Annotated in this window: 208 protein-coding genes, 3 tRNA genes, 1 rRNA gene, 2 pseudogenes and 2 riboswitches (1 of these 216 cut by a window edge); of the genes and pseudogenes, 103 read left to right on the forward strand and 111 right to left on the reverse strand. The window is 70.1% G+C overall.

Translation table 11 applies throughout. From position 1 onward, the window contains the following. Positions 1–124 precede the first annotated feature (124 nt). The 9 genes from rrf (at position 125) to BLQ49_RS16645 (ending at position 8,069) form a co-directional block, all read left to right on the forward strand. Positions 125–240 (forward strand): 5S ribosomal RNA (gene rrf, locus BLQ49_RS16605). A gap of 130 nt (positions 241–370) precedes the next feature. Continuing rightward, a tRNA-Met gene (locus BLQ49_RS16610) sits at positions 371–447 on the forward strand. A 323-nt stretch (positions 448–770) separates the two neighbouring features. Next, the gene (locus BLQ49_RS16615) at positions 771–1,625 is read left to right on the forward strand and encodes a MetQ/NlpA family ABC transporter substrate-binding protein (RefSeq protein ID WP_208859077.1); all 855 of its coding nucleotides are present in this window, start codon (positions 771–773) and stop codon (positions 1,623–1,625) included. A 26-nt stretch (positions 1,626–1,651) separates the two neighbouring features. Then, positions 1,652–2,452 carry a MetQ/NlpA family ABC transporter substrate-binding protein gene (locus BLQ49_RS16620; RefSeq protein ID WP_091717593.1) on the forward strand — a complete coding sequence of 267 codons (801 nt, stop codon included), beginning with the start codon at positions 1,652–1,654 and terminating at the stop codon, positions 2,450–2,452. 2 nt (positions 2,453–2,454) lie between these two features. Continuing rightward, positions 2,455–3,585, forward strand: a complete 1,131-nt coding sequence (locus tag BLQ49_RS16625; RefSeq protein ID WP_091717595.1) for a methionine ABC transporter ATP-binding protein — start codon at positions 2,455–2,457, stop codon at positions 3,583–3,585. After that, positions 3,566–4,219: a methionine ABC transporter permease gene (locus BLQ49_RS16630; RefSeq protein ID WP_091717597.1), complete on the forward strand. Its 654-nt coding sequence runs from the start codon at positions 3,566–3,568 to the stop codon at positions 4,217–4,219. Before BLQ49_RS16625 ends, BLQ49_RS16630 begins: the two co-directional genes overlap by 20 nt. After that, a complete protein-coding gene (locus BLQ49_RS16635; RefSeq protein WP_091717599.1) occupies positions 4,216–5,460 on the forward strand; it encodes an SfnB family sulfur acquisition oxidoreductase in 1,245 nt (414 codons plus the stop codon). The genes BLQ49_RS16630 and BLQ49_RS16635 overlap by 4 nt, the downstream gene beginning before the upstream one ends. Before the next feature lie 9 nt (positions 5,461–5,469). After that, entirely contained in the window at positions 5,470–6,699 is a 1,230-nt protein-coding gene (locus BLQ49_RS16640; protein WP_091717601.1) for an SfnB family sulfur acquisition oxidoreductase, read from the forward strand. After that, positions 6,699–8,069 carry an LLM class flavin-dependent oxidoreductase gene (locus BLQ49_RS16645; protein ID WP_091717603.1) on the forward strand — a complete coding sequence of 457 codons (1,371 nt, stop codon included), beginning with the start codon at positions 6,699–6,701 and terminating at the stop codon, positions 8,067–8,069. Before BLQ49_RS16640 ends, BLQ49_RS16645 begins: the two co-directional genes overlap by 1 nt. Here the strand turns inward: BLQ49_RS16645 and BLQ49_RS16650 are convergent. Together BLQ49_RS16650 and BLQ49_RS16655 are read right to left on the reverse strand one after the other, a co-directional pair. Beyond that, positions 8,059–8,502: a YeeE/YedE family protein gene (locus BLQ49_RS16650; protein ID WP_091717605.1), complete on the reverse strand. Its 444-nt coding sequence runs from the start codon at positions 8,500–8,502 to the stop codon at positions 8,059–8,061. The genes BLQ49_RS16645 and BLQ49_RS16650 overlap by 11 nt on opposite strands. Next, positions 8,499–8,909, reverse strand: coding sequence for a YeeE/YedE family protein (locus tag BLQ49_RS16655; RefSeq protein ID WP_091717607.1), 411 nt, complete (start codon positions 8,907–8,909; stop codon positions 8,499–8,501). Before BLQ49_RS16655 ends, BLQ49_RS16650 begins: the two co-directional genes overlap by 4 nt. Before the next feature lie 272 nt (positions 8,910–9,181). Here BLQ49_RS16655 and BLQ49_RS16660 point away from each other — a divergent pair, with 272 nt between their 5' ends. The 4 genes from BLQ49_RS16660 to BLQ49_RS16675 all read left to right on the forward strand — a co-directional run bounded on the left by BLQ49_RS16660 (position 9,182) and on the right by BLQ49_RS16675 (position 13,985). After that, the gene (locus BLQ49_RS16660) at positions 9,182–9,388 is read left to right on the forward strand and encodes a hypothetical protein (RefSeq protein WP_091718042.1); all 207 of its coding nucleotides are present in this window, start codon (positions 9,182–9,184) and stop codon (positions 9,386–9,388) included. A 13-nt stretch (positions 9,389–9,401) separates the two neighbouring features. Further along, positions 9,402–10,247, forward strand: a complete 846-nt coding sequence (cysE, locus tag BLQ49_RS16665) for a serine O-acetyltransferase (protein ID WP_091717609.1) — start codon at positions 9,402–9,404, stop codon at positions 10,245–10,247. A 416-nt stretch (positions 10,248–10,663) separates the two neighbouring features. Then, complete coding sequence (locus BLQ49_RS16670) at positions 10,664–12,055, forward strand: family 2B encapsulin nanocompartment shell protein (RefSeq protein WP_091717611.1); 1,392 nt, start codon at positions 10,664–10,666, stop codon at positions 12,053–12,055. Beyond that, positions 12,042–13,985: a family 2A encapsulin nanocompartment cargo protein cysteine desulfurase gene (locus tag BLQ49_RS16675; RefSeq protein WP_091717613.1), complete on the forward strand. Its 1,944-nt coding sequence runs from the start codon at positions 12,042–12,044 to the stop codon at positions 13,983–13,985. The genes BLQ49_RS16670 and BLQ49_RS16675 overlap by 14 nt, the downstream gene beginning before the upstream one ends. Before the next feature lie 82 nt (positions 13,986–14,067). Here the strand turns inward: BLQ49_RS16675 and BLQ49_RS30340 are convergent, their stop codons facing one another. Beyond that, positions 14,068–14,721 (reverse strand): TetR/AcrR family transcriptional regulator, encoded by a 654-nt coding sequence (locus BLQ49_RS30340; RefSeq protein WP_091717615.1) that lies wholly within the window; start codon positions 14,719–14,721, stop codon positions 14,068–14,070. 126 nt (positions 14,722–14,847) lie between these two features. On the opposite strand from BLQ49_RS30340, the gene BLQ49_RS16685 reads away from it, so the two are divergent. The 3 genes from BLQ49_RS16685 to BLQ49_RS16695 are packed head-to-tail and all read left to right on the forward strand — an operon-like array spanning position 14,848 to position 19,428. Continuing rightward, positions 14,848–16,242, forward strand: coding sequence for an HlyD family secretion protein (locus tag BLQ49_RS16685; protein WP_244507635.1), 1,395 nt, complete (start codon positions 14,848–14,850; stop codon positions 16,240–16,242). Next, complete coding sequence (locus tag BLQ49_RS16690; protein ID WP_091717617.1) at positions 16,239–17,813, forward strand: DHA2 family efflux MFS transporter permease subunit; 1,575 nt, start codon at positions 16,239–16,241, stop codon at positions 17,811–17,813. Before BLQ49_RS16685 ends, BLQ49_RS16690 begins: the two co-directional genes overlap by 4 nt. 1 nt (position 17,814) lies before the next feature. Next, the gene (locus BLQ49_RS16695) at positions 17,815–19,428 is read left to right on the forward strand and encodes an efflux transporter outer membrane subunit (RefSeq protein ID WP_091717619.1); all 1,614 of its coding nucleotides are present in this window, start codon (positions 17,815–17,817) and stop codon (positions 19,426–19,428) included. Between the two features lie 18 nt (positions 19,429–19,446). Here the strand turns inward: BLQ49_RS16695 and BLQ49_RS16700 are convergent, their stop codons facing one another. Next, positions 19,447–21,138, reverse strand: a complete 1,692-nt coding sequence (locus tag BLQ49_RS16700; protein ID WP_091717621.1) for a methyl-accepting chemotaxis protein — start codon at positions 21,136–21,138, stop codon at positions 19,447–19,449. A 485-nt stretch (positions 21,139–21,623) separates the two neighbouring features. On the opposite strand from BLQ49_RS16700, the gene BLQ49_RS16705 reads away from it, so the two are divergent. Beyond that, positions 21,624–21,827 (forward strand): hypothetical protein, encoded by a 204-nt coding sequence (locus BLQ49_RS16705; protein ID WP_091717623.1) that lies wholly within the window; start codon positions 21,624–21,626, stop codon positions 21,825–21,827. A gap of 109 nt (positions 21,828–21,936) precedes the next feature. On the opposite strand, the gene BLQ49_RS16710 is transcribed toward BLQ49_RS16705, so the two are convergent. Continuing rightward, positions 21,937–22,200, reverse strand: a complete 264-nt coding sequence (locus BLQ49_RS16710; protein WP_091717625.1) for a hypothetical protein — start codon at positions 22,198–22,200, stop codon at positions 21,937–21,939. 233 nt (positions 22,201–22,433) lie between these two features. On the opposite strand from BLQ49_RS16710, the gene BLQ49_RS16715 reads away from it, so the two are divergent. Both BLQ49_RS16715 and BLQ49_RS16720 read left to right on the forward strand, forming a co-directional pair. After that, positions 22,434–23,894, forward strand: a complete 1,461-nt coding sequence (locus BLQ49_RS16715; protein WP_091717627.1) for a Do family serine endopeptidase — start codon at positions 22,434–22,436, stop codon at positions 23,892–23,894. 60 nt (positions 23,895–23,954) lie between these two features. Next, positions 23,955–25,298: a replication-associated recombination protein A gene (locus tag BLQ49_RS16720; protein ID WP_091717631.1), complete on the forward strand. Its 1,344-nt coding sequence runs from the start codon at positions 23,955–23,957 to the stop codon at positions 25,296–25,298. 153 nt (positions 25,299–25,451) lie between these two features. On the opposite strand, the gene BLQ49_RS16725 is transcribed toward BLQ49_RS16720, so the two are convergent. After that, complete coding sequence (locus BLQ49_RS16725) at positions 25,452–25,916, reverse strand: Lrp/AsnC family transcriptional regulator (RefSeq protein WP_091717632.1); 465 nt, start codon at positions 25,914–25,916, stop codon at positions 25,452–25,454. 236 nt (positions 25,917–26,152) lie between these two features. On the opposite strand from BLQ49_RS16725, the gene BLQ49_RS16730 reads away from it, so the two are divergent. Both BLQ49_RS16730 and ggt read left to right on the forward strand, forming a co-directional pair. Beyond that, complete coding sequence (locus BLQ49_RS16730; RefSeq protein ID WP_091717633.1) at positions 26,153–27,163, forward strand: 1-aminocyclopropane-1-carboxylate deaminase; 1,011 nt, start codon at positions 26,153–26,155, stop codon at positions 27,161–27,163. Between the two features lie 307 nt (positions 27,164–27,470). After that, complete coding sequence (gene ggt, locus BLQ49_RS16735) at positions 27,471–29,240, forward strand: gamma-glutamyltransferase (protein ID WP_091717634.1); 1,770 nt, start codon at positions 27,471–27,473, stop codon at positions 29,238–29,240. Positions 29,241–29,353: 113 nt separating this feature from the next. Here the strand turns inward: ggt and purD are convergent, their stop codons facing one another. The 3 genes from purD to BLQ49_RS16750 form a co-directional block, all read right to left on the reverse strand. Next, positions 29,354–30,628: a phosphoribosylamine--glycine ligase gene (gene purD, locus BLQ49_RS16740; RefSeq protein WP_091717635.1), complete on the reverse strand. Its 1,275-nt coding sequence runs from the start codon at positions 30,626–30,628 to the stop codon at positions 29,354–29,356. A gap of 96 nt (positions 30,629–30,724) precedes the next feature. Then, positions 30,725–31,063, reverse strand: coding sequence for a hypothetical protein (locus BLQ49_RS16745; RefSeq protein WP_091717636.1), 339 nt, complete (start codon positions 31,061–31,063; stop codon positions 30,725–30,727). Between the two features lie 72 nt (positions 31,064–31,135). Beyond that, positions 31,136–32,359, reverse strand: a complete 1,224-nt coding sequence (locus tag BLQ49_RS16750; protein ID WP_091717637.1) for an oxalate decarboxylase family bicupin — start codon at positions 32,357–32,359, stop codon at positions 31,136–31,138. 169 nt (positions 32,360–32,528) lie between these two features. Here BLQ49_RS16750 and BLQ49_RS16755 point away from each other — a divergent pair, with 169 nt between their 5' ends. Beyond that, positions 32,529–33,800: an efflux RND transporter periplasmic adaptor subunit gene (locus BLQ49_RS16755; protein WP_091717638.1), complete on the forward strand. Its 1,272-nt coding sequence runs from the start codon at positions 32,529–32,531 to the stop codon at positions 33,798–33,800. Between the two features lie 90 nt (positions 33,801–33,890). Here the strand turns inward: BLQ49_RS16755 and BLQ49_RS16760 are convergent, their stop codons facing one another. The 8 genes from BLQ49_RS16760 to BLQ49_RS16795 form a co-directional block, all read right to left on the reverse strand. After that, positions 33,891–34,832, reverse strand: a complete 942-nt coding sequence (locus tag BLQ49_RS16760) for a dihydrodipicolinate synthase family protein (protein ID WP_091717639.1) — start codon at positions 34,830–34,832, stop codon at positions 33,891–33,893. 217 nt (positions 34,833–35,049) lie between these two features. Beyond that, a complete protein-coding gene (gene yjfF, locus BLQ49_RS16765) occupies positions 35,050–36,063 on the reverse strand; it encodes a galactofuranose ABC transporter, permease protein YjfF (RefSeq protein WP_091717640.1) in 1,014 nt (337 codons plus the stop codon). Further along, positions 36,060–37,034 (reverse strand): ABC transporter permease, encoded by a 975-nt coding sequence (locus BLQ49_RS16770; RefSeq protein ID WP_091717641.1) that lies wholly within the window; start codon positions 37,032–37,034, stop codon positions 36,060–36,062. Before BLQ49_RS16770 ends, yjfF begins: the two co-directional genes overlap by 4 nt. Continuing rightward, on the reverse strand, positions 37,034–38,578 hold the full coding sequence (locus BLQ49_RS16775) for a sugar ABC transporter ATP-binding protein (protein ID WP_091717643.1): 1,545 nt from the start codon (positions 38,576–38,578) through the stop codon (positions 37,034–37,036). Before BLQ49_RS16775 ends, BLQ49_RS16770 begins: the two co-directional genes overlap by 1 nt. Positions 38,579–38,612: 34 nt before the next feature. Continuing rightward, entirely contained in the window at positions 38,613–39,536 is a 924-nt protein-coding gene (gene ytfQ / locus BLQ49_RS16780) for a galactofuranose ABC transporter, galactofuranose-binding protein YtfQ (protein ID WP_208859081.1), read from the reverse strand. A gap of 226 nt (positions 39,537–39,762) precedes the next feature. Beyond that, entirely contained in the window at positions 39,763–42,024 is a 2,262-nt protein-coding gene (locus BLQ49_RS16785) for a xanthine dehydrogenase family protein molybdopterin-binding subunit (protein ID WP_091717647.1), read from the reverse strand. A gap of 169 nt (positions 42,025–42,193) precedes the next feature. Then, positions 42,194–43,237, reverse strand: coding sequence for an FAD binding domain-containing protein (locus BLQ49_RS16790; protein WP_091717650.1), 1,044 nt, complete (start codon positions 43,235–43,237; stop codon positions 42,194–42,196). Further along, positions 43,234–43,725, reverse strand: a complete 492-nt coding sequence (locus BLQ49_RS16795) for a (2Fe-2S)-binding protein (protein ID WP_091717652.1) — start codon at positions 43,723–43,725, stop codon at positions 43,234–43,236. Before BLQ49_RS16795 ends, BLQ49_RS16790 begins: the two co-directional genes overlap by 4 nt. A 252-nt stretch (positions 43,726–43,977) precedes the next feature. Between BLQ49_RS16795 and BLQ49_RS16800 the strand changes: the two genes are divergently transcribed. Together BLQ49_RS16800 and BLQ49_RS16805 are read left to right on the forward strand one after the other, a co-directional pair. Next, a tRNA-Ile gene (locus BLQ49_RS16800) sits at positions 43,978–44,053 on the forward strand. An 804-nt stretch (positions 44,054–44,857) separates the two neighbouring features. Then, entirely contained in the window at positions 44,858–45,070 is a 213-nt protein-coding gene (locus BLQ49_RS16805) for a TOBE domain-containing protein (protein ID WP_091717654.1), read from the forward strand. A gap of 53 nt (positions 45,071–45,123) precedes the next feature. Here BLQ49_RS16805 and BLQ49_RS16810 read toward each other — a convergent pair whose 3' ends face one another. From BLQ49_RS16810 to BLQ49_RS16835, 6 genes are all read right to left on the reverse strand, one after another. Continuing rightward, positions 45,124–47,079, reverse strand: a complete 1,956-nt coding sequence (locus tag BLQ49_RS16810; RefSeq protein ID WP_244507636.1) for a methyl-accepting chemotaxis protein — start codon at positions 47,077–47,079, stop codon at positions 45,124–45,126. Between the two features lie 333 nt (positions 47,080–47,412). Beyond that, positions 47,413–50,598, reverse strand: a complete 3,186-nt coding sequence (locus BLQ49_RS16815; RefSeq protein WP_091717658.1) for an efflux RND transporter permease subunit — start codon at positions 50,596–50,598, stop codon at positions 47,413–47,415. A gap of 10 nt (positions 50,599–50,608) precedes the next feature. After that, the gene (locus BLQ49_RS16820) at positions 50,609–51,907 is read right to left on the reverse strand and encodes an efflux RND transporter periplasmic adaptor subunit (RefSeq protein ID WP_091717660.1); all 1,299 of its coding nucleotides are present in this window, start codon (positions 51,905–51,907) and stop codon (positions 50,609–50,611) included. 138 nt (positions 51,908–52,045) lie between these two features. Next, entirely contained in the window at positions 52,046–52,417 is a 372-nt protein-coding gene (locus BLQ49_RS16825; protein ID WP_091717662.1) for a hypothetical protein, read from the reverse strand. A gap of 72 nt (positions 52,418–52,489) precedes the next feature. Next, positions 52,490–53,518 (reverse strand): helix-turn-helix domain-containing protein, encoded by a 1,029-nt coding sequence (locus BLQ49_RS16830; RefSeq protein WP_091717664.1) that lies wholly within the window; start codon positions 53,516–53,518, stop codon positions 52,490–52,492. A 271-nt stretch (positions 53,519–53,789) separates the two neighbouring features. Further along, on the reverse strand, positions 53,790–53,969 hold the full coding sequence (locus BLQ49_RS16835) for a hypothetical protein (protein ID WP_091717667.1): 180 nt from the start codon (positions 53,967–53,969) through the stop codon (positions 53,790–53,792). A gap of 225 nt (positions 53,970–54,194) precedes the next feature. Between BLQ49_RS16835 and BLQ49_RS16840 the strand changes: the two genes are divergently transcribed. The 5 genes from BLQ49_RS16840 (at position 54,195) to BLQ49_RS16860 (ending at position 55,983) form a co-directional block, all read left to right on the forward strand. After that, on the forward strand, positions 54,195–54,377 hold the full coding sequence (locus BLQ49_RS16840) for a hypothetical protein (RefSeq protein WP_091717669.1): 183 nt from the start codon (positions 54,195–54,197) through the stop codon (positions 54,375–54,377). Next, positions 54,374–54,616, forward strand: coding sequence for a hypothetical protein (locus tag BLQ49_RS16845; protein WP_091717671.1), 243 nt, complete (start codon positions 54,374–54,376; stop codon positions 54,614–54,616). Before BLQ49_RS16840 ends, BLQ49_RS16845 begins: the two co-directional genes overlap by 4 nt. Before the next feature lie 133 nt (positions 54,617–54,749). Beyond that, positions 54,750–55,091 carry an energy transducer TonB gene (locus BLQ49_RS16850; protein WP_091717673.1) on the forward strand — a complete coding sequence of 114 codons (342 nt, stop codon included), beginning with the start codon at positions 54,750–54,752 and terminating at the stop codon, positions 55,089–55,091. An 80-nt stretch (positions 55,092–55,171) separates the two neighbouring features. Continuing rightward, a complete protein-coding gene (locus BLQ49_RS16855) occupies positions 55,172–55,372 on the forward strand; it encodes a hypothetical protein (protein ID WP_091717675.1) in 201 nt (66 codons plus the stop codon). 350 nt (positions 55,373–55,722) lie between these two features. Beyond that, positions 55,723–55,983, forward strand: coding sequence for a hypothetical protein (locus BLQ49_RS16860; RefSeq protein ID WP_091718046.1), 261 nt, complete (start codon positions 55,723–55,725; stop codon positions 55,981–55,983). A 25-nt stretch (positions 55,984–56,008) separates the two neighbouring features. Here the strand turns inward: BLQ49_RS16860 and BLQ49_RS29735 are convergent, their stop codons facing one another. From BLQ49_RS29735 to BLQ49_RS16875, 3 genes are all read right to left on the reverse strand, one after another. Beyond that, positions 56,009–56,182, reverse strand: a complete 174-nt coding sequence (locus BLQ49_RS29735) for a hypothetical protein (protein WP_167627725.1) — start codon at positions 56,180–56,182, stop codon at positions 56,009–56,011. A 143-nt stretch (positions 56,183–56,325) separates the two neighbouring features. After that, positions 56,326–56,808, reverse strand: coding sequence for a DUF2721 domain-containing protein (locus BLQ49_RS16870; protein WP_091717680.1), 483 nt, complete (start codon positions 56,806–56,808; stop codon positions 56,326–56,328). 210 nt (positions 56,809–57,018) lie between these two features. Further along, complete coding sequence (locus tag BLQ49_RS16875; RefSeq protein WP_143012274.1) at positions 57,019–57,273, reverse strand: hypothetical protein; 255 nt, start codon at positions 57,271–57,273, stop codon at positions 57,019–57,021. 713 nt (positions 57,274–57,986) lie between these two features. On the opposite strand from BLQ49_RS16875, the gene BLQ49_RS16880 reads away from it, so the two are divergent. Continuing rightward, positions 57,987–58,817, forward strand: a complete 831-nt coding sequence (locus BLQ49_RS16880; RefSeq protein ID WP_091717684.1) for an outer membrane protein — start codon at positions 57,987–57,989, stop codon at positions 58,815–58,817. Between the two features lie 194 nt (positions 58,818–59,011). On the opposite strand, the gene BLQ49_RS16885 is transcribed toward BLQ49_RS16880, so the two are convergent. Continuing rightward, positions 59,012–59,557 carry a hypothetical protein gene (locus BLQ49_RS16885; RefSeq protein ID WP_091718048.1) on the reverse strand — a complete coding sequence of 182 codons (546 nt, stop codon included), beginning with the start codon at positions 59,555–59,557 and terminating at the stop codon, positions 59,012–59,014. 194 nt (positions 59,558–59,751) lie between these two features. Between BLQ49_RS16885 and BLQ49_RS16890 the strand changes: the two genes are divergently transcribed. Both BLQ49_RS16890 and BLQ49_RS16895 read left to right on the forward strand, forming a co-directional pair. Continuing rightward, complete coding sequence (locus tag BLQ49_RS16890) at positions 59,752–59,961, forward strand: hypothetical protein (RefSeq protein ID WP_091717686.1); 210 nt, start codon at positions 59,752–59,754, stop codon at positions 59,959–59,961. Positions 59,962–60,016: 55 nt separating this feature from the next. Next, positions 60,017–61,024, forward strand: coding sequence for an SDR family oxidoreductase (locus tag BLQ49_RS16895; protein ID WP_091717688.1), 1,008 nt, complete (start codon positions 60,017–60,019; stop codon positions 61,022–61,024). 143 nt (positions 61,025–61,167) lie between these two features. Here BLQ49_RS16895 and BLQ49_RS16900 read toward each other — a convergent pair whose 3' ends face one another. The 6 genes from BLQ49_RS16900 to BLQ49_RS16925 form a co-directional block, all read right to left on the reverse strand. After that, positions 61,168–62,292 (reverse strand): aldo/keto reductase, encoded by a 1,125-nt coding sequence (locus tag BLQ49_RS16900; protein ID WP_091717690.1) that lies wholly within the window; start codon positions 62,290–62,292, stop codon positions 61,168–61,170. Positions 62,293–62,347: 55 nt separating this feature from the next. After that, positions 62,348–63,028 (reverse strand): nickel pincer cofactor biosynthesis protein LarB, encoded by a 681-nt coding sequence (gene larB, locus BLQ49_RS16905; protein WP_091717692.1) that lies wholly within the window; start codon positions 63,026–63,028, stop codon positions 62,348–62,350. Then, positions 63,025–63,849: an ATP-dependent sacrificial sulfur transferase LarE gene (gene larE, locus BLQ49_RS16910; protein ID WP_091717694.1), complete on the reverse strand. Its 825-nt coding sequence runs from the start codon at positions 63,847–63,849 to the stop codon at positions 63,025–63,027. Before larE ends, larB begins: the two co-directional genes overlap by 4 nt. Next, complete coding sequence (gene larC / locus BLQ49_RS16915; protein WP_091717696.1) at positions 63,846–65,129, reverse strand: nickel pincer cofactor biosynthesis protein LarC; 1,284 nt, start codon at positions 65,127–65,129, stop codon at positions 63,846–63,848. Before larC ends, larE begins: the two co-directional genes overlap by 4 nt. A 122-nt stretch (positions 65,130–65,251) precedes the next feature. After that, the gene (locus tag BLQ49_RS16920; protein WP_091717698.1) at positions 65,252–65,962 is read right to left on the reverse strand and encodes a Crp/Fnr family transcriptional regulator; all 711 of its coding nucleotides are present in this window, start codon (positions 65,960–65,962) and stop codon (positions 65,252–65,254) included. Positions 65,963–66,381: 419 nt separating this feature from the next. Further along, on the reverse strand, positions 66,382–67,560 hold the full coding sequence (locus tag BLQ49_RS16925) for a YihY/virulence factor BrkB family protein (RefSeq protein ID WP_091717700.1): 1,179 nt from the start codon (positions 67,558–67,560) through the stop codon (positions 66,382–66,384). Between the two features lie 150 nt (positions 67,561–67,710). On the opposite strand from BLQ49_RS16925, the gene BLQ49_RS16930 reads away from it, so the two are divergent. Together BLQ49_RS16930 and BLQ49_RS16935 are read left to right on the forward strand one after the other, a co-directional pair. Continuing rightward, on the forward strand, positions 67,711–68,694 hold the full coding sequence (locus BLQ49_RS16930) for an SDR family oxidoreductase (protein WP_091717702.1): 984 nt from the start codon (positions 67,711–67,713) through the stop codon (positions 68,692–68,694). Between the two features lie 137 nt (positions 68,695–68,831). Continuing rightward, on the forward strand, positions 68,832–69,605 hold the full coding sequence (locus BLQ49_RS16935; protein ID WP_091717705.1) for a sigma-70 family RNA polymerase sigma factor: 774 nt from the start codon (positions 68,832–68,834) through the stop codon (positions 69,603–69,605). A gap of 308 nt (positions 69,606–69,913) precedes the next feature. Here BLQ49_RS16935 and BLQ49_RS16940 read toward each other — a convergent pair whose 3' ends face one another. From BLQ49_RS16940 to BLQ49_RS16950, 3 genes are all read right to left on the reverse strand, one after another. Then, the gene (locus tag BLQ49_RS16940; protein WP_091717707.1) at positions 69,914–70,174 is read right to left on the reverse strand and encodes a hypothetical protein; all 261 of its coding nucleotides are present in this window, start codon (positions 70,172–70,174) and stop codon (positions 69,914–69,916) included. Between the two features lie 119 nt (positions 70,175–70,293). Next, positions 70,294–70,599, reverse strand: a complete 306-nt coding sequence (locus tag BLQ49_RS16945; protein ID WP_091717709.1) for a hypothetical protein — start codon at positions 70,597–70,599, stop codon at positions 70,294–70,296. A gap of 82 nt (positions 70,600–70,681) precedes the next feature. After that, positions 70,682–71,239 carry a metallophosphoesterase gene (locus BLQ49_RS16950; RefSeq protein ID WP_091717711.1) on the reverse strand — a complete coding sequence of 186 codons (558 nt, stop codon included), beginning with the start codon at positions 71,237–71,239 and terminating at the stop codon, positions 70,682–70,684. A 236-nt stretch (positions 71,240–71,475) separates the two neighbouring features. Here BLQ49_RS16950 and BLQ49_RS16955 point away from each other — a divergent pair, with 236 nt between their 5' ends. After that, positions 71,476–72,105, forward strand: a complete 630-nt coding sequence (locus BLQ49_RS16955; RefSeq protein ID WP_091717713.1) for a DNA-3-methyladenine glycosylase family protein — start codon at positions 71,476–71,478, stop codon at positions 72,103–72,105. A gap of 16 nt (positions 72,106–72,121) precedes the next feature. Here BLQ49_RS16955 and BLQ49_RS16960 read toward each other — a convergent pair whose 3' ends face one another. After that, the gene (locus tag BLQ49_RS16960; protein ID WP_091717715.1) at positions 72,122–72,385 is read right to left on the reverse strand and encodes a hypothetical protein; all 264 of its coding nucleotides are present in this window, start codon (positions 72,383–72,385) and stop codon (positions 72,122–72,124) included. Between the two features lie 149 nt (positions 72,386–72,534). Here BLQ49_RS16960 and BLQ49_RS16965 point away from each other — a divergent pair, with 149 nt between their 5' ends. The 3 genes from BLQ49_RS16965 to katG all read left to right on the forward strand — a co-directional run bounded on the left by BLQ49_RS16965 (position 72,535) and on the right by katG (position 77,588). Next, a complete protein-coding gene (locus tag BLQ49_RS16965) occupies positions 72,535–73,791 on the forward strand; it encodes a sensor histidine kinase (RefSeq protein WP_244507637.1) in 1,257 nt (418 codons plus the stop codon). A gap of 66 nt (positions 73,792–73,857) precedes the next feature. Beyond that, a complete protein-coding gene (locus BLQ49_RS16970) occupies positions 73,858–75,021 on the forward strand; it encodes a hypothetical protein (protein ID WP_091717718.1) in 1,164 nt (387 codons plus the stop codon). Between the two features lie 245 nt (positions 75,022–75,266). Beyond that, positions 75,267–77,588 (forward strand): catalase/peroxidase HPI, encoded by a 2,322-nt coding sequence (gene katG, locus BLQ49_RS16975; RefSeq protein WP_091717720.1) that lies wholly within the window; start codon positions 75,267–75,269, stop codon positions 77,586–77,588. 251 nt (positions 77,589–77,839) lie between these two features. Here the strand turns inward: katG and BLQ49_RS16980 are convergent, their stop codons facing one another. The 5 genes from BLQ49_RS16980 to BLQ49_RS17000 form a co-directional block, all read right to left on the reverse strand. Continuing rightward, on the reverse strand, positions 77,840–78,517 hold the full coding sequence (locus BLQ49_RS16980) for a carbonic anhydrase (protein WP_091717722.1): 678 nt from the start codon (positions 78,515–78,517) through the stop codon (positions 77,840–77,842). Between the two features lie 81 nt (positions 78,518–78,598). Then, positions 78,599–78,916, reverse strand: coding sequence for a hypothetical protein (locus BLQ49_RS16985; protein WP_091717724.1), 318 nt, complete (start codon positions 78,914–78,916; stop codon positions 78,599–78,601). Positions 78,917–79,288: 372 nt separating this feature from the next. After that, the gene (locus BLQ49_RS16990; protein ID WP_425284011.1) at positions 79,289–81,040 is read right to left on the reverse strand and encodes a sensor histidine kinase; all 1,752 of its coding nucleotides are present in this window, start codon (positions 81,038–81,040) and stop codon (positions 79,289–79,291) included. A gap of 341 nt (positions 81,041–81,381) precedes the next feature. Beyond that, entirely contained in the window at positions 81,382–82,248 is an 867-nt protein-coding gene (locus BLQ49_RS16995; protein WP_091717728.1) for an alpha/beta hydrolase, read from the reverse strand. 68 nt (positions 82,249–82,316) lie between these two features. After that, positions 82,317–82,607 carry a hypothetical protein gene (locus tag BLQ49_RS17000; RefSeq protein WP_091717730.1) on the reverse strand — a complete coding sequence of 97 codons (291 nt, stop codon included), beginning with the start codon at positions 82,605–82,607 and terminating at the stop codon, positions 82,317–82,319. A gap of 126 nt (positions 82,608–82,733) precedes the next feature. On the opposite strand from BLQ49_RS17000, the gene argE reads away from it, so the two are divergent. Beyond that, positions 82,734–83,933: an acetylornithine deacetylase gene (gene argE, locus BLQ49_RS17005; RefSeq protein WP_091717732.1), complete on the forward strand. Its 1,200-nt coding sequence runs from the start codon at positions 82,734–82,736 to the stop codon at positions 83,931–83,933. Between the two features lie 211 nt (positions 83,934–84,144). Next, a complete protein-coding gene (locus BLQ49_RS17010) occupies positions 84,145–85,041 on the forward strand; it encodes a polysaccharide deacetylase family protein (RefSeq protein WP_091717734.1) in 897 nt (298 codons plus the stop codon). A gap of 50 nt (positions 85,042–85,091) precedes the next feature. On the opposite strand, the gene BLQ49_RS17015 is transcribed toward BLQ49_RS17010, so the two are convergent. Together BLQ49_RS17015 and BLQ49_RS17020 are read right to left on the reverse strand one after the other, a co-directional pair. After that, the gene (locus BLQ49_RS17015; RefSeq protein WP_091717736.1) at positions 85,092–85,346 is read right to left on the reverse strand and encodes a hypothetical protein; all 255 of its coding nucleotides are present in this window, start codon (positions 85,344–85,346) and stop codon (positions 85,092–85,094) included. Positions 85,347–85,466: 120 nt separating this feature from the next. Further along, positions 85,467–86,312 carry a TrmH family RNA methyltransferase gene (locus tag BLQ49_RS17020; RefSeq protein ID WP_091718052.1) on the reverse strand — a complete coding sequence of 282 codons (846 nt, stop codon included), beginning with the start codon at positions 86,310–86,312 and terminating at the stop codon, positions 85,467–85,469. Between the two features lie 722 nt (positions 86,313–87,034). On the opposite strand from BLQ49_RS17020, the gene BLQ49_RS17025 reads away from it, so the two are divergent. The 3 genes from BLQ49_RS17025 (at position 87,035) to BLQ49_RS17035 (ending at position 89,330) form a co-directional block, all read left to right on the forward strand. Continuing rightward, positions 87,035–88,132 (forward strand): replication protein RepA, encoded by a 1,098-nt coding sequence (locus tag BLQ49_RS17025; RefSeq protein ID WP_091717738.1) that lies wholly within the window; start codon positions 87,035–87,037, stop codon positions 88,130–88,132. A gap of 104 nt (positions 88,133–88,236) precedes the next feature. Continuing rightward, positions 88,237–88,875, forward strand: a complete 639-nt coding sequence (locus BLQ49_RS17030) for an HTH domain-containing protein (RefSeq protein ID WP_091717740.1) — start codon at positions 88,237–88,239, stop codon at positions 88,873–88,875. A gap of 236 nt (positions 88,876–89,111) precedes the next feature. Next, entirely contained in the window at positions 89,112–89,330 is a 219-nt protein-coding gene (locus tag BLQ49_RS17035) for a hypothetical protein (protein ID WP_091717742.1), read from the forward strand. 108 nt (positions 89,331–89,438) lie between these two features. Here the strand turns inward: BLQ49_RS17035 and BLQ49_RS17040 are convergent, their stop codons facing one another. The 7 genes from BLQ49_RS17040 to BLQ49_RS17070 all read right to left on the reverse strand — a co-directional run bounded on the left by BLQ49_RS17040 (position 89,439) and on the right by BLQ49_RS17070 (position 98,058). Further along, positions 89,439–89,738 carry a hypothetical protein gene (locus tag BLQ49_RS17040; protein ID WP_091717744.1) on the reverse strand — a complete coding sequence of 100 codons (300 nt, stop codon included), beginning with the start codon at positions 89,736–89,738 and terminating at the stop codon, positions 89,439–89,441. 752 nt (positions 89,739–90,490) lie between these two features. Then, entirely contained in the window at positions 90,491–92,230 is a 1,740-nt protein-coding gene (locus tag BLQ49_RS17045; protein ID WP_091717746.1) for a DEAD/DEAH box helicase, read from the reverse strand. A gap of 183 nt (positions 92,231–92,413) precedes the next feature. Further along, positions 92,414–93,202: a precorrin-6A synthase (deacetylating) gene (gene cobF, locus BLQ49_RS17050; protein ID WP_091717749.1), complete on the reverse strand. Its 789-nt coding sequence runs from the start codon at positions 93,200–93,202 to the stop codon at positions 92,414–92,416. Between the two features lie 41 nt (positions 93,203–93,243). Next, positions 93,244–94,194: an ornithine cyclodeaminase family protein gene (locus BLQ49_RS17055; protein ID WP_091717751.1), complete on the reverse strand. Its 951-nt coding sequence runs from the start codon at positions 94,192–94,194 to the stop codon at positions 93,244–93,246. Positions 94,195–94,338: 144 nt separating this feature from the next. Then, entirely contained in the window at positions 94,339–95,460 is a 1,122-nt protein-coding gene (locus BLQ49_RS17060; RefSeq protein ID WP_091717753.1) for a DSD1 family PLP-dependent enzyme, read from the reverse strand. 41 nt (positions 95,461–95,501) lie between these two features. Beyond that, positions 95,502–96,641, reverse strand: a complete 1,140-nt coding sequence (locus tag BLQ49_RS17065) for a pyridoxal-phosphate dependent enzyme (protein ID WP_091717755.1) — start codon at positions 96,639–96,641, stop codon at positions 95,502–95,504. A gap of 154 nt (positions 96,642–96,795) precedes the next feature. Beyond that, positions 96,796–98,058 carry a D-amino acid dehydrogenase gene (locus tag BLQ49_RS17070; protein ID WP_091717757.1) on the reverse strand — a complete coding sequence of 421 codons (1,263 nt, stop codon included), beginning with the start codon at positions 98,056–98,058 and terminating at the stop codon, positions 96,796–96,798. Positions 98,059–98,122: 64 nt separating this feature from the next. Next, a riboswitch (glycine riboswitch) is annotated at positions 98,123–98,238 on the reverse strand. Between the two features lies 1 nt (position 98,239). Beyond that, positions 98,240–98,342, reverse strand: a riboswitch (glycine riboswitch). Positions 98,343–98,500: 158 nt separating this feature from the next. Here BLQ49_RS17070 and BLQ49_RS17075 point away from each other — a divergent pair. The 3 genes from BLQ49_RS17075 (at position 98,501) to BLQ49_RS17085 (ending at position 100,000) form a co-directional block, all read left to right on the forward strand. Beyond that, the gene (locus BLQ49_RS17075; protein ID WP_091717759.1) at positions 98,501–98,836 is read left to right on the forward strand and encodes a hypothetical protein; all 336 of its coding nucleotides are present in this window, start codon (positions 98,501–98,503) and stop codon (positions 98,834–98,836) included. 183 nt (positions 98,837–99,019) lie between these two features. Continuing rightward, positions 99,020–99,301, forward strand: coding sequence for a hypothetical protein (locus BLQ49_RS17080; protein ID WP_091717761.1), 282 nt, complete (start codon positions 99,020–99,022; stop codon positions 99,299–99,301). A 93-nt stretch (positions 99,302–99,394) separates the two neighbouring features. Next, complete coding sequence (locus tag BLQ49_RS17085; RefSeq protein WP_091718054.1) at positions 99,395–100,000, forward strand: glutathione S-transferase; 606 nt, start codon at positions 99,395–99,397, stop codon at positions 99,998–100,000. A gap of 97 nt (positions 100,001–100,097) precedes the next feature. On the opposite strand, the gene BLQ49_RS17090 is transcribed toward BLQ49_RS17085, so the two are convergent. Continuing rightward, entirely contained in the window at positions 100,098–100,574 is a 477-nt protein-coding gene (locus tag BLQ49_RS17090) for a DoxX family protein (protein WP_091717763.1), read from the reverse strand. 262 nt (positions 100,575–100,836) lie between these two features. On the opposite strand from BLQ49_RS17090, the gene BLQ49_RS17095 reads away from it, so the two are divergent. Beyond that, positions 100,837–101,589, forward strand: coding sequence for a dienelactone hydrolase family protein (locus BLQ49_RS17095; RefSeq protein ID WP_091717765.1), 753 nt, complete (start codon positions 100,837–100,839; stop codon positions 101,587–101,589). Between the two features lie 173 nt (positions 101,590–101,762). Here BLQ49_RS17095 and BLQ49_RS17100 read toward each other — a convergent pair whose 3' ends face one another. Next, positions 101,763–103,811: a methyl-accepting chemotaxis protein gene (locus BLQ49_RS17100; RefSeq protein ID WP_091717767.1), complete on the reverse strand. Its 2,049-nt coding sequence runs from the start codon at positions 103,809–103,811 to the stop codon at positions 101,763–101,765. A 101-nt stretch (positions 103,812–103,912) separates the two neighbouring features. After that, positions 103,913–104,272, reverse strand: coding sequence for a winged helix-turn-helix transcriptional regulator (locus BLQ49_RS17105; RefSeq protein WP_091717769.1), 360 nt, complete (start codon positions 104,270–104,272; stop codon positions 103,913–103,915). Positions 104,273–104,379: 107 nt separating this feature from the next. Between BLQ49_RS17105 and BLQ49_RS17110 the strand changes: the two genes are divergently transcribed. Together BLQ49_RS17110 and BLQ49_RS17115 are read left to right on the forward strand one after the other, a co-directional pair. Next, complete coding sequence (locus tag BLQ49_RS17110; protein ID WP_091717771.1) at positions 104,380–105,399, forward strand: zinc-binding alcohol dehydrogenase family protein; 1,020 nt, start codon at positions 104,380–104,382, stop codon at positions 105,397–105,399. Positions 105,400–105,409: 10 nt separating this feature from the next. Then, complete coding sequence (locus tag BLQ49_RS17115; protein ID WP_091717775.1) at positions 105,410–105,835, forward strand: cupin domain-containing protein; 426 nt, start codon at positions 105,410–105,412, stop codon at positions 105,833–105,835. Between the two features lie 156 nt (positions 105,836–105,991). Here BLQ49_RS17115 and BLQ49_RS30345 read toward each other — a convergent pair whose 3' ends face one another. From BLQ49_RS30345 to BLQ49_RS17130, 4 genes and pseudogenes are all read right to left on the reverse strand, one after another. Continuing rightward, positions 105,992–106,492, reverse strand: coding sequence for an MFS transporter (locus BLQ49_RS30345; protein ID WP_244507638.1), 501 nt, complete (start codon positions 106,490–106,492; stop codon positions 105,992–105,994). Continuing rightward, a complete protein-coding gene (locus BLQ49_RS30350; RefSeq protein WP_244507639.1) occupies positions 106,441–107,169 on the reverse strand; it encodes an MFS transporter in 729 nt (242 codons plus the stop codon). Before BLQ49_RS30350 ends, BLQ49_RS30345 begins: the two co-directional genes overlap by 52 nt. Positions 107,170–107,226: 57 nt before the next feature. Further along, positions 107,227–107,496, reverse strand: a pseudogene (locus BLQ49_RS17125) (type II toxin-antitoxin system RelE/ParE family toxin); the annotation flags it as partial. A 13-nt stretch (positions 107,497–107,509) separates the two neighbouring features. Beyond that, positions 107,510–107,773, reverse strand: a complete 264-nt coding sequence (locus BLQ49_RS17130; RefSeq protein WP_091717779.1) for a type II toxin-antitoxin system ParD family antitoxin — start codon at positions 107,771–107,773, stop codon at positions 107,510–107,512. A 296-nt stretch (positions 107,774–108,069) separates the two neighbouring features. On the opposite strand from BLQ49_RS17130, the gene uvrA reads away from it, so the two are divergent. The 8 genes from uvrA to BLQ49_RS29740 all read left to right on the forward strand — a co-directional run bounded on the left by uvrA (position 108,070) and on the right by BLQ49_RS29740 (position 117,840). After that, entirely contained in the window at positions 108,070–111,186 is a 3,117-nt protein-coding gene (uvrA, locus tag BLQ49_RS17135; protein WP_091717781.1) for an excinuclease ABC subunit UvrA, read from the forward strand. A gap of 516 nt (positions 111,187–111,702) precedes the next feature. Then, complete coding sequence (locus BLQ49_RS17140; RefSeq protein WP_091717783.1) at positions 111,703–112,683, forward strand: transporter family protein; 981 nt, start codon at positions 111,703–111,705, stop codon at positions 112,681–112,683. Positions 112,684–112,900: 217 nt separating this feature from the next. Further along, positions 112,901–113,875, forward strand: a complete 975-nt coding sequence (locus BLQ49_RS17145) for a S1C family serine protease (RefSeq protein ID WP_091717785.1) — start codon at positions 112,901–112,903, stop codon at positions 113,873–113,875. 169 nt (positions 113,876–114,044) lie between these two features. Continuing rightward, positions 114,045–114,311 carry a GCG_CRPN prefix-to-repeats domain-containing protein gene (locus BLQ49_RS17150; RefSeq protein ID WP_091717787.1) on the forward strand — a complete coding sequence of 89 codons (267 nt, stop codon included), beginning with the start codon at positions 114,045–114,047 and terminating at the stop codon, positions 114,309–114,311. Positions 114,312–114,583: 272 nt separating this feature from the next. Beyond that, entirely contained in the window at positions 114,584–114,730 is a 147-nt protein-coding gene (locus BLQ49_RS17155) for a DUF1127 domain-containing protein (protein WP_091717789.1), read from the forward strand. Positions 114,731–114,812: 82 nt separating this feature from the next. Next, positions 114,813–116,234, forward strand: a complete 1,422-nt coding sequence (trmFO, locus tag BLQ49_RS17160) for a methylenetetrahydrofolate--tRNA-(uracil(54)-C(5))-methyltransferase (FADH(2)-oxidizing) TrmFO (RefSeq protein WP_091717791.1) — start codon at positions 114,813–114,815, stop codon at positions 116,232–116,234. Positions 116,235–116,420: 186 nt separating this feature from the next. Next, positions 116,421–117,623 (forward strand): Zn-dependent hydrolase, encoded by a 1,203-nt coding sequence (locus BLQ49_RS17165; RefSeq protein ID WP_091717793.1) that lies wholly within the window; start codon positions 116,421–116,423, stop codon positions 117,621–117,623. 76 nt (positions 117,624–117,699) lie between these two features. Further along, positions 117,700–117,840 (forward strand): hypothetical protein, encoded by a 141-nt coding sequence (locus BLQ49_RS29740; RefSeq protein ID WP_167627726.1) that lies wholly within the window; start codon positions 117,700–117,702, stop codon positions 117,838–117,840. Between the two features lie 56 nt (positions 117,841–117,896). On the opposite strand, the gene BLQ49_RS30635 is transcribed toward BLQ49_RS29740, so the two are convergent. Then, positions 117,897–118,616, reverse strand: coding sequence for a CatB-related O-acetyltransferase (locus BLQ49_RS30635; RefSeq protein ID WP_091717795.1), 720 nt, complete (start codon positions 118,614–118,616; stop codon positions 117,897–117,899). 410 nt (positions 118,617–119,026) lie between these two features. Here BLQ49_RS30635 and BLQ49_RS17175 point away from each other — a divergent pair, with 410 nt between their 5' ends. From BLQ49_RS17175 to BLQ49_RS17185, 3 genes are read left to right on the forward strand one after another with little or no spacing between them, the layout of a single operon-like run. Beyond that, complete coding sequence (locus BLQ49_RS17175; RefSeq protein WP_244507640.1) at positions 119,027–119,683, forward strand: PadR family transcriptional regulator; 657 nt, start codon at positions 119,027–119,029, stop codon at positions 119,681–119,683. Positions 119,684–119,713: 30 nt separating this feature from the next. Next, positions 119,714–120,619 (forward strand): glycosyltransferase family protein, encoded by a 906-nt coding sequence (locus BLQ49_RS17180; RefSeq protein ID WP_091717797.1) that lies wholly within the window; start codon positions 119,714–119,716, stop codon positions 120,617–120,619. Further along, on the forward strand, positions 120,616–121,602 hold the full coding sequence (locus BLQ49_RS17185) for a glycosyltransferase family 2 protein (RefSeq protein WP_091717800.1): 987 nt from the start codon (positions 120,616–120,618) through the stop codon (positions 121,600–121,602). The genes BLQ49_RS17180 and BLQ49_RS17185 overlap by 4 nt, the downstream gene beginning before the upstream one ends. Here BLQ49_RS17185 and rutD read toward each other — a convergent pair. From rutD to rutA, 4 genes are read right to left on the reverse strand one after another with little or no spacing between them, the layout of a single operon-like run. Next, positions 121,562–122,356, reverse strand: a complete 795-nt coding sequence (gene rutD, locus BLQ49_RS17190) for a pyrimidine utilization protein D (RefSeq protein ID WP_091717802.1) — start codon at positions 122,354–122,356, stop codon at positions 121,562–121,564. The genes BLQ49_RS17185 and rutD overlap by 41 nt on opposite strands. Then, positions 122,353–122,739: a pyrimidine utilization protein C gene (gene rutC, locus BLQ49_RS17195; RefSeq protein WP_091717804.1), complete on the reverse strand. Its 387-nt coding sequence runs from the start codon at positions 122,737–122,739 to the stop codon at positions 122,353–122,355. Before rutC ends, rutD begins: the two co-directional genes overlap by 4 nt. 43 nt (positions 122,740–122,782) lie before the next feature. After that, the gene (gene rutB / locus BLQ49_RS17200; protein WP_091717806.1) at positions 122,783–123,520 is read right to left on the reverse strand and encodes a pyrimidine utilization protein B; all 738 of its coding nucleotides are present in this window, start codon (positions 123,518–123,520) and stop codon (positions 122,783–122,785) included. Beyond that, positions 123,520–124,611: a pyrimidine utilization protein A gene (rutA, locus tag BLQ49_RS17205; protein WP_091717808.1), complete on the reverse strand. Its 1,092-nt coding sequence runs from the start codon at positions 124,609–124,611 to the stop codon at positions 123,520–123,522. The genes rutB and rutA overlap by 1 nt, the downstream gene beginning before the upstream one ends. A 516-nt stretch (positions 124,612–125,127) precedes the next feature. On the opposite strand from rutA, the gene BLQ49_RS17210 reads away from it, so the two are divergent. After that, entirely contained in the window at positions 125,128–125,541 is a 414-nt protein-coding gene (locus BLQ49_RS17210) for a DUF4864 domain-containing protein (RefSeq protein WP_091718058.1), read from the forward strand. Positions 125,542–125,592: 51 nt separating this feature from the next. On the opposite strand, the gene BLQ49_RS17215 is transcribed toward BLQ49_RS17210, so the two are convergent. Continuing rightward, positions 125,593–125,973: a hypothetical protein gene (locus BLQ49_RS17215; protein ID WP_091717810.1), complete on the reverse strand. Its 381-nt coding sequence runs from the start codon at positions 125,971–125,973 to the stop codon at positions 125,593–125,595. A gap of 215 nt (positions 125,974–126,188) precedes the next feature. Here BLQ49_RS17215 and thrC point away from each other — a divergent pair, with 215 nt between their 5' ends. From thrC to BLQ49_RS17250, 7 genes are all read left to right on the forward strand, one after another. Beyond that, positions 126,189–127,601: a threonine synthase gene (gene thrC / locus BLQ49_RS17220; protein WP_091717811.1), complete on the forward strand. Its 1,413-nt coding sequence runs from the start codon at positions 126,189–126,191 to the stop codon at positions 127,599–127,601. A gap of 238 nt (positions 127,602–127,839) precedes the next feature. After that, positions 127,840–129,135: a M16 family metallopeptidase gene (locus BLQ49_RS17225; RefSeq protein WP_091717813.1), complete on the forward strand. Its 1,296-nt coding sequence runs from the start codon at positions 127,840–127,842 to the stop codon at positions 129,133–129,135. Positions 129,136–129,424: 289 nt separating this feature from the next. Continuing rightward, entirely contained in the window at positions 129,425–132,307 is a 2,883-nt protein-coding gene (locus BLQ49_RS17230; RefSeq protein ID WP_091717815.1) for an EAL domain-containing protein, read from the forward strand. A 77-nt stretch (positions 132,308–132,384) separates the two neighbouring features. Next, a complete protein-coding gene (locus tag BLQ49_RS17235) occupies positions 132,385–132,795 on the forward strand; it encodes a globin family protein (RefSeq protein ID WP_091717817.1) in 411 nt (136 codons plus the stop codon). Between the two features lie 91 nt (positions 132,796–132,886). Then, positions 132,887–133,294, forward strand: a complete 408-nt coding sequence (locus tag BLQ49_RS17240; RefSeq protein ID WP_091717819.1) for a hypothetical protein — start codon at positions 132,887–132,889, stop codon at positions 133,292–133,294. A gap of 62 nt (positions 133,295–133,356) precedes the next feature. Then, entirely contained in the window at positions 133,357–134,277 is a 921-nt protein-coding gene (locus BLQ49_RS17245; RefSeq protein ID WP_091717821.1) for a ferredoxin reductase domain-containing protein, read from the forward strand. 793 nt (positions 134,278–135,070) lie between these two features. Beyond that, a complete protein-coding gene (locus BLQ49_RS17250; protein WP_244507655.1) occupies positions 135,071–136,657 on the forward strand; it encodes a methyl-accepting chemotaxis protein in 1,587 nt (528 codons plus the stop codon). A gap of 49 nt (positions 136,658–136,706) precedes the next feature. Here the strand turns inward: BLQ49_RS17250 and BLQ49_RS17255 are convergent, their stop codons facing one another. The 4 genes from BLQ49_RS17255 to BLQ49_RS17270 form a co-directional block, all read right to left on the reverse strand. After that, positions 136,707–137,408 (reverse strand): HWE histidine kinase domain-containing protein, encoded by a 702-nt coding sequence (locus BLQ49_RS17255; protein ID WP_091717825.1) that lies wholly within the window; start codon positions 137,406–137,408, stop codon positions 136,707–136,709. A 56-nt stretch (positions 137,409–137,464) separates the two neighbouring features. Next, positions 137,465–138,205, reverse strand: a complete 741-nt coding sequence (locus BLQ49_RS17260) for a Crp/Fnr family transcriptional regulator (RefSeq protein WP_091717827.1) — start codon at positions 138,203–138,205, stop codon at positions 137,465–137,467. Positions 138,206–138,453: 248 nt separating this feature from the next. Next, positions 138,454–139,260 (reverse strand): COG3904 family protein, encoded by an 807-nt coding sequence (locus tag BLQ49_RS17265; RefSeq protein ID WP_244507641.1) that lies wholly within the window; start codon positions 139,258–139,260, stop codon positions 138,454–138,456. Between the two features lie 84 nt (positions 139,261–139,344). Continuing rightward, entirely contained in the window at positions 139,345–139,632 is a 288-nt protein-coding gene (locus tag BLQ49_RS17270; RefSeq protein WP_091717829.1) for a hypothetical protein, read from the reverse strand. A gap of 332 nt (positions 139,633–139,964) precedes the next feature. Between BLQ49_RS17270 and BLQ49_RS17275 the strand changes: the two genes are divergently transcribed. Continuing rightward, complete coding sequence (locus BLQ49_RS17275; RefSeq protein ID WP_091717831.1) at positions 139,965–140,984, forward strand: zinc-dependent alcohol dehydrogenase family protein; 1,020 nt, start codon at positions 139,965–139,967, stop codon at positions 140,982–140,984. 78 nt (positions 140,985–141,062) lie between these two features. On the opposite strand, the gene BLQ49_RS17280 is transcribed toward BLQ49_RS17275, so the two are convergent. The 7 genes from BLQ49_RS17280 to BLQ49_RS17310 all read right to left on the reverse strand — a co-directional run bounded on the left by BLQ49_RS17280 (position 141,063) and on the right by BLQ49_RS17310 (position 147,651). Further along, a complete protein-coding gene (locus BLQ49_RS17280) occupies positions 141,063–141,314 on the reverse strand; it encodes a YjiS-like domain-containing protein (RefSeq protein ID WP_091717833.1) in 252 nt (83 codons plus the stop codon). Positions 141,315–141,431: 117 nt separating this feature from the next. After that, positions 141,432–142,169, reverse strand: coding sequence for a helix-turn-helix transcriptional regulator (locus tag BLQ49_RS30045; RefSeq protein ID WP_091717835.1), 738 nt, complete (start codon positions 142,167–142,169; stop codon positions 141,432–141,434). A 277-nt stretch (positions 142,170–142,446) separates the two neighbouring features. Then, positions 142,447–143,214, reverse strand: a complete 768-nt coding sequence (locus tag BLQ49_RS17290) for an anti-sigma factor family protein (protein WP_091717837.1) — start codon at positions 143,212–143,214, stop codon at positions 142,447–142,449. Beyond that, positions 143,214–143,801, reverse strand: a complete 588-nt coding sequence (locus BLQ49_RS17295) for a sigma-70 family RNA polymerase sigma factor (RefSeq protein ID WP_091718060.1) — start codon at positions 143,799–143,801, stop codon at positions 143,214–143,216. Before BLQ49_RS17295 ends, BLQ49_RS17290 begins: the two co-directional genes overlap by 1 nt. Before the next feature lie 301 nt (positions 143,802–144,102). Beyond that, positions 144,103–144,369, reverse strand: coding sequence for a GCG_CRPN prefix-to-repeats domain-containing protein (locus BLQ49_RS17300; protein ID WP_091717839.1), 267 nt, complete (start codon positions 144,367–144,369; stop codon positions 144,103–144,105). 186 nt (positions 144,370–144,555) lie between these two features. After that, entirely contained in the window at positions 144,556–146,832 is a 2,277-nt protein-coding gene (locus BLQ49_RS17305; protein ID WP_091717841.1) for a xanthine dehydrogenase family protein molybdopterin-binding subunit, read from the reverse strand. A 249-nt stretch (positions 146,833–147,081) separates the two neighbouring features. Continuing rightward, entirely contained in the window at positions 147,082–147,651 is a 570-nt protein-coding gene (locus BLQ49_RS17310; RefSeq protein ID WP_091717843.1) for a PepSY domain-containing protein, read from the reverse strand. Between the two features lie 160 nt (positions 147,652–147,811). On the opposite strand from BLQ49_RS17310, the gene BLQ49_RS17315 reads away from it, so the two are divergent. Then, on the forward strand, positions 147,812–148,060 hold the full coding sequence (locus BLQ49_RS17315) for a hypothetical protein (RefSeq protein ID WP_091717845.1): 249 nt from the start codon (positions 147,812–147,814) through the stop codon (positions 148,058–148,060). 79 nt (positions 148,061–148,139) lie between these two features. Here the strand turns inward: BLQ49_RS17315 and BLQ49_RS17320 are convergent, their stop codons facing one another. Further along, on the reverse strand, positions 148,140–148,904 hold the full coding sequence (locus BLQ49_RS17320) for a 3-hydroxyacyl-CoA dehydrogenase (protein WP_091717847.1): 765 nt from the start codon (positions 148,902–148,904) through the stop codon (positions 148,140–148,142). Positions 148,905–149,246: 342 nt separating this feature from the next. Between BLQ49_RS17320 and BLQ49_RS17325 the strand changes: the two genes are divergently transcribed. Both BLQ49_RS17325 and BLQ49_RS17330 read left to right on the forward strand, forming a co-directional pair. Further along, the gene (locus BLQ49_RS17325) at positions 149,247–150,056 is read left to right on the forward strand and encodes an SGNH/GDSL hydrolase family protein (RefSeq protein ID WP_091717849.1); all 810 of its coding nucleotides are present in this window, start codon (positions 149,247–149,249) and stop codon (positions 150,054–150,056) included. Further along, complete coding sequence (locus tag BLQ49_RS17330; RefSeq protein WP_244507642.1) at positions 150,053–150,394, forward strand: hypothetical protein; 342 nt, start codon at positions 150,053–150,055, stop codon at positions 150,392–150,394. Before BLQ49_RS17325 ends, BLQ49_RS17330 begins: the two co-directional genes overlap by 4 nt. 18 nt (positions 150,395–150,412) lie before the next feature. On the opposite strand, the gene BLQ49_RS17335 is transcribed toward BLQ49_RS17330, so the two are convergent. Next, complete coding sequence (locus BLQ49_RS17335; protein WP_091717852.1) at positions 150,413–151,186, reverse strand: GNAT family N-acetyltransferase; 774 nt, start codon at positions 151,184–151,186, stop codon at positions 150,413–150,415. Between the two features lie 2 nt (positions 151,187–151,188). After that, the gene (locus BLQ49_RS17340) at positions 151,189–154,059 is read right to left on the reverse strand and encodes an amino acid adenylation domain-containing protein (protein ID WP_091717854.1); all 2,871 of its coding nucleotides are present in this window, start codon (positions 154,057–154,059) and stop codon (positions 151,189–151,191) included. A 147-nt stretch (positions 154,060–154,206) separates the two neighbouring features. Between BLQ49_RS17340 and BLQ49_RS17345 the strand changes: the two genes are divergently transcribed. Genes BLQ49_RS17345 through BLQ49_RS17355 form a run of 3 tightly spaced genes read left to right on the forward strand, consistent with a single transcriptional unit; the run spans position 154,207 to position 157,951 of the window. Next, positions 154,207–155,187: a GNAT family N-acetyltransferase gene (locus BLQ49_RS17345; protein ID WP_091717855.1), complete on the forward strand. Its 981-nt coding sequence runs from the start codon at positions 154,207–154,209 to the stop codon at positions 155,185–155,187. Positions 155,188–155,213: 26 nt separating this feature from the next. Then, a complete protein-coding gene (locus BLQ49_RS17350; protein ID WP_091718064.1) occupies positions 155,214–156,542 on the forward strand; it encodes a lysine N(6)-hydroxylase/L-ornithine N(5)-oxygenase family protein in 1,329 nt (442 codons plus the stop codon). Beyond that, complete coding sequence (locus BLQ49_RS17355; protein WP_091717857.1) at positions 156,539–157,951, forward strand: MATE family efflux transporter; 1,413 nt, start codon at positions 156,539–156,541, stop codon at positions 157,949–157,951. The genes BLQ49_RS17350 and BLQ49_RS17355 overlap by 4 nt, the downstream gene beginning before the upstream one ends. A gap of 24 nt (positions 157,952–157,975) precedes the next feature. On the opposite strand, the pseudogene BLQ49_RS30360 reads toward BLQ49_RS17355, so the two are convergent. After that, positions 157,976–158,494, reverse strand: a pseudogene (locus tag BLQ49_RS30360) (sigma-70 family RNA polymerase sigma factor); the annotation flags it as partial. Positions 158,495–158,811: 317 nt separating this feature from the next. On the opposite strand from BLQ49_RS30360, the gene BLQ49_RS17365 reads away from it, so the two are divergent. Then, a complete protein-coding gene (locus tag BLQ49_RS17365; RefSeq protein WP_091717861.1) occupies positions 158,812–159,207 on the forward strand; it encodes a DUF3307 domain-containing protein in 396 nt (131 codons plus the stop codon). Positions 159,208–159,361: 154 nt separating this feature from the next. Here BLQ49_RS17365 and BLQ49_RS17370 read toward each other — a convergent pair whose 3' ends face one another. The 10 genes from BLQ49_RS17370 to msuE form a co-directional block, all read right to left on the reverse strand. Continuing rightward, complete coding sequence (locus BLQ49_RS17370) at positions 159,362–159,592, reverse strand: DUF6894 family protein (protein WP_091717863.1); 231 nt, start codon at positions 159,590–159,592, stop codon at positions 159,362–159,364. Between the two features lie 646 nt (positions 159,593–160,238). After that, positions 160,239–160,736 carry a hypothetical protein gene (locus BLQ49_RS29070; RefSeq protein WP_143012275.1) on the reverse strand — a complete coding sequence of 166 codons (498 nt, stop codon included), beginning with the start codon at positions 160,734–160,736 and terminating at the stop codon, positions 160,239–160,241. Between the two features lie 254 nt (positions 160,737–160,990). Beyond that, on the reverse strand, positions 160,991–163,234 hold the full coding sequence (locus BLQ49_RS17375) for a cyclic nucleotide-binding domain-containing protein (protein ID WP_091717865.1): 2,244 nt from the start codon (positions 163,232–163,234) through the stop codon (positions 160,991–160,993). Positions 163,235–163,771: 537 nt separating this feature from the next. Beyond that, a complete protein-coding gene (locus BLQ49_RS17380) occupies positions 163,772–164,041 on the reverse strand; it encodes a hypothetical protein (RefSeq protein WP_091717867.1) in 270 nt (89 codons plus the stop codon). Positions 164,042–164,191: 150 nt separating this feature from the next. Further along, on the reverse strand, positions 164,192–165,367 hold the full coding sequence (gene ssuD, locus BLQ49_RS17385) for an FMNH2-dependent alkanesulfonate monooxygenase (protein WP_091717870.1): 1,176 nt from the start codon (positions 165,365–165,367) through the stop codon (positions 164,192–164,194). 157 nt (positions 165,368–165,524) lie between these two features. Beyond that, on the reverse strand, positions 165,525–166,364 hold the full coding sequence (locus BLQ49_RS17390; protein WP_208859078.1) for an ABC transporter ATP-binding protein: 840 nt from the start codon (positions 166,362–166,364) through the stop codon (positions 165,525–165,527). After that, the gene (gene ssuC, locus BLQ49_RS17395; protein ID WP_091717872.1) at positions 166,364–167,146 is read right to left on the reverse strand and encodes an aliphatic sulfonate ABC transporter permease SsuC; all 783 of its coding nucleotides are present in this window, start codon (positions 167,144–167,146) and stop codon (positions 166,364–166,366) included. The genes BLQ49_RS17390 and ssuC overlap by 1 nt, the downstream gene beginning before the upstream one ends. Beyond that, positions 167,146–168,168 carry a sulfonate ABC transporter substrate-binding protein gene (locus BLQ49_RS17400; protein ID WP_091717874.1) on the reverse strand — a complete coding sequence of 341 codons (1,023 nt, stop codon included), beginning with the start codon at positions 168,166–168,168 and terminating at the stop codon, positions 167,146–167,148. Before BLQ49_RS17400 ends, ssuC begins: the two co-directional genes overlap by 1 nt. A 5-nt stretch (positions 168,169–168,173) precedes the next feature. Further along, positions 168,174–169,121, reverse strand: a complete 948-nt coding sequence (locus tag BLQ49_RS17405) for an aliphatic sulfonate ABC transporter substrate-binding protein (RefSeq protein WP_091717876.1) — start codon at positions 169,119–169,121, stop codon at positions 168,174–168,176. An 8-nt stretch (positions 169,122–169,129) separates the two neighbouring features. Further along, positions 169,130–169,702, reverse strand: a complete 573-nt coding sequence (msuE, locus tag BLQ49_RS17410) for an FMN reductase (RefSeq protein WP_091717878.1) — start codon at positions 169,700–169,702, stop codon at positions 169,130–169,132. Between the two features lie 532 nt (positions 169,703–170,234). Between msuE and BLQ49_RS17415 the strand changes: the two genes are divergently transcribed. After that, complete coding sequence (locus tag BLQ49_RS17415) at positions 170,235–170,435, forward strand: hypothetical protein (protein ID WP_091717880.1); 201 nt, start codon at positions 170,235–170,237, stop codon at positions 170,433–170,435. 184 nt (positions 170,436–170,619) lie between these two features. Here BLQ49_RS17415 and BLQ49_RS17420 read toward each other — a convergent pair whose 3' ends face one another. The 4 genes from BLQ49_RS17420 to BLQ49_RS17435 all read right to left on the reverse strand — a co-directional run bounded on the left by BLQ49_RS17420 (position 170,620) and on the right by BLQ49_RS17435 (position 175,014). Next, a complete protein-coding gene (locus BLQ49_RS17420; protein ID WP_244507643.1) occupies positions 170,620–172,152 on the reverse strand; it encodes a carbohydrate porin in 1,533 nt (510 codons plus the stop codon). Between the two features lie 71 nt (positions 172,153–172,223). After that, entirely contained in the window at positions 172,224–173,150 is a 927-nt protein-coding gene (locus tag BLQ49_RS17425) for a Gfo/Idh/MocA family protein (RefSeq protein ID WP_091717885.1), read from the reverse strand. A 1-nt stretch (position 173,151) separates the two neighbouring features. Beyond that, complete coding sequence (locus BLQ49_RS17430; RefSeq protein WP_091717887.1) at positions 173,152–173,334, reverse strand: hypothetical protein; 183 nt, start codon at positions 173,332–173,334, stop codon at positions 173,152–173,154. Between the two features lie 72 nt (positions 173,335–173,406). Next, positions 173,407–175,014, reverse strand: a complete 1,608-nt coding sequence (locus tag BLQ49_RS17435) for an aldehyde dehydrogenase (NADP(+)) (protein ID WP_091717889.1) — start codon at positions 175,012–175,014, stop codon at positions 173,407–173,409. A gap of 213 nt (positions 175,015–175,227) precedes the next feature. Here BLQ49_RS17435 and BLQ49_RS17440 point away from each other — a divergent pair, with 213 nt between their 5' ends. Further along, entirely contained in the window at positions 175,228–175,896 is a 669-nt protein-coding gene (locus BLQ49_RS17440) for a FadR/GntR family transcriptional regulator (protein WP_244507644.1), read from the forward strand. Between the two features lie 141 nt (positions 175,897–176,037). Here the strand turns inward: BLQ49_RS17440 and BLQ49_RS17445 are convergent, their stop codons facing one another. Together BLQ49_RS17445 and BLQ49_RS17450 are read right to left on the reverse strand one after the other, a co-directional pair. Next, entirely contained in the window at positions 176,038–177,852 is a 1,815-nt protein-coding gene (locus BLQ49_RS17445) for an IlvD/Edd family dehydratase (protein WP_091717893.1), read from the reverse strand. Beyond that, on the reverse strand, positions 177,849–178,982 hold the full coding sequence (locus tag BLQ49_RS17450; protein ID WP_244507645.1) for an aldose epimerase family protein: 1,134 nt from the start codon (positions 178,980–178,982) through the stop codon (positions 177,849–177,851). Before BLQ49_RS17450 ends, BLQ49_RS17445 begins: the two co-directional genes overlap by 4 nt. A 175-nt stretch (positions 178,983–179,157) precedes the next feature. Here BLQ49_RS17450 and BLQ49_RS17455 point away from each other — a divergent pair, with 175 nt between their 5' ends. The 16 genes from BLQ49_RS17455 (at position 179,158) to BLQ49_RS17530 (ending at position 196,379) form a co-directional block, all read left to right on the forward strand. Then, complete coding sequence (locus BLQ49_RS17455) at positions 179,158–180,474, forward strand: sugar MFS transporter (RefSeq protein WP_091717895.1); 1,317 nt, start codon at positions 179,158–179,160, stop codon at positions 180,472–180,474. A 15-nt stretch (positions 180,475–180,489) separates the two neighbouring features. Further along, entirely contained in the window at positions 180,490–181,365 is an 876-nt protein-coding gene (locus BLQ49_RS17460) for an SMP-30/gluconolactonase/LRE family protein (protein ID WP_091717897.1), read from the forward strand. A 165-nt stretch (positions 181,366–181,530) separates the two neighbouring features. Next, a complete protein-coding gene (locus tag BLQ49_RS29750; RefSeq protein WP_167627727.1) occupies positions 181,531–181,668 on the forward strand; it encodes a hypothetical protein in 138 nt (45 codons plus the stop codon). Positions 181,669–182,040: 372 nt separating this feature from the next. Then, positions 182,041–183,168: an NAD-dependent epimerase/dehydratase family protein gene (locus BLQ49_RS17465; protein WP_091717898.1), complete on the forward strand. Its 1,128-nt coding sequence runs from the start codon at positions 182,041–182,043 to the stop codon at positions 183,166–183,168. Beyond that, entirely contained in the window at positions 183,165–184,226 is a 1,062-nt protein-coding gene (locus BLQ49_RS17470; protein WP_091717900.1) for an SDR family NAD(P)-dependent oxidoreductase, read from the forward strand. Before BLQ49_RS17465 ends, BLQ49_RS17470 begins: the two co-directional genes overlap by 4 nt. Beyond that, positions 184,223–185,530 carry a TIGR04295 family B12-binding domain-containing radical SAM protein gene (locus BLQ49_RS17475; RefSeq protein WP_091717902.1) on the forward strand — a complete coding sequence of 436 codons (1,308 nt, stop codon included), beginning with the start codon at positions 184,223–184,225 and terminating at the stop codon, positions 185,528–185,530. Before BLQ49_RS17470 ends, BLQ49_RS17475 begins: the two co-directional genes overlap by 4 nt. Continuing rightward, entirely contained in the window at positions 185,515–186,648 is a 1,134-nt protein-coding gene (locus BLQ49_RS17480) for a glycosyltransferase family 4 protein (RefSeq protein ID WP_091717904.1), read from the forward strand. The genes BLQ49_RS17475 and BLQ49_RS17480 overlap by 16 nt, the downstream gene beginning before the upstream one ends. Next, the gene (locus BLQ49_RS30365) at positions 186,645–187,958 is read left to right on the forward strand and encodes a CgeB family protein (RefSeq protein ID WP_244507646.1); all 1,314 of its coding nucleotides are present in this window, start codon (positions 186,645–186,647) and stop codon (positions 187,956–187,958) included. The genes BLQ49_RS17480 and BLQ49_RS30365 overlap by 4 nt, the downstream gene beginning before the upstream one ends. Beyond that, positions 187,955–189,058, forward strand: a complete 1,104-nt coding sequence (locus BLQ49_RS17495; protein WP_091717906.1) for a CgeB family protein — start codon at positions 187,955–187,957, stop codon at positions 189,056–189,058. The genes BLQ49_RS30365 and BLQ49_RS17495 overlap by 4 nt, the downstream gene beginning before the upstream one ends. Positions 189,059–189,069: 11 nt before the next feature. Beyond that, complete coding sequence (locus tag BLQ49_RS17500) at positions 189,070–190,179, forward strand: CgeB family protein (protein WP_425284012.1); 1,110 nt, start codon at positions 189,070–189,072, stop codon at positions 190,177–190,179. Between the two features lie 66 nt (positions 190,180–190,245). Then, on the forward strand, positions 190,246–191,253 hold the full coding sequence (locus BLQ49_RS17505) for a UDP-glucuronic acid decarboxylase family protein (RefSeq protein WP_091718070.1): 1,008 nt from the start codon (positions 190,246–190,248) through the stop codon (positions 191,251–191,253). Between the two features lie 27 nt (positions 191,254–191,280). Then, on the forward strand, positions 191,281–192,363 hold the full coding sequence (locus tag BLQ49_RS17510) for an inositol-3-phosphate synthase (protein ID WP_091717910.1): 1,083 nt from the start codon (positions 191,281–191,283) through the stop codon (positions 192,361–192,363). A gap of 262 nt (positions 192,364–192,625) precedes the next feature. After that, entirely contained in the window at positions 192,626–193,216 is a 591-nt protein-coding gene (locus BLQ49_RS17515; protein ID WP_091717913.1) for a histidine phosphatase family protein, read from the forward strand. Then, positions 193,213–193,986 (forward strand): TIGR04290 family methyltransferase, encoded by a 774-nt coding sequence (locus BLQ49_RS17520; RefSeq protein ID WP_091717915.1) that lies wholly within the window; start codon positions 193,213–193,215, stop codon positions 193,984–193,986. Before BLQ49_RS17515 ends, BLQ49_RS17520 begins: the two co-directional genes overlap by 4 nt. Continuing rightward, positions 193,983–194,891: a glycoside hydrolase 5 family protein gene (locus tag BLQ49_RS17525; protein WP_091717917.1), complete on the forward strand. Its 909-nt coding sequence runs from the start codon at positions 193,983–193,985 to the stop codon at positions 194,889–194,891. Before BLQ49_RS17520 ends, BLQ49_RS17525 begins: the two co-directional genes overlap by 4 nt. A gap of 450 nt (positions 194,892–195,341) precedes the next feature. Beyond that, the gene (locus BLQ49_RS17530) at positions 195,342–196,379 is read left to right on the forward strand and encodes a LacI family DNA-binding transcriptional regulator (protein ID WP_091717919.1); all 1,038 of its coding nucleotides are present in this window, start codon (positions 195,342–195,344) and stop codon (positions 196,377–196,379) included. 214 nt (positions 196,380–196,593) lie between these two features. Here the strand turns inward: BLQ49_RS17530 and BLQ49_RS17535 are convergent, their stop codons facing one another. From BLQ49_RS17535 to BLQ49_RS17545, 3 genes are read right to left on the reverse strand one after another with little or no spacing between them, the layout of a single operon-like run. Continuing rightward, positions 196,594–198,339 carry an ABC transporter ATP-binding protein gene (locus BLQ49_RS17535; protein ID WP_091717921.1) on the reverse strand — a complete coding sequence of 582 codons (1,746 nt, stop codon included), beginning with the start codon at positions 198,337–198,339 and terminating at the stop codon, positions 196,594–196,596. 11 nt (positions 198,340–198,350) lie between these two features. Further along, positions 198,351–199,076, reverse strand: coding sequence for a siderophore-iron reductase FhuF (fhuF, locus tag BLQ49_RS17540; RefSeq protein ID WP_091717923.1), 726 nt, complete (start codon positions 199,074–199,076; stop codon positions 198,351–198,353). After that, the gene (locus BLQ49_RS17545) at positions 199,073–200,314 is read right to left on the reverse strand and encodes an MFS transporter (RefSeq protein WP_091717925.1); all 1,242 of its coding nucleotides are present in this window, start codon (positions 200,312–200,314) and stop codon (positions 199,073–199,075) included. Before BLQ49_RS17545 ends, fhuF begins: the two co-directional genes overlap by 4 nt. Positions 200,315–200,562: 248 nt before the next feature. On the opposite strand from BLQ49_RS17545, the gene BLQ49_RS17550 reads away from it, so the two are divergent. Continuing rightward, a complete protein-coding gene (locus BLQ49_RS17550) occupies positions 200,563–200,784 on the forward strand; it encodes a hypothetical protein (RefSeq protein ID WP_091717927.1) in 222 nt (73 codons plus the stop codon). 9 nt (positions 200,785–200,793) lie between these two features. On the opposite strand, the gene BLQ49_RS17555 is transcribed toward BLQ49_RS17550, so the two are convergent. The 11 genes from BLQ49_RS17555 to BLQ49_RS17605 all read right to left on the reverse strand — a co-directional run bounded on the left by BLQ49_RS17555 (position 200,794) and on the right by BLQ49_RS17605 (position 213,114). Further along, a complete protein-coding gene (locus BLQ49_RS17555) occupies positions 200,794–201,198 on the reverse strand; it encodes a phage holin family protein (RefSeq protein ID WP_091717929.1) in 405 nt (134 codons plus the stop codon). A gap of 68 nt (positions 201,199–201,266) precedes the next feature. Then, on the reverse strand, positions 201,267–201,692 hold the full coding sequence (locus tag BLQ49_RS17560) for an RNA polymerase sigma factor region1.1 domain-containing protein (RefSeq protein WP_091717931.1): 426 nt from the start codon (positions 201,690–201,692) through the stop codon (positions 201,267–201,269). A 61-nt stretch (positions 201,693–201,753) separates the two neighbouring features. Next, a complete protein-coding gene (locus BLQ49_RS17565) occupies positions 201,754–202,830 on the reverse strand; it encodes an acyltransferase family protein (protein WP_091717933.1) in 1,077 nt (358 codons plus the stop codon). 109 nt (positions 202,831–202,939) lie between these two features. Then, positions 202,940–203,278, reverse strand: coding sequence for a hypothetical protein (locus tag BLQ49_RS17570; protein WP_091717935.1), 339 nt, complete (start codon positions 203,276–203,278; stop codon positions 202,940–202,942). Further along, positions 203,275–205,182 (reverse strand): hypothetical protein, encoded by a 1,908-nt coding sequence (locus BLQ49_RS17575; protein WP_208859079.1) that lies wholly within the window; start codon positions 205,180–205,182, stop codon positions 203,275–203,277. Before BLQ49_RS17575 ends, BLQ49_RS17570 begins: the two co-directional genes overlap by 4 nt. 151 nt (positions 205,183–205,333) lie before the next feature. Then, the gene (locus BLQ49_RS17580) at positions 205,334–206,212 is read right to left on the reverse strand and encodes a CorA family divalent cation transporter (protein ID WP_244507647.1); all 879 of its coding nucleotides are present in this window, start codon (positions 206,210–206,212) and stop codon (positions 205,334–205,336) included. Positions 206,213–206,267: 55 nt separating this feature from the next. After that, entirely contained in the window at positions 206,268–208,727 is a 2,460-nt protein-coding gene (locus tag BLQ49_RS17585) for a heavy metal translocating P-type ATPase (RefSeq protein ID WP_091717939.1), read from the reverse strand. Between the two features lie 372 nt (positions 208,728–209,099). Beyond that, positions 209,100–209,585: a hypothetical protein gene (locus tag BLQ49_RS17590; RefSeq protein ID WP_091717941.1), complete on the reverse strand. Its 486-nt coding sequence runs from the start codon at positions 209,583–209,585 to the stop codon at positions 209,100–209,102. A gap of 47 nt (positions 209,586–209,632) precedes the next feature. After that, on the reverse strand, positions 209,633–210,304 hold the full coding sequence (locus tag BLQ49_RS17595) for an exopolysaccharide biosynthesis protein (protein WP_091717943.1): 672 nt from the start codon (positions 210,302–210,304) through the stop codon (positions 209,633–209,635). Between the two features lie 366 nt (positions 210,305–210,670). Then, the gene (locus tag BLQ49_RS17600) at positions 210,671–212,737 is read right to left on the reverse strand and encodes an ATP-binding protein (protein WP_091717945.1); all 2,067 of its coding nucleotides are present in this window, start codon (positions 212,735–212,737) and stop codon (positions 210,671–210,673) included. Then, complete coding sequence (locus BLQ49_RS17605; RefSeq protein WP_091717947.1) at positions 212,734–213,114, reverse strand: hypothetical protein; 381 nt, start codon at positions 213,112–213,114, stop codon at positions 212,734–212,736. Before BLQ49_RS17605 ends, BLQ49_RS17600 begins: the two co-directional genes overlap by 4 nt. Positions 213,115–213,468: 354 nt before the next feature. Between BLQ49_RS17605 and BLQ49_RS17610 the strand changes: the two genes are divergently transcribed. The 7 genes from BLQ49_RS17610 (at position 213,469) to BLQ49_RS29085 (ending at position 219,883) form a co-directional block, all read left to right on the forward strand. Beyond that, entirely contained in the window at positions 213,469–213,678 is a 210-nt protein-coding gene (locus BLQ49_RS17610) for a hypothetical protein (RefSeq protein WP_143012276.1), read from the forward strand. Positions 213,679–213,777: 99 nt separating this feature from the next. Next, positions 213,778–213,854, forward strand: a tRNA-Arg gene (locus BLQ49_RS17615). A 109-nt stretch (positions 213,855–213,963) separates the two neighbouring features. After that, a complete protein-coding gene (locus BLQ49_RS17620) occupies positions 213,964–214,965 on the forward strand; it encodes an integrase (RefSeq protein WP_091717952.1) in 1,002 nt (333 codons plus the stop codon). A 525-nt stretch (positions 214,966–215,490) separates the two neighbouring features. Then, complete coding sequence (locus BLQ49_RS29075; RefSeq protein ID WP_143012277.1) at positions 215,491–217,710, forward strand: hypothetical protein; 2,220 nt, start codon at positions 215,491–215,493, stop codon at positions 217,708–217,710. A gap of 112 nt (positions 217,711–217,822) precedes the next feature. Continuing rightward, complete coding sequence (locus BLQ49_RS29080) at positions 217,823–218,188, forward strand: hypothetical protein (protein WP_143012278.1); 366 nt, start codon at positions 217,823–217,825, stop codon at positions 218,186–218,188. 824 nt (positions 218,189–219,012) lie between these two features. Then, positions 219,013–219,417, forward strand: coding sequence for a hypothetical protein (locus BLQ49_RS17625; protein WP_091717954.1), 405 nt, complete (start codon positions 219,013–219,015; stop codon positions 219,415–219,417). An 88-nt stretch (positions 219,418–219,505) separates the two neighbouring features. Further along, entirely contained in the window at positions 219,506–219,883 is a 378-nt protein-coding gene (locus BLQ49_RS29085; protein ID WP_143012279.1) for a hypothetical protein, read from the forward strand. Between the two features lie 1,106 nt (positions 219,884–220,989). Here the strand turns inward: BLQ49_RS29085 and BLQ49_RS17630 are convergent. Together BLQ49_RS17630 and BLQ49_RS17635 are read right to left on the reverse strand one after the other, a co-directional pair. After that, complete coding sequence (locus BLQ49_RS17630) at positions 220,990–222,528, reverse strand: diguanylate cyclase (protein WP_091717956.1); 1,539 nt, start codon at positions 222,526–222,528, stop codon at positions 220,990–220,992. Between the two features lie 704 nt (positions 222,529–223,232). Continuing rightward, the gene (locus BLQ49_RS17635; protein ID WP_091718072.1) at positions 223,233–223,580 is read right to left on the reverse strand and encodes a helix-turn-helix domain-containing protein; all 348 of its coding nucleotides are present in this window, start codon (positions 223,578–223,580) and stop codon (positions 223,233–223,235) included. Positions 223,581–223,682: 102 nt separating this feature from the next. On the opposite strand from BLQ49_RS17635, the gene BLQ49_RS17640 reads away from it, so the two are divergent. Continuing rightward, positions 223,683–223,777, forward strand: partial view of a hypothetical protein gene (locus BLQ49_RS17640; protein WP_091717958.1) — the 5' end (the start) only. The gene runs 688 nt beyond the window's last position; 95 of the gene's 783 nt are visible here — the first part of the coding sequence; it begins with the start codon at positions 223,683–223,685; its stop codon lies off the right edge, out of view.

The following is a 223,777-nucleotide window of genomic DNA, read 5'->3' on the forward strand; positions in this document are numbered from 1 at the left end:
GTCCGTGAGATACGGTCATAAACAGACCAGCAGCAGACGCTGCCACCAACATGCTTGCCGAACACAGCACTCGACGTCGCAGCACCCTGCGCCGCCAAGTGCCAAAACAATTGCGATGCGCCGGTCTGGTGGCCTGAGCGGCGTGCCCAGAACCCGATCCCATCTCGAACTCGGCCGTTAAACACGCCAGCGCCCATGGTACTGTGTCTCAAGACACGGGAGAGTCGGTCGCCGCCAGACCCGCACATCGCAATCGAACGCGCACACCGCTCACACGAGCCTGCGCCATTCCCTCAACACGACACCATCCGGCCCCCGCCGCAGCCTCCCACAGGCTGCACGCCCAGCGGGATACGCCGCACACACTTGGCGCGGGGTGGAGCAGCCCGGTAGCTCGTCAGGCTCATAACCTGAAGGTCACAGGTTCAAATCCTGTCCCCGCAACCAAACTCACGACACAACAGACCAACAAAAGCCCGCCCGTTCGAAAGAACAGGCGGGCTTTGGCGTTTTGGATCCGGCCCCGATGCGAAGCGCATTTCGGATGTGCCCGGGAGCTGAGCGAGAGGCTCCTCCTGTTCGGCCATCGCGGAGATGGATCACCTGCCGCGGTCAAGATCTTTGGAATGTGCAGCCGGCTCAAGGCGATCTAAATAGAGATCGACAGACAGAGCGTGAGGCGATGCCATGCTTTGCTCAAGCAGGATAACCATGGCATCGACTTCAAGCTGGAGGGAGGCGTTGATCACGCCTGTGCACCGAAGGCCAAAATGCACGCCAGGACGACGAACAACCTACCGCGCCGTGCGAAACCTTGGATCTCTAGCTTCGCCGGTCTGCTGACGGCGATCGTCGTCGCGATGCTGGCCGCCGGACCGGCCGCTGCGGGTTTACGGATCGGCGTGACGCCCGGGGCATTGGCCGATTCCATCCACGTCGCGGCCACCGAAGCCCGGGCGAAGGGTCTCGACGTCAAGGTCGTGGAATTCAGCGACTGGACCACACCCAATGTCGCCCTCGACAATGGCGACCTCGACCTGAACTACTTCCAGCACCAAGCCTTCCTCGACAACGCCGTCCGACAGAACGGTTTCAAGCTCAAGAGTGTTGGCCTCGGCATCCTGCCCAATATCGGCCTCTACTCCGAGCGGCATGCGCGCCTGTCCGATCTGCCCCAGGGGGCGACGGTCGCAGTGGCGAACGATCCGGTGAACCAGGGGCGCGGCCTCGCCCTGCTGGCCACCGCCGGGCTGATCTCTCTCAAGGAGGGTGTCGGCGCGAAGGCGACCCTGGACGACGTCGCCACGAACCCGCGCACGCTCAAATTCGTCGAGATCGAGGGACCGCAGCTCGTCCGCGCCGTCGCGGATGTCGACCTCGCGCAGGGCTACCCGGCCCATTACGTCAACGCCGGCCGGGGCGACTTCGCCGGCAAGGCGCTGCTCTATTCGGGCGTGGACGACCTCGCCTTCGCGATCCGCTTCGTCGCCCGGGCCGACCGGGTCGAGACGCCCGAGATCCGACAGTTCATCGACCTCTACCAGACCTCCCCGGCGGTCCGGGCGCGGATCGATGCCGCCTTCGCCCACGATGCCGCCCTCTACACCCTGCCCTGGCTCCGCTGAGCCGGGATATCGGAGCCTTTCGATCGATGCGCCTTCCGAGATTCGTCGCCGCCGCCCTCCTTTCGCTAGGCGTGATGGCCGCGCAGGCCGAAACCCTCAAGATCGGTACCGTGCCGGGGGCCTACAGCGACGCCGTCAACGCCGTCATCCCGGAGGCCAAGGCCCAGGGCCTCGACATCAAGGTCGTGGAGTTCAGCGACTGGACCACGCCCAACGTCGCGCTGGATGCCGGCGACATCGACGTCAACTTCTTCCAGCACCGCCCCTTCCTGGAGAACGCCGCCAAGCAGAAGGGCTACCGGTTCGCCATCGTCGGCCTCGGCATCCTCCAGAATATCGGCCTGTACTCCCTGAAGCATAAGAGCGTCGACGCGATTCCCGTGGGCGGGAAGGTCGCCATCGCCAACGATCCGGTCAACCAGGGCCGCGGCCTGCTGCTGCTGCAGAAGGCGGGGCTCATCAAGCTGAAGGACGGCGTCGGCTTCCTCGGCACCGTCGACGACATCATCGAGAATCCGAAGAGACTGACCTTCACCGAGGTCGAGGGACCGCAGCTCGCGCGGATCACCGGCGATGTCGACCTCGCGCAGGGCTACCCGCACTTCATCGTCGCGGCCGGCACCTTCGATCCGACCAGCGCCCTGATCTATTCCGGCATCGAGGACAAGCTCTTCGCGGTGAGCTTCGTCACCCAGGCGGCGCGCAAGGACGATCCCGCCATCCGCACCTTCGTGCGGCTCTTCCAGAACTCGGAGGCCGTGAAGCGGCAGATCCACACCTCCTTCGCCGGCAGCGACAAGCTGTACCTGCTCGCGTGGCAGAACTGACCATGGCGGGTTTCGCTTTCGACAGCCTCCGCGAGGCCGGCGCCCGGGCGGCGAGCGTGGCGCGGCCGCGTCCCGTGCCGGCCGTGCGGGCCGCCGACAGGCGCGGCGCCGGTACGGTGCGGTTCGAGGACGTCTCGAAGACCTACCGGTCCGCCGCCGGCGAGGTCCGCGCCCTCGATCGGATCAGCCTCGACATCCCGGCGGGCGCGATCTTCGGCATCATCGGCCGCTCGGGCGCCGGCAAGTCGAGCCTGCTGCGCACGGTCAACCGGCTCGAAACGCCGACCTCCGGCCGGGTCCTGGTCGACGGCGAGCCGATCGACGCCCTCGGCACGGACGGGCTCGTCGCCCTGCGCCGCCGGATCGGCATGATCTTCCAGCACTTCAACCTGCTCTCGGCCAAGACCGTCCGGCAGAACGTGGCGCTGCCGCTCACGGTCGCGGGACTCGGCAAGGCGGAGATCGCCCGCCGGGTGGAGGAGGCGCTGCGCCTCGTCGGGCTCGCCGACAAGGCCGAGACCTACCCGTCGCGCCTGTCCGGCGGGCAGAAGCAGCGGGTCGGCATCGCCCGCGCCCTGGTGAGCGACCCGGAGATCCTGCTCTGCGACGAGGCGACCTCGGCCCTCGACCCCGAGACCACCCTGTCGATCCTCGATCTCCTGCGCGACATCAACCGCCGGCTCGGCCTCACCATCATCCTGATCACCCACGAGATGAGCGTGATCCGCGAGATCTGCACCGACGTGGTGGTGCTGGAGGCGGGGCGGATCGCCGAGACCGGGCCTGTCTGGCAGGTCTTCGGCGCGCCGGAGCACCCGGCGACGCGGGCGCTGCTTGCGCCCCTGATCCGGGACCTGCCGGAGGATCTGGCGGCCCGGATCACGCCGCATCCCGCACCCGGCGCCGAGGCCCTGCTGCGGATCACCTGCTCCGGCCGGGCCGCGCCCGACCTCGCGGCCCTCGCGGCAGCGACGGACGGGCCGGTGCGGCTGCTCCAGGCGGGCATCGAGCGGATCCAGGGGCACACGGTCGGCCGGATGCTGATCGCCGCCGGGGGCGCGGAAGCCGAGGCCCGGCTGCGGGCGATCGGGCTGGAAGTCGAGGGGATCGGCTATGTCGCCGCAGATGATTGACCGCCTCTGGCAGGCGGCCCTGGACACGCTGGTCATGGTCGGCGTGTCGGCGGGGGTGGCGGTCGCCATCGGGATCCCGCTCGCCCTGTTCCTCGTCACCTCCGGGCCCGGCGGGATCTTTCCGGCGCCGCGAGCGAATCGCCTCGTCGGCATGCTGGTGAACGGCTTCCGCGCCGTGCCGTTCATCGTGCTGCTGGTGGCGCTGATCCCGTTCACCCGGCTCGTGGTCGGCACCACCATCGGGGTCTGGGCGGCGATCGTGCCGCTCGCCGTGAGCGCCACGCCGTTCTTCGCGCGGATCGCCGAAGTGTCCCTGCGGGAGGTCGATCCGGGGCTGATCGAGGCGGCGCAGTCGATCGGCTGCCGCCGTCGGCACATCCTGGTTCACGTGCTGCTGCCCGAGGCGCTGCCGGGAATCGTCGGCGGCTTCACCATTACGGTGGTGACGATGATCGGTGCCTCCGCGGTGGCCGGTGCGGTCGGCGCCGGGGGGCTCGGCGATGTGGCGATCCGCTACGGCTACCAGCGCTTCGATACGACGGTGATGATGGTGGTGATCGCGATCCTGATCGTCCTCGTCTGCCTCGTGCAGTTCGCGGGCGACAGCGTCGTGCGCAGGCTCCGGGCGCGATGACAGCCCTGCACGCCGCATCATCCCAGGACCTCCCGGCGGACCGGCATCCGACGCCCCCCAGCCGCCCGCATCGCATCCGCTCAGATGACGAGGCGATCGCGGCCGCCCGCGCCCTCGCGCCGGTCTTCGCCCGGGGCGCGGCCGAGCGCGACCGCGACCGGCGCCTGCCCTGGGACGCGATCGAGGCCTTCACGGCGAGCGGCCTCGGCGGCATCACCGTGCCGCGGGAGCACGGCGGCGCCGATGTCTCCCACGCGACACTCGCTGAGGTCTTCGCCATCCTGGCCGCGGCGGACGGCTCGGCGGCGCAGATCCCCCAGAACCAGTTCGGCGTGCTGGCCCTGGTCCGCGCCGCCGCGAGCCCGGCTCAGCAGGCGCGGATCTTTGGCGACGTGCTCGCCGGATACCGGATCGGCAATGCCGGCCCGGCCCGCAACGGCAAGGCGATCACCACGGTCGAGACCCGGCTGGTTCGCGACCCGGAGGGCCCGCGTCTGACCGGCACGCGCTTCTATTCGACCGGTGCCCTGTTCGCCCACTGGATCCCGACCCGCGCCATCGACCCCGACGGGCGGCCGGTCGTGGCCTGGCTGCGCCGGGACGCGCCGGGCGTGCAGGTCGTGGACGATTGGCAGGGTTTCGGCCAGCGCACCACGGCGAGCGGGACGGTGCGCTTCACGGATGCCCCGGTGGAGGACGACCTCACCATCGACCTCACCCCCCTGGCGGAGCGGCCGGGCCTGTTCGGGCCGGTCTCGCAGCTCGTCCATGCGGCGATCGATGCCGGCCTCGCCCGGGGGGCGGTGGCGGCCGCCCTCGACTTCGTGCGCACCCGGACGCGGCCCTGGCCCTTCACGGTCGAGACCGCCACCGAGGACCCCTACATCCTCGGCGAGGTCGGCCGCCTGCAGGTCGATCTGCACGCAGCCGAGGAAGTGCTGGCCCGGGCTGGCCGCATTCTGGACCGCATCGCCGCCGAGCCGGTCACGGCCCAGAGTGCGGGTGCGGCCTCCGTGGCGGTGGCCGAGGCGAAGATCCTCACCACCGAGATCGCCCTGGAGGCCTCCGAGCGGCTGCTCGAACTCGCGGGCGCCTCCGCCACCCGCGAGCGCGACAATCTCGGGCGCTTCTGGCGGGACGCGCGGGTGCACACGTTGCACGATCCGGTGCGGTGGAAGCTCCACCTCCTCGGCGACTACCACCTGAACGGCACGCTGCCCGCCCGCCACCAGTGGAATTGAGCGCACCCGATGTCCGGTGAGGCCGCCTTCACCCGCTCCCCCGCGCCGCCGCGCCCGGTGCCGGTGCTCGCCGACGACGCGGCGGCGCTCGCCACCGCGCGGAATCTGGCCGCCGCATTCACGGCGGGTGCCGCGGAGCGCGACCTGAACCGGGCGCTGCCCTTCGCCGAGGTGGAGCGCTTCACCGAGACCGGTCTCTGGGCGATCACCGTGCCGCGGGCATACGGCGGCACCGGCGTGAGCGCCGCCACCGCCGCGCAGGTCTGCGCCCTGATCGCGGCGGCGGACGGTTCCCTCGGCCAGATCCCGCAGAACCATTTCTACGCCCTCGAAGTGCTGCGCAACGGCGGGACGGAGGCCCAGAAGCGCGACCTCTACGGGCGGGTGCTGGCCGGCGAGCGCTTCGGCAACGCTCTGGCCGAGATCGGGGGGCGCGACTACAGCCGCCGCACAAGGCTCGTCCGCGACCCGGCCGGCTGGTTCGTGGAGGGGCGCAAGTATTACTGCACCGGCTCCCTCTTCGCCCACCGCATCCCGGTGATGGCCGATGCCGAGGAGGACGGGCGCGCGGTCGCCTACCTCGTCTTCGTCCCGCGGGACACGCCGGGCGTCACCCTGGTGGACGATTGGGACGGTTTCGGGCAGCGGCTCACCGGCTCGGGCTCGGTCCTGTTCGACCGGGTCCGCGTCGAGCCCGACTGGGTGGTGCCGTTCCAGGCCTCCCTGGACCGGCCGACCGCCATCGGCCCCTTCGCGCAGATCCTGCATGTTGGGATCGACCTCGGCATCGGCGAGGGCGCCTTCGCGGCGACGCTGCCCTTCGTGCGGGAAAGAGCGCGGCCCTGGATCGATTCCGGGGTCGCGCGGGCCGCCGACGATCCCCTGACACTCCACGCCCTCGGCGACGTGCGGGTGCGGCTGACCGCGGCGGATGCGCTGCTGGAGCGGGCCGGGCGCTTCGTCGATGCCGCCCAGGCGGCCCCCGATGCGGAGAGCGTGGCGGCGGCCTCGGTGGCGGTGGCGGAGGCCCGGGCGGCGAGCCACCGGGCCGGGCTGCTCGCGGCCAACAAGCTCCTCGAACTCGGCGGCACCGCCGCCACCGACCGGACCGAGGCCCTCGACCGCTACTGGCGCAACGTCCGCACCCACACGCTGCACGATCCGGTGCGGTGGAAGTACCACTGGATCGGCGCCTATCACCTCAACGGCCGGCTGCCGCCCCGGCACGGAGCCCTGTGATGACGGCGCGCAAGCAGATCCGGCTCAACGCGTTCAACATGAACTGCGTCGGCCATATCAACCACGGCCTGTGGACCCATCCGCGCGACCGCTCCTCCGAGTACAACACCCTCCGGTACTGGACCGATCAGGCGAAGCTCCTGGAGCGCGGCCTGTTCGACGGGCTGTTCATCGCCGACATCATCGGCGTCTACGACGTCTATGGCGGCGGCATCGACGTGACGGCGCGGGAGGCGGTGCAGCTCCCGGTCAACGATCCGACCCTGATCGTGCCCGCCATGGCGGCGGTGACCGAGCATCTGGGCTTCGGCGTCACCGTGAACGTCCACGCGGAGGCGCCCTACACCTTCGCCCGCCGGCTCTCGACCCTCGACCACCTGACGGAGGGCCGGATCGGCTGGAACATCGTCACCGGCTATCTGGAGAGCGCCCATCGCGGCCGGGGCGACGCACTGCCCGCCCATGACCGCCGCTACGACTATGCCGACGAGTATCTGGAGGTTCTCTATAAGCTCTGGGAGGGCAGCTGGGACGACGCGGCCGTGCGCCGGGACCGGGCGGCCCGGGTGTTCAGCGATCCGGCGCGGATCCGGCCGGTTTCTCACCGGGGCGAGTTCCTGGCGGTGGAGGGCTATCACCTGTGCGAGCCCTCGATCCAGCGCACGCCCGTCCTCTATCAGGCGGGCGCCTCCGGCCGCGGCCGAGCCTTCGCCGGGCGCCATGCCGAATGCGTGTTCATCTCGGCCCGGGACAGGGCGACGGCCCGCGAATCCGTCCGCGCCATCCGGGCCGAGGCGGCCGCCGCCGGGCGGGACCCGCAGGACGTGAAGGTGTTCGTCGGCATCGCCGCGATCCCCGGGCGCACCCGCGCGGAGGCGGAGGACAAGCGCGCCGAGTATATGGGCTACGCCAGCGCCGAAGCCGGGCTCGCGCATTTCTCGGCCTCCACCGGCATCGACTTCGCCCGCTACGGCCTCGACGAGCCGATCCCCTATGCCCCCGGCAACGCCATCCAGTCGGCCAATGCGGCGGCCGCGAAGCGGGGGCTGACCAAGCGCGACCTCCTCGCCGAACTCGGGCTCGGCGGGCGCTACGCGGTACTGACCGGCGATGCCGCCACCATCGCGGACGAATTGCAGGCCTGGGTCGAGGAGGGCGAGGTCGACGGGTTCAACCTCAGCCGGATCGTCGTGCCGGAGAGCTTTTCCGACTTCATCGACCTCGTGATCCCCGAGTTGCAGGACCGGGGCCTCTACAGGACCGCCTACGCGCCGGGCTCGCTCCGGCGCAAGCTCTTCGGCGCGGGTGACCGCCTGCCCGAGCGCCACACCGCCCATACGTTCCGGGGCACGGGCGCCGTCAGGGCCTGACGCTCGCCGGGCCGAAGCGGCGGATCAGCACCTGCGCCGCCATGCCGACCAGCATGGCGGCCACGAAGACCAGGACCGGCGCCGCGCCAGTCGAGAGCGCCGCAATGGCCGGGCCTGGGCAGAAGCCCGATAGGCCCCAGCCGATCCCGAACAGGGCGGCCCCGCCCACCAGCGGCGGATCGATCCGCCGCGCCGTCGGCAGGTCGAAGGTCTCGGCGAGGGCCGGGCGCCGGAGCCGGCGAGACAGGAGGTAGCCGAGGGCCGACACACTCACCGCCCCGCCGAGCACGAAGACGAGGCTCGGATCCCAGGCACCCCCGACATCGAGGAAGCCGCGCACCCGGGCCGGGTCGAGCATGCCCGACAGGGACAGGCCGAGCCCGAACAGGAGGCCGGCGGCGAGCGCCGCCAAGGAGCGCGCCGCGCCGCTCACGACGCCACCCGCATCAGCGCCACCGTCAGCATGCCGGCGGCGAGGAAGACCAGGACCGCTACGATCGAGCGCGGCGACAGCCGGGCGAGCCCGCAGACCCCGTGCCCGGAGGTGCAGCCGGAGCCGAGCCGCGTGCCGAAGCCGACGAGCAGCCCGGCGATTGCCAGGACCGGCCATCCGCCTTCGATCCGCATCACCGGCCAGTGCCCCGCCAGCAGGGCGAAGAGCGGCGGCCCGAGGACGAGGCCGATCAGGAAGGCGGCATCCGCCACCCATCGCTCGCCCGGCCGCGCGAGCCCGGCGACAAGGCCGCTGATCCCGGCGATGCGGCCGTTGAGCAACAGCAGCATCGCGGCGGACAGGCCGATCAGCAGGCCGCCCCCGAGGGCCGGAAGGTAAGCGTCCATCGTTCGAGAATCCCGGTATCTGCCGAACCGGGATAGGGCCGGACATCCGCCGGAACAAGCCTTGCCAAACGGCGTTCGATCGACAATTATCGAGCGATAACAACGGCTTAGCGAAACACATGCTCTCCTTCGGGCAAGTCGCGAACGAAATCGTCTCCTCCGAAGGGGAAGAGGCGGAAAGCCTTTCCTGGGACGCGATGTCGTTCCGTCCCGCAGGAGCCGAGACAGGGAATCAGGCCCGGGCACCCGAACCCGGCAGCGAGGAGGACAGGATGCCTGCAGAAGCGATCAGGCGGGGGGATCAAGTCGTGTTCGAGCGACTCGACCTCGCGGAAGCCCTCGGGATCTGGCGGAACGCCAGGGGCCGAATCGTCCGCATCCACGGTCGGAACGGGCGCCCCGGCACCGTCGATGTCGCGTTCGAGGGCCATGCCATCCTGGAACGCTACCTGCCGGACCTGTTCCGGCGGGTGCATTGACCAGGATTTCCCTGTGACCGCCCGCGCTATCCTGCAACCGCCCCTGCGCGCGATCAGCCACAGCACCGAGGAGCCGGAGGTCTGGGCGGAGCTGCGCGCCGAGGCGGCGGCCGCGATGATCGAGGAACCGCTCTACGCGGGCCTGATCCAGGCGACGATCCTCGACCAGCGCAGCCTCGCCCAGGCGCTGGCCTATCGCCTTGCCCACCGGCTCGGCGACGGCGACCTCGCCCGCCTGTCGATGCGCGATCTCTGCCTCTCCGCCTTCGAGGCGGATTCCCGGGCCGGCGCCCATGCGGTGCGCGACCTCGTCGCCATCCGCGAGCGCGACCCGACCTGCCGGCGCTATCTCGATCCCTTCCTGTTCTACAAGGGCTTCGCCGCGCTGGAAGCCTATCGGGTCGGCCACTGGCTGTGGCACCAGGGCCGGGCGACCCTGGCGCTGCATGTCCAGAGCCGCATCTCCGAGGTGTTCGGCTGCGACATCCACCCGGCGGCCCGAATCGGCTCGGGCGTGTTCATCGACCACGCCACCGGGGTGGTGATCGGCGAGACCACGGTGGTGGCCGACGACGTGTCGATCCTCCAGTCGGTGACGCTCGGCGGCAACGGCAAGGAGAGCGGCGACCGGCATCCGAAGATCGAGCGCGGGGTGCTGCTCAGCGTCGGCGCGAAGGTGCTGGGCAATGTCCGCATCGGGGAGGGCGCCAAGATCGCCGCCGCCGCGGTGGTGCTGTCCGACGTGCCGGCGCACACGACGGTGGCGGGCGTACCGGCCCGAGTCGTCTCGCGCCTGCGTGCGGAGGAGGCGCCGGCGCTCAGCATGGATCAGTCGTTCGGCTTCGGCGACGGGATCTGAGGTCGCCAGAAAAATCCTTCTTTTGAAACGTTGTCCTCAGGTTGCTCCGGCACGAACCGGACGACAGGGAATGAATTTCTTTGCAATCCGATTTTTCCTCGACGGCATTCTCCGCCGCGCGAAAAACTGGGGTCATTCTCCCACGCAAGATGTCCAAATGAAAAATCTCTTCCGTTGACCGGCAGAGCTTCACGGCCTTACTCAAGCGTTGCTGGTTCGGCAGCGGGCCGAGTCAGTCAGACAGCGCCGCATCATTTCAGGTGCGCGTAGAAACATTTGATCCATCGGCCCGGATCTGGCTCCAAAGCTGATCCGATCTTCATGACATCTTGCGCCCGGCCCGTTTCAGCGACGGGACCGCCCGCCGATGCGCGGGCCGATGGGGCGTGCCCGCAACCAGACGGAGACGACGAACGATGAGCGGACCGGGTTTGAGCGTCAGCGCCACAGCGGCACGCAACCTTGCGACGGCAACCGTCACCTCTGTCCAGAACGCGGCCAACACGCCGCGCTGGCTCCTGCGGCTCCTGCCCTTCGTGGACGTGGCCGGCGGCGTCTACCGCGTCAACCGGCGGGCCGTCGTACTGGCAAAGCCCGGCCGGGTGGAACTCACCGCCGAGGGGACCGGCCGGGCGATCCGCCCCGGGTCGCTCCGGTCCGTGCCGCTGTTCAGCCGGCTGGGCGATGCCGAACTCGCGACGCTCGCGGGCAAGTTCAAGGAGAGCCGGCACCAGGCCGGCGCGGTGATCCGCGAGGAGGGCGCCACCGAGCGCGGCCTCACCGTGGTGGCCGACGGCACCGTCGAGCTGACCCTCTCAGGCCCCTACAAGGGTCGCCTGCGCCAGGGCCTGGCCACGAAGGGCGACTATTTCGGCGATGCTGGTCTCGCCGGTGAGACGGCCCCCGCCCCGGCCGTGAAGGCCCTGTCGGCGGTGACCCTCCTGACCCTCGACGCCGCCGCGGCGGAGAGCGAGGAAATCCGCTCCAAGATCGCCCAGTATCAGGAGGAGCGCGACCGCCTGAAGGGCCACTCCAACGCCTACGGTGAGCAGGGTATAGAGCTCCTGGCGGTCCATACCGGCGAGCCGCGCCTGCCGACGACCTTCGTGGATTATGAGGTCGACCCGCGCGAGTACCACCTCTCGACCATCCAGACGATCCTCAACACCCATACCCGGGTCACGGATCTCTACTCCAACGAGATCGACCAGCTCCGCGAGCAGATCCGCCTCACGGTCGATGCCGTGAAGGAGCGCGAGGAGTGGGAGCTCTTGAACAACGCGCAGTTCGGCTTGCTGGGCGAGGTCGGCCCGCGCCAGCGCATCCCGACCCGGAGCGGCCCGCCCACCCCGGACGACCTCGACGAGCTTCTGACCCTCGTCTGGAAGAAGCCCGCCTTCTTCGTGGCCCATCCCCGCGCCATCGCGGCCTTCGGCCGGGAAGCGACACGCCGGGGCGTCCCGCCGGTGGTGGTGCACCTGTTCGGCGCGCCGTTCATCACCTGGCGCGGCGTGCCGCTGGTGCCGAGCGACAAGCTGCCGATCGACATCGACCCGGTGACCGGCGCCCAGACCACCTCGATCCTGCTGCTGCGCGTCGGCGAGGGCGAGCAGGGCGTGGTCGGCCTGCAGAAGTCGGGCGTGACCGGCGAGATCGAGCCCGGCCTGTCGGTGCGCTACATGGGCACCAACGACCACTCCATCGCCTCGCACCTCGTGACCCGCTACTTCTCGGCCGCCGTGCTGGTCGAGGACGCGATCGCCCGTCTCGATAACGTGCTGCTGGGCAACTACCATGACTACGCCTGAGGCGCCGGCCTTCGGCATCCCCACGGGGAACGTGGGCGAACTCGCCCACGCGGATCTCGTCGGGCGGCTCGCCCGCGAGATCTACGGGCAGGGGCAGGCCGCGAGCCAGCCCTTCGCCCCGACGATCCCGGCCGGCCCGCAGGCGCCTCAAGCGCTTGAAGGCTTGCCGCAGGGCCTCAGTGGTGCCCCGCTGCCGAGCGCCTCGGTGGGAACCCCCTCGGCTCCGGCCGGGGGGGTTCCCTCCGGCTTCCAACCCGACGTCGCGGCCCTCGGCGCCCGGTCGTACGGGGCGCCGCCGGTCGGCGCGCCGGGCCTCACCGGGCCGACCGTGCCGAACCTCGCTCCCGCGAGCCCGGCCTTCGCCGATGTGGCGGCGATCCCGCCGGTCCATCCGGCGAGCCCGCGCCCCGTCCTGCCGGACTTCTCCTTCCCCAGCGCCCCGGCGCTGGCGACCGCCTTTCCGGGCGGTCCGGAGCTACACCGGCAGATCGCGGCGGACCATCCCCGCGCCAACGCCTTCGCGCATGCGCTGGCCCCGCATCACGTCCCCGCCGCGCCGTCGAAGGGCGGCGTGGAGGAAGCCCCGGTGGGCGACTACTACTTCCTGAACCTCGGCGCGCCGGCCCGGCGGGCTCCGGCGAGCCCCCGGGTGGAGCCGGCCCGCTATCCGGGGCCGGCGCCGCGGCTGTCCGCGCAGGGATCGAGCCCGGTGGCGGCGTCGTTCGACGTGGAGCATGTCCGCCGGGACTTCCCGGCCCTGCACCAGAGCGTCAACGGCCACCCGCTGGTCTGGCTCGACAACGCCGCCACCACGCACAAGCCGCAGGCCGTGATCGACGCGACGAGCGCGTTCTACGGCAAGCACAACTCGAACATCCACCGGGCCGCCCACACCCTGGCGGCGCGCTCGACGGATCTGTTCGAGGGCGGCCGGGAGGCGGTGCGCCGCTTCATCAACGCCCCCACGAAGGACGACATCGTCTTCCTGCGCGGGACCACGGAGGCGATCAACCTCGTGGCCGCCTCCTATGGTGGGGCCCATATCGGGCCGGGGGACGAGATCATCCTCTCGACCATCGAGCACCACGCCAACATCGTGCCCTGGCAGCTGCTCGCGCAGCGCACGGGCGCGACGATCCGGGTGATCCCGGTCAACGACCGGGGCGAGATCATCTTCGAGCAATACGCGGCTCTGCTGTCGGGGCGCACGAAGATCGTCTCGGTGACGCATGTCGCCAATGCGCTCGGCACCGTGAACCCGATCCGGGAGATCATCGCGCTGGCCCATGCCTACGGCGTGCCGGTGCTGGTCGATGCGGCGCAATCCTCGCCGCACATGCCGCTCGACGTGCAGGCGCTCGATGCCGACTTCTTGGTCTTCTCGGGCCACAAGGTGTTCGGGCCGACGGGCATCGGCGCCCTCTACGGCAAGACTGCCCTGCTCGAAGCGATGCCACCGTGGCAGGGGGGCGGCCACATGATCGAGGACGTCACCTTCGCCAGGACGGTCTACAAGGGCGCCCCGGAAAAATTCGAGGCGGGCACCCCGGACATTGCGGGTGCGGTCGGCCTCGGCGCGGCGCTCGACTACCTGGAGAGCATCGGCCTGCCGGCCATCGCCGCCTATGAGCACGACCTGCTGGACTATGCACAGGGCGGTCTCGCCGAGGTGAAGGGCCTGCGCCTGATCGGCACGGCCCACGAGAAGGCGAGCGTGATGTCCTTCGTGATCGAGGGGCAGGAGAACGCGGCGGTGGCCCACCACCTCGACGCGCACGGCATCGCGGTGCGCTCGGGCCATCACTGCGCGCTGCCGGCCCTGCGCCGCTTCGGCGTCGATCAGTCGGTGCGGGCCTCGCTCGCCTTCTACAACACCCGCGCGGAGGTGGACGTGTTCCTGAAGGCGCTCCACACCCTGCCGCGGCACTGAGTCGATCCCACCGGCCAGCTCGATCAGAGCCGTGCTCGATCCCAGCGCGATCGAGCACGGCTCTGACGTTTCGGATGATCGTTCAGCCCCGAGCCCCATAGCGCGCGACGAACACGGCCACGGCTTCCGTGACATGTCGCTCGATCTGCGCCGGGGTGATGGCGAAGGCGTGGGGCGTGAACAGCATCAGCGGAACGAACTTGCCCATGATGCTGCCCGTGAAGATCTCGGCCGCCCGCTCCGGGTCGTCGCCGGTGAACTCGCCGCGCGCCCGCGCCTCCGCGAGGTAGCCGGTGAGCTTCTGCAGAGTGCGGCCCGGCGCCATCGCGTAGAAGGCTTCGCCAAGCGCCGGATGCCTGTGGGTCTCGTTCACGATCATGCGAGCGAGCGCCACCACGGTCGGGCTACACATGCAGTCCAGAAGTGCAATGCCGACCGATCGCAAGACGATCGGAATGGGTCCTTCGCTGGCGAGGTTTGCGTCGAGCACTTGCCGGACTTCGTTATTTCGGGCGTTCACGACTTCGATGAACAGATCTTCCTTACTGCCGAAGTGGCGGTAGAGCGTTTCCTTGGATGACCCGGCCGCCAGGGCGACCATCTGCATCGTTGTCTCAGCGAAGCCGTGCTGCAGGAATACCTGTTCGGCCGCCCGGGCGATCTCCGCGCGGCGTCGCGCGCCCCGCGGGATCGGCCCCCGTGCGGCCCTCCGGTCGATCTCCGCGGCGCTTGACATCGATCCGCACACCCCCGCACATCCGAACTGCTGGGTTCGGTTATGTCGATCGTACCTTAGGCAAGCAAGCCGGGTGATCGCGTGTTCCCGCCGGTTGCGCGGTCGATAGGGTTGCGAAGCCGATTGATGACCGACGATGATGGGGACAGCCGGTCGCGCCCCCGTGGCCGCCCGCGCGACCGCCGCGACTACATCGATCTCGGCTCCGAAGCCGACGACCAGGGACGCCGTGCGGCGCGCGCCTCCGGTTTCGCTGCGCGGCGGGATGATCCCGGATCGCGCGAGCACCGCTCCGCCGGCTTCCGGGATGAGGCCCGGGATGAAGCCGAGCACGACCGGCGTGGGCGCCGGCAACAGGACGAGCCCCGTCAGAGCGGGGGATCGGACAATCGGACCGGACAGGACGACGAGACCGGGGGCACGGACAGGGATCGGAGCAGCAAGGGGCAGGGCGACGATCAGGACGAAGGCGCCACGCGGCGCAGCAAGCGCCGCCCCCTCGTCATCGGTATCGCCGCGCTCGTGCTCCTGCTGATGATCGGCGGGGGCCTCTACTTTTGGCTGACGACCCGGGGCAAGGCCTCGACCGACGACGCCTATACCGACGGCAACATCGTCAGCATCGCGCCCCAGGTGGCCGGGCAGGTGATCACCCTCGACGTGACCGACAACCAGTTCGTCCACAAGGGCGACCCGCTGTTCCACATCGACCCCCGGCAATACGTCTACCGGCAGGAGCAGGCCCAGGGTCAGCTCGATGCGAACACGGCGCAGATCGCCAACCAGAAGCTCGGCGTCGAGATCGCTAGGAAGAACTTCCCGGCCGCCCTCGCGCTCGCGCAGGCGAACCTCGCCTCGGCCAAGGCCAACCTCGCCCTGCAGCAGGCGAATTACGACCGGCAGAAAAGCCTGCCGAAGCTCGCCACCACCCAGCAGGACGTGGATACGACGGCGGCGAACTACCAGCAGGCGAAGGCGCAGGTCGAGCAGGCCGAGGCCCGGGTCACCCAGGCGATGCCGGTCCAGCAGAATATCGGCCAGTCGCAGCAGCAGGTGGACCAGCTCCAGGGGCAGGCCGAGCAGGCCAAGGGCCAGCTCGACCAAGCCATCCTCAACGTCGAGTGGAGCGTGGTCCGCGCGCCCCAGGACGGCTGGGTGACGAAGCGCAACGTCAATGCCGGCGATTATCTGACCGCGGGCCAGCAGGTCATGTCGCTGGTCACCACCGATGTCTGGGTCACGGCCAACTACAAGGAGACCGAGCTCGACGGGATGCACCCCGGCCAGCCGGTCACCATCACGGTGGATGCCTATCCGAACCTCGACCTGCATGGGCACGTCGATTCGCTCCAGCGCGGCTCGGGCTCGAAATTCTCCGCCTTCCCGGCCGAGAACGCGACCGGCAACTTCATCAAGATCGTCCAGCGGGTGCCGGTGAAGATCGTGATCGATTCCGGGCTGAAGAAGGACGAGCCGCTGCCGCTGGGCATCAGCGTCGAGCCGACGGTGATGCTGAAATGAGCGGCGATCCGAATGCGGGCTGGAAGCCGGCCTACAATCCCTGGCTGATCGCCGTGACGGTGACGCTCGCGGCCTTCATGGAGATCCTCGACACCACGATCGTCAACGTCGCGCTGCCCTATATTGCCGGCTCGCTCGCTGCCTCCGGCGACGAGGCGACCTACACGCTCACCGCCTATCTCGTCGCCAACGGCATCGTGCTCACCATCGCGGGCTGGCTCTCCGACACGATCGGGCGCAAGCGCTACTTCCTGATCTGCATCGCGATGTTCACGGTGTCGTCGTTCCTGTGCGGCATCTCGCAGAGCCTTGGGCAGATCATCGTGTTCCGCCTGATGCAGGGCTTCTTCGGCGGCGGCCTGCAGCCGAGCCAGCAGGCGATCATCCTCGACACCTTTCCGCCGGCCAAGCGCGGGGCGGCCTTCGGCGTGACCGCGGTGGCGACCGTGGTGGCGCCGGTGCTCGGGCCGACGCTGGGCGGCTACCTGATCGAGCACCTCGACTGGCGCTGGATCTTCTTCGTCAACGTGCCCGTCGGGATCCTGGCGGTGATCGCCAACGGCATCCTGGTGCAGGATCCGCCCTCCGAGCAGGAAAAGCGCAAGACCAAGCGCGGCATCGACTATATCGGCCTGTCGCTGATCGTGATCGGCATCGGCTGCCTGCAGATCGTGTTCGACCGCGGCGAGGACGACGCGTGGCTCAGCTCGCCGTTCATCCGGCTCATGGCGACGATCGGCTTCCTCGGCGTGTTCGGGGCGATCTGCTGGCTGCTGACGGCGAAGAAGCCGATCATCGACCTCGACGTGTTCAAGGACAAGAACTTCGCCATGGGCTGCGTGCTCATCGGCGCCATGGGCTTCGCGCTCTACGCCAGCGCGGTGATCATTCCGCAATTCGCCCAGAACGTGCTCGGCTACACCGCGCTGAAATCCGGCCTGATCCTGTCGCCGGGCGGGATCGTGGTGATCATCCTGATCCCGATCGTCGGCCAGATCATGAAGGTCGTGCAGACACGCTTCATCGTCATGTTCGGCTTCGTCCTGATGGCCGGAGCCCTGTTCTATTCGAGCGGGCTCGCCCCCGACATCGACTTCAAGACCCTGGTGCTGATGCGCTCCCTCCAGACCGCGGCGCTCGGCTTCCTGTTCGTGCCGATCTCGACCATCGCCTACCTGACCCTGCCGCAGAAGTATCGCAGCGACGGCGCGGCCCTGTTCTCGATGTTCCGCAACGTGTTCGGCTCGCTGGGGATCTCGCTCTCGACCGCGGCCGTCACCGAGCGGACCCAGGCCGATCAGGCGCACCTGTCCGGGTTCATGACGCCGCTGCGCTACGGCTACAACACGCTGATCCAGGAGAGCGAGCACACCCTCCGCTCGCTCGGCCGCGCGGCGTCCGTGGTGCATCAGCAGGCGGTGGCGCACACCTACCAGACCTACATGAAGCAGGCGCAGGTGTTGGCCTACAGCAACGTCTTCCAATACACGGCCGTCGTCGCCCTGATGGTCGTGCCGCTCTGCTTCCTGATCTCGGGCAAGACCGCGCAGGGCGGTGGGGGCGGACACTGACATGGCCTCCCGCATCCTCATCCCGTGGCTGCGCGGCGGCGCGGCGCTCGCCCTCGGCGGATTGGCGGCCTGTACGGTCGGCCCGAACTTCCTGCCGCCGGCCGCGCCGCTCACGGAGGCGAGCGACTATCTCGATACCGGCCTGCCGGCCCGGACCCCGCTGCCGCTGCTTTCCCGCACCAGCGCGGAGGAGCCGGCAGTGGCGTGGTGGCTCGCCTTCCGCGATCCGATCCTGGCGGCCCTCGAAGAACGTGTCGCCGCGCAGAATCTCGACGTGCAGACCGCTACGGCCCGCCTGTTCCAGAGCCGGGCCCAGCTCGGCACCGCGGCCGCCGCGGGGCTGCCGACCCTCAACGGCCAGGGCAGCGCCTACCGGGAGCAATTCAGCAAGAACGGCACGATCGGCCTCCTGTCGAACTCCCTCGGCAGCCTCACCGGCGGCGGCAGTTCCACCGCATCCAGCGGCAACCTGACGGCACCGCTGACCAACGGCTTCGAGAGCTACACGCTGGGCTTCGACGCCTCCTGGGAGCTCGACCTCTGGGGCAAGGTCCGTCGCTCCGTCGAATCCGCCCAGGCGCAGGCCGATGCCGCCGCGGAGCAGCGGCGCGACGCGCTGGTCTCGAGCCAGGCGGAACTCGCGCGCGACTACGTGCAATTGCGCGGGACCCAGGAGCAGATCCGGATCGACCTCGCCAACATCAAGGTCAACGAGCAGATCCTCGACGTCGTGCGGATCCGCCAGCAGCGGGGGCTCGTCACCGGCCTCGACACGGCGAATGCCGCCCAGCAGGTCGAGGCGATCAAGGCGCAGCTGCCGCAGCTCCAGCAGCAGGAGATCCAGCAGATCAACGCCATCGCGCTGCTGCTGGGCGAGCCGCCGCTCGCGCTGTCGCAGGATCTGGTGACCGGCCGATCGATCCCGCCGGTGCCACCGCGGATCCCCGTGGGCGTCCCGTCGACCCTGGTACTGCGCCGCCCCGACATCCGGCGGGCCGAGGCCAATCTGCACGCTGCGGTGGCGGAGATCGGGGTTGCCGAGGCGCAGTTCTTCCCGTCCGTGACGCTCACGGCGAGCCCGGTCGTCAACGCCATCGACCCGGCCAAGATCTTCCGGGGCTCGTCCCTGCAATACATGAATATCGGGCCGTCGATCTCGATCCCGCTGTTCGAGGGCGGCCGGCTGAAGTCGAACCTCGTGCTCCAGCGGGCCCGCCAGCAGGAGGCCGCGATCGCCTACCAGAAGGCGGTGCTCCAGGGCTGGCACGACGTGGTCAACGCCCTGGCCGCACTCAAGGGCGACGAGGGCCGCCGGGCGCGGCTCGCCCGGCAGGTGGCCGATGCCCGACAGGCGCTTTCGCTGTCGCGGGCGCGCTACACGCAGGGCGTCGAGATCTTCACCACCGTCCTCCAGGCCTCGCAGACGGTGCTGCAGGCCGAGACCAACCTCGTCCAGGCGACGGCGGCGATCTCGACCGACTTCGTGGCCCTGTCGAAGGCCCTGGGCGGCGGCTGGGAGACGACCTTCCCGGCCGGCCCGACGCCGGCCCTCGACCTGTCGCGGGTGTCGATCCCGGCCGCCGACCTCACGCATGCGGGGGGTGGGACGCCCTGACGGGCGCCTGGACGGGTCTCACGCCGCCCGGACGGTCTCCAGGAACCGGCCGACCTCGACCGTCAGGTGCTCCGACTGGCGCGACAGCTCCGAGGCCGCCCCCAGCACCTGGGTCGCGGCCGCGCCCGTCTCCTCGGCGGCCCCGGCCACGCCGGCGATGGTGCCGGTCACTTCGCCCGTCCCGATCGCGGCCTGGGCGACGTTGCGCACGATCTCCTGGGTGGCCGCGCCCTGTTGCTCCACGGCCGCCGCGATCATGGTCGCCGTCGCGCTGATGTCGCCGATCCGCCGCGTGATGCCGCCGATCGCCGCCACTGCCTGCCCGGTCGAGGTCTGGATCCGCGCGATCTGGCCCGCGATCTCCTGGGTGGCCCGGGCCGTCTGGCCGGCCAGCTCCTTCACCTCGGACGCCACGACGGCGAAGCCCTTGCCGGCCGCGCCGGCCCGGGCCGCCTCGATGGTGGCGTTGAGCGCCAGCAGGTTGGTCTGGCCGGCGATCGAGGAGATCAGCCCGACCACGTCGCCGATCCGCTCGACCGCTCCGCTCAGCTCATGGACCAGGGCGCCGGTCTGGTCCGCCTCGGCCACGGCCAGCTGGGCGATCTGGGCCGAACCGTTGACCTGCCGCCCGATCTCCTGGACGGAGGCACCGAGCTCCTCGGCGGCCGCCGCCACCGTGTTGACGTTGCTGGCCGCCTCCTCGGCCGCCGCCGCCACGGCGGTCGATTGCGCCGCCGTCTCGGCGGCGGTGCCGCTCATCACGCCCGCCGTGGCCTGCAATTCGGTCGCCGCGGACGAGACCGTGCCGATGATGCCGCCGACCGCCGCCTCGAAGCTGGCCGCCATCTGCCGCATGCCGAGCTTGCGCTGCGCCTCGGCGGCCAGGCGCGCCTGGGCGGTGTCCGCCTCGAGCTGACGTGTGTGGATCAGGTTGTCCTTGAACACCTGGACGGCCGCCGCCATGGCGCCGACCTCGTCCCGGCGGCCGCTATAGGGCACCGCGGCACCGGTATCGCCGGCGGCCAGGATGGTCATCGCGCCCGTCATCGCCTGGATCGGCCGCGACACGCGCAGCAGCACGAACAGGGCCGCCCCGCACGCAGCCAAGAGGCTCAGGCCGATGGCGATACAGGCCGCCACGGTCGCGGAGTCGGTCGCCGCCAAGGCGCTGTCGGCATCCGCGTGGGCACCGCGCTCGTTGAGGGCGACATCCCGGGCCAGGGTGTCGCGCACCGCGTTGTACAGGTCGATGTTGGCGGGCGTGCTCATGAGCCGGACGCCCTCCGACGGCTGCCCCGCATCCGCTAGGCGCACGGCCTCGCGGCCGACGGTCTGGTAGCGCTCCCAGGCGACGCCGAACGCGTCGTAGAGCGTGCGCTCCTCGACCGAGGAGATCAGCGGTTCGTAGACCCTGCGGGTGCCGGCGAGCGCGGCGACGGCCTCGGTGAGAAGCCGGTCGGTCTCCGCACGCTGCTCGGGGCTGCCGGACAGGGTCAGGGCACGCAGCTGCGTGATGCGCACCTCGGACGCGGCGGCGCGGATATTCGTGATGGCGACGACGGAGGGCAGCCAGTTCGTGGCGACCCCGGTCACGTTGGCGCGGATGCCGCCGAGCTTCGTGATCGCGAGGGTGCCCTGGCCCGCACACAGGAGGGCCAGGAGGCCGAAGGCAGCGAACAGCGAGGTTTTCAGGGTCAGGTACGGGCGCATCGTCGGTTCCGGGAGGGGGCAACCCGAACATCCGCGACAGCACTGCCGGCGTGCAGGCGATCACGGACGGACGGACAGTCGAGAGGACCCGGACCGGCCGCCCCATCGTCGAAGGCGCCCCCCGGGCAGCCTGAGCTACGCGCCCGGGACGTTAAAATTTATATTCCTGCCCGTACAAGCTAGCCAATGCAGCGATCAACTAAAATTGACTGGTCATAAAGGCCGGACACCACAGCGAATTACATTACCTACTTCCAGTTGTCCTTGCGGCCATGTTCTCCCGCATCCACGCGCCGGAGACGGCCCTTCGTCAGTCGAGGCGGCGATCCGTGCTCCCGGAGCGGCCGGTCCGGGCGTCGCGGTTGCAGTCACCCGTGCTCCGGCCAGAGAGGTTCGGCAGAAGATCCCATATTCGTGATCCGCCACGACGGAACGAGGGCTTTAAGGACGACGTCTTGCTGTACCGATTGAATGGAGGAGACGTCATGCTCAAGAAATCTGCTGGCGCTGCACTGTGTGTGGCCTGCCTTTGGTCGATCACGCCCGCCCTGGCCGCGCCGAAAGAGATGCCGCAGGGCAAGCGGGATGAGATGTCCATGAAGGACACGAAGAGTTCCATGACGATGCAGCGGAAGGAGAACAAGGAGGCCAACAAGAACGTCGACAGCCTCATCACCAACCGCAAGTGACGTCAGATTGCTCTCCGAGGCACGATGGTGCCTCGGAGAGCAATCGCGACGCTCGTGTCGCTAAGTTCTCATCTCCGGAGCACGGCCCACATCCGGCCGCTGGGTCGGCCTACACCCGGCGCCGCAGCGGGCGCGATGCGCGTCCTGTTTCGTCCGATGCCTTGTCCAGCCGCTCGGCCTCGGCCCTCACATAGGTGAGGCAGCGCCGCCGGGCCTGCAGGTCGTCGATGCGCGCGAAGGCATCCATCAGCTCGGCACAGGCGTGGAGCCGTGCGAGACGCCCTGCTTCGGCCTTGCCGCTGCTCAAGAATGCCTCGGCCGGTATGTCGAGTGCGGTCGCCAGCTGGTGCAGGATGTCTTCAGAGTTACGCATGCCTGAACCGCCCAGAAACACAGGCCCTCACCCCTAAGACCCAGCTTGGAATCATTCAAATCACGTGCTGGTGTGCAGCATCGCGTATGCCAAAGTCAGACGGGCGGCCGGACCCTGACCCTTGCGGCGAAGGTGTCGCGGACCTGCCGCAATCGGGCTCGATAGCGTAGGGCTGCGCGGCGCGCTGCCTTCTCAGACCGGACGGTGCGCATGCCCTGACTTCGGAGCCCTGTATGCTGTCTCGCTTCGCCTTGCCCGCCCTCGTCGCAGCCCTGCTGGCCGCCGGTCCTGCGGCGGCGCAGATGGCACGCACGGAGGCCAAGGAGACCGCGAAGGAGGGAACAGCCAGCAAGGTCGTGCCGCTGAGCAAGGCCGACGTGCAGCTCTCCTTCGCCCCCGTGGTGAAGCGGGCCGCACCCTCGGTGGTGAACGTCTATGCATCGCACGTGGACAAGCGCTCCAGCGCCCGCACCAGCGCCATGGAGGAGTTCATGCGCCGCTTCTTCGGCGAACCGGAGGGCGGACGCGGGCCCCGGGGCGACCGGGCGCAGAAATCCCTCGGCTCGGGCGTGCTGGTGGATGCCGACGGGCTGGTCATCACGAACAACCACGTCATCGACAACATGAACGAGGTGCGGATCGCACTCGCCGACCGGCGCGAGTTCGAGGCCGCGATCGTGATGCGCGATACCCGCACCGACCTGGCGGTGCTCAAGATCAAGGAGGCGCCGAAGGACCTCGTGCCGATGCCCTTCGGCAATGCCGACGCCCTTGAGGTCGGTGACTTCGTGATGGCGATCGGCAACCCGTTCGGCGTCGGCCAGACGGTGACGCAGGGCATCGTCTCGGCGCTGGCGCGCACCCAGGTCGGCTCGGCCGACTACCAGTACTTCATCCAGACCGATGCGGCGATCAACCCGGGCAATTCCGGCGGCGCCCTGGTCGACCTGAAAGGGCAGCTGGTCGGCATCAACACCGCGATCTACTCGCAATCCGGCGGCAGCCACGGCATCGGATTCGCGATCCCCGTGGGCATGGTCAAGGCGGTGGTCGACGCGGCCCGCGAGGGGGCGAGCGTCGTGCGGCGGCCCTGGCTCGGCGCCCGCATCCAGAGCGTCACCCCCGACATCGCCGACAGCATGGGCCTCGACCATCCGACCGGCGTGCTGGTGGCGAGCCTGCAGCCCAAAAGCCCGGCCGACGAGGCCGGCCTGAAGCGCGGCGACCTGATTCTCACGGTCGACGGGCAGGAGGTGGCCGACCCGGAGGCCTTCGGCTACCGCTTCGCGCTCAAGGGCATCCAGGGCCAGACCCGGTTCGGCATCCTGCGCGGCACGACCCGCCAGACCGTCACCGTCAAGCTGGCCCCCGCGCCGGAGACGCGCCCACGCGACGTGCTCAAGGTGAAGACCCGCTCGCCGTTCCTCGGCGCGACGCTGGTCAACACCTCGCCGGCGGTGGCCGAAGAGATGCAAGTCGACTTTCCGTCCGACGGCGTGGCCGTGATGGCGGTCGACGACAATTCCGTCGCGGCCCGGGTCGGGCTGCAGAAGGGCGACCTGATCGTGGCGGTCAACGGCATGCCGATGGCGACCACCAAGGATCTCGACCGGGCCACCCGCAACAGCCTCAACGCCTGGGAGGTCACGATCAACCGCGACGGCCAGGTCATCACCTCGGTGTTCGGCGGCTGATCCCCTGCCGTCGCGAGCACCCGGCTTGCGCCCTCGCCCAGGCCCGGTGTTGATGCGCGGATGTCCGACCTGTTCGCCTCCGCGGAGCCGCCCTCATCACAGGAATCCGGCCGCGCGTCCGGCGCCGAGGCCGCGCGGCCCCTGGCGGATCGCCTCCGCCCGCAGAGTCTCGCCGAGGTCGTCGGCCAGGAGCACCTGACCGGGGAGGGGGGTGCGCTCACCCGCCTTCTGCGCGGACGAACGCTCGGCTCGCTGATCTTCTGGGGACCGCCCGGCACCGGCAAGACCACCGTGGCGCGGCTGCTCGCCCAGGGCACCGACCTGCATTTCGAGCAGATCTCGGCGATCTTTTCCGGCGTCCCTGAGCTGCGCAAGGTGTTCGAGGCCGCGCGCAGGCGCCGGGCGACCGGGCAGGGGACCCTGCTGTTCGTCGACGAGATCCACCGGTTCAACCGGGCGCAGCTCGACGCCTTCCTGCCGGTGATGGAGGACGGCACCGTCACGCTGGTGGGCGCCACCACCGAAAATCCCTCCTTCGAGCTGAACGCCGCGCTCCTGTCCCGCGCCCGGGTGCTGCTGTTCCGGGCCCTCGATCCGGGCGCCATCGCGCGGCTGCTGGTGCGCGCCGAGGAACTGACCGGACAGGCCCTGCCGCTCACCGAGGAGGCCCGCGGCGTGCTGGTCCGCATGGCCGACGGCGACGGCCGGGCGGCCCTGACGCTCGCCGAGGAGGTCTGGCGCTCGGCGCAAGCAGGCGAGACCCTCGATGCGGAGGCGTTGCAAACCATCGTGCAGCGGCGGGCGCCGATCTACGACAAGGCGCAGGAGGGGCATTACAACCTGATCTCGGCCCTGCATAAGACCGTGCGCGGTTCGGATCCGGACGCGGCGCTCTACTATCTGTGCCGGATGCTCGATGCCGGTGAAGACCGGCTGTTCATCGCCCGCCGGCTCGTGCGCATGGCGGTGGAGGATATCGGCCTCGCCGACCCGCAGGCCCTGGTGGTGGCCAACGCCGCCAAGGACGCGTTCGACTTCCTCGGCAGCCCGGAGGGCGAATTGGCCCTCGCCCAGGCGGCGATCTACCTCGCCTGCGCGCCGAAATCGAACGCCGTCTACGAGGCCTACAAGGCCGCGACGCGCCTCGCCAAGGAGGCGGGCTCCCTGCCGCCGCCGCGGACCATCCTCAACGCGCCGACCAAGCTGATGAAGCGGATCGGCTACGGCGAGGGCTACCGCTACGACCACGACGAGCCGGACGCTTTCTCGGGCCAGGATTACTGGCCCGACGCGCTGGGGCGCCAGCACCTCTACCAGCCGACCGAGCGCGGCTACGAGACCCGCATCGCCGAGCGGCTCGACCGCTGGGAGGCCCTGCGCAAGGCGCGGCGCGGGGAGGGGTAGGGGGCTAATCCCGTTTCTGGTTGATGGCTCCGGCGCCGTCATTGCGAGCGGAGCGAAGCCATCCAGCAGCCCCACGATTCCTGACGTCGCGCTGCCCTGGGTCACTTCGCTGCGCTCGTGATGACGGCGTGGGCTGCATCAACCGAGGCCGTCTCACAGATCGAGTGGCGCGTTGTCGATCACCTCCTTCATCACGAAGAAGGTCCGGGTCTGGCGGACCCCCGGCAGGCCGATCAGCGTGGCGCTGTGGAGGCGGTTGAAGTCGGCCATGTCGGAGACCCGGATCTTCAGCATGTAGTCGAAGTCGCCCGCCACGAGGTGGCAGTCGAGGAGCACGGGAATCGCCCGCACGGCCGCCTCGAACTCGGAAAAGCTCTCGGGCGTGGAGCGATCGAGCACGACGCCGACGAAGACCAGGGTGCCCCGTCCGACCCGCATCGGGTCGATCAGCGCCCGGACCGCCCGCACGAACCCGTCGGCGAACAGGCGCTGGATCCGGCGATGGCAGGTGGCCGCGCTGGTGCCGACCCGCTCGGCGATCTCGGCATTCGCCATGCGCCCATCCGCCTGCAGCAGCCGCAGGATCTTCTGATCGATCCGGTCGAGCCCTTCGGGCATGGTCGATTCTTTCAGATCAGGCCGTCAATGCGATATTCTCTGCCGTGGAATTCGACCCGGGCGCAAGCAGACCGTCTATCACGCTTGAAGATCGAGAGCACCTTTCATCGAGGATCGGGTAGTTTCTTCCTGCGCCTCGAAGACGGAGCCGGGCCTTCCAGCCCGCCCCCTCGGGGCCTCGCTTCGACGCATCCAGGGTGGAGCCCCGGGCGCGTCCCGAGATTCGGAGAGACCCGATGCTGGACAAGTTCGAGCGCTATCCCCTGACCTTCGGCCCGACGCCGATCGAGCCGCTCAAGCGCCTGACCGCCCATCTCGGCGGCGAGGTCGAACTCTACGCCAAGCGCGAGGATTGCAATTCGGGCCTCGCCTATGGCGGCAACAAGCTGCGCAAGCTCGAATACATCGTGCCGGACGCCATCGCGAGCGGGGCCGACACGCTGGTGTCGATCGGCGGCGTGCAGTCGAACCACACCCGCATGGTCGCGGCAGTCGCCGCCAAGATCGGGATGAAGTGCCGGCTGATCCAGGAGGCCTGGGTCCCCCACGAGGACGCCGTCTACGACCGGGTCGGCAACATCCTCCTGTCGCGGATCATGGGCGCGCAGACGCAGCTCGTGGATGACGGGTTCGATATCGGCATCCGCGATTCGTGGAAGCGGGCGCTCGCCGAAGTCGAGGCCGAGGGTGGCAAGCCCTACGCGATCCCGGCCGGCGCCTCGGTGCACAAGTATGGCGGGCTCGGCTATGTCGGCTTCGCCGAGGAGGTCCGGAAGCAGGAGGCTGAGATGGGCCTGCGCTTCGACTACGTGGTGGTCTGCACCGTCACGGGCTCGACCCATGCGGGCATGCTGGTGGGCTTCTCGGCCGACGGGCGCGCCCGCAACGTCATCGGCATCGACGCCTCCTGCACCCCGGCCCAGACCAAGGCCCAGGTGCTCGACATCGCCCAGAACACCGCGGCGCTCGTCGGCGCGGGCGACATCGTGGCCGACGACGTGGTGCTCAACGAGGATTACGCCTACCCGGTCTACGGCGTGCCCTCGCAGGAGACCGTGGAGGCGATCCGGCTCTCGGCCCGGCTCGAGGGGATGATCACCGACCCGGTCTACGAGGGGAAGTCGATGCAGGGCATGATCGACCTCGTGAAGAAGGGTTTCTTCCCGAAGGGCTCGAAGGTGCTCTACGCCCATCTCGGCGGTGCGCCGGCGCTGAACGGCTACAGCTACACCTTCCGCAACGGCTGATACCGTTTCCGGTCGAGGCCTTCGGCATCGCCGTCTTTGCGAGCGAAGCAATCCAGACAGCGCCACATCTCCTGACGTGGCGCGACCCTGGGTCACGTCGCTGCGCTCGTGATGACGGGGAGGGGCACCGCGACGGAAGCGTTCAAACGGAAGCCGTGTGAGGCGGATCAGCCCGATTTCCCACCTCCCTTCCCCCTTCGAGGCCCGCGGCGCGGGCACCTTAGGATGAGGGGGCAGAGGGGATTAGCGACTCCGGCGTGTGGTCCCCTATATGGCGGCGCGGGACCCGCACCGGAGAGGGCAGGGGATGATCGCACCCGCACGCGCGCTGCTCCTGGCCGCCCTGCTCGCCCTCGGCCCGCCTCCGGCCTGGGCCGCCTCGGGGCCGGCCGTGGAAGGCGAGAATGGGATGGTGGTCTCGTCCCAGCGCCTCGCCTCGCAGGTGGGCGCCGATATCCTCAAGGCCGGTGGCAACGCCGTCGATGCCGCGGTGGCGGTGGCCTATGCCGAGGCGGTGGTGAACCCGTGCTGCGGCAATCTCGGCGGCGGCGGCTTCCTGGTGCTGCATGCGGCCGACGGCCGGAGCCGCTTCATCAATTTCCGCGAGACCGCCCCGGCAGCCGCGACCCAGGACATGTATCTCGACGCCGCCGGCAACGTCGTGAAGGGCGCGAGCCTGCGCGGCTGGAAGGCGGCGGGCGTGCCGGGCACCGTGCTCGGCCTCAACACCGCGCTCGCCCAGTACGGCACCCTGCCGCTGGCCCAGGTGATGGCGCCGGCGATCGCGCTGGCCCGGGACGGGTTCGTGCTGACCCGCGGCGACACCGACATTCTCGAATCCGGCACCAAGCTCTTCGCCGCCCAAGCCAACGTCGCCCGCATCTTCCTGCGCCCGGACGGCAGCCCCTGGCGGCCGGGCGACCGGCTGGTCCAGGCGGATCTCGCCCGCACCCTCCAGGCCATCGCTGACCACGGCGCGGACGCGTTCTACAAGGGCGCGATCCCGGAGGCCGTGGGGGCGGCTTCCCGGGCTGGCGGCGGCCTGCTCACGGCAGCCGATTTCGCGGCTTATACGGTGACGCAAGCCGAGCCGCTGACCTGCCGCTACCGGGACGCGACGATCCTGTCGGCGCCCCCGCCCTCGTCCGGCGGCGTCACGCTCTGCGAGATCCTCGGCATCCTCGACGGCTACGATCTGCGGGCGGCCGGGTTCAACTCCGCCCGCACCGTGCACCTGATGGTCGAGGCGATGCGGCGCGCCTATGCCGACCGCAACCTGCTGCTGGGCGATCCGGCCTTCGTCGAGAATCCCGTCGCCCGGCTGCTGTCGCCGGCCTATACGGAAAAACTCCGAGTCTCGATCCGGCCGAACCGGGCGACCCCATCGGCCGAGATCCGCCCGGATCCAGGCCTGGAGACCCACGAGCGGGCGGAGACCACCCACATCTCGGTGATGGACAAGGCTGGCAACGCCGCCTCGCTCACCTACACGATCAACGGCTATTTCGGCGCCGGGGTGATCGCGGGCGACACGGGCTTCTTCCTGAACGACGAGATGGACGACTTCACGGTCAAGACCGGAGTGCCGAACCTGTTCGGCCTCGTTCAGGGCACCAAGAACGCGATCCAGCCGGGCAAGCGTCCGCTCTCCTCGATGTCCCCAACGATCGTGTTGCGCGACGGCAAGGTCGCGCTGGTGGCGGGCTCGCCGGGGGGCTCGCGGATCATCACGATCAACGCGCAGACGATCCTCAACATGCTGGATTTCGGCATGGAGCCGCAGGAGGCGGTGGACGCCCCGCGCATCCATCACCAATGGCTGCCCGACACCGTCTATGCCGAGCCCTTCGCGCTTTCGGCCGATACGCAGGCGATCCTGCGCGGCATGGGCCACACGATCGTCGAGCAGAAGCCCTGGGGTGCAGAGGAGCTGATCGCAGTGCGCGCTGCCGCGCCCGACGCCCCGGAGGCGGCCTCCTCGGGCAACGACGCCTCGCGCACGGAGCGCATGCGCCCCGGCCTGCTCTATGGCGCCAACGACAACCGCAGGCCAGCCGGCGCGGCCATCGGCGAGTAACGGGATCCTAAAGGGCTCAGCCCTTTGGCGGGGTTCGGGGGCGGAGCCCCTGAAGGGCCAGGGCCCTGCCCTGGACCCGCAAAAGGTCGACGACCTTTTGAAACCGGGACTTCTCAGCCCTGCCCGGCCTCGCGCGCCACGGCCCGGTAGCCGATATCGCGCCGGCAGAACCCCTCCGGCCAGTCGATCCGCGCGACTGCTGCGTAGGCGCGATCCTTGGCGTCCGTGACGCTGTCGCCGAGCGCCGTGACCGCCAGCACCCGGCCGCCATCGGCCAGCAGCTGCCCGTTCTCGGCGCGGGTGCCGGCCTGGAACACGAACACGCCGTCGCCCTCGGCCGCCTCGATGCCCCGGATCACCGAGCCGCGCACCACCGCCCCGGGATAGCCAGCCGCCGCCATCACCACGGTGAGGGCGGCCCGGTGGGCGTCGAATTCCAGGCTCACTCCGGAGAGGTCGCCGTCGCAGGCCGAGAGCAGGGCTGGCACGAGATCGGACGAGAGCCGGGGCATCAGCACCTGCGCCTCCGGGTCGCCGAAGCGGGTGTTGTACTCGATGAGCTTCGGCCCGTCCGCCGTGAGCATCAGGCCGGCATAGAGGATGCCGGTGAACGGGCAGCCGCGCGCCCGCATGCCGGCCAAGGTGGGCGCGATGATCTCCGCCATGACCCGGGCCTCGATCTCCGGGGTGACGACCCGGGCCGGGGAATAGGCGCCCATGCCACCGGTGTTGGGGCCGCGGTCGCCGTCGAAGACCCGCTTGTGATCCTGGGCGGTGCCGAGCGGGATGGCGCGCGTCCCGTCGCACAGGGCGAAGAAACTTGCCTCCTCGCCCACCATGCATTCCTCGACCACCACCTCGGCGCCGGGCTCGGCGAACAGGGCGGTCAACGCATCCTCGGCCTGGTCCAAAGTTTCGGCGACCGTGACGCCCTTGCCGGCGGCGAGCCCGTCGGCCTTCACGACGATCGGAGCGCCCTGCTGGCGGACATAGGCGAGCGCCGGCTCCAGCGCAGTGAAGCGCGCGAAGGCGGCGGTGGGGATGTTGCAGGCGGCGCAGAGATCCTTGGTGAAGCCCTTCGAGCCCTCGAGCCGGGCGGCGTCACGGGTCGGGCCGAAGGCCCGGATCCCGGCGGCCTTCAGGTCATCGACCAGACCGGCGACTAGGGGCGCCTCGGGGCCGACCACCACGAGGCCGATCGATTCCGCGGCACAGAAGGCCGCCACCGCGGCGTGGTCCGAGATCGCCAGGTCCGGCCGGTTGATGCCGTGGCGGGCGGTGCCGGGATTGCCGGGCGCCGTGAACAGCCGGGTGCAGAGCGGGCTCTGGGCCAGTCGCCAGGCCAGGGCGTGCTCGCGGCCGCCCGAACCGATCAGCAGGATATTCATGCGTACGCCACCATGAACCCAGGTTCTGGGCGAAGCCTGCTGGCGGGGAAAGGTTTTTTTCGGACTTTCCCCGCTTCACGCAGCGATCCCGGCCGCTCAGCAGCCGGTGCACACGCTCGTGTTGATCCCGCCGCCGCGCCGGACGAAGCCGCGGGTGCCGACATGGCGCCCGGTAGAATGTCCCACTTGGTGCCCGCCATAGAGGCCCCGGTAGGGCAGGACCGGCCCGAAGGACTCGAACTGCACGTTGCGCTGAATCGACTGGTTCAGCGTGTTGTAATCCGTGACCCGCTGCTGGTTGAGCGTGCGGATCTGGCTCTGCAAAGCGAACGAGGCGTTGGCCGCGTCCGGATTGTTCTGCTGCACCTGCGCCCAGGCGGTGCCCGCCGGGAGGGCGAGCGCCAGGGCGAGGAGCGCGCGGGATGCGGCGCGCATGAGGCTCTCCGTGGATGGACCGATACGTCTACACGGTCGACGTATCGTGGTCGCGCCAAGTTCCGGGGCGCGTCAACCGGGCACAACCGGTGATTTGGTCTCCGGCAGGGCCTCGACCTGCTTCGGGTCCATCCCGGTATGGGCCTCCACCAGGGGGTGTGGGGTCAGTGCCAGCCACTGGGTCAGCGAGATGTCGGCGTAGCGCGGGCTCTTGAACATCTCCAGGAAGGTCAGCACCGTGTCGCCGGTGTTCTCGATGTAGTGGCCCATGGCGAAGGGCACGTAGCCGACATCGCCGGCCTGGTAATCGAAGGTGCGCGCCTTCGACTCGGAGCCGAACACCGTCATCCGGCCCTTGCCGGAGAGGTAGTACTGCCACTCGTCGCTGTTGGGGTGCCAGTGCAGCTCGCGCAGGCCCCCCGGCTCGACCTCGACCAGGGCCGCCGCGATGGTCACCGAGGCCGGGAACACCGTGGAATCGGTGATGCGCACGCTGCCGCCCTTGGTCCGGATCGGCTCCTGCGCCAGCATCCGGTGACTGAAGGTCTTCGGCACCGGCCCGGAGCCACCCATCTTGTCGGCGGCCAGCGGCCCGGGATTCGGGCCGGGAAAGATATAAAGCTCCTTCTGAGGAACCTTGGCGAAGGCGCTCTCGGGCAAGCCTAAATTCTTGGCCAAGATGTCGGTCGGCGTATGCGCCAGCCAGTCGGTCAGCAGGAAGGTGGAATCCTCCGAGAAGGCGCCGTCGTCGAACACGAGCAGGAACTCGCAGCCATCGACCCCGTCGGCGGAAAGCCCTTGGATCGAGTGCGGGATGCCGCCCGGGAAGTACCAGAGGTCGCCCTCGCCGACATCGTCCGCGAAGGTGCGCCCGTCCTGATCGACCGCGGTGATCCGGGCCTTGCCCTTGATCATGTAGGCCCACTCGGATTCCTTGTGCCAGTGCATCTCGCGGACCACGCCGGCCTTGAGCCGCATGTTGACCCCGGCCATGGCCTTCGAGATCGGCAATTCGCGGATCGTGGTCTGGCGCGCCCAGCCGCCCTCCTCCAGCCGCATGTGGCTGTCGGTGAACGACCATTTCAGGTTCGGCATCGTGCCGTGGTCGGTGGCGGGCGGCGCCAGCGTGAAGGGCTCCTCGGCAGCCCGGGGCTGGTTGCGCGGTCCGAGGATGTCGGCGCCCTTCGAGCCGCGCTCCGGCAGGGGAGCCGGAGCGGCGGATTGCGCGGTCGCGGAAGACGCCATCAGCGCGCCCCCGGCCGCGGCGATGATGGAGCGCCTGGAGATTTCGGTCATTGTCGCTTGGGTCCTGCTATTTTCTGAGTAACAGGGCGTGTGACCGGAGGATCCGGGACGGATCGTGCACTGCGGCATCTCGCCCGGACCCGGTCCGCGGATTATGTGTTGAACACAAAGCCAGGCGGGCGCCGGGCGCGCGGTGAGGCGCAGCGCGCCCGAGGACAGGATGGCGGACCGGGACAGCTCAGCCGCAGACCAATCCGGCCTGCCCGCACGATCCGGCCGCCTCTGGCTCGTCCTACTGGTGCTCGCCGGCACCGGCCTCCTCGGATACCGCTACTGGCCGGAGCCGTCCCGGGCGGCGAGCCCTCCGCAATCCGCCGCAGCGCAGACACCGCACGTGCGGGTGGCCAAGGCCGCCCAGGCCTCCGGCCCCCTGACCCTCACACAGACCGGGACCACCCAGGCCTTCGACACGGCGAACCTCTACCCGCGGGCGACCGGCTACATCGTCGAGCGCAAGGTCGATATCGGCACGCACGTGAAGCAGGGCGACCTGCTGTTCCGGATCAGCGCCCCGGACCTCGATCAGCAGCTCGTCCAGGCCCAGGCGCAGGTGGTGCAGTTGCAGGCGGCGCTGATCCAGGCCCGCGCGATGGTCGATCAGGCGGACGCCAACCGCCACCTCGCGGACGTGACCAACCGGCGGACCTCGACGCTCGCCGGCACCGGAGCCGAGACCCGTCAGAACGCCGACACGTCGCAGGCCGGGGTGCTGACGCAGACCGCCAACGTCGACGCCGCCAAGGCCGCCGTGAAGGTCGCCGAGGCCAACATCGCGGCGCAGGAGGCTCAGGTCGCCCGGCTCAAGGTTCTGACCGGCTTCGAGGAGATCCGCGCGCCCTTCGACGGGGTGGTGACGGCCCGCAACAACGATGTCGGCGATGCGGTCACGGCGGACACCAATACGGGACTGCCGCTCCTGACGCTGAACCGGGACGACGTGCTGCGCATGGCGGTGAACGTGCCGCTCTACGCCGCCGACGGCGTCCGCGACGGGCTGGCCGCCCGGGTCGAGGTTGCGCAGATCCCCGGAAAAGTGTTTCCTGGGACAGTCTCGCGCTCGTCGGCGGCGCTGCTCTACGCGTCGCGCATCCTGGTCACCCAGGTCGACATCCCCAACCCCGACGCTGCGCTCCGGCCAGGCCTCTACATCACCCTGACGCTGGAGATCCCGCGGGTCGCGCCGGCCGTGACGGTACCGAGCGATGCCCTGATCTTCGACCAGCACGGGACCCGCGTGGCCGTGGTCGAGACAGGAGCGGACGGGAGCCAGGTGGCGCGGATGCGCCCGGTGACGATCTTCCGCCAGACCCGGACGGCCCTGGAGCTGCGCTCCGGCCTTGCCGGCGGCGAGCGCGTCATCGTCGGCCCCCCGGCCTCCCTGCGCGACGGCGACAGGGTCACGCCGCAGCCCGAGGACAAGGCGGGGGCGTAGGCGGCCCCATGTTCATCAGGGCGCGGCCCCGATCCCCGCCAAAGGGCTGACGCCCTTCAGAAACCCGTTCGGGGGCCACACCTTTGCTTCCTAGCGGACGGGATCCAACCGCGCCCGGCTGTCGGTCCGGGCGAGGCGGGCCAGCAGGTACTCGACCTCGGCCTTGGCCTGCGGCGTGAGCGCCTGCGAGGGCTTGCGCTGCGCGTCGGAGGCAAAGATCCCCCGACGCTGGAACACGTATTTGCGCACCGCGAGCCCCAGCGGGCCCTGCTGCTGCTCGTAGCGGAGATAGGGCAGGTGGGCGTCGAACAGGTCGTGGGCGGCGTCGCGCTCGCCGGACCGGCCGAGGCGGACCACGTCGACCAGCATCTCGGGGAAGGCGTAGCCGGTATTGGCGCCGTCGGCGCCGCGCTCGGTCTCGAAATCGAGGAACAGGCCGCCATTGCCGACCAGGATGCTGATGTGGCGCATCGAGCCGTCCGCCTCGAAGCCGCGCAGCGTCGAGATCTTCTCAAGCCCGGGCCAGTCCTCGTGCTTGAGCATCACGCAGGAGGGGTTCTCGGACACGATCCGGCGGATCACGCCGGGGGTCATCTGCACCGAGAAGGTGAGGGGATAGTCCTGCAGCACGAAGGGCACGTCCGGCCCGATCGCCTCGACGGCATTGCGATAATAGCCGACCACCTGATCGTCGGTGCGCAGGGTATTGGGCGGGGCGATCATCACGCCGGAAGCGCCCAGCTCCATCACCTCCCGGGCGAGGGACCGCATGGCCGCGAAGCCCGGCGCCGTGACGCCGACGATCACCGGCAGGCGCGTGCGCCCGAGGACACGCCTGGCCACCGCGATCCCCTCCGCGTGATCGAGCTTGCCGGCCTCGCCGAGCTGGCCGAGGATCGTCAGGCCGTCGACGCCGGCCGCGCCGAAGAAGTCGGTCATCCGGTCGAGGGAGGTCTCGTCGATCCGGCCATCCGGGTGGAACGGCGTCGGGGCGATCGGCACGACGCCGCGAATGTCGCTGGTGAGGGGCATGCCGGTTTTCCTCCGTCGCAGGACGCTGCGGGCGGGGACCATAGGCCGGGATGACCGGAAAATCTTCAGCCGATCGCGGTCGGATCCGGTTGTGGTTTCGAGAGGTCGAGACTTTTCGCGGATCCAGGGCAGAACCCCGGTGTGGGTTTGCACGCACGACAGTCAGGGCTTTGCCCTGACAACCCACCAAAGGGCAAAGCCCTTTGGAAACCTGGGATCAGGCCCGGGCCTCCGCCGGCCGGACGACCGGGGCCCCGGCCGTCGTGCGAGCCCGCCGCCCCGAGCGGCCGGCCAGCGCCACCGAGCCCTGCTGCAGGGCGATGAAGGCGAAGAGCAGCAGCCCCGTGGCGATCTTGGTCCACCAGCTCGACAGCGTGCCGTCGAAGGTGATGGCCGTCTGGATCAGGCCGCCGATCATGACGCCGAGGAAGGTGCCCGGCAGGCCGCCCTGGCCGCCGGTCAGCAGCGTGCCGCCGATCACCACCGCCGCGATCGCGTCGAGCTCCACGCCCACCGCCGAGAGCGGCGTGCCCGAGGCCGTGTCGAGGGAGAATACGATCCCGGCGAGCGCCGCCAGCAGGCTCGACAGGGCGTAGACCGCGATCGTGTTGCGCCCGACCGGCACGCCCATGAGCGCCGTGGTCTGGCGGCTACCGCCGAGCGCGTAGACCGTCGCGCCGAAACGGGTCGCGTGCAGCAGCACCCCGCCCGCCAGGAACACCGCGAGCATGATCCCCCCCGTCAGGGTCAGCCGCCCACCGCCGGGCAGCGCCAGGGCGAGGTCGGAGACCGCCGCATACAGGGGCGCGTCGATCGGGACCGACTCGGTGGAGAGCAGGAAGCCCGCACCCCGGGCCAGGAACATGCCGGCCAGCGTCACGATGAAGGGCGGCATCGCGAAGACGTGGATCAGCGCGCCCATCGCGGCCCCGAACAGGGTGGCGGCGGCGAGCACGAGCCCGAAGGCCGCGAGCGGCGGGATGCCCCAGCGCGTGATGGCGAGCGCCAGGAACACCGTGGTGAACCCCACCACCGAGCCGACCGACAGGTCGATGCCGCCCGCGATGATCACGAAGGTGGTGCCGACCGCGACGATCCCCAGGAAGGCGCTGTCGGTGAGCAGGTTGCCGACGACCCGGGTGGTCAGGAAGGCGGGGTATTGCGTCGCGCAGAGGCCATAGCCCACCGCGAACAGCAGCGCGGCGACGAGGACCGGGAGGTTGCGGCTCATCGCGGGCTCCGCAGCAGCAGGGACAGGCCGGCGAGGCGCGGCGATTGCAGCAGCAGCACCGCCAGCACCACCGCGGCCTTGACCACGAGGTTGAGTTCCGGCGGCAGGCCGGAGAGGAGGATCCCGGTGTTCATCGCCTGGATCAGGAAGGCCCCGAGCACCGCCAGCCACAGGCTGAACCGGCCGCCGAGGAGCGACGAGCCCGCCACCACCACGGCCAGGATCGCGTCCAGTTCGAGCCACAGCCCGGCATTGTTGGCGTCGGCCCCCAGGATGTCGGCCGCCGCGACGACGCCCGCCAGAGCCGCGCAGAGGCCGCTCCAGGCATAGACCGCGAGCGTCACGGCACGGGTGTCGATGCCGGCGAGCGCGCTCGCCCGGGCGTTGCCGCCGGTCGCCTCGATCATCAGGCCGAGCGCCGTGCCGCGCACCAGGGCGAGGGTCACGAGCAGCATGCCGAAGACCAGCACCACCGGCATCGGCACCCCTAGGAGGGCGCCGCCTCCCAGGAAGGCGAGGTCGGCGGACGCGAAGGTGATGATCCGCCCCTCGGTGATCAGCTGGGCGATGCCGCGGCCCGCCACCATCAGGATCAGGGTGGCGACGATCGGCTGGATCCGCAGCACCGCCACGAGGAGGCCGTTCCACAGCCCGCAGACGAGCCCGGTGGCCAAAGCCGCCGCGAGCACCACCGGCAGGGGCTGGCTGTCGGCGAGGCTCGCCGCCACGGCGCCCGCGATCGCCATCACGGCGCCGACCGACAGGTCGATGCCCCCGGTGGCCACCACCAGCACCATGCCGAGCGACAGGAGCGCCACCGGCGCGCCGCGGTTGAACACGTCGACGAGGCTGCCGAACAGGCGCCCGTCCTGCCAATGCATGGCTAAGAATTGCGGCGCGACCAGCCGGTCGGCCAGCAGCACGGCCAGGAAGGCGAGGAGCTGGGGCGCTCCGGCACGCAGCGCGCGCATCAGGCGGGCTCCGGTTGGCAAGCGGGCGCCGTCCGGGGCGCTTCCGCCGCGATGGCCCGGAGGATGGCGGTGACGTCGATCGCCCCGTCGGCGAGTTCGGCCACCTGGGCGCGGTCGCGCATCACGATCACCCGGTCGGAATAGGTCACGATCTCCTCCAGCTCGGACGAGATCACCAGCAGGGCGAGGCCTGCCTCGCACAGGCTGCGGATCAGCCGGATGATCTCCGCATGCGCCCCGACATCGATGCCCCGTGTCGGCTCGTCGAGGATCAGCAGGCGCGGCTCGGTGGCGAGCCAGCGCGCCAGCAGCGCCTTCTGCTGGTTGCCCCCGGAGAGGAGCCCGATCGGCCGTTCGGGATCGGGCGGCCGGATGTCGAGCTTGGCGATGAAGTCGCGGGCGATCCGGTCCTGCGCCGCCCGGCCGAGCGGCCGGAACGGGCCCTGCCGGGCCTGGAGCGCCAGCACGATGTTCTCGCGCACGGTCAGGTCGGCGACGATGCCGTCGGTCTTGCGCTCCTCCGGGCAGTAGCCGAGGCGGTGCTTGAGCGCGTCCCGGGGACCGGCGATCCGGACGGGCTTGCCGTCGAGGAGGATGCGGCCCTGGTCCGGGCGCTCGGCCCCGAACAGCAGGCGGGCCGTCTCGGTCCGGCCGGAACCGAGGAGGCCCGCGAGACCCACCACCTCGCCCCCCGCCACCGACAAGTCGACGGGCTGGAGATAGCCGGCCTTGCCGAGTTTCTCCGCGCGCAGGACCGGAGGCCCGGCCGTCCTCTCGGCCCGCGGCCCCGTCTCCGCCCGCGCCTCTTCCTCGGCGAGGTCACGCCCCAGCATGGTGCGCACGAGGTCGAGGCGCGGAAACTGCGCGGTCTCGCGCTCGGTCACCAGCCGGCCGTTGCGCAGGACCGTGATCCGATCGGTGATCGCGTAGACCTGCTCCAGGAAGTGGGTCACGAACACGATGCCGATTCCGCGCTCGGCGAGCCGGCGCATCACGCCGAACAGCACCGTCACTTCGTGCGTGTCGAGGCTCGCGGTCGGCTCGTCGAGGATCAGCGCCTGGGCCGAGAGGTCCACCGCCCGGGCGATCGCCACGAGGTGCTGCACCGCCACCGGAAAGCTCCCGAGGGGTGCCCCGACCTCGATCGCGAGGCCGAACTCGGCCAGGCGTTCCGACGCGCGCTGCCGCATCGCCCGGCCCCGGACGAGGCCGAACCGGGTCGGCTCGCGGCCGAGGAACAGGTTCTGCGCCACGGTGAGGTTCGGCAGCAGGCCGACCTCCTGATAGACCGTGGCGATACCGGCCCGGGCGGATTCCTCCGCCGAGCGCGGCGCGATCGGCACGCCGTCGAGCCGCACCTCGCCGGCATCGCGCCGGACGATTCCGGTCACGGTCTTGATGAAGGTCGATTTGCCGGCGCCGTTCTCGCCGAGGAGGGCGTGGATCTCCCCCCGGCGCAGGGTGAAGTCGACCCCCGCGAGGGCCTGGTGCCCGGCGAAGCTCTTGGAGAGCCCGCGGACGCTGAGAAGGGGCGTATCGGACACGGGACCGCTCGCAGGGGTCACGGCGCGGGGCGCGTCAGTAGCCGAGACCCTTCTTGCTCTCGTAGACCTTCAGCGGCTCGTCGGCCGCCGTGTAGAGCTTCGACTCGGTCTGGATCCACTTCGGCGGGACCGTGCCCTTCTCCTTGTAGGCCTTGAGCGCGTCGAAGGCCGGGCCGGCCATGTCGGGCGTGAGCTCGACGGTGGCGTTGGCCTCGCCCGCCGCGATCGCCTTGAAGATGTCGGGCACCGCGTCGATCGAGACCGTCAGGATCTCCTTGCCGGGCTTCAGGCCCGCTTCCTTCATCGCCTGGATAGCGCCGACCATCATGTCGTCGTTGTGGGCGTAGACCGCGCAGATCGCGTGGCCGCCCTCGGCCTTGATGAAGCTCTCCATCACCTCCTTGCCCTTGGCGCGGGTGAAGTCGCCGGTCTGGCTGCGCACGAGCTTGAGGTTGGCGTGGGGCGCGATGGCGGCGTCAAAGCCCTTCTTGCGGTTGGTGGCGACGCTGGCGCCGACCGTGCCCTGGAGCTCGACCACGTTGCAGGGCTTCTCGCCGACCGTCTTGGCCAGCCAGTGGCCGGCGACGCGGCCCTCCTCGACGCTGTCGGAGGTGACGGCGGTGAGGTAGAGGTCCTTGCCGGACGGGTCGATGTCGCGGTCGAGCAGGATCACCGGGATCTTGGCGTCCCGGGCCTCCTTGAGCACCGCGTCCCAGCCGGTGGCGACCACGGGCGCGAGCAGGATCCCGTCGACCCCCTGCGCCACGAAGGAGCGGATCGCCTTGATCTGGTTCTCCTGCTTCTGCTGCGCGTCGGCGATCTTGACGGTGATGCCGCGCTTCTTGGCCTCGGCCTTGGTCACCGTGGTCTCGGCGGCGCGCCAGCCGGATTCCGAGCCGATCTGCGAGAAGCCGACGGTCAGCGAGGCCGCCTGGGCCGCACCGCCCCACGCGAGCATCGCGCCCACGAGCAAGGCCTTGATGGAAACCGATTCCCTCATGACACGTCCCCCCTGATTACGGCCGCCGCCTCTTCAGAGCGATCAGCCCGCATATGTCTGACATATGCGCGACGCGCTGAATAGCCGCAGGGAGTGATCGTGTCACCCCAATGCACCGCGAGACGCGCACCGGGGTGTTTCAGATCATCGGACTTGTCTGAGTTGACGCGTCCGGCTGCCGGGATCAGCCGAGCAGCTTGTCGAGCGTGATCGGCATCTCGCGCACCCGCACGCCGGTGGCGTGCCAGATCGCGTTGGCGATGGCCCCCACCGTGCCGGTGATGCCGATCTCGCCGACGCCCTTCACGCCGAGGTTGTTCACCACCGCGTCGTCCTCGTGGACGAGGATCGCCTCCATGGCGGGCACGTCGGCATTCACCGGCACGTGGTATTCGGCGAGGTTGTCGTTGAGGAAGCGGCCGGTGCGTGGGTCCATCTCGGCCCGCTCGTGGAGCGCGAAGGACAGGCCCCAGATCATCCCGCCGTAATACTGGCTCTGGACGAGGCGCGGATTGATCACCCGGCCCGCCGCGAAAGCGCCGACGAGGCGGCTCACCCGGATCTGGCCGAGATCCGGATCGACCTTCACCTCGGCGAAGACCGCCCCGTGGGCGTGCATGGCATAGGCCGCCTGCGCGGCCGGATCGGCCCCGGCCTTGCCCTGGCCCTCGATGCTCGACCGGCCGGCCCGCTTGAGGATGTCGGTGACGGATTCGCTCCGGCCCGGATCGTCGCGCCGGGTCAGCCGGCCGTCGGCTGCGGTCACGCCGGCATTGCCCGCACCGTAGAGCGGGGAGGCGGGGTCGTTGGTGGCGAGATCCGTGAGCTGGCGGATCACGTCGGCGGCGGCCGCGTGGATCGCGCCGCCGGCCGTGGCGGTGTGGCCGGAGCCGCCTGCGATGCCGGCATTCGGCAGGTCCGAAGACCCCATCCGGAAGGTGAGGGCGTCCATCCCGATCCCGAGCCCGTCGGCGGCGATCTGGGCGAGCGCCGTCCAGGATCCCTGGCCCATGTCGATCGCCCCGAGTTCCACCGTGCCGGTGCCGTCGGCGCGGATCTCGGCCCGGGCTAGCCCCTCGAAGATCAGCGCCGGGAAGGTGGCGGTGCCCATGCCGGTGCCGACCAGGAACCCGTCCTTGTCCCGCGTCTGGCGGGGTTTTAGCGAGCGCCCGGCCCAGCCGAAGGCCTCGGCGCCGCGCCGGTAGCATTCCCGCAGGGCTTTTGAGGAGAACGGCTTGCCGGTGAGCGGCTCGACCTCGGCGTAGTTGGCGAGGCGGAACGCCAGCGGGTCCATGCCGAGCTCAACGGCCATCTCGTCGATGGCGCTCTCCAGGGCGACGCTGCCGGTGGCCTCGCCGGGGGCGCGCATGAACAGCGGCGTGCCGGTATCGAGGCGCACCGCCTCGTGGCGGATCGCGAGGGCCGGGCTCGCGTAGAGGGTGCTGGTCGCCCGGCCCGCCGGCTCGAAGAAATCGTCGAAGCTCGACGAGGCGGTGAGGATGTGGTGGTCAAGGGCCGTGAGCTTGCCGGCATCGTCGGTGCCGAGGCGCAGGGTCTGCCGGGTCGGGCCGCGATGGCCCATCGGGCCGTACATCTGGCTCCGCGTTGGCACGAGCTTCACCGGCCGGCCCACGAGCTTGGCCGCCATGCAGGCCAGCACCTGCGGCCCGGCGGGCACGCCCTTCGAGCCGAAGCCGCCGCCGAGATAGGGGCTATCGATGTGGATGTCGTCGGGGCTGATGCCGAAGAGCCCGGCGAGCCTCGCCTGCGACATGGCGAGCGCCTGGGTCGGCATGAGGAGCGACAGCCGGTCCCCGTCCCAGCTGGCCACGGCCGCGTGCGGCTCCATGGCGTTGTGGTACTGGGCCGGCGTCTCGTAGGTCGCGGCGATTTTTTTGGACGCGGAGGCGAGCCCGGCCTCGACGTCGCCGTCCGACTCGGCCGGCGGCGCGCCGACGCCCACGGAGGGCGGCGTGAACACGGCGCCCGCATCGAGGCCGATCCGCGGGGTCTCGGCCGCGTAGGTCGGGGCGAGCAGCCGGGCGCCCTCGGTGGCCGACTCCAGGGTCTCGGCAATCACCACGGCGATGGGCTGGTTGGCGTAGCGGACGCGGTCGTTCTGCAGGAGGTCGAGGCGGAAGGTGAACGGGCCGTCCTTGGCGTCCGGGTCCTTGGCGAGCTTCGGGGCGTTCTGCGGGGTCATCACCGCCACGACGCCGGGATGCGCCTCGGCGGCCGCCACGTCGAGGCCGGTGACACGGCCCTTGGCGATTCGGGCGACGCAGAGCGCCGCGTGGAGCGTACCGGGGGGCAGGTTGTCGGCGGAGAAGCGGGCTTGGCCCGTCACCTTGAGGGGGCCGTCGCGCCGGGTCAGCGGCTGGCCGATGCTGGAGCCGTGGCGGATGCCGCCGGCGGGAAGAGGGCTGGGCGAGGCGGTCGCGGTCATGCGGGTCTCCTCAAAGGGTTCCGGTTGAAGCCTTCGGTTGCGGTGACCCGCTCCGTCATCACGAGCGAAGCGAAGTGACCCAGGGCAGCGCCACGCTGGACGCCATGGCGCCGCCCTGGATTGCTTCGCTGCGCTCGCAAAGACGGCGGCGGGGCCATCGAAGGCGGCGTCAGACGATGCCGAACGGGGAGGCGGGGAGCGCCGGGATCCGGGCGGGTGTGCCCGCGGCGGCCTGGTTGAGGGCGCGGATCGCCACCCGGCGGGCGAGTTCGATCTTGAAGGCATTGGCCTCGCCGGTGGGCTTGGCGCCGGCGAGCGCCGCGTCGGCGGCCTTCGCGTAGGCCTCGGGGGAGGGCGCCTGTCCGGCGAGCGCGGCTTCCGCCTCCGCCACCCGCCAGGGCTTCAGCGCCAGCCCGCCGAGGGCGAGCCGCGCCTGCGCGATCCGGCCGTCGGCCTTGAACGTCAGGGCGGCCGCCGCCGAGACCACCGCGAAGGCGTAGGAGGTGCGGTCGCGGACCTTGAGATAGCGGGCGCGGCCCCGGAACGACGCCGCCTCGGGCGGCAGGCGCAGGGCGGTGATCAGCTCGCCCGGCCGCAGATCGGTCTCCCGCTCCGGATGGTCGCCGGGCAGACGATGGAAGGCAGTGAGCGGAATCTCGCGGGTGCCGTCCGGCCCGGCGGTCTCCACCACCGCGTCGAGGGCGGCGAGCGGCACGCAGAAATCGGACGGGTGGGTGGCGATGCAGTGCTCGCTCCAGCCCTGGACCGCGTGGATCCGGGTGGCGTGCCCCAGGGCCGCGCAGCCGGAGCCGGGCGCGCGCTTGTTGCAGGGGGATACGGCGTCGGTAAAATATTGGCAGCGGGTGCGCTGCATCAGGTTGCCACCGGCGGTGGCAGCGTTGCGCAACTGCGCCGAGGCGCCGGCCAGCAGGGCCTCGGCCACCATCGGGTAGGTTTTGGCGAAGGCCGGGTCGTAGGCGAGGTCGCTGTTGCGCACCAGGGCGCCGACTCGGGTACCGCCGTCCGGCAGCCGCTCGATCGCCGAGAGGCCGGGCAGGCGGGTGATGTCGACGATCCGCTCCGGGGTCGCGACGCCGCCCTTCATCAGATCGACCAGATTGGTGCCGGCGGCGAGGTATGCGGTGCCCGGAACCTGCCCGGCCGCTACGGCCTCCGGCACGCTCGCCGGGCGGATGTAATCGAAATGTCTCACGCCGCATCCTCCCGGTGCTCGGCACGGGCCGCCGCGTCCTGAACCGCATCGAGGATGCCGGCATAGGCGCCGCAGCGGCAGAGATTGCCGCTCATGCCCTCGCGGATGCGCTCGGGATCGGTGCCGGCATGCCCCTCGCGGATCAGGCCGACCGCGCTCATGATCTGGCCGGGGGTGCAGAAGCCGCACTGGAAACCGTCATGGGCGATGAACGCCGCCTGGACCGGATGCAGCCGGTCGCCCTCGGCGAGCCCCTCGATGGTCAGGATCTCGGCCCCGTCGAGGCTCGCGGCGAGCGTCAGGCAGGAATTGATCCGCCGCCCGTCCACCAGCACCGTGCAGGCGCCGCACTGGCCGCGGTCGCAGCCCTTCTTGGCGCCGGTCAGGCCGAGGCGCTCACGCAGGAGGTCGAGGAGGGTCACCCGCGGATCGTCGAGGTCGATCTCGCGCGGCTGCCCGTTCAGGGTGAGCCTGAGGGGAATGGTCATGGGGTCCGGCTCCGCGAAGGCTGGAACCGTTACAGATAGCTGAGCCGGATACTGTGGCGAGACTTCAATCAGAGACGATGTGCGCAACATCACGACGCGCATCGGTTGCGCCGATATGCCGACTTGACCGTTCGCCGCGGACGAACGATCGCGGCCCACGCGCCGTCGTGCCTGTCGAACCGCGCATCGCGTGAGAACGGGGTGACGAAGCCGGGCCGTTCGGATATCGTTTTGCGGGGGCTTTCCTCCGCCGGGCCTGTAGCTCAATGGTTAGAGCCGACCGCTCATAACGGTCTGGTTGTAGGTTCGAGTCCTACCGGGCCCACCACCGGCCGCAGCCCTGAGCAAGCCCAGCGCACCGGCCACATCGTGGTTTCGAAAGGTCGCGACCCAGCCCTTTGGAGGTGTTTCCAACGCGTGCGAGGATGAGCCTTTCATCCGCTAAGCAGGGGCTTGGCGGATGCTCTATCCGGTAGCCGTCCTTGCGAGCGAGAGCGAAGCAATCCAGTCGGCGCCACGACCGCCGAAGTCACGCTGCCCTGGGTCGCGTCGCTGCGCTCGCGATGACGGAGGTGGCTGGCCGGCGAATCGAGCGTCAAACACCTTGAAAGGGCCGGCTGAGCCCCTTGAAAACCCGGCTGCGTGAACAGCGATTCAACGTCCCAGTCTAAAAAGATAACGCCATTAAGACATCGATATCATGCACGCGAAGAGGATCGTGATCTCGAACGCGATCCATCCGCCGAATACTAGAACCAGTTCCCGATCCGCCTTCCAGGCGATCTTCGTCGCAGCAAACATACGCGACCTCCCCGCGGCGCGTCATGCCCCGCAAGCAGTTTCCGAAAACGCGATGATCTTACGCCTGCAAGTATTCGATCACACCCTTGCGAGCAGCGCAATTACGGATTTTAACGGATCCGGGCTGAGATCAGTACCTGCCGCCAGCAAGGACGCCCGCACGGAGATCCGGACTGCCGATTTCGCGGCGCAGCAAGTCTTGCGGCGTGTTGCTCAAGTGCGACGCGCATCCGCCGCCGGCGCACGGCGGATCGCGGTCCCTTGCGTTGAACCCGGCCTCCCGCCGCGGGTTGGGCCGCAGCGGCCGCGGCGGCTGCACGGAGGAGGATCCATGAAGCACGGCGCGCGCAACGACATCCCCGCCACGGTGACGGCAATCAAGCGCGGGGGCGTGATGGCGCAGGTCGAGGTGGAACTCGTCGGTACCACCTACCGCATGGCCTCGGTCATGACCCTCGATTCGCTGGAGGAGCTCGGCCTCAAGGAGGGCGACACCGTCCACGTGCTCGCCAAGGCCGTGAACGTGCTGCTGGTGAAGCCGTGACGGTGCCGCACGGCCACTCCTGACGGCCCTCGGCCGCCAGGAGCGGCGCAGGGTCAGGCGGCCCGGATGTCGCGCAGGAAGCCGTCGACCTCCTGCTTGACGGAGAGCGACTGCTTGGCGAGCTCGGCCGCCGCGTTCAGCACCTGCGCGGCGGCGCTGCCGGTCTCGCCGGCCGACGTCAGCACCCGCGCCACGTTGGACGACACGTCCTGCGTCCCCTTCGCGGCCTGGCCGGCATTGCGCGAGATCTCGCTGGTCGCCGCCGTCTGCTCCACCACCGTCGAGGCGATCGAGCCGCTGATCTCGCTCACGCTCGCGATCGTGCGGGCGATCTGCGCCATCGCCTCCGCGGCCTGGGCGGTGGCCGCCTGGATCGCCGCGATCTGGCCGCCGATCTCGTCGGTCGCCTTCGCGGTCTGGCCCGCCAGCTCCTTCACCTCGGCCGCCACCACGGCGAAGCCCCGGCCCGCCTCGCCGGCCCGGGCCGCCTCGATCGTGGCGTTGAGCGCGAGCAGGTTGGTCTGACCGGCGATCCCAGAGATCGTCGTCACGGCCGCGCCGATCTGCTCGGCGGCCGCGCGCAGGCTCGCCATGGCGGCGTTGCTCGCCTCGGCCTCGTGAGCGGCGAAGCCCGCGACCTCGTTGGAGCGCACCACCTGCCGCTCGATCTCCTGGAGCGAGGACACCATCTCCTCGGCCGCCGCCGCCACGGTCTGGACGTTGGTGGCCGTCTGCTCGGCGGCGGCGCTGGAGGCGACGGCCTGATCGTTGGTGGCGTCGGCCACCCGCGTCATCGAGCGCGCCGTCGCGTCGAGTTCGGTGGCGCTCGCCGTGACGACGTCGAGCGAGTGGGCGACCCTCTGCTCGAAGGCGCGGACGAGCTGATCGACCCGCTCGACCCGGCGCAGCCGGGCCTCCTGCTCGGCAGCCTGCGCGGCCTCCAGCTCGGCCCGGGCGATGGCGTTCGTCCGGAATACCTCGACGGCTTTGGCCATGGCGCCGATCTCGTCCGTAGCGTCCTGCGAGGGGACCACGACGGCGGTGTCGCCCTCGGCGAGACGGCGCATGGCCTCGGTCATGCCGGCCACCGGCCGGATGATGCTGCGGCTGATCACCAGCGCCATGGCCCCGCCCAGGACGAGCGCCAGCACGAGCAGGGTGATCTGGACGTCGCGCGCGCTCGCCACCGCGGCGTCCACGGCCTGGGCGTTCTCCGCGATGGCGTCCTTGATCAGGTCGCGCACGGCGGTGCCCGCCTCGTCGATCCGGCTCGTCTGGGGCTTGATCCCGGTCTCGAACACCGTCTTCAGAACATCCAGAGCGCTGGCGGTCGCCCGGAAATCGCGGCCATAGGCGCCCAGAGCGTCGATGACGGCCTGGATCTCGGACGCGAACGCGGCGGCACCCTCGGCCTCCTTGAAGACCTTCAGGGCGGCTTCGGCCTTCTCGACATTCTTCGCGAAGGTGGCCGGGCCGTTCGGATCGAACGTCGCCAGGAAACGCCAGTTGGCGACGCGGACCAGCAGCATGGCGCTCTCCACGGTCTGGGCAGGGCCGAGCAGCGACGCGCTGGCCCGAGCCCGCACCTCGCCCACCAGGGTGTTGGTGGCGGCGGTCAGGGTGTCGCCGCCCGTGAACAGGCGCCCCTTGGCCTCGGTCACGGTGGTGCCCGCCGTCGCGAGGCGATCCAGTTCGGCCCTCAACGCGCGGGCATGGTCGCGGATCTGTTCGTAGAGCTTGCGGCGCACCTCCTTGGTTGTTGGCTTGATCAGCGCCTCGGCCGTCTCCTCGATCTCGCGCCGCGCCTGTTCCAAGGCGGCGATCCGCTCGGGTGCCGGGGCGAACCGGTACAGTTCGGTCTGACCGACCAACCGCGCAGCGAGACTGTTGACGGCGAAGATCGACCGCGCGCTCTGCTCCAGCCGACCACGGCTAGCGTATTGTTGATCGACGACACCCTGCTGATAAAGTGAATAGAAACCGATTCCCGTGGCAATCAGCACGAGCATCGCAAAACCGGCATATAGCCGCCAACGAATACCTATTCTCATGGAAATACGACTCCGATCAATGATGGACGCACGCCTGGGCATATCGGCAAGCTATTTGCAGCTGCCGACACATTGTCAAGCTTTAAACCAATAAACTATAAATTTCTCAAGACATCAATATTTCACAGCAAGATTAGAATACATCGCGGTCAGATAATTTGAGACAGTATTGAGAGCCTGGAATCGGGGATCCAGTCATAGATTATAATTATTCTAGACTGACACAGTGTCGCCGGCCGCAGATTGTGGCCTGCGCGGTCCTGCCCGCTCACGCCCCCCATCACCCATGCCTCAGGATCGGCCGAACCGCGCGTAGAGCGCCGGCAGAACCACCAGGGTCAGCAGCGTGGCGCTGATCAGGCCGCCGATCACCACGGTGGCGAGCGGGCGCTGGACCTCCGCGCCGGTGCCGGTGGCGAGTGCCATCGGCACGAAACCCAGGGAGGCGACGAGCGCGGTCATCGCCACCGGCCGCAACCGGGTGAGGGCGCCCGCGCGAATCGCCGCCGGCAGCGGCCGGCCCTCGGCGACGAGCTGCTTGATGAAGGTCAGCATCACGAGGCCGTTCAGCACCGCCACGCCGGAGAGCGCGATGAACCCGACCGCCGCCGGCACCGAGAGCGGCATCCCGCGCAGCCACAGGGCCGCGATCCCGCCGGTCAGCGCCAGCGGCACCGCGCTGAACACGAGAAGCGCATCGCGCGCCCGGCCGAGCGCCGCGGTGAGCAGCAGGACAATCAGCCCGAAGCAGACCGGCACCACCACGGCGAGGCGCGCCCGCGCCGAGGCGAGGTTCTCGAACTGACCGCCCCAACTCAGGGAGGCGCCCGCCGGCAGCGGCACCTGCGCGGCGACCTTCGCTTGCGCCTCCGCCACCAGGGAGCCGATGTCGCGCCCACGGACATTGGCGGTGACCACGACCCGACGGCGGCCGTTCTCCCGGCTGATCTGGTTCGGCCCCTCACTCACCGAGAAATGCGCGACCTGCCGCAGCAGCACGGAGGCGGCCCGGCCGTTCGGGCCCGGGGGGAGCGGCACGGGCAGGTTCTCCAGGGCCTCCCGATCCTCGCGGACCTGATCGGTCAGCCGCACCACGATCGGCACGCGCCGGTCGCCCTCGAACACGATTCCCGCCTCCTTCCCGCCCATGGCGGCGCCGATCACCTCCTGGATCGCCCCGGTGCTGAGCCCCAACCGCGCCGCCTCCTCCCGGTCGATCGTGATCTCGAAGACCGGCAGGCCGGCGATCTGCTCGACCTTCACGTCGTCGGCGCCCGGGATCCCGCGCAGGATCGCGGCGATCCGGTTGGCGGTCTCCAGCATCGGCCCGAAATCCTCGCCGAACACTTTGACGGCAAGGTCGCCCCGGGTGCCGGCGAGGAGCTCGTTGAAGCGCAGCTGGATCGGCTGGGAGAACTCGTAAACGTTGCCGGCGAGCTCAGTTACGGCCGCCTCGATCTGCGCCTGCAACGCCGCCTTCGACAGGCTCGGGTCGGGCCACGCGGCCTGCGGCTTGAGCATCACGAAGGTGTCGGAGGAATTCGGCGGCATCGGGTCGGTGGCGACCTCGGCGGTGCCGGTCTTCGAGAACACGGTGGCGACCTGCGGGAACTTGGCGATCACCTGCTCGACCTTGAGCTGCATGGCCTGCGACTGGGTCAGCGAGGTCGAGGGAATCCGGGTGGCGTTGAGCGCGATGCTCTTCTCGTCGAGCAGCGGGATGAACTCGGTCCCGAGCCGTGCGGCGAGCAGCCCGGCGCCGACGAGGAGCAGCAAAGCCGCCCCGACGAAGGGCGCGGGTGCCCGGATCGCCGCGCCCAGAACCGGCCGGTAAAACGCCTTCAGGCCCCGGAGGATCGGGCTCTCCGCCTCGGTGACCCGGCCGGTCAGCGCGATGGCGATCAGGGCCGGCACGAAGGTCAGCGACAGCACGAAGGCCGCGGCCAGCGCCAGGATGACGGTGAGCGCCATCGGCTGGAACATCTTGCCCTCGACCCCCGAGAAGGTCAGGAGCGGCAGGTAGACCAGGATGATGATCGCCTGCCCGTAGAGGGACGGCTTGATCATCTCCTCGGCGGATGCGCGCACCGTCTCCAGGCGCTCGTCCAAGGCGAGGGGGCGCCCGATTGCGTGCTGCCGCTCGGCGAGGTGGCGGAGCGCGTTCTCGGTGATGATCACCGCCCCGTCGACGATGAGCCCGAAATCGAGCGCCCCGAGGCTCATCAGGTTGGCCGAGATTTTTGCCTCGACCATGCCGGTCACGGTCATCAGCATGGCGACCGGGATGACCAGGGCCGCGATCAGCGCCGCCCGGATGTTGCCGAGCAGCAGGAACAGCACGACGATCACCAGCCCCGCGCCCTCCGCTAGGTTCTTGCCCACCGTGCGGATCGTCGCCTCGACGAGCTGCGTCCGGTCGAGAACCGTCTCGACCACGATGCCGGGGGGCAGGGCGCGCCGGATCTGGTCCAGGCGGGCGCCGACGGCGGAGGCCACCGTGCGGCTGTTCTCGCCGATCCGCATCAGGGCGGTGCCGATCACGGTCTCCCGCCCGTTCTCGCTGGCCGAGCCCGTGCGCAGGTCGCGCCCGATCCGCACCGTGGCGATGTCGCGGATCCGCACCGGCACGCCGCCGCGGCTCGCCACCACCACGTCGGCGATCGCCGCCGGGCTCTCCAGGCGGCCGGCGGCGCGCACCACGTAGCTCTCGCCATTGTCCTCCAGGTAGCGGGCGCCCTGGTTGGCGTTGTTGGCCTGGAGCGCCCGGGCGACATCCGCGAAGGAGAGGTCGAGGGCGGTGAGCTTCGTCGGGTCCGGCTGGACATGGTACTGCTTCTCGAAGCCGCCGATCCCATCGACGCCGGCGACCCCCGGCACCGCCTTGATCTGCGGCCGGATGATCCAGTCCTCGACCGTACGCAGGTAGGCGACCTGCTCCAGCTCCGTGCGGAGATCCTGGCCCTCCGGGGTGCGGTAGCTGCCGTCCGGCTGCCAGCCCGGCTTGCCCGCCGGCACGATCACCCGCTCGTCCGGCGGCGCGTAGCGGACCGACCACATGGTGATCTCGCCGAGGCCGGTGGAGATCGGCCCCATCCGGGGCTCGACGCCCGAGGGCAGATCCTCCCGCACCTGGGCGAGGCGCTCGGCGACCTGCTGGCGGGCGAAGTAGATGTCGAGATTTTCCGCGAAGACCGCGGTGACCTGCGAGAAGCCGTTGCGTGAGAGCGAGCGGGTGTAGTCGAGGCCCTTGATGCCGGCCAGCGCGGTCTCGACCGGGTAGGTGACCTGCCGCTCGACATCGACCGGTGAGAGCGACGGCGCCAGGGTGTTGATCTGCACCTGGTTGTTGGTGATGTCGGGCACCGCGTCGATCGGCAGCCTCGCGAGCGCGACGGCGCCGAAGCCCGCGGCGAGCAGCACGAGGAGCAGGACCAGCCAGCGCTGGCGGACCGAGACGGCGAGGATGCGGCTGATCATGGCGCGCGCCTCAATCGTCGTGGCCGGCTTCGGCCTTGCCGAGCTCGGCCTTCAGCAGGAAGGTGTTGCCCACCGCGATCTCGGCGCCGGGCTCGAGCCCGGCGGTGACCGCGTAGGCCTCGTCGTCGGAGGGCCCGAGTTCGACGACCCGCTTCTCGAAGCCGTCGGCCTTGCGCACGAACACCACGGGCTTGCCGTCGATCGTCTGGATCGCCGCCTTGGGAATCCGGACCGGGACCGTATCCCGGGCGATCTCCACCTCGGCGGTGACGAAGGTGCCGGGCCGCCACGCGAAATCGGGATTCGGCAGGGTCACCACCACCCGGGCGGAGCGGGTGTCGGCGTTGAGGAAGGGGCTCACGAAGATCACGCGGCCCTCGGCCCGGTTCTCCGCCGCGCTGGCCCGGGCCGGGGTGACGGCGACGCGGGCGCCCTCCCGGACCTGGGCGAGGTCCAGCGTCGGCACCGACAATTCGATCCAGACCGTCGAGAGATCCGCCACCGTGTAGAGGTCGGCCGGATCGCCCTCCTTGCCGACCGCGGTGCCGACATCGACCTTGCGCTCGACGATCCGGCCGGCGAGCGGCGCCCGCAGGGGATAGCGGCGCAGGCTCGACTGGTTGGGCGTGGCCTCGTCGCGCTTCTGGGCGGCCGCCACCGCGGCGGCGTCGAGGCCCAGCGCCGACAGCTTCTGCCGGGCGAGGTCGACCCGCAGCCGGGTCTCCAGATAGGCGGCCCGGGCGGTCTCGAAGGCGGCCTCCGAGGCGCTGCGCGAGGCGAGCAGCTTCTGCTGGCGCTCGAAGTTGATCGTCTGCAACTCGGCCTGGACCTGGGCGGTGAGGTACTCGCTCTTGGCGTCGGCGACCTCCCGGCTGTCGAGGATCGCCACGACTTCATCCTTCTGCACCGCGTCGCCGAGCCGCTTGCGCATCTCCGCGACGGTGCCGACCACCCGGGCCGGGACGCGGGCGATCCGGTCGGCATCGGGGGTGATGGTGCCGGGGACCAGCAGGTGGCGCGCCAGCGTGCCGCCGCCGACCCGCAGGGTCGCGATGTCCTGGTTGGCGATCTGCTCGGGCTGCATCCGGATCACGGCATCCCCGTGGTCGGCGGCAGGATCCGCGCCGTGCGGATGGTCGTCGGTTCCAGCCTCCGGTGCGCCCGAGGGCGCGGCGTGGTCGGCCGGGGCGAGACCGGCGACTGTGAGGGACTGCCGGAGCAGGGCGGGCAGGGCAGGGACGGCGGCGCCGAGGGCGAGGCCGGCGGCCAGAAGGGCCGCGCCGACGACGGCGGACGGGAGAATGCGCATGGATCGGCCATGAGATCGGCCGGGACGGCGGGATGCCGCTGAGCGGCCCCGCAAAAGCCCGGTCAGGTTTCGCGTGGGGGCGAACCCGGGGCCGGCACAGGCCTCCGGGTGAGACGCGCGCCAGCCGGCGGCGTCAGCTCACGCGCGCGGGGGCCGCGGCAGCCGGTCGGGGGCGATGGAGCTGTGGCCCTGCGCGAGGCGGGCCCGCAGCGGCCGGCCCGTCACGGGCGGCGGCACCATCGCCGCGGCTTCCAGGCGGGCGGCCAGATGACAGCTGCAATGGACATGCGCGGCGAGGCCGGGATCGACGGCGGTCGAGGCAGTCGGCGCATCGAGGGCCGCGCCCTCGCCCACTTCGTGGTGGCCGCCCGCATGGAAGGCGAGATCGGCCGCGAGGCTGACGCCCGGCCCGGCGACCGATAGCGCCAGGACGAGCGCGAGCATGCGGACGGCCAGCGCCCACCAGCCCCGCGCCCGAGCGGAGCGCCTATGCCGAACCCCGAAGGTCATCGCGGGTCTTATGGTCGATGCGGGGCCGCGGGTACAGGGGGCAAGCGCGAAGATGCAGGCCCGCCGGCGCCGTCAGGCCGCCAGCTTAAGCACCCAGTCGTAGAAATCCCCCCAGGCCTCGATCCGGTCGGATCGGCCCGGGGCCGCCTCCGCCGGGCCCTGCGCCCGGACGTCCCGGGGTGCATGGCCGTAGGCGAACCGGAAGGCCTGCGCGAAATGCGCCGGGCTCTCGAACCCCCAGCGATACGCCACCTCCGAGATGCGGGCGCCACGCCCGTCGCCCGCGGCCAGATCGCGATAGGCGCGGGCGAGCCGGCGCTGGCGGATGTAGCCGGCCACGCCCCCGAGCGGGACGAACAGGCGGTACAGGGCACTCCGGGAGATGCCGAATTGCCGGCCGAGCGTCTCGGCGTTCAGGTCGGGGGAGGCCAATTCGGCCTCGATGAACCGCCGGAGGGCGAGGAGCAGCGGGGCGCCGTCCGGAGCCTGAGCGTTCCGCTCCGCCGCGGGCAGGCCCGAGACCGCCGCGCCGAGGAGCACAGCCGTCGCCCGCGCGGCCGCCCCGGACTCCCGCTCCGAGAAGCCGGGGGCGTGCGCGTCGAGGGCACGCAGATGGTCGTTCAGCATGCGGCCGAACGGGCTCGCACCCCGGATCACCTGACCGTGGAGGGCGTCGAGCATGGCCTGATCGGCGCCGAACAGCCCGCGCGGCAGCACCACCGTCAAGGCCTGATAATCCGTGGACTGAGCGGCGAGCGGACGCGACAGGTCGAGCAGACAGATGTCGCCCGGCCCGCAATCCTGCGCGGCACCGCCAGCCTCGACCCGGGACCGGCCCGAGAGGCGTACGTGGGCCAGGATGTGATCGACCCCCATCCGGGCCACGAGGGCGCGGTCGCGGGTGAATCGCAGGCCCGAGGCGCCGGCCCGGCAGAGGATCGCGTTGCCGAGGTGCTGGACATGCGACCGGCCCCGGAACTCGGCCACGTCCTCCCTCCGGATCGCGAAGGACCAGAACGGCGCGACGGCGTCGCGCCACGCGGCCGCCTGATGAAGACCTGGACGCTCGTCATCAAGCTGTAGAACTGAGTTCGACCGCATCGCCCGTGTCGTTCGTATCCCTGCCGGGGTACTCATCCCGCTGACCGTCTTACAGGAGGCCCGGTTTCCAGGAAAAGGCACCTGTCCCGTCCACGATCGACGGAACGCCGCCGAACACGGGCCGGTATCCGGATTGCACGGTTCGATGCGCCGGCAGATCTCGCAACAGGCCGTCTACCTCGCTCGAGGCAGGCCGAATGCGAAACGTCCCGCGAGCCGGAGGGCTGCGGGACGGAGAGCATCCGGTCGAACCGGCTGGTGATGGCGGCTGTTACTTCCCGCTCGGCGCCGCGCCGCTGCCCGTGGCACCATTGCTGGTGCTGCTGTCACCCGCGGGGGCGCCGGGGGACGAGGTGTTGCCGTTGGGCGTGCTCTGCGCGACGGCCAGCCCGGCATTGCCGGCGACGAGGGCGAGCGCGAGGAAGGCGGACTGAAGGGTGCGGCTGGTCATGACGCTCCTGAACTTCCGATCGTGTCTTCGACGTGCCGGCGCACGGCCGGTCCAAGCTGGATAACGGCCGGCCGCCGGGCTCGTTCCCGGACGTGCCGATGCGGTGCCGCTGGCGGGGATTCGGCCGGGGTTGAGAGGGGAATCGTTCGTCGCGACCATTTCGTCCGGGAACAGCCGGGCGCCACCCAAGCTTGTCCGAACGACGAGGCGGGGCGGGAGCGGGCCATGAAGGTCTATCGGATCATGCAGGCGGCGACCGGCGCGATCCTCTGGATCGGCGCGGCCCTCGATGCCCCGACGGCCCTCGACGCGATGGCGAGCGCGGCCGGCTACCGTGACGGCGCCGGCCTTCCGACTCACCTCCGGGCCGGCGGCCTTCACGTCGAGGAAGTGGAGGCCCGGCCATGACCAAGCTGTTCATCGCACAGGTGCGGGACGCTCGTGGGGAGAAGCCCCTCGTCACGGTCAGGGCGGAGGCCGAGGGCGAGGCACGCCTGTTCCTGACGGCCGCCTATCCGGACGCGGAGATCGCCGCCATCGCGGAGCCCAGCGACTGGACGAGTGATGCCGATACCGGCACCCGGGCCGGCGACATCCGGGAGCATCCCGATGTAGCATGGCAGATGCCGTCGAGCTTGGCCGGTTGAATCGGCCGGTCGCGTCGGCCGACCGAGGCCAAAGCGCTCGATTCCGCCCGGATTACCGGTCCGGCGGGCCGATTGCAGACAAGTGTCGTGATCGCATTCAGGACCTCTCAGCGTGGAACGCGGAGATTGCGGCATGACGTCCGTCGATCCGACGCCGCGGCTCTTCGCAGCCGCCGCTGCCCTGACCGGCACCGGCATCCTGATGTGCCGGGCGGAGCCGTCCTGGGACGGGATCCTGATCGGCCTGCTCTGTCTCGGCCTCTGGGCGCTCGGAACCCTGGCGGCACGGCCGGTCCGGACGGCGCGACCGGCGCGACCGGCGCGACCGGCCCGGCCGATGGTGCTGGAAGCCGTGGTCGTCGAGACACCCCGAGCCCCGCCGGAGCTGCTGCCCGCCCCCCGCCCGGCGACCGCCCCCCGCCTGGCCGAAGTGCCGACGCACCGGCAGCGGGTGATCGGGCGCCAGCGCCGGTAGACCGACCGGCCCTCGCGAACTTCTGCCGCAGCACCGATGTGGGCCGCCCCGCGTTGCCGGGAGCCAACCCAGGAGACAGCATGGCGGACAAGGCTGACGTGACGACCTACACGGTGAAGCAGGCGCTGGCCGCCAAGGTCGCGGATCACATCGAGATCGCGGTCGAGACGCAGGACGGCACCACGCTGAAGCTCAAGGCGACCGCCGACCAGCTGGACGCCCTGGTGGGCGATCTGGAGACCATCCTGGATGCCGACGACGCCGAGGGCGAGGCGGCCTGAGCCGCAGCCCGCCGAACAGCGGACCATCAGTGCCGCCCGATCCCGACACGATCGGGCGGCACTGCCCGGCGGGACCCCGGCCCCGGGCCGGGTGAGGGAGACGGCGTCCAACCGAAGCGTCCAAGGGCTGCCTGGGCGCTCCCAAGCGAGGCGGGACAAGTCTTCGGCCGGCGGTGACCGGACGGTTCTGGGACCGGATATTTCTGATATGCTCTGCTTCCGAGGGATTGTCCTGAGGAGGTGGAGGTGTTCGGCTACGTCTTCACCCTCCGGCCGGGCGGATTCCCGGCGCCCGGAAACCTGGCGCGCCGGTCCGCCGCGTGAGCCGCGCCGCCGGCCCGGAGGAAGCCATGGACGCGCGCTCGAATCCGGCCGCCTATCGGCTGCAATGCGTCGTGCACCGGGAGAGCGCGAGCGGCATCATCATCCACGACGAGCAGATCCGCGCCCCCTCCGAGGACGCGGCCGTGGCCGACGCGAAGGCCCGATTCGCGCAGCTCCTCGCCGGCCGCTCGGGTTCGGCCGCCCTGCGGGACACGGCTGGCCGGGTCGTCTGGTCCAGGCGTCAGAATACCCCACCCGGCTCAGGGGCGCCGGAAGCCGAATCGTAACGCCGCCCGACAGGAACCGCGCGCCTCAGCGAAGCGGCTCCAGGTCGATCACGGGGCCGCCCAAGTCGAAGAGCTCGTCGTCGGACAGGCAACCCTCGTCCAGCTCGATCTCCTCCCGGCGCCGGAACGGCGCGACCGAGGAGAGAACTCCGAGCGTGAGGGCTCCGGCCACAAGGGCAACGAGGATCGCGATCGTCATGACGAAACCCTCGGTTCCGGGGTGCGGGGCCATCAGGCACGGGTCAGATTAAGGCCCGGTTCCCAGGAACTTGCAACCAAGTCCCGTCGGGCCGTGACGCGGGTGGGATCAAAGCGCACCGCTGGACGAGGCGGGCGGCGGCCTCACGGCCGTTCGGGGACCGCGTCCTGCTGGCGGTCGACCTCGTCGCGCACGCCATGACCGGCCATCAGGATCTCGCCCATGAAGGCGGCGATGGCCGCAACGGTGCAGACCAGGGCCGCCCCGAAGCACGCGAACAGGACCGATGCGGCGGCGCCGTCGCGCAGGGCGCCGACGAACAGCGTCAGCACGGCCAGCCCGATCAGGCAGCCGCCGAGCGAGGCCAGGGCGACGGCCACGTCGAGCATGAAGGAGCGCCGCCGCAGGAAAGTCAGCCGGCGGGACAGGCGCGCGGCGTCGGCGCTCGTCGCCCGCTCGGCCTCCGCCGAGAGGGCATCGACCTTGTCGGAGATTCGGCCGAGGCGGGTCGAGAACACGTTGAGCAGGGTCGCGAGCGCCGACAGCAGGAAGGCCGGCGCGAGCGCCACCTGGATGATGTGCGCGATGCTGTCGGGCTCGGTGGAGCTGAGGGAGAATCCGAACATCCGGCGCTACGCCCCCAGGCGCGTCACGCAGGAGCGACGCCCGCGGCGGGTTCCGAGCGGGAAGGGGACTTGCGGCGGCGCCATGCCGGCAGGGTCACCACAGGATGCCCCTCCTGCGCAAGCGGTCACCGGAGCCGCCACACCCGCGGATTGGTGACGATGGCGGCGAGGACGTCGCAGGCGACGCCCAGCGGCGTCCCCGATACGCCGTCACGGCTTGGGTGGTTGCGCCCGCACGACGATGGCCGCCGGCACGAAGCGCCGGAGATCGGCCAGCGACACCGCCAGAGCCGACCGGTTCAGGAACGGCCCGAACACCACCGGCACGTCGCCGGGCGGCGTCCCCGCGAAGGTGTCCGGCGCGTCGAACCCGGCTGCGCGGCCGCAGGCCCGGACCGCCCACGCAATCGCGGCGTCCGCAGGGGTCCTACCCTCGGGGCCGGAGAGCGGGACAGGAGCGTGCACCGGATAGAGCCGGCCTGGATCCACCAGCCGAATGCCCCACGCGATCCGCTCGACATCCGCCGCTTCTCCACAGGCCGCCGTTTCGCCCGGGCCGAGGGTTGAATCGCGGGTGGCCGTACATTCCGGCTTCGCGATTCGTGGCGGTACCGGGACTCCGCGTTGCCGAAGACCGATTGGCCAAATGCAGATTGGACAGAACGTCGTTGTCTCCCGCGGACCACGAGCGTGATCACTGGTCATGTCGCGCCGATGACCGTGGAGGCCTGCGGGACATCGATGCCGGATGCCGGCGAAACGGGGCGGGGACAGCCGGGAGACCGCGCCGCCGCGCAGGGCTCGAACCTATGTATCGCCGGGGCCGGGCGTAAATTAATGTTAACCGCGTTCGACCGCGATGGCCGGGCTTGCGGGCCGTCGTCCGGTAAGATTTAACAAACGACGAAGCTTCCTGGTTGGTCCTAGGAACGTTCACGAGCGAACTCAAAGCCCCGCCCGCCCCTGGCGATGCGGGGCTTCTTGTTCACGGAAGACCGCTGGATACGCGCTCTCATCCACCCCGTGGCAATCTTCCGCGGGATGTGCTCCAGCGCACTTGATTATTGGGCGCCTCAAAACACCAAGCTCGGCTGTTGCAGCGATGCACTATCGCGCAGCCTCAACCTGTCGTTCATTGGCCTCGTACACATCCCGCCCAACGGGAGACAGAGGACCAGATGATCAAGAAGCTTCTTCTCGCGAGCGCCGCCACGGCCCTCCTCACCGGCGCCGCCTCGGCCGCCGACCTGCCGCGCCGGGCTGCCCCGCCGCCCGTGTTCACCCCCGTGCCGGTGTTCACCTGGTCGGGCGCCTACTTCGGTATCAACGCCGGCTACGCGTTCGATGCCAGCAGCAACAACACCTCGAGCTTCGCCGTCCCGGCTCCGTACGGCAACGGCACGACGGCCTATTTCGGCCAGAACAACCAGGAAGGCTTCTCCGGCGGCGCCCAGATCGGCTACAACTTCCAGCTGACCCCGGGCAACGGCGTGGTGTTCGGCGTCGAGGCCGACGCCCAGTACCTCGACTTCGGCCGCAACCGGAACCGTTCCATCGTCACCGGCCCGCTGGCCGCCGGCTACTACGTCACCGACCCGCGTGGCCTGTCGAGCCTCGACTTCTTCGGCACCGTGCGCGGCCGCCTCGGCTACGCCTTCGACCGCGTCCTCGTGTACGGCACCGGCGGCTTCGCCTACGGCTCGGGCTCGGCTGACCGTTCGTTCGGTGGCTACGCCGGCAACGACAGCTTCCGCACCGGCTACGCGGTCGGCGGCGGCATGGAGTACGCGCTCCCGGTCGACTCGTTCCTGAACTTCTTCCGCTCCTCGGCCGTGACGCTCAAGGTCGAAGGCCTGTACGTCAACCTCGACCGCAACACCCGCAACCAGGGTGCCCTGGTCATCAACGCCGCCAACAACTTCCCGGTGGCCTACAACCCCGTCGGCCGTCGCTCCGACGAGTTCGCCGTCATCCGCGCCGGCCTGAACTACAAGTTCGGCTCGTACTAAGACTTACCCGCGGAAGCATCCGTCGGGCCTGATGGCCCGCGGGTGTTCTCCCGGTGGTCGACCATCCGCGATGCGGCCCCGCCGCATCGCCCCTCGACCTGAGCATCCCCAGCCCGATCAGACTGGCCGCTCGTGCCGAGCAACGCCCCGGGAGTCTCTCCCGGGGCGTCTTTCGTTGTGGGGTACCGCCCGCCTCAGGCGTGGACGGCATGCTCCAGCTGCGCCTTCGACATCTTCGACCGGCCGGGCACGTTCTGCGCCCGGGCCTTGCGCATCAGCTCGGCCTTGGTCGTCCCGGACTTGCTCTCCGTCTTGCCAGATGCCTTGCTGCTGCTCGCCTTGCCGGTCTTGCGTGCGGCGGCGGATTTCTCGGCGGCCGCCTTCGGCTGCTTCGAGAACTGCTTGCCCTTGGCGCTGTCGGCCCGCTTCTTGGCGGTGCTGTCGGCGTATTCCTTGTCGCTCAGTTTCTCGCGGGCCTTCTTGGGCAGGTAGCGCTCGCCGGTCTTGCCGCTCTCCTTGCCCGACTTCGTGTCCCACTCCTCGTCGGTCCACTGCTTGAGGTGGTTGTCGTCCGACTTCTTGCCGGCGTAGCCGCCGCCTTCCTTCTTGTATTCGGCCGTGGCCATCTGCGCCTTGCGGGCCGACCACTGACCCGGCTTGCCGCCCTTTTCTGACTTCGTGACCTGCTTCTTGACCTTCTCCCACAGCTTGGGGTCGGTCTTCTTCGCGGTTCCCGACATCGTCATGTCTCCGAATAAAGATTTGGCTGACAACACGAAGCGGACAGCTCCGTTCCGACCGCGGGCCGCCCGCGTGAAGATCGCGTTGGACGAATCCTGGATACGCCGGCGGCCCCGGCGGGTTGGCCCTGAGGATCGGGCATCGCGCCCGGCCCGGCGCCGGGGCGTCCGGCACGCCTTCAGAGGGACACCGCATGGCGGATACACCGGACGACACGCAGGCCCAGCGGATGCCCACCGGCAAGCCCGCGAGCGCGGGCCTCGCCAACGCGCCCCTCGACACCGCCACCGGCACGGTCAAGCCGCAGGACGGACCGATGGAGCGGGCCGGCACCGAGAAGGAGGAGGCGCGCCGGGGTGGGTCGAGCCTCGGGGCCGAGCGGGACCCGCCCGGCGGCCGGTAATCCGTCCGGCCAAGCCGGCGCCGCTTCAGCGCGACCAACGAGAGGAAGACGCAGCATGCAGATCCGCCACAAGCCCTTGCGCGAGCAGGTGATTGTCATCACCGGCGCCTCCAGCGGGATCGGCCTCGCCACGGCACGGGCCGCCGCCCGGCGCGGGGCCCGCGTGATCCTGGCGGCCCGCAACGGCGCCGCCCTCGACGACATCGCCCACGACATCCAGGAGCGCGGCGGCGAGGCCCGGGCCGTCGTCACGGACGTGTCCCGCCGCGCGGACGTCGAGGCGCTGGCCGCCGAGGCGGTGCGCGCCTATGGCGGCTTCGACACCTGGGTCAACAATGCGGGCCTCTCGATCTTCGGCCGTCTCGAAGAGGTCTCGGACGAAGACCATCGTCGGCTGTTCGACGTGAACTTCTGGGGGATCGTCTACGGCTCGACGGTGGCGCTGCCGCAGCTGAAGAAGCGTGGGGGCGCGCTGATCAACCTGGGCTCGATCGCCTCCGATCTCGCCTTCCCGATCCAGGGCATGTACTGCGCCTCCAAGCACGCGATCAAAGGCTTCACCGACGCCCTGCGCATGGAATTGCAGGAGGAGGGCGCCCCGGTCTCGGTGACGCTGATCAAGCCGGCCTCGATCGACACGCCGTTCCCGGAGCACGCCAGGAACTACATGGCGCGGGCCCCGAAGCTGCCCCCGCCGGTCTACGATCCGGCGGACGTCGCCGAGGCGATCCTGTACGCCGCCGAGCACGGCCCGCGGGACCTCTATGTCGGCGGCGGCGGCAAGGTGATGAGTTCCCTGCGCAAACGCGTGCCCTCGGTCACCGACTGGATGGGGGCCACGGCCATGTCCCGGACCCAGAAGGCCGCAGGCCCGGCCAAGCCGGATCGGGACGGCGCCCTCTACGCGGCCGGCCGCGACGGGACCGTACGCGGCGCCTCACCGCATCATGTCATGCGCAGCACCTACACGCAGGCCTCGATCAACCCGGTCCTGACCGGGATCCTGCTCGCGGGCGCCACGGCGGCGGCGGCTGCCCTCCTGCGCCGCTCCGGCCGCGCCTGAGGCCGTCAACCCGCGGCAGGGGCACACGCCCCTCGCCGCGGGCCTTGCAGCGTCACGCACGCTTCGCAGTCGGAGCGCCAACATAGCGGCCGGCATCCCCCTCTCTCCACTTCCGGAGAGGGGGAGACCCGTTCGCCCGCCAGCTACTCCATCGTCGGCGCGAGCTTCTTCACGCCCTGCACGTCGTCACCGAGCCACGCCGCGTTCTTGGCGGTGCCGTCGAAGGTCGCGCTCGTCTTGAACAGCTCGTACTTGCCCTCCAGCGCGTAGGGCTTGGACCGCGACAGCAGCTCGGCCACCGCCGCCTTGTCCATCGGCTTGAAGGTCTTCACCGCCTCGAAGGCCTGGTCGAGGTCGCGCTGGTTCTGGATGCCGGTGATCACCACCGAGACCGGCAGGTTCAGCGAGAAGTGCAGGTACTCGATCGGCTTGATCGGCGCGTCCGCCTTCAGGATCACCCCGTCGCCGAAGGTCTTCATGGCGAGCGGCGCGATGCCGTTCTGCACGAGATACGGCAGCACGAGGTGGCTGAACGAGCGGAAATGCGCGTCCATCACGTTGACGGGCATCTGCACGGAATCGAAGTGGAAGCCGCGCTCGGCTGCCACCTCCAGCATCTGCAGGTGGATACGCGGGTCCTTGTGGCCGGTGAAGCCTATGTAGCGCAGCTTGCCTTGGCGTTTGGCCTCCAGGAACCCCTCCATGGCGCCGCCCTCGGCGAAGACCCGGTCGGGATCGTCGTAGCGCAGGATCTCGTGGTGCTGGACGAGGTCGATCCGGTCGGTGCGCAGGCGCAGGAGCGACTGGTCGATCTGCTTGAGCGCCTCCTCCTTGGTCCGCCCGTCCATCTTGGACATCAGGAAGACCTTGTCGCGGTAGCCGCCCTGGGCCAGGGCCGCGCCCATGCGCAGCTCGGAGCGCCCGTCGTTGTAGTCCCAGCAATTGTCCATGAAGGTGATGCCGCGGTCGATCCCGGCATGGATCAGCCGCGTCGCCTCGTCGTCCGTCACGGCGCTCTTGCCGAGGTGGAACCCGCCCATACCGATCGCCGAGATCTTTTCCGACGTCTTGCCGAAGGTCCGGTAGAGCATCTCGCCCCGGCGCTCGCCGGGATCGGTGACGAAGGGCAGGTCCGCGGGGTCCTGCGGGCGGGTGTTGGGAAGACCCGGGGCGTTCACGGCCGCACCTGCGCTGCCGGCGCCCGCGAGGCTTGCGCCCGAAAGACCTGCGCCGAGCACGGCGCCCTGGAGGAAGCTGCGGCGTTCCATCGGCTGTCTCCGTTCGAGAATGTCCGGGTGAGGGGAGGTAATGCGTCGGGCCGGGTCATCGTTCGCGCTCCTCGGCGAGGCGTCCTGCCGCGTGCAGCAGGCGCAGGGCGGCGCAGGCGGCGCCGTAACCGTTGTCGATGTTGACCACCGTGATGCCGGGCGCGCAGCTCGCCAGCACGGCCTCCAGGGCGGCCCGGCCGCCCGCGGCGACGCCGTAGCCCACGGAGGTCGGCACCGCGATCACCGCCCCGGCCACGAGGCCGCCGACGACGCTGGGCAACGCCGCATCCATGCCGGCGGCGACGATCACCACCGGATGCGCCCGGATGTCTTCCAAGCGCGTGGTCAGCCGCCACAGGCCGGCGACGCCGACATCGGCGAAGAGCGAGGCCGCCCGTCCGCCATAGGCCAGCACCCGCAGGGCCTCGCGGGCAACCGGCACATCCGAGGTGCCGGCCGCCACCACGGCGACCCGGGCGGGACCGGTGACCCGCGGCGCCTCGCCGAACACCGCCGTGCGCGAGACCGGACAATAGTCGAGCCGCGCCGCGTCCCGGAGCCGATCGCGCTTCTCCGGGTCGAGGCGCGTGAGGAGCAGCGAGGCGCCTCGCACCCGGGCAGCCTCGAGGATCGCGTCGATCTGCTCCGGGCTCTTGCCGGCGCAGAAGATCGCCTCCTCCAGGCCGATCCGCTCGGACCGGGCGAAATCGAGGGTGAATTCTTCCGCGACGCTCACGACCGGGCCTCTCCCTGCTGCACCAGGAAGGCGCTGCCGACCCGGTAGGGCGCGAACCGGACGAGGCCGGCGAGATGTGGCGGCGCCATGTCCCGGATGCCCGCACCGAGCGTTTCGCGATCCTTGGCGTCGAGGGCCGCCAGGCTCCCGGGATCGAGTTCCACCACCACCCCCTCGGCGCGCACCCGGCAGCGGACCGCGCGCTTAGAGCCGGCCCCAGCCTCGAGCGCTCCGCCGACCAGCCGCTCGACCGCGTGGATGAAGGTCAGGGTCTCCGGTTCGATCGCGATGCCGGTCTCGACCCGGCTCGACAGGCAGGGCGCCGCCGGCAGCTCCGCAACCGCCCCGAGGCCGAGGTCGCGGGCGAGCGCCCGCACGGCGGCCTTGTCGAACCCCGCCTCCACGTAGGGGTGGCGCACGCCGTGCTCCCGGGCGGCGTCGAGGCCGGGGCGGTACTCGCCGAGATCGTCGCGATTGGCCCCCGACAGGATCTGCCGGTCGGTCACCTGCCGGACCGCACCGTACAGGTTGGTCTTGCAGAAGAAGCAGCGGTTGACCGGGTTCGCCCGATAAGCCGGATCGGCGAACTCGCCGGCCTCGATCACCCGCAGATCCCAGCCCTCGCGGGCGGCCTCGGCGCGAACCCGCGCGGTCGCCTCCCCGGGCACGGCCGGCGAGACCGCGTGGACCATCAGGGCCGCGCCCGGCGCCAGCCGGTGGGCGAGGGTGGCGAGCGTCAGGCTGTCGACCCCGCCGCTCACCGCCACCGCCACGGGGCCGAGCCCGGTGAGGACGGTTTCGAGATTGTTCTGGCGCGTCACCGCTCCTCCTCCGGCTGCTGGTCCAGCGCGCGCCGCTCGGCCTCCCGGCGCAGGGCGGCCCGCGCGGCGTGGCCCGCATGGTCGCGGGCATCGTCGGCCTCGGCCTTGGCGGTGCGCCCGCCCGGGCGGTCGACGATCTTAACCCGGACCGGCCGGCCCGCCTGCTCAACCGTGCGGGCTTCCCGATCCAGCACCGCGCCCGCCACAGGGTGGTAACGCAGGCCGATCGTGGTGGTCTCCCGGAAACAGGCCGCGATGGCGGCCTCCAGGCTCTCCGGCCGCACCAGGGCCTGGATATGGGCCATCATCCGGCCCTTCTTGCCGATCACCGGCGCCTGCACGACGTCGAGGATCCCGGGCTCGGCACGCAGCCGGTCGAGGCCCATGGCGAGGTCCTCGCCGGACTGGTCGTCGACCTCGAAGGCGATCACCGCGAGATCCCGCCGGCCCGGACCGGCGGCGGCGCCCGCCTCCAGCACCAGGGCGCGCAGGCAATTGCTCAGGCCCGGCAGCACCTTCGTGCCGAAGCCGATGCCGGTGCGCCCGAGGATCCCGCGCGGTCGGCCCCGCCCGGGATCGCCGCCGCAGAGATGGCGCAGGATCGCGGCCCCGGTGGGGGTCACCCGCTCGCCGGGAATCCCGTCGTCGAGGGTGGCAAAACCGTCGAGCAGCAGCGTCGTGGCCGGGGCCGGGACGGGGAGGGGACCGTGCTGGGTCCTCACCCGTCCGGAGCCGAGCGGCAGGGCCGAGACGCTCCAGCTCCGCGCCCCCAGGGCGGCGATCAGGTGGGCGGCCGCCACGATGTCGGCGATCGAATCGAAGGCCCCGACCTCGTGGAACGCCACCGCGTCGACCGCGATGCCGTGCACCCGGGCCTCGGCGTCAGCGAGGTGTCCGAAGATGCCGAGCGCGTGCGCCCTTACCGCCGGCGCGAGATCCGCGTCCGTCAGCGCGGCGCGGATTTTCGACCAGGGCCGGTGACCGTGGGGATGGGCATGCGTGTGATCGTGCGCATGGTCGTGGCCGTGGTCATGATGGTGGTCATGGTGATCGTGCCGGTGGCCCTGCCGATGTTCGGGCTCGACCTCGGGTCCGGAAACGGAAAAGCGCGCCCCGCGCAGGATGCCGTCGTTGTGCGGGTGCAGCGTGCAGGCGATGCGGGCATCGACCGCCCGGACGCTGGCGCACACGCCCTCCCGGTGCTCGGGAAAGGCGTCCAGCAGGGCGGCCGCGAACATGTCGCCGGCTACGCCACCCAGTGCGTCGAGGTGAATGTGCATCGTCTGCCGGTCGGCCTGCCCAGATCGGGCACTTCCGCTGAGATCGGCCGCATCGGCCCCAAGACAAGGTTCACCACGGGACTCTCAGGACAACCGGTGCCGCGGCGTATCGCCCGCTCGGTTCAAGCCGGCAGGAGGTAGGCCGGGTCGAACAACCCCCGCTCCCGCAGGCCGTCGAGGTCGCGGATCGTGAGGCGCCGGCTGCGCAGGGCGACGAGGCCGCTGGTGCGCAGCTCCTTGAGCGTGCGGTTGATGTGCACGCTCGTCTGGCCGAGGGCGTCGGCGAGATCCGGCTGGGTCACCGGCATCGGCAGGCTGGTCCCGTCCGCCAGGCCCGCCCAGGTGAGCCGCAGGTGCAATTCGCAGAACAGGTGCGCCAGCCGCTCGATCGCCGAGCGGCGGCCCACGCTGGCGATCCACTCGCGGTGGATCGCCGTGGTGGTGAGCATCTCCCGCCACAGGCCCTCCTCGATCGCGGGACGGCCGCGAATCGCGTCTCCGATCTGGTCGGGGGTGATCCGGGCGACCGTGACGGGGGTCAAGGCCCCGATGGCATGGTCCATGCGTGCCCGGCGGAATACGAACGGATCGCACAGGTCGCCCGGCAGGAGCAGGGCGACGATCGCCCGCCGCCCGTCCGGGAACTGCTTGTAGCGGCAGGCCCAGCCGTCGAGGATGAGGTGTGTGTGGTACGGCTCGGTGTGCGGGCCCTCGATGTCCTGGCGGCCCGCGATGTGGCGGATGTGCTGGCGTGCGAGACCGTCGAGGATCGCGCGGTCCTCGGACGCGAGGCGGACATGCCGCTCCATCTTCCGCACGAACGGATTCTCCACGCCCGCCTCCGGTCAGATCGCGGCGAGGCCGGCGGAGCGGGCGCGAACCGGCCTCATGCCGCCGGCCCGGCCTTCATCCGCGGCTTCGCGTCCGGGCCGGACCGGGACGGTCGGCGGACACGCGGGTCCGGGTCGGCGCACGCGGCGGTGGTGCCGAAGATATCGATCAAGTTGTCAGGCACGGATATTTCGATCGGCACACGGTAGACGGTTTTCCGGAGCGTGGAGTCCGGATGTTCTTGATCCGCTTGTGCCCGGACCGGAAAAACGCGCGCCAACCTGTGTTAGTTTGCCCAGCGGGACCTTCACACCAGGCGCGATACGCCGTGAATCCTCTCCCGGTCCGGCCGCGGAACCCGCCATTGCTTGCGGCCGCCGGCATTGAGCTGGTGCCTGACCCGCTCCGTGCGGGCGGCGCGCTACTCCGCGGCAGCCCCCACCGTATCGGCCATGCGCGCCCGGCGGGTGCCGATCGGCTGCGGTTCGCCGACCGTGGTGTCCTCGGCGGTCTGGTGCTCCATCTCGGCGTTCAGCTGGCCCCCGGCGAGCACGATCATGGTCGAGAGCCAGATCCAGGTCATGAAGCCGATAGCCGCGCCGAGCGAGCCGTAAGTCTTGTTGTAGCTTCCGAAATGGGCGACGTACCAAGAGAACAGCAGCGAGGCGACGAGCCAGAGCACGGCCGCCAGCGCGCCCCCCGGCGTGACCCAGCGCCAGCGCGGCGCGTCCCGGCTGGGGCCGTAGCGGTAGAGCAGGGCGAGGCCGAGCAGCACCGCCACGAGCAGCACCGGCCAGCGCAGCAGCGTCAGCCACCACGCGTCGGCACCGAGCCCGACATAGCTGAGCACCACCGGCAGCACCACGACTGCGGCGAGCGCCAGGATCAGGAACAGCAGCGCCCCCGCGGTAAAGCCCAGGGAGACGAGGTTGAGGACGAGAACATTGCGCTTCTCCCGCTCGTTGTAGACGAGGTTGAGCGCGTCGAAGACGTGCTTCACGCCGCCGTTGGCGCTCCAGACCGAGAGGGCGATGCCGAAGAGCAGGCTGAACCCGAGGGTGGTGTCGCCCTGCTCGTTCAGGCGCTTGACCTGATCGCCGATGATCTCCAGCGCCCCCTGGGGCAGGATGCCCTGGAGGCTGGCGAGCTGCGCATTGATGGTCGAGGCGTCGGCGATGAGCCCGTAACACGAGACCAGCGCCGCCACCGCGGGGAAGATCGCCAGCAGGGTGAAGAAGGTGACGCCGGCCGCGATCAGTGACAGGCGGTTCTCGCCGATGTCGTGATAGGTGCGCAGCGCGATATCCTTCCAGCCCTTGGCGGGAATCTCGGTGGGCGTCGCGGCATTGCGCCCGCGATCGGCCTCGGTCCGGGCGACGGCGTGCGCTGCGCCGCCTTCGTGCGAGGGGGAGGGCCGGCGCGCTCCGTCCCAGTCAGAGGCGCTATCGGCCGCGCGGCCCGCCCCCCGGTGGGTCGGTGCCGCCCGACGGGGAAGGGCTACAAGGCCGATCAGCGCGGTGGCCAGCGCAAGCGTCCAGACCGCGGACACGTGGTCCTGCGGACCGGCGGCCTCGGGGCGGGCGGGTTCAGGGGCTGGCATCGGCGAATCCCGGATCGGTTTGAGCAGATGGCGAGGCCGCGCTTCCGGAGACGCGCGACGACGCGTTCGAAAGGCCGCAGCCGCGAAGGGGAACGCCGCATCGCGCGCAACGGTTCGCCGTGCAGTTGCATCACCACGGGGGAAACCGGCATGACGCGTCTGACCGGCGGCACTGTCGTCATCACCGGAGCCTCGAGCGGCATCGGCCGGGCCGCCGCCGAGGCCTTCGCGGCCCGGGGCGCCCGGGTGGTGCTGGCCGCCCGCCGGGCTCAGGTGCTCGACGACTTGGCGCAAGACCTGCGCGCGGCCGGCGCCGAAGTCATCGCGGTCCCCACCGACGTCACCGATCCGGAGGCCGTGGAAGCCCTGGCCGCGGCAGCCCTGCGCCGCTTCGGCGGCATCGACGTGTGGATCAACAACGCCGGCACCGGCGTGTTCGGCCCCCTGCTCGATGCGCCGCTGGACCTGCACCGGCAGACCATCGCGGTGAACCTGCTGGGCGCCATGCACGGGGCCTACGCGGTGCTGCCGCATTTCCTCGACCGCGGCCGGGGCACGCTGATCAACACGGTCTCGATGGGGGGCTGGGCGCCGACGCCCTTCGCGGCGGCCTACACGGCGAGCAAGTTCGGCCTGCGCGGCTTCTCGGCGAGCCTACGCCAGGAACTCGCCCGGCACCGGCACATCCATATCTGCGGGGTTTTTCCGGCCATCGTCGACACGCCGGGCCTGGAGCACGGGGCCAACGTCACCGGCAAGCGGCTCAATCCGGGCCACCTGTTCTACGCCCCCGAGGCGGTGGCCGAGGCCTTCATCCGCCTCGTGCACCACCCCCGCGACGAGGTCGCGGTCGGCTGGCCGGCCCGCCTCGCGCAGGTCGGCTACGCGCTGGCCCCGTACCCGACCGAGCACCTGATGGGCTTCGGCTTCCGCCGTGCCCTCGACCGGGCGGATCCGGGTCCGCGCACGCTCGGCGCCCTGCGCGAGCCGGTGCCGCAGGGGACCTCCGCCGATGGCGGATTGCGCGCCGCCAAGGGTGTTCCCTCCGCGGGGACGCTGAGCGTCGGCCTTGCTGCCGCGGCGGCCTGCGTGGCCCTGCTGGTGGGGGTCGCGGCGATCCGGCGGCGAGACTGACGCTACGGCTCCACGGTCCCCCCGCGGCTGATTGGCGTTCGGGAAAACCGCTAACCCATGTTGCGGCATGGGCGTCCTCAGCGCGCCACAACCGGTCCACGGGTCCGACCGGCCCGCTCGCCGACGACCGGACCTGAATGCCCGACCCCGAAGGCTCATCCCTCCTCGATCCTGTCGCGGATCCCCGTGAGGATGTCGCCGACGCGTCCGCCGAGGATGCCCGGCACGGCCTGCCGGAGGCCGTGCGCGCCCATCTGGGGACGCTGCTCGGCCACGCCTACGACCGGATCGGCCCGGCGCCGGGGGCCACCTCGGACCGCTTTGCCGAGCTCCTGGCCCGCCTTGAGGCCGCCCTCGCCCAGGCCGAGGGCGAGCGGGAGGCGACGTTCCGCGCCGGGCTGCTGGAGGTGGTGCCGGCGCTGCACCGCTTCGCCGTCTCGCTGACCCGCGACCCGGCGGCCGCCGACGATCTTGTGCAGGATACGCTGCTGCGCGGCTGGCGCGGCCGGGGCAGCTTCACCCCCGGCACCAACCTGGAAGCGTGGCTGTTCACGATCCTGCGCAACGTCTTCTACAGCCAGCACCGGAAGCAGGGCCGGGAGATCGCCGATTCCGACGGCAACCATGCCGAGCGGCTGACCAGCATCCCGGAGCAGGGGGGCCACCTCGACCTGCAGGACGTCCGCGCCGCCCTCGATCGCCTCGCGCCGATGATGCGCGAGGCGCTGGTCCTCGTGGCGATCGAGAACCTGAGCTACGAGGAAGCCGCCGCCGTGATGAACTGCCGGATCGGCACCGTGAAGAGCCGGGTCTGGCGCGCCCGCGAGCAGCTCGCCCGGATGCTCGGCTACAGCGGGGCCGAAATCGGCAACGACGGCGTGATGCTGTCGGTGACCGGCACCACGGCCTGAGCGGCGTCCCGGAATCGGGATTCTGGCCGAGAGGCCGGCCCGGCGATCAACATCATCGTCGCCCGAACGCCGGAGATCACCGTTCGGGACGATGCTCGGGGGCAGCGCCGGACGATCCCATCGGGCAGGTTTTCAACGACGAATAGGCAAATTCATCGCTTATCCAGTGGTATTCGGCCAGGAATTTGACTTAGGTGATGGCGCTCGGGCATCGACCTGGGCGATATGAAGCGGGTTGGGCTGCTCCGTCGGCTCGGCTCGGCTCCCGTCGGTGCGACATCCCCCCGATCCACCGGCGGGAGCCCCCTTCAGCGCGAAGCGCCCCCCGCCCGGTCGGCGTCGAGCTGCTGCAGCAGCTCCGCCAGTCTCGGATCCAGAGCCTCGTCGATCACCGGATCGTACAGCGCCCGCAGTTGTTGGCCGAGCCGCGAACGCGTCTGCGCGTCGAGGGCCGGATGGCCCCCGATCGGGACCACATGCAGGGCAGCCGGGGTCCCGCCGGGGCCTGTCCGGTCTGCGGTCTTCGAGGCAGGTTCTGACGCAGCGCGCTGGTAATGGGACTGGGGCATGCACACTACATCGCCCCTTCCCGGGCGACGGCAACCGCTCGGAGCCACAGAGTTTTCCGGACCCCGGGCTTGGCCCCGAACGGAGGCCTCCGGCTTTCGGAACACTGCACCCGGGCGTCTCACGCATCGTCCTCGGGTGCGAACACCTCACCCTTCTCGGCCAAGGCGGCGTCGGCCGTGTCTTGAGCCAGGGGCTCGTCGACCGGTGGCGCGGGATCGGCACGGCCCACCGCCCGGGCCATGGCTTGGTCCCAGCCGGGCGACAGGGCCCGCCCCTGCCGGACGAGAATCTCTCCGGTGCGGCGGCAGACCCGGTCCCAATCCGCCGCGTCCATGCCGGCGAAGGCGCTCCCGACCCCGAGTTCAGTCCCGGCGTGGACCGCGGCCTCGGCCCAACCGGGTGGTGGCGACGGCGTATCGGTCATGGCTTTGCGACCTCCTCGTTGCGGATCCAGGGTGCGGGGAAGATAGGGCATCCGGAATCGAGCGCACCGTCCCGGTCCGGCCTCAGCGCAGCCCGCGGGCGGCGAGTTCCTCGGGCACCAGCGTGGCCGCCGCCTGGCGGGCCAGGACCGTGTCGAGGGTGACCGGACGATCATCGCAGGCATCGACACCGACATCGCAGGACCGGGTCGTGTCGGCCAGCCAGCCGTGGCTGTGACCGTAGAGGTGGCGCGTCTCCCGCCACAGGCCCGGCCAGGCCCGGTGGGCGTAATGCGACAGGAACAGCCGGTGCTCCCGGCCCTCGGCATCCGGGATCGACAGGCGGGCGCTGTCGACGGGCGGTTCGGCCCAGGGCAGGTCCAGCACGCGGTTCGAATCGTGGTTGCCGCGCACGAGGCGCTTCGTCCCGTTGAGCCGGGCGAAGACCGCAGCGCAATGGTCGCGGCTCGCATGGGCGGCGAAGTCGCCGAGGTGCCAGACGTCGTCTCCGGGGCCGACGACGGCGTTCCAGCGGGCAATCAGGGTCTCGTCGTGGGCCTCGATCGTGTCGAACCGGGCCCGTTGGTGCCGGAGGATGTGCGGATCACCGAAATGCGTGTCCGCGGTGAAGAAAATCGTCATGAGGCCCGCCGGGTCGACGCCCGATTCGATTGCTCCGTGAGCGAGAGCCGTTTATCGAACAGGCTCAAGATCATAGCTCCTTGCGATGGCGATCATCTCGAATATCCTGGTTTCAAAAGGTCTGCGACCTTTTGCGGGTGCAGGGCGGCGCCCTGCTGTCGGGCTCCGCCCGAGAGTCGGGCTCCGCCCGATGCGCCAAGGCTTCGCCCTGGCAACCCACCGGAGGGCGTAGCCCTTTGGAATCCCTCGATCCCGCCATCTACGCCCATCTCCTCACGGCGGCCGGCCCCTACCCGGCCCTGCGGGAGGCCCTGGAGCGGACCGGCCCGATCCGGATCGAGCGGGCGGCGCACGCTTGCGTGGCCGAGCGCCTGTTCGTCGAGGTGGTCAACCAGCAGCTCTCCACCCGGGCCGCCGGGGCGATCTGGGCGCGGATCGAGGCGGCGGCGGTGGCGGCCGCCTGCGATCCGCGCGGATTGTTCGCGGCCGGCGACCCGGATCGTCTGCGGGCCTGCGGCCTCTCGGGCAACAAGGTCCGGGCCCTGCAGGCGATCGTCGCCGCCGAGGCGGCGGGCCTGCTCGGTCCGGAGCTGGCCGGGCTGCCGCATCCGGAGCGCGCCGCGATCCTGTGCGGCATCCGCGGCGTCGGCCCCTGGACCGCCGACATGGTCGGCATCTTCCACTTCCACGATCCCGACATCTGGCCGGAGGGCGACGTGGCGGCTTTGGGCTGCCTGCGCCGGCTGACCGGCCAGACCGATACAAGCGCCGTGGCGGCGTCTTTCGCACCCTACCGCTCGATCCTGGCCCGCTACCTCTGGCGCATCAAGGATGCGAGTGGCATGGCGGAGGCGCCACCCGCCTGATGACGGGCCGCCGGCCTCAGCGTCCGACCTCCCGGCGCAGGGCCGCCACCATCGTCTCGACCGCCTGCTGCGCCGTCTCGCCGAGGTCGATGTCGGCCTCGCGGGCGGTGACGAGGCCGCGCGCTTCCAATTCCTTCACGCCTTGCGGATCGGCCTCGTGGCCGGCGCCGTCCTTGCGGATCACCGAGGTGACGCGCTCGCCGCTGACGAGCCGGTGGTAGGCCGCGAAGGCGAAGATCGAGAGTGCCTTGTCGGAGAGTCCGTTCACGTCGTCGGCCATGCTGTGCGCTCCTCGCATCGGGTTCGACGGACGAACGCTAGCCGGACCGCGCGGGGTCCGGCCTCCGACGGGGGTGCGACGACGGGTGCGGCAGCGGCGTCACGCATGCGTCGCGCCGGGACGACCATCCTGCTACTCTGTCAGGATCCATGACCGCAAAACCCGACCTGACCGCAGTGGAAACCAGCCCCAGCGCGCCCGCCGAGCCTGCACAGCCCGATTCCGCACACCCCGATCTGGATTACCGCCTGCGCCAGCAGATCATCCTGTCGGAGTTCGGCGTCGAGGCCCTGCGCGGCACCGATGTCGACCACCTGCTGCAGCGGGCCGCGGAATTGTGCGCGGAGGGCATGGGCGCCGAGTTCTGCAAGGCCCTGGAATATAAACCCGGTGCCGACACGCTGCTGGTGCGGGCGGGCGTCGGCTGGGGACCCGACGTGATCGGCAAGGCCCGGGTCGGCGCCGACCTCGCCTCGCCGGCGGGCTTCGCGCTGAAGACCGGCCGGCCGGTGATCTCGAACCATCTCGCGGACGAGACCCGGTTCCGCACGCCCCAGCTCATGGCCGAGCACGGCATCCGCCGGGCGATCAACGTGCTGATCGAGAACCGGGAGGGCGCCTTCGGGGTGCTGGAGGTGGACGACACCCGGGAGGGCATGTTCGAGGAGGCCGACATCGCCTTCATGCAGGGCTTCGCCAACCTGCTCGGCGGCGCGATCGAGCGCCAGCGCACCGAGAGCCTGCTGCGCGCGGCGCTCGCCCGCCAGGATCTGCTCGCCCGCGAGATGAGCCACCGGGTCAAGAACAGCCTCGCCATCGTGGCGAGCCTGCTCGCCCTCCAGGCCCGCGCCGCCGAGGCCGAGCCCGCCGTGCAGACCGCCCTGACGGATGCGCGCAGCCGCGTCGAGGCGATCGCGGGGGTCCACGACCAGCTCTGGCGGCAGGGCGATGCGGTTGCCGGCGATGGGGCTGGGGAGGGGGTTCCGGGGGAACTCGACCTCGCGCCGTTCCTCGAGAAGCTCGTGGCCAACCTCGCCGGCGGCCGGCCGGACCAGCGGCTCGCCTGCACGGCCGCGCCCTACCGGATCTCGGCCGACCGGGCGATCCCGATCGGGCTCTTGGTCAACGAACTCGTTACCAACGCGCTCAAATACGCCTACCCGCCCGAGACGCATCCCGAGGGCGGCGAGATCCGGGTCTGGGCGGAGCCCCGGCCCGGCAGCCTCGTGGTCGAGGTGGCGGATGACGGGGTCGGGCTGCCGCCGGATTTCGAGATCGGGCGCGCCTCGAAGAGCCTCGGCATGCGGGTCGTCGGCAGCCTGACCCGCCAGCTCGGCGGCCAGCTCACGACGCCGGAGACGCCGCGGGGCGCCTGCTTCCGGCTGGAGGTGCCGCTGACGCCCTGAGGTTCGGTGCCCTGAAGTCTGGCCGCGGGGCTGGACAAACACCCCGCACCGCCGCGATCTGGCGCGATGGCGCGACGCGACACGACAGGGGCAGAGACCGGGAGTGGGGAGGGGGCGGCCAAGACCCTCGCCCGGCGGCTCCACGCCTTCCGGAGCCTCGGCGACAATTGCGAGTTCGGGTTCGTGCAGCGCTACGGCGGGGTCGAGCCGTCCGGCCTGCTGCGCTTCTCCTACACGCCGCTGGAAGACCTGATCCGCGGCCTGCGCTGCGGCTTCGCGGATTTCGGCGTGCCGGGCGACCTGCGCCTGTCGGTGAGCGCGGGCGGCACCTATTACTGCCACAGCCGCGCGTACAACATCTGGGCCAATACCGGGCACCCGGCCGGCTCGATCGCCCCGGAGGTGCTGCTGGAGCGGGAATACGGCCGGCTCGCCCATCTCAAGCGCAAGTTCCTGGACGAGCTCGCCGACGGCTCGAAGATCCTGGTGCGGAAGGTCGGCCGCGACGAGCCGGAATCCGGCTTCGCGCGGCTCGCAGAGGCGGTCTGGGCGCACGGGCCTTCGACACTGCTGCGCGTCACCGAGGCTGGGCCGGCCTGGGCCGCGGAGGCCGTCCGGCGCGTCGGCGAACGGCTGATCGAGGGGCGGGTGCGCCGCTTCGCGCCGGTTGAGCAGGCCTGGGCGGTGGATCTGGAGCCCTGGCTGTACCTCGTGGATGGCGCCTACGCGCTGGTGCAGGACGCGGCGTCGACCCGGCTGGACGCCGACGCCTTCCCGGAGGCGCTGGCGCTGTCCGGCCGGCTGCGCCGACATGTCGGTCGGCACCGGGAGCCGGCGCTGAGCGCCTTCACGCGGGCGGTCGAACCGGGCGGCTTTCGCGGTGACGCGGTCTACGTGTTTTCGTGCTGGGTGTGGATCCCGGAGGATTTTGCCGGGACGCGCGTCTTCGCGACGGCCGGTTACACGCGTCTCGGCTGGCGCGATGCCGACCTGTCGCAACGCAATTGCTGGCAGCGCGTCTGGGCCGCGGGCCGGCTACGCCCCGACGCGGTGCGCGAGCCCGTTGGCCTCGGCATGATCGGGACCCGCCGGGACGGCTTCTGGTCGATCGGGGCGCGCTTTGCCGAGGGCCCGATCCCGGGCGACGCACCCGAGCCGGCCCTCCCGAGGCCGCCGGCCCGAATCCCGGGGTGGGACCTCCTCGCCCGGCTCCGGCCGCGGTTTCCTTGAACGCGGGCAAAATGCCGCTGCCGCCAGCTCGGCTACAGGCCCGGTCGCCGGAATGTGACGCCGGGCGACATCCGCGCAGCGCGCAGCTTGACGGAAAGCCCTTGATTTCCAGGGCTGCGGCCAGATTTCGCCGATGGTCTGAAAGTGGACAGACATCGACCGTCGCCGGTCGGCTCGCCCGCCGCGTCCTGCGGGGCTGTGGCAGAGGCCGCCCGCCTTCGGTCGCGCGAGACAGGGGATTCCCGATGGACGACATGCGGATCGACAAGACCAATACCGAGACGTTCGAGATGAAGGGCCAGTGCCCCTTCGGCGGCGATCGGATCGGCGGCGCCTTCGGCGGTCGGCCCGCCCTGGAGAACTGGTATCCCCATCGCCTGCGGGTCGAGCTGCTGCACCAGAACGGGCTGGCCGCCGATCCCCTCGGCCCGGATTTCGACTACGCCGCCGAGTTCGCCAAGATCGACCTCAACGCGCTCAAGAACGACATCAAGCAGTTCCTGACGTCGTCGGTCGCGTGGTGGCCGTCCGACTACGGCAATTACGGTCCGCAGATGATCCGCATGGCCTGGCACTCGGCCGGCACCTACCGGATCGCGGACGGGCGCGGCGGCGCCGGCACCGGCATGCAGCGCTTCGCGCCGATCTCCAGCTGGTGGGACAACGGCAACACCGACAAGTCGCGCCGCCTCCTGCAGCCGATCAAGCACAAGTATGGCAACGCCCTGTCGTGGGCGGACCTCATGGTGCTCACCGGCAATTGCGCCCTGGAGATCATGGGCCTGCCGACCTACGGCTTCGCGGCCGGCCGGCTCGACGCCTGGGAGGCCGACAACGCCACCTACTGGGGTCCCGAGGTGGTCGACATGGGCAGCGTGTCGAGCTTCGACGACATGGTGAACCGCGACAAGCGCTGGCGCGGCCAGAACGGCGATCCCGACTACGACCTGGAGAACCCGCTCGCCGCCTCCCACCAGGCGCTGATCTACGTGAACCCCGAAGGCCCCTACGCCAGCGGCGACCCGATGGCGTCTGCCCGCGACATCCGCATCACCTTCACCCGCATGGCGATGAACAACGAGGAGACAGTGGCGCTGATCGCGGGCGGCCACGCCTTCGGCAAGAGCCACGGCATGACCCCCGCCAAGGAGATCGGCCCGCCCCCCGAGATGGCGCCCATGGAGGCGATGGGGTTGGGCTGGCACAACCCGCGGGGGGCGGGCTCTGGCAAGGACACGATGACCAACGGCATCGAGGGCAGCTGGACCCCCGATCCGACCCAGTGGGACAATTCCTACCTGGAGAATCTCTTCAGGTTCGAGTGGGAGCAGACCAAGAGCCCGGCCGGCGCCCTGCAATGGACGCCGAAGGATCCGAATGCGCCGAAAACCCCCGACGCGCATGTCGCCGGCCAGATGCACCCGCTGATGATGATGACCTCCGACATCGCCCTCAAGGTCGATCCGGAATACCGCAAGGTCTGCGAGAAGTTCTTAGGGGATTTCGACGCCTTCACGCAGGCCTTCTCGAAGGCGTGGTACAAGCTCACCCACCGCGACATGGGGCCGAAGCACCGCTACCTCGGCCCGGAGGTGACGATCGAGGACGGGCTCCTGTGGCAGGACCCGCTGCCCGACGCCGCCTACGCGCCGGTCGGCGAGCCCGAGATCGCCGCGCTGAAGCAGGCGATCCTGGACAAGGGCCTTTCGGTCTCGGACCTCGCCTTCACGGCCTTCTCGGCGGCCGCGACCTACCGCGACAGCGACAAGCGCGGCGGCGCCAATGGCGGGCGGCTGGCGCTTGCCCCCCAGAAGGACTGGGCGGTCAACCGCCGGGCCACCCCGGTGGTCGAGGCCCTGCGCGGCGTGATGGAGGCGTTCAACGATCGCCGCAGCGACGGCAAGCGGGTCTCGCTCGCCGACCTGATCGTGCTCGGCGGCTGCGTCGCTGTGGAGAAGGCGGCCTCGGAGGCCGGCGCCGTAATCCCGGTGCCGTTCACCCCGGGCCGGGTCGACACCACGCAGGAACTCACCGACATCGAGATGTTCACGTGGCTGAAGCCCGTGGCGGACGGGTTCCGCAACTACGTCGATGACGGGTTCGGGCAGATGGCCCGCAATGTCTCGCCGGAGGAACTCTTCCTCGACAAGGCCAACCTGATGACCCTGACGGCTCCGGAATGGGCGGTCCTGACCGCCGGCCTGCGGGCGCTGAACGCCAACCACGACGGCGGACGCCACGGCGTCTTCACCGACCGGGTCGGCGTGCTGAGCACGGATTTCTTCAAGGCGGTGACCGACACCGACCTCGTCTGGGAGAAGGCCGACGCGGACGGCATGACCTTCACGCTCAAGGACCGGGCGACGGGGCAGCCGAAGTATCAGGCCACGCGCAGCGACCTCGTGTTCGGGTCGAACGCGCAGCTGCGCAACATCGCCGACGCCTATGCGGGAAGCGACGGAGAGGCGCGGTTCGTCAAGGACTTCGTCCGGGTCTGGGACAAGGTCATGATGCTCGACCGCTACGACGTGAAGGGCCACAAGCGCTACGCGCCCATGGCGGCCTGAGACGGCACCCGCTTGGAGCAGGGCGCAAACGGCTCCGCTTCTCCCCCTCCCCCCTCTGCGGGGGAGGGTGGGCCGGCCGTCAGGCCGGGTCGGGAGAGGGGAACCCAGCTTCAGAAAGAGGCAGAGCAGATGTGAGGGCTACAGCCTTCATCCTGCACCGTCGCTCCCCCCTTGCGGGACTTCGTCCCGACCCGACCCGCTTCGCGGGCCACCCTCCCCCGCAAAGGGGGGAGGGAGGTCGGTGACCCCGCTCAGGCCGCCCGCCGATGGCTCCCGGCGGCGGAGGCCTGGGCCACCGGCATGTCGGCCTCCGCGATCGGCCGGAAGCGTCCCTCCGCGCCGTCATAGGCTAGCAGGGCGCCGGTCTCGATCTCGAAGAACCAGCCGTGCAGGCGCAGCGTCCCCTTGGCGAGGGCGGCCGCGACGCTCGGATGCGTGCGCAGGTTGGCGAGCTGCACCACCACATTCTCCAGCGCCAGGGCGTGGTGGCGGGCCGTCTCGTCCATGTCCTCCGGATAGGCCTCGCAGACGATCCGCTCGGCGGCCTCGGCGTGGCGCAGCCAGGCTGCGACGGCGGGCATCCGCGCCAGCGCGTCCCGGTGCATCAGCCCGTGCATCGCGCCGCAATCGGAATGGCCGCAGACCACGATGTCGCGCACCTTGAGCGCCACCACGGCATACTCGATCGCCGAGGAGACGCCGCCGACCACGTCGGAGGCCGGGGGCACGATGTTGCCCGCGTTGCGGCAGACGAACAGCTCGCCCGGCCCCGCCTGGGTGATGTGCTCCGGCGAGACCCGGGAATCCGCGCAGCCGATGATCAGGGCGCTGGGGTGCTGACCGTCGCGCACGAGCTGCTGGTACATCGCGCGCTGGCCGGGGAAGACGGTGCCCTGGAAGGCGGCGATGCCCTGGATGAGGTTGTTCATGAACGGATCCCTGACACGGGGCGGAAGCGGGGAAGGAAGCGGGGAGGGCCGGCCGGGCCGGAGCCCGGCGGCGAACTGGTCTCAGCGCGCGGGCCGGCGGCGCCCGGCGGTCCCGGACGCCCAGTGGGGCTCGACCGGGCGGCGGACCAGGGCGGCTCCGGCCCGCTCGTGAAGCATCGGCGCCCCGAGGATCTGGCCGGTGCCCAGGCGCTGCGAATGGAGCGAGCGCGGGTCGTGGTGGGGATCGCTGACGTAGGAACTCATATGGCCGCCGCCGGCGACCTGGCGGCTCCCGCCGCCGCCCTCACCGGCCTGGGCGGCCAGGGGCATAACGACGGCGCTGGCCAGGACGGCGAGGCCGAGGGCTGGGCGGAGGATCGAGAGGGGGCGTGCGTGCATCGTCGTGTCTCCTCGTCTGGTCTGGCTCTGCGGACAACAGGGCGTCTCCGCTGATGTCGTGAACATAGCCATGATCAGACGAGTTCGATGTGCGTCTCGACACAGTAGAACGAGGAAAAATTTAATCCTTGGCTCTGGTTTTACTGCGTGCGTCCGCGCACGTTGAAATACATCCGCACGAGGCCGTGGGATTGCGGCGCACAATTGGATTGAATCGTGGGGCTGCGCGTAGAGGCAAAGCCTTCCGGACAGCAGACGCTTCGTGCCACGTTATGGAGGGGGCCAAGTAACCTCCGCTTCGCCCCGCTCCGCGCGGAAGCAGGTCCGTGGAACCCCCCTGCCCGAACGTGCTCCCACGTCGGGGCGCCGGTCTCAGGCCCCCCCGGCCCGGAGGCGCCGCGGCATCGGCCCGGTCTCCGCGTGCCCATCGGGGAGGGGGTTCGCCGCCACGTAGACGATCCCCTCCGCCGCGTAGGTCAGGCTCGCGGTATTCCGTCCCGCGAAACCCCGCTCCAGGAGGCGCGTGCCGAACCCCGTCCGCGACGGGGGCGCGACCGGAGGACCGCCGCGCTCGCGCCAAGTCAGGCGCAGGGTCCGCCCGCCCGGGCCCGATTCCAGCGTCCAGGCCAGCGCCGCACGGCCGCCCGGGACCGAGAGGGCGCCGTGCTTGACCGCGTTGGTGCACAATTCGTGCAGGATCATCGTGAGCGCGAGCGCGCCCTCGGGCGGCAGTCGCAGGTCCGGCCCGTCCAGGGTGATGCGCGGCGCCCGGCCGGGGCCGGGCTCGCCCAGGAAGGGGCGCACCGCCTGGTCGGCCATCCCGCGCAGGTCCGCGCTCGCCCAGCACTCCCGGGTCAGGATGTCGTGGGCGCGCGACAAAGCGAGCAGGCGGGCCTCGAAGGCGTCGCGCCCGGCCACGGCGCCGCCGCTGAGGTTCTTCAGGCTCTGCGTCGCCATCGATTGCACAGTGGCCAGGGTGTTTTTCACCCTGTGGTTGAGTTCATCGATCAGCAGCCGGTGGGCTTCCCCGCGGCGGGCGAGCTCGTCCGCCGCCATGCCGAGGGCATCGGCGATCAGCGCGCCCTCGCGCACGAGGGAGCGGGGCAGGGGTGGCAGCGGCCGGTCGTTCCCCAGGGCCCCCGCGGCGAGGGCCAGCTCCCGCAGGGGCCGGGCGATCAGGCCGGCGAGCAGCCACGCGAGCAGCGCCGCCGCGAGGGCCACCGCGCTGCCCGCCATCAGGATGCGCCGGCGCAGGGCGGTGGCGGGCGCCAGGGCCCGGTCGGCGGTCTGGCGCACCACGACCTGCCAGCCGAGCCCGGGATAACCCCCGGATCCAGCTGTGACGGCGCGGGCGCTGAGATAGGACGCGGCCGAATCGGGCCATAGGCCGACCCGGCTCGCGCCCTGCGGATCGAGGGGCCGCCCGCCGGTCAGCGCGTCCGGGGGTAGGGGGGAACCCTGCAGGGCGGGGGGCCCGAGCAGCACGCTGCCGTCGCGCGCCAGAATCAGGATCTCGGCCCCGGCGCGGTGGCCCCGGAACGACCCTTCGAGCAGGCGCGCCATATCGCGCGCCCAGGTCCAATCGAGATGGGCGGCGAGCACCGCGACGAGGTGCCCATCCGCGGCGCGCACCGGGGCCGCGAGGTCGAGGAGGCGCAGGGGTTCCCGCGCGGTCGGGCTCTGCAGGAGCTTGGCCGGATGGACATCCCCCACGAACGGCTTTTCGCGGCCGGCACGGAAGTAGTCGCGGCCAGAGACGTCCGCCCCCTCCAGGGCACCGGTGCTGGTCACCGCGACGTAGCCTGCGGGATCGATCAGGCCGATGATCGAGTAGGCCGGATAAGTCGCCTGCATCCGCTCCATCAGGGCGCGCTTGGCGGCCGTCCCTACACCGGGATCGCGCAGGCTGTCGGAGGCGGCGGCGATCTGGATGTCGCGCCAGCGCTCGAACATGCCGAGGTCGAGGCTGCGGGCCATCTGGCCGGCGATCTCGGCGAGCTGGCCGCCGACTTCCGCCTCGAGCCGGGCGGTCGCGTCGTGGCTCACCAGGGCGGCCAGCGCCAGGGTGGCGAGGAGACCGAGGGTGCCGAAGCCCAGCGCCAGCACCACGCGCAGCCGCGGCACCGGCCATCCGCGGCGCGGGCCGGCGCGGGCGGAGGTTTCGCCCGGCCCGACCGAGGGCTCGAAGGGGGGAGGGGGGGAGGCCGCCGGAGGCATCGCGGCGGCAGGGGCGTCCGATCGCGCGCGAGCCCGCATCCGATCCCTCTTCGGATCCGGCCTGCCCCGCCGCCGGAGATCGCGCCCGCCGAGCCTGTTCGGCGTCTTGTTGTTCCGATGCCCGTCTCACCACGGCCCAGGGCGCTCAGCAAGACGGGATCGACATCCCGCGATCCAGAATCTCTATCACCAGTTGCAAATATGACTCGACGGTCCCGGGGCCGTCAGAGCCGCCATCGGGGCTGCCATCAGCCCCCCAGCAGGGCATGGGCCGCCCGCACCAGGATCCCGTCCGGCCGGCGCAGGGCGTCGAGCACGGAAAAATGCTCGGCGCCAGGCACCGGCAGCAGGGGGCCAGGGGCATGGGCCGCCGCCCGCAGGGCGTGCAGGTTGCGGGCGTCGTGGATCAGGGCAGGCAGTTCACGCGTACCGTAGGCGAGGCACAGGGGCTTGGCGCAGACCGGCAGGCGCAGGGGCGAGAGCGTCTCGATCTCGACGCCGGTCAGGGCGAGCTTGGCGTCGAGATACGTCTGCCGGATCGGCGCGAGGTCGTAGACGCCCGAGATGGCGAGCCCCGCCGCCACGGCCGGATGGCCGAGTTGCAGCGCGGCGAGCAACCCGCCCGCCGACCAGCCCGACAGCACCAGCGGGCCGCGGATCCCATGCCCAGGTCCCTGCGCGGCCAGCCAGTCGAGGGCCGTGCCGATCTCGCCCGCGATCCGGGTGAGGCTCGCCTCCGGGGCGAGGGTATAGCCGACCATCGCCACCGACCAGCCGGCCGCGTTCGGTCCTTGCGCGAAGCAGGCGAACAGCTCCCGGGCCCCCCGCTGCCAGTAGCCCCCGTGGAGGAAGACGAGGCAGGGCGCCCCGCCGTCCCGGGCCGGATAGAGATCGATCGCGTTGCGGGCGCCCGGGCCGTAGGGCCGGTCGAGGCCCGCCGGATGCGCGGCCCGGTAGGCCGCCGAGGCGGCGTCCCGGGCGGCGACCTGCTGCGCGCTGTCGGCCACCGCGCGGGTGTTGTCGTAGCAGGCATCCCGGGCGTCGGGATCGAGGGACGCCCAGTGGCGGCGCGGATCCGCGGGGCTCGGATCGTCAAGGCGGAACGCTTGAACCATTGTGGGTTGTCTCCGGCACCTCCCGGCTCGCACACCATGGCAGGGTGCGTGAGCCGGGTCGAGGCGGATCAGAAGCCGGGAGGTGCCCCGGGGATCGTGCCGCCGTAACCCCAGCCGGTGAAGGGCGGGGCCGCCACCCGCTCCCGCGTGGCTGGGGCGAAGATCCGGGCGAGCGGCCGGGTCTCCTGCCAGACCCGCCAGTCGCCCCGCTGCCGGTCGCGGGCGGCCATCCGGGCGATCGTGTGATCGGTGTCCATCGCGTGGCTCAACGCGCGCCGATGGGGGCGGGCCTCGGCCGTAGCCGGCAGCAGGACGAACAAGACCAGGGAAGCGGCAATCGCGCGTGGCAGGCGGCGCATGGATCGGGCTCGGCGGGGGAGGGACCTTCCGGAAGCTATGCCGCGGAGGCACCTTCGGTTCCGGGATCCCCGGCGGCCTGAAAATTCCGTACACAGCTGTCTTTCCCGGAACGAATCGCGCGGTCCATGCCAGAATCCGATCCGTACGCCGCCTCGTCCCCCGCCGACGCGCCCGATCCCGCGGCTTTGCTGGCGACCCTCGTCGGGTTCGACACGGTGAGCGACCGCTCGAACCTGCCGCTGATCGACTGGGTGGAAGCGTATTGCCTCAGTCACGGCGCGGCGGTCGAGCGGGTGCCGGACGAGACCGGCCGGAAGGCGGCGCTGCTGGTCAGCCTCGGCCCGTTCGAGACCCGCCCCGGTTACGTGCTGTCCGGCCACAGCGACGTGGTGCCAGTCGAGGGCCAACCCTGGTCGTCGGACCCGTTCACCCTGCGGGAGGAGGGGGGCCGGCTCTACGGGCGGGGCACCTCCGACATGAAGGGGTTTTTGGCGGTCTGCCTCGCGCTCCTGCCCGAGATGGTCGCGGCGGATCTCGCCATCCCGCTCCACCTCGCGATCTCGTACGACGAGGAGGTCGGCTGCCTCGGGGTGCGTCCGCTGATCGCCCGGATGCTGGAGCGTATCCCGCGGCCGCTCGGCTGCTTCGTGGGCGAGCCGACGGGCATGGAGGTGGTGGTCGGCCACAAGGGCAAGTCCGCCGCCCGCCTCACCTTCCGGGGCCGGGCCAGCCATTCGGCGCTCGCGCCCCAGGGGGTCAACGCGGTGGAATACGCCGCCCGGTTCATCGAGCATGTCCGGCTGTCCGCCGAGGCGCTGGCCCGGGACGGCGCCCGCGACGCGCTCTACGACGTCCCCCACACCACCGGCCTGTCGAGCGTGGTCCAGGGCGGGTCGGCGCTCAACATCGTGCCCGATACCTGCAGCGTCAGCTTCGAATACCGGGCGATCGGCGCCGACGATGCCGGGGCGCTGGCGGCTTCGGCGATCGCCTACGCCACCGACACGCTGGCGCCGCTGATGCGGGCGGTGGACCCGGCCTGCGGCGTCGCGGTCGAGCCGCTGATCGACTATCCGGGCCTCGACACCGACCCGGAGGCGCCGGTCGTGACCCTGGCCAAGCGGCTCGCCGGCCGCAACGGCCACGCCAAGGTCTCGTACGGCACGGAGGGTGGGCTGTTCGAGCGGCTCGGCGGCGTGCCCGCCGTGGTGATCGGCCCCGGCTCCATCGCCCGTGCCCACCGGGCCGACGAGTACGTGACCCGGGCCGAACTCGACGCCTGTGCTGGCTTCATACGCCGCCTGATCGCGACGTGCCGGGACTGATGTCAGGGTTTCCAAAGGACGAGTCCTTTAGCGGGTGCAGGGCAGAGCCCTGCGGTACGGCTCATCCACCCCCTGCGAGGGGGTGGATGAGCCGTTCGTCGGGGTTTCACCCCGACACCCCACCAAAGGGCTGAAGCCCTTTGGGATCCCATGACGTTCGCCGATGCGCCGCCCTATCTCGCGGGGACCCTTACGAACCTCGGATCCCGCGATGGATGATGCCCGACACGGCCGCTACGCCTACAGCGCCCTGCCCGACCGCCCGGTCTACGACTGGCCCGGCGGGCGGCGGCTCGCCGTCTATGTCGGGCTCAACCTCGAAACCTTCGATTTCGGCACGGGGCTCGGCGCCGAGCTGGCCCCGGGCGGGCCGCAACCCGACGTGCTGAACTACGGCTGGCGGGACTGGGGCAACCGGGTCGGGGCATGGCGGCTGCGCGACACCCTCAACGCCCTTGGGCTGCCGGCGAGCGTCCTGGTGAACAGCCGGCTCTATCGGGACTGCCCCGGCCTGATCGAGGCCTTCCGGGCGCGGGGCGACGAGATCGTCGGCCACGGCCGCACCAATGCCGAGCGGCAGGGCACGCTACCGGAGGCGGAGGAGCGCGCCCTGATCGCCGAGGCGACCGCGATCCTGACCCGGGAGGAGGGGCGGGCGCCCGCGGGCTGGCTCGGCCCGTGGATCTCCCAATCCCGGGTCACGCCCGACCTGCTGGCCGAGGCCGGCTACCGCTACCTGCTCGACTGGTGCCACGACGACCAGCCCACCTGGATGGCGACACGCGGCGGCGGGAAGATCCTCGCCGTCCCCTACCCCCAGGAGCTGAACGACATCCCCGCGATCGTCGCCCGCAAGGAGACGGGCCGCCAGTTCGCCGACGCGATTGTCGACGCCTTCGACGAGATGTTGGAGCAATCCGTGGCGGCGCCCCTGGTGATGGGGATCGCGCTCCATCCCTACATCGTCGGGCAGCCCCACCGGCTGCGGCCGTTGCGGGCGGCGCTCGCCCACATCGCGGCCCATCGGAACCGCATCTGGCTCACCACGGCAGGCGCGATCGCCGAACAGATCTACGCTGAGGCATCGAGGGATCCCAAAGGGCTGTAGCCCTTTGGCGGGGTGTCGGGGCAGAGCCCCAACGCTCGGGTCTCACTCAATCAATCCGGAATCGCGAAGCCGATCGACAGGCACAGGGCCGCCACGGCGGTCAGGGCCACGGCCGCCTGCCGGACCTGATACCAGCGTGCATGGCGCGCGCGCTCCTCACAGCTCGCGCCGAGCTGCAATTCATCGTCGAAGCCCCTCACGAAGGCCTCGAAGCTCGGGAAGGCCCGCCGCGCGAGCCACAGCCACACGCCGACGGCGACCAGGCTGCAGGCCCAGCCCCCGTAGGTAAACGCATCGTCCAGCATCCGGCGCTGCCTCGTGGCTACGCCCCCTCGCCGCGCATTCTACGGCGGGTTGCCGTCACCGCCTAGAAGAAACAACACCACACCGCGCCAAGACCGCGTTTCCGGATGTATCCGGCCCGCTCAAGACTTGACCCGACCCAGGGCGTAGAGGGTGATGGCGGCGGCGTTCGAGACGTTGAGGCTGCGGATCGCCCCCGAGAACGGGATCCGGGCCAGCACGTCGCAGCAGTTCCGGGTCCGCTCGCGCAGGCCCTTGCCCTCGGCGCCCAGCACGATCACCAGCGGTCGGGCGATCGTCAGGGCATCCAGGCTCTCCGGCGCGTCAGAATCGAGCCCGACCCGGGTGAAGCCCCGTTCCCCCAAGGCGATCAGCGCCTCAGCGAGGTTGCGCACGGTCACGAACGGCACGTGCTCCAGCCCGCCGGAGGCGGATTTCGCCAGGACCCCGGTGGCGCCCGGCGCGTGGCGGGCCGTGGTAACGATTCCCGCCACCCCGAAGGCCGCGGCGGTGCGCACGATCGCCCCGACATTGTGCGGGTCGGTGATCTGATCGAGCGCCAGGAGCAGGGCGTCGGCCGGCAGGTCGTCGAGCCCGGGGGCGGGGAGGGGCTCGGCTTCGAGGTACAGGCCCTGGTGGACGGCGTCCGGGCCGAGCAGCCGGCCGATCTCGCTCGGACGGACCAGCTCAGGGGTAATCCGCAAAGCGCCGCCGAACTCCGCCTCCAGGCGCGCGGCGGCGTTCTCGGTGGCGAGCAGCCGGTGCAGGCCGCGGGCTTCGTTCCCCAGCGCTTGTACCACCGGGTGCCAGCCGTAGAGCACGGTCGCTCCGTCGGCGGCAGCCTCCCGCCGGGGGCCGGTCGGCGGAGGGCGATAACCGGGCCGCGGACCAGGTCGCCATGAACCCGGCGGCCGTCCACCCGGTGGTCGGCCCTTGGCCGGGCGGTCGTCGTCGCGGCGATCCGTCATGAGGGGAGGACGGGTGAGCGGAACATCGGCATGACCTTTCTGGGCGCCCTCATCGGGGATCCCGAGAAACCGGTCGTGGTCGTCCACGTCAAGCCGGCCTCCAGCACATGGTGCCAGGGCTTCTCTAAGGGCCAGATCACTTCGGAATGTGGACAAGATCGGCATATTCCCTTTGATCCCTGTGTAAATTCCTCTTCTCGACGGTTCGTTCGCTTAAACGAACGTACCCCAACCCAGTAGGAATATTATCTGGAAGAGTCTTTCAGAGAGTCATTTCAGCAGACTATATGGGGAGGGTAATTCATCTGCGCTGTCAGTGCCTTGACGGCACTTCACGTATCCGACTCTGCGCGGAGGCGCATCGAACTCTGCGCTTGGCCGTATCGGAGTCTGCGCCGGAGCAGTGGGTCGCCGTATCGGAGTCTGCGTATCGGCGTATCGGATTCGGCGCGAAATCCCGCCGGGCGCGGTGGATAACGGGGACGGAATGTCCGAGCCGGGGCGTATCGAACTCTGCGCGGGCCGAACCCACCGGCGCGTGCCGTATGCGACTCTGCGCAACCCCACGCTCCACCTTGCGGGCAACCCCATGGGGAAGCGTGGATTACCGGGACAAGCCGGATCGGACCCGGGCCCCGGCGGCCGAATCGTGGCATGGCAGGATCGGGCCGCCATCCCGCCCACAGGGGAGGGGGCGACCGAGCGACTCGGGCCGAGGGGCGATGACCATCGAGGAGAAGATCGCGGCGATCCACGATCCGGACCTGCGGGCCGAGGTCGAGGCGGCGCGGGGCGGCTTCCTGTTCGCGCAGATCGTCGAGCACGTCCTGCATCGCCAGCGCGAGCGCGACGCGCAGGCCGCCCTGCTCGGCGAGGAAGAGCGCCGTCGGTCGAGCCTCTCCCGCGACCAGCGCCGCCGCGACGCCGTGCGGCTCGTGATCGAGAGCGAGCCGGCCCTGCCGTCGAGCCTGCAGCACATCCACTCGGTGCTGGCGCTCTGCGGCCTGCCCTATCGCGATCCCGGGCCGGTGCGCGAATTCTCCCGCACCTACGGGCGCAACTCGCTCAACCTGATCGCCGGGCGCATCAAGGATCCGGAGACCGGCGCCTTCGAGCCCCAGGGCCTGCCCTACGGGCCGAAGGCCCGGCTGGTGCTGCTGCACCTCTGCACCGAGGCCGTGCGCCAGCGCAGCCCCACCGTGAAGGTCGCCGAGACCCTCTCGGGCTTCATGCGCGAGATGGGCTTCGCGGTGACCGGCGGCGAGCGCGGCACCATCCGCCAGTTCAAGGAACAGCTGAACCGGCTGGCCGCCTGCTCGATGCAGATCGGCCTGTGGGACGGGCGCGACAGCGCCACCACCCTGAACGTTCCGCCCTTCCGCAGCCTGGAATTGTGGCGTCCCCGGGCCGGGGAGGGGGACGACGAGGCCGGGCGGACGGTGCGCTTCGATCCGGAATTCTACGAGACCCTCATCCAGCACGCCCTTCCGGTTGACGTGCGGGCGGCCCGGGCCTTCTCGGGCTCCGCGCGCAAGCTCGACCTGCTGTTCTGGACCGGCTACCGGCTGCGCGCCCTGCAGCGGCCCCTGCGCCTGACCTGGGGCAACCTCCACGCGCAGTTCGGAGCTGAGAACGCCTCGATCCGAAGCTTCCGTCAGGCGTTCAAGGCGGATCTGGCCCATCTGCGCGAGGTGTTTCCGCGTCTGCCGCTCGTGCTCGACGAGGGCGGCCTGACCCTGCACCCGGCCGATCCGAGCGCCCTGCTGGTGCCGCCCCGGCCGGCCGCGAAGGGAATACGAGCCCGGCGCAAGGGAACATGACGCCCGTACGGGTTTAAGGAACGGAATAAGATAGGGAACGACCGAACTCCATTCCCATTTGGAACGGGGCCTGCTATATTCCCTTTGTAGTCAGGGAATGAGCGATGGCCTTGTCGGATGCTGAGATCGAGCTGCGGCTCGCCGCCTTGCGCCGCCAGCGCGAGGCGCTCGACCGGGAGATCGCGGATCTCGTCCTCTATCAGGAGCTCGGCCGCCGCCTGGCGGCAGGGGCAGGGACCGCGGTGCAGGATCGGGAAACCGGATCGGACGCCGACCACATCCGCGCCCCGATCCTCAATCCGGTCCCCAACCCGATCCGCGAGGGCGACGCGGCCCTGCAGTCGCAGCCGGCCCCGCCCCGGTCCATTCCGGGGACGGACACGGTTCGCGCCTTCGAGGGCGGGAACGCGTCGGCCGGGTCCGCCGGGGCGGGGCGTTCCGGGATCCGCGCGGCACCGCCGTCGATCCCGCCGGCCATCGCCTTCACGGAGGATGCGGCTGGGGCCCGGCGCTACGGCCGGGCTCTCGTGCAGGCGGCCTGTGCGGCCCTCGCGCAGGCGGGCCGGCCGCTGCACGCGGCCGAGATCCTGGAGGTTCTCTCGGACCAGGGCTTCACCCTGCCCGGCCGGGACCCGGTGGCGGCCCTGAACACCCGTCTGTGGAAGCGATCGGGCCCGGATGGACCCCTGCGCCGCGTCGGTGAGGCGACCTATGCGCTCGCGGCGGATTCACCGCCGGTCTGACCGGCGGGGGCCGGTCACGAACGCGTGACGGCCGGGTGGCTCCGGGGGCGCGTCCCTCATATTGGGGTCGTGCGACGCGCAAAAACCTGCTCGTACGACTCTCGTGCTCCGGGGCGTCGGTCGCGTTCGCCACCGACGTCCCGGACCGCCTGAGAGCCACGCGCCGGGCGGGGTCTTCGAACCGGGGAGGGGGCCATGGAGCGGATCGACCGGAATCGGGTTCCCGGAGCCACGCGATGACGGCGGCGCTCGCGAGCCCGGCCGCGCAGGTCTGTGCCTTCGTGCTCGGTTGCGCGGTGATCCATGCCGCCCGGGCGTACGCGGACCTGCTCACGCGCCTGCTGATCGCCGCCTTCATCGGGGTGAGCGTGCTGGTGCTGCTCGCTGCCGCCCTCACCTACGCCCCGGGTGCCGACGCGACCTTCGACGAGGTTTCGGTCTACGCGGACTCGTGAGCCCTTGCCCGGGCCGAACCGGTGTCCCCGTCGGCGGACGGCGCTCCAGGCTTCCGATGGTGCCTCATCGATTTCCGAGTGCCCGCGCCCGTTTCTCGGGATGAGCCTCTAATTGATCAGGCAGAAGCCGGCACCGGTCCCGACCCGGCGCTCCTGGCCGCACCAGGGCCTGGAGGATCCGGGGGCGACCTTGAGATCGGCCACGGCCCGGTTGGCGCCCGAAGGCGTCTCCCGCGTCCCGGACAGATCGCCGGCAGGGCGGCCGGTCGCGCTGGCCGGCTCGGACGTCCCGGTGCCCTGCTGGGTCAGGTCGGGTGGGCTCAGCGTCGCGAGCCCGGGCATGTCCTGCGCGGCGGCACCGCCACACAGGATCAGGCAAGCGGCCGAAGCCGAGAGGAACTTGAGCATTGACGAAGCTCCTGTCGAACGATCCCCCGGGCCGGACCACGTGACGAGACCGGCTGGCGGCCGAATCTACGAAGCCACAGGTTAAAACTGCGCGAAGATTTAGGATTAATGGATGTTCACGACTTTGTAGAGCGGACGAATTGAAATCGATTGGCCCGGCCGGGGATTTGAAGACTGATCATCACCCTCAAGCCTGGGCACAGACTACCGGGCGCGGCGACGATCATAGGAAGCCTCGGTCCTTCAGGCCCGGGACGGTCCTGCCGGCGACCCCGAGCGCGTTGCCGCATCCGGCAAGCGCCCAGGGTCCCGAAATCCGGCCCGCGGCCCGGGGCGGTCGCAGCCCGCGCCGCTGCCACGTGAGACGCGGGGAGGGGACCCGAACGGCCCTCACCCGCCGGCGCCCTGTCCCCACCGAACGCTTCGTTGTCCCGTCCGCAACGGCGTCCGCATGTCCGTCAGGCCACCCATCGGGCGTTCGCATAAGATATATTATGGAACTAAACCGAGGCCCCCGGGGGGTGAGGGGACTTGGTATGCCAGCTCGGCACGTTTCGGTAGCGGCGTAGCACGTGTCTTGGACGGTTCTGGGGCCGGTTTGCGGATGATCGACCCGAATGTCTTCCGGGCAGCGCGGCGGACGGATCGATGCGGCTTCGTCCAGGCCTGCCGACCTCCGGCCGGCCGCCGTCATGCCGAGGCGCAGCGCGGGTCCGGGTGAGGGCGGTCTCGGCCCCCTCCCCGCGCCGGTGTCACGCCGCGTGTCCGGACCGCCGACGGGTGTCGCCCAGGATGCGTCCGTCCTCCGCCCGGCACTCGATCTGATCGGCCAGCCGGCCGGGCCGGATCCTGATCGCCGCCGGTCGCGTCAGGTGATCGGAGCGGTCCAGGAACCCCGCAGTGGTCATCGGTGCATCCCGGCCGCCGCCGAGCCCGCGCCACCACTGCACCGCCTTCTCGCGCTCGTAGCCGCTCCGCTCGGGACGCAGGCGCACGTGCCAGGCGGCCTCCGTGGCACCGTCGCGCCAGCCGAGCACGAGATCGAGCCCATCCGGCGCGGTCTCCAGCCGCAGGGCCGTCACCGGAATCCAGGGGGTATCGTGCCACCCGTCATGCGGCTCGGGGGCAGGGCCGGATGGTCCGCTTCGGTGCGGACCTGGATCGGCCGAGAGGATCGGCCACTCGTCGTCAGCGACGGCCGCGTGCGGGGCCTCCCCCTCCGTGTCCGTCTCCGGCTCGGTCCAGCAGGGCTCGCAGGTCGAGGCGTTGAGGGGGATCAGGGCGCCGCAGCCGGGGCAGGGCTTGGCGCGCAGGCCCCCTGCCCCGCCGAGGAGCTGGCTCTGGATCTCCCCGGCGCTCCGGGCGGTCACCGCGTCCACCGGCCCGTGCATCCGCACCAGCCCGGCGTAATCGAGGATCAGCGCATCACGCTTGCCCGGCGCGCAACGCAGGGCCCGGCCGACCTGCTGGACGTAGAGGCCGGTGCTGCGGGTCGGGCGCAGCAGTGCCACGAGATCGACCTCGGGGACGTTGAAGCCGGTGCCCAGCACGCCGACCGAGGTGAGGCAGCGGATCCGTCCGGCCCGGAAGGCGGCGACGATCCGGTCGCGCTCCCGGCGGGGCGTCTCGCCCGAGACGGTCTCGCAGGCATAGCCCTCCGCCCGCACCGCGTCCCGCACGGCCTCGGCATGGGCGAGCCCGGCGCAGAAGGCGAGCCACGCCCGGCGCCCGCGCCCGTACGCCGCGAGTTCCGCGACCGCGGCCCGGGTGATCGCGTCGTGGTTGACCGCCGCCTCCAGCTCCCCCGGGATGTAGTCGCCCGCGCGCCGGCCGACGCCCGAGACGTCGAGCTGGGTCAGCGTCGCCTTGGAGACGAGGGGCGCCAGGAAACCCTGCCGGATCAGCGTGAAGGTCTCGGCCTCGTAGGCGATGCCGGAGAACAGCCGGTTGGGGCCCTCGTCCAGCCGGCCCGAATCGAGCCGGTAGGGGGTCGCGGTGAAGCCCACCACCCGCAGGCCGGGGGTGCGCGCCCGCAGGCCCGCCAGGAAGCGGCCGTAGCGGGTTTCCGCGGCGCGGGGGATCAGGTGGGCCTCGTCGACGATCACCAGGTCGCGCGGCCCCACGGCGTCGAGCCTTCCGGCCACCGACTGGATGCCGCAGACCAGCACCTGTGCGCCGGCCTCCCGCCGCCCGAGCCCGGCGGAAAAAATCCCGGCCGGCGCCTCCGGCCAGACGCGGGTGAGTTCGGAAAAGTTCTGAGCGACGAGCTCGCGGCTATGGGTGACGATCACGACCCGGGCGAGGGGGTTTTCGTCCAAGGTCTCCCGGGCCAGCGCCGCGATCACGAGCGACTTGCCGGCGCCGGTGGGCAGCACGATCAGGTGGCCGGGCGCCGCCGCGTCCGCCCCTCCCCGCCCCCAGGCGGCCGCGAGCGCGTCGAGGCTGGCGCGCTGATAGTCCCGCAGGCGCAAGCCCTGCTCCGGTCCTGGCATACCCGTCTTCGCCCCAGCCCGATCGGCCCTGATCCCGGGATCCCAAAGGGCCTTCGGCCCTTTGGCGGGGTGTCGGGGCAGAGCCCCGATCTCGGGCGAAGCCCGACTGCAGGGCGCTGCCCTGCACCCGCAAAAGGTCGCAGACCTTTTGAATCCAGGATTGTCGTGCGGTAGAAGCGCCCTCTAGCGGGGCTCGTCGTCCCTGTCCGTGGCAGTACGGTCACGGCGCAGCAGGTAGATGTCCATGATCCAGCCATGGCGCTCCCGGGCCTCGGCCCGGACCCGGCGGATCTCCGCGCCCACGCGGCCCAGCCGGCCGGCGATCAGGATCTCGTCCGGGCTGCCGAGATAGGCGCCCCAGTGGATCGTCAGGTCCGGATCGAGATGGCCGAAGCTGGGATCGCCGTCGAGCATCACCACGACGCTGTCGGCTTCCTCGGGCCAGCCCGCGGCGAGGCGGCGGCCGGTGGTGATCAGCACCGACCCGCCGATACCGTTCAGCGGCACCCCGTGGCGGGCGGCGAGCACCTGCACGCTCGACAGGCCGGGGATCACCGTGCGGGTGAACGCCACCCGTCCATGCGCGGCGATGCGGTCGAGGATGCGCAGCACGCTGTCGTAGAGGGCGGGATCGCCCCAGGCCAGGATCGCCCCCACCGCCCCCGGTGCCAGATGCTCCGCGAAGGCCGCCTCCAGCCGCTCGGCCCGGGCCGCGTGCCACGCCGCGACGGTGCTGCCGTAATCGGCCGGCCGGCGCTCGCGGGGCGGATCCTCCACCGCGATCACCCGGTGGGGTTTTCGGATATGGGCCGCGCAGATCCGGCGGCGGATCGCGACGAGGTCGGCGGTCTCGGCGCGCTTGTCGAGGACGAACACTGCGTCGATATCGGCGAGCGCCCGCACCGCCTGGAGGGTCAGGTGCTCGGGATCGCCCGTGCCGATGCCGATGACCCGGATCTGCCTGTCCTGCATGCCGCCCTCCGCCGACAGGGGAGGGCCGGCGCCGGCTTGCCCTACAGGCGCGCGTCGGCTTTGGCGAGGATCGCCCGGGCGATGGTCAGATCCTGCAGGGCGATGCCGGAGGAGTCGAACACGGTGATCGCATCCGGATTCGCGCGGCCCCCGTTCCAGCTCCCCTGCCCGCCCCGCAGCACGTCGCCGATCGCCGTGAGACCGCCTTGAGCCTGCGCGGAGGCATGCTGGAACTCGCCGATGGTGCGCGACTGCTCGGGCAGGTCGCAGAACAGGGCTGCCCGCTCCAGCAGGGCGGGGGGCAGTTCCTGCTTGCCCTTGGCATCCGCCCCCATGGCGGCGACATGCGTGCCGGGGCGGACCCAATCAGCCTCGAACAGCGGCGCCCGGGCGGGCGTCGCCGTGACAATCACGTCGGCGGCCGCGCAGGCCTCCTGGGGGGAGGCCGCCCGCACGTCGAGCCCAGAGGCCCCCTGCCCCGCCAGGCGCTCGGCAAAGCCTGCAACCTTGGTGGCATCCCGGGCGACGACCAGCACCGTCTTAATCGGCAGCACCCGGGCCAGCGCCGCGGCCTCGAACGCGGCCTGGTTGCCGGCCCCGAACACGGCGAGCACCTTGGAATCCGGCCGGGCCAGCACGCTCGCCGCCACGGCATCGGCGGCGGCGGTGCGGTAGGCGTTGACGCGGCCCGCCTCGATCACCGTGTCGACCCGGCCGACATCCTGATCGAACAGCAGGATCACCGAATTGTGCCGCGGCAGGCCCCGGTCCGGGTTGCCGGGCCAGAATGAGCCGACCTTCAGGCCGGCATACTCGGCGGTCGCGCCCGACTTGATCGAGAACCGGTTGGTCGGCTCCGAGCCGTGCCCGAGCACCGCCGGGAACAGGGTGGTGCCCGGCGCCACCGCGGCGATCAGCGCCTCCCGGGCCGCGTCGAACGCCATGGCGTGATCGACCAGGGCTGCAGAGTCTTCTTCCGAGATGAAGCGCATGGGTTCACGGCTCTCCCAAGTCATGGTTTCGAAAGGTCCGAGACCTTTCGCGGGTCCAGGGCAGAGCCCTGGTATCGGGCTTCACCCGATGCCGGGGCCCTGCCCCGACACACCGCCAAAGGGCCGAGGCCCTTTGGGATCCCGTTACAGCGTCATGCCGCGGGCGGTGACCGGCCAGATCGCCTCGACCCGGCCGTTCCGCACGCCCACGTACCAGTCGTAGACGTTGACCGTCGGGTCGCAATGGCCGGGGATCAGCTTCAGGCGCTCGTTGAGCGTGAGCACGTTGCCGGGATCGCTCAGCACGCCGTGCTCGTCCGAGCACTTGATGTATTCCACGTCGTCCCGGCCGAAGACTTTTGGCAGGCCGCTGTCGATGCTCTGTGCCTTCAGGCCGGCATCGCAGATGGCGACATCCGCCTTCGCCTTGCTCATGATCGCCGTGTAGATGAACAGGCTGTTCTCGAAATCGGTGATTGGGCGGCCTTCCGCGTCCTTCACCCGCTGGTAGTCCACGTCCATGAAGACGTAGGAGCCGCATTGCAGTTCGTTGTAGACGCCGCTGCCGCCCTCCAGGGCGAAGCTGCCGGTGCCGGCCCCGGCCACGATCGCACAATCGAGTCCCTCGGCCTTGAGCAAGTCGACGGTGCGCTTGGTCTCGTCGATCGCCGTCTGGATCAGGGCCTTGCGCTCGCCGAAATCGCGCACGTGCTGGGCCTTGCCCTGATAGGCCTGCAGGCCCGCGAAGCTCAGGCCCGGCGCCGCCGCGATGCGCTTGGCGATCGCCAAAACGGGCTCGCCCGGCGCCACGCCGCAGCGGCCGGCGCCGACATCGATCTCCACGAGGCATTCGAGGGTGACGCCGTACTTCACCGCCGCCGCCGAGAGGTCGTCGACGTTGCCGAGATCGTCGACACAGACTAGCACCCGCGCCCGCTTGGCCAGGGCCGCGAGGCGCTCGATCTTCTTCGGCGCGGTCACCTGATTGGAGACCAGCACGTCGCGGATGCCGGCGCTCACCAGCGCCTCGGCCTCGCTGACCTTCTGGCAGCAGACGCCGCAGGCCCCGCCCCGCTCGATCTGCAGGGTGGCGATGTCGGACGACTTGTGGGTCTTGGCGTGTGCCCGGTGGCGCAGGCCGCGCTCCTTCATGAAGCCGCCGAGCTTGTCGATGTTGCGCTCAAGGGCGTCGAGATCGACCATCAGGCAGGGGGTGTCGACCTCCTCGACCGACATGCCGATGCTGGCGGGGATGTTGTTGCGCATGGGTGTCTCCTCCGGATCGTTGGTGTCGGGTCGGCGTCCCGTCAGGGGGCGAGGCCCAGAAGCTCGGCGATGCGCGGCGTCGCCTTGATGCCGGTGCCGGTGAGCACCACCACGGTGGTCTCCTCGGGCCGGATCGCGCCGCGTGCGGTGAGATCGGTGAGCGCGGCGGCCGCCATCGCGCAGGTCGGTTCGACGTAGAGGCCCGAGCGGGCGAGCTCCATCAGCGCGGCCTCGATGGCCTCCTCGGAGACCGCCACGGTGCCGCCCCCGGAGCGGCGGAGCGCCGCCAGCACCTCTCGGCCCCGGACCGGCTGGGCGATCGAGGCGCCCTCGGCCAAAGTCGGGCGCGGGGTGACCGGCACGAAATCCGCGGCGCCTGCCTCGAAGCCCGCATGCAGGGGCGCGCAATGGGCCGGCTGCACCGCGTAGAGCCGCGGCAGGCGGGCGATCGCCCCCCGGCGCAGCAGCTCCGAGAAGCCGATATCGCAGCCGAGGATGTTGCTGCCCGCGCCGCAGGGGATGATGACATGGTCGGGTGCGCGAAACCCGAGATCCTCCCACAGCTCGTAGGCCAGCGTCTTGGTGCCCTGGAGGAAATGCGCCTGCCAGTTGTGGCTGGCGTAGAAGATCGAATCCGCCTGGGCCACGGCCGCGTCGGCGGTGTCCTGGCGGGTGCCGGGGATCAGCTCGACCTCGGCGCCGACGGCGCGCATCTGCACGGTCTTGGCCGGCGAGGTCGAGGCCGGGACCAGGATCTTGGCCCGCATCCCGGCGGCCGCCGCGTAGGTCGCCACCGCGGCGCCGCCGTTGCCGGAAGAGTCCTCCAGCACCGCGTCGACCCCCTGCTGGCGCAGGATCGACAGCATCACGGAGGCGCCCCGGTCCTTGAAGCTGCCGGACGGCGCGAACCATTCGAGCTTGAAATGCGCGTGCCCGCCCCGCCAGGGCCGGCGAACCAGCGGCGTGCAGCCCTCCCCGAGGGTCACCGGATCCGAGACAGCCACCGGCAGCGCGGCGGCGTAGCGCCAGAGGGAGCGCGTGCCCGTGTCGATCTCCCCACGATCGATACCGGGAAGGTCCGTGATCATCAGCGGACCGCCCGTCTCCGAGCGCCAACGCGGCGTCTCGATCGGGTAGGTCGCCCCGGTGGCGGGGTCGAGATAGGCGGCGGACGGGGGCATCGCGGCTCGGTTTCCGGGGCGGTTCGGAAAGAGAATACAAAATAATCTCGGGCGGCGCGCCCCCCAGTTCGAGGATGGGACGGCGCGCCGCGCGTCAGGGCTCCGCCCTGACAACCCGCCAAAGGGCCGCAGGCCCTTTGGAAACCCGAGAGACTTAGGCCGCCAGGGACAGGACCGTCCGCTCCGGTGCGTGCTCGGCGGCGATCGCCTCGGCGACGAGCTCGGCCGTGGCGCCCGAGAGGGTCCAGCCGAGATGGCCGTGGCCGGTGTTGTAGAACACGCCCGGCCGGCGGCCCCGGCCGACCTTGGGCAGCATGTTCGGCAGCATCGGACGCAGGCCGCTCCAGGCCACCACCCGGTCGGTGTCGACCAGCGGGAACTGCTCCCGGGTCCAGTCGATCAGCGGCTGGATCCGGTCATGGCGGATGTCGCGGTTGAAGCCATTGAACTCGGCCGTGCCGGCGACCCGCAGGCGCTCGTCGCCCAGCCGGCTCGTGACGATCTTGGCCGCCTCGTCGAGGATGCTCACCTCCGGCGCCGCCTTCTGCGCCTCCGGCGTCAGCAGGTTCACGGTGATCGAGTAGCCCTTGACCGGGTAGACGTTGACCCGGTCGCCCAGCATCGCCGCGAAGTGCCGGCTGGCGCAGCCCGCGCAGATCACCACCGCGTCGGCCTGCACGACCTCCGGCGCCTCCGTGGGCCGGCCGGCCCGCCGCCAGCCGACGGCGTAGCCCCCCTCCCCCGGCGCGATCGTCGCGACCTCGGCGTCCTGGATGAAGCGGACGCCCTTGCGCGCGCAAGCCGCTGCCAGGCCCCGGGTGAACTTGTGGATGTCGCCGGTGGCGTCCGAGGGCGTGAAATAGCCGCCGTGATAGCGGCCGGCGAGCGTCGGCTCGATGGCGCGGATCTCCTCCGGCGTCACGGCGTAGCGCTCCAGGCCCCCTTCCCGCAGCAGGGCGTTGACGGCCGTGGCCTGCTCGAAGCTCGCCCGGTCGCGGTAGAAGTGCAGGATGCCGCGGGTCTTCAGGTCGAAGTCGATCCCCTCGGCCTCCGCCATGGCGAACAGGGCCGCGCGCGCCTTCAGCGCCAGCCGCACGGTCTCCACGGTGTTCTGGCGGTAATGGGCGATCTCGCGCATGAACTCCGCCATCCACGACAGCTTGTGCCAGGAGGGGGTGGGGTTCATCAGCAGCGGCGCGTCGCGGCGCATCATCCACTGCACGCCGTGGAGTACCGTGGAGAGCTTGTTCCAGACCTCGGCGTTGCAGGCCGAGAGCTGGCCGCCATTGGCGAAGGAGGTCTCCATGGCGGCGTAGCGTTGCCGGTCGAGGACGGTGACGCGGTAGCCGCGCTGGGCGAGCGCGTAGGCGGTCGTCACGCCGGTGATGCCGGCGCCGATCACGGCGATGTGGGTCATGGGGTGTGAACTCCGGAACGAGGACGCGGGAAGGCCGCCTCAAGCGGTCGGCCGGTTGCGCGCCCCATCTGTCCCGGTGCCTGAGAGCTTGATCCGCATCCGGCCCTGGCAAGGCCTTCCGGCGGACGTCCCCTTCGGCGGGTGCCCACGGGCTTGCCCGCTGCACCGCTCTCCAGATTGCCCTGACGACACGGTTCCGGTGCCTGAGAGTTTCCGGGGCGGTTGCTCCGTCGGCGCCGGGTCCCCCTCTCTGGGCGGATCCCGGTCTCTCCCGCATCGTCGCGATGGGCTGATCCCTGGATACCCCGATTCGGCGCCTCCGGAGAAGCCCGGATTCCCGGCACCCAGCGGGTTCCGCGGACAGCCCGTGTGCGCTGTCACCGCCCGGGAGCGATCCCGGCCGCCGGCGGTTGGGAGGAGATCCGAAGGAGGAGCCGACCCGATGCTGACCAGGACCGCGATCTACGAGGGCACGGTGCGTGACGGCCGGGAGGACGAATTCTTCCGCCGGGTGCGGGACGAGCTGGAGCCGTTCTGGCGGCGTTTCCCGGGCGTCACCGCGGTGCGGGTCCAGCGCCTCCGCTCCAAGGATGCGGATGCGCGGCCGATCGCCATGATCCTGGAGATGGATTTTCCCGATCAGGCGGCGCTGGACGCCTGCCTCGCCTCGCCGATCCGCCCGGAATCGCACGCCGCCACCGAGGCGGTGATGCAGATGTTCGACGGCCGCTTCTATCATCTGGTCAGCGAGGGCCGGACCCTGCCGCCGGCCGGTTAGGGCGCTCTGCGCCGGAACGGGTACCGGCTGCACGATATTGGCTGACTGTTAACCGTGATCTTCGTCAGTCTCCGCCGGGTAATCAAATCTATGCGAGACAGTATCGACTGAAGACCAGTGTTAATGCTCTCGATCTAGTCTCTGCCGGTACGGGGTTCCTCTCGGTTTCAGGCGGACGGCGCGATGGCGAAGTGGATACCCGGCGCGGCTGTCTTCGGCCTCCTGTGTCTGATGATCATTCCCGCCCCGGGCATCTGGGGCGTGCTGATCGGTGCCGCCTGCGTGCTGGCGATCATCGGCAGCCTGTGCATGGTCCTTCTGGACCGGACGGCGACCGCCCTCCTGGCTTGGCGCGAGGCTTGGCGCGAGGCTTGGCGCGAGGCTCGGCGGGCGCGCGCCCGGCAGGCACGCGAAGGCCGGACCCGGGTGGTGCATGCCGGCCCCGGGATGACGCGGAAGGTCTGACCGGCCGGCATCGCGCCGGGGACTGGATTCCCCGCTCCATCGGTGCAAGGTCCCGGCGGCGCCAGCGCGGCGCCGGCCAACCGGGACGGTCCGATGAAGCTCTTCTATTCCCCCGCCTCCCCGTATGCCCGCAAGGTGCTGGTTCTCGCCCACGAGACGGGGCTGATCGACCGGATCACCGTGACGGCCGCCACCGCCTCCCCGACCGGTTCCGCCGCGGAGGTCGCCGCCCACAACCCGCTGGGCAAGATCCCCGCGCTGGTGCTGGAGGACGGGATCGCCCTCTACGACAGCCGGGTGATCTGCGAGTATCTCGACGGCCTCTCGGACGGCCCGCACCTGTTCCCCGAGGGCTCCGCCCGCTGGGACGCGCTGACCCGGCAGGCGCTCGCCGACGGCCTGCTCGATGCGGCGCTGCTCACCCGCTACGAGCGCGTGCTGCGCCCGGAGGAACGGCGTTGGGAGGCCTGGGAGGCGGGCCAGACCGGCAAGATCACGGCGGCGCTCGACCGGTTCGAGGCCGTGGTGGCCGACATGCCGGTGCTGGACATCGGCACCATCGCGATGGCCTGCGCGCTGGGCTACCTCGACCTGCGCTTTCCCGATCTCGCCTGGCGCGAGGGCCGTCCCGCCCTGGCGGCGTGGTTCGCGGTCGTGGAGGGTCGGCCTTCCATGGCCGCCACCGTGCCGAAGGGCTGAACCCCGTCCGGGTTTCGAAAGGGCGAGCCCTTTCGCGGGTCCAGGGCGGAGCCTTGGACTCTGTCAGGGCCTTGCCCTGACAACCCACCAAAGGGCTTCAGCCCTTTGGAAACCCGGACTCGGCCGCGTAGGGATGGGTCGAGCCGAGCGGATCGGTGAGGAAGTCCTGGACCGTTCCTGCCCCCGTGCCGAAGGTGATGAGCAGGAAGCCGCCCGCGAGGGCGAAGTTCTTCAGGAAGTCCCAGAACAACTCGCGGCCCTTGCCGCCGGACCAGAAATCGCCCGGTCGCCAGAAGGGCTTCCACAGGAGCGCCGTGACCCCGCAATAGCCCGCGAGCACGAAGGCGGCGGCCCGGTCGGCGGTGCCGGTCAGGATGCACAGCGACATCCCGATCTCGACCCCGAGCCCGACGAGGATCAGCAGCGTGGCGGGCGCGGTGGCGTGTACGGCCTCGCGCGCCTGCCCGACCGCACCCTTGAAGTTCAGGATCTTGTCGAGGGCGCTGAACGGCAGGAACAGCAGCACCAGGAGCAGGCGGACGCCGAACGCGATCGCGACGCTGAGACTGGCCATGAGCGTGAGCTATATCCTGATCCGGCCCCGAGGCCCTCGCTCGATCACCTAGGGCGTGATCGGGGAAGGAGAATCCGGTTCGTTGAGGGGTGAACGCACTTGGGTTGGCTATGGGGGTGTCCGCTTGGGATGGAAATTGGTCAAGCAGCTTAGAGAGCGAAAGACACGAATAGCCGTCGTTGATCAGAAGCGTTGATGGCTTCGGGCGTGATCGTCGGCAGACATGGTTGCGGTGTGGCTTTGAACGAAGAACGAGGGCGCCATGCGCTTCACCCGATCCCTCACCCTGGCTCTCACGATCTGTTTCCCCGCAACGGCAGCGGAAGCCCGAGCGTCAAGGGATCATCTCACCGTACCGACATCCAATGGCGGAACGCTGGTCGAAAGCTTCGGGACCTGTGCGGAGCCGACATGCCCGGTGGTTCTCATTCTGAGTGGAAGCAAAGGCTTTGGAACTCCTGCCTACGACGAGTTAGGCTGGGCTTTTCGGAAGGCGGGTCTGAACGCCTATCTCGTGCACATTCTCTCGGTTGACGATCTCAATGCTATCGCCTCAGCGAGCGGGGCAACGGCACGGATCGCCTACTATGCGCGACGACTGCCGGATTGGGTTTCGAGCGTTCGAGAGGTCGCTTCGTATCTCGCCGCGCAGCCGCACTCCGGTCGGGTCGGCGTGCTTGGCGTATCTCTTGGGGCACAAACCGCTTCGGCCGCTTCGGTCGGTCGATCTGATATCGATGCTCTCGTTCTCGTTGATGGCGGCTTTCCGAACAGCTTTGCGCAGCCCGTGCGATCATTGCCGCCGTTGCTGCTGATCTGGGGAAGTGCGGACAAGACATTCCCGTTGTCGGTCGGCCGGGAGCTAAAGCAGACAGCGGAACGCCTCGGCCGGTTCGTGTCGCTGGACGTGTATCAAGGTGGCTCGCACGACTTTTTCCTGAAGGCCGCAACACAGAGCGCGCGGGACGCTCATCAGAGCGCCGCCGATTTCCTGAAGGCGCGCCTGGCGCAGTAGGCTACCCCACTACAGGACGGCGCGGACCATGTTTGCTTCCAGGAAGTCGAGTTCTGTCATTGAACGGCTTTGAAGGGTCGCAAGCAGTCACCCCAAGGTCAAGCACAAGTAGGCCCGGACCCGAGGGTCATCACACCATCACGCCCGAGACACGGGCGCCGAGCCCCCGCCCCTCAGGCCGCCCGCACCCGTGCCAAGAACCCCGCCACGGCCGCGCGCAGGGCGCCCGCCTGCCGGGAGAGGTCGCCCGCCGCCTGCAGCACCTGGGCCGAGCCCTGGCTCGCCGTGTCCGCCGCCTCGCCCACGCCCGCCATGTGCCCCGAGACCCCGCGGGTGTCCTGCGCGGTCTGCGCCGTGGTCCGGGCGATCTCGGCGGTGGCCGCGCCCTGCTCCTCGACCATGGCGGCGATCTCGGCGCCGATCCGGGCGAGGTTGCGGATCACCCCGGTGATGCCGCCGATCGACCGGACCGAGGCCTCCGTGGAGCCGGTGATCTCCGCGACCTTGGCGCCGATCTCCTCGGTCGCCCGGGCGGTCTGAGTGGCCAGGTCCTTCACCTCGGCCGCCACCACCGCGAAGCCGCGGCCGGCCTCGCCGGCGCGCGCCGCCTCGATCGTGGCGTTCAGCGCCAGCAGATTGGTCTGACCGGCGATCGAGGAGATCATCGCGACGATCTCCCCGATGCTGCCGGCGGCCTGCGCGAGGCGCCGGATCTCCCCGGCCATGCCGTCCGCGTCCCGGGTCGCAGAGGCCGCGAGGTCGGCCGAGGACCCGACCTGGACGCCGATCTCCCGGACCGAGGCGGTGAGCTCTTCGGTGGCCGCCGCCACCGTATCGGCCGAGCGCGCGGCCGAGTCGGCGGACACGGCCACCGCCCGGCCGAGATCGGTTGTGTCCTGGGCGGCCCGGGCCATGCCGCGGGCCGAGGCTTCCAGCTGGGCGGCTGCCGCCGAGACCGCCCCGACGATGCCGCCGACCTGGCGCTCGAAGCTGTCGGCGAGGTCCAGGGCGACCGCCCGCTGGGCGGCGGCGGTCTCGGCGGCGAGCTGCTCCTGCGCGGCCCGGGCGGCGCGGCGCTCCGCGACGCTGTCGCGGAAGGCCAGGGTGGCCGCGGCGATCGCCCGGACCTCGCGCGGGCCGCCGGACGGGATCGCGTGGTCGTCCGTCTCCTCCGCCCGGCCGATCGCCGTCAGCACCGCGGCCATCCGGCTGAGCGGCCGGGCGATCGCCGTGCCGAGCCAGACCGCGAGACCGACCGAGAGCGCGAACAGGGCCAATCCCCCCGCGCCCCAGAGGGTCAGCATCCGGTCGGCCCGGGCGCGTACCGAACCGGCGGCGGCCACGAGATCGGCGGTCAGCCGGTCCTCCACCCCCTTCAGGGCGTCGATGCGCTGCGTGGCGAGGCGGAACCAGGCCGGCGCGTCGCGGAACGCCAGGGGTGCGCCCGGCATCGTCTCCTGGGCAGCCTGGCGCAGGCGCGCCACCTCGCGCGCCGGCTCCGTCGCCTCCGCGGCGTCGAGGAGGGCGGCCTGGGGCGGCTCGGCCCCGGCCCGGAACAGGCCGGCATAGGTCGTCTGCTCGGCCGAGAGCGTGACGAGCCGGCGCGCGGCCGGAAGGTCCAGGCTGCCCGACGCGAAGGCCGCCGAGGCGGCGGCCCGTTCCTGGCCGGCGGCCTCCTTGAGCGCCAGGAAGGCCGCGTAGGCACTCGCCCGGGCGGCGAGGCCGGCCTCGTCGATCACCCCACCCATCCCGCGCACGAGGCTGAGCCCCTCGCCGATCAGGGCGGTGTAGAAGCGCGCCGCCTCGGGGGCGCTGGGCGTCAGGGCGTCCACCCCCCGGCGCTGGGCCGCGAGCCCCGCGAGGGCCCGGTTGAACCCCTCCCCGCGGGCCGCGAAGGCCGGGCCGAAGCCCGTGGCGGCCGTTATGGCCTCCGGCAGGCCCGCCAGCGCCGCATCGGTGCGCTGGCGCTGGGCGGCGAGTTCCGGCCCGAACTGCGCGCCCTTCGCCCCCAGGAACAGGCTGGATGCGCCGCGCTCGCGCTGGGCCTCGTGCACGAAGGCACTGATCCGCGAGGCGAGGCCGACGAGGTTCTCGACCCGGTCCATCTCGGCGCGGCGCGCCCACTGGTCGGAGACGGCCAGACCCGCCGCCCCCGCGAAGGCGAGGCAGGGGGCGAGCGCCACCACCAGGATGCGGGCGCGGAGCGAGGAGAGGAGACGCATCGGACGATCTGACAATGTTTCGCAGGAGACGGTTTACCATCCCGTCAAGTGCTGAACATCCGGTTATAGGTCACCGCCTCAATCCGATTGGATCTGCATGATCATGCGGCGTTCTGGACGGGATCTGCCTGATCGGCGTGCAGATCGCCCCAGGTCTTCAGGGCGCGGATGACAGGTTCCAGGGAGCGCCCACGCTCGGTCAAGCTGTATTCCACCTTCGGCGGAACCTGAGCGTAGATCTTGCGCGTGATCAGGCCGTCCGCCTCCATCTCGCGCAACTGATTCGTGAGCATGCGCTGCGTCACGCTGGCGAGCCGTCGCCGGATCTCGCTGAATCGCAGGGTCCCCTCCAGCAGATGGTAGAGGATGACGCCCTTCCACTTGCCGTCGATGAGCCGAAGGGTCGCCTCGACGGCGCAGCCCGGGCTGCAGGCGCCGGTATGGTGACGGGTGCGGGCCATGGGGTCCTTCTACGGTATCATTTCCGGCACTATCGGCTTTTTATGTGCGTACTTGCAGCCCGTGAAGGGCCGCGGCATCTCCTGCCTGACAGCCGGAGGAGATCACGATGCGCGCCGTCGGATACCGCAAGTCCCTGCCGATTACCGATCCCGAAGCCCTGATCGATTGCGACCTGCCCCAGCCCGAGCCCGGCCCCCGCGACCTGCTGGTGAAGGTCGCGGCGGTCTCGGTGAACCCGGTCGACACCAAGGTCCGGCGCCGGGCCGAGCCGGAGGCGGGCGGCGTCAAGGTCCTGGGCTGGGATGCGGCCGGCACCGTCGTCACCGCGGGCGCTGAGGTCCAGAATTTCACCGTGGGTGACGCGGTGTTCTACGCCGGCGACCTGACCCGGCCGGGCACGAATGCCGAGTACCATTGCGTCGATGCCCGCATCGTCGGGCACAAGCCGAAGAGCCTCGACTGGGCGCAGGCCGCCGCCCTGCCGCTCACCGCGATCACCGCCTGGGAGACGCTGTTCGACCGGCTCGACGTGGGCAAGCCGGTGCCGGGCGCGGCCCCGGCGATCCTGATCGTCGGCGGCGCCGGGGGCGTCGGCTCGGTGGCGATCCAGCTCGCCCGGACGCTCACCGACCTCACGGTGATCGCCACCGCGTCGCGGCCCGAAACCGCGCAATGGTGCCGGGATCTCGGCGCCCGCCACGTGGTCGATCATGCCAAGCCCCTGGCGGCGGAGGTGGCCTCCCTCGGCCTCGGCGCGCCGGGCCTCGTCTTCTCCACCACCAACACCGACGATCACCTCGCCCAGATCGTGGAGCTGATCGCCCCGCAGGGCCGCCTCGCCCTGATCGACGATCCGGAGCAGCTCGATGTCGGGCTCCTCAAGCGCAAGAGCCTGTCGCTGCACTGGGAGTTCATGTTCACGCGCCCGCTATTCGCCACCGCCGACATCGCCGCCCAGGGGGCGCTCCTCGACGAGGTCGCGCGCTTGGTTGATTCCGGGCGCCTGCGCACCACCCTGGGGGAGCATTACGGGCGGATCGACGCCGCGAACCTGACGCGCGCCCACGCGCTGATCGAGAGCGGGGGCGCCAAGGGCAAGATCGTGCTCGAAGGGTTTGCCGATTGAGGAGGACGGGATGGCGGACGCGGTGGGGACCGGCCTCTTCGACGTGGCGGCGCTGGCGGCGGCTCTGCCCGACAGCGCCCAGACGCTCCTGGTCGACACCTACCTGACCGACCGGGAGGCGGCGAGCGCCCGGGTGTTCCGGGTCTATCGCCCGACCCCGCCGCACTATCACGCCACCTGCGACGAGTACCTCTACTGCCTGTCGGGCCGGGGCCGGGTCTGGCTGGGCGATCCGGCCGCCGAGACGGCGTTCGGCCCCGGCCAGCTCCTGTTCTTCGAGAAGGGCACCGTCCACGCGATGCCGGCGCTCGAGCCCGGGGATCCGGTGGTGTTCCTGTCGATCGACACGCCCCGGCGGGCGCCGACCGACATCATCTTCGTGAACCCGGAGGACGGCACGCCCGCCACCTTCATGGCGCGCAACGCGGAGGGGTGAGCTTCGAGGATCCCGGGGGTTCCCAAAGGGCTTCGCCCTTTGGCGGGTGCTCAGGGCGGAGCCCTGAGATCTTCGGCCCTGAGGTGTTTCCCAGGGCTCTGCCCTGGACCCGCGAAAGGTCCCGACCTTTCGAAACCATGACGTGGGATCAGGCGCTCAGACCCGCAGGGAGCGCCCGGCCGCCGCCACGCCGACCAGCAGGGCCGCCACGATCAGGAAGGCGGCCGGCAGGCCGAGCGCCTGCGCCACGAAGCCGATCAGGGCCGGACCCGCCAGCACCCCGGCATAGCCCAGCGTCGTGACCGCCGGCACCGCTACGCGCGCGGGCATCGCGGTCTGGCGGCCCGCCGCGGTGAACAGGACCGGGACGATGTTGGCGCAGCCCGCCCCGACCAGGGCATAGCCGGTGAGCGCCGCCTCCCAGGCCGGGACGACCACCGAGAGCGCGAGCCCCGCGGCCGCCAGCAGGCCGCCGAGGACCACCACCCGCCCCCGGCCGAGCCGGGCCACGATCGCATCCCCCCCGAGCCGGCCGGCCGTCATGGTGACCGAGAAGGCCGCGTAGCCGAGCGCTGCCCAGGCCGGATCGAGCCCGCGCTGCTGGATCAGGAACACGGCGCTCCAGTCGAGGGCCGAGCCCTCGGTGAGGAACACCACGCAGCAGAGCAGCCCGAGCCCAAGCACCGGACCCCGGGGCAGCGCGAAGGCGGGACCCTCGCTCCCCCTCCCCGCTCTGCCCGCAGGATGCCGGGCCAGGCCGCCGCGAACAGAGCCGCGATGCCACCGACCAGCAGCAGCACGCTCCCGCCCGCCCCGAGCCCGGCGGCCAGCAGGGCGCTGGCGATCAGCGCCCCCAGGATGCAGCCCAGGCTGTAGAGGCCGTGGAAGCCCGACATCATCGGCCGTCCACCGGCGCGCTCCACCGCGACGGCCTGCAGGTTCATGACGCAATCCACCGCCCCCATCCCGGCCCCGAACAGCAGGAGCGCCCCGGTGAGCGGGACGAGCCCGGAGGCCAGGGCCAGCACCGGCAGGGCGAGGCCGAGCGCCAGCGTTCCGGCGAGCAGGACCGGCCGGTATCCGAGCCGCGCGGCCGCCGCCCCGGCGCTCGGCATCGCCAGGAGCGAGCCGATCCCGAAGGTGAGGAGCAGCAGGCCGAGCCCGGCCTCATTGAGGCCGGCGCGATCCTTCACCAGCGGCACCAGCGGCGCCCAGGTGGCGTTGGCGATCCCGACGATCAGGAACAGCAGCCGCGTGGACAGGCGCTGCCGGGCTGCGGTGCGGTCATCGGACCCGCTGAGGGCGGCCGGATCGGTCGCGTCGAGCGTTGGCATCAGCACCTGTTGATGGAGTCGCGTCTCGGGGGTGAGGCGGCGCAGCGAAAGCCTGCGCTACAGGTCGAGCCCCCTCACGCTGCGGCCGTGGATGATGGCCAGGATCAGGACACCGCCCTCCGCCGGCTCGTACAGGATGACGTGCGCGGCGTAATCGTGTCGGTGCACGCCGGGCCGGATCGCGTCGGCCTTCCGGCCCATGCGGGGATTGTCGGCCAGGAGCCGGAAGACGTGTTCCAGCCCGCCGGCATAGGCTTCCGTTTGGCGGATACCGAACTGCCGGTAGCCGGAGACCGCGATGTCGGACAGATCCGCTTCAGCCCGCGCCGTGAGGGTATAGTCACTCGTTCAGCGGTTGATCGGACTGCGCGTGCTTCCTGGCCCGGGCGAGGATCTCGGGGACCTTGCGGCGGCTCGGTTCTCCGGCGCGGGCCTCGTCGACGATTCGGCGCAGATCCTCGAGCGTCAGTTCTGTCTGGGCGCGCCGCTCGCGGTCACGGCGCACGAGGTCGCGGACGTAATCGCTCGTGCTGGCATAATCGCCCTGTCTGATCTGCGCCTCGATCCACCCCTTCATCGGGTCGGGCAAGGAAATGGTCGCCATCGGGCCTCCATCGTCCGCCCGGAAGAATCACGCGTCCGAGGATAAGCCTTTTTCACAAACTCTCTTAGAGGCCGGGGCTTCGATGATGCCACCCGCATCGCCGCCGCACGGAGCGGTTGCCGCCGTACGCGTTTCGTTCTAGCAAGGGCGGCGCATGACGGGCCTGCGTCCCGCCGGCCGCATCTTGCCGTGGGCCCCCTCGGGCTCGACATGAGCCGGAGCGGCGGCTGGCCCGCGCGCGAATCCGTCCGACTTCGTCGATGCCTCGGTCGACGCCGCGAAAGACCGCCGCCCTCATGGCCAAAGCCCAAGCTGGAAGTCGTGTCGCAAGCCGCGCCGGCGCCGCGCAAGCCGCTCCCAAGGCTGCCACCAAAGCCCCTTCCAAGACGGCTCCGAAGGCCCCGGCGGCTGCCAAGGCCTCCCAGTCCAAACCGGTTCGCGCGAAATCCAGCCCCCCCGGTGCCCGCAACGAGGCCGCCATCGACGCCAAGCTGGAGGCCCTGTTCGACGCCGCGCCGACCCCCGTCGAGGATCGGCGGGTGATCGCGGTCCGCGGCGCCCGGGAGCACAATCTCAAGAACGTCGATCTGACCATCCCGCGGGACAAGCTCGTCGTGTTCACGGGGCTGTCGGGCTCGGGCAAGTCGTCGCTCGCCTTCGACACGATCTACGCCGAGGGGCAGCGCCGCTACGTCGAGTCGCTCTCGGCCTATGCCCGCCAGTTCCTAGAGATGATGTCGAAGCCCGATGTCGATCAGATCGACGGGCTGTCGCCGGCGATCTCCATCGAGCAGAAGACCACCTCGAAAAATCCCCGCTCCACCGTGGGGACGGTCACCGAGATCTACGACTACATGCGCCTGCTCTGGGCGCGGGTCGGCATCCCCTACTCGCCCGCCACCGGCCTGCCGATCGAGAGCCAGACCGTCCAGCAGATGGTCGACCGGGTGTTGGAGTTGCCGGAAAAGACCCGGCTCTACCTGCTCGCTCCCGTGGTCCGCGGCCGGAAGGGCGAGTACCGCAAGGAAATCGCCGAATACCAAAAGAAAGGTTTTCAGCGGCTGCGCGTCAACGGCGAGTATTACGCCATCGACGACGTGCCTAAGCTCGACAAGAAGTTCAAGCACGACATCGACGTGGTGGTCGATCGGATCGTGGTCCGGGCCGATATCGGCTCCCGGCTGGCGGATTCCTTCGAGACGGCGCTGGAACTCGCCGACGGCATCGCGGAGGTCGTGTTCGCGGACGCGCCCGAGGGCGAGGCGCCCCGGACCATCACCTTCTCGTCGCGCTTCGCCTGCCCGGTCTCGGGCTTCACCATCGCGGAGATCGAGCCGCGATTGTTCTCGTTCAATAACCCGTTCGGCGCCTGCCCCACCTGCAGCGGCATCGGCCACGAGATGCGGATCGATCCCGAGCTGGTGATCTCGGACCCCGGCTTAAGCCTGAAGCGCGGCGCGGTCGGTCCCTGGGCGAAATCGACCTCGCCCTATTACGGCCAGACCCTCGACGCGCTGGCCGAGCATTTCAGCTTCAAGACCAGCGTGCCCTGGCAGAGCCTGTCGGAGACGGCCCGCAGCATCGTGCTGTATGGGTCCGGCAAGCAGGCGGTGCGCTTCGCCTACGACGACGGCTTGCGCAAATACACGGTCAACAAGCCGTTCGAGGGCGTGATCCCGAACCTGGAGCGCCGCTACAAGGAGAGCGACTCGGACGCCGTCCGGGAGGAGATCGGGCGCTTCATGAGCGAGACGCCCTGCGCCGCCTGCGGCGGCAAGCGGCTGAAGCCCGAGGCTCTGGCTGTGAAGGTCGCCATGGCGGACATCGCCGACGTCACGGCCCTCTCGGTCAGCGAGGCGCATCGCTGGTTCTCGGAGCTGCCCGAGAAGCTGACGCCCAAGCAGAACGAGATCGCGGTCCGGATTCTGAAGGAAATCCGCGACCGGCTGAGCTTCCTGGTGGATGTCGGCCTTGAATACCTCACCCTCGCCCGCGGCTCGGGCTCGCTCTCGGGTGGCGAGAGCCAGCGCATCCGGCTGGCCTCGCAGATCGGCTCGGGGCTGACCGGCGTGCTCTACGTGCTGGACGAGCCCTCGATCGGCCTGCACCAGCGCGACAACGAGCGGCTGCTCGGCACGCTCAAGCGCCTGCGCGACCTCGGCAACTCGGTGATCGTGGTCGAGCACGACGAGGACGCGATCCTGCAGGCTGATTACGTGGTCGATGTCGGCCCCGGCGCCGGCATCCACGGCGGCGAGATCATCGCGCAGGGGACCCCCGCCGAGGTGCTGGCCAACCCGGCTTCGCTCACCGCCAAGTATCTCACCGGCGAGATGGCGGTCCGGACGCCCACCGCGCGCCGAAAAGGCCGGAAGGGCAAGCTCGGGCTGTTCGGGGCCCGGGGCAACAACCTCAAGGACGTCGACGTCGAGATCCCGCTCGGCACCTTCACCTGCATCACCGGCGTCTCGGGGGGCGGCAAGTCCACCCTGGTGATCGACACGCTCTACAAGGCCGTCGCAAAAAAGCTGAATGGCGCCCTGGAGCACCCGGCCCCCTACGGGCGGCTGGAGGGGCTGGAGCACCTCGACAAGGTCATCGACATCGACCAGTCGCCGATCGGGCGCACCCCGCGCTCGAACCCCGCCACCTATATCGGCGCCTTCACGCCGATCCGCGACTGGTTCGCGGGCCTGCCGGAGGCCAAGGCGCGGGGCTACCAGCCCGGCCGCTTCTCGTTCAACGTCAAGGGCGGGCGCTGCGAGGCCTGCTCGGGCGACGGCGTCATCAAGATCGAGATGCACTTCCTGCCCGACGTCTACGTCACCTGCGACGTCTGCAAGGGCAAGCGCTACGACCGCGAGACCCTGGAGGTGAAGTACCGGGGCAAGTCGATCGCCGACGTGCTCGATTCCACCGTCGAGGAGGCGGCCGAGCTGTTCAAGGCGGTGCCGGCGATCCGCGACAAGCTCGAGACCCTGAAGCGGGTCGGCCTGCACTACGTCCATGTCGGCCAGCAGGCCACCACCCTGTCGGGGGGCGAGGCGCAACGCGTGAAGCTGTCCAAGGAGCTGTCGAAGCGCGCCACCGGCCGCACCCTCTACATCCTCGACGAGCCGACCACCGGCCTGCACTTCCACGACGTCGCCAAGCTGATGGAGGTGCTCCACGAGCTCGTGGACCAGGGCAACACGGTGGTGGTGATCGAGCACAACCTCGAAGTGATCAAGACCGCCGACTGGGTGATCGACATGGGCCCGGAGGGTGGCGACGGCGGCGGGACGATGGTGGCGCAGGGCACGCCCGAGGAGATCGCCCGCGCCAAGGCCAGCCATACCGGCCGGTTCCTGCGCGAGGTGCTGGAGCGGCGGCCGGCCACGCAGAGTGCCGCGCGCCGCAGCGCCGCCGAGTAGCCGGATAGGCGCCGGTCCGACGCGGCAGTTTTTGCCGGGTTCCCGATCGGGACCGGTCGCCACGGGCGGTGATTCGAGCCGTCGCCCCGCCCTCCACCCCGGCGCGGGCCCGACCGGACGCCGATTTGAGGCCGTTCCGGATCGCTCTGCCCCGGCCGGCCTCCTGCCCAATCCTGCACCGGGGCTTGCCGGATTCTCCCGGGATCCGCGGCGACAACAGCTTGACCGTTCAACGATATTTTGCCGGAGACGACCTTCGGAACCCATCCTGTGGACAGTGTTGCATCGCCGCAAAAATGCGGCTTTTGGGCAACGGTTGGGCTGGTTCTGGCAATTCAGCGAGCATTCCACTGTCTTTCCGAGGGTCTCTGTAGAATAGTCGCAGACGTTGAGACGGGCAGGCTCCGTGGGGGCGCTCGACACATCCGAAGCCGGCAGCCGCACTGGGCGAGCAGACCGGCAGGGAAGTGCCGAATGCGGGACGGATGCCTTGGGACCTTGGGAAGGAATGAAAAAATGATGAAGAACTGGCTCGCGGCCGGATCGGTCGCGCTCACGGTCGGCATGACCTCGACGATCGCGCAGGCGCAGACCACGACCGTTCCGGGCGAGCAGGTCGGTCTCGCCGTCGGCGCCCCGCTGCCGGAGGGCATCTACGCCATCAACACGTTCACCTACCGCCGCACCGACGGCCGGAACGATCCCGATACGGCCGTCAACATCCCGGTCCTCGTGTGGTCGACCCCGCTGGTGCCGTTCGGCGGTCGCATCGAGCTGCTCGTGGCGCCCCCGACCGTGTTCGCCTTCACCCGCAACCCGGCCGGCGTGCGCAACAAGGACATCTCGATCAACGTCGGCACCTTCGTCGGCGGCATCTGGGCCTTCGATCTCGGCAGCAACTTCGGCGTCAGCTTGCTCGGCGGCGTGTACCTGAACGACCTCAACGGCGACCGCGGCTCGATCATCACGGCGAACGGTACGACGGCCACCCCGGTCCTGCCGCAGCTCTCCTCCAACACCTACCGCTTCGGCGTCGCCGGCAGCTACACCGGTGACGGCTGGAACATCACCGGCAACCTGACCGCCAACATCTACGACTCGCCCGGCCGCTTCGGTGGTCCGGTCGGTGCGGCCCTCGGCCCGTTCTACCTCTCGAACGCCCTGAACTTCGACATCACCGCGACGAAGAAGTTCGGCAACTTCGAGATCGGCCCGGTCGCCTACGGCACGTATAACTTCGACATCAGCCAGTACAGCGCGGCAGCCGGCAACCGCGGTCGCTTCGCCATCGGCGGCCTCATCGGCTACGACTTCAAGATCTTCACCGTCCAGGCCTACGTCGCCCGCGACGTCGTGACCGGCGCGCAGTTCACCAACGCGTTCGGCCGCACCCGCAGCGACTACTCCACCGACGGCTGGATCCGGTTCATCGTGCCGCTCTACTCGCCGGCCCCCGCCGCTTCGCCGGTCCCGGCGCCGCTGGTCCGCAAGTACTGAGACGCGCAAACCCGCTCCCCGCTGCGCGGGGACCGGACAGCTGCGATGGACCGCCCGGCCCCGGCCGGGCGGTCCTCTTCGTTTTCACCCCTGCGGCAATGGTGTGCGGGCGGCCCCTCATGGGTGTCGCGCGCCGCGCGGACATCCTATCTTGTCCTCTTCGGGCATCCGGTTCCGGCAGGGTGCGGACGCGCGCAAGGATTCGCGAAGGACTCTCATGGCGACGCAGGGCGAGTGGAAGATCCCCGCGCAGGCCCAGCCGCGGCCCGCGGATTACGGCTACGATCTCGACCGGGCGCTCTCGGCGGTGCTGGCCCTGTCGACCCGGGTGCCCGACGGCGCCTTCACGGCCGAGACGCTGGGCACGGAGCGCGCCGGCAACGGCGTGGTGATCCGGGAGGACGGCCTCGTGCTCACCATCGGCTACCTCGTCACCGAGGCCGAGAGCGTCTGGCTCACCACCCGGGACGGCCGCTCGGTGCCCGGCCACGTCCTCGGCTTCGACGCCGCCACCGGCTTCGGCCTCGTCCAGGCGCTCGGCGACCTCGGCGTGCCGGCCCTGCCGCTCGGCCGTTCGGCCGGGTTGCGGACCGGCGACCGGGCGGTTCTGGCGGGGGCGGGCGGGCGCCAGCGCTGCGTCGCCGTCGAGGTGGTCGCCCGGCAGGAATTCGCGGGCTACTGGGAATACGTCCTGGACGAGGCGCTGTTCACGTCCCCCGCGCACCCGCACTGGGGCGGCACCGCGCTGATCGGCCCGCAGGGCGAACTGCTCGGCATCGGCTCGCTGCAACTGCAACAGGGCGGCTCCGGCAGCGCGCGTCCGATCAACATGGTGGTGCCCATCGACCTGTTGCCGCCGATCCTCGACGATCTCGCAACCCGCGGGCGGGCGAACCGGCCGCCGCGTCCCTGGCTCGGCCTCTACGCCACCGAGAGCGAGGAGGGCATCGTCGTGATGGGGCTGGCCGATGGCGGCCCGGCCGAGACCGGCGGCCTCCAGGCCGGCGACGTGATCGAGGCGGTGGCCGGCGAGCCCATGGCGGATCTCGCCGCCCTGTTCCGCAGCGTCTGGGCGCTCGGCGAGGCGGGGGTGCGCGTGCCGCTCACCATCCGCCGCGATGGCCGCGGCGTGAAGCTCGCTCTGGTCTCCGCCGACCGGGAGCGGTTCCTGCGCGCGCCCTCGCTGCATTGACGGCGCGGAAAGCCGCGGCCGTGAAACCGCGGCTTTCCGCGCCGCGTTGCCCGAAGGCCGCTGCAAGCCTGTACCCGATACAACCTCTGGCTCAGCATCGGTTCAGGCAGCGGAGCCGAATCTCTTTCGACCGGCTGCCGATCGCCGGAGGACGAGAGGAGATCCAGTCATGACGCTTCTGAGCGCACCGCGCGCAAAGGCGCTCGTTATGGCCGCCGCGATCGCCGGCGGCCTCGGGCTCGCCGGTTCCGCCCAGGCGGCCGGGGGCTGCGGCCCCGGCTTCCATCCCAATCCCTGGGGCCTCTGCCGCCCGAACTGGGGACCCCGCCCCTACGGCTACTGGCGCAGGCCGGTCTATTACGGCGGCTACGGCTATGTCCGGTCGCGGCCCTATTACCGCCCCTACGGCTTTTACGGTCCGCGCCCGTTCTACTGAGGCACGCCCGGAGCGATATCCCGACAGGCAGGGCGCCCCACCGGCAGGTGGGGCGCCCTTCGCATGTGCGGCAGGCGTCATATGCGCCTAAAGAATGACCATTCGTAAAGCTTGCCGAGATCTTAAGCGGGTCATGCGATAGCCGCAGGTCTGATGCTTGACCTTTCGACTCCTGCTGCGCCGCAGCGGGCTTATATGTGCGTTGCACCAACAAGAGGCATCGATGCGCAAGGAAGCGCCGTCGTTTGCCCAAGCAGAGGTCAAAGTACATCATGTCCGCCGCCCGTAGCGTCCTGAGCCGCGTCCGCGCCTATCTCCGGTACCGCGACACGGTCACCCAGCTGTCCCGCCTCTCGGATCGCGACCTGGCCGATCTCGGCATCAACCGCAGCGAGATCCGCGGCATCGCCCGCGTCTGATCCCCGACCGCGCGTTTCACGAGACCCCATCGAAGGACCGTCGCCCGTTGATCCGGGCGGCGGTCCTTCGCTATTCTTGGGCATGACACAGACCATCCACATCGTCGGCGGCGGCCTCGCCGGGTCCGAGGCCGCCTGGCAGGTGGCCGAGGCCGGCCATCGCGCCGTCATCCACGAGATGCGCCCGGTGCGCGGGACCGAGGCCCACCAGACGGACGGGCTGGCCGAACTCGTCTGCTCGAACTCCTTCCGGTCGGACGATCCCGAGGGCAACGCCGTCGGGCTGCTGCATCAGGAGATGCGCAGCCTTGGCTCGCTGATCATGCGGGCGGCCGATGCCAATCAGGTGCCGGCGGGCGGGGCGCTGGCGGTCGATCGCGAGGGTTTCTCCGTCGCGGTGACCCGGGCGCTGGAGCAGCACCCCAACGTCACCCTCGTCCGTGGCGAGGTCGCGGGGCTGCCGCCGGAGGACTGGGGGTCCTGCATCGTCGCCACCGGTCCGCTGACCGCCCCGGCGCTGGCCGAGGGCATCCGCGGGCTGACCGGCGCCGAGTCCCTCGCCTTCTTCGACGCCATCGCGCCGATCCTCCACCGCGACTCGATCGACATGGAGGTGGCGTGGTTCCAGTCGCGCTACGACAAGCCGGGCCCGGGCGGCACCGGGGCCGACTATCTCAACTGCCCGATGACGCGTGAGCAGTACGAGGCCTTCGTGGACGCCCTGGTGACGGGTGAGAAGATCGGGTTCAAGCAGTGGGAGGGCACGCCCTATTTCGACGGCTGCCTGCCCATCGAGGTGATGGCCGAGCGCGGGCCCGAGACCCTGCGCCACGGCCCGATGAAGCCCGTGGGCCTCACCAACCCGCGCGACCCGCTGGTCAAGCCCTGCGCGATCGTCCAGCTGCGCCAGGACAACGCGCTCGGCACGCTCTACAACATGGTGGGCTTCCAGACGAAGCTGACCTACGCCGAGCAGGTGCGGATCTTCCGCACGATCCCCGGCCTGGAGCGGGCCGAGTTCGCCCGCTTGGGTGGCCTGCACCGGAACACCTATCTCGACAGCCCGCGCCTCCTCGACGCCACGCTCCGGCTGAGGGCCCGTCCAGCCTTGCGCTTCGCCGGCCAGATCACCGGCTGCGAGGGCTACGTGGAGAGCGCGGCCGTCGGGCTGATGGCCGGCCGCTTCGCGGTGGCCGAGGCCGCGGGGCAGCCCCTCGCTCCCCTGCCCCAGACCACGGCGCTGGGCGCGCTGATCGCCCACATCACGGGCGGCCATGTCGAGGCGGACGGCGAGGCCAACGCCCCGCGCTCGTTCCAGCCGATGAACGTCAATTTCGGCCTGTTCCCGCCCCTGGCGCAGGCCCCGCGCAACGAGACCGGCCGCCGCCTGCGCGGACCCGAGAAGGCGGTCCTCAAGAAGCGCGCGCTGACCGACCGGGCCCGGGCCGACCTCGCCGCCTGGATGGCGCAGCCGGCGGACCGGACGCCCGTCGCGGCCGAGTAGCGCCAAGTCCCGGTTTCAAAAGGGCGAGCCCTTGTGCGGGTGCAGGGCAGAGCCCTGCTGGGCTTGGGCGAAGCCCAAGGGTCGGGGCCCTGCCCCGACACCCCGCCAAAGGGCTGCAAGCCCTTTGGAAACCCGGACCTGCGCACGGGCCTTGCACGGTCCGGACGCAAAGCCTCCGGGGACCTTATGACCGAGATCGACACCCAGGCCTTTCTGGCCGACCTGTACGCATTGCGGGAGATCGGCCGGTTCCGCACCGGCGTCCACCGCCCGACCTTCTCGGCCGACGACATGGAATCCCGCCGCTGGCTGATGGCCAAGCTGGAGGCCTGCGGGCTGGAGGCCTCCATCGACGGGATCGGCAACGTGTTGGGGCGCCACCGCGGCCCCGGCCCGCATCTGCTGGTCGGCAGCCATATCGAGACCCAGAACGAGGCCGGCTGGCTCGACGGGGCGCTGGGGGTCGTGGCCGGCGTGGCGTTGGCCCGGGCCGGGCTGCCGGTCGATGTGGTCGCCTTCGCGGATGAGGAGGGGCATTTCTCCGGCGGCTTCCTGGGCAGCCGCTCGGCGGTCGGCGATCTCACCGAGGCCGAGATCGACGAGGCCCGCAACCGCACCGACGGCACGCCCCTGCGCGCGGCGCTCGCCACCGCCGGCCTCGCCGGCCTGCCCCGGATGCGGCTCGACCCGGGCCGCTACCGCGGCTTCCTGGAGATGCATATCGAGCAGGGCACGCAGCTCGAATCCGCCGGGCTGCATCTCGGGGTGGTGAGCGGCATCGTGGCGATCTGGCAGTTCCGGATCGTGTTCGACGGCAACCAGGACCATGCGGGCGGCACCACCATGGCGGAGCGCCGGGACGCGGGTCTCTCGGCGGTGCGCCTGCTCGCGGCGATCGACCGGGAGTTCCCAAAAGTCTGCGGCCCGCGCAGCACCTGGACCACGGGGCGGATCACCCTGGATCCCGGCGGCTACAGCATCATCCCGGGCCGGGCCGAGGTGTTCTTCCAGTTCCGCGACGTGGCGATGCCGGTTCTGGAGCGGATGGAGGCCTGCCTGGAGGCGCTGGTGCGCGAATCGAACCGGCGCGAGCGCTGCCCCGCCACGCTGACGGCCCTCTCCAAGGCGATCCCCGCCCCCTGCGACCCGGACCTGATGCGGGCCCTCTCGGAGGCCGCCGAGGCGGTCTGCCCGGGCGGCTGGCAGGTCATGCCCTCGGGGGCCGGCCACGACGCGCAGAACGTCGCCCAGATCCTGCCGGCCGCGATGCTGTTCGTCCCCTCGATCGGCGGCATCAGCCACCACTGGGCGGAGGATACCAGCGACGCCGACTTGGTGCTGGGCGTGCGGGCGCTGGGCGCGGCAGCGGCCCGGGTGCTTGCCGGGTGAGGTGGCCGACCGCAACCGGCTGTGCAACGCCCGCACGGTTCAAGCCGTTAGCTTCGGTCGGTGTCGGAGCGCGGTCATGCGGATCCACAAGGAAGGGACCTTCGACGGGGTCTGGACCGTCTTCGTCGGCCCCTGCCTCTGCTTCAGCGACCTGAGCGAGACGGAGGCCGACGCCCTGATGGCGGCCTTCGCGCGGCTCGCCGCCAGCAGGGCCTGACCCCGCCCCCTGGCTCATCGTCCCGTCGGCCGGACGCCACCTTTCTGGACGATGCCCTATCCCCCGGGGACCAGTGAGCGGAGCGGGATCGGCTCCGGCCGGTATTCCTGCATCCCGCCGGCGATCCGCTCCTCCACCGCGTCGAGGAATTTTTCGGGATCCGTGATCGAGCATTGGCGCAGGTCCCAGAAGGCGTAGCGCCACCATTGCACCTTGAGGTAGCGCTCGATCAGCGCGTCGGGGAAGCGCATCTTCACGATCCGGGCCGGGCTGCCCGCCACGATCGCGTAGGGCGGCACGTCCTTGGTCACCACCGCCATCGCGCCGATGATCGCCCCATCGCCGATCGTGATGTCGGGCATCAGGAAGGCGCCGTGGCCGATATAGACGTCGTTGCCGATGCGCACGCGCTTGGGCCAGAGATAGGGCCCGCAGATCTCGTAATCCTCCGCCCGCGGATCGGCGCGGTCGAACACGGCGGAGTGGTGCGTGTAGAACAGCGGTGAGGTCGAGCCGCAATGCACCGGATGGCTGCCGCGACCGACCTGCACGCTCTCGCCGATCGAGCAGTAGCGGGCGATGTCGGCGCCGAAATAGTATCCGCTCACCGCGTACGAGAACGCCCCCATGGTGAGGCAGTAATCGACGCCCATCCACTTGATGCTGCACGGCGGCTCGAAGGTGCAGTCCTCCGGCAGGCCGAACGGGGCCGGATGCAGCACCGAGATGCCCCGCCGCAGCATCTCCTGCTTCATGTCCTCGTTGACGGAGATCATGCGGCGTCCTCGTCGATGGGGTGTTCGGGCGCGGCCGGTGCCGGGCCCACGCTAAGGGGATCGCGCATCGGATCGGCGCGTGCCGCCGCCGTGCCATCTACGGACCGCTGGATCCGCCCCGCAGCGTCGGTTCGACCCAGTCCGGCGGAGCTGTGGCGCAGCCCCGAGCCCTGCGGAGTCGCGTTCACCGCATGCCGTCACGGGGCGCGGTCGCGGCGCGGATCGGTTCATAGGCGGCTGTCGGGCAACGTCGGAGATGCGGGTGGGGCCGGGATGGCGGCGGTGGCCCGTCGCACTAACGGAACCGGCCGAGCCCGTAAACTCCGGAGCGTCCCGACGCAGCCGAGAGCCGTGCACCACGGCGCCGGCCCACAACCCTTGCTGACGATGCGGTTTCGATATATCTAAACATGAACGATCTCGAATGCGAGCCGATCATCATGCATCCCAACTTCATGGACGCGTTCCGCGCCGACCCCTTCGACGCCTACCGGTTCCGGGCCCATCGCGGTCCGATGGGCGGGGATCATCCCCGCGGCCGTCACGGGCACCCCGGCCGCGGCCCCGGCGACCGCCGGATGTTCGGCCGCGGGGGCCGCGGCGACCTCGCCCGCTTCTTCGCCCATGGCGACCTGAGGCTCGTGATCCTCCATCTGATCGCCGAGAAGCCCCGGCACGGCTACGAGATCATCAAGGCCATCGAGGAGCGGGTCGGCGGCGCCTACAGCCCGAGCCCCGGGACGGTCTACCCGACGCTGACGCTGCTGGAGGAACTCGGCCACGTCACGGTGACCCCCGGGGAGGGCACCAAACGGCTGCACACGATCACCCCGGAGGGCCAGGCGGTCCTCGACGGCAACCGTCCGACCCTGGAAGCCATCCTCGCCCGGATGGCCGAGGCCGAGGCCGCCCTGGGCGAGGGGCCGCCGCCCTCCCTGGTGCGCGCCAAGGAGGGGCTGAAGCTCGCCCTGCAGATGCGCCTCGCCCGCGGCCCGCTCAGCGCCGAGCAGACCGCCGCCATCACGGCCGCCCTGGAGGCGGCGACCGCCGCGGTGGAGCAGGCGTGAGGCGCCGCGATCCCCGGCGGAGGCTGCACGGTGCCTGATCCGCGATCCAGCCGCTGCGCCCTCGGCGTCACCCTGTTCCGGCCGGGCCGGGATCAGGTGGAGCGCGTCCTCGCCCAAGCCGCGGTCGCGGGCGCCACGGTGATCGCCTTCGACAATGGCGGCCTCTCGGCGGCGGACGCGGCGCGCCTCGTCCACGCGGGCGTAAATCTGCTGTCGGCGGGGCACAACATCGGCATCGCGGCGGCGCTCAACCGGATCGCCGCGTCTGCCCGGGACGCCGGGGCGGAGACGCTCCTGCTCCTCGATCAGGATGCCGAGCCGCCCGAAAACCTCGCCGCCGGTCTGCTCGCCGCCCTCGGAGCACTGCGGCGGGCCGGGATCCCGGCCGCGGTGGTGGGCCCTGCCCCGGCGCCGGCCGCCGGCCACAAGGCGCCCGCCTATCCGCCGCGCCCCGGCGTGCCGGAGAATGGCGCCCTCGCCCCGGTGCAGTTCCTGGCGACCTCGGGGTCGCTGATCGACCTCGCCGCGTTCGAGCGGGTCGGCCCGTTCCGGGACGACTTCTTCATCGACGGGGTCGAGCTCGAATGGTGCTTTCGCGCCTGGAGCCGCGGCTACGGCTGCTACGTTGCCCGCGACGTCGCGATCCCCCATCGGGTCGGCGGCGGGGTGATCCGGGCCTTCGGGATCGCGATGCCGCGCCAGCCCCTGTTCCGCATGGCGACCTACCTGCGCAACGCCGTCTATGCGTGGCGGCTGCCGCACGTGCCGCTGCGCTGGAAGCTCGCCCAGGCCGCCTACCTGCCGCTTCAGGCCGGGCTGTACTGGGCGGATTCGGGCTTCCGGCCCGCTGTGCTGCTGCGGCTCCTCGGAGCGGCCGGTGACGGCGCCCTGGGCCGCCTCGGGCCGCCCAAAGGTTTGCCCAAGGATCTGCCGTGACCGACCGCCCCGCCCTCCCCCCGGTCCTGGACGTGGTGATCGTCAACTGGAACGGGGGTGCGCTGCTGCGCGCCTGCCTCGCGAGTCTCGCAGGCGTGCAGGACGCCGCATCCGTGCAGGTGATCGTGGTCGACAATGCCTCGACCGACGGCTCCGTCGAGGACCTGCCCCCAGATCTGTCCCTCTTGCCCCGCCCGCTCCGGCTGATCCGCAACGTGGAGAACCGCGGCTTCGGCCGGGCCTGCGACCAGGGTGCCGCCGCGGGCGAGGCTCCCGTGATCCTGTTCCTCAACCCCGACACGCAGGTGGAGCCCGACGCCCTTGAGCTGGCCCGCGCCGCGCTGATGGCCGATCCGCGGACCGGGATCGTCGGCGCCCGGCTGGTCGATCCCGACGGGCGGACTGCGCGCTCCTGCGCCCGGGCGCCCACGGCGCTCGGCCTCCTCGGTCGCGCCCTGGCGCTGGACCGGCTGGGCCTCGTGCGCCCGCACTTCCTCCTCGAATGGGACCACGCGGAGGACCGCGCCGTCGATCAGGTGATGGGCGCCTTCCTGATGATCCGCCGCGACCTGTTCCAGGCGCTCGGCGGGTTCGACCCGCGCTTCTTCGTCTACTGGGAGGATGCCGATCTCTGCACGCGCGCCCGGGCGGCGGGGTTTGCCGTGCGGCACGTGGCCGGGGCGGTCACCCGCCATCTCGGCCAGGGCACGACCCGGCAGGTGCGGGCGCGGCGGCTGTTCTACTTCCTGCGCAGCCAGATCCTCTACGCCGGCAAGCACCACGGTATCGCTGCGGCCCTGGTGCTGATCGCGGCGAGCTTCTGCGCGCAGGTGCCGCTCCGGCTCGCCCTGGCGCTGGCTCGCCGGTCTCCCGGGGAGGCCGCGGAGGTGCTGCGCGCCGCCGCACTCCTCGCCGCGGCCCTGCCGCAACTCGCGGGTTCGCTCATGCGGGGCGATCGAGGAAGTCCAGCAAGGCCCGGTTGAAGGCCTCCGGACACGTCACGCTGTGGGCGTGGCCGCCCTCGGGGGCGAGGACGAGGCGGGCCCGGGGCAGCGCCGCCGCGAGGCGCTCGGAGCGCGTGTAGGGCACCAGTACGTCGTCCCGGGCGGCCATCACCAGGGTCTCGTGCGGGATGCGCCCGAGCCGGTCGGCGATCGCGAAGCGCTCCAACGCGCCGATGCGCGTGAGCACGGTCTCGGCCCCGGGGAAATGCGCCAGGGCGTGGGCCTCGTCGGCCGCGACCCGCTCGGCCTGAGCGGAGAGCCAGGGGGCCGGGTACAGGAAGATCGCCTGCGCCCGCACGAAGGCCTCCGGCCCGCCCCCGGCCAGGATCGCCCGGCGGGCCGCGAAACAGCGGCGCGTGGCCGGGTCCAGGGCGTCCCAGCCGTTGATCACCACGATCCGCCCGACCCGCCCGGGCGCGACGAGCGCCATCTGCAGGGCGATCAAGCCGCCCAGCGCGTGACCGACGACGTCGGCGCGGTCGATCCCGGCAGCGTCCAGCACGGAGAGCGCGTCCCGGGCCATGGCGGGGATATCGTGATCCGGGCCAAGCCGGTCGGGCGACCGCCCGGTCCCGCGATGGTCGTAGGTCACCACCCGGAACCGCGCCGTGAGCGCCGCCATCTGCGGCGCAAAGTACCCGGCCCCACCGCCGAGCCCCGGCGAGAGCAGCACCGGCTGCCCGTCCTCCAGACCCGTCACCGCATGGTGGAGCGAGGCCGCGCCGATGCTCATCGGCCGACATGCGCCACGGAGGCGATCTCCACCAGCGCGTCCGGCTTCACGAGGCCGCACTGGATGCAGTAGCGCGCCGGCTTCTCGCCGGGAAAATACGCCGCGTAGACCGCGTTGATCGCCGCGTAATCGGCCCAGTCCTTCAGGAAGACGTGGTTGAAGGTGACATCGTCCATCGTGCCGCCCGCGGCCTCGACCACGCCCTTGATGGTCTCCAGCACGTGCCGGGCCTGGGCGGCGGCGTCGCCGACATGGACGACGTTGGCCTCCGCATCGAGGGGCAGCGTGCCCGAGACGTAGAGCACGCCGTCGGCCAGCGTCCCCGGCACGTAGGGGGCGAGCGGCTTGCCCGTCCCCGGCGGAATCACGACCTGCTTCGGCATTTTTTCGGACTTTCGCGGTGCGGGTGCCGGGACGGCGGGTGATCTACGCGGCTGCGGTGCAGGTCTGTGCGCCGAGCGCCGCCTCGAACGAGGAGACGTCCGAGACCCAGCCGAAGAAGGTCTCGATGTTGGCGAGCGCCCCGTGGTGCAGGCTCTCCGGCCCCGCCTGATGCGTGGCATCCGCCAGCACGATGCCGAAATACTCGCGGTGGAATCCGTCCCGCAGGGTCGATTCCACGCAGACATTGGTGGCGATGCCGGTGAAGACCAGCGTGTTGATCCCCCGGGCGCGCAGCATGCTGTCGAGGGGCGTGTTGTAGAAGCCGCTGTAGCGCGGCTTGCCGATCGTCAGGTCGCCCGGCTCGGGCTTCAGGGCATCGACCAGCGCGTAGTCCCACGAGCCCTTGGCGAGGAGCCGCGCGTTCATCTCCGGATGCCGCCGCATGGTCTTGAGGGCGTTGGACTTGTGCCAGTTCGGCGAGCCCGGGCCGCCCGCCTCGACGTAGTCCGGATCCCAGCCGTTCTGGAACCACAGGATCTTGATGCCGGCCGCCCGCGCCGCCGCTACGGCCCGGACGATCTGCGCGATCACCGGGCCGGTGCCCGATATGTCGAAACCCGCGATGTCGAGGTAGCCGCCCGGGCTCGCATAGGCGTTCTGCACGTCCACCACGATCAACACCGTGGCGGCGGGGTCGAAGGCGATCGGCTCGGGCCGGGCCGGCAGGACGGTGCTGCCGTGGCGGCCTTGCGGATCGCGGTATCCGGCGGGGGCGTCCATCAGGCGACCTCCGCCAGCGGTGCGGCGACGTGCCGGCGACTGCGCATCAGCGGCTGGATCCGGGTGCCGAAGGCATCGAGACCCTTGAGAAAATCGTCGAACACCAGCAGCACGCCCTCCACCCCGTCGATGGTCATGATCGCGTCGAGCATCGCCGCCACGCTGGCGTAGCTGCCGACCAATGTGCCCATGTTGAGGTTCACCGCCGAGGCGGGGTCCGCAAGCTGGCGCACGTTGGTGTCGCCGCCGGACTTGGTGTCGGCCGCGCCCTGGAGGCCGAGCCACGCGATCGCCTCGGCATCGGCCCCCGCCTGGTAATGCGCCCAGGTAGCCATCGCGGCGGCGTCGGTCTCGTCGGCGACGATCATGAACAGGGCGTAGCAGGTCACCCGCCGGCCGGTCTTGGCGCGGGCCTCCGCGAGCTTTTCCACCACGGGGGCGAAGGCGGTCGGCGTGTTGAGGCCTTTCCCCAAGCAGAAATTGTAGTCGGCGTATTGCGCCGTGAAGGCGAGACCCGCCCCGCTCTGGCCGGCGCAGATGATCTTCATCGGCGCCTGCGGCCGGGGGCTCAGCCGGCAATCGTTCATCTGGAAATACGTGCCCTTGAGGTCGCTGGCCCCGGTCTCCCACAGCTCGCGCAGAATCTGAGCATATTCCGACAAGTAGTCGTACCGGTTGGCGAAATGCGCGTCGCCGGGCCACAGGCCCATCTGGTCGTATTCCGGTTTCTGCCAGCCGGTGACGAGGTTCACGCCGAAGCGCCCATCCGAGATCGAGTCGATGGTCGCCGCCATGCGGGCGACGATGGCCGGCGGCAGACACAGGGTCGCCGCGGTGGCGAACAGCTTGATCCGGGTGGTGACGGCGGCGAGCCCCGCCATCAGGGTGAAGGATTCGAGGTTGTGGTCCCAGAACTCGGTCTTGCCGCCGAAGCCGCGCAGCTTGATCATCGACAGGGCGAAGTCGAGCCCGTAACCCTCGGCCTTCAGGGTGATCTGTTTATTCAGCGCGAAGCTCGGGCGGTACTGCGGGGCGTTCTCCGAGATCAGCCAGCCGTTGTTGCCGATGGGGATGAACACCCCGACGCTCATGGCGGGCGATCCGCTCGGGGCCTCCCGGGCGGGATTCTCCGGGGCCGCAGGTCCCGCACCGGCCTCGCTCTGCGTCATCGGTCTGCACTCCACGCGGCTTCGGGCCTGAGGGAGCCGCGTCTGCCGAAGGGTTGCAAAACCGGGCTGGACGGTCAAACCCGCGGCGGTGCTTTGGCGGAAAAATGCCGTTCTTTTCAGCGGCTTGCACAATCGAAGCGCGATCTGTGCCCAGTGCATTCGCGCCGCGGCAGATGGGCCGCGGCAAACCAGCGCTTCAGTCCTGCGCTTCATCCGCGCGGGGCCTGGGTGGGTTGCAGGTTCCTGTCGCGAAACAGGCGACCCTTTCTCGAAGCCTGTTCAGGCGTGCGGCATGTCGCAGGGACGAAAACAGGTTTCACGCGGCCAGCTGGCGACACATCGCCTTGAGGTGGCGCGCCCCGATTGTCGCCGGCGGCCTGGAGACCATCTTCAAAGGGTGATGACGAATATCGGATCCGTCCAGCTGGAGTGACCTCGATGCGCGCGTTACCCGTCCTCGTCCTCGTCCTCGGCCTCGCGGGACCGGCGGCGGCCGACGACGCCGCCCGCGTGGCGGCCCAGGCCACGATCACCCGGCAGGTCGAGGCGTTCGGGCGCGACGACGCGCCGGCCGCCTACGCCCAGGCGGCTCCGGCGATCCGCGAACTCTTCCCGAACGCCGACCTGTTCATCGGCATGGTCCGCACCCAGTACCGTCCCGTCTACCGGCACCGCAGCTTCGTGTTCGGCGCGGGCCGGGACACCGGCGAGGCCAGCGTGGTCCAGTCTGTGGCGATCCAGGACGAGTACGGCGTCGACTGGACCGCCGAGTACAGCCTCGTCCGGGACGCGGACGGGCAGTGGCGCATCACCGGCTGCCGCCTGATCAAGGCGCCAGGGACAAACGCCTGAAGCACGAACGCCTGAAAGGCCCGCCGCCTTTGGGGCGGCGGGCCCGCGGCATCACCGGGGTTCCGACTTCAGCGTCGCGAGCTTGTCGAGCATCTGCAGGGTGATGTCGGCGCAGGCCTTCGTCGTGTCGTCGTCGGCGCATTTCACGTCGATGCGGGCATCGCCGCGCTCGAGGATGAAATGCGCGCCCTTCGGCGGCGGCGGCGGCGGCGGCGGCGGGCCGTCGGGGCCGCGCTGCGGGCCGCCGGGCGGGGGCGGCGGCGGCGCGTCGGCACCCGGGCCGCGGCGCGGACCGCCCGGGGGCGGCGGAGGCGGTGCGCCGGCCTCGGGGCCGGGCCGCGGCCCGCCGGGCGGCGGAGGCGGCGTCTGCGCGAACGCCACGGTGCCGGACAGCAGGGCCGCGACGCCCGCGAGGGCGATGATTCGGGTCATGTCGGCTCTCTTCGAGGAGGGATCGACCCCGCCGGCAGATCGCCGTCGGGTCGGCCGATTCATGGGCTGTCACCGCCGAACCGGCCCTGAACCGCCCCGTTCAGCTTCGGTTAAACCAGCCGCCCCGCCCTGCGGGCAGACCGGCCGCGCGGCTTTGGGCTTTCGACAGGCCCGCCGGCATCGTGTAGAGGGGGCGCCTTCCCTCGGAGGACCCCGTGCTCCACGTCTCGACCCGCGGCGAGGCCGCGCCGCTCTCGTTCTCGGACGCCCTGCTGGCGGGGCTTGCCCGCGACGGCGGGCTCTACGTGCCGCAGACCTGGCCGCAGATCGCGCCTGCGGAGATCGCCGCCCTCGCCGGCCGGCCCTACGCCGAGGCCGCCAAGCGCGTCCTGCGCCCGCTGATCGACGGCGACGTCGCCGGCCCGGACCTCGACCGGATGATCGACGGGGCCTACGCGACGTTCCGCCACCCGGCGGTCTGCCCGCTGACCCAGCTCGACGACAACCTGTTCCTGCTGGAACTCTTCCACGGGCCGACGCTCGCCTTCAAGGACGTGGCGATGCAGCTGCTCGGGCGGCTGATGGACCACGTGCTGACCCAGCGCGGCACCCGCGCCACCATCGTGGGCGCGACCTCGGGCGATACAGGCTCGGCCGCCGTCGAGGCGTTCGGCGGGCTCGACCGGGTCGACGTGTTCATCCTCTATCCCCACGGGCGGGTCTCGGAGGTGCAGCGCCGGCAGATGACCTCGGTGCCGGCGCAGAACGTCCATGCGCTCGCCGTCGACGGCACGTTCGACGATTGCCAGAATCTCGTCAAAGCCCTGTTCCAGCACGCCGATTTCGCCGATGCGGTGCGGCTGTCGGGCGTCAACTCGATCAATTGGGCCCGGGTGGCCGCGCAGGCGGTCTACTACTTCACCAGCGCGGTGGCGTTGGGTTCGCCGCACCGGCCGGTCTCCTTCGCGGTACCGACCGGCAATTTCGGCGACGTGCTTGCCGGCTGGGTCGCCAAGCAGATGGGCCTGCCGGTCGGGCGACTGATGATCGGCACCAATGCCAACGACATCCTCGTGCGGACCCTGGAGCACGGCGCCTACGAGCTGCGCGGCGTGGTGCCCACCACCTCGCCCTCCATGGACATCCAGATTTCTTCGAATTTCGAGCGTCTGCTGTTCGAGGCGCTGGGGCGCGACGCCTCCGCCCTGTCGCGGCTGATGGCCGGGCTGAAGCAGTCCGGCGGCTTCTCCCTGAGCCCCGAGGTGCTGGCGACGGTCCGCGCGGAGTTCGACGCCGTCGCGGTGCCGGAGCCCGACGTGATGGAAGAGATCGCCCTCACCCAGGCGGCCACCGGCGTGGTGCTCGATCCCCACAGCGCCATCGGCGTGCGGGCCGGGCGGCGGCTCCTGGAGCAGGATCCCGCGACCCCGGTCGTGGCGCTGGGCACCGCGCATCCGGCAAAATTCCCGGACGCGGTCGCGAAGGCCACCGGCGGCCTGCGCCCGCCCCTGCCCCCGCACCTCGCCGACCTGATGGACCGGCCCGAGCGCCTGACCCGGGTGGCCAACGATCAGGCCGCCCTGGAAAGTCTCATCCGCGAGCGCGCCCGCATCACGCGAGGGGCTTGAGTTTGCCGCGGGTGGCACGCCGCTCCCCCTCCCCCCTTTGCGGGGGAGGGTGGCCCGCGAAGCGGGTCGGGAGAGGGGAGCGACGGTGCAAGATAAAGTTGTGGCCTTCAAACCTGCTGCCCATTTTCCTGGAACGGCGCTCCCCTCTCCCGACCCCTGCTGACGCAGGGGCCACCCTCCCCCGCAAAGGGGGGAGGGATTCCGCGCCCGATCCGGCCCCCTCCGCGACGAGCCGTCGATGAACCAGCATTTCTCCACCCACGCCGCCTCGCCGTCGCTGCGCACCACGCGGCTTCCCAACGGCGTCACGGTGGTCACCGAGCCGATGCCGGGCGTGGCCACCGCCAGCCTCGGGGTCTGGGTCGGGGCCGGCTCGCGCAACGAGCGCGCCGACGAGGCCGGGCTGTCCCACCTCATCGAGCACATGGCGTTCAAGGGCACCCGCACCCGCTCGGCGCAGAAGATCGCGGAAGAGATCGAGAATGTCGGCGGCGAGATCAACGCCGCGACCTCGACCGAGGGGACGAGCTACACCGCCCGGGTGCTCGGCGAGGATGCGGACCTCGCCCTCGACGTGATCGGCGACATCCTCACCGATTCGGTGTTCGACGCGGGCGAGCTCGCCCGGGAGAAGGGCGTGATCCTCCAGGAATACGCCGCCGTCGAGGACACCCCCGACGACGTGGTCTACGACGCCTTCACGGAGGCCGCCTTCCCGGACCAGCCGGTCGGCCGGCCGATCCTCGGGCGCCCCGAGACGATCCGGAGCTTCGACGAGGCCGGGATCCGCGCCTATCTCGACCGGGAATACACGCCGGACCGCATCGTCGTGGCGGGCGCCGGAGCGGTGACCCACGAGGCGATCGTGGCGGCGGCCGAGCGCCATTTCGGCGCCCTCCCCGCCAAGTCCGCGCCCCAAGCGGTGCCGGGCGCCTATGGCGGCGGCGAGCGGCGGATGCCGCGCAAGCTCGAACAGGCCAACGTGGTGATCGGCCTACCGGGCCTCTCCTTCCGGGACGAGCGCTACTACGCGCTGCACATGTTCGCGCAGGTGCTGGGCGGCGGCCTGACCTCGCGGCTGTGGCAGGAGGTGCGCGAGACCCGCGGCCTCGCCTACGAGATCCAGGCCTTCCACTGGCCGTTCTCGGATTGCGGCCTGTTCGGCATCGGCGCCGGCACCGCCGGGGCGGACCTGCCCGAACTCGTCGACGTGACGCTCGCCGCGACCGCCCGGGCGGCCCGCGACCTCGACACCGTCGAGATCGCCCGCGCCAAGGCGCAGCTCAAGGTGTCGCTGCTCTCGGCGCTGGAGACGCCGGGCGGCCGGATCGAACGCAACGCCCGCCAGATTCTGGCCTGGGGCCGGGTCATCCCCGCCGGGGAGGTGATCGCCAAGGTCGACGCGGTCACCGTGGAGGACGTCCGCGCCGCCGCCGCCGCGATGCTCAAGGGCACGCCGACGCTGGCGGCGATCGGCCCGATCCGCAAGCTGCCGAGCCTCGCCACGATCGCGGGCGCGCTCCAGGGGGCCTGAGAGCCGGTCCTGGTTTCGAAAGGGCGCGCCCTTTCGCGGGTCCAGGGCAGAGCCCTGGTGCTGGACCTCGTCCGGTATCGGGCTTCGCCTGATCTCAGGGCTCTGCCCTGAGGACCCGCCAAAGGGCACGGCCCTTTGGAAACCCGGGATCGTCGGTCAAACCGGCTCTGGATCGTGCCGCGAAATGGCCGCCGCAACTTGATTTGGCCGCAAAAGGGCGCGATCCGCTCGATCGAGGCCGCCGGGGCGGCTGACGCCGCTTCTCGCACGGCCGGACACCAAGACACCCTTGCGCATCCTCGCCCTCCTCCTGACCCTGGTCGGCGGTCTCGTCGGTGCCCTCGCCTTCAGCGCGCCCGCCTGGGCCGTGGAGGCGGTGCGCGTCACCCTCGACGCCCCGGTGATCGACCTGACCGGCGCGATCGAGCGCTACCGCTCGGACGGCGACCTGATCCAGATCTCCACGGCGCCCGGCAAGGACGGGATCGTGCGCCGCATCGTCGTGAAGGCGCGCGATGCCGGCGCCCGGCCCGACTGGATCGTGTTCGCGCTCACAAACGACACCGACGAGCAGATCGACCGCATCCTCGTCGCCCCGCATTTCCGGCTGGTCGATTCCGGGGTGATCTGGCCCGATCTCGGCGGCTCGCGGATCGCCGCCATCACGGCGAGCCAGGGCATCCGGCCCGAGCGCGACGAGAACCCGGAGGCCGACCAGTTCACGATCACGCTGGATCCCGGCACCACCGTCACCTACGTGGCCGAATTGCGCGGCGCCAACATCCCCCAGCTGCACCTCTGGGATCAGGATGCCTACCGCCGGAAATCCGCCGGCCTGACCCTCTACAAGGGCATCATCATCGGGATCAGCGGGTTGCTGGCCCTGTTCCTGACCATCGTGTTCGTGGTCAAGGGCGCGATCATCTTCCCTGCCGCCGCCGCGCTCGCCTGGTCGGTGCTCGCCTATGCCTGCATCGATTTCGGCTTCCTGCAGCGGGTCTTCCCGGTCACCGAGCTGGCCGAGCGGGTCTACCGGGCCTCCGCCGAGGCGGTGCTCGGGGCAACGCTGCTGGTCTTCCTGTTCGCCTACCTGAACCTCGCCCGCTGGCACGTGCGCTACAGCCACGTGGCGTTCTTCTGGCTCGCCTTCCTGGCGGGTCTCGTGGGGCTCGCGGTGTTCGATCCGCCGGTGGCGGCGGGGGTGGCGCGCATCTCCATCGCGGCGGTGGCCGGCATCGGCCTGCTGCTGATCCTCTACCTCGCGGTCCATAACGGCTACGACCGGGCGATCCTGCTGGTGCCGACCTGGCTGCTGCTGGTCGTCTGGGTGGCGGCGGCGGGCTTCGCGGTCACCGGCCAGATCGGCAGCGACCTCGTGCAGCCGGCCCTGATCGGCGGCCTCGTGCTGATCGTGATGCTGATCGGCTTCACGGTGCTCCAGCACGCCTTCGCGGGGGGCGGCCTCAGCCACGCGCTGGTCTCCGACACCGAGCGCCGGGCGCTGGCGCTGACGGGGGCCGGCGACGTGGTGTTCGACTGGGACGTGCCGGCCGACCGGGTCTTCGTCGGCCCGGAGATCGAGGCCCAGCTCGGCCTCGCCCGGGGCACCCTGGAGGGGCCGGCGACCAACTGGCTCGGCGCCCTCCACCCGTTCGACGTGGAGCGCTACTCGGCGGCCCTCGACACGGTGATCGAGGAGCGGCGCGGCCGCATCGTCCACGATTTCCGCCTCCGCTCGGAGGCCGGCACCTTCTTCTGGTACCGGCTGAAGGCGCGGCCGGTGATCGGCGCCGACGGCGAGGTGATCCGCGTGGTCGGCACGATCGCGGACGTCACCGAGATCAAGACCGCCGAGGAGCGCCTGCTCCACGACGCGGTGCACGACAGCCTGACCGGCCTGCCGAACCGCGAATTGTTCGGCGACCGCCTCGACGCGGCCCTCGCCTTCGCCAGCCAGGATCCGCGCCTCAAGCCCACCGTGATCGTGCTCGACGTCGACCGGTTCAAGGGCATCAACGACGCGATCGGCCTCTCGGCGGGCGACTCGATCCTGCTGACCCTCTCGCGCCGCCTCGGCCGCCTGCTGCGGCCGCAGGACACGCTCGCTCGGGTGGCGGGCGACGAGTTCGCGGTGATCCTGGTCTCGGAGCGCGAGCCCGACCGGATCCTGGCCTTCGCCGAGATGATCCGCCGGGCGATCGCCACCCCGATCACCTACGCCGACCGGGAGATTTTTTTGACCGTCTCGATCGGCCTCGCCCTCTACGAGGCCGGCGCCAACCTGAAGCGCGACGAGGTGTTCAAGAGCGCCGAGATCGCCATGATCCAGGCCAAGCGCAACGGCGGCGACCGGATCGAGGTGTTCCGCGCCCATATGCGCACCGACCGCTCGGACCGGCTGATGCTGGAGAGCGACCTGCGCAAGGCGATCGAGCGCAACGAGATGAAGGTGCTGTTCCTGCCGGTGGTGCGGCTGGAAGACCGCACCGTGGCGGGGTTCGAGACGGTCTTGCGCTGGGACCACCCGAAACTCGGGCGCATCCCCGCCTCGACCTTCCTGCCGCTCGCCGAGGAGAGCGGCTTCATCGTCAATCTCGGCATCTTCGCCCTGGAACGCACGGCGCTGGAACTCGCGGCGTGGCAGCGCTCCCTGGAGGTCGAGCCGCCGATCTTCGCGGCCTGCAACCTGTCCTCGCGCCAGCTCCTGCGCCACGACCTCCTGCACGACGTGAAGACCGTGATGGCCCGCTCCGGCGCCCTGCCCGGCTCGCTCAAGCTGGAATTCAGCGAGAGCCTCGTGATGGAGAACCCGGAATACGCCGCCCAGATGCTGGCGCGGATCCACGACCTCGGGGCGGGCCTGTGCCTGTCGGATTTCGGCACCGGCTACTCGGCGCTGTCGTATCTCCAGCGCTTCCCGTTCGACACGATCAAGGTCGACGCGACCTTCGTGCGCCAGATCGGCACCGGCCAGACCGCGATCCTGCGCTCGATCGTGCGCATGGCGAGCGAGCTGAACCTCGCCATCGTGGCGGAGGGCTGCGAATCGGAGGCCGACGCCCAGGCGCTCGCCGGGCTCGGCTGCGAATATGCCCTCGGCCCGGCCTTCGGCGAGCCGATGACCCTGCTGCAGGCTCGTCAGATCGTCGGCGCCGCGCCGGAAGCCGCCTGATACCAACCTAGATTGGTTCTTGAGCGTGTGGGCCGGGTGTAACCTGCCGGGGTGGAGATTCCCTGGCAGGTGCTGCGATGACCCCCGAACAGATCAAGCTGGTGCAGGACAGCTTTGCGAAGGTGCGGCCGATCGCCGGGACGGCGGCCGACCTGTTCTATGGCCGCTTGTTCGAGATCGCCCCGCAGGTGCGCCCCCTCTTCCCCGACGACATGGCCGAGCAGAAGAAGAAGCTGATGGCGATGCTGGGGCTGGCGGTGGCCAATCTCAACCACCCGGACACGGTGGTGCCGGCGCTCCAGGATCTCGGGCGCAAGCACATCGCCTACGGCACGCAGGCTGCCCATTACGCGCCGGTGGGCGAAGCCCTGCTCTGGACCCTGGAACAGGGGCTGGGGCCGGATTTCACCCCGGAGGTGCGCGAGGCGTGGGTCGAGACCTATACGCTCGTCGCCGGGGTGATGAAGGAGGCTGCGGCGGCGGCGTGAGTCGCGCAGTGATTTAAGCCCACCTTAACCATGTCCGCGCAAGCTCCTGTTGATGGATGGGCGCGCCGGCGCCCGGCATGGGGATGGGCGGATGGCCGAGGCGGCACGGCGTTATCAGCAGGCAGGCAGCTCGGATCTCTTGCGCCGCCTGATGGCCCGGCCGGTCCGGCTGGACCCGCAGGCCCGGACCCGGCTGCCCCTGCCCGGCCGTGACTTGCCCGGCCGTGACTTGCCCGGTCACGACCTCCAGCGCGCCGACGAGCCCGAGACAGGGCCCGGCGAAGACCTCTTTGACGATGCGGAGGACGCCGACGCCATCGCCCGCCTCGAGACCGAGCTTCAGGTGATGAAGGCGGTGCTTCGCGCCCAGCGGCAGGAGGTCGAATCGCTGCGGGCGCAGCGCCAGCTCCTCACCGAATCCGCCGCCAGCGACGATGTCCGCGCGACCCGCGAGCGCTGGGCGGCTCTGGTCGATTCGCTCCTGATCCGTGCCCCGTGAACCCGCCCTCCCTCGTGAACCCACCTTCGGTGAGCCCTCTCCAGACCACGCGGGGTAAGGCCATGGGCGCGCGCTGCTCGCTCGTCGTCAACGGCCGGTCGGTGCGCGTCTCGACCGGCGACACGCCCCTGGAGGCGGCGCTGGCCGAGGGCATGATCGCACCCGTCCAGGCGCAGGCCGGCACGCCGCTGGCCAGCCAGGGCGCGGCGCGTCCCGCCCGCCGTCCACCGGCCCACCGGGCCCGGCCCGAGGCTCTGCGGCCGAGCCTGCCGGGTGCCCCGATCCAGGGGCAGGAGGAGGCGCCGCCGATCCCGGTCGCCCTCCGCAAGGGCACCGTCACGGAGATCCGCCGGCTCAGCCCCGGCATCGTCGAGGTCGTGGCCACCCTGACCAAGCGCCCGACCCTGGAGCCCGGCCATCAGGCCCGGGTGACCTTCGCGGGACTGCCCACCCTGACGCTGGCCCCGACCCTGCGGGTCGATGGCGCCGCCGAGATCAACGAGGCGGTGTTCCACATCCCCCGCGATCCCGAGGGCGGTCCGGTCGACACGATCCGCCTCGACCAGCCCGTGCGCCTCAAGGGGCCGGTGGGACGGGGGCAGTACCGCCCCGGGGGCGGCCGCCTCGTTCTGGTGGCGGCCGGCGCCGGCTTCGGCGCGATCTGGGCGATCGCCCGGGCGGCCCGCTACATTGAGCCCGCCCGCGAGATGGCGCTCGCCGTCGGTGCCCGGGACGCGCTGGACCTCTACATGCGCGAGAGCCTGGACTGGCTGCGCCGCACCGGCGTCGCCCGGATCGTGCTCTGCGCCGACCGCGGCGGCCAGCGCCCGCCGGACGTGCGCTCCGGCCCGCTGACCGCCCATCTGCCGAGCCTGCGCGCCACCGACGTGGTCCATGTGGCGGGCGACGTCTCCACCGTGGGCGCCGTGCAGGTGCTCGCCGCTTCCGTGAGCGCGCGCTGCTACCCGATCGTGCTGGACTGAGCACGGGAGGGGACCCGGCGGGCCCCCGCCGGCGTCCCGGCGCGGGCAGCCCTGCTCATGTCCTGCGTCCGTTGAAGGTTTGGTCGCGAGACCGGCGGCCCCGTTTGTGGAACCGGCTTCGCCGCCCCGGGGCGTCCAGTCCGGTCCGCAGCCCGAACGCAGCGCCTCGCGGATCGTCCCGTTCATCGAAAGCCGGACGCGGCGGGGCGCGAGCGCGCAGAGCCGCGTTCCTGAATCCCGGCCCCGAAGCCCGGCATCGCGTCGCTCCGCGGATCCGTCACGGGCGAGCCGCCCCGGCATGGGGGGCGCGGCCTCCGGAGCATCCCCGAACCGCTGGATGCCGGCTTTCGCAGCACGATGACGCGAAACCAAGGCCCTGGAGCATCGTTCCGGGTCCGGGGGCGATACCCCAGAGGGTGTGTTCGCCAGGCTGGAACCGAGCGGTATCCCGGTCCGTCGGACAGGATTTCGCTCCAAGTCAGAGCAAGGCGGATAAGATGGTTCTCGTTTATCCGTAGATGTGAATCAAATAAATTGACGGCCGTTGCAGTCGTCGTGTCATGTATGTTGGTGATTTGCGAATCGGTACGCGTATAGTTTCGAGAAAGCGTTGCCTTTTGCCGAAATTCTGAGAAGTCTCTCCTCCCTGGTGAATCTGCGGTTGGGCAGGGGGTGATCGAGTATGCGATTTCTGAGAGATGCCAGATTGGCCGTGAAGATATCCGCGCCCATTCTGATTATGCTGATGGCGATCACATTCCTTGTGACGTATTCACTAAGCGAATTTGATATGATGGAAAAGCGAGACCAGTATCTGGTCGATTATTATTTTGTGCGGTTGGAGGCCTTTTCGCAGGTCCGGGAGCGGTTCCTCGAAGCGGCGCTCATGAACCGCAACATCGTCATCGGCCAGCCGGAGAGCGACATCCAGGACTTCCGGACGCGGTACGATGAGGCCGTCAAAGCCGTCGCCGACAGCATCGCGACCCTGGCCGCGGGATCGCGCCGCAAGGAGATCCGCGACATCCAGCTCGAGATCGGCAAGTTGGCGCGGGACTATTTCGATCTGCTCGACCGCTCCAACGCCCTCGCCCTCCGGGACGACCGGGCGGCGGCGATCCAGGTCGGCCTCGTCGCGGGCCGCGAGATCCGGGCGCGCTTCGACAAGGTCTCGCGGGATTACGAGGCGCTGGCGCGTGCCCGCCTCAACGAGGCGAAGGCCGCCTCGCAGCGCGAGGCCGAGGAGGCCCACACCGTGCTGATCGGCTCCGCCCTGGCGAGCCTGCTCGCCGCCCTGGGCCTCTCCGCCGTGATCGTCGTGTTCGGCGTCGCGCGGCCGCTTCAGCGCCTCGTCGCCGTGCTGCAGCGGATGGCGAAGGGCGATGTCGATGCCACTATCCCGGAGGCGCGGCGCGGGGACGAGATCGGGATCGTCGGTCGCGCGGTCGAGGAGATCAAGGCCATGGTCGCCCGCAACGCCGCCGCGGAGGCCGAGCTCAGGCGGCAGGCGGAAGCCGCCGCCTCCGTCGAGCGCAGGCGCAACAGGATGGAGCTGGCCCGGACCTTCGAGGAGGCGGTGGCCGGGATCGTGGAGCGTGTCTCGTCGTCCGCGGGCGAACTCCAGAAGACCGCCCACCAGATGACCACGACGGCCCAGGAGACGGCCAGCCAGTCCGGCACGGTGGCGAGCGCGGCCGAGGAGGCTGCGGCCAACATCAACACCGTCGCGGCCTCGGTCGAGGAACTCGGCAGCTCCATCCAGGAGATCGGCCGCCAGGCGAGCGGCTCCTCGCAGCTCGCCCAACAGGCGGTCGGCGAGGCCGACCAGACGGCCGGCCTCGTGTCCGAGCTGAAGGATGCGGTCTCCGAGATCGGCGACGTGGTCCGGCTGATCTCGTCCATCGCGGAACAGACCAACCTCCTGGCGCTCAACGCCACCATCGAGGCCGCGCGTGCCGGTGAGGCCGGTCGTGGCTTCGCGGTCGTGGCGGGCGAGGTAAAGGCCCTGGCCGAGAAGACCGCCCGGGCGACCGACGGCATCGCCGAGCAGATCGGGCGGATCCAGGGCGTCACCGGCGCGGCGGTCGGGGCGATCGGCACGATCATCGAGCGGATCCGCGAGATCAACGGGGTGGCGGTCGCGACCGCGGCGGCCGTGGAGGAGCAGGACGCCGCAACCCGGGAGATCGTGCGCGGCGTCGCCCATGCGACGCAGGGGGCCGCGGAGGTGACCGGCAACATCGCCGGTGTGGCCATGGCCTCGGAACGGACGGAGGCCGCGGCCGATCACGTGCTCACGGCCGCCACGGCCCTGTCGCGTCAGTCCGAGCGGCTCGCCGCGGAGGTCGACCGCTTCCTGGTCAGCATCCGCGCCGCCTGAGGACTGCGCGGCACGCGAGCCGGGAGAGCGTCGTGCCCCCCGGGGAGCCTTACGGGAGCTCGGCCTCCTCGGGCACGCGGCGCCCGATCCGGGCGGTGAGCGGCAGCCGGACCGTGCAGCGCAGCCCGTCCGGCGCATAGGTCAGGCTGGCCTGCGCGCCGAGATCGTAGGCCAGCATGTCCTCGATCACGTCCGTGCCGAAGCCGCGCCGGGCCGGCGGCCGCACCCCGCAGCCGCCGGTCTCGATCCAGTCGAGGGTCAGGACCGGCGTCGCCGCCTCTGCCTCCGCGATCTGCCAAGCCACGGCGATCCGCCCCTGCGACAGCGCCAGGGACCCGTGCTCCACCGCGTTGCTCGTCAGCTCGTGCAGTGCGAGCCCCAGGACCAAGGCGGCCCGCGGCCGCAGCCGGACCCGCGGGCCGGTGAGCGTCGCCTGCTCGCCCTCGCGCACGAGGTGGAACATCAGCTCGTCCGAGATCAAGGTGTGCAGGTCCGCGTCGCCGAACGTGTCGGTGGCGGCCTGGACCCGCGCGATGGCCCCGAACCGCCCGTCGAGATGGGCGACGTAGGTCTCGACATCGGCGGAGGACTCGGCCGACCGGTGCAGGACCGTCCGCATCATCGCCATCGTGTTGCGCATCCCGTGGCGCAGGCTGTCGGGCATCCCGCCTTCGTCCAGCAGCCGGCGCAGGCGGGCATTGTCGGCCTCCAGGGCGGCGAGGCGCTCGGCGGGATCGCGCGGGTCTGTCATGCCGGATCTCTCGGGAACGCTCCAACAGGGCTCAATCGTGCCGCGGCGGGCACGGTTCACGCATGCTGGGCGACGGCGCGGCCGACCTGCTCCGTGATGTGGAGATAGGCGCTGTCGAAATGCCCGAGCCGGGCGAGCGCGGCCGGATCGTGGATGGTCAGGCGCCGGCTGCGCAGGGTGATCAGCCCCATGCCGCGCAGCTCCTGCAGCGTGCGGTTGATGTGCACGCTGGTCTGCCCCATGGCGTCGCCGAGGTCGTTCTGGGTGATCGGCATGGGGCATGTGTTGCCCTCCGTGAGGCCGATCGCCGCCAGCCGCGCGTGTAATTCGCAGAACAGGTGGGCGAGGCGCTCGATCCCGGTGCGACTGCCGAGGCTGATCGTCCACTCGCGCTGGACCGCCGCGGTGGCGAGCGCCTCCCGGTGGAAGGCGAGTTCGAGCTGCGGGCTGCGAGCGGTCATCGCCTGCAGTGCCGGGCCGGAGATCTGGCCCAGAAGGACGGGCGTGATCGCGCCGATCGTGTGGTCCATATCGTCCAGGAGGAAGATGTGCGGGTCGCAGGGGTCGCCGGGCAGGAGGAACGAGACGATCTGCCGGCGCCCGTTGATGAATTGCCGGTAGCGGCAGGCCCACCCGTCCAGGATGACGTTGACGGTGCGCGGATCGTCGCCCTCATGGATGATGTCGGTTCGCGCGGCGACCATCCGCCCTGGGCCGACGGCGTCGATCAAGCACAACCGGTCCGCCTCCGAGAGCCGGGTGTAGCATTCTAGCTTGCGCACGAGCGGATTTGACACGGCTGCTTCTCCGCACCGGCTTGGAGGCGGAGAATACATTGAGATCGATCAAATAAATACTTATCCAGATTAGATTTTTCTGACGTATGAAACCAAGCTAGACCGTAGAGTGGTCTTTCCCGGTCGGGACGTGAGTTCGGCGCATGGGCGCGTGGGACCGCAGGGACTCGGAAGCCCGAGCCGATGGCGGCGCGATCGGGCCGGGCTCCGGCCTGCCCTCCGACGATCCGTGCCGGCGCTACCCGGTCTCACTGGGCGTGGTGATACCGCTGACATGCCTCGCGTGGCGCTCCGCCGACCCCGCCATCATCCCGGGACCTGGGCGCGGCTTCGGGGCTCGCGAGCGCTGCCCGCTGCAGGGTCGCGCCGCCTGTCCCGCGGGGGACCGGATCCGTCGCACCGACGATGTCGGTCACGATCCCGGCTGCGCAGAGCTGCGCCGCGTCGGGGATCCAGATGCCCGCCGGAGGCACCGCCAGGGCCCGCGCCACGAAGGCCGGCGGCAGGCCGGCGGCCCGGTAGGCCGCCCGTTCCGCTGCGGCATCCACCGGCCGCGGCTTGCCGTGCGCCCCGATCACGTAGGGGGCGTGGAAGCCGAGCCGGCCGTCGGCCGCGATCAGGCGCGTCCGCCCGCGGACGAAGATCAGCGTGCAGGCCGACGCGCAGGCATCGGGCACCGACGTGGCAAGCCCCCGCGCCGCCACCAGCGCCCCGATCGCCGCGCCCTCCTCCACGAGGCCGCCGTCGCTGGTGAGGTCCAGGCGCTCGATCTCCGGATGGGCGGCGAGGAGGCGGCTCACCCGCGCGGCCACGCCCGCCGTGAGGTCGCCCACGAGCTGCAATGCCCGGCCGTCCGGCGCGACCGTGAGCCGGGCCGGGATCTCCGGCTCGTCCGCCATGGAGATCGCGCCGCGGCTGGCCGCAACGGAACCGGCCGCCGCCGGGCAGGCGGCGGCGTGCATCAGGACAGGGACGAGCGCCAGGGCGAGGAGGCGCGCGCGCCTCCCCGTCCGGCGCCCCCACCGGCGGGTGGAGGGCGACGTGACAGCCGGCATGGCAGCGTTCCAAGAGAAGCGATGAGACAGACGCGGGGAGGCGCACTCCGCGGGGGCGCGGTCGGCGCGGCCGGATGGCGCAGCCTACTGGAGGTAGGCGACGAACATCTCGGATACGGCCCGGGACGCGTAGGCCGCGGGGCTCTCGCCCCAGCGCACCGGGAAGGCCTCCGCCACCCGGCGGCCAGCGAGGATCCCGGCCACCTCGTCGGGCATCAGCCCGTCGTCGAGGGCGCTCGCGAGGGCGGCGCGTTCGTGGGAGGGATGGGAGCGGACGCTCCGGGACAGGGGGCCGCCGAGGGCGGCGGGATCGACGCGCGCGATGGCGCTCAGGTCGGAATACGGAGGTGGGGAAACGCTATAGGTCTGCATCGCTGGTCGCCTTCCATGTCGGGTGTTGTGCGGTCTCCTCGGTTCGGACGCGGCAACACGGCAGACAGGGCGACATCGTCGGGGCGGTCCGATTGACGCTGGCGATCACGGCAAACCTCCATTCGGCTCTGCATCGACGGGCTCACTCTAGCCCTCAAAACCGAGAAGAGGCTGCCAATTTGATGCGGCCGCGCAGCGGAGCGTATGCGCCGAACCCGTGCTCGGGAGCAGAAGCTGCGCTCGCGGCCGGCTCGCGCGTCTCGACGCGGGGCGCGGGGCCTGCCACGATCGGCCCTCCGGGCGGCCAGGGCCGCCGGACGCACAGGTGCCGCATGACCGCATCGAGATCCCGGGCCGTGATCGTCCAGCCGGGGGGCGGCTTCAACGCGATCGGGTTCGCTGAGCGGCCGGTCCCGGAGCCCGGCCCCGGCGCGATCACCGTCCGCCTGCGGGCGAGCTCCCTGAATTATCACGACTACGCCGTGGTCAGCGGCCTATGGGGGCCGAGCGAGCCGCGCATCCCGATGTCCGACGGCGCCGGCGAGGTCGAGGCCGTGGGACCCGGCCCGGCGGAGTTTGCGGTGGGTGACCGGGTGGTCAGCACGTTCTTCCCGGGCTGGCTGGAGGGCACCCCGCAGGTCGAGGGCTTCGCCACCGTGCCGGGCGACGGGATCGACGGCTACGCGCGGGAGCGCGTCACCGCGCCGGCCACCGCCTTCACCCGCGCTCCCTGGGGCTGGGACCATGCCGAGGCGGCGACCCTCACCACCGCCGGCCTGACCGCATGGCGGGCGCTCCACGCCGATGCCGGCCTCAAGGGCGGCGACGTGGTGCTCGTCCAGGGCACCGGCGGCGTCTCGGTGTTCGCCCTGCAATTCGCCAAGGCCGCGGGCGCCACGGTGATCGCCACCTCCTCCAGCGACGCGAAGCTGGAGCGGCTGCGCGGGCTCGGGGCCGACCACGTCATCAACTACCGCACCGATCCGGCCTGGGGCGAGACCGCCCGGCGGCTGACCGGCGGGCGCGGCGTCGATCACGTCCTCGACGTCGGCGGTCCGGGGACGCTGGAGCAGTCCATGGCGGCCGTGCGGGTCGCCGGCCATATCTCGGTGATCGGCATCCTGTCGGGGGTGGCGGGGGAGCTGCCCCTGGTCCCGGCACTCCTGAAACAGATTCGCCTGCAGGGCGTGCTGGTCGGCAGCCGCCGCCACCAGATCGAGATGGTCCGCGGCATCGAGGCCTGCGGGCTCAAGCCGGTCGTCGATAGCCGCTACCCCCTCGACGACCTCGTCGCGGCATTCCGCCATCAGGAGAGCAACCGCCACTTCGGCAAGATCTGCCTCGAGATCTGAGGCGGTCCGAGCCGTGGGGCTCGGCTCCTGCGCTTGGGCCCGTGCTCGGCTCCCGTGCTTGGGCCCGTGCTTGGCGGCTCAGCGGAGGGCGGCCCCGAGGGGCCCGGGCAGCAGGACCGGCCAGGGCGCCTCCGTCTTGAACTCCGTCTTGAACTCCGTCTTGGGCTCCGGGTCGGGCCTCCGGGTCAGGTCGGTCTGGCAGAAATCCTGTAGCGTGCGCCGGTCCAGGCCGATATCGCGCAGCATATCGTCGTCGAGCGCCGACAGGACCTGGTAGTTCCGCGCTGCGGCGCGCCGCCGCCGGGCGGATCTCAGGAGCGAGAGGATCATGATCCAGCTTCCTCTGGCCAAATGATCTGTGGATCATCCACGATCGACTGGCAGAGCATCGCCGTATCTGAGTCTATTCGCATCACCTGTTCTGATTATCGCGCAGAGATATTATCGCTATACCGTGTTGATCCGACCGGAGCCGGTCCTGATATCGGCGGGTCCGGTGCCGAGCCCATGCCGCGCCAGGCTCCCTTGCGACGCGCCGTCTCGCGCCGGGCCGGCCTCCGATGCGGCGATCGGGTGCGGGCAGAGCAGGAGCAGGCGCATCAGCTCTGCTTGGCGGCGCGTACCGGTTTTCTCGAAGATCCGGCGCAGATGCACGCGCGCCGTGTTCAGGGTGATCCCACGCCGCGCCGCGCTCGCCGCCAGGTCGTTCCCGGCCAGGATGTCGCGGGCCAGGGCCGCCTCGGCGGGGGTGAAGCCGAACTGGTCCTGCAGAACCTGCACCTCCGGCAGCCGGGTCGTCGCCGGGTCGGTGAAGCGCAGGAGCATGGCGCCCTCGGCGATCGGGCAGGCGGCGACCAGCAGCGTGCCGCCGGCGCTTGCGAGGCGCGCGGAGCCGCCGCTGCGGCTGGCGGAACACCGGGCGATGAGCCCGCGCAGGGTCGCGCTATCCGTGCCCGTGGCGCCGCGCAGGATGCCGTGCTCCAGGCGCAGCAGCCCCCGGGCAACGGCGGCCTGGGCGGCGCGATTCAGGAAATAGGCCCGCCCGCACCCGTCCGTGACCGCCAGCCCCTGCTCGAGATGATCGATCAGCAGCTGGAGCGCCGCCTCGACGCGGACCGGGTCGGTTCCGGGGGGCTCGGATCCCTCACCGGCGGTCCGGATATTCCGCTCCACGCTGGCGCTCACGGGCGGCTCCTGATCGGGGACGACCCCCTCAAGAACCGCGCGGCGGGGATCGTTATTCCCGGCGGCCCACGTTCGGGACGATGCATGAGCCTTTCGATCGCGGGATCTGCACGTCGATCACGGGATTCCAAAGGGCAAGCCCTTTGGTGGGGCGCCAGGGCGAAGCCTTGGTGTCTCGGGCTTGCGCCCGACGATCGGGCAACGCCCGACAGCAGGACCCTGCCCCGCACCCGCGAAAGGGCTCGCCCTTTCGAAACCGGGACCTCGGGATGCGGCCCTATCCCGGACGGCCGGTCCGGGACCGGAACAGGTCGGCGAAGCGCCGCATATCCCGGGTGTTGAGGTCCGAGACCGCCCAGTAGGTGAGATCGCCCTGGGTCCAGCGCTCGATCGTCGAGCCGTCCCGGCGCTCCTCGTCCGTCGGCGCGTCGCCGGAGGCCGGAACCACCGTGACGCTGATCACGTGGCGGTCGCGGCGGTAGACGAGGGTCGGGACCGGCGACCCGGCGACGATGTCGACCCGGCCGCCGACCAGCGGAAACCCCTGCTCGGCGAGGTCGGGCGCATCGGGGGCGATGGTGGTGCGACCGTTGAACCAGGGCTTGACCACGTGCCCGTCCGCGGAAGCGATGTCGAAGGGCTGCGGCGCCGCGAGGCCGCGCAGATGGCCGGCGAGCACGGCCGTGCGGAGCATCGCGTCCTCCGGGCGATCCTGGTAGACGGCACCGCCGCCGATCGCGGCGCCGCCGGCGAGGCCGAGGAGCAGCGTCGCGGCCAGCGCCTGCCAGGATCCCAGCCAGCCACGCCGCGTCGCCGGGTCGGCGAAGCCGATCCGGCCGATCACGTGCCCGCGCAGGTTCTCGGGGACCGGAACCTGCGCCAGCGTCTCCCGCAGGGCCCCCGAGAGGCCGCGCAGGCGCTCGGCCGTATCGCGCAGCCCGGGCTCGGCTGCGAGCCGCCGCTCCATGGCGAGAACCTCGCCGGGGGACAGCTCCCCGTCGGCATAGGCGCTGAGGAGCAGGAGGGTTTCGTCGTCGCCGCTCATCACCGGTCCTTCGCCAGCAGGGCCAGGAGATGCTGCCGGGCCCGGCCGAGGCGCGACATCACGGTTCCGATCGGGACCCCCGTCACCTCGGCGATCTCCCGGTAGCTGAGGCCATGGTATTCCCGCAGGACCAGGGTCTCCCGGAAGGCGACCGGCAGGGCGTCGATCGCCCGGGCGAGCTGCCCCGCATCGTCGCGGGCGATCAGCGCGGCCTCGGGGGTCTCCGGCGCCTGGATCAGGACGCCCCCGGTCTCCAGGGCGGTGCGGGCATCGGCGGCGAGATCCTCGGCGAAGATCACGGCCCGCGGCCGATGCCGCTGCAGCCAGGAATAGCCCGTGTTCCGGACGATGGTCAGGAACCAAGCCCGGGCGTTGCCCTCCGCAAAACCCTCGATCCCCCGGTAGGCGCGCAGACACGCCTCCTGCATCACGTCCTCGGCGTCGGTCGGATTGCCGGTGAGCCAGTGCGCGAGCCGATAGCCCTCGTCCAGGCGCGGCAGCACGAGCTGGCTGAAGCGGGCCCGCGCCAGGGTCGAAGGGGCGGTCGAAGGGGTCGTCGAAGGGGCCGTCGCGGTGACGCCCGTCATGGTCGCCGCCATGGCGGGCGATCGGCCCCGGCGGGCCGTCCGCTGCGACGCGCACCGATCGCCCGGGAGGGGCTGTGGGAGGCCATGCGGGCTCCATCCTGCAGCTCTGTGCCACAGACCGGAACCGCCGAGCGGCGCGGTTTATTCCCGGGCCGGTTCACGCCGCCGTGCCGCACAGCGTCGTGCGTCATCCCGGAAGCCGGATATCGCCTTTCGGGATGCTGCGCCGGGTGGGTGTCCTCCGCCGGACCTTGCGGGCGGGGCAGAGGACACGGCGACCCGGATCAGATCCCGGTGCGCCTCAGTAGCGGCAGACGCGCCGGGGCCCGAACGGGGTCGGGCGGAAGACGCAGCGCGGGCCGTAGAAGCGCGGACGGCGGTAGATCGGCCGGCAGCGGCCGTAGGGGCCGGGCGCCCAGCCGGGGCCGCAGCCGAAGGCCACGGTGCTGACCGCCGCGGGACCCGCGAGCGTCTCGGCGGCTGCGGGCGTCAGCGCCGCCGCATTGGCGCAGGCGAGACCGAGGCCGCCGACGACGGAAGCGGCGGCCGCGAGCATCTTCAGGTGCATCAGATCACCCCTTCTGTTCGGACTCGCGCCGGGCCGGTGCGCGATCCGAACACGTTGGTCACCGGGGCCTGAATAGGGGCTGACCTGGACCGTCATGGTCTGGAAACAAGCAGTTCGGTGCGTCTGCACGCGGCGCGGCCCGCGCTCCGCCCCCGCCGCACGGGGCCCGGATCGGCGCGGCCGTCCTCACGCCACGTCCTCCAGCCGGATCGGCAGGCTGCGGATGCGGCGGCCGGTGGCGTGATGGACGGCGTTGGCGATGGCCGCGTTCACCCCGATGATGCCGAGCTCGCCCAGGCCCTTCAGGCCCAGCGCATCGACCTGATCGTCGGGATCGGGCACCAGCAGCGCCTCCACCTCCGGCGCGTCGGCGGCCGTGGGGACGAGGTACTCGGCCAGATCCGGATTGCGATAGGTGGCGCCGTCGACCACCGTCTCTTCAAGCAACGCCGAGCCGAGGCCCCAGATCATCCCGCCCATGAGCTGGCTCCTGGCGGTCAGCGGGTTGAGGATCCGCCCCGCCGCGAAGGCGCCGGTGAGCCGGGCCACCCGGATCTCCCCGGTCTCGGCATGGACATGGACCTCCGCGAACTGCGCGCCGAAGCCCCAGGACACGGCCTTCCCGCCCCCGCCAAGGGTGAGCCCGATATGGCCCTGGCGCAGGCCCGCGAGCGCCTTCTCCCGGTCGCCGCCCGCCGGCACGAAATCCGCGACGGTCTCGACGCCCTCGGGGCCGACCGCCTCGGCCAGCGCGATCCCGCTCCCGTCCGGCGCCGCGAGCCGGCCGCCCGCGAGGCGAAGGCTCCCCGGATCCCGGCCGGCGAGGCGCCCGCCCTGCCCGGTCGCGGCCTGCGCCAGGGTCTCGCGGATCTGCCGACAGCCGAGCGCCAGGGCGTTCATCAGGCTGGTGGTCGTGCTCGACCCGCCCGAGATGCCGGCCGCCGGCAAATTGGTGTCGCCAAGCCGGACCGTCACCCGCTCCACCGGCACGCCGAGCCCGTCCGCGGCGCCCATCGCGAGGAGCGTGGTGATGCCGTTGCCGATCTCGTGGTGCGCGCAGGCCACCTCCGCCGACCCGTCCGGGCGGAGCCGCACCCGCATCGTCGCGGCGGCGATCTTTACGGGTCGCACCGAGGTCGCGCAGCCGAGCCCCACCCGCCAGGGGCCATCCCGCATCGAACCTGGGCGCGGCACCCGACGCGACCAGCCGAAGGCCTGCGCGCCCGCCGCGAAGCAGGCCATCAGCGGCCGGGTCGAGAACGGTTTTCCGGAGACCGGATCAACCGCCGTGTCGTTGAGCCGGCGCAATGCGATCGGGTCCATGCCGAGGGCCACCGCCATCTCGTCGACGGCGCTCTCCAGGGCGAACAGGAACGGCACCTCCGGCGGTGCCCGCATCGGCCCCGGCGTGTTGCGGTCGACCCGCACGGCCCGTTCCTCGGTGCGGATGTTCGGGCAGGCATAGAGGCTCGCGGTCACCTCCGCGCCCTCCATGACGAAGGGATCGAAGCGCGACGTCACCGTCTCGGCCTCGTGCACCAGGGCGGTGAAGCGGCCCGTCCGGTCGGCGCCGAGGCGGATGGCATGGCGCGATTCCGGCCGGTAATTGGCGATGGTGAAGCATTGCCGCCGGCTCGGCACCAGGGAGACCGGCCGGCCGAGGCGCCTGGCCGCGAGCGCAACCAGCGCCGTGTGCTGCGACAGGGCGAATTTCGAGCCGAAATGGCCGCCGATCAGGCCCGCCACCACCCGCACCTGCGCGGGATCGAGCCCGAGCTGCGCCGCGAGCCCGTGCTGCACGGCGCCGACGTAGCGGGTCGGCTCGTGCACGGTGAGGCGGTCCCCATCCCAGGCGGCCCGGGTGGTGAACAGCTCGATCGGGTTGTGGTGCTGGACCGGGGTCTCGTAGCGCGCCTCGATCCGCACGGCCGCTTCCGCCAGGCCGGCCCCGGCGTCGCCCTGTTCGATATCTTCGTGGTGGGGCTTCAGGTCGGCGAGGCGCACGGTCTCGGCGCCCGGCGCGTCGAAGCCCCCGGCGGCGGGCTCGGCCGCGTAGGAGACTTTTACCGCGCCCGCCGCCGCCTCGGCGGCCTCCTGGGTCTCGGCCACCGCGAGGGCCACGATCTGGCCGGCATAGGCGACCGCGTCGGAGTCCAGCGGCCGGTGCGAGCTGTTGGCGTAGCCGCCGGCCATCAGGTGCTTCACCGGGGCGATCGCGCCCGCACAATCCCGATGGGTGAAGAGGGCGAGCAGGCCCGGCATCGCCCGCGCGCTGTCGAGATCGAACCCGGTGATCCGGCCCCGGGCGATGGTGCTGGTCACCAGGGCGGCGTGGGCAATGTTCGTCTCCGGGCCGGTGATGTCGGAACTGTAGAGGGCCCGGCCGGTGACCTTGTCGGGACCCTCGACCCGGGTGTGCGGCCGGCCGAGATGGCCGTCGGTGTCCTGCGCGCCCGAATCCATGCCGCCCTCCCCGTCCGCTGCCACTGAGGCCGCCTGCAGGGAGGGAAGCGCCGCGGGGGCGGTTCGGCTCCCCGGACAGGCTGCCGGGCGACAGGATGCAGCAGCCGATCCGACCCGGCCGTCATCGCGCGCGCAGCGAAGCGACCCAGGGCGGCGCGTGGCTGGTGAGCGTGGCGCTTCTGCATCGCTTCGCTCCGCTCGCAAGGACGGAGCGGGCTGCGGCAGCTTTCACCGCCGCAGCCCGAGGCCTCAGTTCAAGACCTTCCCGTCCGGGCCGACCTTGACCTCCTGCTCCTTGTCGGCGCCCGCCACCTTGATCTCGTACTGGACCGCGGAGCCGTCCTTCTCGACCTCGGCCTCGTAGGCCTTGCCGCCGCCGGCCTTCTGCTCGGCGATGGTGAGCGCGTCCTTCAGGGAGGTCTTGGCGTTCTGGAAGTCGGAGGCCTTCAGCCGGGTGAAGTAGCGCTCGAACGGCTGGTTCTCGGTCTTGTAGAGCGCGCCCGTGTCGGCGTTGATGCCGTATTCCACCAGCTTGCCGCTCGGGTAGACGACCTTCACGCTGTAGTGGGCCGGGTCCTTGCTGTCGGCCTTCTCGAAGTCGGCGTCGATGGCGCGGCCGCCCTTCTCGTCGCCCTGCGCCTCGGCGGTGGTCAGCGCCTGGGCGAGGCCGACCTTGGCGATCTTGGCGACCTGCCACTCCTTCAGGTTGCTGTCGGCCTTGGAGGCCGGCTCGGCGGGGGTCGAGGTGGCGGTCTGGGCCAGGGTGAGGCTCGTGGAGAGGGCGAGCAGGCCAGCCGCGGCGGCAAGACGAGTGATCATGGCGGGGTCTCCCTTTTCGGGTTCTTTCACGGGAGCGTGAAACGCCGGCTCCGGGATACGGTTGCCCCCGCGCGGGAAAAAATGCCGCTCGGCGCCCCGGGTGGCGCGGCCCGCCGCCCCGCCTGTATGAGGGGCCGACCCACCCGACACGGAGCCGCCCATGACCGCGAACGAGCCCGAGGCGCTGGACGAGTTCACGCGCCTGCACGCCAAGCTCTCCGCCGTGGAGATCGTGCTGGGCGTCCTGATCGGACGCCTGTCCGAGGAGAATCCCGAGATCCGCGAAGACGTGAAGCGGGATGTCGCCGCGATCCTCTCCGACATGCCGATCGACGGTCCGAGCGAGGAGATGATCGCCGCCGAGGTCCGCCGGGCCGCCGAAGTGCTGACCAGCGTCTCCATCGGTTGATCCCTGGTCCGGGGATCCCAAAGGGCCGAGGCCCTTTGGCGGGGTGTCGGGGCGGCGCCCCGACGCTCGGGCTTCGCCCTCAGCGCGGCGGCATCCGCAAGGCCCCGTCGAGGCGGATCGTCTCGCCGTTCAGCATCGGGTTCTCGCAGATGTGGCGGACGAGGGCGGCGTATTCGGCCGGCCGTCCGAGCCGCGGCGGGAAGGGCACGCTCTGGCCGAGCGTGTCCTGCACCTCCTGGGGCAGCCCCGCCATCATGGGCGTCTCGAAGATGCCGGGCGCGATGGTCACCACCCGGATGCCGTGCCGGGCGAGTTCCCGGGCGATCGGCAGGGTCATGGAGACGACCCCGCCCTTCGAGGCCGCGTAGGCGGCCTGGCCGATCTGCCCGTCGAAGGCCGCGATCGAGGCGGTGTTGACGATCACGCCCCGGGCGCCCTGCCCGTCCGGCGCCTCCCGGGCGATCGCCTCGGCGGCCAGCCGGATCATGTTGAACGTGCCCACGAGATTGACCGAGACCGCCCGGGCGAAGCTGTCGAGGCGGTGCGGCCCGTCGCGGCCGACCACCTTCTCGCCCGGCGCGATCCCGGCGCAGTTCACGAGCCCGTGCAGGTGCCCGAACGCGTCCAACGCCGTCCGGACCGCCGCCGCACCGTCCGCTTCGCGCGTGACGTCGGTCTCGGCGAAGCGCGCCGCCGCGCCGAGTTCCGCCGCCACCCGGGCGCCGGCCTCCCGGGCGATGTCGGCCACCACCACCCGGGCACCCGCCGCCACAAGGCCGCGGGCCGTCGCCTCCCCCAGGCCCGAGCCCGCCCCGGTAACGATGAAGACGCGATCCTGAAGCATCCCTGTTTCCCCCGCCCGTTCCCAGCCGTCGCGGGCGCGCCGCGCCCGGCCCCGACAGGCACGACGTAGCGCGCCACAACCGGACCCGGAAGCCGCCGACACCGCCCTTCGGCCGACAGCTTCGCCGTTGACGTGTGAAATTTTCCCACTTATACCGAATTTCAGACGCGGCGCTGTATTGGCTTGTATTTCCGTCTGTTTCTGCCGCCGCGACACAGGATCGAAAACTACTTTTCCGCGTGTTTCCGGTCGAAGACCGTCAACCCGCCGTGCCGACATCCAAATTTTACCCCGCTCCGGCCGTCCGGGCGGCCAAACCCCCATGCCTGCACAGGACGACCCATGCGCGCACCCTGGTTCGAGGCCGTCGCCCGGCCCTGGCGTCACGGCCGGATCGTCGGCCGGTATCGGGCCGAGCGGCATCCCGGCATCTGCGCGGCACTCCGCGCCGCCACGCCGGACAGCGTTCTGCTGGTGGGCAATTCCCACGCGGAGTATATCGGGACACCGGATTTCGGCGGGCGGCCTAGCCTCAACATCGCCGTCGGCGGCAGCACGGCCGCCGATTGTGCCCGGCATCTCGCGGGCTTGCGGGTGCCGGTCCGCTGCGCGGCCTCCGTGCTGATCATCGGCACCAACGACATCATGCGCTGGCGCCGTCCGGAGCAGGCGCGGAGCGTGGCACGGTTCGAGGCGGAGGTCCGGCGCATCCTGGAATCCCTGGAGGCGTGGTCGGCGCAGGTCTTCGTCGCCGCCGTCCCGCCGGTCGGCGCCTGGACGACGGGCCGGGATCCGGCCGCGGTCGCGGTCTTCTCGGGACGGCTCGCGGCGCTCTGCGCCGAGCGGGGCCACCGCTTCATCGACCCGTTCGCCGCCCTGCGGGACGGTGCCGGCGGGATCGCCGGATCGGGCCTCTACCGGGACGGCGTCCATCTGGCCGACTACACCCGCCTGGCCACTGAACTTGCCGGGCTCACGGTGATCGACCGGGACCCAACTCCCTGCCGTGACACGCGCTCCTGGGCCGAACCGGTCGCCGCTCCGGCGCGGAGCGCCCTGGCGCCGTCCGGGCCGCGATCGTTCCGGACGGCCGCGCCAAATCCTGCCGCGAACCTGCGGGTCCTCCGCGCGGCCTGGGCGGGCCGGCCGTGAGGATCGCCGCCCGCCTGTCCGCGCGCCTGCGGTTCGGCTTGCGCCGGGGCGGGACCGCGTGCGCAAGCCCCGTCCCCGTCCCCGTCCCCGTGCGCCGCTGGCCGGAGGAGGCGGCGCTGTGGCTCGACGAGAACGGCGTCCGGCGTCCCCGGGCCGCCCGGCATGCGCTGGTGGCGCTGGCGATCCTCGGGCGACGGGGCCGGTACGCCGCCCGCAGGGCGGGCAGCGGCAAGGTCGTGACCGGGCCGGCCAGCGTCCTGGCCCTGCACGACGCGCAGGCCGAGATCGCGTTCGTCTTCCGGGTCACGTCCTGCGGGTACGGGGAGGAGCCGTTCTGACGGGGCCGTCTCCCCGCCTCACGGCGGGCTCGTGCACAGCAGGGTCGGCGCGCAGACCGACCGGAAGCCCACCCGGGCGTAGAGCGCCTCGACGGGGCCGCCGGCCGGGCATTGCAGGAAGACCTGGCTGGCCCCGCGCATCCGGGCCGTGCGGAGCGCCGCGACGGTCACGGCGGTGCCCAGGCCCCGGCGCTGCCGGTCGAACCGGGTGCTGACGTTGTACAGCCCGGCCATGGCGCCGCGCAGGTAGAGGCTCGCGCAGGCTGCCGGGCCGGCGGCGTCGCGCAGGACGAGGTGGAGTGGCACGAGGCCGGGCCGCGCCTTCGCCGCCCGCAGGGCCGGCAGGTAGGTGCGGCGCAGATGCGTCCGCACGGCCGGATCGTCCGACAGGTTGGCGAAGACGCCCGCAAAATCCGGCCCCGGCGCGGGCGCGGCCTGCACGGTCACGGCCTTGTCGGCCGGTGCCGGTGCCGGCGGCGGGCGCGCCACCATCCAGCGCGCCGGATAGAGGACCGCGGGTTCGAACAAATCCCGCAACAGGGCGACCTCCTCGGCATCCCGGGCCAGGAAGGCGGGCGCCCGGTCCCGCCCCAGGGCCGCCGCCCCCGCCCAGGCGAACTGATCGGGCCGGCGCACTCCGTAGGCGAAGTTCAGGGTCGGGTCCGGGATGCTCCGCGACCAGACGTAGCCCGCCCCCCCGGGGCCGTGCTCGACCCCGTCGATCAGGGAGCCGGTCAGGGCCGCCACGTGAGCGTCGCGCAGGGTCTCGAAGGCGCGGTCGTCGTCCCGCATGGTCAGGCCGCGCTCCCGGCCACCCGGCGCCCTGCGCCCGGGGCCGCCCGGGGCGCCGTCAGCGCGGCGATCCGGTCGTGGAGGTGCGGCGACAGCACGATGTCGAGGTGGTCGGTCTCCGGCACGGTCTCGACCGAGAGGAGGCGGCTCGTGAGCGGCCGCCAGTCGATCACCGGCAGGGCGCGGGCGCGGGACTCCGCGGCCACGAAGCTGCGGATCGGCACCGCGCCGGGCTCGAGCCGGAGCGCCCGGAACTGGAGCGCGTGGTCGATCAGCGTCCAGAGGATCCGCTCGCGGCTGCCGACCTCGGGGCCGTCGGTCGGCAGGGGCTGCGGCTCGGCGGCCAGGAAGCGCAGGAGCTGCACGGTGGCCTCCGGGTCCGCCCGGGCGCGCAGGGCCTCCCAATGCGCGCGCATCGGCGAGCGTTCGAGCCAGGCGGCGAGCATCGCCGCGTGGGCCGACTGCTCGGCGGGGTCGATCGGCCGGCCGGCGCCGGGGGCGAAATTGGCCTCCAGGCCGCACGCATCGAGCATGCCGACCCAGTCCAGGGGAATGCCGGGGCCGAGGCGCCGGGCGGTCTCGTAGGCCAGCACCCCGCCCCAGGACCAGCCGAGGAAGACGCAAGCTCCGTCCCGGCCCCGCATCAGGGCGCGCACGCGCCCGGCATAGGCCTCCGCGAGCTCGGCCACGGCCGGCAGCGGCCGGACATCCTCCACCAGGGAGGCGCAGAGGAAGCCGTGTGCCTCCTGATCGGGGCCGAGATGGGCGACCAGCGGCTCGTATTCCCGGGTGCTGACGAGGAGCCCCGGGAACAGCACCAGCAGCGGCCGGCCGCTCCCCGCCCGGCCGGCGGACAGCCGGATCGTGGGGGCCAGATCTTCCGCAGCGCAGGCACCGCCGGCCTCGATCCGGGCGGCGAGCTCGGCGATGGTCGGGTCGCGCAGCAGGTCCGCCACGCCGATCCCGCCCCGGGGGGCGATCAGGCGCAGGCGCGCCACCAGCCGCAGGGCCGAGAGGGAATCGCCGCCCAGTTCGAAGAAGCGCCGATCCGCCACCCGGACCGGAAAACCCAGGATCTCGGACCAGATCCCGGCGAGCCGCCGCTCCGTGGCGGTGCCGGGCGGGCGCCCGCGCCGGTCATCGGCCGCGGGGTCCGGCAGGGCCTTGCGGTCGAGCTTGCCGTTGGCGGTGACCGGCAGCCGGGCGAGGAGGGTCAGGCTCGCCGGCACCATGGGCTCCGGCAGGGTGCGGGCGAGGCCGGCGCGCAGCCGCCCGGCCTCCAGGCGCTTCCCGCGGGACGGGACGACGTAGCCCGCGAGATACGCACCCGCCGGTCCCTCCCGGCGCAGGACCACAGCCTCCGCGACCCCCGGCAGCCCGCGCAGGGCCGCCTCGACCTCGCCGATCTCGATCCGGTGGCCGCGGATCTTGACCTGATCGTCTGCCCGCCCCGCGAAGGCGAGGCTGCCGTCGGACCGCCGCCGCACCCGGTCGCCGGTGCGGTACATCCGGCCGCCGCCGGGCGCGAACGGGTCCGGCAGGAAGCGCTCGGCGGTCAGCGCGGGGCGCTGCCAGTAGCCCCGGGCGAGGCCGCCGCCGATATAGAGCTCGCCGGTCTCCCCCGCCCCCACGGGGTCGAGCGTGGGTTCCAGCACGTAGGCCGCACGCGCGCCCACCGGGAAGCCGATCGGGGCGTAGGGCTCGTCGAAGGTGGCGTCGGACGGCACCGTCCAGATCAGCGGCGAGATCACGCATTCGGTCGGGCCGTAGCCGTTGATCAGGAGTTGGGGCTTCAGGGCGCGGCCGACGCGCGCAAACGTCTCCCGGGGCATGCCCTCGCCGCCGAAGGAGTAGACCTGGACCGAGGGCGCCGCGCCCAGGCGCTCGGCCCATTCGGCGAGCTGGCCGATGAAGCTCGTGGGGAAGCCCGCATGGGTCACCCGGTGGCGGCGGATCTGCGCCAGGGTCTCGGCCGCGGTCCAGAGTTCGGGGCCGCGCAGCACGATGCAGCCGCCGGCCACGAGCGGCGTCATCCAGCGCTCGTGGGCGCCGTCGAAGGCGAAGGACAGGACGTGCAGCTCGCGCGAGTCCTCGCCCATCGCGTAGGCCTCCGCGGTGGTGCGGCAATGCATGGCCAGCACCCCATGCTCCACGAGGACGCCCTTCGGCGTGCCGGTCGAGCCTGAGGTGTAGATCAGGTAGGCGGGATCCCCCGGCTCCGGCATCGCGGGGATGGCCGGCCCGGACGCCGGGGCGAACTCCAAGGCGGCGGGATCGAGCCGCGCGACCACCGGCGGCAGCTCCAGGCGCTCGGCGATGGCGGGCGTGGTGAGGCAACGCGCGATCCCCGCATCCGCCAGCATCATGTGGACCCGGGCCGCCGGATAGGCGGGATCGAGGGGCAGGAAGGCGGCGCCGGCCCGCAGCACGCCGAGCAGCGCGACGATGAGATCCGGCCCGCGGTCGAGCGCCACCGCGACGCGGTCCCCGCGGCCGATCCCGCGCGCCGCGAGCCCGGCCGCCAGGGCGGCGGCCCGGGCGTCGAGGGCACCCCGCGTCAGCGTCCGCCCGTCGAACAGCACCGCCGGCCGGTCGGGCGCCGCCGCGGCGAGGTGGGCGAGGCGGGCCGGGACGCTCTCGCGGTCGGCATCGGGGGCGGGCTCCGCCGCCGGGACGGGGACGGGGGCGTGATCCGGGTCGGCGATCCAGTCCCGGGCCGCCTCGATCCCGCAGGGGCCGTGCATCCGGGTCCAGCCGGCGGGCAGCGCGCGGCCGGCCGGCCAGAAGGCCGCGTGCCCGGCACCGTCGACGGCCACCACCACCGGATCGCAGGTCCAATCCGCGCTCGTCTCTTGGCCGGCCTGCCTGTCCATTCCGCTCGCTCCCCGTCCGGGCCTCGACGAACTGACGGTTGAGGCCCCGCGCCGTTCACGACGACGCCCCCGGGACGGGCGAAAAAAAGTCCTGAACCGTGGCGGCCGCCATCCGTCTGGGAGGTGCCGGCAGCACGCGGAGGACGGATGAGCGACGGTTCAGGGGATGCGGTACGGCTCGTGCGCGAGGGCGACCGGGAGGCGCCGGTGCTGCGCGTCGCCGGGACGGGCGGCCCGGCGGCGGATGCGGCGGCGATCCTCGCCCAGGCCGAGGCGCTGACCGCGCAGGACACGCGCGTCCTGCGCATCGGTGTCGAGGCCGGGTCCGGCGCCGTCGCGCGCCTGCTCGCCCTCGGGGCCGCCCGGCGTGCCGGTGATGGTGTCGAGATCCTGCCGGGGCTGCTCTGGCAATGCGCGGATTGCTGGCTCCCGGCGGCCCGGCCGCCCTTCCCCGAACTGTTCACGGTCACGCAGGGCCGCCGCCATCCGCTGCGTCCCGAGGTGCCCGCCGGCACGGTCTACGCCCGCGCCATCCCGTGGCTCGGTCAACGCCTGAGCTTCCGCACCCTGACGGAGCCCGGCGACGTCGCCCTGTTCTCGGCCTGGATGAACGACCCCCGGGTCGCCGCGATCTGGCAGGAGGCCGGCGCCCTGGAGGCGCACGCCGCCTACATCGCCAAGCTCCAGGCCGACCCCGCGAGCCTGCCGCTGTTCGGCTGCCTCGACGGCACGCCCTTCGGCTATTTCGAGCTGTACTGGGCCCGGGAAAGCCGCCTCGGGCCGCTCTACGAAGCCGGCCCCTACGACCGCGGCTGGCACGTGGCGATCGGCGACGAAGCGGTCCGCGGGCGCCCCTACCTCTCGGCCTGGCTGCCCTCGCTGATGCACTACCTGTTCCTCGACGAGCCGCGCACGCAGCGCATCGTCGGCGAGCCCCGGGCCGACCACGCCCAGCAGCTCCGCAACCTCCACGCCTCCGGCTTCGCGACGATCGCCACCGTCGATTTCCCGCACAAGCGGGCCGCCCTGGTGGCCCTGTCGCGGGAGCACTTCGTCCGCGACCGGCTGTGGGTGCCGGGCGCGGCCGCCGCCGACGCGGCGCCGCGGCCCCCCGCCGTCCCGGCCTGAACCGCCTTCCAGCACGGAGACCCGCGATGACGGATCACCCCGCGACCGACGACATCATCGGCATCGGCTTCGGCCCGGCCAACCTGTCCTTCGCCATCGCCCTGCGGGACGCGATGGGCGGCGCCCCGCGGCCGACGATGCGCTTCATCGAGCGGCAGGACCGGTTCGGCTGGCACCGGGCCATGATGCTGCCCGGCGCCGACATGCAGATCAGCTTCGTGAAGGACCTCGTCTCCCTGCGCGACCCGACGAGCCCGTTCAGCTTCCTCAACTACCTGCACGTGAAGGGCCGGCTCAGCACCTTCCTGAACCTCAAGACCTTCAACCCGTCGCGAGTGGAATACAACGATTACCTCGCCTGGGCGGCCGACCAGTTTTCGGAGGTGGTGGCGTATGGCGAGACGGTCGACTCCGTGCAGCCTGAGACGCGCGACGGGCGGCTCGCGGCCTTCGTGGTCCAGGCCCGGGACGGGGCCGGCGCGCAGCGCCTGCGCCGCTGCCGGCATCTGGTGGTGGCGGCCGGCGGCGACCCGGCGATCCCCGCCCCCTTCGCCGAGCACATGCAGGACAAGCGGCTGATCCACTCCTCCTGGTACCTGCCGGGGATCGCCGAGGCCCTCGGGGCGCCGCGCCTCGACGGGCCGGAGCCCCGCATCCTGGTGGTGGGCGCCGGCCAGAGTGCCGTGGAGATCGTCACCGATCTCGGCGCGCGCTATCCGCGGGCGCTCGTCGACCTCGCGATCCGGGGCCCGGCCCTGAAGCCCGCCGATGACAGCCCCTTCGTCAACGAGATCTTCGATCCGGCCGCCGTCGACCGCATCCACGACGCCCCGGCGCCGGTGCGGGCGGAGCTGATCGCCGCCCACCGGGCGACCAACTACGCGGTGGTCGATGCCGACCTGATCCAGGATTTCTACGCCACCCTCTACGAGCAGGCGGTGAGCGGCGTGATCCGCTACCGGCTGCGGCGCAGCACCCGGGTGGTGGCGCTGGAGCCGGCCTCCGACGGCTTGCGGGCGACCCTGCGCGACGACATCGCCGGGACCGAGGAGCGACAGGGCTACGCGGCGGTGATCTGCGCCACAGGCTACCAGCGCGCCACCGTGCCGGCGATCCTCGATCCCCTGCGCCCGTTCATGGACGGCGAGACCGCGGACCGGCACTACCGCCTGCCGCTCGCCGGCGCCGAGCCCCGGGTGAGCCTGCACCTCCAGGGTTTCAGCGAGCCGACCCACGGGCTCACCGAGACGCTGCTGTCGATCCTGCCGGTGCGGGCCGCCGCCATCGCGGACACGATCCTGGCCGAGGAGCGCGCCGCCCGGGCTGCGATCCGGCCCGCCGCCTCGGCCCCATGACGCGGCCGGTCGATCTCGACCAGGACCGGGTCGTCGCCCTGGTCCTGCGCCTGTCGGGGCCGGCGATCCTCGGCATCTCGGCCCATGCCCTGCAGATGCTGGTCAATGCGTGGTTCGTGGCCGATCTCGGCGCGGCGGCGATCGCCACCATCGCGATCGCCTATCCGGTGACGCTGCTCGTCGCGGCGCTCGGCTACGGGGCGGGGGTCGCGGCGGCCTCGCAGGTCGCCCGGGCGCTGGGGGCCGGCGACCCGGCCCGGGCCGGCGCGGCGGCCGCCCTGGGCTTCTGGCTCGCCCTGCCGGGGGGGCTCGCGGTGACGGCCGCGATCCTCCTCGACACGCCGTTCTGGCTCGGGCTCCTCGGGGCGGACGCGGCGCTCGCCGCCGCGGCGGCACCCTACACGGCGCTCTCCACCCTCGGCACGGCCCTGATGCTGGTGATGATCGTCGGCGGCTTCGTCGTGCGGGCGCAGGGCCATGCCCGGCTCAGCGGCGCCGTCATGGTTGGCAGCTTCGGCCTCAACATCCTGCTCGACGGGGTGCTGATCCGCCTCTGCGGCCTCGGCACCGCGGGGGCCGGCTGGGCGGCGATCGGCGCGCAGCTCGCGGGGGCGGCGGCCTACGGCCTGCACTTCGCCCGGGTGCGGGGCCCGGACCGGCTCCGGTTCCGCTTTCCCGCCGGCCCGGCCGGGCGGGGCCTCCTGGCCGAAGCCCTGCGGCTCGCCGTGCCGGTCACCGGTTCCAGCCTGCTCGCGGCCTTTGCCATGGCGTTGTTCGTGGAGGCCGCCGCCCCCTATGGCGATGCCGCAGTCGCCGCCCAGGGCATTGCCCTCCGCCTGACCCTGGTGGCGGCGCTGCCGCTGCTCGGCCTGATGGCCGGTGCCCAGGCGGTGCTCGGCCATGCCGCCGGCGCCGGCCGCCGGAACCGGCTGCACCGCGCCCTCCGCTTCGTGACGGCCGCCGCCCTCGCCTACGGTCTCGTCGTCGGCGGGCTGATGGCGGCCCTGGCCGATCCGCTGGCCGGCCTGTTCGCCCAGGATCCCGCCACCGCCCGGGCGGGAGCCCAGGCGCTCGCGGTCTTCGCCCTCGCCTTCGGGCCGGTGGGGCTACAGCTCACCGCCGCGACCCTGTTCCAGGCGATCGGCGCGCCACGCCGGGCCGCCGCCGTGTCGCTCGCCGCGCAGGGGCTGGCGCTGATCCCGCCGCTCCTGATCCTGCCGCCGCTCTTTGGCTATCCGGGGGTGCTGGCCAGCCGGGTCGCGGCCGAATTCCTGGCCGACGGGCTCGGCTTGGCGCTGATGCTGGCTTGGCACGCGGCCGCGCGCCGGGCAGGCGGCGCAGCGGCGGTCGAGAGCCGCGAGGCAGTGCAGGTGCCCCCGGCGCACGAGGCCGCACACCAGGGCGCGTGACACCCCGAGCCGCGCCGCGATCTCGATCTGCGGCACCCCCTCGACCCGGTGCAGCCGGAAGGCGGTGCGCATCGGCTCCGGCAACTCGGCCACCGCGTCCTGGACTTGGCGAAGGGATTCCCGCGACGCGACCGCCGCCTCGGGCGTCCCGACCCCGGAATCGGGGGCGTCGGGGGCGGCGTCGAGGTCCGTGAACAGGCGCCGCTCCAGACTCTGCCGCCGGACCCGGTCGAGGGCGAGGTTGCGCACCATCCGCCCGACATAGGCGGCCTGGACGCCCGCTTCGGCCCGGGGCGGGTCGGCGATGAGCCGGAGCACCACGTCCTGCACGACGTCCTCGGCCTGGGCCGGACAATTGAGGATGCGGCGCGCCGTGGCGAGATAAGCGGCGCGATGGCGCTGGAGCGCCGCCAGGATGCCCTCCGCGGGACCGGCGGCTCCCTCGGCGCCGGCGACCCGCACGGGCCGCTGGCCGGACCGGTTGGCCGAACCCGCTGCGGCCGCCAATCGGACGGTCGGCGCGTTGCAATCCCTGGCTGACACGATGACGCTCGCAGAGCTTTTACGAGCAATCCGGCTATCACGGTCGGCGATTGTTCAACAACGAATATATTTCTGAATTGGAATGATTAAAATGCAGGATTTTCGGCTATTGACTAAATATAATCGCGATCAAAATCTGAAAACAATGTAAAATTTCGAACGGATACAGGTCGGTCAACGCCATGCCCGCGCGCCGATGCAGGAACCCGGCCCGCGCCAGCGTCCGGGCGGCGGTGTATGCTTGAGCCCCCTCGATTCGGATCGCGGGCGTGCGGCCCGTCAGTCCGTATGCGCGCGGTGGGAGACCCGGCCCTGCAATGCCGTCCTTCGACACGCCCGTTCCGGTCGGTGCCTTCGCCCTGCTGTTCTTCGCCTTCGCGGTGAAGCAGCTCGCGGCGGATTTCCTGCTCCAGAGCGCGTGGATGGCACACGGCAAGGACCGGGCCTCGGCCTGGATCCTCCCGCTCTGCGCCCATACCGGCCTGCACGGGCTGGGCACGCTGCTGATCGTTCTGCCGGTCAAGCCGGCCCTGTGGTGGCTGGCGCTGGTGGATTTCGCCGTCCACACGGTGATCGACCGCGGCAAGGGGCTGATCGGCCAGCGCACCCACTTCCCGCCCACCGACACCCGGTTCTGGTGGCTGATCGGCATCGACCAGTTCCTCCACCACGTGACGCATATCGGGCTGGCGGCGATCCTGGCGGTGGGCTGAACCGGGCGGGGTTTTTGGGGGGCGGGCCTGATCGGTCTGGGTGTGCGGTGGCTGCTTTCGATCCAACCCAGACGCTCAGTCGGCTGTAACAAAATCCTGTGAGCAGACGCGATCGACGGCAATCGCTACTGCTCACGTAGGAGGCCGGGCAGCCCTACTGATCCGTGATGGTGAGGCTGATCCGGGCAGACATCACGCGATGCCCATTCTCGTCACGGGCGGTTGCCACAAATTCATCGACGCCACGCCGATCGCCTTCTTCGCGAAGGATTTCTGTCAAAGCGGCCCGCAGTAAGCTGCGAAGTGCCGCCCTGTCAGGAAGCATTGTACCCTCCTCGTCGATCGCATCCACGTGGTCGAACGTGTCGATGAAGTAGCGCGGCACCCACGCCTCCCGGCTTGATTGCTCCGTGCCGGGCTAACCCAAACTAGAAGTAGTGGTTCGCCACTCTCGTGCGACGCCGATCAGAAGCGGATAGGCCGCAGCAATATCGAGCGTCCCTACCGATACCGACCCAACACAGCCGCTGGGAGCGCTGTTCGCGTTTCCTCAAAGCGGCCGTCAGTCATCGTCCGACAACTTCGGCTGGGGTGGTGCATGCCCTTTGATGGAGGCGGCCCGCAACCAGGGTATAATCGCTCTGGCCTCAGCCATAGCCTCCTCCACCGTCGCGAAGAGACCGGAAGGAGGATATCCTTCTCGCCAAACTGCAGGCGTGTTGTCCCAGGCTTCGAAGCTGTCTTCGGTGTAGAAGAAGCCAACCTCACGACGATGGACCGTCAAGCGGACTCTACCGTCCTCGCGTTCGATTTGGTGAGCGATAGTCTCAGACATGGCTTATTTCGGTGTCCTATCGTCGTCGCCCCCTCCTAGGATGTGATCCACGAAGAAGAGGACGATATCGAAACGGCGTTGGAACAGCCGTTCCGCCTTCGACCCATCGCGGTCGGCAGGATCGCATTTGGCGCTTCCCCAAAGCGGCCACTTGTCAGCCGTCCGGCAATTGCGGCTCGGTGTGGAATGCGGTCGTTCAGCGCTCGACGATGCGCCGGACATCTCGCTCAAGAATGGCTAATGTCTCGCTAAAGCTCCCGAGATCGGTATCAATGATCAGGTCGCTGAAAGGGCGAGCGCCGTAGCCCTCAGCAATCATGACTTGGATGCGAGCCCTTTCCTCATTTGAAAACGTGCGACCCCTTTTTGGATCGACTATCGAACTATACGCCGCACGCAGACTGATAAAGACAGTCTTCATGCCTCGATCCTCAAAGCTGCGCTTAAAATATACCCAATCAGTTCGCCTCAGAGGATAAGCCACGACAGCTACCTCAAAGCGCTCCACGGCAGCGGTGCCTGCCTGAACAATGCTCCGGCTCGTTTGCAGGATGCAGGAGTACCAGGGGAGATCAGGATGCGAGAAATCATCACCGTCGAGAAATACGCCTGCTAACTGCTCGGCGAGCCCTCGCCCAAGGGTGGATTTGCCAGCCCCAATTGGGCCGCTGACAAAAATGATGGTTCCGGACATAGGCTGGTTTAACACAACTCCTGGCAAGGTCGGCAGGAGGCGGGGGCATCCGCATGGGGTAATGAGCGAGCGAGGTAGCGGTGTCCGCTTCCCTGCATTACTGCCTCAAATCAGACCGGCAGCAAACCACCCCACGCGGACATCACCACAGCCACCCCGATCGCGTTCAAACCTCCTGCGGATTTCGCGAAAGTCCCTCCCAGTCCCGCCGCGAAAACCCGCGATCGTGCCGGAAACCGAAACCGGAACGCCGCTCAGTGTAGCTCGACCTCGAGCAGACGGTTGGTGTCGGTGAGCTTGCCGGCCAGTTCCAGGATCAGGAAGCGCTGGACCAGCAGCGCGAGGTCGGGGCGCTCGCGCTCCATGCGGGCGAGGCCGTCGCGGTCGATGCCCACGACCCGGCAGGGGCTCTCGGCCACGGCCGTGGCGGTCCGTTGGCCGCCCTGCGCCAGCGCGACCTCGCCGATCACCGTGCCGGCCGTCGTGGTGCGCAGGCGCATATGGGGCCGCCCCGGCACCGCGATCTCGATCGAGACGAGGCCCTGTTCAAGGAAATACAGGGCGTCGGCCGCCTCGCCCTGGCGCATCAGCACCGCGCCGGCCTCCAGGGTGCGGACGCTCACGTAGGGCGCGAGGGCGTCGGGCTCGATCACGCGGCCCAGCTGCTCCGACAGGTGCCGGGCGAAGGACGCGGTCGCGCCGGCCCCCGCGATCCCCGCCTCCGCCAGCAGCGTCGCCTCCGCGTCCCGCAGGGCCTCGTCGAGGGTCGGCAGGGTGCGGATCCGCGGCCCGGCGGTGAGACCGTTGCGCGCCATCTGCCGCAGGACCGTCGGCCCGAGATGGGCCAGGAGCACGTCGAAGCCGCGGGCCTCGGCGAGCTGCCCGATCTTCCGGAACGCCACGAGGGCCGAGCTATCGAGCCCGACACAGTCCCGGAAGTCGAGGATGAGCACGCGCAGGGTCCCGGCCTCCGCGGCGACCCGCCGGTAGATCGCCCGGCCGTTGAGGAAGAACAGGAAGCCCTGCAGGGTGTAGATCCGCGTGCGGGTTCCGGCCGCGCGCAGCCGGTCGGCGGTGTCGGGATCGCGGATGATGCTGCTGCGCCGCTCCGCCCCGGAGAGGGCCCGGCGGATGGTCGGGATCTGGGCGTACTGGACGGCGAAGATGAGCATCGCCAGCAGGATGCCGGTCAGGAAGCCCACCGTCGCCCCGAACAGGACGGTCGCCGCGCACACGGCCAGCGCCACGGCCACTTCCCAGGGCAGCAGGGTGCGGTGGGCGCGGGAGAGATTGACGAGGTGCCCCAGCGCGATGGCGATTAGGGCCCCGCCGGCCAGCGGGCGCGGCAGCAGGCCGAGGGAACGTGCGCCGAACGCCAGCAGGGCGGCCATGACGGCGAGCGTCAGCCACCGGCCGAGCCATTGGCCGCCGCCGATATTGTGCAGGTACAGCGTCGAGGTCCGGTCGAAGCCCATCACCGGGCTGCCGAACAGGCTGCCGAGGACGTTCGTCCAGCCCGAGGCGACGAAGATCCGGTCGATGTCGAACTCGCGCCGCAGGTCCAGCTCGACGCTGACGACGTAGAGGATCTGGATGACGACCGCGACCAGGATCTCGGTGGCGATCTTCGGCAGGACCGGCAGGAGCAGGGCCGGATCGAGCATCGGGAGGCTGCCGATCACCGGGGCCCGGAGCAGCGGGCCGGGCGGCAACGGGTCGATCAGCCATCCGGCCGCCTGCGCGGCGGTGGCGTCGAGGCCCTCTCCGGACAATCCGAGGTGCACCAGCGCGAAGCTGGCGATGACGACCGCCGGGAAGGTGCTCCAGTGCGGGAACCGCCGGGGCAGGTAGAAGGCGCAAACGCCGATGCCCAGGGTCAGGGCGATGCGCCCGAGCGTGCCGGGATCGACCGGGACCGGGTTCGTTGCCGCCGGATCGAAGCTGCCCAGCACGGCCGCGATGGCGTCGTCGATATGGGCGCCGATCTGCACGCCGCTGCGCAGCAGCAGCAGGCCGACGCCGGCGAGGAAGCCGGTCAGGATCGGGTACGGCAGGAGCTGGGCCACCAGCGAGGCCCGCAGGCTGCCGAGCAGGACGAAGATAAGGCCCGTCAGCAGGGTCGCCACGCCGCAGACGAGCAGGACGACCCGCACGACCGCGTCCGGATCGGTCACGCCCGCCGCGTGCAGCTGCCTGGCGACCGTGGCGGCGATCGCCGCCTGCACGATGGCCGCCGCCCCGAAGAACGACAGGGAGACCACCACGTCCCGCTTGAGCGCCGCGAAGACGAGGCCACCCAGGACGTAGGCCGGGAGCATCGCCGCCACCCCGGCGGTGCGGTTCTCGGCGAGCGGGCCCGAGAAGATGAGCTGCGAGAACACGATGAGATCGAGGCCGATCATCATGGTGGCTACGCAGCCGCCCAGGATCGTCCGCGACACGCGCGCCGACGTGGCGCGCACCGCGCTTCCAGCGGAGGTCATGTCGGGGGTGGTCATCGGCGCAGGATCCGGGTCTACGAAGCTCCGACGGGCCGGGACGACAGGTCTTGTGCGGCCGCGCGGACCGATGGAATCGGTCTTGTCTGAACTAGCGTCTCGCCATCGCGGCCGCACGCTTAAAATTCCGTGATGATCGGGGGAGAAAAATAAACATTGTGGTTCCGTCCACAATGATAAATCTGAAGGCGATCCAGACAAAATCGATCCTGGCCTACGATATGGATCGATGATCGCGTCAATATTTGAAATTCAAATGTCGATATATCTCAAATCAAGTATATCATTTTGGGATCAGCACGCCGCGCAACATTTCGGGCTTGCGATCTGCGACGCCCGCTCACGCCGTGCATCCCCCCTTGCGGGGAGGGGCCAGGGGCGGGGGTGGTTCAGGATCGAGCGTGACGGTGCCATCCGCGCCGTCCCCAGCGCCAACTCCTCCCCGCAAGGGGGAGGAGAGCGTCACGGCGCGCGACGTGTGAACATCGCAGCCCGCCCGGGCGCGGTGGCCGCCCGGTCGCGGGTGGAGCGATCCGCTCAGCGCGCTTCGCTGACGCGCTTCGTCGCCCGCTGCTCCTTCTTGTAGGCGGTGATCGCCGCCGAGCAGCCTGCGGAGAGCTTCTTCATGTTGGCCTTGAAGCAGGCCTCGACCTCCGGGCCGCCCGGCGCGTAGGCGCTGCAGTAATCCATGTAATCGCCGGTGCAGTGCTGCTTGAGTGCGTCCCGGGCGGGGGAAGACTCGGCGAAGGCCGCGGCGGAGCCGAGGCATAGGGCGATGGCCAACAGGGCCGTCTTGGTCGAAGTCATGGACATCCTTCACGCGTCCAGACGCGCGAACACGTCGCGCGACGATGGACGGGGCGGATGGACGTCAAGAATGGCCTCACCATGACGTTCGGGTGACACGAATGCAGATCAGCCATGCCCGATACTGGCGGGCATGGCTGACCTCCCGGATCAATGCGCGCCGACGCGCCGGGCCGGCACGAGATCGTTGGCGATGATCTCGCCGAACGGGCCGTCGTTGCGGGCGTTGGTGGCCGGGCGGCCCGTGGTGGCGCGCAAGGGCAGCTTCGGGAAGACCAGCTCGGCGAAGCGGTAGGCCTCCTCCAAGTGCGGGTAGCCCGAGAGGATGAAGCGGTCGATCCCGAGATCGATGTATTCCTTCATCCGGTCGGCGACCTGATCGGCCGAGCCGACGAGCGCCGTCCCGGCCCCGCCGCGCACGAGGCCGACGCCGGCCCAGAGGTTCGGCGAGACCACGAGCTTGTCGCGGCGGCCGCCGTGCAGCGCCATCATGCGGCTCTGGCCGATGGAATCCTGCCGCTTCAGGGTCTCCTGCGCCTTGGCGATGGTGGCGTCGTCGAGCCGCGAGATCAGCCGCTCGGCCGCATCCCAGGCTTCACCCTCCGTTTCCCGGACGATCACGTGCAGGCGGATGCCGTAGGAGAAGGTTTTCCCGCGCGCCTCGGCAGCCCGGCGCGCGAGAGCAATCTTCTCGGCAACCTGAGCCGGGGGCTCGCCCCAGGTGAGGTAGACGTCGCAATGCTCGGCCGCCACTGCGATGCCGGGCGCCGACGAACCGCCGAAATAGAGCGGCGGATAGGGCTTCTGCACCGGCGGGTAGATCAGCCGGCCATTCTCGGCGCGCAGGTGCTTGCCCTGGAAGGTCACGGTCTCGCCCGACAGCAGGCCGCGCCAGATCGTCAGGAACTCGTCGGTGACGACGTAGCGCTCGTCGTGGGACAGGAACACGCCGTCGCCGGCGAGCTCCACCGGGTCGCCGCCGGTGACGACGTTGATCAGCAGGCGCCCGTTCGAGATCCGGTCCAGCGTCGACGCCATGCGGGCCGCCGCGGAGGGCTCCATCAGGCCCGGCCGGACCGCCACGAGGAAGCGCAGGTTCTTGGTCAGCGGCGCCAGCGCCGAGGCGACGATCCAGGAATCCTCGCAGGAGCGCCCGGTCGGCAGCAGAACGCCGTAATAGCCGAGGTCGTCGGCGCCCTGCGCGATCTGCCGGAGATAGTCGAGCGAGACCTCCCGGGCCCCCTCCTGGGCGCCGAGATAGCGCCCATCGCCGTGGGTCGGCAGGAACCAGAGAACGTCGGCGCGCCCGTCTTGCGGTGCAGTCATCGGGGTTGTCCTTGTTGATCGAAAATCAGCGGTTTCAAAAGGCCGAGGCCTTTTGCGGGTGCAGGGCGGAGCCCGCTGGGCTCGGGCAAAGCCCGATATCGGGGCTCTGCCCCGATGCCCCGCCAAAGGGCTCGCCCTTTGGAAACCCCCGTCCTCCCTACCCGCCGAGCAGGTGATCGAGGATACGGCCTTCGAGGCGTGCGAGATCCGGGTCCCCCCGCCGGCGCGGGCGCGGCACGTCGACCCGCAGGTCGAGGGCGATGCGGCCCGCCTCGACCACGAGGATCCGGTCGGCCAGAGCCACCGCCTCGGCGACGTCGTGGGTGACGAGGAGCGCCGTGAAGCCCTGCGCCCGCCAGATCCGCTCGATCAGGTCCTGCATGCCGATGCGGGTCAGGGCATCCAGCGCCCCGAGGGGCTCGTCGAGGGCGAGCAGGCCCGGCCGGCTCACCAGCGCCCGGGCGAGCGCCACGCGCTGGCGCTGGCCGCCCGACAGGGTGGCAGGCCACTGCCCGGCCTTGTCGGCGAGGCCGACTTCGGCGAGCGCAGCCAGCGCCCGCTCCCGACGCTCGGCCCGGGTGCCCTGGCCCGACAGCCCGACCGCGACGTTGTCGACGACCCGCGCCCAGGGCAAGAGCCGCGGCTCCTGGAACATGATCCGCTTCGGCGGTTCGGAACGGCGGAGGGAGCCCTCCGGCCCCTCCAGGTCGATCCGGCCGCCGGTCGGCGTCTCCAGGCCGAGGATCAGGCGCAGCAGGGTGCTCTTGCCGCAGCCGGAACGGCCCACCACCGCGGTGAAGCCGCCGGCCGGCAGGAACAGGTTCAGGCCCTCAATGACGGCGTGGCCATCGAAGCTCTTGTGCAGGTCGCGGACCGTGACGGCGATCCCGCGCTGGCCCGACTCGGAGGGCACACGCGGGATCGCCGCGGCGCCCGCCTCGCGGGAATCGGTGCGCGTCTCGGAAGAAACCTCGCGGCGGACGGCGTCGAGCAGCATCAGGCGCTCCTGTAGGCGGGGTTCCAGGCGAGGCAGGCGCGCTCGAGCTGGCGGGTCAGCGCATCGGCAAGCTTGCCCAGCGCGGCGTAGATCAGGATCGCCAGCACCACGACGTCGACCAGCATGAACTCGCGGGCCTGCATGGCCATGTAGCCGAGCCCGGAGGAGGCCGAGATCGTCTCGGCGACGATCAGCGTCAGCCACATGATGCCGAGCGCGTAGCGCAGGCCCACGAAGATCGACGGCAGGGCGCCGGGCAGCACCACCCGGGTGAACAGCTCCGTGCGGGACATGCCGTAGACCCGGCCCATCTCGACGAGCCCCGGATCCACCGAGCGGATGCCGTGCAGGGTGTTGGCGTAGATCGGGAAGAACACGCCGAGCGCCACGAGGAACAGCTTGGCTTCCTCGCCGATGCCGAACCACAGGATCACCAGCGGGATCAGCGACAGGTGGGGCACGTTGCGCACCATCTGCACCGAGGTGTCGGTCAGCCGCTCCGAGAGGCGCGACAGGCCGTTGGCGAGGCCGAGCGCGAAGCCGATGCCGCCGCCGACCACGAAACCCGCCAGCGCCCGCAGGGTGCTGACGCCGAGATTGGTCCAGAGCTCCCCGGTCCGCCCGGCCTCCCAGCCGGCCCGGGCCACGTCGAGGGGCGCCGGCATGAACCGGTTGGACACGAGACCGGCCGAGACCGCGGCCTGCCAGCCGAGGAGGATCGCGGCCGGCAGCAGCCAGGGGACCGCAGTGTCGCGCAGGCGTTCGAGCTTGGATGCGGGCATCAGCGGTCGGCTCCCTGGGCCTCAGCCCGGCGCTCGGGCGGCGTCCAGACCGCGTCGGCGACCCGGATCGGCTTCGGCAGGAGGCCGAGGCCGTGGAAGGCGTCCGCGACCTTCTGCTGGTCGGCGATCACCGTCGCGTCGAGCGGCGCGACGCCGTAGGACAGGCGGCCGAGCGCGACGCTGAGCACGGGCGCGGGGATGCCCACCGCGGGGGCGAGTTCCGCCGCCACGGTGTCGGCATGGCCCTCGGCCCAGGCATCGACCGCGCCGATCGCCTTCAGCACCGCCGAGACCACGTCCGGGCTCGAATCCGTGAAGCCGCGCCGGGACAGGTAGAACTGGCGATTGGGAGCAATCCCCTGCCCGTCCGTCAGGACCCGGGCGCCGGTGGACCGCTCGGCGGCGGCCTGGAACGGATCCCAGATCGCCCAGGCATCGACGGACCCGCGCACGAAGGCGGCATTGGCATCGGCTGGCGCCAGGAAGGCGAGCTTCACCGCGTCGTAGGGCACGCCCGCCTGCTCCAGGGCGCGCACCAGCAGGTAATGGACGTTCGAGCCCTTGTTGAGGGCGATGGTCCTGCCGCGCAGGTCGGCAACGCTGCGGATCGGGCTGTCCTTCGGCACGAGGATCGCCTCGCCTCTTGGGGCCGGCGGCTCGGTGGCGACGTAGCGCAGCTCCGCGCTCGCTCCTTGCGCGAAGATCGGCGGGGCCTCGCCGGCTGAGCCGAAATCCACCGCGCCGGCGTTGAGCGCCTCCATCAGCGGCGGCCCGGACGGGAATTCCGACCACGACACCGTGACGCCCAGCGGCTGGAGCGCCGCCTCCAGGGTACCGCGGCCCTTCAGGAGCACGAGGGAGCCGTATTTCTGGTAGCCGATTCGGATGCTGCCGGCGGCGCGCACGGGGCGCAGCACCGAGGCCGCCGCGAGGCCAAGCCCGGCCGACAGGAGTAGCCGGCGGTTCGGAGCGCCCCCGGCGGGGTGCGGCAGCGTCAGGCTGCGAGACAGGCGGTCGGTCATGGATCTCAGCCGTTGCGGGCGGGGGCCGTCCAGACCGCGTCGGCGATCCGGACCGGTTTCGGGATCAGCTTCAGGGCGTGGAAGCGGTCGGCGACCTGCTGCTGCGCGGCGACGATGCGGTCGGTCATTGGCCCGATGACGTAATCGTTGCGGTCCACCGCCCGGCGTGTGGCCGCCAGCGGCACGCCGGTGCCCTGCGACAGGAGTTCGGCCACCGCGCCGCGGTTCTGCCGGCACCAGGCCGCCACCTCGTCGAGCGCGGCAAGCGCCGCGACGAGCGCCGGCCCCTGACCCTCGACGAAGGCCCGGCGTGCCAGGAGGAAGTTGTTCTGCGGGGCGATCGCGGTGGCGTAGGCGAGCGCCCGGACCCCCTCCCCCGCCTCGGCGATGGCGAGGTAGGGGTCCCAGATCGTCCAGGCGTCGACGCTGCCCCGGGCGAAGGCCGCCGCCGCGTCGGCCGGCGCCAGCAGCACCGGCTCGATGTCGGTATAGGCGAGGCCGGCCTTCTCCAGGGCTGCCACCGTCAGGTTGTGCGCGCTCGTCGCCTTGGCGAAGGCGACGCGCTTGCCCTTGAGGTCGGCGAGGCTGCGCAGGGTGGAACCCTTCGGCAGCAGGATTCCGGAGCCGGAGCCGCCGCCCTCCAGGGCCGCCACGTAGACGAGGTCGGAGCCGCGCGCCTGCGCGAAGATCGGCGGCGCGTCGCCCAGCAGGCCGAAATCCAGCCCGTCCACCGCCAGGGCCTCGACCATGGGCGGCCCGAAGGAGAATTCCACCCAGCGCACCGTCCGGCCCAGGGGCGCCAGGCGCTCCTCGATACGGCCCTGCTGCTTGGCGACGACCAAGATGCCGTTCTTCTGGTAGCCGATCCGCACGGTGTCGGACTCGGCCGCGCGAGCCCGCCGGGCGACGGGAAGGGTCGCCAGGGCGGCGAGCAGGGAGCGGCGGTCAAGCATCGCTCGGCTCACTCGGCGGCCGCGAGGGTGACCGAAGCCGTCGCGGCGCGATGGGCCAGCAGCGCGGCGAGCTGCCCGCCCGCCTCCGCGACCCGGGCCCGCACCCCGGCCTCGACGAGCACGCCCTCGCGGAAATCCGCGTCCGAGGCATAGACCGCGGTGGGGATCTGGAGCGCGCCGAAGAAGCCGAAGAGCGGCCGGAAGGCGTGCTCCACCACGAGGGCGTGCCGCGCCCCGCCGCCCGTGGCCACGATGGCCACCGGCTTGCCGGCCAGCGCCGCCGGATCGACGAGATCGAACAGGTGCTTGAACAGGCCGGTATAGGCGCCCTTGTAGACCGGCGAGCCGACCACCAGACCGTCCGCCTCCTCGATCGCGTCGAGCACCGCCCGGGCGGCCGGCGGCAGCTGGTCGCGGGTCCAGGCCGCACCGAGGCCGGGGCCGGCCTCGACGAAGTCCAGCACGCGGGCGTCGAGGGAAACTTGCGCGCAGGCCGCGCGCAGCACCGCGTCGACCAGCGTGCGGGTCTTGGACGGCCGCTGAATGTTCGCGCTCAGCCCGACGAGTCTCGGTCGTGTCATGCTTCAGGTGCCTTGCTCGGAGGCCATGGGGCAGCGGGGGGCAACGGGGCGCCCTGAACGAAACGAATGGACGCCGCCGCTGGGTTTCTCGCAGGAGCCTAGAATTGATGGCCCTTCCACCGCAGGTCAATGAAACGCTTTTTCCTATTCGTCGGATGCGGAAAAAGGTTCTCCCCGTAAATGCGGGTCGACAGTGAAGTTCTATCCCGTGCCGGGCGAGAATTTATCGCCGTAGGATTGGAAGACGCTGCCGGACAGGTGCCCCAGCAGCGCTTCTGATCTCCGGATCGCGCGGAGCGGAGATCGATCATCCTTCAGTATCCGGTCGTGGAGATCGGTCTCATCGGATTCGCGGGCGGGCGCTGATCCGGGCCTTCGCCCTGCCCGGACCGGGAGATCTGGGCGGCTGGGCGGGGCCGCGTTGCCGGTCACACGGAACCGCAGCCGAAGAGCAGTCTTGACTTCCAGATTATAGCTGTTCTAATTCGCAACAGAGCGGCACGGCGCCGATCGTCATCCGGAGATACGCGACATGGCCAACGCCCATTGCGAGAGCTGCAAGTTCTTCGACGAGCACACCGGCAACGGCGCGGCGCCCCAGGCCGATGCCGGCCTGTGCCGGTTCAACCCGCCGGTCAGCCAGCCGGAGCCGGAGTCCAAGGGCCTGTGGCCGGTGGTCTCCACGAGCGACTGGTGCGGCCACTTCACCGCCGAGATGACCGCGGCCGAGTAAGGCCTGCCGGAGCCTCCGCGTCGCAGCGGAGGTCGAATGACCAGGGGCCAGCCGTCGCGGCTGGCCCTTTTTCGTGCACGGCTCCGGCCGGCCCGAAACGAGAACGGCCGCGCGGAGGACCCGCGCGGCCTTGTCGTTCGGTGATCCGCGAGCCGGCCGGGGCCGGCTCGCTGGGAGTGTCGCCTCAGAGGCTCCCGGGTCCCTTGGCGAAGCCCGCCAGGGTGAACAGGTCCACCGACAGCTTGGCGCCGACCACGAAGGCGTCGGGCACCCGCTTCGGCTGAGCGAAGTAGCGCTCCTGCAGCTGCGGGTTGATGACGTATTGCAGGTTCGGCATCAGGCGGACCGCCGGGGTCAGCTGGATGCCGTAGCTCAGCTCCAGGATCGACTGCGTCGAGGAGACACCACCGTAGCCCAGGCCGACCTTAGCGCGCGCGGCCCGGATGTTGGCGAGGCCGATCGGCGAGAAGTGCTCCACCGCGAAGGAGACGCCCAGCGTGTCGTAGGGCCGGCCCGCGAAGGTGCCGGTGAGGACGGCGCCGCCGTTGAAGAAATAATCCTCGAACTGGCGGCCACCGGTCGCGGCCATCGCGACGCCGAACAGGCTCAAGCCCTGGATGCCAGTCGGATCCGGACGCCAGACCATCTGGTCGAACCGGGCGAAGACCGCCGACCGGCCGAACCGGGTCAGCGGGTCGAGGCCGCTCAGCAGATAGGCGCCCCGGCGGACGTCCTGCACCGGATCGGTGTAGTCCGACTGGTCGATGATCGCGCCGACGCTGTAGTTGCGCGGCAACGGGTCGTTGCCGAAGTTGGTCGAGTAGCCGGCCTCGATCGGCACCACGACGCCGGTGGCGCCGCGGGTCGACCAGTCGATCCCGTTCTGGTTGTCCTGCTGATCGCGCGGATTCACCTCGTAGATGCCGGCATGCACGAACACCTTGTCGGTGACCCAGGCCTTGGCATGGGCACCCCAGGTGGCGATCGGCCACCAGGTGATGTTCGTCATCTTGAAGGCACCCTTCGGGTTGCCGCAGACCTCGTTGTTCTGGAAGTTGCAGTAGAGCGGCGAGCCCAGGAAGTTGACGCTGGCCAGGAGCCGGCCGGCCTCGATGTCGAGGCGGTTGTCGAACAGCTTCTGCTCGTAGGACAGCAGCGAGAGATGCGCCGTCTGACCGCCGCCGTAGATCTCCTGCACGCTGGTCGTGTTGCCGATGTAGTCCTGCGCAAGGCTGCGCCCGTGGCGCTGGGTCACGATGGTGTGCACCGAACCGCCGTCGATCCCGGCGAGACGGCCGAGATCGGCGTCGAGGCCGAAGAAGACCTGTCCGGCATAGTCCGAGCCCTGGCGCCGGCCGCCGGACGGGTTCGCGGCGAACTCGCCCGTGTAGTTCAGCAGCATGGTGATGCCGTTGCCGAGGTCGAGGGCGCCGGGCGGCAGCGACGGCGCGGACGCGGTCACGCCCTGCACGATGCTCGACGCCGCCGCGCTGTTCGCGCCCGCGGCGCTCCGGGCCTCACGGATCGTCCGCCGCCGGGCGCGGTTCGCGCGGTACCGGGCCTTCTGGGCTGGGCTTGCCTTCGGACCCGGATTGACCAGGCTCGGCCCCCCGTCCGGCGCCGTGGCCGCGACTTGAGCCTCGGCTGCGCTCACGCCAGCCGTCATCGTTGCGGCGCACAGCGCGAGCGCTGCCCACCGAGTCTGCTTCCTTACCATCGTGACTCCCCCTTTACCGCGCGGCCTTGTCGGGCTCTGTCGCGTTCGTGTCCCGCAGGGGCCCTCCCCGGTCAGTCCGTGAAGGCCTCCACGCTGCGGCGCTCGCCGCGCAGAAACGCGTCGGCGGCGTGGATCAGTGGATTCAGGTCGACGTCGCTGGCGCCGGAGCGGACCAGGGCGGCGAATCGGTCGTAGAGGCCGCGATACTCGGCCTCGGGCGGCAGCGGCTGGTCGCGACCGTCGAGGGTCAGGACCGCGCCGCCCTTCGACAGGACCAGGGTCCCGTCCTCGGTCTCGACGCGGATGTCCCAGGTCTGCGGACCGGTCTGGCGCCAGTCGAACGTGGCGTGGATCGGGGTGCCGGCGGCGTCCGTGAAGCGCAGATCGCCGGCGATCGGCGCCTGCCGGTTCTCCGGAACCTCCAGGGTCGCGCCCGTCAGGAAGAAGGGCGGCAGGATGTGGGTCGCGATCGACAGGGCGTTGATCCCCGGATCGAACACGCCCATCCCGCCGGCTTCCCAGATCCAGTCCTGGCCCGGATGCCAGTGCCGCACGTCCTCCATCCAGGCGATCGACACCGACCGGATCCGCCGCGTGGACAGCCAGCTGCGCGCGGGCTCGACCCCGGGCGCGAACCGGGAATGCCAGCTCGCGAACAGGCTCACCCCCCGCCGGCGCGCGGCCTCGGTGAGGAGCCCGACCTCGGCCAGGGTCGCCCCTGGCGGCTTCTCCAGGAACACGTGCAGGCCCGCCTCGATCGCCGCCAGGGCGGCCTCGAACCGCGCCTGCGGCGGCTGGCACAGGGCGACCGCCTGAAGGCCGCCCTGCTCTGCGATCATCTCGGCCAGCGTCCGGTAGTTCGGCACGCCCGCGTGTTCGCCGTGACGGCTCGCCACCGCCACCAGCCTGTAGTCCGGCGAGGCATCGATCACCGGCAGATGCTGGTCCCGGGCGATCTTGCCGACGCCCACCAGCCCGATGCGGATCGGATCCGTCATCTCAGAGCCCCCGCGCGGCGCCGCCGGCGGCCGGGGCGACCGCCAGGGGACGCGTGGAGGCGGCGCGGTCCGTCAGGACAGACACATCGTCGCCCGCCACGAGCACCGCGTGCGTCCGTTCGACCGCGCCGTGGACACCCTGCCGCGGATTCGGGTCCAGGAATTGTAGGAGCGATCGTGCCATCGTCATTTCCCCCATGGGCGGCCTCTGCGGGCCGTCCCGATGCGCGGCCGAAGCGAGCTGCGCGGCGGCCCGTCAGCGGCCGGGTTGCGGTTCGAGGACGCCGTCGATCCGGCGCGCGAGATGCCAGGGATTGTCCGAGCGCAGGGGCTGCGGCAGCAAAGCCTCGGGCAGGTCCTGGTAGCAGACCGGGCGCAGGAACCGCTCGATCGCCAGGGTGCCGACTGAGGTGGTGCGGCCGTCCGAGGTCGCCGGGAACGGGCCGCCATGCACCATCGCGTGGCACACCTCCACGCCGGTCGGCCAGCCGTTGGCGAGGACGCGGCCGGCCTTGCGCGCCAGCAGCGGCACCAGCGCGGCGGCCAGCGGCTCGTCCTCCGGATCGAGGTGCAACGTCGCGGTGAGCTGCCCGCCGAGGGATGCGATCACCCGGGTGATCTCCGCCGCGTCGGTGGTCGCCACCAGGATCCCCGCGGGGCCGAACATCTCCTCGGTCAGCGACGGGTCGGCCAGCAGATGGCGCGCCTCCGTACGCAGCAGCGCGGCGGGGGCGCCCCCCGGCCCGGCCTTCGCGCCGCGGGCCGCCACCGTCACCCCGGGGCGCTCGGCCATGGCGGCGACGGCGCTCTCGAACCGGGCGCGGATGTCGGCCGTCAGCATCGTGTGCGGCGCGCTCTCGCGAATCGCCGCCCCGGCGGCCTCCGCGAAGGCGTCGAGCTCGGGGCCGGCGATCCCGATCAGCAGGCCCGGATTGGTGCAGAACTGCCCCGCCCCCATCGTGAGCGACTGCACGAAGCCCGTGGCCAGGGCCGCGCCCCGGGCCCGCAGGGCCGCGGGCAGGAGCAGGACGGGATTGACCGCGCTCATCTCGGCATAGACCGGGATCGGCTCGGGCCGGGCGGCCGCCACGCGCATCAGCGCCAGCCCGCCCCCGCGCGAGCCGGTGAAGCCCACGGCCTTGATCCGCGGATCCGCCACCAGGGCGGTGCCCAGCGCGTTCGACGGCCCCGGCAGGTACGAGAACACGCCCGCGTGCAGGCCGCTCGCAGCGACCGCGGACCGCACGGCCCGGGCCACAAGCTCCCCGGTGCCGGGATGGGCCGGATGCCCCTTCACCACCACCGGGCAGCCCGCCGCGAGCGCCGAGGCGGTGTCGCCCCCCGCCACCGAGAAGGCGAGCGGGAAGTTCGAGGCCCCGAACACCGCCACCGGACCGAGGGCGACGTGGCGCCGGCGCAGGTCCGGACGCGGCAGCGGCTGGCGCTTGTGCTGTGCCGGATCGATCGTCGCCTGCACCCATTCGCCCGAGCGGACGAGATTCGCGAACAGGCGCAGCTGCCCGATCGTGCGGCCGCGCTCGCCCTCCAGGCGCGCCTGGGGCAGGCCGGTCTCGGCCATCGCCCGCTCGATCAGGGCCGGGCCGAGATCCGCGATCGCCGCGGCCGCCGCTTCGAGGAAGTCCGCCCGCGTCCCGGGATCGGTCTCCGAGAAGCTCGGGAACGCCGCCTCCGCCAGCGCGCAGGCGGCCTCGACCTCCCCGGCCCCCGCGGATGCGAAGGCCGGATCCAGAGCCGCGCCGGTCGCCGCATCGACGGCCCGGAACGTCTCCGACGTGGTCACGTCCGCTTCGCCGATCAGGGCGGTGCCGCGGATCGCCGCATTGCCGTGAGGTTGTTTACTCATACAAATAAGTTAGATCTTTTCGATCTGAGCCGCAAGCGCCTCATCCTTCTCGCTTCTGGGTGTTGGTGCTTGCACTCATACAACTTCCGGCTACGATCTTCGGATCCTGGCCTGTCCCGTGGCTTGGACTGGAGGTCGTGGGTGAGACAGGATCGCGGACACGAGGATATCAGGCTCCCGCTTGCGTCAGGCTCGCGTCGCATCCACGGCTCGGTGGCACGCGACCTCGGGGTGGCGATCCTGGGGGGCCGCTACGCGCCGGGCGACGTGCTGCCCGGGGAGATCGAGTTCGCGGAGCAACTCAAGGTTTCCAGAACCGCCTATCGCGAAGCGATTCGCATCCTGAGCGCCAAGGGGCTCGTGGAGAGCCGCCCGCGCACCGGGACGCGGGTGAGCCAGCGCAGCCGCTGGAACCTGCTCGATCCGGACATCCTGGCCTGGGCCTTCGAATCGGAGCCGAGCGAGACGTTCATCCGCGATCTGTTCGAGCTGCGGATGATCGTGGAGCCGGCCGCGGCGGCGCTCGCGGCCGAGCGGCGCTCGGGCCTCGACCTCGCCCGGATGGGTCATGCGCTGGAGGAGATGGGCCGCCACGGCCTCAGCACCGATGACGGGCGGGCCGCCGATCAAGCCTTCCACACCGCAATTCTGGAAGCCGCCCGCAACGGGCCGCTGATCGCCCTGTCGAGTTCCATCGCGGCGGCCGTCACGTGGACGACGATCTTCAAGCACCGCCGTCAGAACATGCCGCGGAATCCAATGCCGGATCACCGCGCCCTCTACGAGGCGATCGTAGCGGGCGATCCGGAGGCCGCCCGCCGGACGATGACCGAACTGGTCCGCCTCGCCCTGGCCGACACCGAACTGGCGCTGAGGCCCTGAAAGTTCGGGTTTCCAAAGGGCTCAGCCCTTTGGTGGGGTATCGGGGTGAAACCCCGATGTCGGGCTTCGCCCGAACCCAGCGGGCTCCGCCCTGCACCCGCGAAGGGTCCCGGACCTTTCGAATCCGGGACCCTTCACCACTCAGTGGTTGTCGCGCGGCAGGCCGCTGGTCTGGGCAATGCGCTGGAAGCGCTCGGCGCCCTCCAGGATCGCGCCCGTGTGCATCTGCCCGACGGTGGCGCGCTGCATCGCCTGCCAGGGCGTCTGCGAGGCCGGGTAGGCGTAGCCGCCGGCTTCCTCCAGGGCCTTCCGGCGGCGCTCCAGCTCGTCCGCATCGACCAGCATGTCGGCGGTGCCCCGGCGCAGGTCGACCCGCACCCGGTCGCCGGTGCGCAGCAGCGCGAGGCCGCCGCCGGCCGCCGCCTCCGGCGAGGCGTTGAGGATCGACGGCGAGGCCGAGGTGCCGGATTGCCGCCCGTCGCCGAGGCACGGCAGCGCGTGCACGCCGGCCTTAATCAGCTCGGCGGGCGGGCGCATGTTCACCACCTCGGCCGCCCCGGGATAACCCACCGGCCCGGCGCCGCGCATCACCAGCAGGGTCTCGTCGGTGATGCCGAGGCTCGGGTCGTCGATCCGGTGGTGGTAATCCTCCGGCCCGTCGAACACCACGACCGGGCCCTCGAAGGCGTCCGGATCCTCGGGGTTCGACAGGTAGCGGTTGCGGAACTCCTCGCCGATCACGCTGGTCTTCATCACCGCGGCCTCGAACAGGTTGCCGCGCAGCACGAGGAAGCCGGCCGCCTCCTTGAGGGGCTTGTCGATCGGCCGGATCACGTCCTCGTCCTCGATCGTCGCGCCCCGGCAATTGTCGCCGATCGTGCGGCCGTTCACCGTCAGCGCGCCCTCGCGGATCAGGCCGCGGCTCATGAGCTGGGCCACCACGGCCGGCAGGCTGCCGGCGCGGTAGTAATCCTCGCCGAGATAGGCGCCGGCCGGCTGCAGGTTGACGAGCAGCGGCACGTCGAGCCCGTAGGTCTGCCAGTCGGTGATGTCGAGCTCGACGCCCATGTGCCGGGCGATCGCCGCGAGGTGGATCGGCGCGTTGGTCGAGCCGCCGATCGCCGAGTTGACCACAATGGCGTTGAGGAAGGCGTCGCGGGTCAGGATCTCGGAGGGCTTCAGATCCTCCGCCACCATCTCCACGATGCGCTTGCCGGTCTGGTAGGCGACCTCCTGCCGGTCGCGGTAGGGCGCCGGGATCGCCGCCGAGCCCGGCAGCATCATGCCGAGCGCCTCGGCCAGCGTGTTCATCGTGGTCGCCGTGCCCATCGTGTTGCAGAAGCCGGTCGAGGGCGCCGACGAGGTGACGAGCTTGATGAAGCCGTCATGGTCGATCTCGCCCGCCGCCAGCATCTCGCGGGCCTTCCAGACGATCGTGCCCGAACCCGTGCGCTGGCCCTTGAACCAGCCGTTGAGCATCGGTCCGACCGAGAGCGCGATGGCCGGGATGTTCACGGTGGCGGCCGCCATCAGGCAGGCCGGGGTGGTCTTGTCGCAGCCCGTGGTCAGCACCACGCCGTCGAGTGGGTAGCCGTAGAGCAGCTCCACGAGGCCGAGATAGGCGAGGTTCCGGTCGAGGCCCGCGGTCGGCCGCTTGCCGGTCTCCTGAATCGGATGGACCGGGAATTCGAGCACGATGCCGCCCGCCTCGCGGATGCCCTCGCGGATGCGCTCCGCCAGGACGAGGTGGTGGCGGTTGCACGGCGACAGGTCGGAGCCGGTCTGGGCGATGCCGATGATCGGCTTGCCCGAGCGCAGCTCCTCCAGGCTGAGACCGAAATTCAGGTAGCGCTCCAGGTAGAGCGCCGTCATGTCGATATTGTCGGGGTTGTCGAACCACGCGCGGGAGCGCAGCGGGCGGGCGGTCTTGGGCCGGGCGGTCTTGGGATCGGTCATTTGTGGGTCCGATGGGCGGGGCTGGTCGAGAAGCGGTAGGTGATCACGTTCCGGTAGGTCTGGCCGGGATCGAGCCGGGCCGAGCCGAAGGCCGGCTGGTTCGGCGTGTCGGGAAAGAGTTCCGGCTCCAGCGCGAAGGCGTCCGACTGCCGGTAGGCGAGGCCGGATTTACCCACCGCGGTCGCGTCGAGGAAATTGCCGGCATAGAACTGCACCCCCGGCTGGTTGCTGGCAATCTCCAGTATTCGACCCGATTCCGGATCCTCGACCCGCGCCACTGGGTGCGGCTCGGCCGTGGGTGCGTCGGTCACGACCCAGTTGTGGTCGTAGCCGCGCCCGCGGACGATCTGTTCGTCCCGCCCGTCGCGGATGCGCGCGCCGATCACCGTGGGCGTGCGGAAGTCGAAGGGCGTGCCCGCCACTGGCCGGTGCTCCCCGGTCGGGATCAGGGTGGCGTCGACCGGCGTGTAGCGCTCGGCCGGGATGGTCAGGACGTGATCGAGGATCGAGCGGCCGGAGCCCTCGCCGCCGAGGTTGAAGAAGCTGTGGTTGGTCAGGTTGACGATGGTCGGCCGGTCCGTGGTCGCCTCGTAGGTGACGGTGAGCGTGTCGGTGTCGTCCAGCCGGTAGGTCGCGGTCGCCGTCAGCGTGCCGGGATAGCCCTCCTCGCCGTCCGGGCTGACGTAGCGCAGGCTCACCGAGGGGGCCGCGCCGCCCTTGATCTCGGTGATGGTCCAGAGCCGCTTGTCGAAGCCGGCCGCGCCGCCGTGCAGGGCGTTCGGCCCGTCGTTGGTGGCCAGCCGGTAGGTCTGCCCGTCGAGGGTGAAGCGGCCCGCCCGGATGCGGTTGGCGTAGCGGCCGACGCTCACGCCGAAATAATTGGGCTTGGCGAGGTAGCCCGACAGGTCGTCGTAGCCGAGCACCACATCGGCCGGCTTGCCGGTCCGGTCCGGCACGTCGAGCCTCCGCAGGAGCGCCCCCCAGGACAGGATCCGCGCCGTGACGCCTCGGCCGTTGGTCAGCGTCACCTCCTCGACCGTGCGGCCGTCGGGCAAGGTGCCGAACACGGTCCTGACCGGCTCGGACGCCTGGGCCAGGGCCGGGATCATCGCGCCGGCACACAGGACCATGGCTCCGCCTCTCCGCATCGCGTCCTCCCCTCGGTAGCCCCGTCCGGCCGGTCGTGCGCCGGCTCGCGGCGGGCGACCGCGGTTGACCTGCGTGAATCCGATATATACTCGGACAAATGAAACCGACAACAAGGTTCCCTTGGTCGGGCGGCCCGGGAGGGAGAGGAAACGCGCGATGGCAGCACCGATCGCGAGTGCCGGTCCGGCGGTGGGCCGGACGGCGGCAGCGACCGCACAGGAGCAGGGGCGTTACCGCCCGGCCCTGTCTCTGCTCGCCAGCCTGTTCTTCATGTGGGGCTTCATCACGGTGATCAACAACACGCTGCTGCCGCACCTGCGCAGCGTGTTCGACCTCGACTACACGCAGACCACGCTGATCGAGTCGGTCTGGTTCATCGCGTATTTCGTGGCCTCGATCCCGGCGGCGAAGCTGATCGCGCGGGTCGGCTACCAGCGCGCCCTGGTGATCGGCCTCGGCATCATGGCGGCCGGCACCTTCGGGATGGTGCTGGCCTCCCGTGAGGTCTCCTACGCGATCACGCTGACGGCCCTGTTCGTGATCGCGAGCGGCATCACCCTGCTGCAGGTCGCCGCCAACCCCTACGTGGCGGTGGTCGGCCCGGCCGAGAGCGCCTCGGCGCGGCTCAACCTCGTGCAGGCGTTCAACTCGCTGGGCACCACCCTGGCGCCGCTGTTCGGCGGCTACCTGATCCTCGGCCGCTCCACCTCGGGCAACGCCGCAGCCGGCACCGTCCTCACCCCCGCCGAGCGGCTGGCCGACGCGCAGTCGGTGCAGCTGCCCTACCTGATCGTGGCGGCGGTGCTCATCGTGCTCGCCGTGGTGATCGCCCGGTTCCCGCTGCCGGCCATCGGCGGCGAAGCGGGCGCGGCGCCCGCCAAGGCCGGGGGCGCGGGTGGGTCGCCGGGTGGGTCACTCTGGCGCCACCGCAACCTCGTCTTCGGCGTGCCGGCGATCTTCATCTACCTGATCGCCGAGATCGGGGTGTCGAACCTGTTCATCAGCTTCGTGTCCCAGCCCGAGATCGGCGACCTCACCCACACGCAGGCCTCGCACTACCTGTTCCTGCTCTGGGGCGGGATGATGATCGGCCGCTTCGTCGGCAGCTACCTGATGCAGAGCCGGCCCGCCGAGGCGGTGCTCGCCGGGGCGGCGGTCGGCGCCTGCGCGGTGATGCTGGTGGCGGCCTTCACGACCGGCCCCCTCGCCATGTGGGCGCTGATCTCGGTGGGGCTGTTCCACGCGATCATGTTCCCGACGATCTTCACCCTCGGCATCCGCGGCCTCGGGCCGCTCACCGAGAAGGGTGCGGGGCTGCTGATCATGGCGATCGCGGGCGGCTCCCTGGTGGTGGTGCAGGGCTGGGCGGCGGACCGGTTCGGGCTGCAGCACTCCTTCCTGATCACCGCGGCCTGCGAACTCTACGTGCTGTTCTACGCCGTCTGGGGCTGCCGGGCCCCGCGCGCGGCCTGACCGGAGGGCGATGCCATGGATGCAGGGATCCGCATCGTCGCCCGTTCCGGAAGCCAGATCGGGCGCGACCGGCTCGGCGAGGGCCCGATCTGGGTGCCGGAGCGGGGCACGCTGTTCTGGGTCGATATCGAGGCCCCGGCCCTGAACTGGCTCGACTTCGCCAGTGGCGAGACCGGCCGGCTGTCCTTCCCGGAGCCTTTGGGCTGGATCATCCCCCGGGCCGGCCGGCGGGACTTCATCGTCGGGCTCAAGAGCGGCTTCGCGACCTACGATCTGGAGGCCGACCGCATCGTGCCGATCGGCGATCCGGAGCCCGACCACCCCGATAACCGTCTGAACGACGCCAAGGTCGATAGCGCGGGCCGGATCTGGGCCGGCAGCATGCATCAGGCCGAGACCGCGGTCTCGGGCTCCCTGCACCGCCTCGACCCCGACCTGACCTGGCAGCGGATGGACGGCGAATATGGGGTCGCCAACGGGCCGACCTTCAGCCTCGACGGCCGGATCATCTATCACAGCGACAGTGCCGCCCGGACGGTCTACGCCTTCGACCTCGCCGCGGATGGGACGCTCTCGGGCAAGCGGCCGTTCCTGCGCTTCCCGGACGACTGGGGCTGGCCCGACGGAATGACCACCGATGCGGAGGGCTGCCTCTGGATCGCCCATTGGGGCGGCAGCCGGATCAGCCGGGTGGATCCCGAGGGACGCCTGATGCGGGCGGTCGCGCTGCCCGCCCCCAACATCACGAGTTGCGCCTTCGCGGGCGAAGGTCTGAACCGCCTGTTCGTCACTTCGGCTTCGCGGGGGGCCGAGGGCGTGCCGGAGGCCGGGGCCTTGTTCGAACTCGATGTCGGCGTGGTCGGGCTGCCGCCGCGAGCCTTCGGGGGCTGAAAACCCGTTCGTCCTCCTCCGGTCTCATGCGCCATCATCGTGCGCGCAGCAGGCGGTCGGCGAAGCGGGCCTTGCCGAAGTCAATGAGACCGCAACAGGGGCCGTAGCGGGTCGCAGACAGCTGCAGGCCAGCCCAAGCGGCATCGAGATCCGACCCGATACGCGGTGAGCCGCCCCAGTCAGATGCGCGAGGTGCCGTCGCCCCTCATCCACCGCCTGCCGCTTCCGGTGACGGTGCGCGCTGGGCTCGGGACGCTCGTGGATGCCGCGGCCCGTCCCGCACGGGCCGGGTCGGCGGAATAGCTCCGCGGCGGTTGCATTCTTGGACATGATCCTCATCCCCGCCACCGGAAGCCAAAGCGTGTCGTTTGATTATTTTCTCCGCTGCGGGGCCGACCTGCACGTTTGAAGTGTAGCAAGCGGTGGGCGTCAATTTTACTTGAGAGCAGTCGGCCTTGTGCGTGTCTGGAGCGGCATTCGATTGCGTCCAGATGAGACGGCTCGTCAGGCCGAGATTTTCCACCGGCGCTCGGAAGTTGCCCGCGGTTTTCGCCAGCTTGGCATTAAAGTCCGGCTGTTCGCCGTGCGAATGTGGAATTTAACCTGCGTTGTTTCAGCGAGAACGGATTCCTGATCTACATAGATTGAAGTCTCTGCAGGGGAATTTCACGCCTCGTGCCGGAATCCGTGCTTATTACCGGTGGTGCCGGCTTCATCGGCCGCCATCTCTCCGCCGAGCTGCTGCGCCGCGGCTATCATGTCCGGGTGCTCGACAGCCTGATCGAGCAGGTTCACGGCAACGGCAAGGGTGGCCACACGGGCGGCGCCGAGGCCCTGCCGCCGGAGGTCGAGTTCCAGGCCGGAGACGTCCGCGACGGGGATGCGGTGGCCCGCGCGCTGCGCGGCATCGACCGGGTCGTGCACCTCGCCGCCGAGGTCGGCGTCGGCCAGAGCATGTACGCGGTGGAGCGCTACGTCTCGGTCAACGATTGCGGCACGGCGGTGCTGTTCCAGCAGCTGATCGAGGCCCCGGTGAAGCGGGTGGTGGTGGCCTCCTCAATGAGCATCTACGGCGAGGGGCTGTACCGCACCGCCGATGGCGGCACCGCCGAGGAGGTGGTCCGCCGCCTGCGCCGGCCCGGCGAGCCCTGGGACCCCCTCGACGCACAGGGGCAGCCGATGCGGCCGATCCCGACGCCGGAGACCAAGCGCCCGGCTTTGGCCTCGGTCTACGCGCTGACCAAGTACATGCAGGAGCGCCTGACGCTGACGCTCGCCCCCGCCTACGGGATGGAGGGCGTGGCGCTCCGCCTGTGGAACGCCTACGGCCCGGGCCAGGCCCTCTCGAACCCCTATACCGGCGTGCTGGCGATCTTCGCGGCCCGCCTCCTCAACGGCCAGCCGCCGATGATCTTCGAGGACGGCGAGCAGCGGCGCGACTTCGTCCATGTCGAGGACGTCGCCCAGGCCTTCGCGCTCGCTTTGGAGCACCCGGCCGCCGCCGGTCAGGTCTACAATGTCGGCAGCGGCGAGGACCGGACGGTCCGCGAGGTCGCCCAGCTGCTCGCCCGCGCCATGGGCCGCGAAGCGATCGAGCCGGAGGTGACCGGCCAGGCGCGGCTCGGCGACATCCGCCACTGCATCGCCGATATCGGCAAGATCCGGCGGGAACTCGGCTACGCGCCGCGCCGCGACTTCGCCGAGGGGCTCGCCGAGCTCGCCGCCTGGGTGGCCGAGCAGCAGGCCATCGACCGGGTCGCTGAGGCGCGGCGCGAGCTCGAAGCGCGCGGGCTCGTCGCGTGAGCGGGCGGCCGATCCTCGTCACGGGCGGCGCCGGCTTCATCGGCGCCAACCTGTCCGACAGCCTCGCGGCCGACGGCCACGCCGTGATCGTCTACGACGCCCTGTCGCGTCCGGGCGTCGCCGCCAATCTCGATTGGCTGCGCCGGCGCCACGGCAGCCGGATCACCCCAATCGTCGCCGACATCCGGGACGCCGAAGAACTCGCCCGGGCGGTGGCGGAGGCGGGCGCGGTGTTCCACTTCGCCGCTCAGGTCGCGGTGACGACGAGCCTCGTAGCGCCCCGGGCCGACATGGAGATCAACCTCCTCGGCACCGTGAACCTGCTGGAGGCCCTGCGGGCCCTCTCGCGGCCGGTGCCCCTGCTCTACGCCTCGACCAACAAGGTCTACGGCGACCTGCCCGACATCGCCCTGGAGGCGGTCGGCGACGCCTATCTGCCGGCCGATCCGGATCTGCGCCAGCGCGGCATCGGCGAGGCGCGGCCGCTCGACTTCCACACGCCCTACGGCTGCTCCAAGGGCGCGGCGGACCAGTACGTGCTCGACTATGCCCGCAGCTTCGGCCTGCCGGCGGCGGTGATGCGGATGAGCTGCATCTACGGCCCCCGCCAGATGGGCAACGAGGATCAGGGCTGGGTCGCCCACTTCCTGATCCGCGCGCTCGCTGGCGAGCCGGTCACGCTCTATGGCGACGGCCGGCAAGTGCGTGACATCCTGCACGTGCGCGACGTGGTGGCGGTCTACCGGGCGGCGCTCGCCCGCATCGACGCCGCGGCCGGCCGCGCCTTCAACATCGGCGGCGGCCCCGGCAACGCCGTGAGCCTGCTGCAGCTCCTCGACCATGTCGGCGCCCTGCTGGGGCGCCCGGTGGCGCGCAGCGTCCAGGATTGGCGGCCGGGGGACCAGCGTTACTACGTCTCCGACACGCGCCGGGCCTTCGAGACCCTCGGGCTCGCGCCTTTCATGAGCTGGCGCGACGGCGTCGCCGACCTCGCCGCCTGGCTCGCGGCCGAACGCGCGCAGCCGGGCGCTGCCCCGATCGCGGGAGCGGCGGCATGAGGGTCGCGCTCGTCAACCCGCCCTGGGACTACCGCAACAGCATCTATTTCGGCTGCCGCGAGCCGCACCTGCCGCTGGAGCTCGGCTATTCCGCCGCGCTGTTAGCGGCGGCCGGCCACGAGACCCTGCTGGTCGACGCGCATCTGGAAGGCCTCACCGCCGAAGTTGCCGCCGACCGCGTGGCCGCCTTCGCGCCCGCCATGACCGTGGTGGCGACCGCCCCCACCTACCTGTTCTGGCGCTGCGCCCCCCCGGAGCTGCGGGTGCCCCGCCTGTTCCTCGACACCCTGGCGGGCCGGGGCGGGGCCACCGTGGCGGTCGGCCCCCATGGCTCCGCGACGCCGCGGCCCGTCCTCGACAAGCTCGGCTGTGATATCGTCGTGCGCGGCGAGTGCGAGGAGGTCGTCGCCCGCCTCGCGGGCCTGCCCGACCTGCGCCCGGAAACCCTGCGCGCCGTCCCCGGCCTCGCCTTCCGCGACGGCGAGACCGCTGCGGTGACCGGTCCGCCCCAGGCCGGCCGCTTCACCGACCTGCCGGCCCTGCGCTGGCCGGACCATTGGATCGCCCGGCACAGGCACCACCACCACCGGTTCGACGCCGCGCCGGACGGCCCGGGTGCCGAGGTCGAGGCCTCGCGCGGCTGCCCCTACACCTGCTCGTTCTGCGCCAAGATCGATTTTCGCGATGCCTATCGGCGGCGGGATCTTGGGATCGTCCTCGACGAGATCGACGGGCTGATCGCGCAGGGCGTCACCTATGTCTACTTCGTCGACGAGATTTTTCTGCCGCAGAAGCCGCTGCTGGAGGCGCTGGTCGCGCGCAACATCCGCTTCGGGATCCAGACCCGGATCGACCTGTGGAAGCCCGACCTGCTCGATCTCCTCGGGGCCGCGGGCTGCGTCTCCATCGAGGCCGGGATCGAGAGCCTGACCGAGGAGGGCCGCGCCGCCCTCGACAAGAAGTGCCGCGCCTCGACCGACGACCTCGCCGAGCGCCTGATCCACGCCCGCCGCACGGTGCCGTTCGTGCAGGCGAACCTGATCGCGGTGGCGGGCGACGATCCCGACCTCGTGGCCGCGTGGCGCGACCGCCTGCGCGGCCAGGGCGTCTGGGCGAACGATCCGGTGCCGCTCTACCCCTATCCGAGCTCCCCCGATTACCGCCGCCTCTGGGGCGCGCCCGACGACCGGGCCTGGGAGCGGGCGCACGCCCATTATCTCGGCCAGTTCACGCAGTTCAGCGACATCCAAGACGAGCGCCCCCTCCCCCTCCCCGAGCTGGAGGCCGCATGCGGGTGCCGCTGAACCCGTCCCGAACCTCGGCGCCGCACGTCCTGATCAGCGCGGATGCGGTGGGCGGCGTCTGGCAATACAGCCTCGACCTCGCCGCCGGGCTGGTCGGCCGAGGCCTGACGGTGACGGTGGCGATCCTGGGACCTGCGCCCTCCGGGGCGCGGATCGCGGCGGCCGAAGGGGCCACCGGCGCGCGCATCGTCGCCACCGGCCTGCCCCTCGACTGGACCGCCGAGACGCCGGAGGCCGTGCTGGACGCCGCGCGGGCGCTGGCGGAGCTGGCCCGGAGCATCGGGGCGGATCTCGTCCACCTGCACAGCCCTGCCCTGGCGCTCGCCGACTATCCCCTGCCGGTGGCGGCCGTCTGCCATTCCTGCGTGGCGACTTGGTGGGATGCGGTCGAGACCGGCCCCCTGCCCCCCGACCTCGCGTGGCGCCACGACCTCACCGCCCGGGGCTGCCGCGCCGCCGACGCCCTGCTGGCGCCGACTCGGGCGCATGCGCTCGCCACCGCCCGGGTCTGCGGCCTCGTGCAGCCGCCGGCGGTCGTCCGCAACGGGCGTAGTCTCAGCGGCCTGCCGCCCCGGGCTCTGGCACCGCATGCCTTCACGGCCGGCCGCCTCTGGGACCGGGCCAAGAACGCCGCCGCCCTCGACCGTCTCGCCGGCCGCCTGTCGGCGCCGCTGCGGGCCGCCGGCTCGGTGGAGGGGCCGAACGGCGCCCGGGTCGAGACACGCCATCTCCACCGCCTCGGGCGGCTCGACGAGGTGGGCATCGCTGCCGAACTCGCCGGCCGGCCGGTCTTCGTGTCGCTCGCCCGCTACGAGCCGTTCGGCCTCGCGGTGCTGGAGGCCGCCGCCGCGGGCTGCGCCTTGGTGCTCTCCGACATCCCGAGTTTTCGCGAATTGTGGGACGGCGCCGCCGCCTTCGTGGGCGCGAACGACGATGAGGCTGCGGCCGAGGCCGTGCAGCGCCTCCTGGACGATCCCGCCTGGCGCGAAGCCGCCGGCCAAGCCGCTGCACAGCGCGCCGCCCGCTACGGAACCGAGGCCATGACCGAGGGCGTGCTCGGCGTGCTGCACGGCCTCCTCGCCGGGGCGCCGGCGCGGCTCGGCGGAGCCGCCGCATGAGGATCGCCTACTTCACCCACTCGCTGGCTTCATGCTGGAACCACGGCAACGCGCATTTCCTGCGCGGCGTCCTGCGCGAACTCATGGCAAGCGGCCACGCCGTCGCCGCCTACGAGCCCGAGGGGGCCTGGAGCCTCGAAAACCTCCTGCGCGACCACGGCGAGGCCGGGCTCGACGCCTACCAGTCGGCCTATCCGGAGCTCGCCTCCGCGCGCTACGCCGCCATCGATGCGGTGGTCGAGCGCGTGTCCGACAGCGACCTCGTGCTGGTCCACGAGTGGAGCGAGCCGGCCCTGGTGGCGGCGCTCGGCGCCGCCCGGCGCCGCGGGGCGCGCTACACGCTCCTGTTCCACGACACGCACCACCGGGCGGTGAGCGCCCCGGAGGAGATGGAGCGCTTCAACCTCTCCGGCTACGACGGCGTGCTCGCCTTCGGCGAGACGCTCGCCGCCGTCTACCGGGCGCAAGGCTGGGGCCGCCGCGCCTTCGTCTGGCACGAGGCAGCCGACACGCGCCTGTTCCGGCCGCCCGCCGATGAGCTTCCGGATCTGACACACACCCTCCCTCCCCCCTCTGCGGGGGAGGGTACCCTGCGAAGCAGGGGGGGAGAGGGGAGCGACGTTTCAAGCAGAGGCTCGCCCGACGTGCAGGCCGAACCATTTTCTGCGCCGTCGCTCCCCTCTCCCGACCCCCTTCGGGGGCCACCCTCCCCCGCAGAGGGGGGAGGGAGCGCGCGCAGTCCGGCCCGCGCCGGCCTGATCTGGATCGGCAATTGGGGCGATGACGAGCGCAGCGCCGAGCTCGAGACCTATCTGTTCCGCCCGGCCGCGCAGGTCGGCCTGCCGCTGGACATCTACGGCGTGCGCTACCCCGCGGCGGCCCTCGCGACGCTGAAGCGCACTGGCGCCCGCTATCACGGCTGGGCGGCGAATGCGGCGGCGCCCGGCCTGTTCGCCCGCCATCTGGCGACGGTCCACGTGCCCCGGCGCTTCTACGTCGAGCGCCTGCCCGGCATCCCGACGATCCGGGTGTTCGAGGCGCTCGCCTGCGGCATCCCCCTGGTCTGCGCCCCCTGGGATGATTCCGAGAGCCTGTTCCGGCCGGGTCGGGATTACCTCGTCGCCCGCACCGGCGCCGATATGGAGGGCCACCTGCGCGCCCTTCAGGCGGATGCCGGCCTGCGGCAGGCCCTCGCGGCCTCCGGCCTCGCCACGATCCGGGCACGCCACACCTGCGCGCACCGCGCCGAGGAACTGCTCACCATCGCCGAAAGCCTGCGGGCGCCCGCCACCCTGGAGGCCACCGCATGAGAATCGCCTTCTACGGCTCCTCCCTACTGTCCTCCTACTGGAACGGCGCCGCCACCTACTACCGCGGCATGCTCGCCGCCCTGGCGCGGCACGGCCACACGATCACCTTCTACGAGCCCGACGCCTTCGACCGGCAGCAGCACCGGGACATCGAGCCCCCGCCCTATGCGGCGGTCAAGGTCTACCCGGCGACCGTCGAGGCCGCCCGTGCCGTCATCGCCGAGGCGGCGCAGGCCGACGTGGTGGTGAAGGCGAGCGGCGTCGGCGTGTTCGACGACGAATTGCTTGACGGGATCATCGCGGCGTCCCGCCCGGAGGCTTTGCGGATCTTCTGGGACGTGGATGCCCCGGCGACGCTCGCCGAGATGCGCGCCGACCCCGGCCACGCGCTCCGCCGCGCCCTGCCCGATCTCGACCTCGTGCTGACCTATGGCGGCGGCCCGCCGGTGGTCTCGGCCTACGAGGGGTTCGGCGCCCGGGCCTGCATCCCGATCTACAACGCGCTCGACCCGGACACCCATTTCCCGGTCCCGCCGGAGCCGCGCTTTGCCGCCGACCTCGCCTTCCTGGGCAACCGCCTGCCGGATCGCGAGGCGCGGGTCGAAAAGTTCTTCCTCGCGGCGGCGGCCCGGCTGCCGGAGCGGAGCTTCCTCATCGGCGGCAATGGCTGGGAGAGCCGCGGCCTGCCGCTGAACGTCCGGCATCTCGGCCACGTCTACACGCGCGAGCACAACGCCTTCAACACGACGCCGCTCGCCGTCCTCAACATCGCCCGCGACAGCATGGCGGCGGTAGGCTTCTCCCCCGCCACCCGGGTGTTCGAGGCGGCCGGCGCCGGCGCCTGCCTGATCACCGACGCCTGGGAGGGCCTGGGCCTTTTCCTCGACGAGGGCACCGAGGTGCTGGTCGCCCGGGACGGACGCGACGTGGCCGACCACGTCGCGGCGCTGACTCCGGAGCGCGCCCGCGCCATCGGTGAGGCCGCCCGCCGTCGGATCGTGGCCGAGCACACCTATGCGCGCCGGGCCGTGGAGGTCGACGCGATCCTGCGGGCAGAGGCGGCCCGCAAGGCGGACGCCAACCAGCGGAGCGTCGCGTGAGCGCGGCCCCGATGCGCCTGGTCGTCCTGGGCTTGAGCCTGTCCTCCTCCTGGGGGAACGGCCACGCGACCACCTACCGGGCGCTGCTCAAGGCCTTCGCGGCCCGCGGCCACGCCGTGCTGTTCCTGGAGCGCGACGTGCCCTGGTACGCCGCCCACCGCGACCTGCCGGATCCCGATTTCTGCGACCTCGCCCTCTACGCCGACCTCGACGGGCTCGACGGCCACAGCGCCGCGATCGCCGGGGCGGACGCCGTGATCGTCGGCTCCTACGTGCCCGACGGCATCGCGGTGGGCGCCCGGGTGCGCGGCTGGGCGCGGGGCGTCACCGCCTTCTACGACATCGACACGCCGGTCACCCTGGCGACGCTGGAGGCCGGCACCTGCGCGTATCTCGCGGCCGAGCAGATCGCTGATTACGACCTCTACCTGTCCTTCACGGGCGGCCCGACCCTGCGGCGCCTGGAGCGGGCCTACGGCGCGCCCGCTGCTAGGGCCCTCTACTGCTCGGTCGATCCCGAGGCCTACCCGGCCCTCGACCGCCCGGCCCGCTACGACCTCTCCTATCTCGGGACCTACAGCCCCGACCGGCAGCCCACGCTGGAGCGCCTGCTGATCGAGCCGGCCCGGCGCGCGCCCGATCTGCGCTTCGCGGTGGCCGGCCCGCAATATCCGGCCGGGATCGACTGGCCCGCCAACGTGGAGCGGATCGAGCACCTGCCCCCCGACCGGCACCCCGATTTCTACGCGGCGAGCCGCTACACCCTGAACGTCACCCGGGCCGACATGGTCCGGGCCGGCTGGAGCCCGAGCGTGCGCCTGTTCGAGGCCGGCGCCTGCGGCACGCCGATCCTCTCCGACCGCTGGGACGGGCTCGACACGCTGCTCGTGCCGGAGTTCGAGATCCTGCTGCCCGATGGTCCGGACGACGTCCTCGCCATCCTGGGCGGGCAATCCGAGGCCGAGCGGCGGCGGCTGGGTATGGCAGCCCGCGCGGCGATCCTCGCGCGGCACACCGCCGCTGCCCGCGCCGCGGAACTTGAGCGCTATCTCGGTGAGGTGGCCGTACGGCGCGCGCCCGATCGCGTGCGCACCGGTCACGCATCGACGTCCTTGTTTTGACGCGGGCTTCGACGCCGGGCCGGTATCCGGTCCGGCATCAGGGCACTTCAGGCACTCGGGAGAATGATGGTGGGAAGCAGGAGCGGTATCCGAGTCCTCGTCGCCGGCGGTGCCGGGTTCATCGGCTCCCATCTGATCGACGCGCTCCTCGCCGAGGGGGCCCGCGTCACCTGCGTGGACAGCCTGCTGACCGGGCGGCGGTCGAACCTCGCCCATCTCGCTCGCGAGCCGCGCTTCGACTTCGTGGAGGCGGACGTGACCGAGCCGCTGCCGGCCCTGCCGAAGGCCGCCTGGGTGTTCAACCTCGCCTGCGCGGCCTCGCCGCCGCATTATCAGGCCGACCCGGTCCACACGATGATGACCAGCGTGCTCGGCACCAGCCGGCTGCTGGAGATCGCCCGGGATACGGGTGCCCGCTTCCTCCAGGCCTCGACCAGCGAGGTCTACGGCGATCCGGAGCGGCACCCGCAGCAGGAATCCTACTGGGGCAACGTGAACCCCACCGGGCCGCGGGCCTGCTACGACGAGGGCAAGCGTTCCGCCGAGACCCTGACCTTCGATTTCGAGCGCCGGCACGGCCTCGATATCCGCGTCGCCCGGATCTTCAACACCTACGGACCGCGGATGCGCGCCGATGACGGCCGGGTCGTTTCCAACGTGATCTGCCAAGCGCTCGCGGGGGACGACATCACGGTCTACGGCAACGGTGAGCAGACCCGCTCCTTCTGCTACGTCAGCGACCTCGTGGACGGCCTTCTCCGGCTGATGGCGTCCGAGACCCCCCTCGACGGGCCGGTCAATCTCGGCAACCCCCACGAGATGACCGTCGGCGAGCTGGTCGACCGCGTGGTGCGGATGACCGGGACGCCGTCGCGGATCGTGCGCCGGCCGCTGCCCGTGGACGATCCCCAGCGCCGCCGCCCCGACATCACCCGGGCCGAGACCCTGCTGGGCTGGTCGCCCCGGGTGGCCCTGGAGGAGGGGTTGGAGGCGACGATCGCGTGGTTCTCCCGCGAGATCGCCCCGCGCCGGGCGCTCCCAGAGATCGAGGAGCACGCCGTTGTCGCCGGCTGAGCCACGCCCCGGGCGGCCGAGGCGCTGATGGCCGCCGCTCCCATCCGCGTCGGCCTCGTCGGAATCGGTAACTGCGCGTCGTCCTTCGTGCAGGGGCTGCACCATTACCGCGACGCCGCCCCTGGCGAACCCGTGCCGGGCCTGATGTCGCCGGATCTCGGCGGCTACCGGGTGGGGGATGTGGCGGTGGTCGCCGCCTTCGACGTCGCCGCCGCCAAGGTCGGGCGCGACCTCGGCGAGGCGATCCTGGCCGAGCCCAACAACACGCTGCGCTTCGCCGCGGTGCCGGAGACCGGCGTCACGGTCCGACGCGGGCCGACGCTCGACGGGATCGGGCGCTATCTCGAGGGCGTGGTCGCGGAATCCTCCGCGCCGGTGGCGGACGTAGCGGCCGAGTTGCGCCGCACCGGCACGCAGGTGCTGGTCTCCTACCTGCCGGTGGGCTCTCAAGGAGCGACCGAGTTCTACGCCGAATGCGCGCTCCAGGCCGGCTGCGCCTTCGTGAACTGCATCCCGGTCTTCATCGCGTCGAACCCCGACTGGGCGGGCCGCTTCGCCGCGAAGGGGCTTCCGATCATCGGGGACGACATCAAGAGCCAGGTCGGCGCCACCATCGTGCACCGGGTGCTGGCCAACCTGATGCGCGAGCGCGGGGTGCGGCTCGACCGGACCTACCAGCTCAATTTCGGCGGCAATGCCGACTTCCTGAACATGCTGGAGCGCGAGCGGCTGGAATCGAAGAAGCTTTCCAAGACCCGGGCGGTGACGAGCCAGCTCGACGCACCGCTCGCGCCCGGCGATGTCCATGTCGGTCCGAGCGACCACGTTCCGTGGCTGACCGACCGGAAATGGGCCCATATCCGGCTGGAGGGCACGGCCTTCGGCGGCGCGCCGCTCAACATCGAGCTGAAGCTCGAAGTGTGGGATTCGCCGAACTCGGCCGGGATCGTGATCGATGCGGTGCGCTGCGCGCGCCTCGCCCTCGACCGGGGGCTCGGCGGCCCGCTGGAGGGGCCGTCGAGCTACTTCATGAAGTCTCCGCCCCGGCAGTTCACCGACGCGGAGGCCCGGGAGCGGACCCTGCGCTTCGTGGCGGGCGAGGGGGTGTGATGGCTGTCTCCGATCGCTGGAGCGGGCCTCTCCTCTCCCCGCACGCGGGGAGAGGCCCACAGGCACCCTGTCGTGCCTGTGGGGAGCGGAGGCGTAGCCGGAGCGGCGGTGAGGGGGCGAGTCCGGAAGAGGCTCAGCCTGAATCGCCCCCTCACCTTCGGCTGCCGCCTCGCTTCCCGCCCCGGCAAGGGGGCAGGAAGCCCTCTCCCCGCGTGCGGGGCGAGGGGGTGCACGTGCGGCCTCCAGCTTGCCCTGTTGCCACATGAGGCGGGTCTTTCTCGTGCGCCACGCCAGCCATGACCGGCTGGGCCGGATCCTGTGCGGGCGCATGCCGGGCGTCGCCCTGAGCGCGACCGGCCGCGCCGAGGCGGACGCCCTCGCCCGCCGCCTCGCCGGGAGCGGCGCCGGCACCCTGCTGGCGAGCCCGCGGGAGCGCACCGCCGAGACCGCCGCCCCGATCGCCGCCGCCCTCGGCCTCACGGTCGAGACCGAGCCCGGCCTCGACGAGATCGATTTCGGCGCCTGGACCGGCCGGAGCTTCGACGCCTTGGCGGACGATCCCGATTGGGCCGCCTGGAACACGGCCCGCGCCACGGCCCGCCCGCCGGAGGGCGAGGGCATGGCGGAGGCGCAGGGGCGCATCCTCCGGATCCTCGATCGCTTCGCGGAAGACGGGCCCCCCGTCATCCTGGTGAGCCACGGCGACGTGATCCGGGCCGCGCTCCTCAAGCGCCTCGGCCTCGGCCTCGACGCCTACGACCGCATCGTCGTGGACCCGGCCTCGTGCAGCGAACTCGCTCTCTGGCCTGGTGGAGGCCGGGTCGTATCGCTCAACGAACGGACCGCGCCATGACGGCTGCCGAACTCCGCCGGCAGGCCGACGCCCTCGGCCCCTGGTTCCACAACATCGACCTCGGTCAGGGTGTCTGGACCGCCCCGGACCATTTCCTCGGCGACTACCCGAACGTGAAATGGCGCCTGTTCGCCGCCGCGATCCCCGCCGACCTCACCGGCAAGAGCGTCCTCGATATCGGCTGCAACGGCGGCTTCTATGCCATCGAGATGAAGCGGCGCGGCGCCGCCCGGGTGCTCGGCCTCGATTCCGACGACCGCTACCTCGCCCAGGCCCGCTTCGCCGCGGCTCATCTCGGGCACGACATCGAGTTCCGCAACCTGTCCGTCTACGACGTGGGTGCGCTCGGCGAACGGTTCGACATCGTGCTGTTCATGGGGGTGCTCTACCACCTGCGCCACCCACTGCTCGCCCTCGACCTGATCCGCGAGCACGTGGCCGACGATCTCCTGGTGTTCCAGTCGATGCTGCGCGGCAGCCGGGCGGTCGAGCCGGTCGCCGCGGATTACGACTTCTGGGACATGGACCAGTTCGAGCGCCCCGGTTACCCGCGGATGCACTTCGTCGAGCATGCTTACGCGCACGACTGGACCAACTGGTGGATCCCCAACCGGGCGGGCATCGAGGCGATGCTGCGGGCGAGCGGGTTTCGCATCGAGGCCCAGCCCGAGGCCGAGGTCTATCTCTGCCGGGCCGCGCCGGTCCCCTACGGCGTGGGGGCCGAATATCCGGTGCGGTCAAAACGCGAAGCGCGCGGGGGAACGCGATGATCGACTCGGTGATGCTCTGGAACGAGCCCAACAACAAGTCGCACTGGGATCCTGAGATCGACCCCGACTGGCTGCTCTTCGCCGAGATGGCCAAGGCTGCGGGCCACGCGATCCGGGACACCAATCCGCACCTGATCCGCGTGCTCGGCGGCATCTCGCCGATCGACCCGGTCTTCATCCGCAACATGGAGGCCCGGGGCGTTCTCGACGCCGTCGACGCGGTGGCAGTGCACGGCTTCCCCCTCGACTGGAACCTGTGGTCGATCCACGACTGGCCGGCCAAGCTGGAGGAAATCCGCGCCGTCACGGACCTGCCGGTCTGGGTCTCGGAGGTTGGCGTCTCGACCTTCGGCGCCGAGGAGGTGCAGGATTGGGGCCTGCGCCGGACCCTGGAGCTGCTTTCCGGCCGGGCGCCGCGGATCCACTGGTACAGCCTCTACGACCTGCCGCGGGAATGGGAGGCCACCACCCGCCACAAGGAGGCCGAGGGCTCCTCCTATTACCGGCACTTCCACATGGGCCTGCTCCGCCAGGACGGCACCCCGAAGATCGCCCTGGAGAGCTTCGCCCGCCATACGCCCGAGATTGGCCTGTGCCAGTGGTTCCATTTCGAGGATCACCGGCTCGACGAGGCGGTGGCGTGGATGAAGCGGCTCGGCGTGCGCTACCTGCGCACCGGCCTGTCCTGGGCCGACAGCTTCCGCCCGGGGGCGCTCGACTGGTTCGACCGGCAGATGGAGGCGCTGAAGGATTTCGACGTCACCGTCACCTTCTGCTTCACGCCGGAACACCGGGGGATCTCACCCCATCACACCAGCGCGCCGCTGGTCCGGGCCGAGTATGCGGACTTCTGCGCCGCCATGGTTCGCCGCTACGCGCCGCCTCCGTCCGGATCGGCTCCGTAGAGCGCGCCAGATGTTCCGCATCGCACGTCCTGGTTTCGAAAGGGCGAGCCCTTTCGCGGGTCCAGGGCAGAGCCCGGGAATCCGTCAGGGCTTTGCCCTGACAACCCACCAAAGGGCAAAGCCCTCTGGAAACCCGGACTCCCACACCGGGTCTGCCTGATCGCAGGATCGTGTGCCGGCCTCACCCGGATGAGGGATGCGCCGCGGTCCCACGCCCCCTACGATGGCAGCGTACTCCGAGACGAGATCACCTTCAGCCCGCCCGGCCCGGCCGCGGCGGGCTTCTTGTTGAGTTGTGGTCCGGTTTCCGGCCTCGACAGGTCGGAATATCTCCGTATCCAGAAATATGGACGCGTATCCGTGCGGCTTTATCTCGGATCCGCCTGGTTCTAGACTGAATGAGACGGGCGAAGCAGGATCCTCCGGGGCGCCGCCCGGCCGGAGGTGACGATGGGCCAGACGACGATCAAGGACGTCGCACGGCGGGCCGGCTTCAGCTTCCAGACGGTGTCGCTGGTCCTGAACCACCCCGAGAAGGTCGCCCGCACCACCCGCGTGACCATCGAGGCGGCCATGCGCGACCTCGATTTTGTGCCGAGTCTCGCGGCCCGCGCCCTGCGCAAGAAGCCGAGCCGCAGCATCGCCTGCGTGTCCTGCTTAGGCGCTGAGACCGCCGATGACGGGCCGGATCCGGCGCCGGAGGAGGACCAGGGCCTTGTTCTGCAGACCTTCGCGCAGGTGACCGACCAGCACGGCTACACGCTGATCCTCCGGCGCTGCCGCAGCGACGACCCGGAGAGCATGGCCCGGATCGCGAGCCTCGTGAGCGAGGCCCGGGTCGACGGCTTGGTGGTTTTCGCCGAGCGGCGGGATGATCCGCTGATCGCGCTGCTGCAGGCCAAGCGCGTCCCGTTCGTGGTATTCGGCCTCGACGTGCCGGGCACGCATTGCGCCGCGCGGGCCGACCGCGACGCAATCCACGAGGCCGTCACCTATCTCGCGCGGACCGGCAGCCGTGCGATCGGCTTCCTCGGGGGCGCGCGTGCGGCCGAACGGCTCCGGGGCTATCGGGACGCCCTGGCGGAGGCGGATCTGCCCCTGCGCGCGGATCTGGTGGTGGCGTGCGACTGGACCGCCGCGGGCGGCTACCGGGCGGCGCTCGCCCTGCTCGACCGCCCGGCCCGCCCGGACGCGATCGTGGCGGCCAACGACCGGGTGGCGTTCGGGGTGCTGAAGGCGCTGCACGACCGGGGTGTGCGTGTGCCCGGCGAGATCCGCGTCGTGGGCTTCGACAACGTCGCCCAGGGCGCCTACGCGATCCCGAGCCTGACCTCGATCGCGGTGCCGACCCTCGACATGGTGCGCTTCGCCTTCGCGACGCTGGTGGCGGTGATCGAGGGCACGCGCCCGCCGGACGACCTCGCCCGGAAGCTGTTTTCCACCCGCCTCGTCCTGCGCGAATCTACGGCGGCCCAGGCGCAGCCGTAGAGCCTACGATATTCCACTTCGGCGGAGCGACGCTCTCTCCTGCCCCTTGTGGGGAGGAGTTGGAGGTGGGGGGGCAAAAGGCACCGGATGGCTTGATCCTGCACCACCCCCACCCCTGACCCCTCCCCACAAGGGGGAGGGAAAAGCGCCTTGATCTTTAAGGTTTCCGTGTCGAACCGAGACCTTTAAATCCGATAAGCTGCGAGCTTTCGCCCTACTCCGCGGCGAGCACCGGGTCGGTCGCCCCGCCCCCGAACTGGGCGGCGTGCAGGCGGCCATAGGCGCCGCCTGCTTCCAGCAAAGCCACGTGACGGCCCTGCTCGACCACGCCCCCCGTCCCCAGCACCACGATCCGGTCGGCGTCGCGGATGGTGGCGAGGCGGTGGGCGATCACCAGGGTCGTGCGCCCGCGGGCGAGGTCGGCGAGCGCGCGCTGGATCTCCCGCTCGGTCTGCGTGTCCAGCGCCGAGGTCGCCTCGTCGAGGATCAGGATCGGCGGGTTCTTCAAAAAAACCCGCGCGATCGCGATGCGCTGCTTCTGCCCGCCCGACAGGCGCACCCCGCGCTCGCCCACCACCGTGGCGAGGCCTTCGGGCAGGCTGTCGATCAGGTCGCCGAGCCGGGCGCGCCGGGCGGCCGCGTCGATCTCGGCCTCCGTGGCGTCGAGGCGGCCATAGGCGATGTTCTCGCGGATCGTGCCGGCGAACAGGAACACGTCCTGCTGCACGATGCCGATCTGGCGCCGCAGGCTCGCCAGGGTGATGGCGCGGATGTCGATCCCGTCGATCGTGATGCGCCCCGCCTCCACCTCGTAGAAGCGCGGCAGCAGGGCGCAGAGGGTGGTCTTGCCGACCCCCGAGGGGCCGACGAACGCCACCGTCTCGCCCGCCGCCACCGCGAGGTCGAGGCCGGTGAAGACCGGGCGGCCCGGGCCGTAGCCGAAGCTCACGCCCTCGAAGCGGATGTCGCCATGCAGGGACTCCACCGCGCGGGCGTCCGGCCGGTCGGTGATGTCGGCTTCGGTGGCGAGCAGGTCCTGATAGCGGCGGAAGCCGGCGACGCCCTTCGGATACGTCTCGACGACGGCGCCGATCTTCTCCAGCGGCCGGTAGAACACGCCGACCAGCAGCAGGAAGCCCACGAAGCCGCCGGGCGTCAGGTCGCCCCGGACCACGAAGGCGGCGCCCCCGAGCAGCACCGCGATCTGCACGAGGCGCAGGCCGAGATAGTTGATCGACAGGCCCGCCGCCATCAGCCGGTAGGCTTCGAGCTTGGTGTCGCGGTAGCGGGCGTTGTCGCGGGCGAACAGGGCGCGCTCGTGCGGCTCGTTGGCAAACGCCTGGACGACCCGCATGCCGCCGACATTCTCCTCGATCCGGGCGTTGAAGGCGCCGACTCGTCCGTACTGCGCCTGCCAGTTGCGGGTCATCCGGCCGCCGTAGCGGATCGACACGAAGGCGATCACCGGCAGGATCGCGCCGGTGATGAGGGCCAGCGGCGCGTGGACCATGAGCATCAGCGCGAAGGCGCCGAAGAGCGTCATGATGGCGATGAACAGATCCTCGGGCCCGTGATGGGCGACCTCACCGATCTCCTCTAGGTCCTTGGTCACCCGGGCGACGAGGTGGCCGGTCTTCTGGCCGTCGTAGAAGCGGAAGGAGAGCTTTTGCAGGTGGTCGAAGGCCCGTTCCCGCATCGTGGTCTCGATGTTGATGCCGAGCACGTGGCCCCAATAGGTGACCACCACCATGAGGCCCGCATTGGCGACGTAGACCAGCGCGAGCGCCGCCGCGGCGAGCAGGATCAGGCCCCAATCCTGCCGGGGCAGCAGGCTGTCGATGAAGCCCTTTACGGCGATGGGGAAGCCGAGCTCCAAGAGGCCCGACAGGACCGCGCAGCCGAAATCCACCAGGAACAGGGTCCGGTACGGCCGGTAATAGGCGAGGAAGGCCTTCAGCATCGCGGCTCGGATCAGGTCTGGGCGCAGGCCACGGGACAGAGCGCGCCGCAGGACGGCACCCCCGGCAGGCGGTGGCGCAGGCAGCAGACCCGTCGCCGCCGGCAGCCCGACGCCCCCGGGCAGAGCGCCTGCGAGAGGGGGCTCCTAGCGCAGGCCGGGCCGGCGCGCCATCCGAGACAGTCCGCGACGTCGTCACAGGCCGCCCCCTCCCCGTCCCCGAGCGAGCCTTCGAGTTCCCGGGCGACGTAGTCGAGGATCACCGCGGCGTTGCCCCAGAGGATCCGCGGGGCGATCCCGCACTGTTCGTGGCACAGCTCCACGAAGGGGCGCAGATGCGCCTCCACCAGCCCGGCGAGGCCGGGGGCCGGGCAGGATCCGCACCCCTCTGCGGGCAGGCGGAAGCGGCAGGGCCGGCCGGCCCCGTCGCGTTCGAGGCTCATCGTATCGAAGGCGAGGGGCAGCGGGCGGCCGAGGCGCACCAGGGCGGTGAGCGCTGGCGTCGCCAGGGCCGCGAGGTAGAACTGGCTCCAGTACGAGACCAGGATGCGCCGGTCGCAGGTCGCGCAGGCGGCCTCTGGGCTGAGCCCCGCCGCGAAGGCTGCGAGGGTGGCGTCGAACACGCGCGGGTCGCGTAGCGCCCCGAGCGGCAGCGCCCCCGGGCCGCCGGGGCCGTCGGCGACGCCGTCCCGGTAGGCGGCGAGCGAGTCGGGGACCTGCGCGGCGACCTCGGCGATCATCGGACGTCCATGCGATCGGTCCGCAGGGTCCGGTCCACCGCGACGGCGAGCCACGCCACCGCGGCGGCGTAGGGCAGCAGGGCGGCGGCGAAGTAGCCCGGCCAGCCGATCCAGCCGGCGAGCGCCGGGGCGGCGACCCGCAGGGGCATCGCGGCGAAGAAGGCCGCGCCGAACAGCAGGGCGTAGTCGGTGGCGGGGCTCGGCCCCTGCGCCCAGCGGTAGATCATGTTGAACACCGGCACGCCGAGGAACCCGCCGGCGACGAAGTTCAGCACCGTGGCGGCGATGGCGAGATCCGCCATCCGGCCCGCGCAGGCGCCGGCCATCAGGGCCCCCGAGGCGAGGACGCCGATGGCGCCGAACGCGATCAGCCGGACCGTGCCGAACCGGGCGGCGAGCCCGCCCGCCGCCAGCGCCATGACGAGGTTGACCCCCGGCAGGACCGTGCCGGTCAGGAACCCGACCTGCCCGAGGGGCACGCCGAGATCGAGCAGCGCCAGGGTGTTGGGTCCGGAGAGCAGGTAGGCGGCCGCGAAATAGGCGCCGAGCACCAGCACCCGCCCGCCAAGGACGCGCAGGCGCGCGAGCGAGCCCGTCCAAAGCTCCGGCCGGCTGCCGGCCCCGCGGCGCTGGGCTTCCGGATAGACCAGGATCGGCAGCAGGCAGAGCGCGTCCAAAGCCGCGCAGGCCAGCACCGCCCCGTGCCAGCCGAGCCGGTCGTAGGAGCCGACCAGCACGCCGACGCCCAGGATGCCGCCGAGCGAGGCCCCGCACAGCTTGGCCGAGGCCACGAAGGCGCGCCGCTCCGCCGGCACGGTCTCGACCACCAGGGCTTCGAGGGCGATGTCCATGGTGGCCACGCAGGCGCAGGCCGCCACCGCGAGGGCGAGGAGCGCCGGAAGCGGCCAGTGCGCGCCGAGGCTGAGGACGGTGAGCAGCAGCACCGTCGCCCCCTGCGCGGCCACGATCCAGCCGACGCGATGGGTCAGCACCGGCAGGTGGAGGCGGTCGAGGAGCGGGGCCCAGAGGACGGTGAGCCCGACCGGCAGGTTGATGAGTTGCAACAGCCCGACCTCGGCGAGTTCGACGCCCCGCGCCCGCAGGATCAGCGGCGCCCCGCCCGACAGGAAGCCGAGCGTCGCCCCGAAGGTCACGTACAGGCAGAAGAACGGCGCCAGCGGGCGCAAGCCCGCCAGGGTATCGGTGAGACGGATGCCGATGGCGTTGCCTGCCGCCATGGGGCTACGCCAGTGAGCTGGTGCCGGAATGACCAGCCATCCGGCGGCTACAGTTTATAATCACACTAATCTATTGATGTGCCTCAGTTTTTGCTGACTATAGGGGTTGATGGCGGGGATCAAGCCGGAGGTGATGAAGCTGCGTCCGACGGTCCCACAGCGGTGGGCGCCGAGCTCGGCGTTAACCAACCGTCAACCATGATCCGGGCAGATTTTCCCATCGCGGGACCAGCCTGGAGGGACGATCCATGACGCGACGTCGGGACTTCGATGCGTTGAGCGAGGCACAGATCGCCGCGGGCCGTACGCAGAAGCGCTGGGTCGCGCCGAAGGCCGCGTTCCGGCCTGCCGGAGGACCGCAGGCGGTGGCCGACCTGCTCGACACGATCCAGCACGTGGCCGAGGCGGCCACGGGCGAGCGCAGCTTCCTGCACCTGCACCCCAAAGCCACCGGCACACGGGGGCGCTGAGGGCCGGCGTCAGGCCCCGGTCCCGGTCACGTCCCGGACGGTCCGCTTCGCCTGACGCCACGTCCGCCAGGGTTCCAGGTTCGAGAGCGCCATCCGGCGCACGCCGAGCCAGCCGAGCCAGAGCGCCATGATCAGGAAGGGCGCGGCCACGATCGACGCTGCCGCTGCCTCGGAGTGCAACGGCAGCGCCAGCAGCTTCACCACCCCGTCGAGGCCGAGGAAGAAGGTCACGATCAGGAGGATCGGGATCGTCCCGACGATGGCGATCAGCGAGACGATCGCCCGGATGTTGCCGTCGACCTCGGTCCGCGCGAGCGTGAGCAGCGCCTCGATATGCGCGGTGCCCTCGCGCAGGGCCGCGATCAGCAGGGCCAGGGTTCCGTCAGGGGCGTTTCCGTCGGGGGGGTGGCGCATGGTGCCGGATCTTCCTTGAGAGCCCCCGGCCAACGGACCCGCCAGCCGAAGCGTTCCGCTCCGTGCCCTCACAGGAGCAGCAGCGCGGCCCCGAGCACAAGCAGCGTCGCGAGGCCCGCCAGGGCGACGGCCCGGTTGACCCCGGCCCCATCGTCCGGATCCGCCGGCGGCGGGGGCGCCGTCCGCGATCCGGAGTCCGTCGGAGCGGCGGCCGCGTCCGCGCCCTCCCCCGCCCGGATTGGCGGGACGGGGCCGGGATCGCGCGGCGGGAGGGTCAGGCCAGTCGTGAGCGGCTTGTCGGCGGGCGGCCCGAAGGCCTCGGGCTCGACGCTGATGCCGGCTTCCTCCAGCTCCAGCATCACCAAGACGAGATCGTCGACCTCCATGCGCTCCACCGGCAGCGCGGCCCGCAGCTCCTCCGCCGAGAGTTCTCCGCGGTCCCGCCCGCGGGCGATGAGCCGGTCGAGGGTCCCGCGATCGATGGTCTGGGACATGTCCGGCCCCCTGCCCTGCTGGCCCGTCGCCAACGCGCGAGGGTGAGGGCGGTTACCAGGCTCAGGGGGTGACGACGGCCTTGGCGGGCAGGGCCTCGCCCGGCGCCAGACCGGCCGCGCCGGGCCGGGGCCGGAGCATCGGCCGCTCCACCAGGAACCAGCTCAGGATTCCGAGGGGCAGCGCGGCCGCGAGCGTCAGGGCCGCCCCCGTCCAGGGGGCAAGCCCCGGCACCCACGCGATCAGCAGGTTCTGGATCGGCCACGCGTAGAGATAGAGCCCGTAGGAGGGATCGACCTGCGCGGTGGCGCGGCTCAGCGCCAGGGGCCGGACCGCAAAGGCGAACCAGAAGATCAGGTAACCGCCGAGCAGCGCGAAGGCCGGCTCGGCGAGCGGCGGGCTGAACAGCAGCGGCAGGAGCAGCCCGGCGGCCAAAGCCGCGCCCCGGCCGGTATAGGCGATCCGGTCGGCGAAGAGCTGGAAGGCGCCGCCGCAGGCGAACACGAAGCTGAGCCGGATCATCTCCGACAGGGAGCCCTGCCCGTCGCCCGGATGCCCGATCGGCAGGAAGAGCCAACGCAGCACGAGCAGAATGCTCAAGCCCGCCAGCATCGCGAGATAGCGGCCCCGCCGCCGCAGCGCCCGGGCGGTACCGACGAGGCCGAGCAGCAGGTAGCAGCCGAACTCGCAGGGGATCGTCCACATCGACCCGTCGAGCATCGGATAGGGCAGGTCCGCGAAGGCGCCCGGGACAACCGGCATGAGCAGCAGCGCCAGCCGGGCCAGGGTCTCAGGGGGCGAGAGGGCCGCGAGGTCGCCCCCGGCCAGGGGCGCCACGACCGCGATGCACAGGAGCGAGGCCACCACGAAGCCCGGATAGATCCGCCGCACCCGCCGCATCACGTAGTCGGCGAAGGAGCGCTTGGCCCGGTAGCTCGCGGTGATCAGGTAGCCGCTCACGAGGAAGAAGCCGTCGACGGCCACCTCGCCGAACGACAGGGTGCCGAACACCCGCGTCAGCAGCTCGCGCGACCGGTCGCTGTCCACCAGCTCAGGGGCGTGGGCGAGGATCACCAAGGCCGCGAACAGCAGGCGCAGCGTCCCGAAATTGTTCGCCCGGCCGGCCACCGCCTTTGCCACCCCTGCCCGCTCCGCGCTGCCTCCGACCCGCTTAGGGGCCGGGAAACGCGGTGGTCCTACAAGGGCGAAGCGGCAACACCGGGGCGGGATCTGCGGCTACGCGTCCGGGCTATGGCCCCGCCATCGCCGCGCTCAGGTCGGCCTTGAATGCGCTGATCATCGCCTCGCGGCGCCGCGCGCCGACGAGGAGCCGGACGGCCGGCGGGGCCTCCCAAAACACGCTGACCTCGCCGTCGGTGAGCACCGCCCAGAGGGTCACGGCCGCCGCGCGCACCTGCAGGACCTGATCCGACAGCCAGATTGCCTCGGGGCGCCCGGGGACGAACCAGCGCGACAGGCGCTCGGTCCAGAGGGCGAGATGGCTGTCGAGCCGCGCGTCGATCAGGGCGCGCCGGTCGCTCCCCGGCGGCCACGCGACGTCCATGCGGAACAGCAGCTCGCGGCTCATGCGGCCGCACCGAGCGCGCCCTGCCCCGGCACGGGGGCGGCGTGGGCCTGGACCTCGCGAAGGCCCGGATGCCGCCGCGCCGTCCGGCCGAGGCGCCCTTCGAGGCCGAGCCACAGGCCGGCGGTCGCGGCCGTGCCGATCACGACGACGCCGGTGGCCGACAGGCCGGCATACACGCAGGCCCCGATCAGCGCCGCGTTGACGGCGACCGTCATGCGCTTGACCGCCGTCTCCTCGCCCTGCGTCGCGCGCACGCGCTCGACGATCGCGCAGAGCCGCTCCAGGTCGGGCGCGGCGAGACCGATCGGGGCCGTCGCCCCCGCGGCGAGGACGGCCGGCCCCACCGCCACCGGCACGTCGGAGCGGGCGTGCGGGTCCGCCCCATGCACCGCGTGGACGTGGATGATCCGGTGCCCGAGGAAGCGCTGCTGGGCGAGGTAGCTCGCGGGCGTGTGCACGGCGCTGCGGACGAAGTGGCGCGTCGCCCCGAGCCGGGACGCGGCGTCCTGCGCGTCGTCCTCCCGGCCGGAGCGGAACAGCACGGTCTCGCGCAGGCCGAGCGCCGCCATCCGGCTGCCGAAGGTGCCGGATGTCAGGCTCGACGCGTCCCAGGCGACGCTGTCGTCGAGCAGGATCTCGTCGGCCTCGCGGATCGCCAGCAGCGCCCCGAAATCGCGCACGACGATCCCCTGCTCGGCCAGATGCAGGGCGAGTTCCGCGGCGGCGATGCGCCGATGCACCAGCACCGGGCTGAAGAAGTCCGGCCGCAGCACCGCCTGGGCCAGCGGCGTCCCGCCCGTGAACAGGGCCGAGGCGCCGACGCAGAGCATCAGAGGCGTGCTCGCGTTGGCGAAGGCCGTGGCCGCCCGGGAGCGCGGCTCCGTGGCGAAGATCGACACGGCAGCCTCGGCCGCGCCGTGCAGGGTGCGGGGATCCTTGGCGTGCGGGTCCTGGGTCGTGGCGGCGAGGCGCTCGAACAGGCGCAACTCGGTCCGGCGCAGGGTGGCGCGGGTCAGGCGGTCCCAAGCCCGGAACAGCCACAGCATGAGGGCGGCCGGGATATGGTCGCCGTTGAGCAGTGCCAGGGCCGACAGGATCGTCAGCACGGTGGTCACGTCCGCCCGGCGCTGCCGCAGCTGCCCCCACGCCTGCCGGGCCGCCGGCCAGGAGGCGACGGCCAGGATCACGGCGCTCGCCGGCAGGAGCGGCGGGAAGGCCGCCGCCCCGACCGCCAAAGCGAGGTTGGCGTTGAGGAGGAGCCCGCGGCCCTCGGGGTTGGTGAAGGGCGCGTCCGCGCGCCGGCGCAGAACCGATTCGATCGCCTCGGCCTCGGTCACGAGCCGGAGGAGCCCGTGCGGATCTCCCGGATCGCAGCGGATGTCGAGGAATCCGATCCGGGCCGAGCTTCCGTCGATGGCGGTCACGGCCCCGCTCCGGTCGAGGTAGGCGGCGACGAAGGCGAGCGCCGCGGGATCGCGCAGCAGCCCGTGCGACAGCCGGATCCGGTCGCCGCCGAGATGCTGCAGGCGCCACGTGGACAGGAGCCGGCCCGACCGCCACAGGGTGACGGGCTCGTCCCAGACCCGCTCGCCGACATGCCGGGTGAAGGCCGAGCTGCGTAAGGCAGCCCGGGGCTCCGCATCGCGCATCACCCGGGCGAGGTCCCGCAGGCCCGCCCCGGCCGCGATGGCCGCGCCGAACCGCAATTCGATCCGCGCCGCCGCGAGGTCGAAGCAGACCCGTTCCAGCCGGTCGAGCCGCAGGCAGCGGTGCAGGAAGGTCGAGAGGTTCGGCTCCCGGCCGAGCTGCCCGGCGACCGGCCCGGTCAGGATCACCCGCGCCCCGGCGACCCGGACCGCGAGCGGCGGAACGGCGGCGAGGGCGGTCGATAAGGCATGCGGCATCGGGGTCGGCCTCTCGGAGCCTGTGAGTCATGGTTTCGAAAGGTCGAGACCTTTCGCGGGTCCAGGGCGGAGCCCTGGTCAAGGTCTCAGGGTTCCACCCTGAGAACCCGCCAAAGGGCTTCAGCCCTTTGGAAACCCGGGATCGGGCCCCTCAGACGAAGGCCACGATCAGGGCGGCGACGCCGAGGAACTTCATGCTCTGGTTCTCGTCGATGGTGATGAGGCCCATCGTCGAGTCGAGCAGGAACGAGATCTCCGCCGCGAGCTGGCCGTTGTAGTCGCGCAGCGAGGCGATATCCTTGCCGATCAGCTTGAGCTGGGCCACCGTCTCCGGGCCCGCCCAGTGCCGCTCGTTGTTGATGATGAACGGGATGATCGTCGCCACGGTGACGGCGGATTCGCGTAGGTTCGACACCAGGGCGTTGCGCCGGCCGAGCCGCTGCACGATCCCCTTCAGATCGCGAAAGCTCGTCCGGCGGCGCCGGCCGGGTGCCCGGCGGAGGCCGATGCGGGTGGATTCGCCGTCGGCGAAGATCTCGGTGGTGAGGGCGTTGAGGTCCTGCTCGACCATGCGCAGGGTGCTGGCGAGCTGGCCGACGATGGTGTCGAGGAGGTCGACCAGCATGTCGGCGGCCGTATCGACCCGCGGCAGGCCGCTGCGGCGGCGCGGCTCGGCATAGGTGCGGAAGGCGTGGAAGTCGCCCTGGCGCATGCTGATCAGGCGATTCCGGTCGGCGATCAGGCCGACCGGCAGGTTGACCGGCACGTCCGCCTCGAAGGAGGGCAGCCAGCAGATCAGGTTGACCGCGTCCGCCTCCACGAAGATGCGGCTCGATTCCTCGATCTCGTGCAACTCGTCCGGGCTGAACAGCTCGACGCCGAGCGTCGCGGAGACCAGCGCGCATTCGTCGGGCGTCGCCGCCAGGAGATCGACCCAGAGGGATTGGGCGAGGCGCGCCGGCCGCTCCTGCGCGGGGAGGCGGTCGAGCGGGTGCAGGTGCGTCTCGCCGCGGGCGAAGGTCAGGATCACGGCGCGTCGGGCCTCTGTGACAGTGTTCTCGGGAGTCTTGGGGATCCGCGGGCGGTCAGCGGAGAAGGTTGATCACGCCCGCATTCCCGGCCCGGCGGTGCAGGGGGCGCAGCGCATTGCCGAGGGCGCCGAGGGCGGAGACGTTGTTGAAGAACACCGAGTGCCAGAGGTTGAACCCGGCCAGGAACACGCCGGCCACGCAGATCCCGTTGGCGCCGCGGATCAGATTCCAGCTCTGCCCGACATTGGTGTGCAGCTCCCGGGCGATGCCGAACAGCTCGCCCATCCGCCGCAGGTTGCCCTCCAGGAACACCACCTGCGCGGTGTCGGTGGCGATGCCGGCCGCACCGCTGAGCGAGACCGAGACGTCCGCCTGCCGGAGCGCGAGGGCGTCGTTGATGCCGTCGCCCACGAAGCAGACACTGCGCCCTTCCCGCTGCAGCCCGGCGATCACCGCCGCCTTGTCCTCCGGCAGGACCTCGGCGAAGTAGCGGTCCATCCCGAGCTGGCCGGCGAGCTGGCGGGTCGGCCGGTCGTGGTCGCCCGACAGGATGATGAGTTCCTTCACGCCCCCGGCGCGCAGGCTCTGCACGGCGTCGGCCGCCTCGGGCCGCTGCGACGGGCGCAGGTCGATCAGCCCGGCCGGCGCATCGTCCACGCCCATGTAGATCAGCGTGTGGCCGGCCTCGCGCCGCGGCGCCATGGCGGCGTCGAACGTCTCCGGGAAGGCGAGCCCCTCCCGGTCCATGAACCGACGGCTGCCAAGCCGAACCTGACGGCCCTCGATGGTCACGGTGAGACCGAAGCCGAGAGCGTATTGCGAGGCGTCGAGCACCGGCAGCGGGCCGCCGCCCCCGGCCTTGTAATGATCGACGATCGCCCGGGCGATCGGGTGGGAAAAATTCTGCTCGGCGGCGGCCGCCAGCCGCAGCATCGCGGCGGGGTCGTCCCGGCCGCAGGCCACCACCTCCCCGACCTCGGGCACCGAGCGGGTCAGCGTGCCGGTCTTGTCGAACACCACGGTGTCGATCTTCGGCAGCGTCTCCAGGGCGCGGCCCTGCTTCACCAGGATGCCCGAGCGGATGCAGGCCGACAGGGAGGTCACGACGGCGAGCGGCGCCGCCATGCGGATGCCGGTGCCGAGATCCGAGTTGATGACGGCGAGCGCCGCGCTCGGCCCGATCACCGCCCCGGCCAAAGCCGAGACGCCGAGCGCCGGCACCACGATCGAATCGGCCAAAGCCTCGCCCCGGGACTGCATCTCCAGCTTGTGCGAGACGGTCTCGCGCAGGATGTCGGCGATCTTGCCCGCCGTGGTGTCCTTGCCCGCCCGCTCGACCCGCACGCGGATCTGGCCGGCGACCAGCAGGGTCGCGGCGAGCACGGGATCGTCGGCGGCCCGCTCCACCGGGGCCGCCTCGCCGGTCAGGGCCTGCTGGTCGAGCATCCCCTCCCCCGACTGGACCGTGCCGTCCACCGGCACCGCCTCGCCGGTCTCGACCACGATCACGTCCCCCGCCCGCACCGCCTCGATCGGCACCTCGGCGGTGGAGCCGTCCGGGCGCTCCAGGCGCACGATGCTCGGCTGGCGGCCGAAGGCGTCGACGAGGAGCCGGGCCGACTGCGCCTGCGTCCGGCGCAGCAGCGTACGCCCGACGCTGAGGAAGAAGGCTGTCATCGCGCCGGCAAAAATCTCGCCGGTGAACAGGCAGGTGGTGAAGATGATGCTGTCGAGGACATCGACGGACAGCCGCCGCTCGCGGACGAGGACCTGCGCGGCCTGGCGGTAGCTCGGCACGGCGGTGGCGAGCATCACGGCGGTGCCGACCGGCAGGAGGGCGGGCGCCGCGAAGGTCGCCACGCCCGAGAGCGCCAGGGAGCCGACCGCCACCGGCAGGTCGATCCGGTGCAGCACCGGGCCGATCGCGTCCCCTGCCCGCTCCCGCACTGCCCGGTGCAGCCCGTGCACGACCTGCTGGGCGTGGATCAGGGCCGGGTCGAACCGGATTGTCAGGCTGCCGCCGATCCCGTCCACCCGGAAGGCGAGGATGCCGAGCAGCCCGTCGAGGCCCTTGGCCACCGCGTCCCAGACGGCGGGGCGGCCGCGCAGGCCAGGATGCCGCAGCCGGAGCAGGCCGGGCCGCTCCTCCTGGCGGACCCAGTCGCTGATCAGGCGGCCGTAGCGGTAGAACGACCGGCGGCGATGGCTGCACGCCTCCGGATCCTCCAGATCGACGTCGAGGTCGAGCCCATCCGCCGGCCGCTTGCGGTAGGTCGCGATGACCGCGCCCCGGTCGCCGGCCGCGTGCCGGATCTCGGCCTCGCGCAGCTTGCGGTCGATCGTGACCGAGCGGACGGCGGGCGCGGCCAGCGTCACCCGCAGGAACTCGGCCGTGCGGGCGGGCGTCGCAAACCACTCGGTGCCGCCCACCACGAAGCAATCCGGCGCCGTGACCCGGACCGAGAAGCGCGCCGCCTGCGGAGTCGCGAAGGCGGCGGAACCGATGGAAGACATGGGGCGGGACCGTTTCGGCGGAGCCTGAGCAGGGTTCGTGAAAGGCGGCCGCGGGTTCTGAATCGAAAACCCGCGTCCAACCGGGGACTCGAGCGGCTGAGGCGTTGGCCTACCCACGGCACGCGAAAGGAAGCACGGAGGGTTCTGACGACCGCGACGCGCCCCCTCTCCCGTGCGGGAGAGGGTCGGGGTGAGGGATGAGAAGGTTCAGGGTTGGGCACGCCATCGACGCGCCACGTCCGGCCAGACCTGATCCCTCACCCGGCTTTCTGCGAAAGCAGACCTCTCCCGCACCGGAGAGGGGACCCGCGCCTCTTGCCGGCGATGATGGTGCCAGTGTCGTGTCCCCTGGGCCTGCCAAAGCCAGTCTGCTCAGTGCTGGCCCTCGAACTGGCCCGCCAGGGCGTCGACCCGAGTGCGGGCGTCGCCGTCGGCATGGCCGTTGCGCAGCGGGGTGTCGTGAGGCTCGGAGCCGCGCGTCCCGTTCGCGTGAGACTCTTCGCCGAGCGCCGGCGCGGACTCGGTCCGCGCATGGGTCGCGGCGGCTTCCTCCTGCAGCAGGATGCGGCGCGCGCGGGCCGAGAGGGCATCGTGGCCGCCATCCGAGAGGCCGCGCCGGACCGCGCTGGCCTCCGGCAGCAGGTCGTGCACGTAGGTCGCGGCGAAGACCGTGCCGTAGGCCAGCGCGTAGCTCAGCGAGTACACGCCTGAGCCGACCACCCGCTTGGTCGTGGCGGCGGCGCGGTGAGCCGATTCCCGGGCCTGGGCGGTCGGCACGTCGAGGGCGCCGGCGGCGGTCTCGAGCGTCTCGCCGAGGATCGCGAAGGGATCCTGGGCCGGGGCTGCGGAGGAGGTCATGACGCGCAAGTCCTTGTGGTGAGGGCGTTGGGGCGAGGCGGGCCGGTTCAGGCCAGCAGGGCTCCGAAGAGCCATTCGGTGAGCGCGAGGGCGGCGCCGGCCATGAGAGCCGCGGAGGCGGCGGTGAGCAGGAGCCCGGCCGCGATCAGCAGGCCGTCCCGGCGGATCAGGCCGATCGCCAGGATGAAGAGGGTCAGCGAGAGCGGCGCGTTCGTCCCGGGGATCGGCAGCGCGATCAGCAGGGCCAGGATGATGACCGCCACCCCCACGACGCGCTGGCCGGCCTTGCCGAGGACGATTTCGCCGCGCGGCCGGGTGAACCCGTCGATCCGGCGCAGCAGCGGCAGCATGGAGCGCACGGCCCGCTTGAGCGGCTTGGCCGCGATCCGCCGGTCGAGCAGCGAGGCCGGCAGCCAGACGCGGTCCCGGGCGGTCACCATCTGCGCCCCGAGCATCGCGGTCGGGATGGCGATGACGAGCGACACGCCCGGCACCGGGACCGGGATGATCTCGGGCACCGCCAGGGCGGCGAGCGGGATCCCGAAGGCCGCGGTCTCCAGGCCGCCCAGCAGCTCGCGGACCGTGATCGTCTCGGAATCGCCCCGCCGCAGGACGGCCTCGAACAGTTTCGTGAGATCGCTGGCCTGTGCCGCCCTGCGCGGTGAATGATCCTGCGAGAAGCCTGCGGTTACAGTCGGGATTGCAAGTGCAGTGCTCATAGCCGGGTCTATAGATCTGAGATGTTATCTTCGTCGATCAAGAAGAGAAAATCTTTTGCCCGGACGAGCGAACGTTGTGCCGCAGGTAATCTGCATTTCATTCAACCGATGAACATGACATTCGTATTACGTGTTCGCGAGACGCGTGCCACACCGGTGGAAATTGCCGGGCGGCATCCGGATGGACTCGCGCAGGACCCGGGCGCCTGCGCGGTAACCATCGCCCGGGCTGTGCGCGCGGTGTCGCGCAGCCCGCGCCGCGCCGTCCAGATCGGGCGTGCCGCGTCCGACGGATCGGGGCTCCGCCCCGATACCCCGCCAAAGGGCACAGCCCTTTGGGAACCCAGCTCCTGCGTGCTCGACCGCTCAGGCCGAGGCGGCCGAGCGCTTGGCCTGCCGGATGACCTCCTCCGGCGTCGGCGGGTTGGCCGGATGGTAGGACAGGCAGAGCGGCGTGCGCAGCTTGGCCGGACGCCCTGAGCCCTCGGTGGCGAAGTAGAACTCCCCGGCCTCCAGCTTGCCGATATCGGCAGCGCTGCCCCCGCTCGCCGCCAGGATCTCCTGGGCGGCCGCGATGGTCGCGGGCGCGCTCTGCCGGCCGAAGAACTGCGTGGTGCAGTTCGAGACCACCTGATTGTGGATGCCCCGCGGCACCTGCGTCGCCACGATCATGCCGAGCCCGTACTTGCGCCCCTGCGCCACCAGCTTGATGCCGCTGCCGAGGCTGGGCGACGCCCCCTGGGCCGGCAGGAAGGTCTGTGCCTCATCGACCACGTAGAGCAGGCCGCGGGGCTGCGGGTTCTTCTTGATCCAGCCGAACAGCGCCATCTGGAGCCGGTTCACGAAATCCAGCCGGGCCGACTCCGAGGCGAGGCCCGACAGGTTGATCACCGAGATGCGGGTGCGCGCCGGGTCGCGCCCGAAGAACAGGTGGCGCGGATCGAGCACCGTGCCCTCGACCTTGAGCAGCGGGTTCGTGGCGATCGCGGCATGGAGCTGGTCGGCCATGTTGGCCGCGTGCTTGGCGGCGTTGCCGATCGCGCTGATCCCGTCCGGCAGATCGGCCAGCAGGGCGATGAAGTCGCCGAGCTTGCCGCCGCCGCGGTCCGAAAAGTGCTGGAGCGCCCCCGCGAGCACGCCGCGCAGGAGATTGGTCTTGGCCCCGGCCAACGGCCCGAGGGTCTCGGCCGCCATCTCGATCGCCTGCTGGCGCTCGTCGCGATCCTCGCCCAGCTCCGCGAAGTCGGGCAGGACCGACAGGAACAGCGGGTTGCCGGCATGAACGCCCGGCGTCCAGACCACGACCTCGACCCGCTCGGCGTAGAGCGCCGCCTTGCGCGCGTCCTCCGGGGTGAACGCCATCGGCGGGTCCGGCCACAGGTCGCCGAGCCGCGAGAGATCGTTGTTCGGGTCGATCACGATGGCCGGGAGCCCAGCGAGAGCCGCCTCCTCCACGAGGCGGCGCAGCAGCACGGTGTTGCCCGAGCCCGAGCCCGCGATGATCGCGGTATGCCGGGGCAGCAGGCGCAGCGGCAGGCTGACCGCAGGGGCGTCGGGGGTGAGGCGGTGGCCGACCGGGATCGCGTCGGGCGCCGGGGGATGACCTTTAGGCTGAGGCGCCGGCGGCTCGACCTTTGGCTCCGGGCCGGGCTTCTCCGCGGTGGCGGAGCCTCCGGATGCGGGCTTCGGAGCCTTCTCGGGTGTCGCCCCGCCGCTCACCCCGTGGGCGAGGCCCGCCGCCTGGAAGAAGGCCGTCTTCGCCAGCGGCTGCTCGGCGCGGATCCAGCGCTCGAACCGGTCGGAGATGCCCTCCTCCTGCGCCCAGGCGCGCAGGTCGCGCAGACCGGCGAAGACCCGCAGGTCGTCGTCGGACGGGTCGATCGCCCGCCCGCCGGCCGCCGTGAACGCGTCGACGAGCTGCTTCGTCTTGGCCCCGCCCGGCATGGGCCCGCGGCGGACGAGCAGCAATTCCCGGTCCGGGATGCGCGTCGAGATGCCCGAGGCGGTCAGCGCCGCCCGCAGGCGCGCCTGGAACGCGATGGCGTTCTGGTGCTGGAGCGCCCGGTAGCAGACGTGCCGCTCGCGGTCGTTCTCGTTGTGGTGGATGAAGATCAGACGGCCATGGAGCGGCGGGATCCTCTGGTCGGGCTCGCCCTTGCTGGCGACGTCGAGGTCGTCGTCGGGATCGTCCTCCAGGGCGTAGAGGTCGAACACGTCGCGCAGGAGCTGGCCGAGCCAGCGATCCTCGTCGCTGCGGATGCCCGCGATGTCGGCGGCCTTGGAGGCGGCGGCGAGGTCGAACTCGGTGCTGTGCTTCGACGGCAGCAGTGGTGGCGGAGCCGCGCCGAGATCGCCGCATTCGGTGACCGTTCCCTCCGCGAGGCAGCGGCGGCGGAAGGCGTCGCAGCGCATCAGCAGGGTGCGCGGCATCATGTTGGCGGCGGCCGCCGCCGCGATGGCAGACTCGCTGAACGGCCAAGCGGGAATTCGAGGTCATGCGCCATCCGGCTGAAGCGCGGCGTCAGGCCCCGCCGGGCGCGCTTTGACGCGGCCTTGAGCCAGGGATCGGCGCCGGCGGCGTCGCCGCCGTGCCAGTGCGGCCACCGCGCGCGGGCCAGCTCGGCCAGGTCGTCGAGAAGCCGGTCGATGATCGCCGCCGCGGATTGGTCGGCCGCCGTGGTGACCAGCAGGGCGCCGCGGTCGGTGCCCTCCGATACTATGCTGCCGATGGTGGCGCGGCCGACACCCAGAACGACGAGGCGCTCCCCCGGACCCAGGCCGGCGATGCGCCGGGCGAGGTCGCTGGCCATGATTCGCGGTCGCGCCGCAGGGCCGGGCGGGAGGGGCAAGAGCAAACCGAGACCGTTTTGCCGACGCGCTTCCGGCGCCGCGACGCCTTCAGCCGTTCGTCCGACCTATTCAGCACAGCTTGGCGGTTCTGGCTACTGCCAATACATCTTCAGGTTGTTGTTGGATGGGGTTCACACCACTGGATCGGGGGTGGCGCGCCGAGCACGGCAACGCCACGCGCAGCCCAATGAAACGCCTGTGGGACGCAGATGAGTTCACCGTAGACGCAGTGCGCCGGCGCACGCGCAAAACAGCTGGTTGGATCGTTTGTCACGTTCGCTAGTTTATTGTGCGCAACTCAGTTGGGCAAGGACATGACGGACAGGAAGCAGCGCCTGCAGGAACTCGCGATCATGCTCGGGGTGTCCGAGGAAGAACTGCGCGGACGCGCCAAACCGGGCAACCGACACCGGCGTTTCCTGCAGGCGGCGGAGATGTCGGAGGCCTTCGCGCAGGTGCAGGATCCCACGACCCGGCAGCAGTGCATCAGCTACGTGCAGGCCCTGAGACCCGTGCAGCGTTAGCGTGAGGGCCGCATCGTGCGGGAGCCGAAAACGCCTGACGTGAGGCTGCGAGCGCCGTTGCGCTGGCGGCGCGGTTGGGCTAGGGAATGGCTACGGCTTGCACCCGTAGCTCAGCTGGATAGAGCGTTGCCCTCCGAAGGCAAAGGTCACACGTTCGAATCGTGTCGGGTGCGCCAATCTTAAGGCTCTGATTTCCTTCAAGATTTGGCTTTCAAGGTTCCGGCGGCAAAGCCCATTTTCGATCCGTCTGTCACACTGGCGTCACAAGCACAGTGAGCACGGAGCATGGCTACCATCCGAAAGCGCGGGCAAGCGTGGCAAGTTCAGATTCGCCGCGATGGATTTCCCCCGATCACAAAATCGTTCCGTTCGAAGGCTGATGCGGACGGTTGGGCGCGAGAAACTGAGCGTCAGATCGAGAGGGGCGAACTATCGGGCCAAGGGCGGACCGCGAACAAGCTGACCGTCGGTGACCTGTTGCAGCGGTATGAACTCGAAGTGACAAGCCGGAAGCGCGGGCAACAGTTTGAGGCATCCCGCATTCGGACTTTCCTTCGATCCCCACTCGCAAACGTCGCGGTCCATAGGCTTTCCGCTCAGATGGTCGCGGCTTATCGGGACGAACGACTTAACAGGGTGAGTGGTGAGACGGTCCGCCGGGAACTGACAATCCTGAGGCACTGCATCGAAGTCGGCCGCAAAGAATGGGGTGCACCGTTCGCCGGAAATCCTGTTCGTCAGATCACGCTCCCCTCCCCGTCCAAGGTCAGAGGCCAACGACTGCCAGAGGGTGCCGAAGCCTCACTGATAGACGCGCTATCGAAAACCCGGGTGTGGTACTTGCGTCCATTCATCATGTTGGCACTCGAAACAGGAATGCGTCGCGGCGAGTTGCTGGCCCTTGAATGGTCCAACATCGACATCGATGCCCGTTTAGCAGTGTTGATGATTTCAAAGAACGGATATGGTCGATCCATACCATTGACACCTAAAGCCATAGATATCCTGTTGGGTATACCTGTGATCGATAGCCGGGTATTTCCTGTCAAAGCAAACGCGGTCAGACTCTCTTGGGAGCGCCTTCGAAATCGTGCTGGACTTGGAGAGGTCAAGTTACACTCTATGAGGCATGAAGCTATTAGCCGAATGTTCGAAAAAGGGTTGAGCATACCCGAAGTGTCACTCGTTAGTGGCCATCGTACTCTGGCCTGTTTGCAGAGATACACGCACCTTCGCCCTGAGTATGTCGCCGAGAAATTAGCCCGGCTGTCTGCTGAGTCCAAATAATTGCAATCTGCGGTGAGGCGGGGTGGAAGGGCTGTCTCACCGTAACCTCCGTCTTCGCGCGCAACAAAAATGCGATGACTTGTTGATGGAGTGATTGCCATTTTCTGATTGACACAGAAATAACAGTTATAGCAAACAACGATCTATGATTATCTTGATACAACCTTGCGTAACTGTTGACATCGATCTAATATTAGTCTATATTAACATCATGCCTACCGATTAACGGAAGGTAGATCCGCGGCTCAAGGCGTTTGCCTGAGCCTATTCCTACATTGGCGCTCATTAACAACGCTCCGGTGAAGTCGGGGCGTCCTGTTGTACGCGCTCAATTTTTACAGGCAACATCGATTGATTGAAGTGTTATTTTCATCCGCGCCCATGGGGGGTGGAAAGACTGACTCAACAGTACGTCAGGTCATAAGATTGGTGAGAAACGGTGAGAATTGCATACTTACCCAACCCACCAAAGCGTTAAATAAACAAACATTGCTCCTATTCAGGCGCCTTGCTCCGGATGTAAGTGTGGAACTGATTAATAGCGACGCTTATCCAAACGGTACAGTCTACCAATTGCTTGAGCATATGAAACGACCGCCAGACCATTCACACGTCGTTCTAACGACATGGGAGTCGTTTGTAAGATTACCAAAGCTGTTCAATCAAGATCAGTTCCATCTTAGAATTGACGAAATACCAAAAGCATACAAATCGTTCAGTGTTATAGTACCTAAGAGTCATAGACGCCTGACAGATACCATAGAAAGATTTTCGAGAGGATCATCCTATGGTGAAATCATTGCTCAAGATAGGGGGACACTACGTTCCATCGCCGAGAACAAGGTGAACGATGCTGTGGAAGAGTTATTTCAACCGTTCGCGAGGGTCATATTGGATCCTAAGTACAAGACCTACGTAAATGTCTCCGGATATGATGCGTTGCTAAGGGGCAATACGGATGAGCCATACCTACGTGTGTTCTCTCTTTTACAGCCGAGTTTCTTTGTTGGATTCCGATCAGTCTCAATGGTTGGCGCCAGAGCATCCGAGACGATGCTATTTAAGTGGTTCGAACGATGCGGAGTAAGGTTTAAAGATGATGATGAAATCACTTCAGGCCTGAGATATCGAGAACACACGAACGGCAATCTGATAGATTTTCACTACCTCTCGGAAACAAACTGGTCTCTATATGCCCAAGAAAGGGATCCGCACTTAAGAGAACTGTTCGTCAACGGCGCAATCAGTAAGCTTGGTCGCGAGCCATTTTGTTGGCTAGATAATATCGACTTCGAGAAGGACAGCCCCTTGCGGTTGCTTCCAAACGCTACAAAGCTGCCCCATGGATCACACGGTCGTAACGACTTCCAGCATTTCAATAATGTGGCCATTCTCACGGCGTTCAACCTACCGGGGCCTGAAACGCAATTCCTGAGGGACGTAGCCGGGATTTCAGAACCTGACCAGAAGATTGCGCATGACTATCACAGTACGATGCAGACTATTGGTCGAATTTCGATACGTGATCCGAATAACAGTTGTGGGAAGTTGGTGATTTTGCCTGACCGGCAAAATGCCGAGTGGCAGTCAGGTGTCTTTCCAGGGTCTCGCGTTCATTCGTTAGGACTGGATCAAAGAAAACCAAAACGTCCCGGACCAACTAAGCAATATGAGAACAGTGCTGAACGACAGAGAGCTAGAAGATCACGAATGAAAGAGGAACAAGATCAATTGGCTGAGAAGTTTAGTTTGGGGGCTGAGCGGATAAATGAGGCCGGATTTTATAAGTCGTGTCACAAGATCTCTAATATGTCTATAAGGGAACTTGTGACAACATATCAGGGATCTATTGTTAGTCATCTCAGCGAAGGTATGTCGTTTCCAATCAATATGCCCATCAAGAATTTCGGCATCTACTTAAAGGGATTGCACAAAAGAAGATTGGGGACGAAAGAGTCTAATGAACTCATCATGCCGGCCTTGTGCGCTCCCGTTGCTAATGTCGACTCGCAAAGGGGATTGGAGAACGCGATCTTCGGGAGGCACCTATACCTAGATATCGACGGAGGTCATCTCAAGTACCTCCAACTCAGTCGAATATTGTCGCATTTGGAAATGATAGTCTATAACTCATTCAATCACACATCGGAGTCGCATAGGTACAGGGTCGTATTTCTCACCGATGAACTTCTCTCTCCCACAATCTACAAGTTCATTTGGCGTCAGATTGTACAGAGGATCGAGAACGCTGGATACTTACATAACAACAGTTGTCGACCGAAAGGCGATCGCAAGCTTCACGGTATCGACAATAAGCCAAGTATCGTCAATCTGTTCTATCTCCCCTGTCAGCCAAAAGAAGGAAAGGGCTTCTTCTATCACTACACCAAGAACCGTAGTCCTCTCTGCATTAATGACTGGATTGAGCATGCCATACCTACGCGCTTCGATCTAGATGAAGATGAGGAGCTTATAACAGTTGTTGATGCCGTACGGGATTTAGCTAACAGCAGTGAACTGATTGAAAAAGGGATGGGGCGTTATCGAAATTTCATTCACAGCATTGACCCGGGAACGGGTAAATTGGGAAGTAGTAACAAGGCTTTATTCGTACTTGATAAGACGCTGAAACGTGCCGGTGCCGATTATGCCGACCGCGATATCATCCTTACTCAAGCCGCAAACGAAAGCCGCTCACCGATTGATCGAAACAAGGACAAGAAAAGATACATGAATAAAAGATAATTTTCCCGCAGTACGTACCACACCACCAGCCTGCGGATCAGTTTTTATTCCCGTGTCGTGGGGCTGATCCGCAACAGAACAGAAATTTAAGGTCACATTTAAGATGTTTCAAATGACAGTATACACGGGCGATTGCGCTGCGGAAAATTCCGTACGTTTCACAGAAGCTCAATCGAGCGATTTAAGGCTTGATCTACGTGTGCTTCTTTCGACAACCGCAGAGAATTTTTATCGCCGATCCTTTCTACTTAACGAACAAATGGCGTTGGAGTACCGTAGGATCTCTTATGAATTTCGAGATACGGCCGATAGTTTAGACGCGGACATCAACTTGGATACGTCTATTGGTGCCGAGAAGATGGCAGTGCTGATGAAAGCTCTGGCAGCGTCCCGTTACCTTGCTGAAATTGAATGGCAAGAAGCAAGGGCTGTTCATGACAAGCTTGCGGAACTCTTGATGGGTAATGCGAGGGAGTAGGTGGCAGAACCATCACTCGTTGCCTAGCTAAATCAAAAAAGCGCCGCCCTCATCATTCCAGTTCGGCGCTCCATAAGAATCGTCTATAACGCTCTTGAGCGGTCGGGCGGTCCTCTTGCGTCAAGGATCGTCAACCGTCCCTGGCGCGCCCTTTTCGTGCTCAGATACGGATTCGGCTTTACCAGTAGCTGTTGGCACCCGCCCGAACCGCCGTTGCGCGCTACCTCATACCTATCGAACGGGAGCAGACGGCTGGTCAGCTGGATATGCTGGATGGACGGCTCAGGAACCCTCGCTATCGAAAGAGCCGTCCGACATTGAAGGCCGCATAGCTCACAGTAGGAGCACCGGAGCGGGGCATTCATCTCAGTGGATGTCCTCATGGTAGTTGTATCGGCGCCTAACGCTCTTTCTGACCGCTTCAACCGTCCTGGCTTGGTCGGAGGGGCATGCCTTCACGCCATGATGCCCCCAGGACCGCTCAGGCATTCCGGCGGCGCTCTCGATAGCCTCAGCTATTCCATATTTCCTGCGGACCGCCTTGAGCTTCGGCTGCACGCGGCAGGGTAGAGCTCACTCTCCAGCGTATAACAATTGTTCGGATGAGGTTGAGAGAGTTGTCTCTTCGGCCACTGTCTCTGAATTTCAGTTCCCATCCCGGCGTATTCCACGAGGATCGAAGTTTTCGAGTTTTGACTTTCCGATTGACTCATGAAATACAATAGGTCAATTCGTCGCACTGCACACTAAATGCTTGTCAGCGGCGAATGTCATTTATAGATCTGTATTGTGGCGTTGAAATGCTGTCGCTTTAGGAGAGTTTAATGATCGATCCGAGAAGTGAAACAATCTCTACCACGACGAACCTGTTTCTCGATAATCGCACCTGTGTCTTGTTCGAGGTTTTCAAAAAAGCCTCTGCCATCTGGGACAAGCACGCTGATGAGTTGCGTGAACTGAAGGATTTCCACTTTTACCAGAAGAATTTCCTTACGCATCGTTTGAGCGAGATTAAGGAACACGAGTTCTGGCAGTGCTATGCCGCCAGCATTGATTTCGAGGAATTCGAAGCGATGCTGACGTTCGCCAAGAGGGTGTTATTCACTCATTCAAAATTTGAGGAGATAGTCTACCTTGAGTTGGTCAGGTCCGAACATTACAGAATTAAGGCTGAATTTGATGCATACCGGCTCTCTCTTCCTGACGGTGAGATGATCCCGAATTGGTGAGCCGAAAGTAGGCGAGATCTCGGCCCCAGGATCTGAGACCGATCATTTGGCCTTACGGCCCAATTTAATCTGAAAGAAAGTCGACCTGATGTCAAAAATTATAATTGACTACAGTCATACCAGCCCCAGTTCTCTTTCGGCGATGAGACGGCTCATTCGAGATGGCGGGTTTCTGGCTCTTGTGATGCTTGCGATGTCGAGTGATGGCTCCGTGATAGATAGCAGTGCTTTTATGGATCGAATCGAGAATGCGCCAAAGACGAAAATCCCAGACCGGTTAGCCGATGTTTTAGTCGTTAGCGACGCTGTGCTTACGTTGAGTCACGACGTAGGTGTCGGCCATATCACCGCTGATGGTTCACCGGAAGCCATTTTTGGCCTCAAATCCTTCTTGGACGAAGAAGGGTTCCACTACGTTATTCGCTTAGCTGGAACGGATCTTATGATGTTCGATGCCTTCACGTGACCAAGTTCTAGGCACGACCACGACACCGCAACTTACGTGGCATTTCGGCCTCAGGATCACGATTCAATCCTGGGGCCGTTGCCCGTCAAGGTCCACAACACTTATTGCCCTAACCCCTGACCATCCGTCCATCCCCCTGCATCATTCCTAAGGAAACCTAGATCGATCCTCAGGGAGCACAGATCGATAGCAGGGGAGTCAGACGGGTGCGGGCGACGGTTCGGTCTATGCTGACGATAGGCGCTGGACTGGCCTTGGTCTCAGGCGTCCTTACCGTCCTATGGATCGGGTATGGGCCACGGTCTCAAGGCGTTCAGGATCAGCGGACAACGACCGGCATACCGCTGTCTCAGCAATCACGATTCGGACTGGACGCTAACGGCCAACCCATCCGCGTCATATCACCCGGATCGCCCCTAGAGTCGGGAGTGGCAGGGCCGGCTTCTACCAGTCCGTAAGCGCCTATCCGTCGATCCGTGTATGTCTAGGGCCAGTCCCACTTGCCCGTTGAATCGCTTAGGATCGTCCGTAGCGCCCTTGGAGCGTCCGGACGGATCCATCGGCCTCAGCGATAATGAGCCGGCCCTGGTGGCCCCAATCTGAGAACGGTGCGCCTCAGAGGTCACAACAGTTATTGGCATCGGCTCTCACCGTCCTGCATCCTCCCGTGAGCCTTTGAGGGGACGTGGATCGGTGCTTGGGGCGCTACAGGTCAGGGGTGGAAAACTAGGGCGGCTAAATAGGAAGGGGCGACCCACACGGGGGCCGTATGAGCGGTCCTGGCAGATTGTCTTGGTCGTCCCCAACACCATCCCCTCAGAAGGCTTCGGTCGGGGATTTCAAGGCGGTCAAGGCATAAGCGCAATAACTGTTATACCCTTGGTCGCCAGCCACGATCTGAGTTGAACGCCAACGGTTGGTCCTAGCGGACGACGCCATATATTGGTCAGCTAGTCCCGGAGTGGTATAGTCTAGTCTCGAAGAGTTTCTACCGTCCAAAATCTTCAAATCCAACTAGTGCGCGATCTGACAGGGTTAGGTCAAGGGAAACCTCTTCAACCGCCATACTCTAAGAAGCTATAATTCGTCGAAGTGTTGATTCTTATTCAATGTCCCACAGCTACGGGCGCTACTTTGTAACGCTCATTATCTGAGTCACTCAGATTTTGAGGATTCACAAAGGACGATATCGATGGCGTACCAACGCGATTCCGACCCATATGCTTGGCACGATAAAGCGCCTCATCAGCAATAGACAGCCATTGCTCCGATGAAGCGAGCTCATACTGACCTATATGGAGGACGCCAATGCTAACCGTGACAACATTATTGATCCCGCCCGCATGATCCATCGCTTTTGCCTCAACAGTGCGCCGAATCTCTTCCGCCTTGAGCATTGTGTTGGATAGGTTGAATCCATTCAGAATGACCGCAAATTCCTCACCGCCGATTCGATATATGCTACCGGAAGTATCGTCGACTAATTGAGTGACTGTATCGGCGATCGTCTTAAGGATCACATCCCCTGCCGGATGACCATATGTATCATTGTAGCTCTTGAAATTGTCAGCATCTAGATACAAAATTGCCGACTTGTTGCGGTCTTCATTGTTATGCAGACTTTGGATATCCTCATCAAAGCGCCGGCGATTATAAACCTTGGTTAGTGGATCGGTTATTGCAAGTTGCTTCAATTGGCCTTCAATTAAGAAGCGGCGCAATAATTCGCGGCGAAGTTGTACTAGTAGAGCAATTGCACCCAAGCTTAGAAGGCAAACAATGCCGCCCATGGTGAACGCTGATTCGTTCCATTTAGCATTGATGGACTTCACTTCGGTTGAAACGTTGACTGTGATCGGCCACCGCCCAACCTGAGAAAACATATTTAAGCGGCTCTCGACATCAACGGACCCCTTGGAGATGAAACTACCATCTCGCGTCATTCCTACCTGTGATTTCTCAATGCTATCCAAGTATTCAGGCTCAAAGGGCTTCTGTTCATCCTGTGACCATATAACCTTATCGCCTTCATCGAACACAATATCGACATGAATGCTCGGATCGGCGTTGAATCTATGAAACATTTTTTGAAAGTAGGCCATTTCGATAGCGCCGACAACAACTCCACCAAAGGTATTATCAGCGAATTCAAGGCGTCGGCTGAGGGGAATCATGTATCGACCGCTGACACGTGTCATCCACGGAGCGCCGATAAACAGCCCCGAATCACGTGTGCGGTGAACATTAAAGTATTTGCGGTCTGATCCGTTTAATTTCCTTGGCGGTACAGATCCAGAGTCGAGAAAAGCGTCGCCATTATGATTGAGCGCGAAGATAGAACCGTAGCCCGGCGCTTGTGCAGACTTGTCAAATAATACTAATTGACGAAGTTGTGGATCGAGACTGTCAACAGCGGGGTTCCTTATTCCTTCAATGACAGCAGTCAACGACAGATCATATAATTCGATATCCCGGTCAATTGCTCGCGAGACACTTTGAAGAAGATTGCTTGAGCTCTGTCTTGCGCTGCTCCAAGCCTGATCCCTCATTCCAACTATTACGAAAGCACTGTACGACCACAGGAATCCTATAACTATGATGCCGCCGATAATTAGACGTTGCGTCAAGATCTTCGACTGAGTCATCGGGGCATTTGCCGCTGCATTTTCGCACAGATGCTGCCAGTATCGCACGCGGAAGGTTAATGAATGCTAATGAAGGGTTACGGAAGGCATTTCGTGCATCTATGACAGCATAATCACGTAGCGGGAAACTGAGCGGACCCCACCTTGAAACACCTATGGTTTTTATTGAAAAAATCCGGATATCGTATAAGGTATTACAATGTACGTTCACACCGTCATAGCCCGCCTTAAAAACGGTAGTGCGGACCTCACGGAGGATCCTACGCCGATCCTCCCGCCCGCTATCTTTCAGTGCGAAAAGCTATGGCAGGAAAGGGGTAGGCGCCGCTCTTGGAGCAAGGAGCAGTGGGCGTACGTTCGGAGCGCCGTCGAACCGTGGCTGTACGCTAGGATCGAGCCGGAGGACGTGCATCGCGAGAATGGGCTGTGGCATTCTGAGAGGGCCATTCAGGCACGTTCCATACAACTGTTATCGTGCAGCTTCGAAAACGGCCCGCTACCCATCATATCGGCCTATGCGGAGTTCCAGCTAACATTTGACAGGCCGCTCAGGGACACTGGCGAGTTATACGATTGGCAGGAACAGACTGATTGGCTAGATTGGGCCTTATGTTTCGGCTTCCGCTTACAGGATGAAGGCGAATGGGACGCAACTTGGGAACATGGTGGCATCGATTTCGAACTAATCGATCCTAACGATGCGATTACGGGCCATCCTGAGATGATTGTTTCCTGATAGTCTCGGTCAAGGCCACTACCAATCTCTTATTGGACAAATCAAGTTGTGAAAATAACGCATTGAGAGTTGCCCGAAGGTCGGCTGTGCTTCCATCCTCGCTGCTCTCTTCAACAATCGAAGTCATCGGCACTTTGGTCACGTCACAGATCGTCTGAATCGTGTCGAGGCCCGGTAGGCTTACGCCCCGTTCGATATTCGACACCGCCTCCTTCGAACGGTCGATCAACTCAGCCAACCGCTCTTGCGTCAGGCCGGCCGTTTCGCGTGCCCGCTTTACCCGCAGACCGATAGTCCTGTTCAACTCGCGCGTCATAGGGCGGAGTTTGACTCCGACCATTTCGCTGGAAAACGAACCAAGATCCTATATTATCGGTCGTTGACGGAGTGCACTTCGTCTTGATCGCTCGGAGGCATCATGCGGTCGTTCTCGCGCATCCTCACGCTCATAGGCTTCTTCGTCCTGGCGTTCACCGGTCCCTCGATAGCGCAACAATCCTATGGGTGGTCGCG

Source organism: Methylobacterium phyllostachyos, from assembly GCF_900103445.1.
GTDB classification, from domain to species: Bacteria; Pseudomonadota; Alphaproteobacteria; order Rhizobiales; family Beijerinckiaceae; genus Methylobacterium; species Methylobacterium phyllostachyos.

What these genes read in the sequence shown, in the direction of transcription:
- BLQ49_RS16615 (WP_208859077.1), top strand. Translation starts at nt 771, where the DNA reads ATGCACGCCAGGACGACGAACAACCTACCGCGCCGTGCGAAACCTTGG.
- BLQ49_RS16620 (WP_091717593.1), top strand. Translation starts at nt 1,652, where the DNA reads ATGCGCCTTCCGAGATTCGTCGCCGCCGCCCTCCTTTCGCTAGGCGTG.
- BLQ49_RS16625 (WP_091717595.1), top strand. Translation starts at nt 2,455, where the DNA reads ATGGCGGGTTTCGCTTTCGACAGCCTCCGCGAGGCCGGCGCCCGGGCG.
- BLQ49_RS16630 (WP_091717597.1), top strand. Translation starts at nt 3,566, where the DNA reads ATGTCGCCGCAGATGATTGACCGCCTCTGGCAGGCGGCCCTGGACACG.
- BLQ49_RS16635 (WP_091717599.1), top strand. Translation starts at nt 4,216, where the DNA reads ATGACAGCCCTGCACGCCGCATCATCCCAGGACCTCCCGGCGGACCGG.
- BLQ49_RS16640 (WP_091717601.1), top strand. Translation starts at nt 5,470, where the DNA reads ATGTCCGGTGAGGCCGCCTTCACCCGCTCCCCCGCGCCGCCGCGCCCG.
- BLQ49_RS16645 (WP_091717603.1), top strand. Translation starts at nt 6,699, where the DNA reads ATGACGGCGCGCAAGCAGATCCGGCTCAACGCGTTCAACATGAACTGC.
- BLQ49_RS16655 (WP_091717607.1), bottom strand. Translation starts at nt 8,909, where the DNA reads ATGGACGCTTACCTTCCGGCCCTCGGGGGCGGCCTGCTGATCGGCCTG.
- BLQ49_RS16660 (WP_091718042.1), top strand. Translation starts at nt 9,182, where the DNA reads ATGCCTGCAGAAGCGATCAGGCGGGGGGATCAAGTCGTGTTCGAGCGA.
- BLQ49_RS16670 (WP_091717611.1), top strand. Translation starts at nt 10,664, where the DNA reads ATGAGCGGACCGGGTTTGAGCGTCAGCGCCACAGCGGCACGCAACCTT.
- BLQ49_RS16675 (WP_091717613.1), top strand. Translation starts at nt 12,042, where the DNA reads ATGACTACGCCTGAGGCGCCGGCCTTCGGCATCCCCACGGGGAACGTG.
- BLQ49_RS30340 (WP_091717615.1), bottom strand. Translation starts at nt 14,721, where the DNA reads ATGTCAAGCGCCGCGGAGATCGACCGGAGGGCCGCACGGGGGCCGATC.
- BLQ49_RS16685 (WP_244507635.1), top strand. Translation starts at nt 14,848, where the DNA reads ATGACCGACGATGATGGGGACAGCCGGTCGCGCCCCCGTGGCCGCCCG.
- BLQ49_RS16690 (WP_091717617.1), top strand. Translation starts at nt 16,239, where the DNA reads ATGAGCGGCGATCCGAATGCGGGCTGGAAGCCGGCCTACAATCCCTGG.
- BLQ49_RS16695 (WP_091717619.1), top strand. Translation starts at nt 17,815, where the DNA reads ATGGCCTCCCGCATCCTCATCCCGTGGCTGCGCGGCGGCGCGGCGCTC.
- BLQ49_RS16700 (WP_091717621.1), bottom strand. Translation starts at nt 21,138, where the DNA reads ATGCGCCCGTACCTGACCCTGAAAACCTCGCTGTTCGCTGCCTTCGGC.
- BLQ49_RS16705 (WP_091717623.1), top strand. Translation starts at nt 21,624, where the DNA reads ATGCTCAAGAAATCTGCTGGCGCTGCACTGTGTGTGGCCTGCCTTTGG.
- BLQ49_RS16710 (WP_091717625.1), bottom strand. Translation starts at nt 22,200, where the DNA reads ATGCGTAACTCTGAAGACATCCTGCACCAGCTGGCGACCGCACTCGAC.
- BLQ49_RS16715 (WP_091717627.1), top strand. Translation starts at nt 22,434, where the DNA reads ATGCTGTCTCGCTTCGCCTTGCCCGCCCTCGTCGCAGCCCTGCTGGCC.
- BLQ49_RS16720 (WP_091717631.1), top strand. Translation starts at nt 23,955, where the DNA reads ATGTCCGACCTGTTCGCCTCCGCGGAGCCGCCCTCATCACAGGAATCC.
- BLQ49_RS16725 (WP_091717632.1), bottom strand. Translation starts at nt 25,916, where the DNA reads ATGCCCGAAGGGCTCGACCGGATCGATCAGAAGATCCTGCGGCTGCTG.
- BLQ49_RS16730 (WP_091717633.1), top strand. Translation starts at nt 26,153, where the DNA reads ATGCTGGACAAGTTCGAGCGCTATCCCCTGACCTTCGGCCCGACGCCG.
- ggt (WP_091717634.1), top strand. Translation starts at nt 27,471, where the DNA reads ATGATCGCACCCGCACGCGCGCTGCTCCTGGCCGCCCTGCTCGCCCTC.
- purD (WP_091717635.1), bottom strand. Translation starts at nt 30,628, where the DNA reads ATGAATATCCTGCTGATCGGTTCGGGCGGCCGCGAGCACGCCCTGGCC.
- BLQ49_RS16745 (WP_091717636.1), bottom strand. Translation starts at nt 31,063, where the DNA reads ATGCGCGCCGCATCCCGCGCGCTCCTCGCCCTGGCGCTCGCCCTCCCG.
- BLQ49_RS16750 (WP_091717637.1), bottom strand. Translation starts at nt 32,359, where the DNA reads ATGACCGAAATCTCCAGGCGCTCCATCATCGCCGCGGCCGGGGGCGCG.
- BLQ49_RS16755 (WP_091717638.1), top strand. Translation starts at nt 32,529, where the DNA reads ATGGCGGACCGGGACAGCTCAGCCGCAGACCAATCCGGCCTGCCCGCA.
- BLQ49_RS16760 (WP_091717639.1), bottom strand. Translation starts at nt 34,832, where the DNA reads ATGCCCCTCACCAGCGACATTCGCGGCGTCGTGCCGATCGCCCCGACG.
- yjfF (WP_091717640.1), bottom strand. Translation starts at nt 36,063, where the DNA reads ATGAGCCGCAACCTCCCGGTCCTCGTCGCCGCGCTGCTGTTCGCGGTG.
- BLQ49_RS16770 (WP_091717641.1), bottom strand. Translation starts at nt 37,034, where the DNA reads ATGCGCGCGCTGCGTGCCGGAGCGCCCCAGCTCCTCGCCTTCCTGGCC.
- ytfQ (WP_208859081.1), bottom strand. Translation starts at nt 39,536, where the DNA reads ATGCTCGCGTGGGGCGGTGCGGCCCAGGCGGCCTCGCTGACCGTCGGC.
- BLQ49_RS16785 (WP_091717647.1), bottom strand. Translation starts at nt 42,024, where the DNA reads ATGACCGCGACCGCCTCGCCCAGCCCTCTTCCCGCCGGCGGCATCCGC.
- BLQ49_RS16795 (WP_091717652.1), bottom strand. Translation starts at nt 43,725, where the DNA reads ATGACCATTCCCCTCAGGCTCACCCTGAACGGGCAGCCGCGCGAGATC.
- BLQ49_RS16805 (WP_091717654.1), top strand. Translation starts at nt 44,858, where the DNA reads ATGAAGCACGGCGCGCGCAACGACATCCCCGCCACGGTGACGGCAATC.
- BLQ49_RS16810 (WP_244507636.1), bottom strand. Translation starts at nt 47,079, where the DNA reads ATGCTCGTGCTGATTGCCACGGGAATCGGTTTCTATTCACTTTATCAG.
- BLQ49_RS16815 (WP_091717658.1), bottom strand. Translation starts at nt 50,598, where the DNA reads ATGATCAGCCGCATCCTCGCCGTCTCGGTCCGCCAGCGCTGGCTGGTC.
- BLQ49_RS16820 (WP_091717660.1), bottom strand. Translation starts at nt 51,907, where the DNA reads ATGCGCATTCTCCCGTCCGCCGTCGTCGGCGCGGCCCTTCTGGCCGCC.
- BLQ49_RS16825 (WP_091717662.1), bottom strand. Translation starts at nt 52,417, where the DNA reads ATGACCTTCGGGGTTCGGCATAGGCGCTCCGCTCGGGCGCGGGGCTGG.
- BLQ49_RS16830 (WP_091717664.1), bottom strand. Translation starts at nt 53,518, where the DNA reads ATGCGGTCGAACTCAGTTCTACAGCTTGATGACGAGCGTCCAGGTCTT.
- BLQ49_RS16835 (WP_091717667.1), bottom strand. Translation starts at nt 53,969, where the DNA reads ATGACCAGCCGCACCCTTCAGTCCGCCTTCCTCGCGCTCGCCCTCGTC.
- BLQ49_RS16840 (WP_091717669.1), top strand. Translation starts at nt 54,195, where the DNA reads ATGAAGGTCTATCGGATCATGCAGGCGGCGACCGGCGCGATCCTCTGG.
- BLQ49_RS16845 (WP_091717671.1), top strand. Translation starts at nt 54,374, where the DNA reads ATGACCAAGCTGTTCATCGCACAGGTGCGGGACGCTCGTGGGGAGAAG.
- BLQ49_RS16850 (WP_091717673.1), top strand. Translation starts at nt 54,750, where the DNA reads ATGACGTCCGTCGATCCGACGCCGCGGCTCTTCGCAGCCGCCGCTGCC.
- BLQ49_RS16855 (WP_091717675.1), top strand. Translation starts at nt 55,172, where the DNA reads ATGGCGGACAAGGCTGACGTGACGACCTACACGGTGAAGCAGGCGCTG.
- BLQ49_RS16860 (WP_091718046.1), top strand. Translation starts at nt 55,723, where the DNA reads ATGGACGCGCGCTCGAATCCGGCCGCCTATCGGCTGCAATGCGTCGTG.
- BLQ49_RS29735 (WP_167627725.1), bottom strand. Translation starts at nt 56,182, where the DNA reads ATGACGATCGCGATCCTCGTTGCCCTTGTGGCCGGAGCCCTCACGCTC.
- BLQ49_RS16870 (WP_091717680.1), bottom strand. Translation starts at nt 56,808, where the DNA reads ATGTTCGGATTCTCCCTCAGCTCCACCGAGCCCGACAGCATCGCGCAC.
- BLQ49_RS16880 (WP_091717684.1), top strand. Translation starts at nt 57,987, where the DNA reads ATGATCAAGAAGCTTCTTCTCGCGAGCGCCGCCACGGCCCTCCTCACC.
- BLQ49_RS16885 (WP_091718048.1), bottom strand. Translation starts at nt 59,557, where the DNA reads ATGTCGGGAACCGCGAAGAAGACCGACCCCAAGCTGTGGGAGAAGGTC.
- BLQ49_RS16890 (WP_091717686.1), top strand. Translation starts at nt 59,752, where the DNA reads ATGGCGGATACACCGGACGACACGCAGGCCCAGCGGATGCCCACCGGC.
- BLQ49_RS16895 (WP_091717688.1), top strand. Translation starts at nt 60,017, where the DNA reads ATGCAGATCCGCCACAAGCCCTTGCGCGAGCAGGTGATTGTCATCACC.
- BLQ49_RS16900 (WP_091717690.1), bottom strand. Translation starts at nt 62,292, where the DNA reads ATGGAACGCCGCAGCTTCCTCCAGGGCGCCGTGCTCGGCGCAGGTCTT.
- larC (WP_091717696.1), bottom strand. Translation starts at nt 65,129, where the DNA reads ATGCACATTCACCTCGACGCACTGGGTGGCGTAGCCGGCGACATGTTC.
- BLQ49_RS16925 (WP_091717700.1), bottom strand. Translation starts at nt 67,560, where the DNA reads ATGCCAGCCCCTGAACCCGCCCGCCCCGAGGCCGCCGGTCCGCAGGAC.
- BLQ49_RS16930 (WP_091717702.1), top strand. Translation starts at nt 67,711, where the DNA reads ATGACGCGTCTGACCGGCGGCACTGTCGTCATCACCGGAGCCTCGAGC.
- BLQ49_RS16935 (WP_091717705.1), top strand. Translation starts at nt 68,832, where the DNA reads ATGCCCGACCCCGAAGGCTCATCCCTCCTCGATCCTGTCGCGGATCCC.
- BLQ49_RS16940 (WP_091717707.1), bottom strand. Translation starts at nt 70,174, where the DNA reads ATGCCCCAGTCCCATTACCAGCGCGCTGCGTCAGAACCTGCCTCGAAG.
- BLQ49_RS16945 (WP_091717709.1), bottom strand. Translation starts at nt 70,599, where the DNA reads ATGACCGATACGCCGTCGCCACCACCCGGTTGGGCCGAGGCCGCGGTC.
- BLQ49_RS16950 (WP_091717711.1), bottom strand. Translation starts at nt 71,239, where the DNA reads ATGACGATTTTCTTCACCGCGGACACGCATTTCGGTGATCCGCACATC.
- BLQ49_RS16960 (WP_091717715.1), bottom strand. Translation starts at nt 72,385, where the DNA reads ATGGCCGACGACGTGAACGGACTCTCCGACAAGGCACTCTCGATCTTC.
- BLQ49_RS16965 (WP_244507637.1), top strand. Translation starts at nt 72,535, where the DNA reads ATGACCGCAAAACCCGACCTGACCGCAGTGGAAACCAGCCCCAGCGCG.
- BLQ49_RS16970 (WP_091717718.1), top strand. Translation starts at nt 73,858, where the DNA reads ATGGCGCGACGCGACACGACAGGGGCAGAGACCGGGAGTGGGGAGGGG.
- katG (WP_091717720.1), top strand. Translation starts at nt 75,267, where the DNA reads ATGGACGACATGCGGATCGACAAGACCAATACCGAGACGTTCGAGATG.
- BLQ49_RS16980 (WP_091717722.1), bottom strand. Translation starts at nt 78,517, where the DNA reads ATGAACAACCTCATCCAGGGCATCGCCGCCTTCCAGGGCACCGTCTTC.
- BLQ49_RS16985 (WP_091717724.1), bottom strand. Translation starts at nt 78,916, where the DNA reads ATGCACGCACGCCCCCTCTCGATCCTCCGCCCAGCCCTCGGCCTCGCC.
- BLQ49_RS16995 (WP_091717728.1), bottom strand. Translation starts at nt 82,248, where the DNA reads ATGGTTCAAGCGTTCCGCCTTGACGATCCGAGCCCCGCGGATCCGCGC.
- BLQ49_RS17000 (WP_091717730.1), bottom strand. Translation starts at nt 82,607, where the DNA reads ATGCGCCGCCTGCCACGCGCGATTGCCGCTTCCCTGGTCTTGTTCGTC.
- argE (WP_091717732.1), top strand. Translation starts at nt 82,734, where the DNA reads ATGCCAGAATCCGATCCGTACGCCGCCTCGTCCCCCGCCGACGCGCCC.
- BLQ49_RS17010 (WP_091717734.1), top strand. Translation starts at nt 84,145, where the DNA reads ATGGATGATGCCCGACACGGCCGCTACGCCTACAGCGCCCTGCCCGAC.
- BLQ49_RS17015 (WP_091717736.1), bottom strand. Translation starts at nt 85,346, where the DNA reads ATGCTGGACGATGCGTTTACCTACGGGGGCTGGGCCTGCAGCCTGGTC.
- BLQ49_RS17020 (WP_091718052.1), bottom strand. Translation starts at nt 86,312, where the DNA reads ATGACGGATCGCCGCGACGACGACCGCCCGGCCAAGGGCCGACCACCG.
- BLQ49_RS17025 (WP_091717738.1), top strand. Translation starts at nt 87,035, where the DNA reads ATGACCATCGAGGAGAAGATCGCGGCGATCCACGATCCGGACCTGCGG.
- BLQ49_RS17030 (WP_091717740.1), top strand. Translation starts at nt 88,237, where the DNA reads ATGGCCTTGTCGGATGCTGAGATCGAGCTGCGGCTCGCCGCCTTGCGC.
- BLQ49_RS17035 (WP_091717742.1), top strand. Translation starts at nt 89,112, where the DNA reads ATGACGGCGGCGCTCGCGAGCCCGGCCGCGCAGGTCTGTGCCTTCGTG.
- BLQ49_RS17040 (WP_091717744.1), bottom strand. Translation starts at nt 89,738, where the DNA reads ATGCTCAAGTTCCTCTCGGCTTCGGCCGCTTGCCTGATCCTGTGTGGC.
- BLQ49_RS17045 (WP_091717746.1), bottom strand. Translation starts at nt 92,230, where the DNA reads ATGCCAGGACCGGAGCAGGGCTTGCGCCTGCGGGACTATCAGCGCGCC.
- cobF (WP_091717749.1), bottom strand. Translation starts at nt 93,202, where the DNA reads ATGCAGGACAGGCAGATCCGGGTCATCGGCATCGGCACGGGCGATCCC.
- BLQ49_RS17055 (WP_091717751.1), bottom strand. Translation starts at nt 94,194, where the DNA reads ATGCGCTTCATCTCGGAAGAAGACTCTGCAGCCCTGGTCGATCACGCC.
- BLQ49_RS17060 (WP_091717753.1), bottom strand. Translation starts at nt 95,460, where the DNA reads ATGCGCAACAACATCCCCGCCAGCATCGGCATGTCGGTCGAGGAGGTC.
- BLQ49_RS17065 (WP_091717755.1), bottom strand. Translation starts at nt 96,641, where the DNA reads ATGCCCCCGTCCGCCGCCTATCTCGACCCCGCCACCGGGGCGACCTAC.
- BLQ49_RS17070 (WP_091717757.1), bottom strand. Translation starts at nt 98,058, where the DNA reads ATGACCCACATCGCCGTGATCGGCGCCGGCATCACCGGCGTGACGACC.
- BLQ49_RS17075 (WP_091717759.1), top strand. Translation starts at nt 98,501, where the DNA reads ATGCTGACCAGGACCGCGATCTACGAGGGCACGGTGCGTGACGGCCGG.
- BLQ49_RS17080 (WP_091717761.1), top strand. Translation starts at nt 99,020, where the DNA reads ATGGCGAAGTGGATACCCGGCGCGGCTGTCTTCGGCCTCCTGTGTCTG.
- BLQ49_RS17085 (WP_091718054.1), top strand. Translation starts at nt 99,395, where the DNA reads ATGAAGCTCTTCTATTCCCCCGCCTCCCCGTATGCCCGCAAGGTGCTG.
- BLQ49_RS17090 (WP_091717763.1), bottom strand. Translation starts at nt 100,574, where the DNA reads ATGGCCAGTCTCAGCGTCGCGATCGCGTTCGGCGTCCGCCTGCTCCTG.
- BLQ49_RS17095 (WP_091717765.1), top strand. Translation starts at nt 100,837, where the DNA reads ATGCGCTTCACCCGATCCCTCACCCTGGCTCTCACGATCTGTTTCCCC.
- BLQ49_RS17100 (WP_091717767.1), bottom strand. Translation starts at nt 103,811, where the DNA reads ATGCGTCTCCTCTCCTCGCTCCGCGCCCGCATCCTGGTGGTGGCGCTC.
- BLQ49_RS17105 (WP_091717769.1), bottom strand. Translation starts at nt 104,272, where the DNA reads ATGGCCCGCACCCGTCACCATACCGGCGCCTGCAGCCCGGGCTGCGCC.
- BLQ49_RS17110 (WP_091717771.1), top strand. Translation starts at nt 104,380, where the DNA reads ATGCGCGCCGTCGGATACCGCAAGTCCCTGCCGATTACCGATCCCGAA.
- BLQ49_RS17115 (WP_091717775.1), top strand. Translation starts at nt 105,410, where the DNA reads ATGGCGGACGCGGTGGGGACCGGCCTCTTCGACGTGGCGGCGCTGGCG.
- BLQ49_RS30350 (WP_244507639.1), bottom strand. Translation starts at nt 107,169, where the DNA reads ATGCCAACGCTCGACGCGACCGATCCGGCCGCCCTCAGCGGGTCCGAT.
- BLQ49_RS17130 (WP_091717779.1), bottom strand. Translation starts at nt 107,773, where the DNA reads ATGGCGACCATTTCCTTGCCCGACCCGATGAAGGGGTGGATCGAGGCG.
- uvrA (WP_091717781.1), top strand. Translation starts at nt 108,070, where the DNA reads ATGGCCAAAGCCCAAGCTGGAAGTCGTGTCGCAAGCCGCGCCGGCGCC.
- BLQ49_RS17140 (WP_091717783.1), top strand. Translation starts at nt 111,703, where the DNA reads ATGATGAAGAACTGGCTCGCGGCCGGATCGGTCGCGCTCACGGTCGGC.
- BLQ49_RS17145 (WP_091717785.1), top strand. Translation starts at nt 112,901, where the DNA reads ATGGCGACGCAGGGCGAGTGGAAGATCCCCGCGCAGGCCCAGCCGCGG.
- BLQ49_RS17150 (WP_091717787.1), top strand. Translation starts at nt 114,045, where the DNA reads ATGACGCTTCTGAGCGCACCGCGCGCAAAGGCGCTCGTTATGGCCGCC.
- BLQ49_RS17155 (WP_091717789.1), top strand. Translation starts at nt 114,584, where the DNA reads ATGTCCGCCGCCCGTAGCGTCCTGAGCCGCGTCCGCGCCTATCTCCGG.
- trmFO (WP_091717791.1), top strand. Translation starts at nt 114,813, where the DNA reads ATGACACAGACCATCCACATCGTCGGCGGCGGCCTCGCCGGGTCCGAG.
- BLQ49_RS17165 (WP_091717793.1), top strand. Translation starts at nt 116,421, where the DNA reads ATGACCGAGATCGACACCCAGGCCTTTCTGGCCGACCTGTACGCATTG.
- BLQ49_RS29740 (WP_167627726.1), top strand. Translation starts at nt 117,700, where the DNA reads ATGCGGATCCACAAGGAAGGGACCTTCGACGGGGTCTGGACCGTCTTC.
- BLQ49_RS30635 (WP_091717795.1), bottom strand. Translation starts at nt 118,616, where the DNA reads ATGATCTCCGTCAACGAGGACATGAAGCAGGAGATGCTGCGGCGGGGC.
- BLQ49_RS17175 (WP_244507640.1), top strand. Translation starts at nt 119,027, where the DNA reads ATGAACGATCTCGAATGCGAGCCGATCATCATGCATCCCAACTTCATG.
- rutD (WP_091717802.1), bottom strand. Translation starts at nt 122,356, where the DNA reads ATGAGCATCGGCGCGGCCTCGCTCCACCATGCGGTGACGGGTCTGGAG.
- rutC (WP_091717804.1), bottom strand. Translation starts at nt 122,739, where the DNA reads ATGCCGAAGCAGGTCGTGATTCCGCCGGGGACGGGCAAGCCGCTCGCC.
- rutB (WP_091717806.1), bottom strand. Translation starts at nt 123,520, where the DNA reads ATGGACGCCCCCGCCGGATACCGCGATCCGCAAGGCCGCCACGGCAGC.
- rutA (WP_091717808.1), bottom strand. Translation starts at nt 124,611, where the DNA reads ATGAGCGTCGGGGTGTTCATCCCCATCGGCAACAACGGCTGGCTGATC.
- BLQ49_RS17210 (WP_091718058.1), top strand. Translation starts at nt 125,128, where the DNA reads ATGCGCGCGTTACCCGTCCTCGTCCTCGTCCTCGGCCTCGCGGGACCG.
- BLQ49_RS17215 (WP_091717810.1), bottom strand. Translation starts at nt 125,973, where the DNA reads ATGACCCGAATCATCGCCCTCGCGGGCGTCGCGGCCCTGCTGTCCGGC.
- BLQ49_RS17225 (WP_091717813.1), top strand. Translation starts at nt 127,840, where the DNA reads ATGAACCAGCATTTCTCCACCCACGCCGCCTCGCCGTCGCTGCGCACC.
- BLQ49_RS17235 (WP_091717817.1), top strand. Translation starts at nt 132,385, where the DNA reads ATGACCCCCGAACAGATCAAGCTGGTGCAGGACAGCTTTGCGAAGGTG.
- BLQ49_RS17240 (WP_091717819.1), top strand. Translation starts at nt 132,887, where the DNA reads ATGGCCGAGGCGGCACGGCGTTATCAGCAGGCAGGCAGCTCGGATCTC.
- BLQ49_RS17245 (WP_091717821.1), top strand. Translation starts at nt 133,357, where the DNA reads ATGGGCGCGCGCTGCTCGCTCGTCGTCAACGGCCGGTCGGTGCGCGTC.
- BLQ49_RS17250 (WP_244507655.1), top strand. Translation starts at nt 135,071, where the DNA reads ATGGAAAAGCGAGACCAGTATCTGGTCGATTATTATTTTGTGCGGTTG.
- BLQ49_RS17255 (WP_091717825.1), bottom strand. Translation starts at nt 137,408, where the DNA reads ATGACAGACCCGCGCGATCCCGCCGAGCGCCTCGCCGCCCTGGAGGCC.
- BLQ49_RS17265 (WP_244507641.1), bottom strand. Translation starts at nt 139,260, where the DNA reads ATGCCGGCTGTCACGTCGCCCTCCACCCGCCGGTGGGGGCGCCGGACG.
- BLQ49_RS17270 (WP_091717829.1), bottom strand. Translation starts at nt 139,632, where the DNA reads ATGCAGACCTATAGCGTTTCCCCACCTCCGTATTCCGACCTGAGCGCC.
- BLQ49_RS17275 (WP_091717831.1), top strand. Translation starts at nt 139,965, where the DNA reads ATGACCGCATCGAGATCCCGGGCCGTGATCGTCCAGCCGGGGGGCGGC.
- BLQ49_RS17280 (WP_091717833.1), bottom strand. Translation starts at nt 141,314, where the DNA reads ATGATCCTCTCGCTCCTGAGATCCGCCCGGCGGCGGCGCGCCGCAGCG.
- BLQ49_RS17290 (WP_091717837.1), bottom strand. Translation starts at nt 143,214, where the DNA reads ATGAGCGGCGACGACGAAACCCTCCTGCTCCTCAGCGCCTATGCCGAC.
- BLQ49_RS17295 (WP_091718060.1), bottom strand. Translation starts at nt 143,801, where the DNA reads ATGACGGGCGTCACCGCGACGGCCCCTTCGACGACCCCTTCGACCGCC.
- BLQ49_RS17300 (WP_091717839.1), bottom strand. Translation starts at nt 144,369, where the DNA reads ATGCACCTGAAGATGCTCGCGGCCGCCGCTTCCGTCGTCGGCGGCCTC.
- BLQ49_RS17305 (WP_091717841.1), bottom strand. Translation starts at nt 146,832, where the DNA reads ATGGATTCGGGCGCGCAGGACACCGACGGCCATCTCGGCCGGCCGCAC.
- BLQ49_RS17310 (WP_091717843.1), bottom strand. Translation starts at nt 147,651, where the DNA reads ATGATCACTCGTCTTGCCGCCGCGGCTGGCCTGCTCGCCCTCTCCACG.
- BLQ49_RS17315 (WP_091717845.1), top strand. Translation starts at nt 147,812, where the DNA reads ATGACCGCGAACGAGCCCGAGGCGCTGGACGAGTTCACGCGCCTGCAC.
- BLQ49_RS17320 (WP_091717847.1), bottom strand. Translation starts at nt 148,904, where the DNA reads ATGCTTCAGGATCGCGTCTTCATCGTTACCGGGGCGGGCTCGGGCCTG.
- BLQ49_RS17325 (WP_091717849.1), top strand. Translation starts at nt 149,247, where the DNA reads ATGCGCGCACCCTGGTTCGAGGCCGTCGCCCGGCCCTGGCGTCACGGC.
- BLQ49_RS17335 (WP_091717852.1), bottom strand. Translation starts at nt 151,186, where the DNA reads ATGCGGGACGACGACCGCGCCTTCGAGACCCTGCGCGACGCTCACGTG.
- BLQ49_RS17340 (WP_091717854.1), bottom strand. Translation starts at nt 154,059, where the DNA reads ATGGACAGGCAGGCCGGCCAAGAGACGAGCGCGGATTGGACCTGCGAT.
- BLQ49_RS17345 (WP_091717855.1), top strand. Translation starts at nt 154,207, where the DNA reads ATGAGCGACGGTTCAGGGGATGCGGTACGGCTCGTGCGCGAGGGCGAC.
- BLQ49_RS17350 (WP_091718064.1), top strand. Translation starts at nt 155,214, where the DNA reads ATGACGGATCACCCCGCGACCGACGACATCATCGGCATCGGCTTCGGC.
- BLQ49_RS17355 (WP_091717857.1), top strand. Translation starts at nt 156,539, where the DNA reads ATGACGCGGCCGGTCGATCTCGACCAGGACCGGGTCGTCGCCCTGGTC.
- BLQ49_RS17365 (WP_091717861.1), top strand. Translation starts at nt 158,812, where the DNA reads ATGCCGTCCTTCGACACGCCCGTTCCGGTCGGTGCCTTCGCCCTGCTG.
- BLQ49_RS29070 (WP_143012275.1), bottom strand. Translation starts at nt 160,736, where the DNA reads ATGTCCGGAACCATCATTTTTGTCAGCGGCCCAATTGGGGCTGGCAAA.
- BLQ49_RS17375 (WP_091717865.1), bottom strand. Translation starts at nt 163,234, where the DNA reads ATGACCACCCCCGACATGACCTCCGCTGGAAGCGCGGTGCGCGCCACG.
- BLQ49_RS17380 (WP_091717867.1), bottom strand. Translation starts at nt 164,041, where the DNA reads ATGACTTCGACCAAGACGGCCCTGTTGGCCATCGCCCTATGCCTCGGC.
- ssuD (WP_091717870.1), bottom strand. Translation starts at nt 165,367, where the DNA reads ATGACTGCACCGCAAGACGGGCGCGCCGACGTTCTCTGGTTCCTGCCG.
- BLQ49_RS17390 (WP_208859078.1), bottom strand. Translation starts at nt 166,364, where the DNA reads ATGCTGCTCGACGCCGTCCGCCGCGAGGTTTCTTCCGAGACGCGCACC.
- ssuC (WP_091717872.1), bottom strand. Translation starts at nt 167,146, where the DNA reads ATGCCCGCATCCAAGCTCGAACGCCTGCGCGACACTGCGGTCCCCTGG.
- BLQ49_RS17400 (WP_091717874.1), bottom strand. Translation starts at nt 168,168, where the DNA reads ATGACCGACCGCCTGTCTCGCAGCCTGACGCTGCCGCACCCCGCCGGG.
- BLQ49_RS17405 (WP_091717876.1), bottom strand. Translation starts at nt 169,121, where the DNA reads ATGCTTGACCGCCGCTCCCTGCTCGCCGCCCTGGCGACCCTTCCCGTC.
- msuE (WP_091717878.1), bottom strand. Translation starts at nt 169,702, where the DNA reads ATGACACGACCGAGACTCGTCGGGCTGAGCGCGAACATTCAGCGGCCG.
- BLQ49_RS17415 (WP_091717880.1), top strand. Translation starts at nt 170,235, where the DNA reads ATGGCCAACGCCCATTGCGAGAGCTGCAAGTTCTTCGACGAGCACACC.
- BLQ49_RS17420 (WP_244507643.1), bottom strand. Translation starts at nt 172,152, where the DNA reads ATGGTAAGGAAGCAGACTCGGTGGGCAGCGCTCGCGCTGTGCGCCGCA.
- BLQ49_RS17425 (WP_091717885.1), bottom strand. Translation starts at nt 173,150, where the DNA reads ATGACGGATCCGATCCGCATCGGGCTGGTGGGCGTCGGCAAGATCGCC.
- BLQ49_RS17430 (WP_091717887.1), bottom strand. Translation starts at nt 173,334, where the DNA reads ATGGCACGATCGCTCCTACAATTCCTGGACCCGAATCCGCGGCAGGGT.
- BLQ49_RS17435 (WP_091717889.1), bottom strand. Translation starts at nt 175,014, where the DNA reads ATGAGTAAACAACCTCACGGCAATGCGGCGATCCGCGGCACCGCCCTG.
- BLQ49_RS17445 (WP_091717893.1), bottom strand. Translation starts at nt 177,852, where the DNA reads ATGACCGATCCCAAGACCGCCCGGCCCAAGACCGCCCGCCCGCTGCGC.
- BLQ49_RS17450 (WP_244507645.1), bottom strand. Translation starts at nt 178,982, where the DNA reads ATGGTCCTGTGTGCCGGCGCGATGATCCCGGCCCTGGCCCAGGCGTCC.
- BLQ49_RS17455 (WP_091717895.1), top strand. Translation starts at nt 179,158, where the DNA reads ATGGCAGCACCGATCGCGAGTGCCGGTCCGGCGGTGGGCCGGACGGCG.
- BLQ49_RS17460 (WP_091717897.1), top strand. Translation starts at nt 180,490, where the DNA reads ATGGATGCAGGGATCCGCATCGTCGCCCGTTCCGGAAGCCAGATCGGG.
- BLQ49_RS17475 (WP_091717902.1), top strand. Translation starts at nt 184,223, where the DNA reads ATGAGGGTCGCGCTCGTCAACCCGCCCTGGGACTACCGCAACAGCATC.
- BLQ49_RS17480 (WP_091717904.1), top strand. Translation starts at nt 185,515, where the DNA reads ATGCGGGTGCCGCTGAACCCGTCCCGAACCTCGGCGCCGCACGTCCTG.
- BLQ49_RS30365 (WP_244507646.1), top strand. Translation starts at nt 186,645, where the DNA reads ATGAGGATCGCCTACTTCACCCACTCGCTGGCTTCATGCTGGAACCAC.
- BLQ49_RS17495 (WP_091717906.1), top strand. Translation starts at nt 187,955, where the DNA reads ATGAGAATCGCCTTCTACGGCTCCTCCCTACTGTCCTCCTACTGGAAC.
- BLQ49_RS17500 (WP_425284012.1), top strand. Translation starts at nt 189,070, where the DNA reads ATGCGCCTGGTCGTCCTGGGCTTGAGCCTGTCCTCCTCCTGGGGGAAC.
- BLQ49_RS17505 (WP_091718070.1), top strand. Translation starts at nt 190,246, where the DNA reads ATGGTGGGAAGCAGGAGCGGTATCCGAGTCCTCGTCGCCGGCGGTGCC.
- BLQ49_RS17510 (WP_091717910.1), top strand. Translation starts at nt 191,281, where the DNA reads ATGGCCGCCGCTCCCATCCGCGTCGGCCTCGTCGGAATCGGTAACTGC.
- BLQ49_RS17515 (WP_091717913.1), top strand. Translation starts at nt 192,626, where the DNA reads ATGAGGCGGGTCTTTCTCGTGCGCCACGCCAGCCATGACCGGCTGGGC.
- BLQ49_RS17520 (WP_091717915.1), top strand. Translation starts at nt 193,213, where the DNA reads ATGACGGCTGCCGAACTCCGCCGGCAGGCCGACGCCCTCGGCCCCTGG.
- BLQ49_RS17525 (WP_091717917.1), top strand. Translation starts at nt 193,983, where the DNA reads ATGATCGACTCGGTGATGCTCTGGAACGAGCCCAACAACAAGTCGCAC.
- BLQ49_RS17530 (WP_091717919.1), top strand. Translation starts at nt 195,342, where the DNA reads ATGGGCCAGACGACGATCAAGGACGTCGCACGGCGGGCCGGCTTCAGC.
- BLQ49_RS17535 (WP_091717921.1), bottom strand. Translation starts at nt 198,339, where the DNA reads ATGCTGAAGGCCTTCCTCGCCTATTACCGGCCGTACCGGACCCTGTTC.
- fhuF (WP_091717923.1), bottom strand. Translation starts at nt 199,076, where the DNA reads ATGATCGCCGAGGTCGCCGCGCAGGTCCCCGACTCGCTCGCCGCCTAC.
- BLQ49_RS17545 (WP_091717925.1), bottom strand. Translation starts at nt 200,314, where the DNA reads ATGGCGGCAGGCAACGCCATCGGCATCCGTCTCACCGATACCCTGGCG.
- BLQ49_RS17550 (WP_091717927.1), top strand. Translation starts at nt 200,563, where the DNA reads ATGACGCGACGTCGGGACTTCGATGCGTTGAGCGAGGCACAGATCGCC.
- BLQ49_RS17555 (WP_091717929.1), bottom strand. Translation starts at nt 201,198, where the DNA reads ATGCGCCACCCCCCCGACGGAAACGCCCCTGACGGAACCCTGGCCCTG.
- BLQ49_RS17560 (WP_091717931.1), bottom strand. Translation starts at nt 201,692, where the DNA reads ATGTCCCAGACCATCGATCGCGGGACCCTCGACCGGCTCATCGCCCGC.
- BLQ49_RS17570 (WP_091717935.1), bottom strand. Translation starts at nt 203,278, where the DNA reads ATGAGCCGCGAGCTGCTGTTCCGCATGGACGTCGCGTGGCCGCCGGGG.
- BLQ49_RS17575 (WP_208859079.1), bottom strand. Translation starts at nt 205,182, where the DNA reads ATGCCGCATGCCTTATCGACCGCCCTCGCCGCCGTTCCGCCGCTCGCG.
- BLQ49_RS17585 (WP_091717939.1), bottom strand. Translation starts at nt 208,727, where the DNA reads ATGTCTTCCATCGGTTCCGCCGCCTTCGCGACTCCGCAGGCGGCGCGC.
- BLQ49_RS17590 (WP_091717941.1), bottom strand. Translation starts at nt 209,585, where the DNA reads ATGACCTCCTCCGCAGCCCCGGCCCAGGATCCCTTCGCGATCCTCGGC.
- BLQ49_RS17595 (WP_091717943.1), bottom strand. Translation starts at nt 210,304, where the DNA reads ATGAGCACTGCACTTGCAATCCCGACTGTAACCGCAGGCTTCTCGCAG.
- BLQ49_RS17600 (WP_091717945.1), bottom strand. Translation starts at nt 212,737, where the DNA reads ATGATGCCGCGCACCCTGCTGATGCGCTGCGACGCCTTCCGCCGCCGC.
- BLQ49_RS17605 (WP_091717947.1), bottom strand. Translation starts at nt 213,114, where the DNA reads ATGGCCAGCGACCTCGCCCGGCGCATCGCCGGCCTGGGTCCGGGGGAG.
- BLQ49_RS17610 (WP_143012276.1), top strand. Translation starts at nt 213,469, where the DNA reads ATGACGGACAGGAAGCAGCGCCTGCAGGAACTCGCGATCATGCTCGGG.
- BLQ49_RS17620 (WP_091717952.1), top strand. Translation starts at nt 213,964, where the DNA reads ATGGCTACCATCCGAAAGCGCGGGCAAGCGTGGCAAGTTCAGATTCGC.
- BLQ49_RS29080 (WP_143012278.1), top strand. Translation starts at nt 217,823, where the DNA reads ATGACAGTATACACGGGCGATTGCGCTGCGGAAAATTCCGTACGTTTC.
- BLQ49_RS17625 (WP_091717954.1), top strand. Translation starts at nt 219,013, where the DNA reads ATGATCGATCCGAGAAGTGAAACAATCTCTACCACGACGAACCTGTTT.
- BLQ49_RS29085 (WP_143012279.1), top strand. Translation starts at nt 219,506, where the DNA reads ATGTCAAAAATTATAATTGACTACAGTCATACCAGCCCCAGTTCTCTT.
- BLQ49_RS17630 (WP_091717956.1), bottom strand. Translation starts at nt 222,528, where the DNA reads ATGACTCAGTCGAAGATCTTGACGCAACGTCTAATTATCGGCGGCATC.
- BLQ49_RS17635 (WP_091718072.1), bottom strand. Translation starts at nt 223,580, where the DNA reads ATGACGCGCGAGTTGAACAGGACTATCGGTCTGCGGGTAAAGCGGGCA.